The sequence below is a fragment of the Pseudomonas sp. PDM30 genome, assembly GCF_019218985.1.
Classification (GTDB): domain Bacteria; phylum Pseudomonadota; class Gammaproteobacteria; order Pseudomonadales; family Pseudomonadaceae; genus Aquipseudomonas; species Aquipseudomonas jessenii.
The window spans coordinates 56,878-287,563 of the sequence record NZ_JAHUWM010000001.1 but is presented as its reverse complement, the minus strand read 5'-3'; the positions used below and the strand labels follow the sequence as shown (position 1 = coordinate 287,563).

General features: G+C 59.9%; 208 protein-coding genes, 1 other RNA gene, 1 pseudogene and 1 riboswitch (1 of these 211 cut by a window edge). Of the genes and pseudogenes, 98 read left to right on the top strand and 112 right to left on the bottom strand.

The features are described from left to right. Positions 1–234 precede the first annotated feature (234 nt). A complete protein-coding gene (locus KW840_RS01315; RefSeq protein ID WP_090457485.1) occupies positions 235–1,164 on the top strand; it encodes an AraC family transcriptional regulator in 930 nt (309 codons plus the stop codon). A gap of 131 nt (positions 1,165–1,295) precedes the next feature. Here the strand turns inward: KW840_RS01315 and KW840_RS01310 are convergent, their stop codons facing one another. From KW840_RS01310 to KW840_RS01285, 6 genes are all read right to left on the bottom strand, one after another. Then, positions 1,296–2,351, bottom strand: coding sequence for an ABC transporter ATP-binding protein (locus KW840_RS01310; protein ID WP_057713479.1), 1,056 nt, complete (start codon positions 2,349–2,351; stop codon positions 1,296–1,298). Between the two features lie 18 nt (positions 2,352–2,369). Beyond that, positions 2,370–3,218, bottom strand: a complete 849-nt coding sequence (locus KW840_RS01305) for an ABC transporter permease (protein WP_057713478.1) — start codon at positions 3,216–3,218, stop codon at positions 2,370–2,372. Beyond that, positions 3,215–4,123 (bottom strand): ABC transporter permease, encoded by a 909-nt coding sequence (locus KW840_RS01300; RefSeq protein ID WP_057713477.1) that lies wholly within the window; start codon positions 4,121–4,123, stop codon positions 3,215–3,217. Before KW840_RS01300 ends, KW840_RS01305 begins: the two co-directional genes overlap by 4 nt. Before the next feature lie 195 nt (positions 4,124–4,318). Further along, positions 4,319–5,422 carry an extracellular solute-binding protein gene (locus KW840_RS01295; RefSeq protein ID WP_218494276.1) on the bottom strand — a complete coding sequence of 368 codons (1,104 nt, stop codon included), beginning with the start codon at positions 5,420–5,422 and terminating at the stop codon, positions 4,319–4,321. 304 nt (positions 5,423–5,726) lie between these two features. Further along, entirely contained in the window at positions 5,727–7,175 is a 1,449-nt protein-coding gene (locus KW840_RS01290; protein ID WP_218494275.1) for an aldehyde dehydrogenase family protein, read from the bottom strand. Then, the gene (locus KW840_RS01285; RefSeq protein ID WP_057713474.1) at positions 7,172–8,809 is read right to left on the bottom strand and encodes a 5-guanidino-2-oxopentanoate decarboxylase; all 1,638 of its coding nucleotides are present in this window, start codon (positions 8,807–8,809) and stop codon (positions 7,172–7,174) included. The genes KW840_RS01290 and KW840_RS01285 overlap by 4 nt, the downstream gene beginning before the upstream one ends. A 159-nt stretch (positions 8,810–8,968) precedes the next feature. Between KW840_RS01285 and KW840_RS01280 the strand changes: the two genes are divergently transcribed. Further along, complete coding sequence (locus KW840_RS01280) at positions 8,969–9,850, top strand: LysR substrate-binding domain-containing protein (RefSeq protein WP_218494274.1); 882 nt, start codon at positions 8,969–8,971, stop codon at positions 9,848–9,850. A 140-nt stretch (positions 9,851–9,990) separates the two neighbouring features. Here KW840_RS01280 and KW840_RS01275 read toward each other — a convergent pair whose 3' ends face one another. After that, the gene (locus KW840_RS01275; RefSeq protein WP_218494273.1) at positions 9,991–10,605 is read right to left on the bottom strand and encodes an NAD(P)-dependent oxidoreductase; all 615 of its coding nucleotides are present in this window, start codon (positions 10,603–10,605) and stop codon (positions 9,991–9,993) included. Positions 10,606–10,825: 220 nt separating this feature from the next. Next, on the bottom strand, positions 10,826–11,701 hold the full coding sequence (locus tag KW840_RS01270; protein WP_090457492.1) for an MBL fold metallo-hydrolase: 876 nt from the start codon (positions 11,699–11,701) through the stop codon (positions 10,826–10,828). Between the two features lie 223 nt (positions 11,702–11,924). Here KW840_RS01270 and KW840_RS01265 point away from each other — a divergent pair, with 223 nt between their 5' ends. Together KW840_RS01265 and KW840_RS01260 are read left to right on the top strand one after the other, a co-directional pair. Then, positions 11,925–12,830 carry a LysR family transcriptional regulator gene (locus KW840_RS01265; protein WP_218494272.1) on the top strand — a complete coding sequence of 302 codons (906 nt, stop codon included), beginning with the start codon at positions 11,925–11,927 and terminating at the stop codon, positions 12,828–12,830. A gap of 202 nt (positions 12,831–13,032) precedes the next feature. Next, entirely contained in the window at positions 13,033–13,209 is a 177-nt protein-coding gene (locus KW840_RS01260; RefSeq protein ID WP_007978514.1) for a hypothetical protein, read from the top strand. 9 nt (positions 13,210–13,218) lie between these two features. On the opposite strand, the gene KW840_RS01255 is transcribed toward KW840_RS01260, so the two are convergent. Then, the gene (locus KW840_RS01255) at positions 13,219–14,115 is read right to left on the bottom strand and encodes a helix-turn-helix domain-containing protein (protein WP_090457497.1); all 897 of its coding nucleotides are present in this window, start codon (positions 14,113–14,115) and stop codon (positions 13,219–13,221) included. A 181-nt stretch (positions 14,116–14,296) separates the two neighbouring features. Between KW840_RS01255 and pobA the strand changes: the two genes are divergently transcribed. Both pobA and KW840_RS01245 read left to right on the top strand, forming a co-directional pair. Beyond that, positions 14,297–15,490 (top strand): 4-hydroxybenzoate 3-monooxygenase, encoded by a 1,194-nt coding sequence (gene pobA / locus KW840_RS01250; protein WP_218494271.1) that lies wholly within the window; start codon positions 14,297–14,299, stop codon positions 15,488–15,490. A 78-nt stretch (positions 15,491–15,568) separates the two neighbouring features. Next, positions 15,569–17,086, top strand: coding sequence for an MDR family MFS transporter (locus KW840_RS01245; RefSeq protein ID WP_218494270.1), 1,518 nt, complete (start codon positions 15,569–15,571; stop codon positions 17,084–17,086). Between the two features lie 118 nt (positions 17,087–17,204). Here KW840_RS01245 and KW840_RS01240 read toward each other — a convergent pair whose 3' ends face one another. From KW840_RS01240 to KW840_RS01225, 4 genes are all read right to left on the bottom strand, one after another. Continuing rightward, positions 17,205–18,053: a cache domain-containing protein gene (locus tag KW840_RS01240; RefSeq protein ID WP_218494269.1), complete on the bottom strand. Its 849-nt coding sequence runs from the start codon at positions 18,051–18,053 to the stop codon at positions 17,205–17,207. A 249-nt stretch (positions 18,054–18,302) separates the two neighbouring features. Then, the gene (locus KW840_RS01235; protein ID WP_218494268.1) at positions 18,303–19,175 is read right to left on the bottom strand and encodes an ATPase; all 873 of its coding nucleotides are present in this window, start codon (positions 19,173–19,175) and stop codon (positions 18,303–18,305) included. Between the two features lie 116 nt (positions 19,176–19,291). Further along, positions 19,292–20,284 carry an NAD(P)-dependent oxidoreductase gene (locus KW840_RS01230; protein ID WP_154863421.1) on the bottom strand — a complete coding sequence of 331 codons (993 nt, stop codon included), beginning with the start codon at positions 20,282–20,284 and terminating at the stop codon, positions 19,292–19,294. Positions 20,285–20,338: 54 nt separating this feature from the next. Next, positions 20,339–21,232, bottom strand: a complete 894-nt coding sequence (locus tag KW840_RS01225; RefSeq protein ID WP_057713462.1) for a LysR family transcriptional regulator ArgP — start codon at positions 21,230–21,232, stop codon at positions 20,339–20,341. Positions 21,233–21,328: 96 nt separating this feature from the next. On the opposite strand from KW840_RS01225, the gene KW840_RS01220 reads away from it, so the two are divergent. From KW840_RS01220 to KW840_RS01210, 3 genes are all read left to right on the top strand, one after another. Then, positions 21,329–21,730: an ACT domain-containing protein gene (locus KW840_RS01220; protein ID WP_218494267.1), complete on the top strand. Its 402-nt coding sequence runs from the start codon at positions 21,329–21,331 to the stop codon at positions 21,728–21,730. 6 nt (positions 21,731–21,736) lie between these two features. After that, positions 21,737–22,339 (top strand): LysE/ArgO family amino acid transporter, encoded by a 603-nt coding sequence (locus KW840_RS01215; RefSeq protein WP_218494266.1) that lies wholly within the window; start codon positions 21,737–21,739, stop codon positions 22,337–22,339. A 164-nt stretch (positions 22,340–22,503) separates the two neighbouring features. Next, entirely contained in the window at positions 22,504–23,100 is a 597-nt protein-coding gene (locus tag KW840_RS01210) for a superoxide dismutase (RefSeq protein WP_008022038.1), read from the top strand. Positions 23,101–23,292: 192 nt separating this feature from the next. On the opposite strand, the gene KW840_RS01205 is transcribed toward KW840_RS01210, so the two are convergent. Further along, positions 23,293–23,556, bottom strand: a complete 264-nt coding sequence (locus KW840_RS01205; protein WP_218494265.1) for a DUF6124 family protein — start codon at positions 23,554–23,556, stop codon at positions 23,293–23,295. 1,224 nt (positions 23,557–24,780) lie between these two features. Here KW840_RS01205 and KW840_RS01200 point away from each other — a divergent pair. From KW840_RS01200 to KW840_RS01170, 7 genes are all read left to right on the top strand, one after another. After that, the gene (locus KW840_RS01200) at positions 24,781–26,832 is read left to right on the top strand and encodes a bifunctional diguanylate cyclase/phosphodiesterase (protein ID WP_218494264.1); all 2,052 of its coding nucleotides are present in this window, start codon (positions 24,781–24,783) and stop codon (positions 26,830–26,832) included. Between the two features lie 227 nt (positions 26,833–27,059). Beyond that, the gene (locus KW840_RS01195) at positions 27,060–28,409 is read left to right on the top strand and encodes an imelysin family protein (protein ID WP_150813344.1); all 1,350 of its coding nucleotides are present in this window, start codon (positions 27,060–27,062) and stop codon (positions 28,407–28,409) included. 293 nt (positions 28,410–28,702) lie between these two features. Beyond that, the gene (locus KW840_RS01190) at positions 28,703–30,130 is read left to right on the top strand and encodes a di-heme oxidoredictase family protein (RefSeq protein WP_218494263.1); all 1,428 of its coding nucleotides are present in this window, start codon (positions 28,703–28,705) and stop codon (positions 30,128–30,130) included. Positions 30,131–30,157: 27 nt separating this feature from the next. Further along, positions 30,158–31,222, top strand: coding sequence for an imelysin family protein (locus tag KW840_RS01185; RefSeq protein WP_218494262.1), 1,065 nt, complete (start codon positions 30,158–30,160; stop codon positions 31,220–31,222). A 14-nt stretch (positions 31,223–31,236) separates the two neighbouring features. Then, complete coding sequence (locus tag KW840_RS01180) at positions 31,237–32,337, top strand: DUF1513 domain-containing protein (RefSeq protein ID WP_057716568.1); 1,101 nt, start codon at positions 31,237–31,239, stop codon at positions 32,335–32,337. 202 nt (positions 32,338–32,539) lie between these two features. Beyond that, the gene (locus KW840_RS01175) at positions 32,540–33,688 is read left to right on the top strand and encodes an efflux RND transporter periplasmic adaptor subunit (protein WP_090457521.1); all 1,149 of its coding nucleotides are present in this window, start codon (positions 32,540–32,542) and stop codon (positions 33,686–33,688) included. Positions 33,689–33,701: 13 nt separating this feature from the next. Then, on the top strand, positions 33,702–36,728 hold the full coding sequence (locus KW840_RS01170) for a multidrug efflux RND transporter permease subunit (RefSeq protein WP_218494261.1): 3,027 nt from the start codon (positions 33,702–33,704) through the stop codon (positions 36,726–36,728). A gap of 86 nt (positions 36,729–36,814) precedes the next feature. Here KW840_RS01170 and KW840_RS28380 read toward each other — a convergent pair whose 3' ends face one another. The 5 genes from KW840_RS28380 to colR form a co-directional block, all read right to left on the bottom strand. Next, positions 36,815–37,042, bottom strand: a complete 228-nt coding sequence (locus tag KW840_RS28380) for a hypothetical protein (RefSeq protein ID WP_079246712.1) — start codon at positions 37,040–37,042, stop codon at positions 36,815–36,817. Positions 37,043–37,044: 2 nt separating this feature from the next. Further along, positions 37,045–37,758, bottom strand: coding sequence for a lipopolysaccharide kinase InaA family protein (locus KW840_RS01165; RefSeq protein ID WP_057713452.1), 714 nt, complete (start codon positions 37,756–37,758; stop codon positions 37,045–37,047). A 4-nt stretch (positions 37,759–37,762) separates the two neighbouring features. Beyond that, entirely contained in the window at positions 37,763–38,431 is a 669-nt protein-coding gene (locus KW840_RS01160) for a class I SAM-dependent methyltransferase (RefSeq protein WP_218494502.1), read from the bottom strand. 154 nt (positions 38,432–38,585) lie between these two features. Next, positions 38,586–39,860: a HAMP domain-containing sensor histidine kinase gene (locus KW840_RS01155; RefSeq protein ID WP_057713451.1), complete on the bottom strand. Its 1,275-nt coding sequence runs from the start codon at positions 39,858–39,860 to the stop codon at positions 38,586–38,588. Next, complete coding sequence (gene colR / locus KW840_RS01150) at positions 39,850–40,533, bottom strand: two-component system response regulator ColR (protein WP_007985839.1); 684 nt, start codon at positions 40,531–40,533, stop codon at positions 39,850–39,852. The genes KW840_RS01155 and colR overlap by 11 nt, the downstream gene beginning before the upstream one ends. Before the next feature lie 217 nt (positions 40,534–40,750). Here colR and KW840_RS01145 point away from each other — a divergent pair, with 217 nt between their 5' ends. Then, the gene (locus KW840_RS01145) at positions 40,751–41,494 is read left to right on the top strand and encodes a phosphatase PAP2 family protein (protein WP_218494260.1); all 744 of its coding nucleotides are present in this window, start codon (positions 40,751–40,753) and stop codon (positions 41,492–41,494) included. A 173-nt stretch (positions 41,495–41,667) separates the two neighbouring features. Here KW840_RS01145 and groL read toward each other — a convergent pair whose 3' ends face one another. The 4 genes from groL to KW840_RS01125 all read right to left on the bottom strand — a co-directional run bounded on the left by groL (position 41,668) and on the right by KW840_RS01125 (position 45,181). Next, positions 41,668–43,314, bottom strand: coding sequence for a chaperonin GroEL (gene groL, locus KW840_RS01140; protein ID WP_090457529.1), 1,647 nt, complete (start codon positions 43,312–43,314; stop codon positions 41,668–41,670). 50 nt (positions 43,315–43,364) lie between these two features. Then, on the bottom strand, positions 43,365–43,658 hold the full coding sequence (locus KW840_RS01135; RefSeq protein WP_007985847.1) for a co-chaperone GroES: 294 nt from the start codon (positions 43,656–43,658) through the stop codon (positions 43,365–43,367). 248 nt (positions 43,659–43,906) lie between these two features. Next, on the bottom strand, positions 43,907–44,383 hold the full coding sequence (locus KW840_RS01130; RefSeq protein WP_218494259.1) for an FxsA family protein: 477 nt from the start codon (positions 44,381–44,383) through the stop codon (positions 43,907–43,909). 66 nt (positions 44,384–44,449) lie between these two features. Further along, positions 44,450–45,181, bottom strand: coding sequence for a HugZ family protein (locus tag KW840_RS01125; protein ID WP_150813351.1), 732 nt, complete (start codon positions 45,179–45,181; stop codon positions 44,450–44,452). A gap of 162 nt (positions 45,182–45,343) precedes the next feature. Between KW840_RS01125 and KW840_RS01120 the strand changes: the two genes are divergently transcribed. Continuing rightward, on the top strand, positions 45,344–46,102 hold the full coding sequence (locus KW840_RS01120; RefSeq protein WP_102671225.1) for an SDR family oxidoreductase: 759 nt from the start codon (positions 45,344–45,346) through the stop codon (positions 46,100–46,102). 122 nt (positions 46,103–46,224) lie between these two features. On the opposite strand, the gene apbC is transcribed toward KW840_RS01120, so the two are convergent. Further along, positions 46,225–47,319 carry an iron-sulfur cluster carrier protein ApbC gene (apbC, locus tag KW840_RS01115; RefSeq protein ID WP_057713446.1) on the bottom strand — a complete coding sequence of 365 codons (1,095 nt, stop codon included), beginning with the start codon at positions 47,317–47,319 and terminating at the stop codon, positions 46,225–46,227. Between the two features lie 176 nt (positions 47,320–47,495). Here apbC and metG point away from each other — a divergent pair, with 176 nt between their 5' ends. The 8 genes from metG to KW840_RS01075 all read left to right on the top strand — a co-directional run bounded on the left by metG (position 47,496) and on the right by KW840_RS01075 (position 54,488). Then, the gene (gene metG, locus KW840_RS01110; RefSeq protein ID WP_056726133.1) at positions 47,496–49,547 is read left to right on the top strand and encodes a methionine--tRNA ligase; all 2,052 of its coding nucleotides are present in this window, start codon (positions 47,496–47,498) and stop codon (positions 49,545–49,547) included. Positions 49,548–49,800: 253 nt separating this feature from the next. Then, positions 49,801–50,370, top strand: a complete 570-nt coding sequence (locus tag KW840_RS01105; RefSeq protein WP_218494258.1) for an electron transport complex protein RnfA — start codon at positions 49,801–49,803, stop codon at positions 50,368–50,370. Continuing rightward, positions 50,367–51,380: an electron transport complex subunit RsxB gene (rsxB, locus tag KW840_RS01100; protein ID WP_218494257.1), complete on the top strand. Its 1,014-nt coding sequence runs from the start codon at positions 50,367–50,369 to the stop codon at positions 51,378–51,380. Before KW840_RS01105 ends, rsxB begins: the two co-directional genes overlap by 4 nt. Further along, entirely contained in the window at positions 51,367–52,353 is a 987-nt protein-coding gene (locus KW840_RS01095; protein ID WP_218494256.1) for an RnfABCDGE type electron transport complex subunit D, read from the top strand. The genes rsxB and KW840_RS01095 overlap by 14 nt, the downstream gene beginning before the upstream one ends. Further along, positions 52,350–52,961 carry an RnfABCDGE type electron transport complex subunit G gene (locus KW840_RS01090; RefSeq protein WP_218494255.1) on the top strand — a complete coding sequence of 204 codons (612 nt, stop codon included), beginning with the start codon at positions 52,350–52,352 and terminating at the stop codon, positions 52,959–52,961. Before KW840_RS01095 ends, KW840_RS01090 begins: the two co-directional genes overlap by 4 nt. Beyond that, on the top strand, positions 52,954–53,538 hold the full coding sequence (locus tag KW840_RS01085; protein ID WP_218494254.1) for an Rnf-Nqr domain containing protein: 585 nt from the start codon (positions 52,954–52,956) through the stop codon (positions 53,536–53,538). The genes KW840_RS01090 and KW840_RS01085 overlap by 8 nt, the downstream gene beginning before the upstream one ends. A gap of 25 nt (positions 53,539–53,563) precedes the next feature. Further along, a complete protein-coding gene (gene nth / locus KW840_RS01080; RefSeq protein WP_057713439.1) occupies positions 53,564–54,202 on the top strand; it encodes an endonuclease III in 639 nt (212 codons plus the stop codon). A 106-nt stretch (positions 54,203–54,308) separates the two neighbouring features. Then, a complete protein-coding gene (locus KW840_RS01075) occupies positions 54,309–54,488 on the top strand; it encodes a PA3496 family putative envelope integrity protein (protein ID WP_218494253.1) in 180 nt (59 codons plus the stop codon). An 83-nt stretch (positions 54,489–54,571) separates the two neighbouring features. Here the strand turns inward: KW840_RS01075 and KW840_RS01070 are convergent, their stop codons facing one another. Next, positions 54,572–55,198, bottom strand: coding sequence for a response regulator transcription factor (locus KW840_RS01070; RefSeq protein WP_008053528.1), 627 nt, complete (start codon positions 55,196–55,198; stop codon positions 54,572–54,574). Positions 55,199–55,744: 546 nt separating this feature from the next. Here KW840_RS01070 and KW840_RS01065 point away from each other — a divergent pair. Then, a complete protein-coding gene (locus tag KW840_RS01065; RefSeq protein WP_218494252.1) occupies positions 55,745–56,443 on the top strand; it encodes a hypothetical protein in 699 nt (232 codons plus the stop codon). A 150-nt stretch (positions 56,444–56,593) separates the two neighbouring features. Here KW840_RS01065 and KW840_RS01060 read toward each other — a convergent pair whose 3' ends face one another. Beyond that, a complete protein-coding gene (locus tag KW840_RS01060) occupies positions 56,594–57,811 on the bottom strand; it encodes an argininosuccinate synthase (protein WP_007972320.1) in 1,218 nt (405 codons plus the stop codon). 129 nt (positions 57,812–57,940) lie between these two features. Further along, the gene (locus KW840_RS01055) at positions 57,941–58,846 is read right to left on the bottom strand and encodes an OmpA family protein (RefSeq protein ID WP_218494251.1); all 906 of its coding nucleotides are present in this window, start codon (positions 58,844–58,846) and stop codon (positions 57,941–57,943) included. A 159-nt stretch (positions 58,847–59,005) separates the two neighbouring features. Between KW840_RS01055 and pyrC the strand changes: the two genes are divergently transcribed. After that, positions 59,006–60,052, top strand: coding sequence for a dihydroorotase (gene pyrC, locus KW840_RS01050; protein WP_090457540.1), 1,047 nt, complete (start codon positions 59,006–59,008; stop codon positions 60,050–60,052). Further along, on the top strand, positions 60,049–60,726 hold the full coding sequence (rnt, locus tag KW840_RS01045) for a ribonuclease T (protein WP_057713434.1): 678 nt from the start codon (positions 60,049–60,051) through the stop codon (positions 60,724–60,726). Before pyrC ends, rnt begins: the two co-directional genes overlap by 4 nt. A 191-nt stretch (positions 60,727–60,917) precedes the next feature. On the opposite strand, the gene KW840_RS01040 is transcribed toward rnt, so the two are convergent. Continuing rightward, positions 60,918–61,520, bottom strand: a complete 603-nt coding sequence (locus KW840_RS01040; protein WP_057713433.1) for a peroxiredoxin — start codon at positions 61,518–61,520, stop codon at positions 60,918–60,920. 311 nt (positions 61,521–61,831) lie between these two features. On the opposite strand from KW840_RS01040, the gene KW840_RS01035 reads away from it, so the two are divergent. After that, positions 61,832–62,050: a bacterioferritin-associated ferredoxin gene (locus tag KW840_RS01035; protein WP_007985869.1), complete on the top strand. Its 219-nt coding sequence runs from the start codon at positions 61,832–61,834 to the stop codon at positions 62,048–62,050. 198 nt (positions 62,051–62,248) lie between these two features. Next, entirely contained in the window at positions 62,249–62,725 is a 477-nt protein-coding gene (bfr, locus tag KW840_RS01030; RefSeq protein WP_057713432.1) for a bacterioferritin, read from the top strand. 181 nt (positions 62,726–62,906) lie between these two features. Here the strand turns inward: bfr and grxD are convergent, their stop codons facing one another. Further along, complete coding sequence (gene grxD / locus KW840_RS01025) at positions 62,907–63,248, bottom strand: Grx4 family monothiol glutaredoxin (protein ID WP_150814674.1); 342 nt, start codon at positions 63,246–63,248, stop codon at positions 62,907–62,909. Positions 63,249–63,345: 97 nt separating this feature from the next. Next, entirely contained in the window at positions 63,346–65,454 is a 2,109-nt protein-coding gene (locus KW840_RS01020; RefSeq protein ID WP_218494250.1) for a molybdopterin oxidoreductase family protein, read from the bottom strand. Positions 65,455–66,028: 574 nt separating this feature from the next. Between KW840_RS01020 and argF the strand changes: the two genes are divergently transcribed. Then, on the top strand, positions 66,029–66,949 hold the full coding sequence (argF, locus tag KW840_RS01015; protein WP_057713430.1) for an ornithine carbamoyltransferase: 921 nt from the start codon (positions 66,029–66,031) through the stop codon (positions 66,947–66,949). Then, positions 66,946–68,055, top strand: a complete 1,110-nt coding sequence (locus tag KW840_RS01010) for an ABC transporter ATP-binding protein (RefSeq protein WP_007971311.1) — start codon at positions 66,946–66,948, stop codon at positions 68,053–68,055. Before argF ends, KW840_RS01010 begins: the two co-directional genes overlap by 4 nt. 120 nt (positions 68,056–68,175) lie before the next feature. On the opposite strand, the gene KW840_RS01005 is transcribed toward KW840_RS01010, so the two are convergent. Together KW840_RS01005 and ybaK are read right to left on the bottom strand one after the other, a co-directional pair. After that, a complete protein-coding gene (locus KW840_RS01005; protein ID WP_057713428.1) occupies positions 68,176–68,958 on the bottom strand; it encodes a PhzF family phenazine biosynthesis protein in 783 nt (260 codons plus the stop codon). A 109-nt stretch (positions 68,959–69,067) separates the two neighbouring features. Next, positions 69,068–69,538 carry a Cys-tRNA(Pro) deacylase gene (gene ybaK / locus KW840_RS01000; RefSeq protein ID WP_218494249.1) on the bottom strand — a complete coding sequence of 157 codons (471 nt, stop codon included), beginning with the start codon at positions 69,536–69,538 and terminating at the stop codon, positions 69,068–69,070. Positions 69,539–69,885: 347 nt separating this feature from the next. On the opposite strand from ybaK, the gene KW840_RS00995 reads away from it, so the two are divergent. The 4 genes from KW840_RS00995 (at position 69,886) to glpD (ending at position 75,026) form a co-directional block, all read left to right on the top strand. Continuing rightward, entirely contained in the window at positions 69,886–70,737 is an 852-nt protein-coding gene (locus tag KW840_RS00995) for an MIP/aquaporin family protein (RefSeq protein ID WP_218494501.1), read from the top strand. A gap of 74 nt (positions 70,738–70,811) precedes the next feature. After that, complete coding sequence (gene glpK / locus KW840_RS00990) at positions 70,812–72,317, top strand: glycerol kinase GlpK (protein WP_057713425.1); 1,506 nt, start codon at positions 70,812–70,814, stop codon at positions 72,315–72,317. Positions 72,318–72,412: 95 nt separating this feature from the next. After that, a complete protein-coding gene (locus KW840_RS00985; protein ID WP_007971301.1) occupies positions 72,413–73,168 on the top strand; it encodes a DeoR/GlpR family transcriptional regulator in 756 nt (251 codons plus the stop codon). 319 nt (positions 73,169–73,487) lie between these two features. Next, a complete protein-coding gene (glpD, locus tag KW840_RS00980; protein WP_218494500.1) occupies positions 73,488–75,026 on the top strand; it encodes a glycerol-3-phosphate dehydrogenase in 1,539 nt (512 codons plus the stop codon). A gap of 66 nt (positions 75,027–75,092) precedes the next feature. Here glpD and KW840_RS00975 read toward each other — a convergent pair whose 3' ends face one another. The 3 genes from KW840_RS00975 to KW840_RS00965 all read right to left on the bottom strand — a co-directional run bounded on the left by KW840_RS00975 (position 75,093) and on the right by KW840_RS00965 (position 78,812). After that, complete coding sequence (locus tag KW840_RS00975) at positions 75,093–76,199, bottom strand: NADH:flavin oxidoreductase/NADH oxidase (protein ID WP_150814679.1); 1,107 nt, start codon at positions 76,197–76,199, stop codon at positions 75,093–75,095. A gap of 294 nt (positions 76,200–76,493) precedes the next feature. Next, positions 76,494–78,203 (bottom strand): single-stranded-DNA-specific exonuclease RecJ, encoded by a 1,710-nt coding sequence (gene recJ / locus KW840_RS00970; RefSeq protein WP_046042001.1) that lies wholly within the window; start codon positions 78,201–78,203, stop codon positions 76,494–76,496. Positions 78,204–78,269: 66 nt separating this feature from the next. Next, positions 78,270–78,812: a YaeQ family protein gene (locus KW840_RS00965; RefSeq protein ID WP_007971297.1), complete on the bottom strand. Its 543-nt coding sequence runs from the start codon at positions 78,810–78,812 to the stop codon at positions 78,270–78,272. A 147-nt stretch (positions 78,813–78,959) separates the two neighbouring features. Between KW840_RS00965 and KW840_RS00960 the strand changes: the two genes are divergently transcribed. Both KW840_RS00960 and KW840_RS00955 read left to right on the top strand, forming a co-directional pair. Further along, positions 78,960–80,159, top strand: coding sequence for a CaiB/BaiF CoA-transferase family protein (locus tag KW840_RS00960; RefSeq protein WP_218494248.1), 1,200 nt, complete (start codon positions 78,960–78,962; stop codon positions 80,157–80,159). After that, entirely contained in the window at positions 80,113–81,081 is a 969-nt protein-coding gene (locus KW840_RS00955; protein ID WP_218494247.1) for a TIGR02285 family protein, read from the top strand. The genes KW840_RS00960 and KW840_RS00955 overlap by 47 nt, the downstream gene beginning before the upstream one ends. 169 nt (positions 81,082–81,250) lie before the next feature. Here KW840_RS00955 and KW840_RS00950 read toward each other — a convergent pair whose 3' ends face one another. From KW840_RS00950 to xerD, 6 genes are all read right to left on the bottom strand, one after another. After that, positions 81,251–81,538 (bottom strand): DUF3509 domain-containing protein, encoded by a 288-nt coding sequence (locus KW840_RS00950; protein WP_046041997.1) that lies wholly within the window; start codon positions 81,536–81,538, stop codon positions 81,251–81,253. Between the two features lie 161 nt (positions 81,539–81,699). Then, positions 81,700–83,055 (bottom strand): transporter substrate-binding domain-containing protein, encoded by a 1,356-nt coding sequence (locus tag KW840_RS00945; RefSeq protein WP_218494246.1) that lies wholly within the window; start codon positions 83,053–83,055, stop codon positions 81,700–81,702. A gap of 119 nt (positions 83,056–83,174) precedes the next feature. Further along, positions 83,175–84,584 (bottom strand): threonine synthase, encoded by a 1,410-nt coding sequence (gene thrC, locus KW840_RS00940; RefSeq protein WP_057713418.1) that lies wholly within the window; start codon positions 84,582–84,584, stop codon positions 83,175–83,177. A gap of 66 nt (positions 84,585–84,650) precedes the next feature. Next, positions 84,651–85,955, bottom strand: coding sequence for a homoserine dehydrogenase (locus tag KW840_RS00935; protein WP_057713417.1), 1,305 nt, complete (start codon positions 85,953–85,955; stop codon positions 84,651–84,653). 133 nt (positions 85,956–86,088) lie between these two features. After that, a complete protein-coding gene (gene dsbC / locus KW840_RS00930; protein ID WP_057713416.1) occupies positions 86,089–86,820 on the bottom strand; it encodes a bifunctional protein-disulfide isomerase/oxidoreductase DsbC in 732 nt (243 codons plus the stop codon). A 266-nt stretch (positions 86,821–87,086) separates the two neighbouring features. Next, the gene (gene xerD / locus KW840_RS00925; RefSeq protein ID WP_056853624.1) at positions 87,087–87,983 is read right to left on the bottom strand and encodes a site-specific tyrosine recombinase XerD; all 897 of its coding nucleotides are present in this window, start codon (positions 87,981–87,983) and stop codon (positions 87,087–87,089) included. Positions 87,984–88,090: 107 nt separating this feature from the next. Between xerD and KW840_RS00920 the strand changes: the two genes are divergently transcribed. Then, the gene (locus tag KW840_RS00920) at positions 88,091–89,902 is read left to right on the top strand and encodes a sodium:proton antiporter (RefSeq protein WP_218494245.1); all 1,812 of its coding nucleotides are present in this window, start codon (positions 88,091–88,093) and stop codon (positions 89,900–89,902) included. 203 nt (positions 89,903–90,105) lie between these two features. On the opposite strand, the gene rplS is transcribed toward KW840_RS00920, so the two are convergent. The 5 genes from rplS to ffh form a co-directional block, all read right to left on the bottom strand. Beyond that, complete coding sequence (gene rplS, locus KW840_RS00915) at positions 90,106–90,456, bottom strand: 50S ribosomal protein L19 (protein WP_003175895.1); 351 nt, start codon at positions 90,454–90,456, stop codon at positions 90,106–90,108. A 45-nt stretch (positions 90,457–90,501) separates the two neighbouring features. Beyond that, positions 90,502–91,254 (bottom strand): tRNA (guanosine(37)-N1)-methyltransferase TrmD, encoded by a 753-nt coding sequence (gene trmD, locus KW840_RS00910; protein WP_007897583.1) that lies wholly within the window; start codon positions 91,252–91,254, stop codon positions 90,502–90,504. A gap of 2 nt (positions 91,255–91,256) precedes the next feature. Beyond that, a complete protein-coding gene (gene rimM, locus KW840_RS00905; RefSeq protein WP_057713414.1) occupies positions 91,257–91,793 on the bottom strand; it encodes a ribosome maturation factor RimM in 537 nt (178 codons plus the stop codon). Between the two features lie 5 nt (positions 91,794–91,798). After that, the gene (gene rpsP / locus KW840_RS00900) at positions 91,799–92,050 is read right to left on the bottom strand and encodes a 30S ribosomal protein S16 (RefSeq protein WP_007972721.1); all 252 of its coding nucleotides are present in this window, start codon (positions 92,048–92,050) and stop codon (positions 91,799–91,801) included. Between the two features lie 409 nt (positions 92,051–92,459). Next, positions 92,460–93,836 (bottom strand): signal recognition particle protein, encoded by a 1,377-nt coding sequence (gene ffh / locus KW840_RS00895; RefSeq protein ID WP_046041990.1) that lies wholly within the window; start codon positions 93,834–93,836, stop codon positions 92,460–92,462. Between the two features lie 210 nt (positions 93,837–94,046). Here ffh and KW840_RS00890 point away from each other — a divergent pair, with 210 nt between their 5' ends. The 5 genes from KW840_RS00890 to rlmF all read left to right on the top strand — a co-directional run bounded on the left by KW840_RS00890 (position 94,047) and on the right by rlmF (position 102,059). After that, a complete protein-coding gene (locus KW840_RS00890) occupies positions 94,047–94,859 on the top strand; it encodes an inner membrane protein YpjD (protein ID WP_057713412.1) in 813 nt (270 codons plus the stop codon). A gap of 12 nt (positions 94,860–94,871) precedes the next feature. After that, positions 94,872–96,104, top strand: a complete 1,233-nt coding sequence (locus KW840_RS00885; RefSeq protein WP_218494244.1) for a transporter associated domain-containing protein — start codon at positions 94,872–94,874, stop codon at positions 96,102–96,104. 260 nt (positions 96,105–96,364) lie between these two features. Further along, complete coding sequence (locus tag KW840_RS00880) at positions 96,365–97,681, top strand: MFS transporter (protein ID WP_057713410.1); 1,317 nt, start codon at positions 96,365–96,367, stop codon at positions 97,679–97,681. 239 nt (positions 97,682–97,920) lie between these two features. After that, positions 97,921–100,767 carry a valine--tRNA ligase gene (locus KW840_RS00875; protein WP_218494243.1) on the top strand — a complete coding sequence of 949 codons (2,847 nt, stop codon included), beginning with the start codon at positions 97,921–97,923 and terminating at the stop codon, positions 100,765–100,767. Positions 100,768–101,036: 269 nt separating this feature from the next. Continuing rightward, positions 101,037–102,059: a 23S rRNA (adenine(1618)-N(6))-methyltransferase RlmF gene (gene rlmF / locus KW840_RS00870; RefSeq protein ID WP_057713408.1), complete on the top strand. Its 1,023-nt coding sequence runs from the start codon at positions 101,037–101,039 to the stop codon at positions 102,057–102,059. A gap of 174 nt (positions 102,060–102,233) precedes the next feature. Here the strand turns inward: rlmF and KW840_RS00865 are convergent, their stop codons facing one another. Next, positions 102,234–102,515 carry an HU family DNA-binding protein gene (locus KW840_RS00865; RefSeq protein WP_007905514.1) on the bottom strand — a complete coding sequence of 94 codons (282 nt, stop codon included), beginning with the start codon at positions 102,513–102,515 and terminating at the stop codon, positions 102,234–102,236. A 396-nt stretch (positions 102,516–102,911) separates the two neighbouring features. On the opposite strand from KW840_RS00865, the gene yejK reads away from it, so the two are divergent. Both yejK and KW840_RS00855 read left to right on the top strand, forming a co-directional pair. Beyond that, complete coding sequence (gene yejK, locus KW840_RS00860; RefSeq protein ID WP_008018580.1) at positions 102,912–103,916, top strand: nucleoid-associated protein YejK; 1,005 nt, start codon at positions 102,912–102,914, stop codon at positions 103,914–103,916. Further along, the gene (locus KW840_RS00855; protein WP_057713407.1) at positions 103,916–104,266 is read left to right on the top strand and encodes a glutaredoxin family protein; all 351 of its coding nucleotides are present in this window, start codon (positions 103,916–103,918) and stop codon (positions 104,264–104,266) included. Before yejK ends, KW840_RS00855 begins: the two co-directional genes overlap by 1 nt. A gap of 104 nt (positions 104,267–104,370) precedes the next feature. Here KW840_RS00855 and KW840_RS00850 read toward each other — a convergent pair whose 3' ends face one another. The 9 genes from KW840_RS00850 to KW840_RS00810 form a co-directional block, all read right to left on the bottom strand. Further along, on the bottom strand, positions 104,371–105,306 hold the full coding sequence (locus KW840_RS00850; protein ID WP_218494242.1) for a glutathione S-transferase family protein: 936 nt from the start codon (positions 105,304–105,306) through the stop codon (positions 104,371–104,373). Between the two features lie 88 nt (positions 105,307–105,394). Beyond that, entirely contained in the window at positions 105,395–105,715 is a 321-nt protein-coding gene (locus KW840_RS00845; protein WP_057713405.1) for a GIY-YIG nuclease family protein, read from the bottom strand. Between the two features lie 40 nt (positions 105,716–105,755). After that, positions 105,756–106,226 carry a nuclear transport factor 2 family protein gene (locus tag KW840_RS00840; RefSeq protein ID WP_057713404.1) on the bottom strand — a complete coding sequence of 157 codons (471 nt, stop codon included), beginning with the start codon at positions 106,224–106,226 and terminating at the stop codon, positions 105,756–105,758. A 111-nt stretch (positions 106,227–106,337) separates the two neighbouring features. Then, positions 106,338–107,642 carry a CynX/NimT family MFS transporter gene (locus KW840_RS00835; RefSeq protein ID WP_218494241.1) on the bottom strand — a complete coding sequence of 435 codons (1,305 nt, stop codon included), beginning with the start codon at positions 107,640–107,642 and terminating at the stop codon, positions 106,338–106,340. Further along, the gene (locus KW840_RS00830) at positions 107,632–108,291 is read right to left on the bottom strand and encodes a FadR/GntR family transcriptional regulator (RefSeq protein ID WP_090457574.1); all 660 of its coding nucleotides are present in this window, start codon (positions 108,289–108,291) and stop codon (positions 107,632–107,634) included. The genes KW840_RS00835 and KW840_RS00830 overlap by 11 nt, the downstream gene beginning before the upstream one ends. A 255-nt stretch (positions 108,292–108,546) precedes the next feature. Next, complete coding sequence (locus KW840_RS00825) at positions 108,547–109,311, bottom strand: amino acid ABC transporter ATP-binding protein (RefSeq protein WP_007989979.1); 765 nt, start codon at positions 109,309–109,311, stop codon at positions 108,547–108,549. Between the two features lie 28 nt (positions 109,312–109,339). Next, positions 109,340–110,437: an amino acid ABC transporter permease gene (locus KW840_RS00820; protein WP_218494240.1), complete on the bottom strand. Its 1,098-nt coding sequence runs from the start codon at positions 110,435–110,437 to the stop codon at positions 109,340–109,342. 10 nt (positions 110,438–110,447) lie between these two features. Next, positions 110,448–111,629, bottom strand: coding sequence for an amino acid ABC transporter permease (locus KW840_RS00815; protein WP_090457576.1), 1,182 nt, complete (start codon positions 111,627–111,629; stop codon positions 110,448–110,450). A 65-nt stretch (positions 111,630–111,694) separates the two neighbouring features. Next, positions 111,695–112,726, bottom strand: coding sequence for an amino acid ABC transporter substrate-binding protein (locus KW840_RS00810; protein WP_008018591.1), 1,032 nt, complete (start codon positions 112,724–112,726; stop codon positions 111,695–111,697). Positions 112,727–113,195: 469 nt separating this feature from the next. Between KW840_RS00810 and KW840_RS00805 the strand changes: the two genes are divergently transcribed. From KW840_RS00805 to KW840_RS00785, 5 genes are all read left to right on the top strand, one after another. Next, positions 113,196–113,852, top strand: a complete 657-nt coding sequence (locus KW840_RS00805) for an alpha/beta hydrolase (protein ID WP_057713399.1) — start codon at positions 113,196–113,198, stop codon at positions 113,850–113,852. Positions 113,853–113,950: 98 nt separating this feature from the next. Continuing rightward, positions 113,951–115,441 carry an ATP-dependent RNA helicase RhlB gene (gene rhlB / locus KW840_RS00800; RefSeq protein WP_057713398.1) on the top strand — a complete coding sequence of 497 codons (1,491 nt, stop codon included), beginning with the start codon at positions 113,951–113,953 and terminating at the stop codon, positions 115,439–115,441. Positions 115,442–115,579: 138 nt separating this feature from the next. After that, the gene (locus KW840_RS00795) at positions 115,580–116,524 is read left to right on the top strand and encodes an ornithine cyclodeaminase family protein (protein ID WP_218494239.1); all 945 of its coding nucleotides are present in this window, start codon (positions 115,580–115,582) and stop codon (positions 116,522–116,524) included. Between the two features lie 150 nt (positions 116,525–116,674). After that, the gene (locus tag KW840_RS00790; protein ID WP_218494238.1) at positions 116,675–117,802 is read left to right on the top strand and encodes an FAD-binding oxidoreductase; all 1,128 of its coding nucleotides are present in this window, start codon (positions 116,675–116,677) and stop codon (positions 117,800–117,802) included. Between the two features lie 90 nt (positions 117,803–117,892). Further along, complete coding sequence (locus KW840_RS00785; RefSeq protein WP_057713395.1) at positions 117,893–118,534, top strand: transcriptional regulator; 642 nt, start codon at positions 117,893–117,895, stop codon at positions 118,532–118,534. Positions 118,535–118,668: 134 nt separating this feature from the next. On the opposite strand, the gene KW840_RS00780 is transcribed toward KW840_RS00785, so the two are convergent. The 4 genes from KW840_RS00780 to moaC all read right to left on the bottom strand — a co-directional run bounded on the left by KW840_RS00780 (position 118,669) and on the right by moaC (position 120,919). Next, on the bottom strand, positions 118,669–119,445 hold the full coding sequence (locus KW840_RS00780) for an ABC transporter substrate-binding protein (RefSeq protein WP_150814303.1): 777 nt from the start codon (positions 119,443–119,445) through the stop codon (positions 118,669–118,671). 305 nt (positions 119,446–119,750) lie between these two features. Then, the gene (moaE, locus tag KW840_RS00775; RefSeq protein WP_007989960.1) at positions 119,751–120,203 is read right to left on the bottom strand and encodes a molybdopterin synthase catalytic subunit MoaE; all 453 of its coding nucleotides are present in this window, start codon (positions 120,201–120,203) and stop codon (positions 119,751–119,753) included. A 3-nt stretch (positions 120,204–120,206) separates the two neighbouring features. Beyond that, positions 120,207–120,449: a molybdopterin converting factor subunit 1 gene (moaD, locus tag KW840_RS00770; protein WP_057713393.1), complete on the bottom strand. Its 243-nt coding sequence runs from the start codon at positions 120,447–120,449 to the stop codon at positions 120,207–120,209. Then, the gene (gene moaC / locus KW840_RS00765; RefSeq protein ID WP_057713392.1) at positions 120,446–120,919 is read right to left on the bottom strand and encodes a cyclic pyranopterin monophosphate synthase MoaC; all 474 of its coding nucleotides are present in this window, start codon (positions 120,917–120,919) and stop codon (positions 120,446–120,448) included. The genes moaD and moaC overlap by 4 nt, the downstream gene beginning before the upstream one ends. 739 nt (positions 120,920–121,658) lie before the next feature. Between moaC and KW840_RS00760 the strand changes: the two genes are divergently transcribed. Next, positions 121,659–122,102, top strand: coding sequence for an HIT family protein (locus tag KW840_RS00760; RefSeq protein ID WP_218494237.1), 444 nt, complete (start codon positions 121,659–121,661; stop codon positions 122,100–122,102). A gap of 128 nt (positions 122,103–122,230) precedes the next feature. On the opposite strand, the gene KW840_RS00755 is transcribed toward KW840_RS00760, so the two are convergent. Both KW840_RS00755 and KW840_RS00750 read right to left on the bottom strand, forming a co-directional pair. Next, positions 122,231–123,625, bottom strand: a complete 1,395-nt coding sequence (locus KW840_RS00755; RefSeq protein WP_008050144.1) for a PhoH family protein — start codon at positions 123,623–123,625, stop codon at positions 122,231–122,233. A gap of 336 nt (positions 123,626–123,961) precedes the next feature. Continuing rightward, positions 123,962–125,086: a polysaccharide deacetylase family protein gene (locus KW840_RS00750; protein WP_218494236.1), complete on the bottom strand. Its 1,125-nt coding sequence runs from the start codon at positions 125,084–125,086 to the stop codon at positions 123,962–123,964. A gap of 267 nt (positions 125,087–125,353) precedes the next feature. Here KW840_RS00750 and yaaA point away from each other — a divergent pair, with 267 nt between their 5' ends. The 16 genes from yaaA to KW840_RS00670 all read left to right on the top strand — a co-directional run bounded on the left by yaaA (position 125,354) and on the right by KW840_RS00670 (position 145,674). Beyond that, complete coding sequence (gene yaaA, locus KW840_RS00745) at positions 125,354–126,133, top strand: peroxide stress protein YaaA (protein ID WP_057713390.1); 780 nt, start codon at positions 125,354–125,356, stop codon at positions 126,131–126,133. Between the two features lie 826 nt (positions 126,134–126,959). Beyond that, positions 126,960–128,276, top strand: coding sequence for a nucleotide sugar dehydrogenase (locus KW840_RS00740; protein WP_057713389.1), 1,317 nt, complete (start codon positions 126,960–126,962; stop codon positions 128,274–128,276). Between the two features lie 95 nt (positions 128,277–128,371). Beyond that, complete coding sequence (alg8, locus tag KW840_RS00735) at positions 128,372–129,853, top strand: mannuronan synthase (protein ID WP_057713388.1); 1,482 nt, start codon at positions 128,372–128,374, stop codon at positions 129,851–129,853. Between the two features lie 36 nt (positions 129,854–129,889). After that, entirely contained in the window at positions 129,890–131,059 is a 1,170-nt protein-coding gene (locus KW840_RS00730; RefSeq protein WP_057713387.1) for an alginate biosynthesis protein Alg44, read from the top strand. 15 nt (positions 131,060–131,074) lie between these two features. Next, positions 131,075–132,577 (top strand): alginate biosynthesis TPR repeat lipoprotein AlgK, encoded by a 1,503-nt coding sequence (algK, locus tag KW840_RS00725; protein WP_218494235.1) that lies wholly within the window; start codon positions 131,075–131,077, stop codon positions 132,575–132,577. After that, positions 132,574–134,058 carry an alginate export family protein gene (locus KW840_RS00720; protein WP_090457585.1) on the top strand — a complete coding sequence of 495 codons (1,485 nt, stop codon included), beginning with the start codon at positions 132,574–132,576 and terminating at the stop codon, positions 134,056–134,058. The genes algK and KW840_RS00720 overlap by 4 nt, the downstream gene beginning before the upstream one ends. 26 nt (positions 134,059–134,084) lie before the next feature. Continuing rightward, positions 134,085–135,659, top strand: a complete 1,575-nt coding sequence (gene algG / locus KW840_RS00715; RefSeq protein ID WP_057713384.1) for a mannuronan 5-epimerase AlgG — start codon at positions 134,085–134,087, stop codon at positions 135,657–135,659. A gap of 10 nt (positions 135,660–135,669) precedes the next feature. Next, a complete protein-coding gene (locus KW840_RS00710) occupies positions 135,670–137,118 on the top strand; it encodes an alginate O-acetyltransferase (RefSeq protein WP_218494234.1) in 1,449 nt (482 codons plus the stop codon). 8 nt (positions 137,119–137,126) lie between these two features. Continuing rightward, positions 137,127–138,251, top strand: a complete 1,125-nt coding sequence (locus tag KW840_RS00705) for a mannuronate-specific alginate lyase (protein WP_057713382.1) — start codon at positions 137,127–137,129, stop codon at positions 138,249–138,251. A 213-nt stretch (positions 138,252–138,464) separates the two neighbouring features. Beyond that, on the top strand, positions 138,465–140,030 hold the full coding sequence (locus KW840_RS00700) for an MBOAT family protein (RefSeq protein ID WP_218494233.1): 1,566 nt from the start codon (positions 138,465–138,467) through the stop codon (positions 140,028–140,030). A gap of 11 nt (positions 140,031–140,041) precedes the next feature. Continuing rightward, positions 140,042–141,217 carry an alginate O-acetyltransferase gene (locus tag KW840_RS00695; protein WP_057713380.1) on the top strand — a complete coding sequence of 392 codons (1,176 nt, stop codon included), beginning with the start codon at positions 140,042–140,044 and terminating at the stop codon, positions 141,215–141,217. A gap of 14 nt (positions 141,218–141,231) precedes the next feature. Further along, positions 141,232–141,888: an alginate O-acetyltransferase AlgF gene (locus KW840_RS00690; protein ID WP_057713379.1), complete on the top strand. Its 657-nt coding sequence runs from the start codon at positions 141,232–141,234 to the stop codon at positions 141,886–141,888. A 187-nt stretch (positions 141,889–142,075) separates the two neighbouring features. After that, positions 142,076–143,527, top strand: a complete 1,452-nt coding sequence (locus KW840_RS00685; protein ID WP_057713378.1) for a mannose-1-phosphate guanylyltransferase/mannose-6-phosphate isomerase — start codon at positions 142,076–142,078, stop codon at positions 143,525–143,527. A gap of 289 nt (positions 143,528–143,816) precedes the next feature. After that, complete coding sequence (locus KW840_RS00680) at positions 143,817–144,281, top strand: hypothetical protein (RefSeq protein WP_057713377.1); 465 nt, start codon at positions 143,817–143,819, stop codon at positions 144,279–144,281. Positions 144,282–144,315: 34 nt separating this feature from the next. Then, positions 144,316–145,140 carry an SDR family oxidoreductase gene (locus tag KW840_RS00675; protein WP_154860489.1) on the top strand — a complete coding sequence of 275 codons (825 nt, stop codon included), beginning with the start codon at positions 144,316–144,318 and terminating at the stop codon, positions 145,138–145,140. Positions 145,141–145,284: 144 nt separating this feature from the next. After that, a complete protein-coding gene (locus KW840_RS00670) occupies positions 145,285–145,674 on the top strand; it encodes a DUF4440 domain-containing protein (RefSeq protein ID WP_218494499.1) in 390 nt (129 codons plus the stop codon). A 115-nt stretch (positions 145,675–145,789) separates the two neighbouring features. Here KW840_RS00670 and KW840_RS00665 read toward each other — a convergent pair whose 3' ends face one another. The 4 genes from KW840_RS00665 to KW840_RS00650 are packed head-to-tail and all read right to left on the bottom strand — an operon-like array spanning position 145,790 to position 150,612. Next, positions 145,790–146,653, bottom strand: coding sequence for an HlyD family secretion protein (locus KW840_RS00665; RefSeq protein WP_057395860.1), 864 nt, complete (start codon positions 146,651–146,653; stop codon positions 145,790–145,792). Positions 146,654–146,677: 24 nt separating this feature from the next. Further along, positions 146,678–146,878, bottom strand: coding sequence for a DUF1656 domain-containing protein (locus KW840_RS00660; RefSeq protein ID WP_218494232.1), 201 nt, complete (start codon positions 146,876–146,878; stop codon positions 146,678–146,680). Further along, a complete protein-coding gene (locus KW840_RS00655) occupies positions 146,868–149,060 on the bottom strand; it encodes an FUSC family protein (protein ID WP_218494231.1) in 2,193 nt (730 codons plus the stop codon). The genes KW840_RS00660 and KW840_RS00655 overlap by 11 nt, the downstream gene beginning before the upstream one ends. A 52-nt stretch (positions 149,061–149,112) precedes the next feature. Then, complete coding sequence (locus KW840_RS00650) at positions 149,113–150,612, bottom strand: efflux transporter outer membrane subunit (protein WP_218494230.1); 1,500 nt, start codon at positions 150,610–150,612, stop codon at positions 149,113–149,115. 340 nt (positions 150,613–150,952) lie between these two features. Here KW840_RS00650 and KW840_RS00645 point away from each other — a divergent pair, with 340 nt between their 5' ends. The 7 genes from KW840_RS00645 (at position 150,953) to KW840_RS00615 (ending at position 161,156) form a co-directional block, all read left to right on the top strand. After that, entirely contained in the window at positions 150,953–151,921 is a 969-nt protein-coding gene (locus KW840_RS00645) for a LysR family transcriptional regulator (protein ID WP_150814291.1), read from the top strand. A gap of 682 nt (positions 151,922–152,603) precedes the next feature. Then, on the top strand, positions 152,604–153,764 hold the full coding sequence (locus tag KW840_RS00640; RefSeq protein WP_057713371.1) for an efflux RND transporter periplasmic adaptor subunit: 1,161 nt from the start codon (positions 152,604–152,606) through the stop codon (positions 153,762–153,764). Continuing rightward, positions 153,761–156,862, top strand: coding sequence for a multidrug efflux RND transporter permease subunit (locus KW840_RS00635; protein WP_218494229.1), 3,102 nt, complete (start codon positions 153,761–153,763; stop codon positions 156,860–156,862). Before KW840_RS00640 ends, KW840_RS00635 begins: the two co-directional genes overlap by 4 nt. Before the next feature lie 9 nt (positions 156,863–156,871). Beyond that, positions 156,872–157,549, top strand: a complete 678-nt coding sequence (locus KW840_RS00630; protein ID WP_056726212.1) for a heavy metal response regulator transcription factor — start codon at positions 156,872–156,874, stop codon at positions 157,547–157,549. Then, positions 157,539–158,903, top strand: a complete 1,365-nt coding sequence (locus KW840_RS00625) for a heavy metal sensor histidine kinase (RefSeq protein ID WP_218494228.1) — start codon at positions 157,539–157,541, stop codon at positions 158,901–158,903. Before KW840_RS00630 ends, KW840_RS00625 begins: the two co-directional genes overlap by 11 nt. 283 nt (positions 158,904–159,186) lie before the next feature. Then, on the top strand, positions 159,187–159,411 hold the full coding sequence (locus KW840_RS00620; protein ID WP_218494498.1) for a hypothetical protein: 225 nt from the start codon (positions 159,187–159,189) through the stop codon (positions 159,409–159,411). A 242-nt stretch (positions 159,412–159,653) separates the two neighbouring features. After that, on the top strand, positions 159,654–161,156 hold the full coding sequence (locus KW840_RS00615) for a sensor domain-containing diguanylate cyclase (protein WP_218494227.1): 1,503 nt from the start codon (positions 159,654–159,656) through the stop codon (positions 161,154–161,156). A 173-nt stretch (positions 161,157–161,329) separates the two neighbouring features. Here the strand turns inward: KW840_RS00615 and lpxC are convergent, their stop codons facing one another. From lpxC to rsmI, 18 genes are all read right to left on the bottom strand, one after another. Continuing rightward, positions 161,330–162,241: a UDP-3-O-acyl-N-acetylglucosamine deacetylase gene (gene lpxC, locus KW840_RS00610; RefSeq protein WP_007916984.1), complete on the bottom strand. Its 912-nt coding sequence runs from the start codon at positions 162,239–162,241 to the stop codon at positions 161,330–161,332. A gap of 112 nt (positions 162,242–162,353) precedes the next feature. Continuing rightward, on the bottom strand, positions 162,354–163,547 hold the full coding sequence (ftsZ, locus tag KW840_RS00605; RefSeq protein ID WP_007972612.1) for a cell division protein FtsZ: 1,194 nt from the start codon (positions 163,545–163,547) through the stop codon (positions 162,354–162,356). A 73-nt stretch (positions 163,548–163,620) separates the two neighbouring features. Next, positions 163,621–164,880: a cell division protein FtsA gene (gene ftsA, locus KW840_RS00600; protein WP_007989901.1), complete on the bottom strand. Its 1,260-nt coding sequence runs from the start codon at positions 164,878–164,880 to the stop codon at positions 163,621–163,623. A 15-nt stretch (positions 164,881–164,895) separates the two neighbouring features. Beyond that, entirely contained in the window at positions 164,896–165,765 is an 870-nt protein-coding gene (locus KW840_RS00595; protein ID WP_057713366.1) for a cell division protein FtsQ/DivIB, read from the bottom strand. 4 nt (positions 165,766–165,769) lie between these two features. After that, positions 165,770–166,753 carry a D-alanine--D-alanine ligase gene (locus KW840_RS00590; RefSeq protein WP_057713365.1) on the bottom strand — a complete coding sequence of 328 codons (984 nt, stop codon included), beginning with the start codon at positions 166,751–166,753 and terminating at the stop codon, positions 165,770–165,772. Beyond that, positions 166,750–168,210, bottom strand: coding sequence for a UDP-N-acetylmuramate--L-alanine ligase (gene murC, locus KW840_RS00585; protein ID WP_007989894.1), 1,461 nt, complete (start codon positions 168,208–168,210; stop codon positions 166,750–166,752). The genes KW840_RS00590 and murC overlap by 4 nt, the downstream gene beginning before the upstream one ends. Then, on the bottom strand, positions 168,203–169,273 hold the full coding sequence (murG, locus tag KW840_RS00580; protein ID WP_218494226.1) for an undecaprenyldiphospho-muramoylpentapeptide beta-N-acetylglucosaminyltransferase: 1,071 nt from the start codon (positions 169,271–169,273) through the stop codon (positions 168,203–168,205). The genes murC and murG overlap by 8 nt, the downstream gene beginning before the upstream one ends. Then, entirely contained in the window at positions 169,263–170,480 is a 1,218-nt protein-coding gene (gene ftsW, locus KW840_RS00575; protein ID WP_056726220.1) for a putative lipid II flippase FtsW, read from the bottom strand. The genes murG and ftsW overlap by 11 nt, the downstream gene beginning before the upstream one ends. Further along, positions 170,477–171,823, bottom strand: coding sequence for a UDP-N-acetylmuramoyl-L-alanine--D-glutamate ligase (gene murD, locus KW840_RS00570; protein WP_218494225.1), 1,347 nt, complete (start codon positions 171,821–171,823; stop codon positions 170,477–170,479). Before murD ends, ftsW begins: the two co-directional genes overlap by 4 nt. Positions 171,824–171,829: 6 nt before the next feature. Continuing rightward, on the bottom strand, positions 171,830–172,912 hold the full coding sequence (gene mraY, locus KW840_RS00565) for a phospho-N-acetylmuramoyl-pentapeptide-transferase (protein WP_015096766.1): 1,083 nt from the start codon (positions 172,910–172,912) through the stop codon (positions 171,830–171,832). Further along, positions 172,912–174,279, bottom strand: coding sequence for a UDP-N-acetylmuramoyl-tripeptide--D-alanyl-D-alanine ligase (murF, locus tag KW840_RS00560; RefSeq protein ID WP_218494224.1), 1,368 nt, complete (start codon positions 174,277–174,279; stop codon positions 172,912–172,914). The genes mraY and murF overlap by 1 nt, the downstream gene beginning before the upstream one ends. Then, positions 174,272–175,735 carry a UDP-N-acetylmuramoyl-L-alanyl-D-glutamate--2,6-diaminopimelate ligase gene (locus KW840_RS00555; RefSeq protein ID WP_057713360.1) on the bottom strand — a complete coding sequence of 488 codons (1,464 nt, stop codon included), beginning with the start codon at positions 175,733–175,735 and terminating at the stop codon, positions 174,272–174,274. The genes murF and KW840_RS00555 overlap by 8 nt, the downstream gene beginning before the upstream one ends. After that, positions 175,735–177,474, bottom strand: coding sequence for a penicillin-binding protein 2 (locus KW840_RS00550; RefSeq protein ID WP_173677933.1), 1,740 nt, complete (start codon positions 177,472–177,474; stop codon positions 175,735–175,737). The genes KW840_RS00555 and KW840_RS00550 overlap by 1 nt, the downstream gene beginning before the upstream one ends. Further along, entirely contained in the window at positions 177,474–177,767 is a 294-nt protein-coding gene (ftsL, locus tag KW840_RS00545) for a cell division protein FtsL (RefSeq protein ID WP_007998257.1), read from the bottom strand. The genes KW840_RS00550 and ftsL overlap by 1 nt, the downstream gene beginning before the upstream one ends. Then, positions 177,764–178,711, bottom strand: coding sequence for a 16S rRNA (cytosine(1402)-N(4))-methyltransferase RsmH (gene rsmH / locus KW840_RS00540; protein ID WP_007972589.1), 948 nt, complete (start codon positions 178,709–178,711; stop codon positions 177,764–177,766). Before rsmH ends, ftsL begins: the two co-directional genes overlap by 4 nt. Next, a complete protein-coding gene (gene mraZ / locus KW840_RS00535; protein ID WP_007917012.1) occupies positions 178,708–179,163 on the bottom strand; it encodes a division/cell wall cluster transcriptional repressor MraZ in 456 nt (151 codons plus the stop codon). Before mraZ ends, rsmH begins: the two co-directional genes overlap by 4 nt. 356 nt (positions 179,164–179,519) lie before the next feature. Further along, positions 179,520–179,873, bottom strand: an RNA gene (gene rnpB / locus KW840_RS00530) — RNase P RNA component class A. A gap of 75 nt (positions 179,874–179,948) precedes the next feature. Beyond that, positions 179,949–180,854 carry a 16S rRNA (cytidine(1402)-2'-O)-methyltransferase gene (gene rsmI / locus KW840_RS00525; RefSeq protein ID WP_167362876.1) on the bottom strand — a complete coding sequence of 302 codons (906 nt, stop codon included), beginning with the start codon at positions 180,852–180,854 and terminating at the stop codon, positions 179,949–179,951. A gap of 177 nt (positions 180,855–181,031) precedes the next feature. Between rsmI and KW840_RS00520 the strand changes: the two genes are divergently transcribed. The 4 genes from KW840_RS00520 (at position 181,032) to KW840_RS00505 (ending at position 184,477) form a co-directional block, all read left to right on the top strand. Beyond that, entirely contained in the window at positions 181,032–182,843 is a 1,812-nt protein-coding gene (locus KW840_RS00520; protein ID WP_057713357.1) for a penicillin-binding protein activator, read from the top strand. Further along, on the top strand, positions 182,843–183,205 hold the full coding sequence (locus KW840_RS00515; RefSeq protein WP_090457618.1) for a YraN family protein: 363 nt from the start codon (positions 182,843–182,845) through the stop codon (positions 183,203–183,205). The genes KW840_RS00520 and KW840_RS00515 overlap by 1 nt, the downstream gene beginning before the upstream one ends. A gap of 103 nt (positions 183,206–183,308) precedes the next feature. Next, positions 183,309–183,902: a phosphoheptose isomerase gene (locus KW840_RS00510; RefSeq protein WP_007972584.1), complete on the top strand. Its 594-nt coding sequence runs from the start codon at positions 183,309–183,311 to the stop codon at positions 183,900–183,902. Then, on the top strand, positions 183,899–184,477 hold the full coding sequence (locus tag KW840_RS00505; protein ID WP_057713355.1) for a BON domain-containing protein: 579 nt from the start codon (positions 183,899–183,901) through the stop codon (positions 184,475–184,477). Before KW840_RS00510 ends, KW840_RS00505 begins: the two co-directional genes overlap by 4 nt. A 142-nt stretch (positions 184,478–184,619) precedes the next feature. Here the strand turns inward: KW840_RS00505 and KW840_RS00500 are convergent, their stop codons facing one another. The 7 genes from KW840_RS00500 to rplM all read right to left on the bottom strand — a co-directional run bounded on the left by KW840_RS00500 (position 184,620) and on the right by rplM (position 189,508). Continuing rightward, the gene (locus KW840_RS00500) at positions 184,620–185,033 is read right to left on the bottom strand and encodes a ClpXP protease specificity-enhancing factor (protein WP_007998247.1); all 414 of its coding nucleotides are present in this window, start codon (positions 185,031–185,033) and stop codon (positions 184,620–184,622) included. Positions 185,034–185,049: 16 nt separating this feature from the next. After that, positions 185,050–185,667, bottom strand: coding sequence for a glutathione S-transferase N-terminal domain-containing protein (locus KW840_RS00495; protein WP_007989864.1), 618 nt, complete (start codon positions 185,665–185,667; stop codon positions 185,050–185,052). Positions 185,668–185,817: 150 nt separating this feature from the next. Then, positions 185,818–186,600 (bottom strand): cytochrome c1, encoded by a 783-nt coding sequence (locus KW840_RS00490; protein WP_057713354.1) that lies wholly within the window; start codon positions 186,598–186,600, stop codon positions 185,818–185,820. After that, positions 186,600–187,811, bottom strand: a complete 1,212-nt coding sequence (locus KW840_RS00485) for a cytochrome bc complex cytochrome b subunit (protein ID WP_034149536.1) — start codon at positions 187,809–187,811, stop codon at positions 186,600–186,602. Before KW840_RS00485 ends, KW840_RS00490 begins: the two co-directional genes overlap by 1 nt. After that, the gene (gene petA / locus KW840_RS00480; RefSeq protein ID WP_057713353.1) at positions 187,811–188,404 is read right to left on the bottom strand and encodes a ubiquinol-cytochrome c reductase iron-sulfur subunit; all 594 of its coding nucleotides are present in this window, start codon (positions 188,402–188,404) and stop codon (positions 187,811–187,813) included. Before petA ends, KW840_RS00485 begins: the two co-directional genes overlap by 1 nt. 268 nt (positions 188,405–188,672) lie before the next feature. Next, a complete protein-coding gene (rpsI, locus tag KW840_RS00475) occupies positions 188,673–189,065 on the bottom strand; it encodes a 30S ribosomal protein S9 (protein WP_003228056.1) in 393 nt (130 codons plus the stop codon). 14 nt (positions 189,066–189,079) lie between these two features. Beyond that, the gene (gene rplM, locus KW840_RS00470) at positions 189,080–189,508 is read right to left on the bottom strand and encodes a 50S ribosomal protein L13 (RefSeq protein ID WP_007917032.1); all 429 of its coding nucleotides are present in this window, start codon (positions 189,506–189,508) and stop codon (positions 189,080–189,082) included. Positions 189,509–189,753: 245 nt separating this feature from the next. Here rplM and KW840_RS00465 point away from each other — a divergent pair, with 245 nt between their 5' ends. Then, positions 189,754–190,794 (top strand): NADP(H)-dependent aldo-keto reductase, encoded by a 1,041-nt coding sequence (locus KW840_RS00465; RefSeq protein ID WP_150814947.1) that lies wholly within the window; start codon positions 189,754–189,756, stop codon positions 190,792–190,794. A gap of 101 nt (positions 190,795–190,895) precedes the next feature. Here the strand turns inward: KW840_RS00465 and KW840_RS00460 are convergent, their stop codons facing one another. After that, positions 190,896–192,032, bottom strand: coding sequence for an acyl-CoA dehydrogenase family protein (locus KW840_RS00460; RefSeq protein ID WP_150814948.1), 1,137 nt, complete (start codon positions 192,030–192,032; stop codon positions 190,896–190,898). 222 nt (positions 192,033–192,254) lie between these two features. On the opposite strand from KW840_RS00460, the gene KW840_RS00455 reads away from it, so the two are divergent. From KW840_RS00455 to KW840_RS00435, 5 genes are all read left to right on the top strand, one after another. Beyond that, on the top strand, positions 192,255–193,175 hold the full coding sequence (locus tag KW840_RS00455; protein WP_174245557.1) for a GlxA family transcriptional regulator: 921 nt from the start codon (positions 192,255–192,257) through the stop codon (positions 193,173–193,175). Between the two features lie 198 nt (positions 193,176–193,373). Continuing rightward, positions 193,374–195,320: an FAD-dependent oxidoreductase gene (locus tag KW840_RS00450; protein WP_218494223.1), complete on the top strand. Its 1,947-nt coding sequence runs from the start codon at positions 193,374–193,376 to the stop codon at positions 195,318–195,320. Between the two features lie 207 nt (positions 195,321–195,527). Then, on the top strand, positions 195,528–196,415 hold the full coding sequence (locus tag KW840_RS00445) for a nitrilase family protein (protein ID WP_218494222.1): 888 nt from the start codon (positions 195,528–195,530) through the stop codon (positions 196,413–196,415). Positions 196,416–196,431: 16 nt separating this feature from the next. After that, entirely contained in the window at positions 196,432–197,625 is a 1,194-nt protein-coding gene (locus tag KW840_RS00440) for a hypothetical protein (protein ID WP_218494221.1), read from the top strand. A 77-nt stretch (positions 197,626–197,702) separates the two neighbouring features. After that, positions 197,703–198,686 (top strand): asparaginase, encoded by a 984-nt coding sequence (locus KW840_RS00435; RefSeq protein WP_218494220.1) that lies wholly within the window; start codon positions 197,703–197,705, stop codon positions 198,684–198,686. 90 nt (positions 198,687–198,776) lie between these two features. Here KW840_RS00435 and zapE read toward each other — a convergent pair whose 3' ends face one another. The 3 genes from zapE to KW840_RS00420 all read right to left on the bottom strand — a co-directional run bounded on the left by zapE (position 198,777) and on the right by KW840_RS00420 (position 201,971). Continuing rightward, positions 198,777–199,871, bottom strand: coding sequence for a cell division protein ZapE (gene zapE / locus KW840_RS00430; RefSeq protein WP_007998226.1), 1,095 nt, complete (start codon positions 199,869–199,871; stop codon positions 198,777–198,779). Between the two features lie 90 nt (positions 199,872–199,961). Continuing rightward, on the bottom strand, positions 199,962–201,317 hold the full coding sequence (locus KW840_RS00425) for a tryptophan--tRNA ligase (RefSeq protein WP_218494219.1): 1,356 nt from the start codon (positions 201,315–201,317) through the stop codon (positions 199,962–199,964). Between the two features lie 24 nt (positions 201,318–201,341). Then, on the bottom strand, positions 201,342–201,971 hold the full coding sequence (locus KW840_RS00420; RefSeq protein WP_057713348.1) for an alpha/beta hydrolase: 630 nt from the start codon (positions 201,969–201,971) through the stop codon (positions 201,342–201,344). Positions 201,972–202,115: 144 nt separating this feature from the next. Between KW840_RS00420 and KW840_RS00415 the strand changes: the two genes are divergently transcribed. After that, positions 202,116–202,550: a YhcB family protein gene (locus tag KW840_RS00415; RefSeq protein ID WP_008045970.1), complete on the top strand. Its 435-nt coding sequence runs from the start codon at positions 202,116–202,118 to the stop codon at positions 202,548–202,550. 273 nt (positions 202,551–202,823) lie between these two features. Here the strand turns inward: KW840_RS00415 and KW840_RS00410 are convergent, their stop codons facing one another. From KW840_RS00410 to KW840_RS00380, 7 genes are all read right to left on the bottom strand, one after another. After that, positions 202,824–203,558, bottom strand: coding sequence for an OmpA family protein (locus KW840_RS00410; protein ID WP_057713347.1), 735 nt, complete (start codon positions 203,556–203,558; stop codon positions 202,824–202,826). Positions 203,559–203,662: 104 nt separating this feature from the next. After that, the gene (locus KW840_RS00405) at positions 203,663–204,304 is read right to left on the bottom strand and encodes an MBL fold metallo-hydrolase (protein ID WP_057713346.1); all 642 of its coding nucleotides are present in this window, start codon (positions 204,302–204,304) and stop codon (positions 203,663–203,665) included. Between the two features lie 90 nt (positions 204,305–204,394). Then, on the bottom strand, positions 204,395–207,133 hold the full coding sequence (locus tag KW840_RS00400) for a LuxR C-terminal-related transcriptional regulator (RefSeq protein WP_218494218.1): 2,739 nt from the start codon (positions 207,131–207,133) through the stop codon (positions 204,395–204,397). Positions 207,134–207,309: 176 nt separating this feature from the next. Beyond that, a complete protein-coding gene (locus KW840_RS00395) occupies positions 207,310–208,674 on the bottom strand; it encodes a DUF1329 domain-containing protein (RefSeq protein WP_057713344.1) in 1,365 nt (454 codons plus the stop codon). 28 nt (positions 208,675–208,702) lie between these two features. Continuing rightward, complete coding sequence (locus tag KW840_RS00390; RefSeq protein ID WP_102670976.1) at positions 208,703–210,607, bottom strand: DUF1302 domain-containing protein; 1,905 nt, start codon at positions 210,605–210,607, stop codon at positions 208,703–208,705. Between the two features lie 339 nt (positions 210,608–210,946). Continuing rightward, positions 210,947–212,629 (bottom strand): fatty acid--CoA ligase, encoded by a 1,683-nt coding sequence (locus KW840_RS00385; protein WP_057713342.1) that lies wholly within the window; start codon positions 212,627–212,629, stop codon positions 210,947–210,949. Positions 212,630–212,897: 268 nt separating this feature from the next. Further along, a complete protein-coding gene (locus tag KW840_RS00380) occupies positions 212,898–213,527 on the bottom strand; it encodes a LysE family translocator (RefSeq protein WP_057713341.1) in 630 nt (209 codons plus the stop codon). 91 nt (positions 213,528–213,618) lie between these two features. Between KW840_RS00380 and KW840_RS00375 the strand changes: the two genes are divergently transcribed. The 3 genes from KW840_RS00375 to KW840_RS00365 all read left to right on the top strand — a co-directional run bounded on the left by KW840_RS00375 (position 213,619) and on the right by KW840_RS00365 (position 216,465). Next, positions 213,619–214,584 carry a 2-hydroxyacid dehydrogenase gene (locus tag KW840_RS00375; RefSeq protein WP_218494217.1) on the top strand — a complete coding sequence of 322 codons (966 nt, stop codon included), beginning with the start codon at positions 213,619–213,621 and terminating at the stop codon, positions 214,582–214,584. Between the two features lie 33 nt (positions 214,585–214,617). Continuing rightward, the gene (locus KW840_RS00370; protein ID WP_218494216.1) at positions 214,618–215,616 is read left to right on the top strand and encodes a class I SAM-dependent methyltransferase; all 999 of its coding nucleotides are present in this window, start codon (positions 214,618–214,620) and stop codon (positions 215,614–215,616) included. A gap of 51 nt (positions 215,617–215,667) precedes the next feature. Then, a riboswitch (yybP-ykoY riboswitch) is annotated at positions 215,668–215,790 on the top strand. 90 nt (positions 215,791–215,880) lie between these two features. Further along, positions 215,881–216,465: a TMEM165/GDT1 family protein gene (locus tag KW840_RS00365; protein WP_008016665.1), complete on the top strand. Its 585-nt coding sequence runs from the start codon at positions 215,881–215,883 to the stop codon at positions 216,463–216,465. Between the two features lie 170 nt (positions 216,466–216,635). Here the strand turns inward: KW840_RS00365 and KW840_RS00360 are convergent, their stop codons facing one another. Continuing rightward, entirely contained in the window at positions 216,636–217,454 is an 819-nt protein-coding gene (locus tag KW840_RS00360) for a M48 family metallopeptidase (protein WP_090457990.1), read from the bottom strand. A 271-nt stretch (positions 217,455–217,725) separates the two neighbouring features. Here KW840_RS00360 and KW840_RS28875 point away from each other — a divergent pair. Both KW840_RS28875 and KW840_RS28870 read left to right on the top strand, forming a co-directional pair. Further along, positions 217,726–219,012: pseudogene (locus KW840_RS28875) on the top strand (HAMP domain-containing protein); the annotation flags it as partial. Positions 219,013–219,024: 12 nt separating this feature from the next. After that, positions 219,025–219,867, top strand: a complete 843-nt coding sequence (locus KW840_RS28870) for a methyl-accepting chemotaxis protein (RefSeq protein WP_371318439.1) — start codon at positions 219,025–219,027, stop codon at positions 219,865–219,867. A 111-nt stretch (positions 219,868–219,978) separates the two neighbouring features. Here KW840_RS28870 and KW840_RS00350 read toward each other — a convergent pair whose 3' ends face one another. From KW840_RS00350 to KW840_RS00340, 3 genes are read right to left on the bottom strand one after another with little or no spacing between them, the layout of a single operon-like run. Beyond that, positions 219,979–220,602, bottom strand: coding sequence for an SOS response-associated peptidase (locus tag KW840_RS00350; RefSeq protein WP_154909519.1), 624 nt, complete (start codon positions 220,600–220,602; stop codon positions 219,979–219,981). 35 nt (positions 220,603–220,637) lie between these two features. Next, positions 220,638–220,898, bottom strand: a complete 261-nt coding sequence (locus tag KW840_RS00345; protein WP_057713336.1) for a putative signal transducing protein — start codon at positions 220,896–220,898, stop codon at positions 220,638–220,640. Positions 220,899–220,907: 9 nt separating this feature from the next. Further along, positions 220,908–221,090: a CPXCG motif-containing cysteine-rich protein gene (locus KW840_RS00340; RefSeq protein WP_053159662.1), complete on the bottom strand. Its 183-nt coding sequence runs from the start codon at positions 221,088–221,090 to the stop codon at positions 220,908–220,910. Positions 221,091–221,229: 139 nt separating this feature from the next. Between KW840_RS00340 and KW840_RS00335 the strand changes: the two genes are divergently transcribed. After that, a complete protein-coding gene (locus KW840_RS00335; RefSeq protein WP_057713335.1) occupies positions 221,230–222,396 on the top strand; it encodes a 1-acyl-sn-glycerol-3-phosphate acyltransferase in 1,167 nt (388 codons plus the stop codon). A 172-nt stretch (positions 222,397–222,568) separates the two neighbouring features. On the opposite strand, the gene KW840_RS00330 is transcribed toward KW840_RS00335, so the two are convergent. Next, complete coding sequence (locus KW840_RS00330) at positions 222,569–222,847, bottom strand: hypothetical protein (RefSeq protein ID WP_057713334.1); 279 nt, start codon at positions 222,845–222,847, stop codon at positions 222,569–222,571. A gap of 190 nt (positions 222,848–223,037) precedes the next feature. On the opposite strand from KW840_RS00330, the gene KW840_RS00325 reads away from it, so the two are divergent. Then, a complete protein-coding gene (locus KW840_RS00325) occupies positions 223,038–223,244 on the top strand; it encodes a hypothetical protein (protein WP_033052291.1) in 207 nt (68 codons plus the stop codon). 124 nt (positions 223,245–223,368) lie between these two features. Here the strand turns inward: KW840_RS00325 and KW840_RS00320 are convergent, their stop codons facing one another. Further along, positions 223,369–223,953 (bottom strand): YajG family lipoprotein, encoded by a 585-nt coding sequence (locus KW840_RS00320; RefSeq protein WP_057713333.1) that lies wholly within the window; start codon positions 223,951–223,953, stop codon positions 223,369–223,371. A gap of 204 nt (positions 223,954–224,157) precedes the next feature. On the opposite strand from KW840_RS00320, the gene KW840_RS00315 reads away from it, so the two are divergent. Next, positions 224,158–224,397, top strand: a complete 240-nt coding sequence (locus tag KW840_RS00315) for a hypothetical protein (protein ID WP_057713332.1) — start codon at positions 224,158–224,160, stop codon at positions 224,395–224,397. Positions 224,398–225,136: 739 nt separating this feature from the next. Beyond that, the gene (gene mqo / locus KW840_RS00310) at positions 225,137–226,645 is read left to right on the top strand and encodes a malate dehydrogenase (quinone) (RefSeq protein WP_218494215.1); all 1,509 of its coding nucleotides are present in this window, start codon (positions 225,137–225,139) and stop codon (positions 226,643–226,645) included. 66 nt (positions 226,646–226,711) lie between these two features. Here the strand turns inward: mqo and KW840_RS00305 are convergent, their stop codons facing one another. The 4 genes from KW840_RS00305 to KW840_RS00290 all read right to left on the bottom strand — a co-directional run bounded on the left by KW840_RS00305 (position 226,712) and on the right by KW840_RS00290 (position 228,753). Then, the gene (locus KW840_RS00305) at positions 226,712–226,999 is read right to left on the bottom strand and encodes a PA4642 family protein (RefSeq protein ID WP_015096805.1); all 288 of its coding nucleotides are present in this window, start codon (positions 226,997–226,999) and stop codon (positions 226,712–226,714) included. Between the two features lie 63 nt (positions 227,000–227,062). Then, entirely contained in the window at positions 227,063–227,548 is a 486-nt protein-coding gene (locus KW840_RS00300) for a hypothetical protein (RefSeq protein WP_218494214.1), read from the bottom strand. 170 nt (positions 227,549–227,718) lie between these two features. Next, a complete protein-coding gene (locus KW840_RS00295; RefSeq protein ID WP_218426678.1) occupies positions 227,719–228,192 on the bottom strand; it encodes a WbuC family cupin fold metalloprotein in 474 nt (157 codons plus the stop codon). Positions 228,193–228,195: 3 nt separating this feature from the next. Further along, positions 228,196–228,753 (bottom strand): hypoxanthine-guanine phosphoribosyltransferase, encoded by a 558-nt coding sequence (locus tag KW840_RS00290; RefSeq protein WP_008045996.1) that lies wholly within the window; start codon positions 228,751–228,753, stop codon positions 228,196–228,198. Positions 228,754–228,919: 166 nt separating this feature from the next. Between KW840_RS00290 and upp the strand changes: the two genes are divergently transcribed. Together upp and KW840_RS00280 are read left to right on the top strand one after the other, a co-directional pair. After that, positions 228,920–229,558 (top strand): uracil phosphoribosyltransferase, encoded by a 639-nt coding sequence (upp, locus tag KW840_RS00285; RefSeq protein ID WP_053159679.1) that lies wholly within the window; start codon positions 228,920–228,922, stop codon positions 229,556–229,558. A gap of 2 nt (positions 229,559–229,560) precedes the next feature. Continuing rightward, positions 229,561–230,686, top strand: the 5' portion of a protein-coding gene (locus KW840_RS00280) for a uracil-xanthine permease family protein (protein ID WP_057713328.1). Its footprint extends 149 nt past the window's final position; only the first 1,126 of its 1,275 coding nucleotides appear in the window; it begins with the start codon at positions 229,561–229,563; the stop codon falls past the right edge of the window.

Below are 230,686 nucleotides of genomic sequence, written 5' to 3'. Positions count from 1 at the left end.
GTTGCACAATCCTGCGAAACTTCATCGCCAGCCTGTAACAAGCTGTAAAACCCTGTCACGGTTCTGCCATACGAGTTTCAAGCAAGTTCTTGCGGCACAAGGCTCTATTGGCTACACCGCCGGTCGCCCCCAGGCAGAATCAGGCAAGCATCCGGCAGGATGTGTCTACCGCTGTCGCTTGCACAAACTTATGCTCTGCACCACTCCCTTCATGCCTTGCCGAGGATGCCTCGCATGTCGTCGCTCGATCACTTTCAAGCCCCGCTGGACACCGACATGGAAAAGCAGCGCGCGGAACTGGCGGCCATCATCCGCCGCAACACCGCCGAAGATGGCAGTTATGCCACGGCCATCGGCTCGCTGTTCATGTCCCGCCACAGCCAGTCCCACGAGTTCGCCCCGGTGCTCGCGCAACCGGCGCTGTGCATCATGGCCCAGGGGCGCAAGGAAGTTCAGCTGGCCAACGAATACTTCAACTACGACCCGCTGAACTACCTGGTGGTCTCGGTCTCGATGCCGCTCAGTGGACGAGTGGTGGATGTCTCGCCTGAGGAACCGATCCTGGCCTTGCGCTTGGACATCGACCCGACGGAAATCACCGCACTGATCGCTGACGCCGGCCCCCTCGGCGTGCCCACCCGGCCGACCGGGCGCGGGCTCTATGTCGAAAAACTCGACACCGCGATGCTCGACGCCGTGCTGCGCCTGGCACGGTTACTGGACACGCCAAAAGACATCGCCATGCTCGCGCCGCTGATTCGCCGGGAGATCCTCTATCGCCTGTTGCGCAGTAAACAGGGGCATCGGCTGTACGAAATCGCCATCGCCAACAGTCAGAGCCATCGCATCAGCCAGGCGATCAAATGGCTCAACGGCAATTTCGAACAGCCGTTGCGCATTGATGAATTGGCCAAGGAAGTGAACCTGAGCGTGTCGACGCTGCATCACCGCTTCAAGGCGATGACGGCGATGAGTCCGTTGCAGTATCAGAAGCAGTTGCGCCTGCAGGAAGCACGGCGGCTGATGCTCGCCGAAGGGCTGGAGGCTTCGGCGGCGGGGTATCGGGTCGGGTATGAGAGTCCGTCGCAGTTCAGCCGGGAGTACAGCCGGTTGTTCGGGGCGCCGCCATTGCGGGATCTGGCGCGATTGCGGTTGTCAGTCTGATCCAGAATTTGTGTTGGTTGTGCCGACCCCATCGCGAGCAAGCTCGCTCCCACAGGGTCCGGTGTACACCGATCCAGTGTGGGAGCGAGCTTGCTCGCGATGAGGCCAGCGAGGCCAACATCAAATCCGGATCAGGCGCCCAGTACCCGGCATGCCTCCACCGGCAAGGTCACCGACACCGGATGACCAACGCTCAGGCCAAAGCCCTGACATGGCGTGCTCAACGCTGTAAACGACACCCCGGAACACTCCACCGTGGTCTCGATGGTCGCGCCGATATCGCGCACGAACGTCACCTTGCCCAGCAAGCGGTTGCCCGCGGTCGCCTGGGGTGCGGACAGTTGCAGGTCTTCCGGGCGAATCAGCATCTTCACCTTTTCACCGACCACGATGCTGCTGCAGATCGGTACTTGCAGCGCATCGCCGCCCGGCAAACTGACCTTGCCGTTACCCAGCACCGTGGCCGGGAAGATGTTGCCCGAGCCGATGAAGTCCGCGACGAACTCGTTGGCCGGGTGACGATAGATCTCGATCGGCGTGCCCACCTGCTGCACCTTGTGCTCACCCAATACGACCACGATATCGGCCATGGTCATGGCCTCGCGCTGGTCGTGGGTCACCATGATGGTGGTGATGTTCAGGCGTTGTTGCAGTTGGCGGATTTCCACCTGCATCGACTCGCGCAGCTTGGCATCCAGCGCTGACAGAGGTTCGTCGAGCAGGAGGATTTTCGGGTGATTGGCAATCGCCCGGGCAATCGCCACGCGCTGGCGTTGGCCGCCGGACAGCTTGGCCACCGGACGATTGATCATCGCTTGCAGCTGGATCAGTTCCAGCAATTCCACCACCCGCGCCTGCTGGTCAGCCTTGCTGACGCCACGCAGTTTCAGCGGATAGGCGATGTTCTCCCCCACCGTCATGTGCGGGAACAGCGCGAGCGACTGGAACACCATGCCGAAATTACGCAGATGCGCCGGGGTGTGGCCGATGTCCTCACCGTCCAGGCGAATCTCGCCACCGCTCAGGGTTTCCAGCCCGGCAATCATGCGCAGCAAGGTGGTTTTGCCACAGCCCGAAGGACCGAGGAAACACACCAGTTTGCCCTCGGGCAAATGCAGGTTTACATCCTTTACCGCGCAGGCCGAGCCGTAATGTTTCTCGACGTTTTCCAGAATCAGACCAGACATAAGAATCACCTCAAGAAATCAGAACGAAACGCCACCTTCACCAACCAGCTTCTCCAGCGCCCAGATGAGGACGAAGTCGATCAGCACGATCAGCACGGCAAACGAAAATACGGTTGGGTCGAGCGAAGACACAGTGCGGCTGTACATCCAGATCGGCACGGTCATGACGTCGATGGTGTAGAGGAAATAGGTCACGGTGAATTCGTTGAACGAGACGATGAACGCCAGCAGCATGCCCGCCAGGATCCCCGACTTCATCAACGGCACCACCACATCGACAATCGCCCGCAGCGGTGAAGCACCGAGCATTTGCGCGGCCTCTTCGACTTCGCTGCCGATGGAGAGCATCGCCGCCGTGCAGTTCTTCACCACGAATGGCAACGCGAGGATCACGTGGGCAATCACCAGGCGCGAGGTGGTCATGTGGAACGGCAGGCTGTCGAACACCAGCAGCAACGCCAGGCCCAGCACCACCATCGGAAACACCAGCGGCAACGACATCAGTTGCAGCGCCACCGCCTTGCCGCGGAACTCGCAACGGGTCAGCGCGTAGGCCGCCGGCACCGCGATGATCGTGGCGAAAATCATGGTCAGGCACGACACCAGCAGGCTGGTAGACATGGCCTGGCCGAGGCTCAGGACGTCACTGGCGTCCGGCGACACGAAGGTGTGCCAGGCGGCCTTGTACCATTGCAGGCTGTAGCTGCTCGGCGGGAAGTCGAGGTTCGACGCGCCGCTGAAGGACATGACGATCATGGTCAGGATCGGCAGTACCGCCAGCAGCAGGATGAAGCCGGAAAGGATGCCGGCAAACTTGCCGGTCTCGCCGGGCAACAGCCCATAACGCTTTTTGATCAGGGTGCTCATTGGGAAGCCTCCAGCATGCGCCGACGACGGCCAGTGATGTATTCGGACAAGGTCATGATCGCGAGGGTGGTGACGATCAGCACCACGCCGGCAGCAGATGCGGCGGGCCAGTTCATCAGCGGGGCGATCTGGTCATGCACCATCACCGCCAGCATCGGCACGCGCCGACCTCCGAGCAGCAAGGGCACCACGAAACTGCTGGCGTTGTAGGCGAACACCAGGGTCGCACCGGTAATGATCCCCGGCAGACTCATCGGCAATACCACCTGGCGGAACACCTGGAAGCGACTGGCGCCCAGGGTGGCGGCAGCTTCTTCGTAGCTGCGGGCGACACCGCGCATGGCGCTGGCAATCGGCAACACGGCCAGCGGGAAGGCGGTTTGCACCAGGCCCATCAACACGCCGTTCTGGTTGTACAACAGCATGATCGGGCGCTTGATCAGGCCCAGGCCCATCAGTGCCTGGTTGAGCATGCCGCCAGGGCCGAGGATCACCAGCCAGCCGTAGCTTTGCAGCAGCAGGTTGACCAGCAATGGCAGCAACACCGCCGCCAGGAAGATCCGTCGCACGAACGGCGAGGTCAGGCGCGACATGGTGTAGGCCACCGGGATCGCCAGAATCACTGCGATCACCGCGCTGATCAGCGCCAGGCGCAGGGTCAGCATCAGCGACTTGAGGTAATAGGGTTCCAGCAACTGGGCGTAACTGGCCAGGCTGAACCCGGACCATTCCGCGCCTTTGGTGCCCACGCTCATGCGCAGTACCAGCAGGCTCGCGGCAATCAAAACGCCGAGAAACAGCATCGACGGCGTGAGGAAAAGCCAGGCGCGCGCGGTCGGCGAAACACCCCGAGCGGCGCGCACGGGGGCGGCACTCAGCGGATGAGTCAGAGGTTGGTGTTCCATAGCAAAGGGTCTCGTCAATGGACAGCAGCTGACAAACACAAGCCTCAAGGTCACTTTGCCCCCTTGTGGGAGCGAGCTTGCTCGCGATGACTGCTTGTCAGTCGCCAATGATGTCGACTGACACTCCGATATCGCGAGCAAGCTCGCTCCCACAGGGGATCTTCAGCGTTTGAAGATCCTGTGTACGTCACTCGATCAGGAAGAAAAGATTTCCGTGTAACGACGAATCCATTGGTCATGCACGCTGGCCAGGAAGGCGTTGTCGTGCATGATCGCCTTCTCGGCAATCTGCTCCGGCGTGAGGATGTACGGGCTCTTGCGTGCTTCGGCGGAAATGATCGCCTTGGCGTTGACCGGGCCGTTGTAGATGTCTTCAGCCATCTTGCCCTGCACCAGCGGGTCCAGAGAGTGGTTGATGAAGGCGTAGGCCATGTCGATATCGCCCGGACGGTTCTTCGGCATCACCGACAGCATCAGGTCGGTGTAGAAACCTTCCTTCATGCCGAATGTGGCGCCCAGGCCGTAGTTCGGATCACGGATCTGTTTCGGGAAGAAGGCTGGTGCGTACAGGCCGCCCATGTCCAGGGAACCGGTGCGGAACAGTTCGGCGATCTGGTTCGGGTTTTCACCCAGGGTCACCACACGATCCTTCAGCTCGGCGAGCTTCTTGAAGCCAGGCTCGATGTTGTGTTCGTCACCACCGGCCAGTTTGGCGGCGATGATGATCAGGTCCATGGCCTCGGTCCAGTTCGGCGGCGGCAGGAAGATGTTCGGCGCCGCGTCGGCATCCCACAGGGAGGCGTAGCTGGTCGGGGCTTCTTTCTGGGTGCGGGTGCTGTAGACCAGGCTGTTGCACCACAGCAGGTAACCGATACCGTGGCCATTGGCGCCGGTGCGGTATTTCTCCGGTACATCGACGAGGTTGGGAATGCGGTTGAGGTCGGGTTTTTCCAGCAGGTTGGCGGCGGCCAGACCTTCGGCGCCGACGCCTGCCAGGGTGATGATGTCGTATTGCGGACGATCACCGCCGGCCTTGAGCTTGGCGACCATTTCCGAGGTACTGCCGGTGCGGTCAGCGATGACCTTGCAGCCGTACTTGTCTTCGAACGTCGCGGCGATGTTGCGCAGTGCGGCCAGGCCGGTGTCATCGGACCAGGTCAGCAGACGAAGGGTCTTGCCGGCAAAGCGTGTGTCGCTGGCATTGGCCTTGATGAACGGCATGCTCATGGCTGCCGCTGCAACCGAGGCTACGCCCACGGTCTTGATGAATTGACGTCTGTTCAGATCATGCTCGCCCATTACGGACTCCCTTTGTTTTTGTAGGTATGAGGCAGGTCGAAACTGTTGCATCCGCGCGACCGGACCAGCGTTATCCCTCGTATTTTCGGGGCTTGACTGAGCCGGCAAGTTCATCCTGAGGTCGCGTAAAACACCTGACTATCGATAAAAACTCATTGAAGCCATGACGCCAGCGCATGCCTCCTTTTCCTTGTGGGAGCGAGCTTGCTCGCGATGGACGTCAACGATAATGCGGGGCATCAGACAGCCCCGTGTCGTCCATGCGTCCATCGCGAGCAAGCTCGCTCCTACACAGTGCCAGGCGTCAGACGGCCCGGATCACGTGTTTGATTTCCTGGAAAGCCTGCAAGCCCCACGGCCCCAATTCGCGGCCGATGCTGCTCTGCTTGTAGCCGCCCCAGGCGGTCTGCGGGAAGATCACCTGCGGCGCGTTGATCCACACAAGCCCCGCCTGCAAAGCGTTGGCAACGCGGTCAGCGGTCTGTGCATTGCGCGTCACCACACTGGCGACCAGGCCGAACTGGCTGTCGTTGGCCAGGGCAATCGCTTCGGCCTCGGAGGCGAAACGGCGCACGCAGATCACCGGGCCGAAAATTTCTTCATTCCACAACGCACTGTCGAGGGGCACTTCGGTGAACACCGTCGGCTGCAAAAAATATCCGCGCGGCAGGTCGGCCGGGCGATTGCCACCGCAAACCAGCTTGGCACCGGCACTCAAGCCGCGATCGATGTGACCGAGCACGCGCTGGTATTGCGCCTGATTGACCAGCGCGCCCATTTCCACGTTCGGGTCGAACGGGTCGGCCACGCGGATGGCTTCGGCACGGGCCTTCACTCGGTTCAGGAATTCATCGGCCAGTTCATCGGCGACCAGCACGCGGCTGGTGGCGGAGCACATCTGCCCGGCGTTGAAGAAACCACCGCCACAGGCCACTTCCACCGCCAGTTCGAGATCGGCATCGGCCAGCACCAACAGCGAAGATTTGCCGCCCAGCTCCAGGCTCACGCCTTTGACAGTTTCCGCCGCCCGTTGCATGACCTGCACGCCAACGGCATTGCTGCCGGTGAACGACACCTTGGCGATGCGCGTGTCTGCCGACAGCGGAGCGCCAACGGCCAGGCCGGTGCCGCACACCAGGTTAAAGACACCCGCCGGCACACCGGCTTCAGCGATGATCGCGGCCAGTTCCAGTTCCGGCAGCGGCGTCACTTCCGAAGGCTTGAGCACCACGCAGCAACCGGCGGCCAGGGCTGGGGCGAGTTTCCATGCGGTGGTGACCATCGGAAAATTCCACGGCACGATCAGGCCGACCACACCGCACGGCTCGCGGCGCAGGCGAGCGCTGAAGTCGTCGGTTGGCAGCTCTACCGCGCTGTCTTGTTTGGCATCCAGGCCTTCGGCCAGACCGGCGTAATACTCGAACGTGGCGATCACGTCATCGACGTCGATCGCGGCTTCGAACTGCGGTTTGCCGTTGTTGCTCGACTGCAAGTGCATCAGTTTTTCACGGTTGGCCTGCACGCCCGTGGCGATTTTGCGCAGGATCGCACCGCGTTCGGCGCCCGTGGTTTTCGACCAGTCGGCGAACGCCTGGGTCGCTGCGTTCACGGCTTGATCAACCGCGCGTTCGTCGCCGCCATTGACGGTGGTCAACAGGGCTTCGGTCGCCGGGTTGATCACGCGCAGGTGTTCGTTGCCGGCCGACCATTGGCCGTTGATGTACAGGCCATCCAGAGTCGTCGGGAAGCTCATTTCGACACCGCCTGCATCCACTGGGTCTGGTCGATTTCAATCAGGGTCGGGCCCTGGCGATCGGTAGCCACCCGCAATGCGCCGCGCAATTGCTCGACACTGCTGACCGCTTCGGCGGCGCAACCCAATGCCTTGGCCACACCGATGAAGTCCGGGGTGTAGATATCCACGCCCACCGGCTCGATGGCGCGGTTGACCATGTATTTCTTGATCTCTTCGTAGCCTTGGTTATTCCACAGCAGCACGATGACCGGGGTGCGCGCTTCAACGGCACTGGCCAGTTCCGGCAAGGTGAACTGCAGGCCACCGTCGCCGATCAGGCACACCACCGGAGGACGCGCGCCACCTTCGATGCGGCCACCCAGCCAGGCGCCAATCGCCGCCGGCAAGGCGTAGCCGAGGGTGCCGTAACCGGTGGACGAGTTGAACCAGCGACGCGGACGCTCCGGGTTGAACGTCAGGTTGCCGGTGTACACCGGCTGGGTCGAATCGCCGACGAACACCGCGTCCGGCAGTTCCTGCAGCACGGTTTCGAGGAAGCGGGTCTGGGCCAGGGTCGGTGCGTCCCAGGTTGCGGCCAGGTCTTCACGCAGACGGGCGGCACGTACTTGTCCCCAATCGTTGCGACGCTCGGCCAGGGATTTGTGCGACAGGGCACTGAGCAAAGCCTGGGCGGCGTTGCGCGAGTCGGCCACCAGCGCCACGTGCGGCGGGTAGTTGCGCACGGTCTGGTCCGGGTCGATATCGACGCGCAGCAGCTTGCCAGGAATTTCGAAGCCACCGGCGAAGGTCACGTCGTAGTCGGTCTCGGCCAGTTCAGTGCCGATGGCCAGTACCACGTCGGCCTCGGCGACCAGCGCTCGGGTGGCGACCAGGCTCTGGGTCGAGCCGATCAGCAGCGGGTGGCCGGAGGCGAGCATGCCCTTGGCATTGATGGTCAGGGCGACCGGCGCGTCCAGCAGTTCAGCCAGCTCAGTCAGCTCGACGGCCGCGTCGATGGCGCCGCCACCGGCGAGAATCAGCGGACGCTTGGCGCCGGCCAGCAGTTCGGCCATGCGCGACACGGCGCTCGGCGAAGCACCGGCGCGGTCGATGTTGACCGGCAGGCTAGCGAGCAAGTCGTCGGCTTCTTCAACCAGAACATCCAGCGGAATTTCGATGTGCACCGGACGCGGACGGCCAGCCTGGAACAGTGCAAAGGCGCGAGCCAGCACACCCGGCAATTCCGACGCCGACATCAGGGTGTGGGAGAACGCCGCGACACCGGCACACAGTGCGCCCTGGTTCGGCAGTTCATGCAGCTTGCCGCGACCGCCGCCCAACTGGCTGCGCGATTGCACGCTGGAGATCACCAGCATCGGGATCGAATCGGCGTAGGCCTGGCCCATGGCGGTGGTGATGTTGGTCATGCCAGGGCCGGTGATGATGAAGCACACACCCGGTTTGCCGCTGGTGCGGGCGTAGCCGTCGGCCATGAAGCCGGCGCCCTGTTCATGGCGCGGCGTGACGTGGTTGATGCTCGAACGGGCCAGCCCGCGATACAGCTCCACGGTATGCACCCCTGGAATGCCGAACACCTGCTCGACCCCGTAGTTTTCGAGTAACTTGACCAATACTTCGCCGCACGTCGCCATGTCTTTGCCCTTTTTGTTCGTTTGAGACGCCGGGCGTGCGCTGTGTTTATGATGGATTCGCAGGCCCGGGAATGGCCTCATTGGAACGGGCGACAGGTAGCCGCAACAATGGATAAAAAGTCATACTAGCCATGTCCTCACGTCATACCTTGGATCCCAATGAAACGACTGCCTCCCCTGCCGGCGCTGCACACTTTTCTGATTACCGCGCAGTGCTGCAATTTCACCCGGGCCGCCGAACAGCTGCACATCACCCAGGGCGCGGTGAGTCGGCAGATCGCCGGGCTGGAAGATCATCTGGGTTATGAACTGTTCATCCGCCTGGCCCGAGGCCTGGACCTGACAGCCGAGGGACGGGAATGGCTGCCACGGGTCCAGCAGATTTTCGGCCTGATCGACGAGGCCGTTGAACAGATCGGCGAGAAGCGTGAAACCCTGCAACTCAAGGCACCGACCTGCGTGATGCGCTGGTTGCTGCCGCGTCTGTTGCAATGGCAAAGGGAACGCCCGGACGTGCCGGTGGAACTGACCACCACGGTCAAGCACGGGGTGGATTTTCATCGCGAGCAGTTCGATGCGGCGGTGATGTACGGCTCACCGCCGGACGATTCATTGATGTCACAAAAACTCTTCGATGAACAACTCACGCCGGTGTGTTCCAGACCGATGCTCGAAGGCCCCATGCCCCTGCAAAATCCGGCCGATCTGCAACAACACCTGTTGCTGCACCCGACCCGCGACGAACGGGACTGGAAAGCCTGGTTGAAAGCCGCGGATGTGCATTTGACCAATGTCGGCAAGGGCCAGCATTTCGAAACCCTGGACCTGGCGATGTCGATGGCGTCCCAGGGAACGGGTGTGGCGATTGGCGACTGGTCGCTGATCGGCGATGACCTGAACGCCGGGCGGTTGGTCATGCCATTCGATTTGAAGGTGACAACGGGGCTGGCGTATTACCTGGTGTTCCCGGAAAAACCCGGGCCTTCGCCGAAGTTGCGTGAATTGATGGGGTGGTTGGTGGAGCAGGCGCAATCGCGGTAAAACCGCAAAATCCTGGTGCACCACCCTGTGGGAGCGAGCTTGCTCGCGATGAACCTGAGAACGCCGCGGGGTATCAGGTTCCCAGCGTTATCGTTGGCGATCATCGCGAGCGAGCCCGCTCCTACAGGAAGTCAGTGACCTCAATAACCGACGGTAAACCGCTTCCGCGAATGCTTCGGGGCTTCCACTTCATCAAGCATCGCGATCGCATAATCGGCGAACGTGATCCAGCTGCGCCCTTCGCTGCTCACCAGCAAATCGTCCTTGCCGATGCGGAACTTGCCCGTGCGCTCGCCCTCGACAAATTCGGCCGATGGCGACAGGAAGGTCCAGTCCAGATCCCGCTCTTGACGCAAGTTTGCGAGGAATTCGGCACCGGCGCTGGCCTCTGCCTTGTAAGCCTCAGGGAAACCTTCGCTATCGATCACTCGAGCGCCATCGGGCAATAGCAGCGAACCCGCCCCGCCCACTACCAGCAAACGTTTAACCCCGGTTTTTTTCACCGGGCCAACGACTGCACTGGCAGGCAGGGTCGCGAAATGTGCGGCGCTGATGACTACGTCATGGCCCGCAATCGCAGCTTGCAACGCAGCGGCATCAAGGGCATCGACTTCCTTGCTGACCACACCTTCACGCACGTCTATTTTCGATGTGTCGCGGGCAATGGCAGTAACGCTGTGGCCGCGCCGCAGGGCTTCTTCCAGCACTTGGCTACCGGCACGACCGGTGGCACCGATGATTGCGATTTTGCTCATGACGTTCTCCAGTTGGCTTGAAAGTATCGGTATCAAATTGCGCTGACCTTTGTGGCGAGGGGGCTTGCCCCCGCTCGGCTGCGTAGCAGTCGTAAAACCTGTGCTTAGGGTGTGACTGATGGATTGCAGGGGAGCGCTTCGCACTCCAACGGGGGCAAGCCCCCTCGCCACAGGTAATCAATTTCATCTCAAAACTTGCTTCAGCTTCATGTACTTCCGGTTACCACTTCATCTCGCCCTTGGCGACCTTGGCACTCAGCTCCAGGGAGCTTTCATCGCCCAGGGTCGGGAAGCGTTTTTTCATCGCGGCGATCAGCGCGGCAGCATCCTTGGCCTTGGCGGTTTCTTCGTCGAAGGCCTTGATGTAGGCGGCGGTGAACTGCACGGCCGTCAGTGAGCGATCGCTCTCGCCAAGGTAATGACCCGGCACCACGGTCTGCGGTTTCAGGGTTTCAATGGCATGCAGCGTAGTCAGCCAATCGGCATGGGACTGCGGAGTTTGCGTGTCAGCCATCCACACGTGGATGTTTTGCGCCACCACGACACCACCAACCACGGCCTTGATCGATGGAATCCACACAAAGCTGCGATCCGGCTGCGGGCCCTCAAGACCCACCACCTGCAACTTCTGCCCTTCGAGGATCAGGCTGTCACCCTTGAGCACGTCCGGCACGATGGTTTTTACAGGCACATCGGCCCCCATTTTCGGGCCCCAGAATGCCAGTTTGCCGTCGACGGTGTGCTTGATGTGGTCGACGGTCGGCTGCGAGGCGAGGACCTTGGCCTTGGGGAATGCGGCCGTCAGGGTATCGAGGCCGAAGTAGTAGTCCGGGTCACCGTGGCTGATGTAGATGGTGGTCAACTGCTTGCCGCTGGCGCGGATTTTTTCCACTACCTGTTCGGCTTGGGATTTGCCGAATTGCGCATCCACCAGGATCGCTTCTTTCTCGCCACTGACCAGCACCGAGGTCACCGGGAAGATGGCTTTTTCGCCGGGGTTGTAGACATCCAGCGTCAGGGTCGAGGCGCTGGCGTGGGCGGCAAAACCGAAGGTGGTGGCCAGCAAAACTCGCTTAAGTGAGGTGAAACCGATCATCTGTTGCTCCGTGATCCCGATGCCATGTTTGGCGATGCCTTTTGTAGGAGCGAGCCTGCTCGCGATGGACTTGAAGGCGCCGCGTATAACCGGTATCCCGCGTTATCGTTAACGACCATCGCGAGCAAGCTCGCTCCTACACAGAGGAACAGAGCTTAGTTGCCTGACTCGGTACAAAAAATGCGATGCTTGAACATAGTTTGTTTCTGAAAGCGGGCAAATCATGGATCGTCTTCAAGCAATGCGTGTGTTCGTCACGGTGGTCGACCTCGGCAGCCAGTCGGCCGCCGCCGATCATCTGGAGCTGTCACGGCCGGTGGTGTCGCGGTATCTGGCGGAACTGGAAGACTGGGTCGGCGCGCGCCTGATGCATCGCACCACACGCAAGTTGAGCCTCACCGCCGCTGGCACCGAGATCCTGCCCCGCTGCCGGCAGATGCTCGATTTATCCACCGACATGCAAGCCGCCGTCAGCGAACCGGATGACGCACCCCGCGGCCAGCTGCGAATCAGCGTCAGCACCTCCTTCGGCCAGGCGCAATTGGCCGACGCCATGGCCGCCTATGTCCGACGCTACCCCGGCGTCAGCATCGACATGCAGATGCTCGACCGCACCGTGAACCTGGTGGATGAGCGCATCGACCTGGCGATCCGTACCAGCAACGACCTGGACCCGAACCTGATCGCCCGCCGCCTGACGGTTTGCCGCTCGGTGATTTGCGCGTCCCCCGCTTACTTGCGCGAGCACCCGGCGCCGCAACGGGTCGAGGACTTGAGCCTGCACAATTGCCTGACCCACTCCTACTTCGGCAAAAGCCTGTGGCATTTCGAACAGGACGGCGAGCAGGTTTCAGTACCGGTGCAAGGCAACATCAGCGCCAACGAGGCCAGCACACTGCTGCGCGCAACGATAGCCGGCGCCGGGGTAGCGATGCTGCCCACCTACCAGGCCGGCGTGCACATCCACAGCGGCGAGTTGATTCGCCTGCTGCCGACGGCCGAACCCCGGCAAATGAACGTGTATGCGGTGTATGCCTCGCGCAAGCACATGCCGGCGGCGTTGCGCAGCTTGCTGGATTTTCTGGTGGTGAGGTTTCCGCAAGAACCGGAATGGGACATCGGGTTGTAAATGGAAGCCCTGTGGGAGCGAGCTTGCTCGCGATGGCTGCCGAACATTCACCCATGATATCGACTGATCCACCGCTATCGCGAGCAAGCTCGCTCCCACAGGGGTGATCAGTGTTCTGAATACCGCGCTATTGCTGGTAACTCACCGGCGCTGACCTATGCTCAAAGTAGTACCGAAAGGTATTCGTTCAGAGGTCAACGCCATGAACATCAGAACAAGAAGATACCTCGCGATTTTCATCACCTGTGCGGTCACGCTCGGGCTTTATGGCGCTGCGGCCTGGCGCGTCGAGCAACTGCGCAACCTGCCCCGTGAAGCCGCGAGCTGCAACTTCGAGCGCTGCATCCCCCACAACGCCACCCTCAACGCCCTCCGGTAACGAAGGGGGTCAGGCTTCGTTGTCCTGATCGGCCTTCAAGCGGTCGCGGAACGCCTTTGGCGAAATCCCCACTCGACGTCGGAACAGGCGTGTGAAGTTGGTCGGATCGGAAAACCCCAACACGTCGGACATTTCATAAATGGTCATGCTGGTGTAGGTCAGCAAACGCTTGGCCTCCAGCAATTGCCGCTCATGCATGATCTGCAACGCCGGTTGCCCCGCCAGCTCACGACAGGTGCCGTTGAGGTGGGACACGGAAATCCCCAGCCGGTGTGCCAGATCCTCGACCTTGACGTGCTGGCGATACGTCTCTTCCACCAGTTGAATAAAGCCGTTGAGGTATTCCCGGGCCCGCTGCGGTCGCGCCATGGCGGTGCGACGCTGGATCACCTGGCGACTGACCCACACCACGATCACGCTGACCAGCGAATGCATGAGCATTTCCCGCGCCGGTTGATGGCTGGTGTATTCGTTCTGCAAGGCGCTGAACAGGCTGTTGAGGTACTCGGCGTCCTTGCCTGCCGGGTAGCTTTCGGACTGGGCCAGGGCATTGACCGATTGCCCCAACTGCATCTGCAGGTGGGCGATCAGCGGCGCGGCCAGGGTTACGACAAACCCTTCCACGTCCTCGGAAAAACGAAAGCCGTGCACCGACAGCGGTGGCAGGATCTGGATTGCCGGCTCCACCAGTTGCGTTCGCTTGCCTTCGATTTCAAGCTCGGCCTGACCTTTGAATACGAAGAGCAACTGGCACAAGTCAGCGTGGCGGTGAGGTTTGATTTCCCAATGATGTTCGCGACTGCGTTTGGAAATGGTTTCACAGTGCAGCAAGTCCGGGGTCGGCCAATCCAGGCTTTCACCGTAGAGCTTGAACACCGGAATCGAAGGCAGGTCAGGCTTGTTCATCACTTCAATCCAGGCCTCGGGGTTGATCTGGGGCGATAATCGCACCGATTGGCAGAATGTACAGCTATCGGCTCAGTTTTCACCTTCAATTGACAGACTCGCAAGGGAAAAATGCAAGCACTCGATCCATAAAAATCATTCACCGGCCCAGGTCGTGTAGAGCTTGCGAGTCATAAGAACAATGAAAACACTGAAAACCCAAGTTGCCATTATCGGTGCTGGCCCCTCAGGCTTGCTGCTCGGCCAATTGCTGCACAACGCCGGCATCGACAACATCGTTCTCGAACGTCAAACCCCCGATTACGTACTCGGTCGAATCCGCGCCGGCGTGCTTGAACAAGGCATGGTAGAGCTGTTGCGTCAGGCCGGCGTGAGTCAGCGCATGGACGCCGAGGGACTGGTCCATGGTGGCTTCGAACTGGCCCTCGACGGGCGCCAGGTACACATCGATCTGCAAGCGTTGACCGGCGGCAAGACGGTGATGATCTACGGCCAGACTGAGGTCACCCGTGACCTGATGGCCGCTCGTCGGGAGGTGGGCGCGCAGACGATTTACCAGGCCAGCAACGTCGTTCCCCACGGCATGAAAACCGATGAAGCGTTTGTCACTTTTGAGAAGGACGGCGAGCCATATCGACTTGACTGCGACTACATCGCCGGTTGCGACGGCTTCCACGGTGTGGCGCGACAATCGATTCCCGCCGACAGCCTGAAAATCTTCGAACGGATCTATCCCTTCGGCTGGCTGGGGATTCTGGCCGATACCCCACCGGTCCACGATGAGCTGGTCTATGCCCGCCATGAGCGCGGTTTCGCCCTGTGCAGCATGCGCTCGCCGACGCGCACCCGTTATTACCTGCAAGTGCCCGCAGAGGAAAATGTCGAGGATTGGTCCGATCAACGCTTCTGGGACGAGCTCAAAAACCGCCTGCCGGTCGATCTTGCGCAAAAACTGGTGACCGGCCCGTCCATCGAGAAAAGCATCGCGCCGCTGCGCAGCTTCGTCGTCGAACCCATGCAGTACGGGCGGATGTTCCTCGTCGGTGATGCCGCGCACATTGTCCCGCCCACCGGGGCCAAGGGCCTGAACCTGGCGGCCAGTGACGTCAGCACGCTGTTCAACATCTTGGTCAAGGTTTACCGCAACGATCGCCTTGATCTGCTGGAGAAATACTCGGAAATCTGCCTGCGCCGGGTGTGGAAAGCCGAGCGTTTTTCCTGGTGGATGACCTCGATGCTGCACCGCTTTGATGATCACGATGCCTTTAGCCAGCGCATTGCCGAGTCGGAACTGGACTATTTTGTCGATTCGCAGGCGGGTCGCAAAACCATTGCAGAAAACTACGTCGGGCTTCCTTATGAGGCTATCGAATAGCCTCCTATCGACTTACACTGGCGAGCATCCCCGCTCGCCTTGCCTCTTGCGGGTCAATCACTGCCCGCAGGTTTTCCCGTGACCAATCTCCACCAGCCTGAAACGCCCAAACCGGCCATTCGCAGCGTGCTGATCGCCCTGATGCTGGCGATCTTTCTCGGTGCGTTGGACCAGACCATCGTCGCCGTTTCGATGCCGGCCATTTCCGCGCAATTCAAGGACGTCAGCCTGCTGGCCTGGGTGATTTCCGGCTACATGGTGGCCATGACCGTGGCGGTGCCGATCTACGGCAAACTGGGCGACTTGTACGGGCGGCGCAAGCTGATGCTGTTCGGCATGGGCCTGTTCACCCTGGCGTCGGTGTTCTGCGGCATGGCACAGAGCATGGAACAACTGGTACTGGCGCGAATCTTCCAGGGCATCGGGGCCGGCGGAATGATTTCGGTGAGCCAGGCGATCATCGGTGACATCGTGCCGCCACGGGAGCGCGGCCGGTATCAGGGCTATTTCAGCAGCATGTATGCAGTGGCCAGCGTGGCCGGCCCGGTGCTCGGCGGTTACATGACCGAATACCTGTCCTGGCGCTGGGTGTTCCTGATCAACCTGCCACTGGGCCTGGGCGCCTGGCTGGTCGCCTATCGCACGCTGGTGGGCCTGCCGATTCCGCAACGCAAACCGATCATCGACTACCTGGGCACCGTGTTGATGATCATCGGGCTGACAGCATTGTTGCTGGGCATCACCCAGGTCGGCCAGGGCCATTCGTGGCGCAGTGCCGAGGTGCTGGCGCTGCTCGCTTGTGCGGTGCTGGTGCTGGGGCTGTTCGTCGTCCACGAGCGACGGGCGCGAGAACCGTTGTTGCCCATGCATCTGTTCGCCAACCGCAATGCGATCCTGTGCTGGTGCACGATTTTCTTCACCAGTTTCCAAGCCATCTCGCTGATTGTGTTGATGCCGCTGCGCTTTCAGAGCGTCACCGGCGCCGGTGCCGACAGCGCCGCCCTGCACCTGCTGCCCCTGGCCATGGGTTTGCCGATTGGCGCGTATTTCGCAGGCCGCCGCACCTCGGTCACCGGACGCTACAAACCGATGATCCTTACCGGTGCGGCGCTGATGCCTGTCTCGATTATCGGCATGGCGTTCAGCCCGCCGCAGGCGTTCGTCGTGAGCAGTCTGTTCATGCTGCTCTGCGGGATATCCTCGGGCATGCAGTTCCCGACGTCATTGGTCGGCACGCAGAACTCGGTGGACCAGCGGGACATCGGTGTAGCCACCAGCACCACCAACCTGTTCCGTTCGCTGGGTGGTGCCGTGGGTGTGGCGTTGATGTCGGCGCTGCTGTTGGCGTTGTTGCAGGATTCAAGTTTCGCGCACCTGGCCGGTTCATCGCTGATTGCCGAAGGCAGCTCGGGGAATGTGTTGCTGGACGGTTTGAATGCCGCGCCGGGTGACGCGCAGAACACCCTGCGTGCCGAATTGTCACTGACATTCCGGCACTTGCTGACGGTCAGTGCGGCCGTTTCATTGCTTGGGCTGGCGGCGGCGATTGCCATGCCGAACATGTTGTTGCGCGGGCGCGAGGACAAGGTTCGCTAGATATCTGCAGGAGCGAGCTTGCTCGCGAAAAAATCCAAGGGCGCCGCTGGGCATCTGGTTTTACGCGTTATCGTTTACGACCTTCGCGAGCAAGCTCGCTCCTACATCGCGAAGGCTATCAAGGGCTGTAATACCCGACAGCCACCAGAAAATGTCCGACCTTCTTCAGGTAGGCATGCTTGTTCTCGACTTTGCCCGTCACCGGGTTTTTCCAGCGGTATTCGTATTCGCCGTAATCCTGCTGGGCCATCAACGCCAGAATCGGCTCGCCCACCGGTTTGCCTTTCGGGTCCACGATCTTGCTGAAGTCGGTATTGATCAGCCGCAGGCTGGTGCCGTGGGCCACGTAACGCTGGGTATCCAGGTCGACGACAAACACATACAGGTCATCCTGCAGGTAGCCGCCCTTGAGGGAATTGATCGCCGTCAGGGTGCCCTTTTCGTCCTTGGCCAGATCGGTTGCCGCTTTGTTCAGCAAGGCCATGGCCTGTTCGGCGGAGGCCCGTGGCAGGTAATAACCGACCGCCAGAATCCGCTGCCCAACGCGCTGGTAGTAGACATGCTTGCGCTCGACCTTGCCGTCATTCCAGTTCTGCCAGCGATATTCCGCCTGCTGAATGCCATTGCCTTCCGGCACTTTCAGGGCGTCCTTGAAAGCTTTCTGCAGATCCGGTCCAAGCACTTGCGACACGTCCCGGCCAATCAGCGCCGACGACGGCCCGCCACTGGCGAGCATCACGCCCTTGGTGTCGAGCACAAAGACATAACGGTCCTTGTCGACAAACTCACCCTGTCGACTGAACGCCGCCAACGCCTTGTCGCCATTCTGGTGGTAGTAGGCCAGGGCTTTTTCCAGTAGGGCAATGGCCGCCTTGCTGTCGTCCTTTTCCGTCCCGGCGGCTTGCGCCTGGCCCAGGCACAACAAAAACATGCCGCACAGCAAGGTAAACCTATGCAGAAACCCCATTGCGCATCCCTCGTTCCTGGTGGTGTTTCAAGAGCGTAGACGGCAATGGAGGATGTATGGATATTCAGGGAAACGCAGCTTGAGACTTTTGTGGCGAGGGGGCTTGCCCCCGTTCGACTGCGCAGCAGTCGTAAATCAGGCACCGCGGTTGATCTGGTAAACCGCGGCGAATGGATTTGGGGCGGCTTCGCCACCCAACGGGGGCAAGCCCCCTCGCCACAAAAAGCCCCCTCGCCACAAGTGTTCGGATTACTGCCGGGCGCGCAGTTGCTGCTGAAGGTTCTGGATCTGCGCCTGAAGGGTATTGATGTTGCGGGTGACCTGGCTGCGGAACGCATCGAACTCGGCGGTATTGGTCGAGCCCTGCGTGACCGCCGGCCGGTTGTCCTGCTCGCTCTTGAGCACGATCATGTCTTGCTCGAGACGCTCGATAGCAGCGCTTGGGTTGCCTTGTTTCTTCAGCGCGGTGATATCGGCGCCCAGGCTCTTCAGTTGTGCATCGAGTTTTTCAGCGTCCGACGGGGCACTTTTCAGGGTGGCCAATTCAGCACTCAATGCTTTGACCTGGGCCTGCAACTGGGTATTGGCCGTCTGATGTTCGGTGTTCTGGGCATTCATTTGCGCCAGGCGTTTGTCCAGTTCAGTGGTTTGCGCGGTCATTTGTGCCAGTCGCTTGTCCAGGTCCGAGGCCTGGCCGGCAACACCTTGCTGCTGGGCGTTCTGGTCCTGGAGCTTGCTTTCCAGCTGGCGGATTTGCAGCTTCAAGGCCTCGCTGTCGGTGTTGACACTGGTCTGGCTGGCAACAACCTTTCCGGAAATATCCTGCAGGCGCCCTGCCGCTTCCTCACTGATTCGCGCGAAGCTTTCCTGGGTCGCCACCAGTTGCTGTTCCATCAGGGAGATCTGCTGAAAGCTCCACCAGGCCAGGCCCGCGAACGCAAAGAACAACGCCCCGACCAACGCCCACAAGGCACCGGTACTCGCCGCCTTGACCTTCACCACCGGCGTCGTGCGCGAATGCACGACCGTACGGGCGGTGGGCGCAAAGTCGTCATCGAGAACGTCTGCACGCAGGCTCGGTACATCATCGAAGTCGTCGTTGGCATCGTTTCGCATGGACATTGAATCAACCTTAGTGAATCACATAATGGCTTTATGCCGCGCAGTATAAACCCCACAGCCGCAACCATTGACCCCTAAGCCCGAATCCGGTTCAGTCGGGGGTCGTTGTTCGAGCGTCAACGAACAGCCTGGGCCTTCCACCAGCCACAGAATTCATCGAGCGCCGTCCAGAGGCTGACCTTGGGATCGTAATCCAGATAATGCCGCGCGCGGCTGATGTCCAGGGTGAAATTTTTGTTCATCACCTGCATGCCCAGACGCGACAGCGTCGGTTCTGGACGCCCCGGCCACAACTTGCACACGCCCTCGTTGAGCGCCGCCACGCTGTAGGCCAGGCCGTAGGAACGGTAGCGGGTGACCTGTGGGACTTCCATGTTGCGCATGACGTAATTGACCACGTCCCACAGGGGAATCGGCGTGCCGTTGCTGATGTTGTAAGCCTTGCCCAGCGCAGAACCGCTGGCCAGCAAACTGCTGAGCAACGCCTCGTTGAGGTTTTGCACGCTGGTGAAATCAACTTTGTTCAGACCGTTGCCGATGATCGCCAGGCGCCCCTTGCGCTGCATGTTCAACAGGCGCGGGAAGATGCTCATGTCGCCGGCCCCGGTGACGAAACGCGGGCGCAAGGCCAGGGTTTCGAGACCGAACTCCTGGGCACCGAAGACTTTTTGCTCGGCCAGGTACTTGGTGGCGGCGAAAGGGTGTTTGAAGCGTTTGGGCACCTGTTCTTCGGTCAGACCCAGGTGATCGCGACCATCGAAGTAGATCGACGGCGACGACAAATGCACCAGCCGCCGAACCCGTTGCTTCAAGCAGGCTTCGACCACGTTCTCGGTGACCTGGACGTTGCCCTGATGGAAGTCCTGATAACGTCCCCATAAACCAACAGCACCGGCGCAATGCACCACAGCCTCGACGTCCGAGCACAGCTCGCGCGCCAGTTCCGGGTCGCTCAAGTCACCCTGGATGAACTCGGCTCCCCGGCGTACCAGATGCTCCACGCTCTCGGCCCGGCGACCGTTGACCCGCACGTCCAGGCCCTGCTCCAGGGCAAAGCGCGCAAAGCGCCCGCCGATGAAGCCGCTTGCGCCGGTAACCAGAATCTTCATGAATTGCTCCGAATATTTCGTTTTGCGTATTACGTGAGGTCTTGACGCTGCGCGTCAGTCCAAGGGCACCAGCCATTGCTTCGATGCGCTGACCAATTGATCGGTGAGCAGCCCCAGCAGCTGGCCGCCATTACGCCAATGATGCCAGTACAGCGGCACATCGATCGGCTTATCTGGCAGCAGCTCCTGCAATACACCCCTTTGCAGTTGCTCGCGCACCTGCAGTTCCGGAACCAGCCCCCAGCCCAGACCGGCTTCCGCCAAGCGGATAAAACCTTCGGAGGACGGGCACAAATGGTGTTCGAATCCCCCCTCGACGCCGAGGGACGCAAGGTAGCGATGCTGCAGGAAATCGTCCGGGCCAAATACCAGCGCCGGGGTTCGGGCCAACTGATCGGCGCGTACGCCCTGCGGAAAATGCCGGGCAATAAAGGCGGGGCTGGCCAGCGCACGGTAACGCATGGCCCCCAGCAACACACTGCGCGCCCCCGCCACCGGCCGCTCGCTGGCGCAGACACAAGCCGCCACTTCACCGGCGCGCATGCGCTTGAGACCGACGGTCTGGTCTTCGACCACCAGATCCATCAGCAGATGCTGTTCGGCGCAAAACGCCCCCACGGCCTGCGCCCACCAAGTGGCCAGGCTATCGGCGTTCAGGGCGATGCGCAGGCGTTCCGGCAGGCCCTCTTCATCCAGCGCCGGCACCAGGCTTTGCAAATCCCGTTCAAGCAATCGCACCTGCTGCACGTGGTTGAGCAGCCGTCGACCGATTTCCGTCGGCGTTGGCGGCGTGGCCCGCACCAGCACCGGTTGGCCAACCCGCGCTTCCAGAAGCTTGATGCGCTGGGAAATCGCCGATTGCGACAAGCCCAGTACCTGAGCCGCCCGTTCAAAACCGGCCTGTTCGACCACGGCGGCCAGGGCAGAAAGCAATTTATAGTCGAACATCAGTTTTCCTAATGAGCGATCAGCAAGATTGGTTTTTCTTATACAACCTTCACAAGGACAATGACCAGCAAGAACTCTTGAACAAGGATCACCCACATGGCTGGCGAAACTTCATTGGCAACGCTGCTGCGCAGCATGAGCCCGCAACTCAACGCAGGCGAATACGTGTTCTGCACCCTGCGCGACGGCAAGTTGCCTGCGGGTCTGGAGATTGTCGGCAGCTTCCGCGAGCAGGAAGGCCTGACCGTGATTCTCGAACGTTCCCACGCCGAAACAGCCGGATTCAGCTTCGACTACATCGCCGCCTGGATCACCTTGAACGTACATTCGGCCCTCGAAGCGGTCGGCCTGACCGCCGCGTTCGCCACGGCACTGGGCAAAGCCGGAATCAGCTGCAACGTGATTGCCGGCTACTACCACGACCATTTGTTCGTCGGCCAGGCCGACGCCGACCGTGCCCTGCAAGTGCTGCGGGATCTGGCAGCCAACGCGGAGTAAAAAATCATGTGGCAAAGTTATGTGAACGGGCTGCTCGTGGCCTTCGGCCTGATCATGGCGATCGGCACCCAGAATGCGTTTGTCCTGGCGCAAAGCCTGCGGCGTGAACATCACCTGCCGGTGGCGGCACTCTGCGTGGCCTGCGATGCCCTGTTGGTGGCCGCCGGAGTGTTCGGCCTGGCGACCGTACTGGCGCAGAACCCGACGCTGTTGGCCATCGCACGCTGGGGCGGCGCAGCGTTCCTGTTGTGGTACGGCAGCCAGGCGCTGCGCCGGGCCTTTTCGAAGCAGAGCCTTGAGCAGGGCGAAGGCCAGACCGTACGCTCGCTGCGGGCGGTCATGCTCAGTGCGCTGGCGGTGACCTTGCTCAACCCGCACGTCTATCTGGACACCGTTTTGCTGATCGGCTCCCTGGGCGCCCAACAAACCGAGCCCGGCGCTTATGTCGTCGGCGCGGCCAGTGCCTCGCTGCTGTGGTTCTTCACCCTGGCCCTCGGTGCGGCGTGGCTGGCACCGTGGCTCGCCCGGCCCGGCACTTGGCGAATTCTCGATCTGTTGGTGGCGGTGATGATGTTTGCCGTAGCGCTGCAGTTGATCGCGGCCATCTGATTCGCGGAACCTCTATTCCACACAGTTGTTGCGTGGTTATGCCGCCCCCCCGGTGCTATGATCCGACTCCCTGCGCCGCAAAGAGTACAAACTCCCCGGCGCTTGTCTGGCCGCCCGTGATCGGCCTTGCGCTCACCGCAACTGACCTGATTAGGAGAATCATCATGGCTTTCGAATTGCCGCCACTGCCGTACGCACACGATGCCCTGCAGCCGCACATCTCCAAGGAAACCCTGGAGTTCCACCACGACAAGCACCACAACACCTACGTCGTGAACCTGAACAACCTGGTGCCAGGCACCGAGTTCGAAGGCAAGACCCTGGAAGAAATCGTCAAGACTTCCTCGGGCGGTATCTTCAACAACGCCGCTCAGGTCTGGAACCACACTTTCTACTGGAATTGCCTGGCGCCAAACGCTGGCGGTCAACCAACCGGCGCACTGGCTGAAGCCATCAACGCGGCCTTCGGTTCGTTCGACAAGTTCAAGGAAGAGTTCAGCAAGACTTCCATCGGCACCTTCGGTTCCGGTTGGGGCTGGCTGGTGAAGAAGGCTGACGGTTCCCTGGCCCTGGCCAGCACCATCGGCGCCGGCAACCCGCTGACCAACGGCGACACCCCGCTGCTGACCTGCGACGTCTGGGAACACGCTTACTACATCGACTACCGCAACCTGCGTCCGAAGTACGTCGAAGCGTTCTGGAACCTGGTCAACTGGAAATTCGTGGCTGAGCAGTTCGAAGGCAAAACCTTCACCGCTTAAGCTCGATGCCAGACAAAAAACCCGGCTTTTGCCGGGTTTTTTTATGGAAGGATATAAGCAACGGGACGGTAGCGGTCGTTCCGCCGCCTTCGCAAGCAAGTCGGATCGCCGCACCGCCGCTCCCACAGTTCACCACCGAGCCAGTGGGAGCGGGCTTGCTCGCGAAGAACGATAACGCGGTCAGCCTGCCAACTACTGTGGATCGAGGTTATCCAGCGCACGATTCACCGCCAGCTCCGCCAACATGACAATCTGCGAAATGGCCAGCGCCGTGTTGCGCTGGGGGCCAGTCAGGCAGGTGGCGAAATCACTCGCCATGACATTGGCTGAAGCCAGTGATTCACAAGCGTGGGCAAGCAGGCTTTCAGTGTCCATGTCGGGGACGATCATGAACATGGTGCGAGGGCTGTAGGGTTTGGTGGTGTTGCAGGGGGGATCGGGGATTAATTTGTCCATAAAACCATTCCTCTAGCGCTGGGGCCACCACTTGCCGTTTCTCACGCGGTGAAGAGGTGGCAGCTATGTGCGAGGTGAGAAACCGGTATGGACACCCGGGCCAGACCTAAGTCTGCCCGCACACAGCCGCCATGACGCATTTACAGACAGCGGATTAGCTGGCGGCGATTATGCGTGCACAGGCTCTGGATGACCATAAGTAGCCGGGTTCTCACACCCGATCGCTGAGTTTCAGCGACAGCCAAAGGTTATTCAGCCCGCTTCCGACGGACAACCTGAAAACTGCGTGGGAAACTTCTGGCGCTTTCCTACACCGCGCTAACGCCCAAAACGTAACGCGGAGCGTCCCGGGCCAGTTAAAAACTGTTACCTATGTGCTTGAACTGTTTTGTTACCTATGTGGGTGAGTCATACCTCCCCGGTTTTTAGTCGGTACTTGTGGCCACTGAAGATCCCCGTGGGAGCGAGCTTGCTCGCGAAAAACGTCTGAACAACGCGATCAACCAGTCAGCCCGCGTTATCGTTGACGTCCATCGCGAGCAAGCTCGCTCCCACAGTGAGCAAAAAGCAGAGCATCCCGCATCACCGCATCGCTTCTCACCACTCAACAGGCCGAGCGTTAGCTCGCCTGCAGCTCTTGATCTTGATCCACCCGCCCCCTCGGCAGGCTGAGTGGAGGCGTTCATCCGGGGATGGGCGCGCAGCGCCGTTCGACGCAGTCGAACCCATCGCATGTAGGTGCCAGCGAAGCCAACCGGAGGGCGATGCCCCCGGATGAATGCCGGAGCGAAGGAACCCCGAGCCCTGGCAAGGGGCCGTACGTTCGGGGCGAGACTTTTTGGTTCCTTTTGTGTCGTTTGACAAAAGGGACTCGCCGTAAGGGCGAAACCGCCAGCTGCCGTTACCGCAGCAATGGATATGTCCCCCCCCCCCAAAAAAACCCGGACGAAGCCAATTTCCCAAGATGAAACCAGCCTCCAGCCCCTTGCTCCCCCGCCCACGCCGACTAACATCAAACAAAAGGAAAATATCTCCATCCCGCCCCTCAAGTTGAAGGACTCGACAACCGACACAGTACTAATAGGCTAACTCGCCAGGTCAACTGCAAATCGGCCAAGCAGCAGGCAAAATCCCCCAAGGATGATTGTCCCTTTGACTGCCATCACGGGATTGCCAATACTCATGGCAACTTGATGCTACCCGCACGGAACAAGGAATAACCCTTTGAAGCTGGAACTCAAGAACAGCTTGTCGGTGAAGTTGCTCCGGGTCGTACTCCTGTCGGCATTGATCGTCGGCGTGGTCTTGAGCTGCGCGCAGATTGTGTTCGATGCCTATAAAACACGCCAGGCCGTCGCCAGCGATGCCGAACGCATCCTCGACATGTTTCGCGACCCCTCGACCCAGGCCGTCTACAGCCTGGACCGGGAAATGGGCATGCAGGTGATCGAAGGCCTGTTTCAGGACGCCGCCGTGCGCAAGGCCTCCATCGGCCACCCCAACGAAGCCATGCTCGCGCAAAAAACCCGCGAATTGCAGCACTCCCACAGCCGCTGGCTGACCGACCTGATTCTTGGCAAGGAACGCACCTTTACCACCCAACTGGTCGGTCGCGGGCCCTACAGTGAGTATTACGGGGACCTGAGCATCACCCTCGATACCGCCACCTACGGCCAAGGGTTCATTGTCAGCTCGGTGATCATCTTCATTTCCGGCGTCCTGCGCGCGCTCGCCATGGGGCTGGTGTTGTACCTGGTCTACCACTGGCTGCTGACCAAGCCGCTGTCGCGGATCATCGAGCACCTCACGGAAATCAATCCGGATCGTCCCAGCGAACACAAGATTCCGCTGCTCAAGGGCCACGAGAACAACGAACTGGGCATCTGGATCAACACCGCCAACCAGTTGCTCGAATCCATCGAACGCAATACCCATCTGCGCCACGAAGCGGAAAACAGCCTGGTGCGCATGTCCCAGTACGATTTCCTGACGGGGCTGCCGAACCGGCAGCAATTGCAGCAGCAACTTGACAAGATCCTCATCGACGCCGGCAAATTGCAGCGCCGGGTCGCGGTGTTGTGTGTCGGCCTCGATGACTTCAAGGGCATCAACGAGCAGTTCAGCTACCAGACCGGCGACCAGTTGCTGCTGGCCCTGGCCGATCGCCTGCGCGGTCATAGCGGTCGCCTGGGCGCCCTTGCCCGCCTCGGCGGCGACCAGTTCGCCCTTGTCCAGGCCGATATCGAGCAGCCCTACGAAGCCGCCGAGCTGGCGCAAAGCATTCTCGATGACCTGGAAGCGGCGTTTGCCCTCGATCATCAGGAGATCCGCCTGCGCGCCACTATCGGCATCACCCTGTTCCCCGAGGACGGCAACAGCACCGAGAAGTTGCTGCAAAAGGCCGAGCAGACCATGACGCTGGCCAAGACCCGTTCGCGCAACCGCTATCAGTTCTATATCGCCAGCGTCGATACCGAAATGCGTCGCCGCCGCGAGCTGGAAAAAGACCTGCGCGATGCGTTGATCCGCAATCAGTTCTACCTCGTCTATCAACCGCAGATCAGCTACCGCGACAACCGCGTGGTGGGCGTCGAAGCCCTGATTCGCTGGCAACACCCCGAGCACGGTATGGTGCCGCCGGACCTGTTCATCCCGCTGGCCGAACAGAACGGCACCATCATCGCCATCGGCGAATGGGTGCTGGACCAGGCCTGCAAACAACTACGCGAGTGGCATGACCAGGGCTTCTCCGACCTGCGCATGGCGGTGAACCTGTCTACGGTTCAACTGCACCACGCCGAACTGCCACGGGTGGTCAACAACCTGCTGCAGATGTACCGCCTGCCACCGCGCAGCCTGGAGCTGGAAGTCACCGAAACCGGCCTGATGGAAGACATCAGCACCGCGGCCCAGCACTTGCTCAGCCTGCGCCGCTCCGGCGCGCTGATCGCCATCGACGATTTCGGAACCGGCTATTCGTCCTTGAGCTATCTCAAGAGCCTGCCTCTGGACAAGATCAAGATCGACAAGAGCTTCGTCCAGGACCTGCTCGATGACGACGACGATGCGACCATCGTTCGCGCCATCATCCAGCTGGGCAAAAGCCTGGGCATGCAGGTGATTGCCGAGGGCGTGGAAACCGCCGAGCAAGAGGCCTACATCATTTCCGAAGGCTGCCACGAAGGTCAGGGCTATCACTACAGCAAGCCGTTGCCGGCACGGGAACTGGGTCTGTACCTGAAGCAGGCCCAACGCAGTAATGCGGCTATTTTGTAACCCCTGCTCGCGATGGTCGTGAACGATAACGCGCTCATTCTGGATGAGCGCGTGGTTCTCAGGTTCATCGCGAGCAAGCTCGCTCCTACAGGGTTGCGAGCCTCGCTCTGTGAATAAGAAATATTTACAGGTACAACCCTTTACACATAATGCGAAAGATTTGCATTATGTCGCAGTTTTGCGTGTGCATAGCACGACTCCACCCCTATCGAAGCAGGATGTTCGCCATGATTCGTATGCCTCTGGCTACCGCCAGTCTGTTGGCCATCGCTATTTCCCTCGCCGGTTGCGGCGAAGGTAAAGACCAAGAAAAAGCTGCCGCGCCAGCTGCCAGCACTGCAACTGCCCCGGCTGCTCCAGCCACTGCGCCTGCCGCTGCCGGTAAGGTCGACGAAGCTGCCGCCAAAGCCGTTGTCGCCCATTACGCCGACATCGTTTTCGCCGTTTACAGCGATGCCGAATCCACCGCGAAGACCCTGCAAACCGCCGTAGACGCCTTCCTCGCCAAGCCGAACGCCGATACCCTCAAAGCCGCCAAGGCTGCCTGGGTTGCCGCTCGCGTGCCTTACCTGCAGAGCGAAGTGTTCCGTTTCGGCAACACCATCGTTGACGACTGGGAAGGTCAGCTGAACTCTTGGCCGCTGGACGAAGGCCTGATCGACTACGTCGACAAATCCTATGAACACGCCCTGGGCAACCCGGGTGCCACTGCCAACATCATCGCCAACACTCAAGTGCAGATCGGCGAAGACAAGGTCGATGTCAAAGACATCACCCCGGAAAAACTCGCCAGCCTGAACGAGCTGGGCGGTTCCGAGGCCAACGTCGCCACTGGCTACCACGCCATCGAATTCCTGCTCTGGGGCCAGGACCTGAACGGCACCGGCCCTGGCGCCGGCAACCGTCCGGCTTCGGACTACCTGGAAGGCAAAGGCGCTACCGGCGGTCACAATGATCGTCGTCGTGCCTACCTGAAGTCCGTGACCCAGCTGCTGGTCAGCGATCTGGAAGAAATGGTCGGTAACTGGAAGCCGAACGTGGCCGACAACTACCGCGCCACCCTGGAAGCAGAACCGGCTGAAACCGGCCTGCGCAAAATGCTGTTCGGCATGGGCAGCCTGTCCCTGGGCGAACTGGCGGGCGAGCGCATGAAGGTTTCCCTGGAAGCCAACTCCCCGGAAGACGAACAGGATTGCTTCAGCGACAACACCCACAACTCGCACTTCTACGATGCCAAGGGCATTCGTAACGTGTACCTGGGTGAATACACTCGCGTCGATGGCACCAAAATGACCGGCGCCAGCCTGTCGTCCCTGGTGGCCAAAGCCGACCCGGCTGCCGACACCGCGCTCAAGGACGACCTGGCCGCCACTGAAGCCAAGCTTCAGGTCATGGTCGACCACGCCAACAAGGGCGAGCACTACGACCAGTTGATCGCTGCCGGCAACACCGCAGGCAACCAGATCGTCCGTGACGCCATCGCGTCCCTGGTCAAGCAGACCGGTTCGATCGAAGCCGCCGCTGGCAAACTGGGCATCAACGATCTGAACCCGGACAACGCTGATCACGAATTCTGATCAACGCTGGTTGAGTGAAAAAGGCGACCTGCGGGTCGCTTTTTTCTTGCCTGCTTTTTGGGTGACGCTCATGGCCTCATCGCGGGCAAGCCCGCTCCCACAGTATCCGTGCTGATCACATCATCTGTGAGCACCTTCAATCCCTGTGGGAGCGTGGCTTGCCCGCGATGGCTGCACCGCGGTCTCAAGTGAAAACCTTGCCCCACATCAAGCAAACGATAATTCCTCTTATTCAAATTCCCATCCCCTGTTAGACTTTGCGCCCTTGTTTTGCTCGTCTTGCAGGATGTCTGATGCCCCCGCTGCCTCTTCGCTTGTCCGCACTGTTTCTGGCCCTGGGCCTGAGTGCCTGCGATGACGCCCCGAAATTCACCCGGGCCGAACCCGGTGAAGCCCGCTCCGGCGGCAGTGCGACGGTGCGCAAGACCGATCAGAACGCGTTTTCCATGCCCTCGGCGAACCTGCCGCCATCACGGCGTGTGGATTTCAGTGTCGGCAACAGCTTCTTCCGCAGCCCTTGGGTGATCGCCCCGTCGACGACGACCGCTCGCGATGGTCTCGGTCCACTGTTCAACACCAATGCCTGCCAGGGCTGCCACATCAAGGACGGCCGCGGCCATCCGCCGACGCCCGACGATGTGAACGCGGTGTCGATGCTGGTACGCCTGTCGATTCCCGACGCCCCGGCGTATGCCAAGGTCATCGAACAGCTCGGCGTGGTGCCGGAGCCCGTCTACGGCGGCCAGTTCCAGGACATGTCCGTACCCGGCGTGGCCCCCGAAGGCAAAGTGCGGGTCGATTACACCCCCGTGCCGGTGCGCTTCAAGGACGGCACCGAAGTCGAGCTGCGCAAACCGAGCCTGAACATCACCCAGCTGGGTTACGGCCCGATGCACCCCGACACCCGTTTCTCGGCCCGCGTGGCGCCGCCAATGATTGGCCTGGGCCTGCTCGAAGCGATCCCCGAGGAGGCGATCCTGGCCAACGCCGAGGCACAGGCCAAGGCGAACAACGGCATCAACGGGCGACCGAACCGGGTCTGGGATGACGCTCTGCAAAAGACCGTTCTGGGACGATTTGGCTGGAAAGCCGGACAACCGAACCTCAATCAACAGAATGTCCACGCGTTTTCGGGAGATATGGGGCTCACAACCAGCCTTAGACCCCTTGATGACTGCACGGACGCGCAAACGGCCTGCAAACAGGCACCCAGTGGCAACGGCCCCGATGGCGAGCCGGAAGTCAGCGACAACATCCTGCGCCTGGTGCTGTTCTACAGCCGCAACCTTGCCGTACCGGCCCGCCGTGACGTCAACGCCCCTGAAGTGCTGGCCGGCAAGACCCTGTTTTATCAGGCCGGTTGCCAGTCCTGTCACACACCGAAATACACCACCGCCGCCAATGCCGCCGAACCTGAACTGGCCAATCAAGTGATTCGCCCGTACAGCGATCTGCTGCTGCATGACATGGGCGACGGCCTGGCCGACAACCGTAGCGAATTCCAGGCCAGCGGCCGCCAATGGCGCACCCCGCCGTTATGGGGCATCGGCCTGACACAGGCGGTCAGCGGCCACACCCAGCTCCTGCACGACGGCCGCGCCCGCAACCTGCTCGAAGCCGTGCTCTGGCATGGCGGCGAGGCGACTGCGGCGCAACAACAGGTTTTGTCTTTCAATGCCGAGCAACGCGCTGCGTTGCTGGCGTTCCTGAATTCCCTTTAACACGCATTCCACTCGCGGGAGCCCGACATGTTCCGTCCCAAACTGTTGTTCACCAGCCTTGCCGCCCTCGCCCTGGGCGCCTGCTCGCCCCAGGACCCGCAAGCGGTCACGTCGGCGGCCATTGCCAAGTCGGTGATCCTGCCGACCTACACCCGCTGGGTTGAGGCCGATCGTCAATTGGCGGTCAGCGCCCTCGCCTACTGCGAAGGCAAGGAAAACCTGGAAACCGCCCGTGCCGACTTCCTGCATGCGCAAAAAGCCTGGGCCGAACTGCAACCGCTGCTGATCGGGCCTTTGGCCGAAGGCAACCGTTCGTGGCAAGTGCAGTTCTGGCCGGACAAGAAAAACCTGGTCGGCCGTCAGGTCGAGCAACTGGTCACCGCCCAGCCGCAAATCGATGCCGCCGCCCTGGCCAAGTCCAGCGTCGTGGTACAGGGGCTCTCGGCCTACGAATACATTCTGTTCGACAGCAAGCCCGACGTGGCCAACGCTGAGCAGAAGAGCAAATACTGCCCGCTGCTGATCGCCATCGGCGAACGCCAGAAGCAATTGGCCGAAGAAATTCTGCAAACCTGGAACAACACCGACGGCATGCTCGCGCAAATGAGCAAGTTCCCGAACCAGCGCTACGCGGACTCCCACGAAGCGATCGCCGATTTGCTGCGCGTGCAAGTCACCGCCATCGACACCCTGAAGAAAAAACTCGGCACGCCAATGGGTCGCCAGAGCAAGGGCGTGCCGCAACCGTTCCAGGCCGATGCATGGCGCAGCCAGGCGTCCCTGAGCAGCCTCGAAGCCAGCCTCGCGGCCGCCAGGACCGTCTGGGAAGGTGTGGATAACAAAGGCCTGCGCGGCCTGTTGCCGAGCGAGCAGAAGCCGTTGGCCGACAAGATCGATGCAGCCTATGCCGCCTCGCTGAAACTGTTCGCCGGCAACCAGCGCTCGCTGACCGACATGCTCAATGACGAGGCTGGCCGCCAGCAACTCAACGAGCTGTATGACAGTCTCAACGTCGTCCATCGCCTGCACGAGGCCGATCTGGCCAAGGCACTGGGCATCCAGCTGGGCTTCAACGCCAACGACGGTGACTGATGAGGGCCGGTTCCATGCTGCGACGCCAGGTTCTGACATTAGGTAGTTTGCTGCTGGGTGCAGTGACGCTGGGCGGCTGGAAGCTGTTCAAGCAAAAGGACAGGAGTCCGTTGTTGCTTTCGGCACGGGACGACACCGACGGCCAGCATTACGCCGTCGGTTACCGACTCGATGGCACCCAAGTGTTCGCCACCCGGGTCGGCCAGCGTTGCCACGACATCATCAACCACCCGACACAGCCGATTGCGCTGTTCGTCGCTCGCCGTCCGGGCACCGAGAGCTACCTGATCGACCTGCGCGACGGCGCGCTCCTGCAAACCGTGGTGTCACAGCCGAACCGGCACTTCTACGGGCACGCGGTCATTCACCACAGCGGCGACTGGCTGTACGCCACGGAAAACGACACCTCCGATCCGGGGCGCGGCCTGCTCGGCGTGTATAAGTTCGAAGGCGAACGGCTGGTGCACAGTGGTGAGATTTCCACCCACGGCCTCGGTCCGCATCAGGTGTCGTGGATGCCCGATGGCGAAACCCTGGTGGTGGCCAACGGCGGGATTCGCACCGAGGCCGAAAGCCGGGTGGAGATGAACCTCAGCGCCATGGAACCGAGCCTGGTCCTGATGCACCGCGACGGCACCCTGCTGAGCAAGGAAACCCTCGCCCAGCAGATGAACAGCGTGCGTCATCTGGCCATCGCCAGCGACGGCACCATCGTCGCCAGCCAGCAGTTCATGGGTGCGGCCCACGAGTCGTCGGAGTTGCTGGCGATCAAGCGCCCCGGTCAGCCCTTCGTCGCGTTCCCGGTACCCGAGCACCAGTTGCAGGCCATGGGACACTACACCGCCAGCGTCGCAATACACAGCGACTTGCGCCTGGTGGCGTTGACCGCACCGCGGGGCAACCGCTTTTTCATCTGGGACCTGGACAGCGGTGAAGTACGCCTGGACGCGCCACTGCCCGATTGCGCCGGGGTCGGTGCCGTGGCCGATGGTTTTGTCGTGACCTCGGGCCAGGGGCGCTGCCGCTACTACGATTGCCGCCAGACAAACCTCGTTGCAAAACCGCTGGAGCTACCCGCAGGGCTCTGGGACAACCATCTGCATCTGATGGCCTGAATCATTGAAAAGATCGCCGGCCTGGGCCGCGCCTGCATCGGGATGACGTACACCCCGCAGGTGAGACCCGAGACGGCGAATCTTTTCAGGCTTTCCCCCCTCTAATACCTCACAACCTGTAAAAACGGCAGTTGGATTTACCCTCTACACTCGCGGTAATGTTCCCTGCTGTCTCACCTGATTTTCTCCAAGGAACTGGAATATGCTGCGTCGCCGCATGCTGATCATGTTGGGTGTGGTTCTATTGATTGTGCTGGCCCTGGCTGCGTACAAAGCCTTCTCGATCTATACGATGGTTCAAGGCTTCTCTGTGCCCAGACCGGCCGTCAGCGTTGCCGTAGCCACCGCCACCGAGCGCCCATGGCAAGCCCGCCTGCCTACCGTTGGCACGCTCAAGGCATTGCAGGGGGTGGACCTGAGCCTGGAGACCGATGGCACCGTCATCGATCTCCAGTTCGAGTCGGGGCAGAAGGTCAAGGCCGGCCAACCACTCCTGCGCCTCGACAGCGCCGTTGAAAGTGCCCTGCTGGAAACTGCTCTGGCCGACCTCGGGTTGGCACAGCTTGATTACGGTCGCGGTAGCCAACTGGTCGGCAGCCAGGCCATTTCCAAAGGCGAATTCGACCGACTTTCGGCGGTGCTGAAAAAGAGCAAGGCCACGGTCAATCAACTCAAGGCTGCGCTCGGCAAAAAAAGCATCATCGCGCCGTTCAGCGGCACCATTGGCATTCGTCAGGTGGACGTTGGCGACTACATGGCCAGTGGCACCATGATCGCCACCCTGCAAGACCTCAGTAGCCTGTATGTCGACTTTTTTGTGCCCGAGCAGTCGGTGCCGAAGATTGCGCTCGGCCAGCCAGTGCAGGTCATTGTCGCGGCGTATCCGACCGTGGAGTACCCCGGCACCATCAGTGCAATCAACCCTAAAGTCGAGAACAGCACCCGTAACGTGCAGGTCCGCGCCACCCTGGCCAACCCCGATGGCAAGTTGATGCCAGGCATGTTCGCCAGCCTCCAGGTGCTCCTGCCCGACCCGCAACCGCGCATCGTGGTGCCGGAAAGCGCGATTACCTACACGCTCTACGGCAACTCGGTGTATGTGGCCGTACCAAAGAAAGCCGAGGATGGCAGCCTGGTAAAGGACGACAAGGGCCAACCGGTGCTGATCGCCGAACGGCGGTTTGTCGAGACCGGCGAACGCCGCGATGGGCAAGTGATGATCACCAAAGGCGTGCAGAGCGGCGAGAAAGTGGTGACCGCCGGCCAGCTCAAACTGGATAACGGCTCACGCATTGCCATCAGCGACGACAAGACCCTGGCCGGGCAGAACAGCCAGCCACGCGCGGACTGATCAAGGAATTCCCATGGCTTTTACCGACCCGTTCATCCGCCGTCCGGTTCTCGCTACCGTGGTCAGTCTGTTGATCGTGCTGCTGGGCTTTCAGGCCTGGAGCAAGCTGCCGCTACGCCAGTACCCGCAAATGGAAAACGCCCTGATCACGGTGACCACCGCCTACCCCGGGGCCAACTCCGAGACCATCCAGGGCTACATCACCCAACCGATGCAGCAAAGCCTGGCCAGCGCCGAGGGCATCGACTACATGACCTCGGTCAGTCGCCAGAATTTCTCGGTGATCTCGATCTACGCGCGCGTCGGCGCCAATAGCGACCGTTTGTTTACCGAACTGCTGGCCAAGGCCAACGAGGTCAAGAACCAGCTGCCCCAGGACGCTGAAGACCCGGTGCTGAGCAAAGAATCGGCCGATGCGTCAGTGCTGATGTACATCAGCTACTTCAGCAAGGAGTTGAGCAACCCGCAGATTACCGATTACCTGTCACGGGTGATCCAGCCCAAGCTGGCGACCTTGCCCGGCATGGCCGAAGCCGAGATCCTCGGTAACCAGGTATTTGCCATGCGCCTGTGGCTGGACCCGATGAAGCTGGCGGGTTTCGGCCTCAGTGCCAGCGATGTGACCAATGCGGTGCGCCAGTACAACTTCCTCTCTGCCGCCGGCGAGGTGAAGGGCGAATACGTGGTCACCAGCATCAACGCCAATACCGAACTCAAGTCCGCCGAAGCCTTCGGGACGATTCCGCTCAAGGTCGATGGCGACAGCCGAGTGTTGCTGCGGGATGTGGCGCGCGTGGAAATGGGTGCGGAGAACTACGACTCCATCAGCTCGTTCGGTGGCACCCCGTCGGTGTACATCGGCATCAAGGCGACGCCCGGCGCCAACCCGCTGGAAGTGATCAAGGAAGTGCGCAAGATCATGCCGGACCTGGAGGCCCAGCTACCGCCGAACCTGAAAGGTGAAATCGCCTACGACGCCACTCTGTTCATCCAGGCCTCGATCGACGAAGTGGTGAAGACCCTGTTCGAAGCGGTGCTGATCGTGATTGTGGTGGTGTTCCTGTTCCTCGGTGCCCTGCGCTCGGTGGTGATCCCGGTGGTGACCATCCCGCTGTCGATGATCGGCGTCATGTTCTTCATGCAGATGATGGGGTACTCGATCAACCTGCTCACCCTGCTGGCGATGGTATTGGCCATCGGCCTGGTGGTGGACGATGCCATCGTGGTGGTGGAAAACATTCACCGTCACATCGAGGAAGGCAAGACACCGCTCGACGCCGCCATTGAAGGCGCCCGGGAAATCGCCATGCCGGTGGTTTCGATGACTATCACCCTGGCGGCGGTGTACGCACCGATCGGTTTCCTGACCGGCCTGACCGGGGCGCTGTTCAAGGAGTTCGCCCTGACCCTGGCCGGCGCGGTGGTGATTTCCGGTATCGTCGCCCTGACCCTGTCGCCGATGATGTGTGCGTTTCTGCTGCGTCACGACGAGAACCCCAGCGGCCTGGCCCATCGCCTGGACATGATTTTCGAACGCCTCAAGCGCCGCTACCAGAGCCTGCTTCATGGCACCCTCAACACCCGGCCGGTGGTGCTGGTGTTCGCCGTGATCGTGTTGTGCCTGATTCCGGTCCTTCTCAACTTCACCAAATCGGAACTGGCGCCGGATGAGGACCAGGGCATCATTTTCATGATTGCCAACGCCCCGCAACCGACCAACCTCGACTACCTGAACACCTACACCGACGAGTTCGTCTCGATCTTCAAGGCGTTTCCCGAGTACTACTCGTCGTTCCAGATCAACGGTTTCAACGGCGTGCAATCGGGCATCGGCGGTTTCCTGCTCAAGCCATGGGACGATCGCAGTCGAACGCAAATGGCGATCCTGCCCGAGGTGCAAGCCAAACTGGAAAAGATCCCGGGGCTGCAGATCTTCGGCTTCAACCTGCCGTCGCTGCCGGGCACCGGCGAAGGCGTGCCGTTCCAGTTCGTCATCAACTCCGCCAACGATTACGAATTGCTGCTGCAGGTGGTCGACCGGGTAAAAAAACGTGCGAAGGAATCCGGCAAGTTTGCGTTTGTCCACGTTGACCTGGCCTTCGACAAGCCGGAAGTGGTGGTGGATATCGACCGCGCCAAGGCTGCGCAGATGGGGGTTTCCATGCAGGACCTGGGGGGAACCCTGGCGACCCTGCTGGGTGAAGGCGAGATCAACCGATTCACCATTGAAGGTCGCAGCTACAAGGTCATTGCCCAGGTCGAGCGGCCGTTCCGTGACAATCCGGACTGGCTGAACAATTACTACGTGAAAAACACCAAGGGTGAACTGTTGGCGTTGTCGACCCTGATCACCGTCACCGACCGTGCCCGACCGAGACAGCTGAACCAGTTCCAGCAACTCAACTCGGCCATCCTGTCCGGCGTGCCGCTGGTGAGCATGGGGGAAGCCATCGACCTCGTGCGCCAGATCGCCCGGGAAGAGGCACCCGCCGGTTTTGCCTTCGACTACGCCGGCGCATCGAGGCAGTACGTTCAGGAAGGCAGTGCCCTGTGGGTCACCTTTGCCCTGGCGCTGGCGATCATTTTCCTGGTGCTGGCGGCCCAGTTCGAAAGCTTCCGCGACCCGCTGGTGATCCTGGTCACCGTGCCCCTGTCTATCTGCGGTGCATTGATTCCGCTGTTCCTGGGCTGGTCGAGCATGAACATCTATACCCAGGTCGGGCTGGTGACCTTGATCGGGCTGATCAGCAAGCACGGCATTCTGATCGTCGAGTTCGCCAACCAGTTACGCAAGGACAAGGGCCTGACCGCACGGGAAGCGGTGGAGGAAGCAGCGGCCATCCGGCTGCGTCCGGTCTTGATGACCACGGCGGCAATGGTGTTCGGCATGGTGCCATTGATCATCGCCAGCGGTGCTGGCGCGGTCAGCCGGTTCGACATCGGCACGGTCATCGCGACCGGCATGTCGATCGGCACACTGTTCACCTTGTTTGTATTGCCTTGCGTCTACACCTTGCTGGCCAAGCCGGATAAACCCTGATGCAGAAAAACCTGTGGGAGCCCGAAGTCAGGGCAACAAAAAAAGGCCTCGCATCAGCGAGGCCTTTCATTTTGGCTTCAATCGGTTCAACTCTGCGGCCTCAATCCCTGAGAAAGTCCGAACATGAACAGCAACAAGTCATGATCGGGTCGAGTGGCCACGGATGCCTTGGCAATCCGTGGCAACGGACAATGTTCTTCTGCGTTTATCGAGCTGAGAACCTGGGGGCGTGGTTGCTCCCAGGTTGCCATCGCGATCGATGCAACTGCCAAGGCTCCTACCAGAAACAAACCTCGTGCAATTTCGAGTTTCATCGCTATAAACCCTTGATAGCGCTGCCAAACGCCGTCTCATAAAAGTAGATGAGTTTTTCCCAGTCTGCGTCGCTGAACGACGAGTGGCGACGCAATTGCTTCATGTCATGGACAGCTGCGCGATGAGCCGTCAAACGCTGTCGGCATTTCTCCAGATCGATCAGGGCCACTTCGACCTTGGCCGTCTCGCCCTCACCGGTCACGCGAACGAATACGTGCTTGTCGTAAATACAACCGTGCTGCCAGCGGCCCTTGTGCATGCGAGCCAGGTTTTCAGCCAGATCCTTGAGCACTCGTTCGTTTATGGCTTCACCATGACGCTCGCGACCGCCACCGGCGTACCAGCGATCGATTTCCTCGAAGCCGTCCAGCGACTTGGTGACCAGCAAGGCACGCCACTTGTGCACTGGATCGCGCTGTGCACCACAAAAAACGATTTCCGGAACCCGTACGCCAAGCGCGGTCACACCGGTGAGCGCAGCATGCTCGCGCATGACCGTCGGCCGCCCGAAAGGGTGCTGCAAGCTACGATGGATATGCCCGGTCTGGCGCTTGACGTAGAGCAGTTGACCATCACTGCCCATCAGGCGTTGAACGCCGCTTTCCCCGCCGCGACGGACGTTGGGTTCTTCTACCCATTCACCGCGCTGATTCCAAAAGTAATCGAAGCGGTCCTGGGGAACGACTTCCGTTTCTGCTGCACACTGCACTGCCATCCTGTTACCTCTTGCGTAATACGTAAACTCGCCACATGGCATAGAGCGGCAAAAAGTCCAGTTGTTCCTGGATTCGGAAACCCGCCTGCTCAAATTCCTTCTCTACGGTAGCGGCCGGTAACACAAACCGGTTTTGGTAACCTTCCTGCCCACGGGTTTTCTCCGAACGCTTGCGTTTCCAGGCCTTGAAGTTGCCATCGACCCACAGCGAAAGGATCACGCTGTCGCGGGAAACCCGCTCGAACTCACGCAAAATAGCCATGCGATGCTTGGCTTCACCGATGTGGTGGAGCAAACGCATGCAAAAAATGCTGTCGACGGCGTTGTCCGGCAAGGCGATGTCGAATACAGATGTGTGCAAGGGTTGTACCCGCTTCACCACATCGGCAGGTTGCGCCTGGGTTGCGACCTTCAGCATGGACGGCGAGTTATCGGCACCGATGATCACTCGGTTGGATTTTTCCGCCAACAAGGGCCAAAAACGCCCTGCACCACAAGGCAAATCGAGGACCAGACCAGGCTCGCCAACCAGGGCCAGTGCCTTGCGCGCCAGTTGTTCGTCACGCCAGTGGGACAATCGACGGCCGAGACCTTCCTGGTGTTTGCGCAAATAGCGTTGCGCGTTTTGATCGTCGTACTTTTCGGAAAAATCGAGCTTGATCGGGCCGTCCATCATCAGGTCTCCTGAACTTCTGATAGCAGCTACCTTAGATTTTGTAGTGTCGGCGTCTGGTCATCCATTTGTGAAAATATCGTTATGGGAAAACCTGAAATATTACAGGGTTTTACAGAGTTGACAGGGTTTGCTGGACGCCTGACTTAACAGATCAAGTTCGGGACAGCTCCACCTGAAAACGGCAGCCACTGGGCTCCATCGTAGTCAGGCTGACGCTCCAGCCCTGGTTTTCACAAATCCGCTGCACCAGTGAAAGCCCCAGGCCCAAGCCTTCCCCGCGTTTTTCAGTGCCCCGAACGAAGGGTTCGAACATCGCCTCGCGTTTTTCTTCGGGAATGCCCACACCGCTGTCTTCGACCAGAAATCCCGTGCCCGTCAGGCTCAGGCGGATGAAGCCCCGTTCTGTGTAGTGCAAGGCGTTGCGCAGCAAGTTACCCATCACCGCGTGCAGGAGCGTCGCATTGTAGCCCTTGGCCTCAGGGTTGCCCGGTTCGAAGATCAGTTTCAACCCTTTGCTTTCAATGGGCCCGCGCCACAGACCGACCAGGCCCTCGGCTACCTGGCCCAGAGGCTGCTGCGGCGACATGCTGTTATCTTCGCGCTTGGCGCGGGCCAGCATCAGGAAGGTTTGCACCAGCTCACGCATTTCTTCACATGCCCGGGCAATGCGCTCGACCTGGGCGCGACCGCGCTGATCGAGACCTGGGTTTTCCAGCAACAACTCGCAGGAACTGGCCAGGATCATCAGGGGCGTACGCAATTCGTGGCTGACGTCGCTGGTGAACAAACGCTCGCGGGTCAGGGCCTGACGCAAGCGCCCGAGGGTGGCGTCGAAGGCCACGGCCAGTTCGCCGACTTCGTCGGCGGCATAATCCGGAGCCAAGGGAGGAGCCAAACCCAGCAGTTGATCGCGATGGCGTACCTGGCGGGCCAGCCGTACCACCGGCGCCATGACCTTGCGTGCCAGCACCCAGCCGAGAAATACAGCCAGTGCCAGGCTCAGTACGAAACCCACCAGCACCACGGCAAACAGCACCCGCTCGCGCTCTTCAAAATCGCTCTGATCCTGCAACAGCACGTAACGTCGGCCGTCGACGATTTCGACCATGGCATGGTACGACAGGTTTTCACGGAACACTTCGTGGAAACCCGGCTCCAGATGCCGCAAATCCTTGGGCAAATTGAAATCGCCTGGCCCGTTGCTGAAGTAGAACAATTGGTCCGGTTCGGGTCGGTGGCTCCAGTCCGTGACATTGTCCATCAGCAACAGGCGCTGCAAATCGCCGCCCAGACCGGCCGAAATCAGTTTTTCCTCCACCAGGTGCACGGTCGCCACGATGCCCATGGCAAAGGCACCCGCCACCAGTGCGCTCATCAGCGCAAAGGCAATGATGATGCGTTGAGCAAGGCTCTGCTTAAACTCCATCACGGCCCTCGGCCAGGCGATACCCCACACCGTGCACGGTTTGCAGTAATGGTTTGGCGAACGGCTTGTCGATCACCTGGCGCAGTTGGTGGACATGACTGCGCAGGCTGTCGCTGTCCGGGCAGTCGTCGCCCCAGAGCGCTTCTTCAAGAATTTCACGGCGCAACACATGAGGGCTTTTCTGCATCAACACGGCCAGCAACTTCAGGCCGACCGGGTTGAGTTTCAGCAACCGGCCTTCGCGAGTGACTTCCAGTGTGTCGAGGTCGTAGCTCAGGTCGCCGACCTGCAAGGTCCGCCGCCCGCCGCCCTGGGTTCGGCGCATGACCGCTTCGATCCGCGCCGCCAGCTCAGACAGGGCGAACGGTTTGATCAGATAGTCATCGGCGCCGGACTTGAAGCCCTGCAGACGGTCATCCAGTTGATCGCGGGCCGTGAGCATGATCACCGGCGTTTCGCGGCGAGCATCCTCGCGCAGGCGCTTGCACAGGGTGTAGCCATCGATGCCGGGCAACATGATATCGAGCACGATCAAATCGTAATGCTCGGTGGCCGCCAGATGCAGGCCCGACAGACCATCCTGAGCGCAATCGACGGTATAGCCTTTGAGCCCCAGGTAATCGGCCAGGTTGGCCAGGATATCGCGGTTGTCTTCAACCAATAGAATTCGCATGGGTATCTCTCCGTCCACAGTAACGGCCGTCGTGGCCCGCGCAGCTTAAGGCGAAGTTCCGCTCAGGGCTAGGACTGAGTGAAGCGCAAAAGCGCGGAAATTGACCGATTACAGCCTTAACGAGTTTTTCACCGGCGATTCACATGCTGGCGACAGAGTCGGGCTCAAACTCTGCGCGGCTGCGCATTTGAGAACATTCACTGATCAAGGAACTAGCATGGTTTCGACCCTTGCCCGCCCTGCCCCTCGTCCGCTCAATTTCTGGGTGTGCCTTGGAGTCCCCGCCGTAGTCGCGATCATTCTGGTATTGCTCGAATTGACCAGTCTGGACATGGACCTGGCCAAGCTGTTTTACGACCCGGTCACCGGGGAATTCATCGGACGCCACAGTTACTTCCTCGAGGACATCCTGCACGATCGCGCCAAGCAAGTGGTCATCGCCTTCTCGGTGTTTGCCATCCTCGCCTTCATCGCTTCGTTCTTCATGGCCAGGCTCAAACCGCTCAAGCGGGAACTGGGTTGCCTGGTGCTGTCCCTGGGCCTGGCGACTTCCTTTGTCACGCCCATCAAAGCAGTGACCGCGGTGCAATGCCCATGGAGCCTCGAACAATTCGGCGGTCACGAAACCTACAGCGAACTGTTGAGTCCTCGCCCGCACACCGATAAACCAGGGCGTTGCTGGCCCGGCGGCCATGCGGCCACCGGCTTCACCCTGTTTGCCCTGTTTTTCGTACTGCGTGACCGTCGCCCGCGCATGGCTCGCGCAGCGTTGGTCTTCGCCTTTGCCCTCGGCTCGGTGTTCTCCATCGGGCGGATGATGCAGGGCGCACACTTCTTCTCGCACAACGTGTGGACGGCGGTGTTCTGCTGGCTGATTTGTTTGGGGTCGTATTACTACGTTCTGTATCGACCGGCCTTGAGGGCGGATCGCGTGGCAAGTGCAGAACCTGTCAGCGCCTGACCTGACGCCTTCGCGGGCAAGCCACGCTCCCACAGAGACGATGCAGATCCTGTGGGAGCGTGGCTTGCCCGCGATGGGCGCGACGCAATCTCCAGCCAACCCCAAATTGAAGGCAATAAAAAACCCCGCCTGCTTTCGCAGACGGGGTTTTTTCGTACAGGGGTAAGGCTGGCTTACATCATGCCGCCCATGCCGCCCATACCGCCCATGTCTGGCATACCGCCGCCAGCTGCACCTTCTTTCTTCGGTGCATCAGCAACAGCAGCTTCGGTGGTCAGGATCAGACCGCCGATCGACGATGCAGCTTGCAGCGCGGAACGGGTGACCTTGGTCGGATCCAGGATACCCATTTCGATCATGTCGCCGTATTCGCCAGTCGCAGCGTTGTAACCGAAGTTACCTTTGCCGTTCTTGACTTCGTTGACCACAACGCTTGGCTCGTCACCGCTGTTGGCAGCGATCTGACGCAGCGGTGCTTCAACGGCACGACGCAGAACAGCGATACCTACGTCCTGATCAGCGTTGTCGCCTTTCAGATCGTTCAGGGTTTGCAGAGCGCGGATCAGCGCAACGCCACCGCCAGGTACCACGCCTTCTTCAACGGCTGCACGAGTAGCGTGCAGGGCGTCTTCAACGCGGGCTTTCTTCTCTTTCATTTCAACTTCGGAACCAGCGCCAACCTTGATCACTGCAACGCCGCCGGACAGCTTGGCCAGACGCTCTTGCAGTTTTTCACGGTCGTAGTCCGAGGAAGTTTCGGCAACCTGAGCACGGATCTGAGTGATGCGTGCTTCGATGTCGCCGTGTACGCCAGCACCGTCAACGATGATGGTGTTTTCCTTGGACAGGGTCACGCGCTTGGCGCTGCCCAGGTTTTCCAGGGTTGCGCTTTCCAGGCTCAGGCCGATCTCTTCGGAGATAACGGTACCGCCGGTCAGAACGGCGATGTCCTGCAGCATGGCCTTGCGACGATCGCCGAAGCCTGGAGCCTTGACGGCTGCGACTTTAACGATGCCACGCATGTTGTTCACAACCAGAGTCGCCAGGGCTTCGCCTTCAACGTCTTCGGCCACGATCAGCAGTGGACGGCCGGCTTTGGCAACGGCTTCCAGCACTGGCAGCATTTCGCGGATGTTCGAGATCTTCTTGTCGACCAGCAGGATCAGCGGGCCGTCCAGCTCAGCGACCATGGTCTCTGGCTTGTTGACGAAGTACGGGGACAGGTAGCCACGGTCGAACTGCATGCCTTCAACAACCGACAGTTCGTTTTCCAGGCCCGAGCCTTCTTCAACGGTGATCACGCCTTCTTTACCGACTTTTTCCATGGCTTCGGCAATGATGTCGCCGATGGAGTTGTCGGAGTTGGCCGAGATGGTGCCGACCTGGGCGATAGCCTTGGTGTCAGCGCATGGCTTGGACAGGTTTTTCAGCTCTTTGACGATGGCGATGGTCGCCTTGTCGATGCCGCGCTTGAGGTCCATCGGGTTCATGCCGGCAGCGACGGCTTTCAGGCCTTCGTTGACGATCGACTGAGCCAGAACGGTAGCGGTGGTAGTACCGTCACCAGCGTCATCGTTGGCACGGGAGGCAACGTCTTTGACCAGCTGCGCACCCATGTTTTCGAAACGGTCTTCGAGTTCGATTTCTTTGGCGACGGAAACACCGTCCTTGGTGATGGTCGGAGCGCCGAAGCTCTTCTCGATGATCACGTTACGGCCTTTCGGGCCCAGGGTCGCTTTTACTGCGTCAGCCAGGACGTTGACGCCCTTGAGCATTTTTTTACGGGCGGAATCGCCAAACAGAACTTCTTTAGCAGCCATGATCGATATTCCTTAAATACTTTGTAGTAGCGGGAAAATGAACGGGGGTATCAGCCTTCGATAACGGCGAGAATTTCGTTCTCGCTCATTACCAGCAGGTCTTCGCCGTCGACTTTCACAGTGTTGCTGCCGGAGTAAGGACCGAACACAACCTTGTCGCCCACTTTCACGGACAGTGCACGCACTTCACCGTTTTCCAGTACGCGGCCGGTGCCTACAGCGAGGATTTCGCCGCTGTTGGCTTTTTCAGCAGCCGAACCTGGCAGGACGATACCGCCAGCGGTTTTCTTTTCTTCTTCGCTGCGACGGATGACGACGCGGTCATGCAGAGGACGAAGCTTCATTGTCGATCTCTCCTAATTGTGGTTTTCATCGGCCGGTGTAGTCCCGGCGGGTTTAACAAAGGCCGGCGGTGCCGGTTGCGGTTCGTCAAGCGAACCGCGGAAGTCTGTCTGGCTTGTTCGCCAGAAACCTTGCGGTGACCGTTACATAAGGGCGCATAAGCTTATTACAAGGGCGGCGGTGAAAAATTTTTCAGGTCGATGCCCCGCAAACGAACACGGCACCCGAAGGTGCCGTGTCGATGTGCGTATTACTTGGTATCGCGGTGTTCGAACTCGCCTTCGATCACGTTGGGCTCGCGGCCCAGCGGCTCGCGAGGCACCGGGCCGCCACGGGCCTGGAGGTCGTCGGCGAACGCTCGCTGACGCATCGCCTGCTCTTCGGCGCGCTGACGCATTTTATTGGCCAGCAGACGACGACTGAACGGCAGCAGCATGAACAGGCCGATCACATCGCTGATGAAGCCCGGAAGAATCAGCAGGCCACCGGCCAATGCCAGCATCAGGCCTTCGAGCATGGTCTGGGCCGGCAGTTCGCCGCGGCTCAGGCTTTCACGGGCACGCAGGGCCGTGGCCAGGCCGGCGATGCGCAGCACAAACACGCCGAACATCGAGCCGAGAATGATCAGCAGCAGGGCCGGGAAAAACCCGATGGACCCTGCCACCTTGACGAATACGAACAGCTCCAACACCGGGAACAGCAGAAAGAGCAACAAAAAAGGGCGCATCAAATGGTTCCTCAACGCAAGAATGCCTTGCCAGTCCACCTTAGATGACGTCGCCGTTTCGTGAATTCAAGCGTCGGCCACTTCATTTTTCGGCCAATGATCGGCGTGGGCCAGAGAAACCAAGGCTTCGCGAACTTGTGTCGGCGTATTACAAGGCGCTTGGAACGGTAACCAGTACAGACTTTGACCGATGCGCAGGTGCATGCCTTCGCAATCGATGCCGACCATTTGCGCCGGCACGTTTTTCGGCAGCCCGGCCAGATCGACGTAATGGGCGATGGCCTTGGCGTGATCGGCGTTCATGTGCTCGACCATGCTCACTTCGGCCTTGCCGGCGAACGGGTTGGCCAGGGTCAGGTCGTTGACCCAATGAATCGCGCCAAAACCGCCGATGTAACGGTGGCGTACAGGCTCAAGCACCCAGAAATCGAAATCGTGGGCCTTGTGATAACCCTTCGACTCCGGGAAGTAGCGGTAGTAACGCTCGGAGGCAGCGTCGATGGCGGCTTCGTCTTCGAGCTGTTGCGCCTCAGCCAGGTAAGTCAGTCGACCAACGGCCTGGACATCTTCGGCACCACGTTCGCCGACAAACAGTGAGCATTTCGGATCTTTTTGCAGATTATGAGTGTGCTGGGCGATGCGGCTGATCAGGATCAGCGGCCGGCCCTGCTCGTCCAGGCAGTACGGAACCACGGAACCGAACGGAAAACCGGGCATTGATTTGGAGTGCGTCGAGAGCACCCCACGGTATTCCTTGAGAAGCAATTCTCGTGCATGCTTAGCCGCTTCAACGCTCAATTTATGACTCCTTAAATAGAATCCGTCAGAAAAACGGACGAGCTGCTGGCGAAAGTCCCAGCACGCCATCGGGGCAGTTCTCATGTGCAGCCAAGCCAGGTCAGGCGCAGATCGAGAGGCTCTCTAAAGGAAACCACTCAGACCTGCTACCGGGGCATGCGAATGCAACTCACTGACAAAGTAATCATTATCACTGGCGGTTGCCAGGGTTTAGGCCGCTCCATGGCCGAGTATTTCGCAGGCCTGGGCGCGAAACTCGCGCTGGTGGACCTGAACCAGGAAAAACTCGACGACGCCGTCGCGGCCTGCAAGGCCCAAGGTGTCGAGGCCCGCGCCTACCTGTGCAACGTGGCCAACGAAGAGCAAGTGACCCACATGGTTGCCCAGGTCGCTGAAGACTTCGGCGCGATCCATGGTTTGATCAACAACGCCGGGATCCTGCGCGACGGCCTGTTGCTCAAGGTCAAGGATGGCGAAATGACCAAGATGAGCCTGGCCCAGTGGCAGGCCGTCATCGACGTCAACCTGACCGGCGTGTTCCTGTGCACCCGTGAAGTCGCGGCGAAAATGGTCGAGCTGAACAACAGCGGCGCGATCATCAATATCTCGTCGATTTCCCGCGCCGGCAACGTCGGTCAGACCAACTACTCCGCCGCCAAGGCCGGTGTTGCTGCGGCGACCGTGACCTGGGCCAAGGAGCTGGCACGCTACGGCATTCGCGTCGCCGGCATTGCACCGGGCTTCATCGAAACCGAAATGACCCTGGGCATGAAGCCTGAAGCGCTGGAGAAGATGACTGCGGGGATCCCGCTCAAGCGCATGGGCAAGCCTGAGGAAATCGCCCATTCGGCGGCTTACATCTTCGAGAACGACTATTACACCGGTCGGATTCTGGAGATGGATGGCGGGTTGCGGATCTAAATCCACCACAAAACAACTACTGTAGGAGCGAGCTTGCTCGCGATGGTGTGTCAGGCACATTGGTGTAACTGACCCACCATCGCGAGCAAGCTCGCTCCTACAAGGGGATTGCGTTCACACCCTCAGTCGTCGCTGACGCTGATGTTCGGCATCGCCGGCGTCAACGCTTCCTGCAACACGATCCGCGCGCCGACATGGCGGGCCAGTTCCTGGTAAACCATCGCAATCTGGCTATCAGGCTCGGCGATCACTGTTGGCTTGCCGCCATCGGCCTGCTCGCGGATGACCATCGACAGCGGCAGCGAAGCCAGCAGTTCAACGCCATACTGGTTGGCCAGTTTCACACCACCGCCTTCGCCAAACAGATGCTCGGCATGCCCGCAGTTGGAGCAGATGTGCACGGCCATGTTTTCCACCACGCCCAGCACCGGGATGTTGACCTTGCGGAACATTTCCACGCCCTTGCGTGCGTCCAGCAATGCCAGGTCCTGTGGGGTGGTCACGATCACCGCACCGGCCACTGGCACTTTCTGCGCCAGGGTCAACTGGATGTCACCGGTGCCTGGCGGCATGTCGATGACCAGGTAATCGAGGTCACCCCACGCGGTCTGCGTGACCAGTTGCAACAGGGCGCCCGAAACCATCGGCCCGCGCCAGACCATCGGCGTGTTGTCGTCGGTGAGGAAAGCCATGGACATCACTTCGACGCCATGGGACTTGAGCGGAACGAACCATTTCTGATCCTTGACCTCGGGGCGGGTGCGCTCGGGGATGCCGAACATGATGCCCTGGCTCGGGCCGTAGATATCCGCATCGAGAATCCCGACCTTGGCGCCTTCCCGGGCCAGAGCCAGGGCCAGGTTGGCCGCGGTGGTGGATTTGCCCACGCCGCCCTTGCCGGACGCCACGGCCACCACGTTTTTCACGTTCGCCAAGCCCGGAATCTGCGCCTGAGCCTTGTGCGCGGCGATCACGCTGGTGATTTCGACCTTGGCACTTGCCACGCCATCCAGCCCCTGAATGGCCATTTCCAGCATCTGCGCCCAGCCACTCTTGAACAGACCGGCGGCGTAACCCAGTTCAAGCTGAACGCTGACGCGGTCGCCCTGAATCTCGATGTTGCGCACGCACCCGGCGCTGACCGGGTCCAGGTTCAGGTAAGGGTCGGTGTATTGGCGAAGGACGGCTTCCACCGCTGCGCGATTGACGGCGCTCATAGGCAACTCCGAAAACAGGACTGGAAAAGATAGTGGCTATCGTACCTGTTCCGAGCGTTCGGCGGGATGTTGAACCTTCACCTGTTACTCATCCAATGAAACAGGCTCACAGGGTGAAAAATATGCGCCGGCGCTTTATAGTGGCCGACCTCCGTTTCATCAAGTAGCCGAGCCCCATGTCCGAGCCACGCAAGATCCTCGTCACCAGCGCCCTGCCCTATGCCAATGGTTCGATTCACCTCGGCCATATGCTGGAATACATCCAGACCGATATGTGGGTGCGTTTCCAGAAGCACCGCGGCAATCAATGCATCTATGTCTGCGCCGACGACGCCCACGGTTCGGCGATCATGCTGCGCGCGGAAAAGGAAGGCATCACCCCGGAACAACTGATCGCCAACGTCCAGGCTGAACACAGCGCCGACTTTGCCGACTTCCTGGTGGACTTCGACAATTTCCACTCCACTCACGCCGAAGAAAACCGTGAGCTGTCGAGCCAGATCTACCTGAAGCTGCGTGACGCCGGGCACATCGCCACGCGTTCGATCACCCAGTACTTCGACCCGGAAAAGAAAATGTTCCTGGCCGACCGCTTCATCAAGGGCACCTGCCCGAAATGCGGCACCGAAGACCAGTACGGCGACAACTGCGAAAAATGCGGTGCGACCTACGCACCGACCGACCTGAAGGATCCGAAGTCGGCGATCTCCGGCGCCACCCCGGTGCTCAAGGATTCCCAGCACTTCTTCTTCAAGCTGCCAGACTTCCAGCAAATGCTGCAAACCTGGACCCGCAGCGGCACCCTGCAGGATGCCGTCGCCAACAAGATCGCCGAATGGCTGGATGCCGGCCTGCAACAGTGGGACATCTCCCGCGATGCACCGTATTTCGGTTTTGAAATCCCCGACGAACCGGGCAAGTACTTCTACGTGTGGCTGGATGCGCCGATCGGTTACATGGCCAGCTTCAAGAACCTGTGCAACCGCACGCCGGAGCTGGACTTCGACGCGTTCTGGGGCAAGGACTCCACCGCCGAGCTGTACCACTTCATCGGCAAGGACATCGTCAACTTCCACGCCCTGTTCTGGCCAGCCATGCTCGAGGGCGCGGGCTACCGCAAGCCGACCGGCATCAACGTGCACGGCTACCTGACTGTCAACGGTCAGAAAATGTCCAAGTCCCGCGGCACCTTCATCAAGGCCCGGACCTACCTGGACCACCTGTCGCCGGAATACCTGCGCTATTACTACGCGGCCAAGCTGGGCCGTGGCGTTGATGACCTCGATCTGAACCTCGAAGACTTCGTGCAGAAGGTCAACTCCGACCTGGTGGGCAAGGTCGTCAACATCGCCAGCCGTTGTGCCGGTTTCATCAACAAGGGCAATGCCGGCGTAATGGTCGACACCAACGCCGCGCCTGAACTGACCGAAGCCTTCCTGGCCGCCGCGCCAGGTATCGCCGACGCCTATGAAGCCCGCGACTTTGCCCGTGCCATGCGCGAGATCATGGGCCTGGCCGACCGCGCCAACGCCTGGATCGCCGACAAGGCGCCGTGGTCGTTGAACAAACAGGAAGGCAAACAGGATGAAGTCCAGGCCATCTGCGCCACAGGCGTCAACCTGTTCCGCCAACTGGTGATCTTCCTCAAGCCGGTGCTGCCGCTGCTGGCCGCCGACGCCGAGGCGTTCCTCAACGTCGCGCCGCTGACCTGGAACGATCACGCGACCTTGCTCGGCAATCACCAGTTGAACGAGTTCAAGCCGCTGATGACCCGCATCGACCCGGTAAAAGTGCAAGCCATGACCGACGCTTCGAAAGAAGACCTGACCGCCAGCCAGACCGACACTGGCGAAGCCGCACCTGCCGGCAATGGCGAACTGGCCAAGGATCCGCTGTCGCCGGAAATCGAGTTCGACACCTTTGCCGCTGTCGACCTGCGTGTCGCGCTGATCGTCAAGGCTGAACACGTGGAAGGTGCCGACAAGCTGTTGCGCCTGACCCTGGATATCGGTGACGAGCAACGCAACGTGTTCTCCGGGATCAAGAGCGCTTACCCGGACCCGTCCAAGCTCGATGGGCGCCTGACCATGATGATCGCCAACCTCAAGCCACGGAAAATGAAGTTCGGTATCTCCGAAGGCATGGTGATGGCGGCAGGCCCTGGTGGAGAAGAAATCTACCTGCTCAGCCCTGACAGCGGCGCCAAGCCTGGCCAGCGCATCAAGTAAGGTCTGCGGCAAATCGATCCCACAGTCGTGCCTGGCGCGGCTGTGGGATTTTCATGTCTGGCCCACCCTCCCGCCTTGCCGGATAATGCCTAAGCTTTTTAGACCATCTCCTGTAGGAGCGAGCTCGCTCGCGATGGTCGTTAACGATTATGCGTGTCCACAGGTTGAACGCAGCGCCCTTGAGTCCATCGTCGGAACGCCGCCCGGACCAGGCTCGCTCCTACAAAAACTACTGTTCTTGTCGGCACGAACAATGACCGAAATCCTGCTTACGCTTATCAGTGCTGCCCTGATCAACAACCTCGTGTTGCAATGGCCATTGGCCGTCGATCCACTGTTGGCCGGTCAGCGTCGTCAGGTACATGCCCTGGGCATTGCGACGACATGCCTGATGCTGGTCGTGGGCATGCTCGGCTACGCGCTCTATCAATGGATGCTGGTGCCACTGCAATTGACGCCGCTGCGTCTGTTTGTGTTTCTGCCATTGAGCGTGCTGCTGATCAGCCCGTTGCTGAAGTTGCTGACGCGGTTGTTTTCGACACTACCATTCGAAGGCCTCTGGCCGTTGCTGTTGGGCAATGCTGGCGTACTCGGCGTGGCCCTGCTCAATGCTCAGGAAGACAAGGGCTTTTTTCACGCCACTGCCTTGAGCCTCGGTGCAGGGTTGGGCTTCTGGCTGGTGTTGAGCCTGTTCACTGATTTGCGTGAACGCACGGCCGACAACGATGTTCCCCTGCCCTTTCGCGGCTTGCCGATCGACCTGATTGGTGCCGGCCTGATCGCAGTGGCTTTTCTCGGATTCAGCGGACTGATCAAAACATGAGTCTGATTCAATGCATCGACGCACTCTTGCCGCAAACCCAATGCGGCAAGTGCGGGCACCCCGGGTGCAAGCCGTATGCCGAAGGCATCGCCAGCGGTGAGCCGATCAACAAGTGCCCGCCCGGAGGCAACGAAACCATCGCTGCCCTGGCTGAACTGCTGAAGGTGCCGGTGCTGGAGTTGGACATCACTCGCGGCTCGGCACCTGCGCAGATCGCCTATATCCGCGAGGCCGAGTGCATTGGTTGCACCAAGTGCATTCAGGCCTGCCCGATCGATGCCATCGTCGGCGCGGCCAAGCTGATGCACACGGTGATCATTGATGAGTGCACCGGTTGCGACCTCTGCGTGGCACCGTGCCCGGTGGACTGCATCGAAATGCGCCCATTGCAGCCGAACACTGTACTGCCTGTTGTCGGGGGTCTGGCCCTCACACCGCAGGCGCGGCAGGCCCGCAACCTCAAGCGCGATCACGCACGGCGCCGCTTCGAACAACGCAATGCCCGCCTGCAGCGTGAGGAGCAACAGAAAATCGCCGAGCGCCAGGCAAGGCAGCGAGCCGCACAACCTGCCGAGACGACAGCCGACCCGATGCAGGCGGCCCTCGAGCGCGTCCGCGCACAGAAAACCGCCAATGCCGATGCCGCGCTGAAAAAGGCCAAGATCGAGGTGGCGATGAGTCGGGCGCAGTTGCACAAATCGCTGAAGGCCTTCGGGCATCCGCCGACCTTCGAACAGCAATCGCAGTTGATCGCACTGCAACAACAGTTCGAAGCCGCCGAACAAAACCTGGCGCAACTGGAAAGCGCCGCTCCACCCTCACCTGTACCGACGGTCGCAGCTGCGTCGTCAATTGATGCCGATCTGAAACGGGCCAAAATCCAGTTGGCCATGCGCCGCGCCGAACTCAAGAAGGCTCAGGCCAACGAAGCACCAGCGGAACAAATCGAAGCCCTGGAACGCGCACTCGGTGAAGCCGAACGCCTGGTGGACGCCCATGCCAGCCCTTGACGTGGTGGATGATCGCCTGCAACAGGCGATGAAACTGGTGCTGTTGGCCACGCTGCCGGGAATCCTGGCGGCGTTCTGGCTATACGGCTGGGGTGTGTTGATCAATCTGCTTCTGGCGGCCACTGCCGCGTTGGCCGTCGAGGCCGCCGTCGTGCAATGGCGCAAGCAGCCGCCGGGGCCAACTTTGAGTGACGGTAGCGCGCTGGTCAGTGCCACATTGCTGGCTCTGGCACTGCCGCCTTACTGCCCATGGTGGCTGACCCTCAGTGCAGCCGCTTCTGCGATGGTGTTCGGCAAGCACTTGTATGGTGGCGTCGGTTCGAATCCCTTCAACCCGGCGATGCTTGGCTTGGCTCTGGTACTGGTGACCTTTCCCCAACCAATGACCCATTGGCCATTGCCCCATGGCATGGATCTGTTGAGCGGCCTGCAGCACGTGTTTGGCATCGGCCATGTGCCGGATGCGTGGGTGCAGGCCACGGCACTGGACAGTCTGCGGATCAACAAAAGCCTGACCATGGATGAACTGTTTGCCGGCAACCCGGCATTCGGCCACTTTGGCGGCCGGGGGGTGGAATGGGTGAACCTGGCCTTTGTGGCGGGTGGAGCGTTTCTCCTGCAACGAAAGGTGATCAGCTGGCATGCACCGGTCGGCATGCTGGCCAGCCTGTTCATCATCAGCCTGTTGTGCTGGAACGGCTCGGGCTCCGACTCCCATGGCTCGCCGTTGTTTCATCTGCTGACCGGCGCGACCATGCTGGGGGCGTTCTTCATCATCACCGAACCGGTGTCCGGCGCCAGAAGCCCTGGCGCGAAACTGTTGTTCGGCGCTGGTGTTGGGCTTCTCACTTATCTGATTCGTACCTGGGGTGGCTACCCGGACGGCATCGCCTTCGCTGTGCTGTTGATGAACCTGTGCGTGCCGGCGCTGGAGCGGTTCGTGGCGGCCAGGCAACAGCCGGAGGCGCCATGAACCGGACATCAAGCATCGCGCTTGTGGTGCTTTTGGCCGCACTGGGCCTTGGCGTGACGTACTTCGTACAACTCGGCAGCGCGCCACGCATTGCAGCCGAACAGCGCCTGATCGACAGCCGTAACCTGCTGGACCTGATCGCGCCGGACAGCTACGACAATCAACCACTCGAACACCCCATAACGATAGAAGCGACCGCACTGACCAACAGCACCTTGCTGGGTGGTTATCTGGCGACCCGGACCGATCAACCCGTCGCGGTCTTGCTGCGCAGTCAAACCCTTGGCTACGCCGGTGCCATCGACCTGTTGATCGCAGTCGACGCCAGTGGCAGGTTGCTGGGCGTCAAAACCCTCAAACAGTCGGAAACACCTGGACTGGGGGCTCGGATCGCCGACTGGCCCAATGCCTGGCTCCAGGTTTTTTCCGGCAAGTCTCGAACAGAACCCGGTGACAGCGGCTGGGCGCTGAAAAAGGATCAGGGACAGTTCGATCAGATCGCAGGCGCAACCATCACCTCAAGAGCGGTGATCAATGCCGTCCACGATGCCTTGCGCTACTTCGATGAACACCGGCAACAACTGCTCGGAATCCCTGCCCATGGATAACTCATCGACTCTGCGCAACGCCTTGATGCTGACGCCACTGATCGGCGTCACCCACTCGCTGATGGCTGCAGTTGGCCTGTGCCTGATGTTCTTGGTGGTGACTCAGTTGTTCGGTCTGGCCATGGGTGCCCTGCGATCTCGACTGGTCCCGGCGACCCGTATGCTGGCCAGCATCCTGTTGGCGGCCACGCTCACCAGTTGCGCGGAACTCATGGCACAAGCCTGGTCGCTGCAATGGCAGCAGCATCTGGGGATTTATGGAACCTTGATCGCCTTGCAATGCGTCGTACTGGAACACACCGGTTTTTTTCAGAGCGATTGGCGTCAACGCCTGCGACTCAATAGCCTGTTTGCCACGCTGATGATCGCGCTGGGCCTGCTGCGCGAACTCATCGGCAACGGAACACTTGGAAACCATCTATCGTGGCTGTTCGGCGCAACGCAAACTGACTGGCATGGCTGGGTGCTGGTGGCTGACGGCGGACTGCGCCTGACCACACTGGTCCCTGGCGGGTTCATCCTGCTCGGACTCCTGATCGCCGCCTGGCAGGCCTGGCGCCCGACGCCCACACATTGATTGCCTTCGAGGAAACGCACTGCCCATGAATGCCGCAAAACGTCTGGAAATTTTCCGCCGACTGCACGAGGACAACCCGGAACCAAAGACCGAACTGGCCTATTCCTCCCCCTTCGAATTACTGATTGCCGTGATTCTCTCGGCGCAGTCCACCGATGTCGGCGTCAACAAGGCCACAGCCAGGCTTTTCCCGGTCGCCAATACCCCGGCAGCGATGCATGCCCTGGGTGTCGAAGGGCTGTCGGAGTACATCAAGACCATCGGGCTGTACAACAGCAAAGCGAAAAACGTGATCGAAACCTGCCGTTTGCTGGTCGAGCGTCACGCCGGCGAGGTCCCACAAACCCGCGAAGAGCTGGAAGCACTGCCCGGCGTCGGCCGCAAGACCGCCAACGTGGTACTCAATACGGCATTCCGTCAGCTGACCATGGCCGTCGACACGCATATTTTCAGGGTCAGCAACCGGACTGGCATTGCTCCCGGCAAGAATGTGGTGGAAGTCGAGAAAAAACTGATGAAGTTCGTGCCCAAGGAGTACCTGCTCGACTCCCATCACTGGCTGATCCTTCATGGTCGCTATGTTTGCCTGGCCCGCAAGCCCCGATGCGGAAGCTGCCGGATCGAGGATTTGTGCGAATACAAGCACAAAACCTCTGACGATTGAGGCGCTATTGGGTTTATTGATTTGTCGATTGAAAAAATCTTTTTTACCCGCCGGGAGAATGTCGATATAAGGGGCGCCAAAGGCCTTCTTAGCCTGGAGCAACTAAATGAGTACTGGCAAAGAGCAATTAGACGTAGATGAAGATTTCACCACCGCCGAATCCGATGACGCTGAACCGGTGGTTGAAGTAGCGAAAACTAATCTGAGCAAACGCCGCACCATCGACAACCTGCTGGAGGAGCGCCGACTGCAAAAGCAATTGGCCGATTACGATTTTGATTTATGACACCTGAAAGCCTCCCGAAACGGAGGCTTTTTTTTGCTAAGTGCCGTACCCCGATAGGCGCCCCTTGTCGCGCAGTTATGCCATCACACCAGACCATTGCGTTGTGCCAGTTCGATCAGATCGACCAGAGACCGCGCATTCAGCTTGAGCAACAGGCGGGTCTTGTAAGTACTGACTGTTTTATTGCTGAGAAACATCCCATCGGCAATCTCTTTATTGGTCTTTCCTCGGGCCAACTGCTGCAGGACCATCATTTCCCGCCCCGACAATCGATCGACCATATCGGCCTCACTGGCATTCCCCAAACTGCATCGTACGGTATGCAAGGCTTGATTAGGAAAGTAACTGTAGCCTGACAAAACGGCCTTTATTGCACTGAGCAACTCCGTGAGATCTTGTTGTTTGCAGACATAACCGGCTGCACCGGATTGCATGCAACGCATCGAAAAATGTCCCGGCGCCTGGGAAGTCAAAATCAGCACTTTCATCGGCATTGAAGTCGAAGACAAACGCGCGATGACTTCCAACCCGTCCAGCTTCGGAATCCCGATATCCAGAATGACAATGTCCGGCATAAGTTCTCGGGCTAGTTGCAGTGCGTCCACACCATTATCGGTTTCTGCAATAACTTCGTAGCCATGACGCTCCATTAGCATACGTACCGCAAGACGAATGACGGGGTGATCATCCACGATCAGCACTTTATTCATGGGCAAGTCCAATTTTCGCTGTTCGAATTTTTAGAGCCCGCACAATAGCCTAGTCGTTTCACCCATGGCATGTCGCCCCTCCCGGCCACCCACACCAAGAGACATCCCCTACAAACAACACGGATTCCTCCTACAAAAATCCCTCGAACAGAATGAATTTAAAACTGTATCAGCGTCAGTGTGTCGCACTTTCCAGCAGCCACCTGTGTCGATTTACGACCAGAATTTTTCGAGAGCCAGCTTGATCCGGTCGCGCCCTGACAAACACTAGCCCCTACCTTTCCGCTAAAACGTAACTGATATTTTCGCACTCAACACTCACACCAGAAATATCACACACTTCGCATCCAATTACTCTTACAGCAAATAATATTTTTTGAGCAATCATTAAAACACGCCAAAAATTCAAGAAACCGAAGAGCAATACAACAAACAAATAAAAACCTGTCAAAAACCAGCAGACAATCAAAATCACTACAATAGGCACCACATCGAACCAACTTCATAAACCACTCGAGAACAGACAACCCGGCATGAGTACAGAATATGATAAAAAAACGAATCACCAACCCAATGACAATTATCGCGATATTCGCAGCGCTCTCTGAAACGTCGGCAGCCGTCTCTCTACCCTTCCTTGATCAGGAGGAAAGAGAACTCTACGTCTGGTTCCTGATCAGCTTTCCGTTTTATTTACTTTTGCTTTTTTTCGCGACACTCAACTTCAACTATAAATCACTTTATGCACCCTCCGATTTTGAAAAGGGAAAGCACTTCATGAAGGTCATGGATGATGTTGGGCGCTCGGAAAAAAAAGCGTCCGCAAAACCGCCTGAAAACCCCACACTGGAAACGTCAGCGAATGACTGGCGGTCAGCCCGAACGCCCTGTGGCGCACAGGACCCGCCAACCGGGATTGGTCTGCAAACCACTGTCTCTGTTCAGCATCACCTTCAGTTACCGGAACCGGTAAAAGACCTGTACATCGTTGATGTGCGCTGGATGAGCGAAGAGGTCGAGTTTGGAGCGCTGCTGGAAAAAATCCAGAGGCCACGGGAAAAGACGGCGTACGTGATTCTGTTTGTCACTTGTGCCGTTTCGGAGAAATTACTGAAAGCCAGTGCGCTTGGACATACAAAGCAGGCCAGCAAACGCGGTGCCGCCTTTTATGTGGCCTACAATCTGGACTCGCACAGATTGTCGGTCATTGATCACGCCGGGCAACCGGCGAACAGCAACCTGTAGTACAGGTCAGGCCATCGAGAAGGAGAAAAACAGTAAATCATCAGCGGAAACGAAAACACCCGACAACACAGTAACTGGTATCACACCCCGTTTTCAGGTACCTGACCTCGTCGAGGACGAGGTCAGGTATCCATCACGATGTCAAAGGTCTCAGAACAGCTTCCGGCCTTTGTTCGCCGCAATGCGCATGCGCAGGGCGTTGAGCTTGATGAAGCCCGCGGCATCCGCCTGGTTGTACGCGCCGCCATCTTCTTCGAAGGTAGCGATGTTGGCGTCGAACAGCGAGTCGTCGGACTTGCGGCCAGTGACGATCACATTGCCCTTGTACAGTTTCAGGCGCACAACGCCGTTCACGTTGACCTGGGACGCATCGATCATCTGTTGCAGCATCAGACGCTCAGGGCTCCACCAGTAGCCGGTATAGATCAGGCTGGCGTACTTGGGCATCAGCTCGTCCTTGAGGTGAGCCACTTCGCGGTCCAGGGTGATCGATTCGATCGCACGGTGGGCACGCAGCATGATGGTGCCGCCAGGGGTTTCGTAGCAGCCACGGGACTTCATGCCCACGTAGCGGTTCTCGACGATGTCGAGACGGCCGATACCGTGCTCACCACCGATACGGTTCAGGGTCGCCAGCACGGTGGCCGGAGTCATTTCGACGCCGTCCAGCGCGACGATGTCGCCGTTGCGGTAGGTCAGTTCCAGGTACTGCGGCTTGTCTGGAGCGTTTTCCGGGGAAACGGTCCAGCGCCACATGTCTTCTTCGTGCTCGGTCCAGGTGTCTTCCAGCACGCCGCCTTCATAGGAGATGTGCAGCAGGTTGGCATCCATGGAGTACGGGGACTTCTTCTTGCCGTGGCGCTCGATCGGAATCGCGTGCTTCGCGGCGTAATCCATCAGCTTTTCACGGGACAGCAGGTCCCACTCGCGCCAAGGAGCGATCACTTTCACACCTGGCTTCAAGGCGTACGCACCGAGTTCGAAACGAACCTGGTCGTTACCCTTGCCGGTAGCGCCATGGGAAATGGCGTCTGCACCGGTTTCGTTGGCAATTTCGATCAAGCGCTTGGCGATCAACGGACGAGCGATGGAAGTACCCAGCAGGTACTCGCCTTCGTAAACGGTGTTGGCGCGGAACATCGGGAAAACGAAATCGCGCACGAACTCTTCGCGCAAGTCGTCGATGTAGATCTCTTTGACGCCCATGGCCTGAGCCTTGGCGCGTGCAGGTTCGACCTCTTCGCCCTGACCCAGGTCAGCGGTGAAGGTCACTACTTCACAGTTATAAGTATCCTGCAGCCACTTGAGGATCACCGAAGTGTCCAGGCCGCCGGAATACGCCAGAACGACCTTGTTTACGTCCGCCATGCCATCACTCCACGGGGTTCTACGGAAAGCCGGGAAGTCTACCGCTCATGCAGAATAATTTACAGTGGCGCGACAGCTTATGACGACGAAGCGACAGATTATGTCGAGGGCGCGACGATTACAGCCGGGTCAGGAAGTGGCCGAAGTGGCCGCTTTCGTCGCTTGCGGGGCGACTTGTTCCGCGGGTGCTCCGCGCTCCAGGCGCACTGCTACTCGACGGTTCTTCGCGCGGTTGGTGTTGTTGATGTTAGGCGCCACCGGATAACGCTCGCCATGGAAACGCAGGGTGATTTGCGATTCCTGGATGCCGTTGGCCTTGAAGAACTCCATCACTGCCAGGGCTCGGCGCCGCGACAGGTCGCGGTTGGTCAGGCGATTGCCGCTGTTGTCGGAATGACCGTCGAGCTCGATGTGATTGACCGTCGGATCGGCCTTCATGTACTCCAGCATGACCTGCAGTTTGGCTTTTGCGGCGCTGTCGAGTTCGATTCCGCCGCCGGGGAAGCCGATTTCCGATTGCTTCACCTGTTCGAAATTCTGTGGCAACAGTTTCGCCACGCAACCCTGGTAGTCGGCAAACGCCTTGGTGAACCTGACCGGCAACAAGCGTACTTCCGACACCCGCCCATCCCCCGAGGAGTGTCGAACGACCGGGCTGCGACCGTCCATCAGGCCACTGATCAGACGCCCGGCCTGAACCTGTGAGCTATTGAACAATACGTTGCCACTGCCGATTCTCACCATGCCCAGGTTGATATCGTCACGGCCCGGTTGCCACGGCGCAGCAGCGGCCAGCAAGGTGGCCGAACCGCCGCCGATCATCGGGTTGTAGGCTTTCAGACGGAAAGTCGCCTGCTCGCCGGCACGACGCACGAACTCGCCCGAACCGAAATCGGTAACCGGCTGAGTCAGGCGGCATTCGAACTTGTCGCCTTCGACCGTCCACTCAATGTTCTCCAGACGTGTCTGGAAAGTGAGCGCCATCGCCGGAAGGCTGGCAAACACACTGAGCAAGGCTAAATAACGCTGGCGCACGGGAGGCTCCACTGGCTTCTACAACGAAAAGACCGACACACACATGTTTACGGCATACCTGTTGGATATCGGAAGCTTCCTGCAAAACTTGATAGCGAGTGCCTGCAAGAGTCTTTTCCGGTAGCATTCCCTTGAGTTTGACCCGCCTGGAATCCCCTCATGTCCGACCGCCTGACCCTGCTGCGTCCCGACGACTGGCATATTCATCTTCGCGATGGTGCCGTGCTGACCAATACCGTCGCGGATGTCGCGCGCACCTTTGGCCGCGCCATCATCATGCCCAACCTGGTTCCACCGGTACGCAATGCGGCCGAAGCCGACGGCTATCGGCAGCGGATTCTCGCTGCCCGCCCGGCCGGCAGCCTGTTCGAGCCACTGATGGTCCTGTACCTGACCGACCGCACCCAGCCTGAAGAAATTCGCGAGGCCAAGGCCAGCGGATTCATTCACGCCGCCAAGCTGTACCCGGCCGGCGCGACCACCAACTCGGATTCTGGCGTCACCAGCATCGACAAGATCTTCCCTGCACTCGAGGCCATGGCCGAAGTCGGGATGCCGTTGTTGGTCCACGGTGAAGTCACCCGGGGCGATGTCGACGTGTTCGACCGGGAAAAAATCTTCATCGACGAGCACATGCGTCGCGTGGTCGAGCGTTTCCCGACCCTCAAAGTGGTCTTCGAACACATCACCACCGCGGACGCCGTGCAGTTCGTCAACTCGGCTTCGGCCAACGTGGGCGCGACCATCACCGCGCATCACCTGCTGTACAACCGCAACCACATGCTGGTGGGCGGGATTCGGCCGCACTTCTATTGCCTGCCGATCCTCAAGCGCAATACCCACCAGGAAGCCCTGCTCGACGCGGCCACCAGCGGCAGCGACAAGTTCTTCCTCGGCACCGACTCGGCCCCCCACGCCCAGCATGCCAAGGAAGCGGCCTGCGGCTGCGCCGGTTGCTACACCGCCTATGCGGCGATCGAGATGTACGCCGAAGCCTTCGAACAGCGCAATGCGCTGGACAAGCTCGAGGCCTTCGCCAGCCTCAACGGCCCTCGCTTCTATGGTCTGCCGGCCAACACCGATCGCATCACCCTGGTCCGCGAAGAGTGGACCGCCCCGACCAGCCTGCCATTTGGCGAGCTGACCGTTATCCCGCTGCGCGCCGGTGAAAAACTGCGCTGGCGCCTGCTGGAGGAACACGCGTGAGTGAAGACCATTTCGACGACGAACTGGAAGGCAATGGCGGCGGAGGCGGCCCTCGTCATCCAATGGCGGCAAGGTTTCGTGGTTACCTGCCGGTTGTCGTCGACGTAGAGACCGGTGGATTCAACTCGGCCACCGATGCCCTGCTGGAGATCGCCGCGACCACCATCGCCATGGATGAAAAAGGTTTTGTTTACCCGGATCACACCTACTTTTTCCGTGTCGAGCCGTTCGAGGGCGCGAACATCGAAGCGGCAGCCCTGGAATTCACCGGGATCAAGCTCGATCACCCGCTGCGCATGGCGGTGAGTGAAGAGTCTGCCCTGAACGATATCTTCCGCGGCGTGCGCAAGGCCCTCAAGGCCAACGGTTGCAAACGGGCGATCCTGGTCGGGCATAACAGCAGTTTCGACCTGGGCTTCCTGAATGCGGCGGTTGCGCGGCTGGACATGAAGCGCAATCCGTTCCATCCGTTCTCCAGCTTCGATACCGCAACGCTGGCCGGTCTCGCTTACGGCCAGACCGTGTTGGCCAAGGCGTGCCAGGCAGCGGACATCGACTTCGACGGTCGCGAGGCTCACTCGGCTCGCTACGACACCGAGAAGACGGCAGAGCTGTTCTGCGGCATCGTCAATCGCTGGAAACAGATGGGTGGCTGGGAAGACTTCGGCGACTGAGTGCACTCACGAATCAATGTGGGAGCGAGCTTGCTCGCGATGGTCGTCAACGATAACGCGGGGAGCCTGGTTCCCCGCGGTGTTCATGATTCCATCGTCGGAACGCCGCCCGGAGCAGGCTCGCTCCTACAGGGACTTCAGCACATAAAAAAACCGGCCTCGAAGGCCGGTTTTTTTATACCTGGAACGCCTTACAGAGCGGCAGCGTGCTCGGTCAGGTAAGCAGCAACGCCTTCTGGCGAAGCGTTCATGCCTTTGTCGCCTTTTTTCCAGTTGGCAGGGCAGACTTCGCCGTGCTCTTCGTGGAATTGCAGAGCGTCGACCAGACGGATCAGCTCTTCCATGTTACGGCCCAGCGGCAGGTCGTTGACGATCTGCGAGCGGACAACGCCTTTGTCGTCGATCAGGAACGCGCCACGGAAAGCCACGCCATCAGCGGACTGAACGTCGTAGGCCTTCATGATGTCCTGCTTGATGTCGGCAGCCATGGTGTAGCGAACCTGGCCGATACCGCCATTGTTCACTGGAGTGTTGCGCCATGCGTTGTGGGTGAAGTGCGAGTCGATCGAAACAGCGATCACTTCAACGTTGCGTGCCTTGAAGTCAGACATGCGGTTGTCCAGAGCGATCAGCTCGGACGGGCAAACGAAGGTGAAGTCCAGTGGATAGAAGAACACCAGGCCGTATTTGCCTTTGATCGCCGAGGACAGGGTGAAGCTGTCAACGATCTCGCCATTGCCGAGTACGGCCGGTACGGTGAAGTCAGGGGCTTGTTTGCCTACGAGTACGCTCATTGGATATCTCCTGGTGTAATAGCGTGAGAAACAGGGCTCGCATCAGCCTGCCACCCTGAGGCGACAGCCCTGTGACACGATCCCCGGTCGCAAAAGACCGGCCATCATACACCGCGTGTTTGAGCTGGCTTAGCTGTTTTTTCCCCGTACGATGAAATCCCCGCCGGTTTTGGATCACCGATTTGCCAGGCAGACCGTTCGTCAGCCATACCCGTTTATGACGAAAAGTGCTCTGAAACCACTTTGACAATCATTCTCGTTAACATTAAGATCCATCGCAATTGAGTCACAATCAGCGACGGTCCTTCCCTATGTATGTTTGCCTCTGCACTGGCGTCACCGACGGTCAAATCCGCGATGCGATCTATGAAGGATGCTGCAGCTACAAGGAAGTCCGTGTGGCCACCGGCGTTGCGAGCCAGTGCGGCAAATGTGCCTGCCTCGCCAAGGAAGTGGTCCGCGAGACCCTGACCAAACTGCAAACGGCCCAGGCTGCAATTCCTTATCCAGCAGAATTTACCGCGGCTTAAACATCGAATTTCAAAGAACCGGACATATGTCCGGTTTTTTTATGCCTCAAAATCAACTACTTATGCTCTAGACGCGGAACACAAACATTCTTATTCCGATTAATTTTCATTTAAGTTTCAATAACTTAGGTTTGACACTATTAAATACGAGGCTCAAACTCTGCTCTATTGACAGCTAATACAGGGCAGGACCCCATCATGAAAGGCGACGTTACAGTCATCCAGCATCTCAACAAGATCCTCGCCAATGAGCTGGTCGCGATCAATCAATACTTCCTGCATGCGCGCATGTATGAAGATTGGGGCCTGAACAAGCTCGGCAAGCACGAGTACCACGAATCCATCGACGAGATGAAGCACGCGGACAAGCTGATCAAGCGCATCCTGTTCCTTGAAGGCCTGCCGAATGTCCAGGACCTGGGCAAGCTGCACATCGGCGAGCACACCAAGGAAATGCTTGAGTGTGACCTGCGTATCGAGAAAACCGGCCATGCCGATCTCAAAGTGGCTATCGCTCATTGCGAAAAAGTTGGCGACTTCGGTAGCCGTGAGCTGCTTGAAGATATCCTCGAGTCCGAAGAAGAACATATCGACTGGCTGGAAACCCAGTTGGGCCTGATCGATAAAGTGGGCCTTGAGAACTATCTGCAATCGCAGATGGGCGAAGACGAGTAAGTTCTACGCCATTAATCTCGATGCAATAAAAAGCCCCGCCCTCTTTCGAGTGGCGGGGCTTTTTATTGCCTGCTCTTGTAGGAGCGAGCTTGCTCGCGATGGACGTTAACGATAACGCTGGGAGCCTGACACCCAGCGGCGTTCTTTAGTCCATCGCGAGCTCGCTCCTACAGGAAGCGAATCAGGCTTCGGACTTTGGAGCAGCAGCCTTGGCGGCGGCGTCCTTGATCAGGCTCTGCAGCGAACCGTCAGCAGCCATCTCAGTCATGATGTCGCTACCGCCGACCAGCTCACCGGCAACCCACAGCTGTGGGAAGGTTGGCCAGTTGGCGTATTTTGGCAGGTTGGCGCGGATTTCCGGGTTCTGCAGGATGTCCACGTACGCAAACTTTTCGCCACACGCCATCACGGCCTGCGCGGCTTTCGCGGAGAAGCCGCACTGCGGGGCATTCGGCGAGCCTTTCATGTAAAGCAGAATGGTGTTGTTGGCAATCTGCTCTTTAATCGTTTCGATGATATCCATGGAGCACCTCGGCTGAACTTTCCGACTCATGGGTCGGCACGGTGGCGCATTGTAACGGAAAGCCGAGCGCCCTGCTCGGTCTCTCCGTCTGACTGATTCACGCCGCCACCACGATCACCGGCACACCATTGAGCGCGGCATTTCCCGACAGTTCGTCAATCTGGCGTTCGTCGGTCAGGTCGTTGGCGCTGGAGCCCGGTTGACTGCTGGCAATCGACATTTGCACGCCCGGCCGCGCGTGCCCCCAGCCGTGAGGCAGGCTGACCACGCCTTTCATCATGTCCAGACTGCCAAGCACTTCGACTTCGATCACACCCACCCGCGAACTGACCCGAACACGCTGTCCGTCGCTGAGCCCGCGACTGGCCAGATCGTCCGGATGCATCAGCAACTGGTGACGTGGCTTGCCCTTTACCAACCGATGATAGTTATGCATCCATGAATTGTTGCTGCGTACATGCCGGCGGCCAATCATCAACAACTCGTCGGCGGCCGGCGCCTTCAAGGCTGCAAAGCGCGCCAGGTCAGCGAGAATCGCCGCAGGCGCGGCCTGGATGCGTTGATTGGCAGTCTTCAGGCGTGGCGTCAGGTTAGGTTTGAGCGCCCCCAGATCGACGCCATGGGGATGATCGAACAAAGTCGTCAGCGACAGCTTGTGCTCTGAATTGTCGCCGTACATTCCCATGCGCAAGCCGCGATCGATCATTTGCGCAGGGGCGATGGTGGGCTTCAGTTCTTTGCCGGTCCTGACGGCAAATGCCTTGGCCAGGCCGACGAAAATCTCCCAGTCGTGCAATGCACCCTGGGGTTTGGCGAGGATGGCGCGGTTGAAACGGCTGACGTTGCGCACCGCGAACAGGTTGAACGTGGTGTCGTAATGGTCGTTTTCCAGCGCCGATGTGGACGGCAGGATCAGGTCGGCGTAACGCGTGGTTTCATTGATGTACAGGTCGATACTGACCATGAACTCCAGCCCGTCCAGCGCCTGTTCGAGTTGTCGGCCATTGGGTGTGGACAACACCGGATTGCCCGCCACGGTGATCAGCGCGCGGACTTGCCCTTCCCCTTCAGTGAGCATCTCTTCGGCCAGCGCCGAAACAGGTAGTTCTCCGGCGTACTCCGGGTGCCCGGAAACCCGGCTCTGCCACAGATTGAAATGCCCGCCCGAGGTCGACGCCACCAGGTCCACTGCTGGCTCGGTGCACAAGGCACCACCCACGCGATCGAGATTGCCGGTGACCAGGTTGATCAACTGCACTACCCAGTGGCACAGAGTACCGAAGGCCTGGGTCGAAACGCCCATGCGGCCATAGCAGACTGCACTCGGTGCCGCGGCGAAGTCCCGCGCCAACTGGCGGATCTGTTCGGCCGGTATGGCGCACAACGGACTCATGGCCTCGGCGGTGAACGGCGCGACGGCCTCCCGTACGTCCTCCAGGCCGTCCACCGGCAGATGGCTGTCGCGGGTCAGACCTTCAGCGAACAAGGTATTGAGCAGGCCGAACAACAGCGCTGCATCACCGCCCGGGCGTACGAACAGATGCTGGTCGGCAATCGCCGCCGTTTCACTACGGCGCGGATCGACCACCACCACCTTGCCACCCCGGGCCTGTATCGCCTTCAAGCGTTTCTCCACATCCGGCACGGTCATGATGCTGCCGTTCGAAGCCAGTGGATTGCCGCCCAGGATCAGCATGAAATCGGTGTGGTCGATGTCCGGGATCGGCAGCAGCAGACCGTGGCCGTACATCAAATGACTGGTCAGGTGATGGGGCAATTGATCGACCGACGTCGCGGAAAACCGGTTGCGGGTTTTCAACAGGCCGAGGAAGTAATTGCTGTGGGTCATCAACCCGTAATTGTGCACGCTCGGGTTGCCCTGATAGACCGCCACGGCGTTTTGCCCGTGATGCGCCTGAATGGCAGCGAGGCGTTCGGCGACCAGATTGAATGCCGCTTCCCACTCGATGGGCTGCCATTCATTGCCCACCCGCTGCATCGGCTGATGCAGGCGATCCGGATCGTTCTGAATGTCTTGCAACGCCACGGCCTTGGGGCAGATGTGCCCACGACTGAACGTATCCTGGGGGTCGCCCTTGATCGAAGTGATCTGGACGTTACCGCCTTCGACCCTGGTGGTTTCGATGGTCAGGCCACAGATGGCTTCGCACAAATGGCACGCACGGTGATGGAGAGTCTTGGTCATGGCCAGTCTCTGTCTTGTTATGGGCGGGCAACGTAGGCCGCGGAAACAAAACTATGGCGCCAGAGCCGCCGACACGCCAGCGACGTTCGTCTTGTGAATCGAGGGTTATCAGGCCAGCCGATGGCCGTCCGAGTTCAGTTCGAAGGCAGCCTGGGCGGCGTCTGCAACTGAATTTCCTGAAGGGTTTCAATCGGTCCGTGGGGTCCATGCGCGCCGGTCTGCTCGCCGATCAGGCGCCAGTGCTCATCAAGCCCGGCGCTGATGAATGACAAGTCAAAAACCGACTGTCAGCGCACCATTGCCGCCTCGCCTGATTGCCAAGCCCCGAGGGGCCGGTGTACAAATGAACCGCCGCTATCAGGAAACAGGCTTCAAAAGCGCTACCTCGGTAAACCCGTAGCACCTCTGAAACTCCCTAAAAACTGTAGCCCTATTGGTAAGACGCGACATTTAATTATAAGATCGCGCCTTCCCCTATTTCGTCGCCCCGTGCGGCTTACGCCGCAGGTCTCGCCCGTTGTTCCGTTAAACAAGGCTTTGAGCATCTGCGGTTTGTAGCAAAAGGTAGTCAATGATGAGCGCAAGGCACTTTCTCTCCCTGATGGATTGCACGCCCGAAGAGCTGGTCAGCGTGATCCGTCGAGGCGTTGAGCTCAAGGACCTGCGTAACCGCGGCGTACTGTTCGAGCCTCTGAAAAACCGCGTCCTGGGAATGATTTTCGAGAAATCCTCGACCCGTACCCGGATCTCCTTCGAGGCGGGCATGATCCAGCTCGGCGGGCAGGCGATCTTCCTGTCGCCACGTGACACCCAACTGGGTCGTGGCGAGCCGATCGGCGACTGCGCCATCGTCATGTCGAGCATGCTCGATGCAGTGATGATCCGTACCTTTGCCCACAGCAACCTGACCGAATTCGCCGCCAACTCCCGCGTACCGGTGATCAACGGCCTGTCCGATGACCTGCACCCGTGCCAGTTGCTGGCCGACATGCAGACCTTCCTCGAACACCGCGGCTCCATCCAGGGCAAGACCGTGGCCTGGATTGGCGACGGCAACAACATGTGCAACAGCTATATAGAAGCGGCGATCCAGTTCGACTTCCAGTTGCGCGTTGCCTGCCCGGAAGGCTATGAACCCAACCCGGTGTTCCTGGCCAAGGCGGGCGATCGGGTCACCATCGTTCGCGATCCGAAGGAAGCCGTGCGTGGCGCACACCTGGTGAGCACCGACGTCTGGACCTCCATGGGCCAGGAAGAGGAAACCGCCAAGCGTCTGCAACTGTTCGCGCCGTATCAGGTCAACCGCGCCCTGCTCGACCTGGCCGCTGAAGACGTGCTGTTCATGCACTGCTTGCCAGCGCACCGCGGCGAGGAAATCAGCATCGACCTGCTCGATGACAAGCGCTCGGTGGCCTGGGATCAAGCCGAAAACCGTCTGCACGCGCAAAAAGCCCTGCTCGAGTTCCTCGTCGAACCGGCGTATCACCACGCATGAGCCAGCCATTACTGCTCAACCTGCGCAACCTCGCCTGCGGCTATCAAGACCAGCGCGTGGTGCAGAACCTCAACCTGCACCTGAACGCAGGCGACATCGGTTGCCTGCTGGGCTCGTCGGGCTGCGGCAAGACCACCACCCTGCGGGCGATTGCCGGTTTCGAACCGGTGCACGAAGGCGAAATCCAGCTGGCTGGCGAGACCATTTCCAGCGCCGGCTTCACCCTTGCGCCGGAGAAACGCCGCATCGGCATGGTGTTCCAGGACTACGCGCTGTTTCCGCATTTGAGCGTGGCCGACAACATCGCCTTCGGCATTCGCAAGCATCCGCAAAAGGATCGCGTGACCGAAGAGCTGCTGGAACTGGTCAACCTGAAGAATCTCGGCAAGCGTTTCCCCCACGAGCTTTCAGGAGGTCAGCAGCAACGTGTCGCACTGGCCCGTGCCCTGGCGCCGGAACCGCAACTGCTGTTGCTCGACGAACCCTTCTCCAACCTTGATGGCGAATTGCGCCGCAAGCTCAGCCATGAAGTACGCGACATCCTCAAGGCCCGTGGCACCAGCGCGATTCTGGTGACTCACGACCAGGAAGAAGCCTTCGCGGTCAGCGACCACGTTGGTGTGTTCAAGGAAGGTCGCCTGGAACAGTGGGATACGCCCTACAACCTGTATCACGAACCCCTGACACCTTTTGTCGCGAGTTTCATCGGACAGGGCTATTTCATTCGCGGTCAGTTGAGCAGCCCAGAATCGGTGCAAACCGAACTGGGTGAGTTGCGCGGCAATCGGGCCTACACCTGGCCGGTAGGCGGCGCCGTGGACGTGTTGCTGCGCCCGGACGATATCGTCTATGCGCCGGACAGCGCACTGAAGGCGCGAATTGCCGGCAAGACGTTCCTGGGTGCATCGACCCTGTATCGCTTGCAACTGCCGACAGGCGCACAGCTGGAGTCGATTTTCCCGAGCCATGTCGATCGTCAGGTTGGGGCGGATGTGGGTATTCGTGTCGCGGCTGAACACCTGGTGCTGTTCCAGGCGTCCGGCAGCACGGCGGCGCAGATTCCAGCTGTTGAATCAGGTGTCCGGCGCTACAGCACGGCCAACTGATACCCCCTCTGTAGGAGCGAGCTTGCTCGCGATGGACGACAACGATAACGCGTGCAACCGGAATGAACGCGTTATCCAGACGTTTTTCGCGAGCAAGCTCGCTCCTACGCTGGGTTTGCGTTATCCCAGCATCAGCGTGCCACTGGCAACCAGGGTCGCATTGCCGCCGATCCTCACCCGATCGCCTTCCAGTTGGCAGAACAATTCCCCACCCCGCGCCGAACGCTGAAAAGCCGTCAGGCTCGACTTGGCCAAACGCTTTGACCAGTACGGAATCAGAAGGCAATGGGTCGATCCGGTCACCGGGTCTTCATTGATGCCGATTGCCGGGGCGAAGTAGCGGGAAACGAAATCGTGCTGCTCGCCCCGCGCCGTCACGATGGCGCCCAGCCATGGCAGTTTCGCCAGGGCCACCATGTCCGGCTTGCAGTCGAGCACGGCTTGCTCCGACTCCAGCACCACAAACAGCTCATTTGAAGCCAGTACCTCAACAGCCTTCACGCCCAGTGCACGCTCGATGTCCGAGATCACGTTCACCGGCGATGCAGTGATCGCCGGGAAATCCAGCCACAGCCGCCCACCTTCACGGGTCACGCCCAACGGGCCGGATTTGCAGGTGAAGTCCAGTCGCTCGACGGGCTCCTTATAAATCTCGAACAGCACATGAGCGCTAGCCAGCGTCGCGTGACCGCACAATGGCACCTCGGTGGTCGGCGTAAACCAACGGATGTGCCAGCCCTGCCCTTCACGCACGACAAACGCCGTTTCGGCGAGGTTGTGTTCGGCGGCAATCTTTTGCATCAACTCATCGGCGAGCCAGGTGTCGAGCCGATAGACCATCGCCGGATTGCCGCTAAATGGCTGATTGCTGAACGCGTCGACCTGATGAAACTCCAGTTGCATAACCTTCTCCCTTTGTCAGACCACCCAGCATGCCGCGCTGGCTCAACCGGCACCAGTGACAGAGCAAGCTGATTTTCACCATACAGCGCTGCGCGGACTCCGATGATGTTCACGCACGGCCGATATCGGCAAATCTGGCCTGGGTGTGCTCGGCCAGCACCGCCGGTGCCAGTTCGACTTCCAGTCCACGCCGCCCCGCACTGACAAAAATGCTGGCGAAGGGCTGGGCCGAATTATCAATGAAGGTACGCAAGCGCTTTTTCTGCCCCAGCGGACTGATCCCGCCCAACAGATAGCCGGTAGAGCGCTGCGCTGCCGCCGGGTCGGCCATTTCGACCTTTTTCACGCCCGCGGCGTGGGCCAGTCCTTTCAAGTCCAGGCTGCCGACAACCGGCACCACGGCCACCAGCAACTCGCCCTTTTCGCTGGCCGCCAGCAAGGTCTTGAACACCTGCGCCGGATCGAGCCCGAGTTTTTCCGCCGCTTCCAACCCGTAGGAGGTCGCCTTGGGGTCATGTTCGTAACTGTGTACGCGATGTTCGGCCCGAACCTTTTTCAACAAATCCAATGCGGGGGTCATGACAGCTCCAGACTGGGCGGCAGAAGAAAAATACTGCGCCCGATTCTAGGACATTGATCATTAAAAGGCTCTACGGCGGCGCATCCATAACGCCATTGCCTGGCCACCCCATTCCTCAACAACCCGGTCATTCATACAGCGAATAGTTTCTTTGTGACCGACGGTTCACTTTCGACCTTTGACAGCAGCGTTTCTTGTCTATATTTTTTCGTTTATGAAACTGTACGAAACGTCCTACCGCTGCACCCAGCAGTAAACCGCGACCAGGATGGGGATCCTGCCTCGGCGAAAACCGCGCTCCGACCATGATGGAAAAAGCGCCAGACAACAAAAAAAATGAGGTTTCAATGACAACTGCTTTACAACAACCGTCGCTCTCGAGCCAATGCATGGCCGAGTTTCTGGGTACGGCGCTGCTGATCTTTTTTGGTACAGGTTGCGTTGCCGCGCTCAAGGTCGCGGGTGCCAGTTTTGGCTTGTGGGAAATCAGCATTATCTGGGGCGTCGGCGTCAGCATGGCGATCTACCTTACCGCTGGGGTTTCCGGGGCTCATCTGAACCCTGCCGTCAGTATTGCCCTGAGCATTTTCGCGGACTTCGAAAAACGTAAATTGCCTTTCTACATACTCGCCCAAGTGGCGGGTGCCTTCTGTGGAGCGCTGTTGGTTTACACGCTCTACAGCAATCTATTCTTCGAATTCGAACAAACGCACCATATGGTTCGCGGCACTCAAGCCAGCCTCGAATTGGCCTCCGTGTTCTCCACCTTCCCGAACCCGGTGCTGACCACCGCCCAGGCATTTCTGGTCGAGGTGATCATCACGGCCATTCTGATGGGCGTGATCATGTCCCTGACCGATGACAACAATGGCCTGCCCAAAGGCCCGCTGGCACCGCTGTTGATCGGCCTGTTGATTGCGGTGATCGGTAGCTCGATGGGACCGCTGACCGGTTTTGCCATGAACCCTGCGCGGGACTTCGGCCCTAAACTGATGACTTTCTTCGCTGGCTGGGGTGAAATTTCTTTCACTGGCGGACGCGATATCCCGTATTTCCTGATTCCTGTTTTTGCACCGATTGTCGGTGCCTGCTTCGGGGCTGCCGCCTATCGCGGGCTGATTGCCCGCCATCTGCCCAGCGCCGTACCTGCTACAAAGGATGCAACAGCTGCCATTGACGGCAAACCCAGAACTTCTTGATACCGTTGGCGCGTGCCCCTGCCCTTTGATCGCGCGCCAGACCTCACTCCCTTATTTCGTCCAAGGCAATCGACATGACCGACACACAGAATAAGAACTACATCATTGCCCTCGATCAGGGTACGACCAGCTCCCGCGCGATCATTTTCGACCGCGACGCGAACGTGGTCTGCACCGCCCAACGGGAGTTCGCACAGCATTACCCGCAAGCCGGCTGGGTCGAACACGATCCGATGGAAATCTTCGCGACCCAAAGCGCCGTGATGGTCGAGGCCCTGGCACAAGCCGGCCTGCACCACGACCAGGTGGCGGCCATCGGCATCACCAACCAGCGCGAAACCACCGTGGTCTGGGACAAGAACACCGGCCGCCCGATCTACAACGCCATCGTCTGGCAGTGCCGACGCAGCACCGAGATCTGCCAGCAGCTCAAGCGCGATGGCCACGAGCAATACATCAGCGACACCACCGGCCTGGTCACCGACCCGTACTTCTCTGGCACCAAGCTCAAGTGGATCCTCGACAACGTCGAAGGCAGCCGCGAACGCGCGCGCAACGGTGAGCTGTTGTTCGGCACCGTCGACAGCTGGCTGATCTGGAAATTCACCGGTGGCAAGGTGCATGTCACCGACTACACCAACGCTTCGCGCACCATGCTCTTCAACATCCACACCCTGGAGTGGGACGCGAAGATGCTGGAGGTCCTCGACATCCCGCGTGAGATGCTCCCGCAAGTGAAGTCTTCTTCGGAAATCTACGGTCACACCAAAAGCGGTATCGCCATCGGCGGCATCGCTGGCGACCAGCAAGCCGCCCTGTTCGGTCAGATGTGCGTCGAGCCAGGCCAGGCGAAAAACACCTACGGCACTGGCTGCTTCCTGTTGATGAACACCGGCGACAAAGCCGTTAAGTCCCAACACGGCATGCTCACCACCATCGCCTGCGGCCCACGTGGCGAAGTGGCCTACGCGCTGGAAGGCGCGGTGTTCAACGGCGGCTCTACCGTGCAATGGCTGCGTGACGAACTGAAGATCATCAACGACGCCCACGACACCGAATACTTCGCCAACAAGGTCAAAGACAGCAACGGTGTGTACTTGGTGCCGGCCTTCACCGGTCTTGGTGCTCCCTACTGGGACCCGTACGCCCGTGGCGCCTTGTTCGGCCTGACCCGCGGCGTGCGCGTAGATCACATCATTCGCGCAGCGCTGGAATCGATTGCCTACCAGACTCGCGACGTGCTCGACGCCATGCAACAGGACTCCGGCGAACGCCTCAAGGCCCTGCGCGTGGACGGCGGCGCGGTGGCGAACAATTTCCTGATGCAGTTCCAGGCCGACATCCTCGGCACGCAGGTCGAGCGTCCGCAAATGCGCGAAACCACGGCACTGGGTGCAGCTTACCTGGCAGGTCTGGCCTGTGGCTTCTGGGGCAGCCTGGAAGAGTTGCGCGGCAAGGCAGTGATCGAACGCAAGTTCGAGCCGACGCTGGATGAAACGGCGAAGGAAAAACTCTACGCGGGGTGGAAAAAAGCGGTCAGCCGTACCCGCGATTGGGCGGCTGAAGACGAGACTGAATAAGCCAAGACGCAGGCTCGTATCTGTATGTAACTGGTCGGGAGCAGATTCCTGCGGCATCATGGGCAAATTTTGCACGGCAGCCCAAAGGACGCCCCATGAATCTGCCTCCCCGTCAGCAGCAAATCCTCGAACTGGTCCGCGAACGCGGCTATGTCAGCATCGAGGAAATGGCCACGCTGTTCGTAGTTACCCCGCAGACCATTCGCCGCGACATCAATCAGCTCGCGGAAGCCAATTTGTTGCGTCGCTACCACGGCGGCGCGGCTTACGACTCCAGCGTTGAAAACACCGCCTACGCCATGCGCGCCGATCAGATGCGCGATGAAAAACAGCGTATCGGCGAAGCCATTGCCGCGCAGATTCCCGACCATGCCTCGTTGTTCATCAACATCGGCACGACCACCGAATCCATTGCCCGGGCACTGCTCAACCACAGTCACCTGAAGATCATCACCAACAACCTGCACGTCGCCTCCATGCTCAGCGCCAAGGACGATTTCGATGTCCTGCTCACTGGCGGCAACGTGCGGCGCGATGGTGGCGTGGTGGGTCAGGCCAGTGTCGACTTCATCAATCAGTTCAAGGTCGATTTCGCCCTGGTCGGCATCAGCGGCATCGATGAAGACGGCAGCCTGCTGGACTTCGACTATCAGGAAGTGCGGGTATCCCAGGCGATCATCGCCAATGCCCGGCAGGTGATCCTCGCGGCCGACTCCAGCAAGTTCGGGCGCAACGCCATGATTCGCCTGGGGCCGATCAGCCTGGTCGATTGCCTGGTCACCGATCAGCAACCCTCCCCGGCGCTGGCGCAGTTGTTGAACCAGCACAAGGTTCGACTGGAAGTCGTTTAAGCACACCGCTCCCCTGTGGCGAGGGGGCTTGCCCCCGTTGGGCTGCGAAGCGGCCCTAAAACCATTCAGCCGAGTTCAGACAGGCACATTCATAGCCCCAACCTGCGACGGCTTCGCCGTCGAACGGGGGCAAGCCCCTCGCCACAAAAGCAGCCTGCAACCTTTCAATGTTCGTAAATTTTCCTTTAACGGCCCTTCGATGAGTATTTTCAATCGAAGCTGACTGGCTGTGGGCGTCTTTATGGGCTAGTATTTTCGCAAATGAACATTAATGTTCGAATTCAAATACAGAACATCAAAGAATTCCGAGGCCGAGCCGATGCCCACTTCCACCTTGCCTACGCCCCCTCTCGCCGAGGTCTACGATATCGCCGTCATCGGTGGCGGGATCAATGGCGTGGGGATCGCAGCGGACGCCGCCGGACGCGGTCTCTCGGTGTTCCTTTGTGAAAAGGATGACCTGGCCAGCCATACCTCGTCGGCCAGCAGCAAGCTGATTCACGGTGGCTTGCGCTACCTCGAACATTACGAATTCCGCCTGGTGCGTGAGGCCCTGGCTGAACGCGAAGTGTTGTTGGCCAAGGCGCCGCACATCGTCAAGCAAATGCGCTTCGTGTTGCCGCACCGCCCGCACCTGCGCCCGGCGTGGATGATTCGCGCCGGTCTGTTCCTCTATGACAACCTGGGCAAGCGCGAGCAACTGCAAGGTTCGAAAAGCCTGAAGTTCGGCCCCGACAGCGCGCTCAAAAGCGAAATCACCAAGGGCTTCGAATACTCCGACTGCTGGGTCGACGACGCCCGCCTGGTGGTGTTGAACGCCATGGCCGCCCGGGAAAAAGGCGCCCACGTTCACACCCAGACCCGCTGCGTCAGCGCACGTCGCACCAAGGGCCTGTGGCACCTGCACCTGGAGCGCGCCGATGGCAGCCTGTTTTCGATCCGCGCCAAGGCATTGGTCAACGCGGCCGGGCCTTGGGTCGCCAGGTTCATTCGCGATGACTTGAAGATGGAATCGCCTTACGGCATCCGCCTGATCCAGGGCAGCCACCTGATCGTGCCGAAACTGTACGAAGGCGAACACGCGCACATCCTGCAAAACGAAGATCAGCGCATCGTGTTCACCATTCCGTACCTGAATCACTTCACCCTGATCGGCACCACCGACCGCGAGTACACCGGCGATCCGGCGAAGGTTGCAATTACCGACGGCGAAACCGATTACCTGTTGAACGTGGTCAACGCCCATTTCAAAAAGCAAATCAGCCGCGAGGACATCCTGCACAGCTATTCCGGTGTGCGCCCGCTGTGCAACGACGAATCCGACAACCCGTCGGCCGTGACCCGCGATTACACCCTGGCGCTGTCTGGCACTGGCGAAGAGGCTCCGTTGCTGTCGGTGTTCGGCGGCAAGCTCACCACCTATCGCAAACTGGCCGAGTCGGCGCTGGCGCAACTGGCACCCTACTTCAAGCACATCCAGCCAAGCTGGACCGCAAGCGCCACGCTGCCGGGCGGTGAAGACATGACCACCCCGCAGGCCTTGAGCTCACGTATCCGCGACAAATTCGACTGGGTACCAAGCGATATTGCTCGCCGCTGGGCCACCTCCTACGGCAGCCGTACCTGGCGCATGCTCGAAGGCGTACAGGACCTCAGCGATATGGGCGAGCACATCGGCGGCGGTCTCTACACCCGTGAGGTCGATTACCTGTGCAGTGAAGAATGGGCCACTACCGCACACGACATCCTCTGGCGGCGCAGCAAGCTCGGCTTGTTCACCACAGCCGCGGAGCAGGATAAACTCAAGGATTACCTGAACAAGGTCGAGCAAAACCGCAACAAGATCGAAGCGGCCTGACCACGATCCGGATAAACGAAAGCCCCTGAATCTCACGATTCAGGGGCTTTTTCGTATCGATGGATTTCAGTCGCGCAAATCCGATTCATGAATGGGCTGCTCACGGTGAGTCGCCCGCTGATATTGCGCCGGCCACACGGCCTTGTGCCCACCCAGGTCGTCGTCCGCGTGCAGCGCCCAGTACGGATCGCGCAACAACTCACGGGCCAGGAAGATGATGTCCGCCTGACAGGTGCGCAGGATGTGCTCGGCCTGGGCCGGCTCGGTGATCATGCCGACTGTGCCGGTGGCCATGCCCGACTCCTTGCGCACGCGCTCGGCGAAGCGGGTCTGGTAACCGGGGCCTGTGGGAATTTCAGCATTGACTGCCGTCCCGCCCGACGAGACGTCGATCAGGTCGACCCCCAAGGCTTTGAGGCGGCGGGCCAGCTCCACGGTTTCATCGGGGTTCCAGCCGTCTTCCACCCAGTCGGTGGCCGAGACACGGACAAATACCGGCAACTCTTCAGGCCACACCGCACGCACCGCTTCGGTGACCTGCAGCACCAGCCGAATACGATTTTCGAACGAACCGCCATATTGATCGCGACGCTGATTGCTCAACGGCGACAGGAATTGATGCAGCAGGTAACCATGGGCCGCGTGCACTTCGACCACTTTGAAACCGGCCGTCAGTGAGCGCTTTGCCGCATCGACAAAGGCCTGGATCACCTTGGCGATCTCGTCGTCATCCAGTTGTTTGGGTTGGGTGTGCTGCGGGTCGAACGCAATCGGCGAAGGTCCGACCGGCACCCAGCCGCCCTCGTCGGGTTTGACGCTGCCATGCTTGCCGAGCCACGGTCGGTGGGTGCTGGCCTTGCGCCCGGCATGGGCCAGCTGAATGCCGGCAACGGCGCCCTGGGCGTTGATGAAGCGGGTGATGCGTTGCAGGGGTTCGATCTGTTCATCATTCCACAGACCGAGATCCTCGGCCGTGATACGCCCGTCGGCGGTGACCGCCGTGGCTTCGGTAAACACCAGCCCGGCCCCGCCGATAGCACGGCTGCCGAGGTGGACCAGATGCCAGTCATTGGCCAGGCCATCGGCACTGGAATACTGGCACATCGGCGATACCGCGATGCGGTTGGGCAAAGTCAATTGGCGAAGGGTAAAGGGTTCAAGCAGCAGACTCATGGGGCACCTCTCGAATCAGTGGGCAGGCTCCAGGTTCTGTTTGAATAGTCGACGAGTGACAGGAAAAAGGTACAACACCCGCCCCCGCGGGCAAAAAATTCGACAAGACGTCACAAGGCCAAAATCAAGCAGTGCTTAGAGCCTAGTCGACATCGAGGGATGTTGCCCCCTTGTAGGAGCGAGCTCGCTCGCGATGGACGACAGGACACCGCGGGGTATCAGGCCCCCAGCGCCATCGTTCACGACCATCGTCGGAACGCCGCCCGGAGCGAGCTCGCTCCTACAAGGGTCGGGTCAACGCGGTTCGATGTGGGCAATCATCAATTGAACCGTCTCGTTCCCGCGAAACTCGTTGAGGTCGAGTTTGTAGGCCAGCTCCACCCATTTGATGGTCGGATTCGGCCAGATATCGCGATCGATCCCGAAGGCAATGCCGTCGAGTTTCACCGAACCACATTCACTTTTGAGCACGACTTTAAGATGCCGCTCGCCAACGACGCGCTGCTCGACCAGCTGGAACACCCCATGAAACAACGGTTCCGGGAAGTGCTGTCCCCAAGGACCGGCATGCCGCAAGGCACGAGCCAGCTCCAGGTGGAACTCTTCCACCGCCAGGGTGCCGTCCGACAACAGGCGGCCAGTCAGATCTTCTTCGCGCAGCTGCCGGCGCACTTCAGCGTCAAAGGCTTCGGCGAACAAGGGGAAATTTGCTTCCGGCAGCGTCAGGCCGGCCGCCATCGCGTGGCCACCGTATTTGGTGATCAGATTCGGATGCTGCGCCGCCACCACGCTCAAGGCGTCGCGGATGTGAAAGCCCTGGACCGAACGCCCCGAGCCCTTGAGCAGGCCATCCCCGGCATCGGCAAAGGCGATGGTCGGGCGGAAATAGCGCTCTTTCATCCGTGACGCGAGGATACCGATGACGCCTTGGTGCCACTCGGGATCGAACAGGCACAAGCCGAACGGCATCGACTCCACCGGCAAATCCTTGAGCTGCGCCAGCGCTTCACGCTGCATGCCCTGCTCGATGGATTTGCGATCCTGGTTCATGCCGTCCAGTTGCGCCGCCATCTCACGGGCCAGACCTGCGTCTTCGGTCAGCAGACATTCGATGCCCAGGCTCATGTCGTCCAGGCGCCCTGCTGCGTTCAGGCGCGGGCCGACAATGAAGCCCAGATCGGTGGAGGTGATACGCGCATGATCGCGCTTGGCCACTTCGAGGATCGCCTTGATCCCCGGCCTGGCACGTCCAGCGCGAATCCGCTCCAGGCCCTGATGCACCAGAATCCGGTTGTTGGCATCCAGCGGGACCACGTCGGCCACGCTGCCAAGAGCCACCAGATCGAGCAGTTCGCCGATATTCGGCTGCGGCTTGCTTGTGTACCAGCCCAGCTCGCGCAACCGCGCACGCAGGGCCATCAATACATAGAAAATCACCCCGACGCCGGCCAGCGCCTTGCTCGGAAACTCGCAACCGGGCTGGTTCGGATTGACGATGGCATCGGCCAACGGCAGCTCGTCACCAGGCAAGTGGTGGTCGGTGACGAGCACCTTGAGCCCGGCCTTTTTCGCCGCTGCCACGCCTTCGACGCTGGAGATGCCGTTGTCGACGGTGATCAGCAAATGCGGCTGACGCTCAAGCGCCACCGCGACGATTTCCGGTGTCAGGCCATAGCCGTAGTCGAATCGGTTGGGCACCAGGTAGTCGACATGTGCCGCCCCCAACAGACGCAACCCCAAGGTGCCCACGGTGCTCGCCGTCGCGCCGTCGGCATCAAAGTCGCCGACGATCAGAATGCGCTGACGCTGTTCGAGCGCAGTCACCAGCAGATCCACGGCGGCATCGATGCCCTTGAGTTGCTGGAACGGAATCAACCGCGCCAGGCTCTTGTCCAGTTCCGCCTCGGACAGCACGCCCCGAGCCGCATACAGGCGGGTCAACAGCGGCGGAATATCACCGAGGAATGGCAGGGTGTCGGGCAGCAGGCGAGGTTCGATGCGCATGGGGTGAAAGATGCTTCTCTTCAATACGTAGGATAAAACCGGGTGACGCGGGGCAGTTGCGAAAAATCAGCCGCGCTCACCGGCCAGCCACTGCAACTGGACTTCGTGCTGACCACGGTCGTCGGTGACGAAGATCGTCCCTTCGCTGATCATCACGTCCCACTTGATAACGCGGGGCATGTCTTTGGCCAGGGTTTCCAGGACTTCCTGAGGCACGGCAGCGATGTTGACGTTCTTCAGGTTTTTCACCGCCGGCACCACTTTGCCCTCCCACACACGCAGGCTGCCGTAGGCCAACAGGCTGGTACGTTCAGTGCGGCGCGAGCACCAGGTCAGGCGCTCGGCATCCGGCTGGCCGACTTCGATCCAGTGCAGGACGCGGTCATCCAGGCTTTTTTCCCACAAGGCCGGTTCATCCACTTCTGACAGACCACGGCCAAAAGACAGCTGCTCGTTGTACCAGAGGGCGTAGGCCAGCAGGCGCACGGTCATGCGCTCTTCGGTTTCCGAAGGGTGACGGGCGATGGTCTGCTTCACGCTCTCATAGACGCTGCGGTCGAGGTCGGTGAGGTTCAGTTCAAACTTGTAGGTCGTGGACGGCTGGGCCATGTACGGGCTTCTTGATACGAGGAAAGGCGGCAAGTCTAACCGATGCGACGGGCAATCCACGAATTGAACACAATCAAGCTGGAGCGTCTGACAGTCGGCTATGTTAAAACGCTCTATCCGCTCAACCTTTGCCCCACAGGATCCAGCATGCCGTTCACCGCCAAACCGCTTTCCGGTCTGAAAGTCATCGAATTGGGCACCTTGATTGCCGGCCCGTTTGCCTCGCGTATTTGCGCGGAATTCGGCGCCGACGTAATCAAGATCGAATCCCCGGACGGCGGTGATCCATTGCGCAAATGGCGCAAGTTGTATGAAGGCACTTCGTTGTGGTGGTTCGTCCAGGCCCGCAACAAAAAGTCCCTGACTCTCAACCTCAAGCACCCCGACGGTCAGGCCATCCTGAAACAGCTGCTGGGTGAGGCAGACATACTGATCGAAAACTTTCGTCCCGGCGTCCTGGAAAAACTCGGCCTGGGGTGGGACGTCCTGCACGCCTTGAACCCGAAACTGGTCATGGTGCGGCTGTCGGGTTTCGGCCAGACCGGCCCGATGAAGGATCAGCCCGGCTTTGGCGCGGTCGGTGAGTCGATGGGGGGCCTGCGCTACATCACCGGCTTCGAAGACCGCCCACCCGTGCGCACCGGCATTTCCATCGGCGACTCGATTGCCGCGCTCTGGGGCGTGATTGGCGCGTTGATGGCCCTGCGTCATCGCGAAGTCAACGGCGGTATGGGGCAAGTGGTGGACGTGGCGCTGTACGAAGCCATCTTCGCGATGATGGAAAGCATGGTTCCGGAGTTCGACGTATTCGGTTTCATCCGCGAACGCACGGGCAATATCATGCCCGGCATCACCCCGTCCTCGATCCACACCAGTGCCGATGGCAAGCACGTGCAGATCGGCGCCAATGGCGACGCGATTTTCAAACGCTTCATGCTGATCATTGGCCGCGAAGACTTGGCCAACGACCCCCAGCTTGCCAGCAACGATGGCCGCGATGCCCGACGCGACGAGATTTATGGCGTCATCGATCGCTGGGTCAACTCGTTGCCGCTGGACAGGGTGCTGGCGCAGCTCAATCAGGCCGAGGTGCCGGCCAGCCGGATCTTCAGCGCCGAAGACATGTTCAATGACCCCCAGTACCTGGCGCGGGAAATGTTCCTGCAAGCCAAGCTGCCGGACGGCAAAGACTTCAAGATGCCGGGCATTGTGCCGAAACTCTCAGAGACACCCGGGGAATGTGAATGGGTCGGGCCACAACTGGGTGAGCACAACGCACAGGTACTCCAGGAACTTGGCTATGACGCGACGCAGATTACACAGTTGCGCAAAGACGGAGCCATCTAGGCTGAGGCACCTGCCCGCATGGCCCATTCGACACTGCCCGCCACGCGGCGGGCGGCTGCTGTGCATGCTGGCGATCTTGTTCCTGCTCCCTGGACCGATCCCGTCAGCCCTGGCGCAAACCGGGGAACCCCTGATCTGGCTCAAGCGCGACCTGCCGCCGCTGACGATTTTCGACGGGCCGAAAAAGGGTCTGGGCGTTATCGATCAATTGCTTCCAATGTTGATTGCCGGCATGCCGCAATACCAGCACAGCGTGATGAGGGTCAATCGCGCGCGTGGCCTGCAAATGCTCCACGAACCGTCCCTCGTCTGCGACGCGGCGCTGAACTGGAGCAAGGAACGGGAAAAGTGGATCGCCTTTTCCATTCCGGTCTTCCGCGCCATGAGCAATGGCCTGGCCGTGCGGCGCGTCGACCAGAAAGTGCTGACACCCTTTATCAAGGACGACGAAGTGGACCTGGCAGCGCTGCTCGCCAGCGGTAGCGAAAAACTGGGAATTATTGCCGAGCGCAATTACGGCGAATACCTCGACGGACTGCTCAAGCAAGCGCCAGCCGACGCGCTGGCCCCTCATTACGGTAACGACGCCTTGGGCAGCCTGCTGCAAATGCAGCGCCTGGGACGCTTGCGCCTGCTGTTGGGTTATCGCCCGGAAATACGCTACCAGGCCTCGCTGCAAGGCATTGCCGAGGATGAATTGCAGTTCTATCCGATCCGTGGCACGGGCAAATACCTGTCCGGTTATATCGGTTGCACCGACACGCCAAAGGGCCGGCAGGCCATTGTCGAAATCAATCAGGTGTTGCGCACCCTTCCCCGTGAACGCCTCGATGAGGCCTACGCCGCCTGGCTGGATCCCGAAAGCCGCAGCGACTACCTGAAAGACACCAAGGCGTTTTTCGATAATCTGGCGCACCCCTGACAAATCCCGGGCAAAAGAAACCCCGAGAAGTGGGGAGACGACTCGGGGTCAAACGTGGTCTGCTTGGAGACCAGTAGCAGCAAGCTACAAGCACCGGAGCACAATGCTTGATCCTGCTGTTACAAAGTCTGACTGACCTGGGCGCGGGAAGGTTCCCGCAAAAAACCGTTCAATTGCGGCTGGCCAGCAGCTTGTCCTGCGCCGCATTACGCAATGCCGCGATCACACAAGGCTCAAGGCGTCCTTCAGCGATCAGCACGTCGCGATGCAAACCGTCGACCACATCCGTCAGCAGGCGTTTGTCATTCAACTGGGCCTGATTGAACTCGCGCTCGACCACGGTCGCGCCGATAGCATTCTTCAGGGTCACCCTGCATTCGCCACGAATGCCTGACGGGGTCAACGTAACCTGATACGGGCTTAGCGCCTCACCGAGCAACAGACTGATACTTTCCATCCCGATCACCACTCAATAGTCCGAAAACAACGTGCCTGGGGCATGCCTACTACAAATGACCGCTGGCCCGAGAAGAAAGTTCTGGGTACTGACTGCAGGCGAACCTGCAGCCCAGTCAAGAGAGCATGCACGGCGAACATGACAGAGAAAAAACCCAACCATCACGTCTGTCGGGTGCGCCGGGCGATGTCGGCCCATCCCCCCAACAATCCTCGTAGCTGGCCATCCGCCGTATAAAACGGCACTGTCCACTGGTAGATATCCCTGACACCGTCCTTGAACATCAATTGACGCTCGAAAAAGCGCGTCCTGCGCGTACTCAATTGCGCCATGAACTCGGCATGCAGCAGTTCCGCGGTTTGTCTGGGCATGGCATCGACCTCGATCAACTGCCGCCCCTGCATCCGGTCAAAACGCGTCGACAAGGCGTCCTCATAACTTTTGTTGCACATGATCAAACGCCCTTGCAGATCACGGACAAACATCGGGTCAGGCATGGCATCCATCAGGGCATGCTGGAAGGCGAGCTGATCGCGCAGACTGCTTTGAGCCTCGACCCGTTGCCTGACCACCACCGCCAACCGCCGATTCCAGAGCAGGGACAACAGACCGAACAGGCTGACCACCAACACGCCCCAGCAAACCCACTGGTCAATCCGCTGCCAGAGGCCAGGCGCCTGTGGCGCGGTAGCGCCGCCGAACCACTTCAGGCGAAGGCCGCGCAACTCCTGTTCAGGAAACGCCTCAAGCGCCTTGTTGAGGATACTCAGCAACTGCGGCTGGCCTTTGCGCACCGCCAGATAATCCGCATCCCATTTTCCCGGCACCACGGCGTCGATCTTTAGCCGGCCCGACGGAATAAGCTGGGCGCCGATTTCGCTTTCGATGGTGGCGTAGGCTTCGCCGCTTTCCACCCAGGCACGGGCTTCGGCGTAGGTTTTAACCGAACGCAACTCGATGGACGGATAATTGCGACGGATCATCGCTTCCAGTGCATGCCGGGTCGGCAGCACCAGTACCCGCTTCGCCAGATCCTCCAGCGACTGCACCGGTGGTGCTCCGGCCTGCCCGAGAAAGACCCATCCTGCACCGCCGAATGCATGGCTGAAATCGAGAAACGCCTTGCGTTCGTCATTCATCGCCAGGGTCGTACTCAAATCCGCAGCGCCGCTTTCCAGATGGGCCAGCATCTGATCGGTGGAAAAAGACTCTTGGTAAACGAACTGCAACCCCGTCATGTCACTGATGCGCTTGAGCAGGTCACTGTTCAAGCCCGTCCATTGGCCATGTTCATCCTTGAACAGGTACAACGGGTATTCCAGCGCCGTGACCACGACCCGAGGATGCTTGGCCATCCACTGCAACTCCTGGTCATCCAGCACGACCATTGACCGTGCGACAGACTTCCCACGCTCCTGAATCGATGCAGGGCTTGCCCCTCCCCATTCGGCGATTCCCAGCATGCCGAATAAAAACAGCCAGCGCGCGACTGGCTTGAACACACTTGTAAACAGCATTCCCACGTCCTTGGTGATCCATTCGCCTGTCCCTTCGCGGCGATAACACGACAAGTGTGCATGCAGAAATGAAAAAGCCCGTCAGGAGACGGGCTTCAAAATGTAACAGTGCTGACCGGTTACAGCGGCTTGCCGCGGTTGCCATGCTGGCTGACAAAGGCCTGCACGGCCTTCAGGTCATTTGGCAATACGGTGCAACGTTCGTCTCGCTCAAACAAATCAGAAAGATGTACCGGCAGTTCGAGCGCTTTTCCTACACCGGCTTTTTCCACGGCGTCCGGGAATTTGACCGGGTGGGCGGTGCCCAGGATCACCATTGGAATGTCCAGGCTGCGACGGCATTCCCGGGCAGCTTTCACGCCGATGGCTGTGTGTGGATCCAGCACTTCGCCAGTCTGCTCGTAGACTTCGGCAATGGTTTCACAGGTTTGCGCGTCATCCACGGCCAGCGAGTCGAACAACTTGCGGGCTTCGGTCCAGCGCTCTTGCTCGACGCTGAAACCGCCACCCTGCTTGAACGAATCCATCAGCCCGGCGATGGCCGCACCGTTGCGACCGTGCAGGTCGAACAGCAGGCGTTCGAAGTTCGACGAGACCATGATGTCCATCGACGGCGACAGCGTGGCGTGCAGGGTGTCCTTGACGTACTGATTGCCGCTCATGAAGCGGTGCAGGATGTCGTTGCGGTTGGTGGCGACGATCAACTGATTGATCGGCAGGCCCATGTTGCGCGCCAGGTAACCGGCGAAGATGTCGCCGAAGTTGCCGGTTGGCACCGAGAACGACACCGAACGCGCCGGGCCGCCCAACTGCAGGGATGCGTGGAAGTAGTAAACGATCTGGGCCATGATCCGCGCCCAGTTGATCGAGTTCACCGCGACCAGGCGAGTGCCCTTGAGGAAGCTCTGATCGGCGAAGCTCGCCTTGACCATTTCCTGGCAGTCATCGAAGTTGCCTTCGATGGCGATGTTGTGGATGTTCTCGCCGAAAATCGTGGTCATCTGGCGACGCTGCACCTCGGACACACGGTTGTGCGGGTGCAGGATGAAGATGTCGACGTTTTCGCAATGCTTGCAGCCTTCGATGGCGGCCGAGCCGGTATCACCGGAAGTAGCGCCGACGATCACCACGCGCTCGCCGCGCTTTTCCAGCACGTAGTCGAGCAGACGACCGAGCAATTGCAGGGCGAAGTCCTTGAACGCCAGGGTCGGGCCGTGGAACAGCTCCAGCACCCATTCGTTGCCGTTCAGCTGACGCAGCGGCGCAACGGCGCTGTGGGCGAACACGCCGTAGGTTTCTTCAAGAATCTTTTTGAAATCGGCGTCTGGAATGCTGCCGGTGACGAACGGGCGCATGACGCGGAAGGCCAGTTCGTGATACGGCAGGCCGGCCCAGGAAGCGATTTCTTCCTGGGTGAAACGTGGCAGGTTTTCCGGGACGTACAGACCGCCGTCGGTGGCAAGACCAGCCAGCAGGACGTCTTCGAAATTCAGGGCCGGTGCCTGGCCGCGGGTACTGATGTAACGCATGACTGACTCCAATGGACAGTGTTCGTAGTGCCGGGCCCGCAAGCGAGCCCGGTCAACGATATCGGCTTAGTTCAGGTGCTCGACACGGATCCGTACGACCGGACCGACCACACCCGCCAAGGCCTCCAAAGCAGCGATGGCGTCGTTGATGCGCTGTTCCACCACACGGTGGGTCAGCAGGATCATCGGCACCAGGCCGTCGTGCTCCTCGGCTTCCTTCTGCATGATCGACTCGATGTTGATGCCGCGCTCCGAAAGGATGCTCGCGACCTGAGCCAATACGCCCGGATGGTCCTTGGCCTGGATGCGCAGGTAGTAGGCGCTTTCGCAGGCTTCGATCGGCAGGATCGGGTGAGCCGACAGCGAATCCGGCTGGAACGCCAGGTGTGGTACGCGGTTTTCCGGGTCGGAAGTCATGGCGCGGACCACGTCCACCAGGTCGGCGATCACCGACGAAGCGGTCGGTTCCATGCCGGCGCCAGCGCCGTAGAACAGGGTCGAACCGGCAGCATCGCCGTTGACCATCACCGCGTTCATCACGCCGTTGACGTTGGCGATCAGGCGATCGGCCGGGATCAGCGTCGGGTGCACGCGCAGTTCGATACCGGCCGCGGTGCTGCGCGCCACGCCCAGGTGCTTGATGCGGTAGCCCAGCGCTTCGGCGTAGTTCACGTCGGCGGTGGTCAGCTTGGTGATGCCTTCGGTGTAAGCCTTGTCGAACTGCAACGGAATACCGAACGCGATGGATGCCAGGATCGTCAGCTTGTGAGCGGCGTCGATACCCTCGACGTCGAAGGTCGGATCGGCTTCGGCGTAACCCAGGGCCTGGGCTTCGGCCAATACGTCTTCGAAGGTGCGACCCTTCTCGCGCATTTCCGTCAGGATGAAGTTGCCGGTGCCGTTGATGATGCCGGCTACCCAGTTGATGCGGTTGGCGGACAGGCCTTCGCGGATCGCCTTGATCACCGGGATGCCACCGGCCACCGCCGCTTCGAACGCAACGATCACGCCCTTCTCGCGGGCCTTGGCGAAAATTTCATTACCGTGAACGGCGATAAGCGCCTTGTTCGCGGTGACCACATGCTTGCCATTCTCGATGGCCTTGAGTACCAGCTCGCGGGCAACGGTGTAGCCGCCCATCAGCTCTATGACGATGTCGATCTCAGGGTTCGTGGCCACTTCGAAGACATCGTTGGTAATCGCAATACCGGTCGTTTGGAACTGAGGCTTTGGCGTGCGCATGGCAATTTGTGCCACTTCGATTCCACGCCCGGCACGACGAGCAATTTCCTCGGCGTTGCGCTGAAGTACGTTGAAGGTACCGCCACCGACGGTTCCTAACCCACAGATGCCTACTTTGACCGGTTTCACTGTGAACTCCCCATAAAACGGCCGACTCGAGGCCGGCCGTGAAAACAACCGCAGACTCGCGGCTCTCTATTGATGGCCCGGCGAATGTCGCTACCGGACCATGATCGTCAAGGCTTGCCGTGACGATGCGAATTTACTTCGCGCCCAGCGCCAGTTTGGCGACTTGTGGCGCAGGCTGGTAGCCCGGAATGACCTGACCGTCGGCCAAAACGATGGCCGGTGTGCCATTCACGCCGATCGACTGGCCGAGGGCGAACTGTTTGGAGACCGGGTTATCGCACTTGGCGGCCTTGATTTCCTTGCCGTCGACCATTTTGTCCATGGCCGCTTTCTTGTCTTTCGAGCACCACACCGCTTGCAGTTGCTCGTCACCCGGCGAGCCCAGGCCCTGACGCGGGAACGCGACGTAACGCACTTCGATGCCGCGTTTGTTCAGTTCAGGCACTTCGGCGTGCAGCTTGTGGCAGTACGGGCAAGTGGTGTCGGTGAATACGGTGATGTGCGACTTGGTTTCGCCAATGGCCGGGTAGACAACGGTTTCGGCAACCGGGATGGCGTTGATCAGCTTGGAGATGCCCTGGCGCTCGGTCTTCTCGGTCAGGTTGACCGGCTTGCCGTCCTTGAGATCGAACAGGTAGCCCTGAACCACGTACTGGCCGTCGGCGCTGGCGTACAGCACACGGCTGCCCTTGAGCTTGACTTCGTACAGGCCTGGCAACGGGCTGGCGGTGATGGTCTCTACCGGCACTTCGAGCTGGAGGTTTTCCAGGCTTTTACGAATGGCTTTGTCGGCCGCGTCATCGGCGACGGCAAAGGTGCTGACCAACGCAATGGCTGCGGCGGCGAAAATCTGGGTCAGACGCATGAGAACTCCTGAAGACGGACAAATGGGACGATCAGAACGCCCGTGCCGAAACACCGGGTCATAAACGCCCATCGTGCAAACCGGCCCAGCCTATCACATAAGGCCCACATGGCCGAATGCACCTGATGCAAGACATTTGTGGCGACACAATCTCCTGTGGGAGCGGGCTTGCTCGCGAAAGCGTCGTATCAGGCGACATCAATGTTGTATGTGCCGACCTCTTCGCGGGCAAGCCCGCTCCCACAGAAAAGCGAATCTCGGGAAGTTCACCCGCGTGGATGATGCTTGGCGTGCAGATCCTGCAAGCGCGCCCGGGCAACATGGGTGTAGATCTGCGTCGTAGACAAATCGCTGTGCCCCAGCAGCATCTGCACCACCCGCAGGTCTGCACCGTGATTGAGCAGATGCGTGGCGAAGGCATGGCGCAAGGTGTGCGGCGACAGCGACTTGCCGATCCCGGCCACCTTGGCCTGGTGCTTGATCCGGTGCCAGAAGGTTTGACGCGTCATCTGCTCGCCACGCTGACTCGGGAACAACACATCGCTGGGACGCCCGCCGAGCAGTTCGCCACGGCCATCGCGCATGTAGCGCTCGACCCAGACAATTGCCTCTTCACCCATCGGCACCAGACGCTCCTTGCTGCCCTTGCCCATCACGCGCAGCACGCCCTGACGTAGATTGACCTGCTCCAGCGTCAGGCTGATCAGCTCCGTCACTCGCAGGCCGCAGGCGTACAGGACTTCAAGCATGGCCCGGTCACGCTGGCCAATGGCTTCGCTCAGGTCCGGCGCTTTCAACAGCGCCTCCACGTCGGCTTCCGACAAGGATTTCGGCAGCGGCCTACCCAGCTGCGGCATGTCGATGCGAAGGGTCGGATCGACGGCGATGAGTTTTTCCCGCAGCAAATAGCGATAGAACCCACGCACACCGGAGAGAAATCGCGCAGTGGAACGAGGCTTGTAGTTTTGTTCCAGACGCCAAGCCAGGTGATCAAGGATCAGTTCGCGGCCAGCGTTGATCAGCTCCAGCCCTTTTTCCTGCAACCAGCCGTTGAACAGCGCCAGGTCACTGCGATAGGCATCGCGGGTGTTGTCGGAAAGACCTTTCTCCAACCACAGGGCATCGAGGAATTGGTCTATCAGCGGGTGATCGATGGCAGGCATGGGTACTCGAATCATGCAGCCTTGAGGCTGCACGCAAAATTAAGATTGGACATGAAAACGGCCGCTAGTCTTTCATAGGCCGCCATTTCAAGGAACAGGGAGCAGCAATGAGCGAGCAGCAGATTTTATTGGCATTTGGCGGGATAGGCGCGGCGGCGCTGCTTTGCCAATGGCTGGCCTGGCGCTTGAAATTGCCGGCGATTCTTTTTCTGCTGCTGACCGGCATCCTGGCTGGCCCCGTGCTGCACTTGCTCGACCCGCAAGAAATGTTCGGGCCATTGCTGATGCCGCTGGTGTCCTTGGCGGTGGCGCTGATCCTGTTCGAAGGCAGCCTGACCCTGCATCTGTCCGAGTGGCGCGAAATCGGCAGCGTCGTCCATCGCCTGGTCACCATTGGCGCCCTCTCCACCTGGGTGGTCATTGCTGTCGCCACTCACTGGCTGCTGGGGTTCGACTGGTTGCTGGCCATCCTGTTCGGCAGCCTGACCCTGGTGACAGGGCCAACTGTGATCGTACCGATGCTGCGCGTCGTGCGCCCGAAAGCGTCGATTGCCAATATCCTGCGCTGGGAAGGCATTGTCATCGACCCCATCGGCGCCCTGCTGGCGGTAGTCGTCTATAGCTTCATCATTGCCAGTGCCGAAGGTAACGGCCTCAAGGAAAGCCTGCTGACCTTCGGTGGCGTGATTTTGTGCGGGAGCCTGTTCGGTATTTTTGGTGGCTGGTTGCTCGGCACCCTGATTCGCCGCCAGTGGCTGCCGGAATACCTGCACAACCTGGCGGCGCTCGCGGCAGTCCTGGGTATTTTCATTGCCTCCAACGAGGTCACCCATGAATCCGGGTTGCTGGCCGTGACACTGATGGGCATGTGGCTGGCCAACATGAAAGGCGTGGATGTACGGCACATCCTGCATTTCAAGGAAAACCTCAGCGTGTTGCTGATCTCCGGCCTGTTCATTCTGCTGGCGGCACGGCTGGACCTGAACGCCATGATCGGTCTCGGGCCTCTGGTGCTGATTTTGCTGCTGGTCATTCAGTTCATCGCCCGCCCTTTGAATGTGCTGCTGAGCACGGCGGGCTCCAGCCTGGGTTGGCGCGAACGGGCGCTGCTGGCGTGGATTGCCCCAAGGGGCATCGTGGCAGCGGCGGTGTCGGCAATCTTCGCCATTCGCCTGCATGAGGCCGGTCACCAGGGAGCGTTGCTGCTGGTGCCGCTCACCTTTGCGGTGATCATCGGCACGGTGGTGTTGCAAAGCGCGACGGCACGACCGCTGGCGCGCCTGCTGAAGGTGGCGGAACCGGCACCGAGCGGCTTTCTGATCATCGGCGCCAATGGACCTGCGCGCACGCTGGGCAAGGCCCTGCAGCAACTGGGCAGTCGCGTACTGTTGACAGATTCGAGCTGGGAAAACATTCGCGCAGCCCGGATGGAAGGCTTGCCGACCTATTTTGGCAACCCGGCCTCGCAACATGCCGATGCGCATCTGGATCTGGTCGGCCTCGGGCATTTGCTGGCGTTGTCACCGTCCGGGGAGTTGAACACCCTCGCCGCAATGCGTTTTCGCCATGATTTCGGCCATCAACGGCTGTTCGGACTGGCCAGCGGCCAGGAGAGCCGACGCACCGACAAACATCGCGCCAGCCATGAACATCGCGGGCGTTTGCTAGGCAATGAGGAGTTAACCTACATCAAGCTGGCCAATCAGCTGCATCAGGGGGCTGAGTTGTACAGCACGAACCTGACCGAGGGCTTTGGCTGGGAGGATTATCATGCGTTGCATGGCGAGCGTGCGACTCTGCTGTTTGCTCGTGATGACAGTGGCTGGGTGCATGTGGTGACGCCGGACAGTGCGGTCAAGCCTTCAGCAGGGTGGACGTTGTTGGCGTTGATTCAGCCTGAAACCAGCGACGCTACGTAAATCGCATCGCGAGCAAGCTCGCTCCCACAGGGGATCTATGGCGTTCACAGGCATTGTGGTCGCAGAAGATCTACTGTGGGAGCGAGCTTGCTCGCGATGGCCGCAACCCAGTCTCGCGTCAGGCCGCGATCCGGAGAATTCGTTAAACCGCAGGCAACAAAAAAGCAGCCCGCAGGCTGCTTTTTTTGCATCGGAAGCTGGACTTAAGCCAGTTTTTCCTTGATGCGAGCTGCTTTGCCCGACAGGTCGCGCAGGTAGTACAGCTTGGCTTTACGTACGTCACCGCGACGCTTGACAGCCATGCTGTCGATTTGCGGGGAGTAGGTCTGGAAAGTACGCTCTACACCAACACCGTTGGAAATTTTACGAACGGTGAATGCACTGTTTACGCCGCGGTTACGCTTGGCGATAACAACACCTTCGAACGCTTGCAGACGCGAACGGTCGCCTTCCTTCACTTTCACCTGAACGACAATGGTGTCGCCCGGGGCAAAGGTAGGGATCTCTTTGGTCATCTGCTCTGCTTCGAGTGCAAGGATGATTTTGTTAGTCATGCTGTGCTCCTAAGGTAAATCGTCGGATCTACCATCGATACGTTGTTAACTATCGTCCCGCTCGCGGATGTATTCCTCGAGCAGCTTCTTCTCTTCTCCAGAAAGCGAGCGGCTTTCCAGAAGATCGGCGCGTCGTTCAAAGGTCCGACCAAGGGACTGCTGTAAACGCCAACGCCGGATGTGCGCGTGATTGCCACTTAGCAATACGTCGGGAACACGCTGATCCGCATACACCTCCGGTCGGGTGTAGTGCGGGCAATCCAGCAAACCATCCGTAAAGGAATCTTCCTCGGCGGAGTCCGCATGCCCTAAAGCTCCAGGCAGCAGTCGTGTAACCGCATCGATCAGGACCATCGCCGGCAGCTCGCCGCCAGACAGTACATAGTCGCCAATCGACCACTCTTCATCGACATGAGCATCAATAAAACGCTCGTCAATGCCTTCATAGCGGCCGGCAATCAGGATCAATGCATCCAGATTCGCCAACTCGCGTACCGCCGACTGAGTCAGTTGACGGCCTTGGGGGGACAGGTAAATCACCTTCGCCGCCTCCCCGGCTGCTGCCTTGGCCTGAACCAGAGCATCTTCCAGGGGCTTGATCTTCATCACCATGCCCGGACCACCGCCAAACGGGCGATCGTCCACAGTGTGATGTCGATCCGTCGTGTAGTCTCGCGGATTCCAACAGGTGAGCTGCAAGAGCCCCTGTTTCACCGCCCGACTGGTGATGCCGTACTCGCTGATGGCGGAAAACATCTCGGGAAACAGACTGATCACTTCTACGCGCAAGTTAGCCACGCTTAGAAATCCGCGTCCCAATCCACCTTCATCTCGCCCGCGGCCAGGTCGACGGCCAACACGCATTGCTCCGTATAGGGCAACAGGCGTTCGCGATCATCCAGGCTGCCAGCGCAAGGCTTGACCACCATGACATCGTTCGAGCCGGTCTCCAGCAGGTGATCGATTTTTCCGAACAGTTGTCCGTGCGTATCGATGACCTTGAGACCTTCCAGCTGGTACCAGTAGTACTCGCCGTCGGTCAGTTCAGGGAACAGGTTGCGCGGCACGCAGATCTCATAACCGGCCAGAAGACGAGCTTCTTCGCGATCATCGAGACCCTTGAGCTTTGCGACCAGGAACTTGTCATTCCCGCGTCCGCTGACCAGCTCTACCTGCTTTACATTACCGTCACGCTTGAGCGTCCAGGTTTTGTAGTCCAGCAGGTTTTTAATCGGATCAGTAAAGGAGTACACCTTCACTTCGCCGCGAACGCCGTGAACAGAATAAATCTTGCCGATAACGATCAAATCATCAGCAATGGCTGGCGTCGCGTTCATATTGCTCAGGCCGCAGCCTTAGCAGATTCCTTCAACAACTGAGCAACGCGCTCAGAAGGTTGTGCACCAACGCTCAGCCAGTAGGCTACGCGCTCTTGGTTCACGGACAGACGAACTTCCTGACCACGGGCAACAGGGTTGAAGTAGCCAACCTGTTCCTTGTGCGAACCGTCGCGCGGGTTGCGGCTGTCGGTTACGGTCAAGTGGTAAAACGGGCGCTTTTTGGAGCCGCCAAGGGCAAGACGGATTGTTAGCATGTGAACATCGTTCCTGTAGTCGGTGCTGCAAATCTAAAGGCACAGCGGGCATGGGTGCCCGAAAGGCCGCATATTCTAAGGAATATCCGGACTTTTGCAAATGACTTTTTCCGGCGGTCTATCGGCCGCCATGCAGATTTGCTATAGAGCCGTCGTTGAAAACGGCCGGTCAGCTCCCGCCAAGTGCGGGTTTGCTGGAGATCCCGCTTCCTTGCGGGTCTGCGCCGGTGCGATGACCGGCGCGGATTCTTCTGTCCAGTCTCGCCAATACTGCTCATATTTTGGCGAGTGACTGTGGACCTCAGGCAAGGCGCCGCGACGAGTCATAGCTGGCTATGGCGAGGAGCGGCAACGCAGCATGAGGTCCACAGGCGCCGCCAAAATTGAGCAGTATTGGCGTGACTGGACACTAAATCTTTGGCATGCCGCCGCCTGGCAACATTCCGCCCATGCCGCGCATCATCTTGGCCATTCCGCCTTTTGCAGAGAATTTCTTCATCATCTTCTGCATCTGCTTGTGCTGCTTGATCAAGCGGCCGATGTCCTGCACCTGGGTGCCGGAACCCATGGCGATCCGGCGCTTGCGCGAACCGCTGATCATCTCAGGGTCGCGGCGCTCGGCCGGGGTCATGGAGTTGATGATGGCTTCCATCTGCTTGAATTGCTTCTCTGCCGCACCCTGGGCATTGCCCATTTGCGCCAGGTTCACGCCACCCATGTTCGGCAGCTTGTCCATGAGCCCGCCGAGGCCGCCCATGTTCTTCATCTGTTGCAGCTGATCGCGGAAGTCTTCGAGGTCGAAGCCCTTGCCCTTCTTCAGCTTCTTGGCCAGTTTGTCGGCCTTGTCCTTGTCGAGGGTCGCTTCCGCCTGCTCGATCAGACTGAGCACGTCGCCCATGCCGAGGATGCGCGAGGCGATACGCTCAGGATGGAACGGATCGAGCGCTTCGCTCTTCTCGCCCATACCGATGAACTTGATCGGCTTGCCGGTGATGGCGCGCACCGACAGTGCGGCACCGCCACGGGCGTCGCCGTCGACCTTGGTCAGGATCACACCGGTCAGCGGCAATGCATCGCCGAAGGCCTTGGCCGTGTTGGCGGCGTCCTGGCCGGTCATGGCGTCGACCACGAACAGGGTTTCGACCGGGTTGATCGCGGCGTGCAGGGCCTTGATCTCGCCCATCATCTCTTCATCGATGTGCAGGCGACCGGCGGTATCGACGATGACCACGTCGATGAATTTGAGTTTGGCTTCCTTAATAGCCGCTTGCGCGATCTCGACCGGCTTCTGGCTCAGGTCGGACGGGAAGAAGGTAACGCCGACTTCACCGGCGAGCATTTCCAGCTGTTTGATCGCCGCTGGACGATAAACGTCGGCGGACACGACCATGACCGACTTCTTCTTGCGCTCTTTAAGGAAGCGCGCGAGCTTGCCGGCGGTGGTGGTTTTACCAGCGCCCTGCAAACCTGCCATGAGGATGACCGCTGGCGGCACTGCGCTCAGGTTCAAATCTTCGTTGGCCGCGCCCATCAGGCTTTCGAGTTCGGCCTGGACGATCTTCACGAAGGCCTGGCCCGGCGTCAGGCTGCGTGACACCTCGGTGCCGACGGCGCGTTCCTTGACCGAATTGACGAAGTCCTTGACCACCGGCAGGGCGACGTCGGCTTCGAGCAACGCCATGCGCACTTCACGCAGGGTGTCTTTGATGTTGTCTTCAGTCAGCTTGGCCTTGCCGGTGACATGGCGCAGCGTCTGCGAGAGACGGTCGGTTAAGTTTTCAAACATTGCGCGATCCTTTCAGGCCCTGTGTAGACCGGGATAATGGCGGCCCGGACCGGACTAAACGTGTGCTCGGCGAGCCTGCGGCGTGGGCAGGTCGCGGATTATAGCGAAGACTGCGGCCGGCGGACACCTCGCCGTCGGGTTGCGCGGTCTTTCGTGTGGCGGGGGTTCTATGCCAAACTCAGCGACTTTCGGGCTTGCCTAACAGGATTTATGCTCCCCTTGTCACCCAGCTTGCTAACTACTCTCGCCGCCGCCTGCTTGTACGCCGCTGCGACCATTTACCAGGGCACTCGCCTGGCGTCCGGCGCCAAGGTCAACAAACGCCTGCTGGTCATGCTCGGCGTGCTCGCCGTATTGGCCCACAGCGTCAGCCTGCTCACCCACCTGCTGACCCCGACCGGCCTGGCCCTGGACTTCTTCAGTGCCGCCAGCCTGATAGCCGTGGCGGTCATCGCACTGACCCTGCTGGCCTGCTCGCGGATTCCGGTGGAGAACCTGCTGGTCCTGCTGCTCCCGCTTGGGGCCTTGACCGTGTTGCTGGCGCATTTTGCCCCCGCCGGCACGGTACAGATCATCAATGAGGAGCCGGGCATCCTCGCCCACATCCTGCTTTCGATTCTGGCCTATGGCATGTTCACCATCGCGGTGTTCCAGTCCTTGCTGCTGCTGATTCAAGACCACCAGCTCAAGCACAAACACCCATCCGGGCTGATCAAGAACTTCCCGCCGCTGCAAACCATGGAAAGCCTGCTGTTCGGTTTCCTATGGGCCGGCTGGACGCTGTTGTCGCTGTCACTGATTTCCGGCTGGCTGTTCGTCGAGAACCTGTTCGCCCAGCATCTGGTGCACAAAACACTGCTGGCCTGCCTGGCCTGGGTCGTTTTCAGCGTGCTGCTGTGGGGACGCAATCGCCTTGGCTGGCGCGGGCACAAAGCCATTCGCTGGACCCTGGCCGGTTTTTGCCTGCTGATGCTGGCGTATTTCGGCAGCAAGCTGGTTCGTGAATACATCCTGCATATCTGACGGGCGGCATTAATGGACGACTTGCCCATAGGGCCGATGCTCGCGGTAGTGACCCTGCTGGTTTTATGGTCAGGGCTGTTTACCGCCATCGAAGCGGCGCACCAGCATTTGCTGGCCCAGCGCACCGCAACGCGCTCCAGCGACAAACCGGTAGCGAAACTCAGCTTCCCACTGGCCAGCCTGATTTTTTGCAACACCCTGTGCCGCGCACTCGTGGTGGTCATCAGCACCTTGCTGGCCATGTTCACCTGGGCCGAGAACGGCCCGTGGGTCGCCTGCCTCGGAGCGGGCGCCATGTTGCTGGTGTTTTCCGACTATTTGCCACGCGCCCTCGCCACCCGCTATCCGGATGCGATCCTGGCCCAGGGCAACAACCTGCTACGGTTGCCGCTGAAAATCATCTATCCCGCGGCATGGCTGCTCAACAGCATCAGTCAGTTGCTGACGCGCCCATTCGCCCGTAAAGCCAAAGTGGTGCAACAAAGCGAGGACGAAACGCTGACGGAGCGGCATACGCCCTCCGAAACCGCAAGCCGCCCTCACCCGCTGCCAGGCATCCACGCGCTGGACAACATTACCGTCAATGACATCCTGGTACCGCGCAGCGACGTGGACGGCATCAATCTCGATGACTCCATCGAAGAAATCATCGAACAATTGCGCCACAACAAACGCACGCGCCTGCCGGTGTTCCACAGCGATATCAACCAGGTCGAAGCCGTCCTCAACACCCGACACATCCTTCATTTGCTGCCCGATGCGAGCCTGACCAGGGAAGCGTTGCTGGCGGCCAGCCACGAGCCGTACTTCGTGCCGGAAAGTACCCCGTTGCAACTGCAACTGCTCAACTTTCACAAGCAGCAGCGACGCCTGGGCATGGTGGTCGACGAATACGGCGAAGTGCTGGGCATCGTCACCCTGGAAGACATTCTCGAAGAAATCGTCGGCGAGTTCGAAAGCCAGCAGAGCCTGGACAATCCGCACATTCATCCGCAAGCCGACGGACGCCTGGTGATCGACGGTGCCGCGTCCATTCGCGAGCTGAACAAGAGCCTCGGCTGGCACCTGCCCAGCGATGGCCCGAAAACCCTGAACGGTCTGGTCACCGAGGCCTTGGAAACCATTCCCGAAAGCGCGGTGTGCCTGAAGATCGGCCGGTATCGCCTGGAAATTCTCGAGACCGAGGAAAACCGTGTCACGCGAGTGCTGATCTGGCAGACCAGCCCGATGCCTGTCGTTATCTAAAACCCGACACAAATCCCTGTCCTCGCAAGCCCTCTTGTTCGATCATTAGCCACCTTCCTATAATCGAAACGCTTACCCAAGCCTCGCCGGCCCCGTGCTTACCCCGCACTTCGCTGCATCCGGCCTGTCCACCAGCAAAGTCCGCAACAAACCGACGACTGTTCCTACCTTGAACAGCGACCGTGCCTCCGCCCACATCCCTGGGTTCTCGACCATAATAATTCGCTCCACTGGAGCACATGACTGTCAGGGATAACCGCATGACGACCAGCACGACTTACAGCGACTCCACACCTGCGCAACCGACGAACTCCGCCACCCGCGTGGCCACCGCAAGCTTCATCGGTACCGCCATCGAGTTCTACGACTTCTACGTCTATGCCACCGCCGCCGCGCTAGTGATCGGCCCGGTGTTCTTTCCGCAGACATCCGGCACCGCCCAGATGCTTTCGGCTTTTCTCACGTTCGGCATCGCCTTCCTTGCACGCCCCTTGGGTTCGGCCCTTTTCGGTCACTTCGGCGACCGTATCGGCCGCAAGTCGACCCTGGTCGCCTCGCTGCTGCTGATGGGCGTGTGCACCACGCTGATCGGCGTGCTGCCGGGATACGACAGCATTGGCGCCTGGGCACCGATCCTGCTTTGCGTCCTGCGCTTCGGCCAAGGCCTTGGATTGGGCGGCGAATGGGGTGGCGCGGCATTGCTGGCCACGGAGAACGCGCCGAAAGGCAAGCGCGCGTGGTTCGGCATGTTCCCGCAGCTGGGTCCATCCATCGGCTTTCTGGCGGCCAACGGCCTGTTCCTGACCCTGGCCGTGGTGCTGGATGACGAACAGTTCCGCTCATGGGGCTGGCGTATTCCGTTCCTGCTCAGCGCCGCACTGGTGATGGTCGGCCTGTACGTTCGTCTCAAGCTGCATGAGACCCCGGTATTCGCCAACGCCATGGCGCGCCAGGAACGAGTGAAGATCCCGCTGTTCGAGCTGTTCGGCCAATACTGGGTACCCGTCTTGCTGGGAGCCGGCGCAATGGTCGTGTGCTACGCGCTGTTTTACATCTCCACCGTGTTTTCCCTGAGTTACGGCGTGGCAACGCTCGGCTACAGCCGCGAAACCTTCCTCGGCCTGTTGTGCTTCGCGGTGCTGTTCATGGCTGCCGCCACCCCGCTGTCGGCCTGGGCCAGCGACCGTTATGGGCGCAAACCGGTGCTGATCATCGGCGGTGTGCTGGCGATCCTGTCCGGCTTCCTCATGGAACCGCTGTTGACCCAAGGCTCGACCTGGGGCGTGGCGTTGTTCCTGTGCATCGAACTGTTTCTGATGGGTGTGACATTTGCGCCTATGGGGGCGTTGCTGCCGGAGCTGTTCCCCACCCACGTGCGCTACACCGGCGCCTCGGCGGCCTACAACCTGGGCGGTATCGTCGGCGCTTCCGCGGCGCCGTTCTTCGCCCAGAAACTGGTGGCGATGGGCGGATTGAGTTATGTCGGCGGTTATGTGTCCGCGGCGGCGGTGCTGAGTTTGATCGCGGTGCTGTGCCTGAAGGAAACGCGGCATAACGATTTGAATCAGGTCGCCTGACAGATTGCTTTCGCGGGTAAGCCCGCTCCCACAGGTTTTTTGTCGAACCACTATTTTGTGATCGACACTGATCCTGTGGGAGCGTGGCTTGCCCGCGATGGCGTCATTGCAGACAAAACACTCCCCGAAAAACCACAACTTTTCCCCCACCCATTGTCACCTCGCTCTACGCGCATGGGCTCATCCCCGCTATACTTCCCGGCTTTTCCTGAATAAATGCCAATAGGGTCCCGCCGCGCATGGATAAGACCTACCAGCCGCACGCCATTGAAACTTCCTGGTACAACACCTGGGAGTCAGAGAATTACTTCGCCCCGCAAGGCGCGGGCGAGTCCTACACCATCATGATCCCGCCGCCGAACGTCACCGGCAGCCTGCACATGGGTCACGGCTTCAACAACGCGATCATGGACGCCCTGATCCGTTTCCGCCGCATGCAGGGTCGCAACACCCTGTGGCAGCCGGGCACCGACCACGCCGGTATCGCCACGCAGATGTTGGTGGAGCGTCAGCTCGAAGCCAAGGGCCAGAGCCGCCATGACCTGGGCCGCGAGAAATTCCTCGAGAAAGTCTGGGAGTGGAAAGATGAGTCCGGTGGCAACATCAGCCGTCAGATCCGTCGTCTCGGTTCGTCCGTAGATTGGAGCCGCGAGCGCTTCACCATGGACGACGGCCTCTCGGAGGCCGTTAAAGAGGCTTTCGTCCGCCTCCACGAAGACGGCCTGATCTACCGCGGCAAGCGCCTGGTCAACTGGGACACCAAGCTGCACACGGCGATTTCCGACCTCGAAGTGGAAAACCACGACGAGAAAGGTTTCCTGTGGAACCTGAAATACCCGCTGGCCGACGGCGCCAAGACCGCTGAAGGCAACGACTTCCTGATCGTCGCGACCACTCGCCCGGAAACCATGCTCGGCGACTCCGCCGTGGCCGTTAACCCGAACGATGAACGCTACAAAGCCCTGATCGGCAAATTTGTCGAGCTGCCACTGGTTGGCCGCCGCATCCCGATCATCGCCGACGATTATTGCGACCCTGAATTCGGCACCGGCTGCGTGAAAATCACCCCGGCCCACGACTTCAACGACTATGAAGTCGGCAAGCGTCACAACCTGCCGCTGCTGAACATCTTCGACAAGAACGCATCGGTCCTGCCGGCTTGCCAGGTGTTCAACCTCGACGGCACGTTGAACGAAACCATCGACGGCAAGATCCCGGCCGAATACGCCGGTCTCGACCGCTTCGAAGCGCGCAAGCAGATCGTGGCCGCGTTCGACGCCGCCGGCCTGTTGGTCAGCGTTGACGATCACGCCCTGAAGGTGCCGAAAGGCGACCGCTCCGGCACCGTCATCGAGCCTTGGCTGACCGACCAGTGGTACGTGTCCACCAAGCCGTTGGCCGAGCCTGCGATTGCCGCCGTTGAAGACGGCCGTATCCAGTTCGTGCCGAAACAGTACGAAAACATGTATTTCTCGTGGATGCGCGACATCCAGGACTGGTGCATCAGCCGTCAGCTGTGGTGGGGCCACCGGATTCCGGCCTGGTACGACGAGTCGGGCAAGGTCTACGTCGGTCGCGACGAAGCCGAAGTGCGGGCCAAGCACAACCTCGGCCCGGACATTGCGCTGCAACAGGACAACGACGTTCTCGACACCTGGTTCAGCTCGGGTCTGTGGACGTTCTCCACCCTCGGCTGGCCGGAAAAAACCGAGTTCCTGAAGAAATTCCACTCCACCGACGTCCTGGTGACTGGCTTCGACATCATTTTCTTCTGGGTTGCCCGGATGATCATGCTCACCATGCATTTGGTGAAAAACGAAGACGGCACTCCGCAGGTTCCGTTCAAGACCGTCTACGTCCACGGTCTGGTGCGCGATGGCCAGGGCCAGAAGATGTCCAAGTCCAAGGGCAACGTCCTGGACCCGCTGGACATCATCGACGGCATCGAACTCGAAGCCCTGGTGCAGAAGCGCACCTCCGGCATGATGCAGCCGAAACTGGCGAAGAAGATCGAGAAGCAGACCCGCGACGAGTTCGCCGAAGGCATCGCCAGCTACGGCACCGACGCCCTGCGCTTCACCTTCTGCTCGCTGGCGTCCACCGGTCGTGACATCAAGTTCGACATGGGCCGCGTCGAAGGCTATCGCAACTTCTGCAACAAGATCTGGAACGCGGCGCGCTACGTACTGGACAAGGGCGAAGACTGCGGCCAGAACGGCGAAGCCTTTGAGCTGTCCCTGGCTGACCGCTGGATCATTTCGCAGCTGCAGCGCACCGAAGCCGAAGTGACCCGCCAGCTTGACCAGTTCCGTTTCGACCTGGCAGCACAAGCCTTGTACGAGTTCATCTGGAACCAGTATTGCGACTGGTACCTGGAACTCTCCAAGCCTGTGCTGTGGGACGAAAACGCTCCGGTCGAACGCCAGCGCGGCACCCGTCGCACCCTGGTTCGCGTACTGGAAGTCGCCCTGCGCCTGGCGCACCCGTTCATGCCGTTCATCACCGAAGAAATCTGGCAGCGTATCGCGCCGCTGGCCGGTATCGAAGGCAAGACGATCATGCTGCAACCTTGGCCAGTGGCCAACGAAACACGCATCGATCAGGCGGCCGAAGATGACATCGAATGGCTCAAGGGCCTGATGCTTGGCACTCGTAACATCCGTGGCGAAATGAACATCGGCCCGGGCAAACCCCTGCCGCTGTTCCTGAAGAACGTCAGCGTCGAGGATCAGCGTCGCCTGACCGAGAACGAAGCCCTGCTGAAGAAGCTGGCGCGCCTCGAATCGATCACCGTACTGGCTGCTGGCGAAGAAGCACCGCTGTCCGCCACCGCGCTGGTCGGCGAGATGGAAGTGCTGGTGCCAATGGCCGGCTTGATCGACAAAGGTGCGGAACTGGCGCGTCTGGACAAGGAAATCCAGCGCCTGCAAGGTGAAGTGCAACGAGTCGGCGGCAAGCTGTCCAACGCCGGTTTCGTTGACAAGGCACCGGCTGAAGTCATCGAGAAAGAACGCGCCAAACTGGCCGAGGCCGAACAGGCCCTGGGCAAGCTGGCCGAGCAGCATGCGCGGATTGCCAGCCTGTAACGGCGAGTCGCAATGAAAAAGGGAGGCCAGCAATGGCCTCCCTTTTTTGTGCCTGTTGTCCCATTTTCCCAAACGCCAAAAATCCCCTGTGGGAGCGAGCTTGCTCGCGATGAGGCCATAACATTCAACATCAATATTGACTGACCGACCGCCATCGCGAGCAAGCTCGCTCCCACAAGGGACAGCGGTGTTTGCCACAATTGGGTTCACACGGGCCGGATGTGGGACAATGCCCGCCACTTTTAGCCATACCCGAATCGACCACCGCCATGACCGCCCCCCGCTCCCCCAAGCCTGCGCGCAAAAAGCCTGCCCCGAAGACCCCGGCCACGGCCGTCGCCCCGAAGGAAAAGGCCAGCCTGCACCCGCGCAATCGCCATCAGGGTCGCTACGACTTTCCGGCGCTGATCAAAAGTGCCCCGGAACTGAAGAAATTCGTAATCATCAATCCGTACGGCAAGGAAAGCATCGACTTCGCCAGCCCGGAAGCCGTGCGGGTGTTTAACCGGGCGCTGCTCAAGTCGTTCTATGGCATCGCTCACTGGGACATTCCGGCCGACTACTTGTGCCCACCGGTGCCAGGCCGCGCCGATTACGTGCACTTCCTCGCCGACCTGCTGGCCAGTGGCAATGACGGTGTAATCCCCCGTGGCGCCGCCGTGAAGGTGCTGGACATCGGCATGGGCGCCAACTGCGTGTATCCGCTGATCGGTTACAGCGACTATCGCTGGCAGTTCCTCGGTTCCGATATCGATGCGACCGCCATCGCCGCGGCGAAGGCCATCATTCAATCCAATGGCCTGAACAAAGCGATCCAGGTACGCCAGCAGAGCAACCCCAAGCAGATCCTCACCGGCCTGCTGGAGAGCGCAGAGCGGTTCGACCTGACGATGTGCAACCCGCCATTCCACGCCTCGCTGGACGAGGCCACACGGGGTAGCACACGCAAATGGCGAGCCCTGGGCAAGGCCGATCCGAAACGCAAGCTGCCGGTATTGAACTTTGGCGGCCAAGCGGCGGAATTGTGGTGTGAGGGCGGAGAAGTGCGTTTCGTCACGCAACTGGTCAGCGAGAGTGTGCAGGTGGCGCAACAAGTGCTGTGGTTCAGCACACTGGTGTCGAAGGCGTCGAACCTGCCGGCGATCCAGGCGGCCCTGAACAAGGCCGGCGCGCTGGACAGTCAGGTAGTGGAAATGGGTCAGGGACAGAAGCAGAGCCGCTTCGTGGCGTGGACTTTCCAGACTCCAGTCCAGCAACAGGTTTGGCGCGAACGTTGGGCGCCTAAAAACTAAAACACGTCCACCTGCAGGAGCGAGCCTGCTCGCGAAAAACCTGAGAGCAACGCGTTCATTCAGACTGCCCGCGTTATCGTTTGCGCCCATCGCGAGCAGGCTCGCTCCTACAATCGCAGGCACAAAAAAACCGTGCCCGGATCGCTCCGGTGCACGGTTTTTTTTTAACAAGTCTTACTTGTTAACAGCGTCGGTCAGGCCTTTGGCCACAACCAGCTTGATCACTTTCTTGGCAGCGATTTCGATGGCAGCGCCAGTCGAAGGGTTACGGCCAGTACGGGCAGGGCGCTCAGTCACTTTCAGCTTGCCGATACCTGGCAGAGTGATTTCGCCGCCGTTTTCCAGCTGATCGGCAACGATTTGGCCCAGTTGGTCCAGAGCGTTACGCGCGGTGGTTTTCGGCGCGTCGATAGCTTCAGCGATGTCGGCGATCAGTTGGTCTTTAGTAAGAGCCATTTAGTGTTCCTTCCCTATCAAATTCATATGGATTGCAGAGTGCAATGTCAGCTATCGAGCCCGATCTTCTGGATCTGGCACCCTCGGCCAAATAACCTCGGGATCGGGGTTATAGATACCGAAATCAGGGTTTGGTTCGACCTGACAAATGCTGACTGCACGCTTAACGCAGTGACTTCGCGCAAGACCGGGCAAAGCTAGCACAGAGACGGGGAAATATCCGCCTCCAGCTACCCATTTGGTCAGCTTTATTGCTCTAAATCGGGAAAAAATCGCATAAGCGCCGCCGGTCGCCCGGGAATTGGCCTTCGCACCGCGCCAAAACCAGTGGTTGCGGTACACTGGGCGCTTTTTCGGGGGAGCGCGCCCTCCTCTCTTCATTCAGCCGAGAAGCCCATGCCGATCCGTCATTGCATCGTCCACCTGATCGACAAAAAACCCGACGGCACACCTGCAGTTCTCCACGCCCGCGACTCTGAACTGGCTGAGTCTGCGGCCATCGAGAACATGCTCGCCGACCTCAACGAAAGCTATAACGCCAAACAGGGTAAAGCCTGGGGCCTGTTCCATCCGGAATCCGGCGCGTTCCCGTTCAGCGGCTGGCTGAAGGAGTACCTTGAGGGCGGTCAGGATTTCACTGCGTTCAGCCGCGTGGCGGTCGAGCATCTGCAGAAACTGATGGAGGAATCGAACCTGTCGGTCGGCGGCCACGTGCTGTTCGCACACTATCAGCAAGGCATGACCGACTACCTGGCCATCGCCCTGCTGCACCACAGTGAAGGCGTGGCCGTAACCGACGAACTGGACGTGACCCCATCCCGCCACCTCGACCTTGGCCAGTTGCACCTGGCTGCGCGGATCAACGTTTCCGAGTGGCAGAACAACAAACAGTCCAAGCAGTACATTTCGTTCATCAAAGGCAAGAACGGCAAAAAGGTTTCGGAGTATTTCCGCGACTTCATTGGCTGCCAGGAAGGCGTCGACGGTCCAGGTGAAACCCGCACCCTGCTCAAGGCCTTCAGTGATTTCGTTGAAAGCGAAGACCTGCCGGAAGACGACGCCCGCGAGAAGACCAAGACCCTGGTGGATTACGCCAGTAGCCAGGCCAAGCTCGGTGAGCCGATGGGCCTGGAAGAGTTGTCGGGGCTGATCGACGAAGAACGCCCGAAGGCTTTCTACGATCACATCCGCAACAAGGATTACGGCCTCTCGCCGGAAATCCCGGCCGATAAACGCACCCTGAACCAGTTCCGCCGATTCACTGGTCGCGCCGAAGGCCTGTCGATCAGTTTCGAAGCACACCTGCTGGGCTCGAAGATTGAGTACGACGAGGAAGCCGGCACGTTGATCATCAAGGGCCTGCCCACTTCGCTCACCGATCAGCTGAAGCGTCGCAACTGATGCTCGGCGGCGTACTGAAGAAATTCCTGCTGATCCTGCTGGTGGTCGTGGCCTATCAGAACTGGGGCAAGATCGAGCGGGTGTTCAATCCATCACAAGTGGTGTCGGCGCAGACACAGGCCAAGGCCAACGTTGTGCTCTACGCCACCGAATGGTGTGGTTACTGCAAGCTGACCCGGCGCTTCCTCGATCAGAAAGGCATTGCGTACAAGGAGTTCGACATCGAGAAGGATGCTGCCGCGCGCGAGGATTATCAGGCGCTGGGCGGTGGGGGCATTCCGATCATCGATGTGAACGGGACGCTGATTCGCGGGTATGACCCGGATGCGATTCTGGCAGCGTTGAAGTAACTCTGTAGGAGCGAGCTTGCTCGCGATGAGGCCAACACAGCCAACAATTTTGTTGAATGTCAGTCCGCCATCGCGAGCAAGCTCGCTCCCACAAGGTTTTTTTTTCAGCAGGCTTCGATCCGGAAACCAAACCGCGGGAAGTGCACATGCACCACACCGCCGCGCTCGTCCTCGCGCCGCACAATCAGTTCTTCGCGGCCGGCAAACAGTAATTCCCCCGCCACCGGATCAACACCGTAGTCCGTGGCCGCGATGACCACCTGCTGACCCGCCGTGAACCCGTTGGGATCGACGAACTGCTCATCCGGCAATGCCGCTGGCGTGGACATGCGCGCCACTGCCAGAGCCTCCTCGGAACTCATCTCGCTGGACGCACCATGACCGAAGCCCAACACCCGCGCATGCCATGCATTGACTGCCGGATAAGCTTCGACCAGCGGAGCCGTCACCGGCGTGGCCTTGAGGAACCAGAGGCAATGAGCCAGGGCGAAGTCGGCAATCGACGGCTCGCCAAACAGGTAGTCACCCTCCTCGCGCTGCAACTGCAGCTCCAGACGCGACATGATCGTCGGCCACTGGTGCTTCGCCTGTTCGGTAGACAATTTTGTCGCGCTACCACCACTGAACAAACCGGCGCGGTCGGCCAGGAACGCCTTGATCGCTTCCTGCGGTAAATTACCGAAACGCACGGCAATCGATTCCGGCTGGAACACCAGGCTCACCGCATGCTGGAACACCACCGAATCAGCCCAGGCGGCAAAGGACGCGGCGATCATTTCCTGACCTTCCGGGAAGAACGCCGGCAAGGCCTTTTCCTGCTCCAGTCGCCGGGCAATCAATGCCGTGTCGCAATAGATATCGGCACCGACCTGCAACACCGGTGTCTTGCGGTAGCCACCGGTCAACGCCGTGAGATCCGGTTTTGGCATCACTGGCGAGATCTTCACCGAGCGCCAGGACAAGCCCTTGAAGCCCAGCAGCAGGCGGGCCTTCTCGGCAAAGGGGGACGTCGGGTAATGATGCAGAATCAACTCGGACATGCTCGGCTCCGCCGCAAGGATCAGGAGTCCGCAGCTTAGCGCGCAATCACCTGGCAGCCTACAGATCTGCCTGATGGGAACCGATCAGTCAGAGTGATAAGCCAGGGGCTGTGCTCGCTGCGCTCGCCACCAGGCATTCCTTGGCGCTCTTCTTGAGTTTCTTGATCAGCCGCTCCTGACGCAACGCATCGCTTTTGTCGCGACAGCGTTCGGTGTAGACCAGGGCCATGGCCGGGCTGGAAAGAAAGAATCGCGCGCCCTTGCCGCTTTGATGCTTGGCGAAGCGACGCACGGGATCATCGCTGATCCCACAATAGAGCGAACCGTTGGCCGCGCGAACGAGGTAGACGAACCAGGTTTTGCTCGCGGGGATGTCGGCGTCGACAGGGCTTTCGCTGAGGGTGGTCACGTAACGATCAGGGCTTGAAGGAAAACAAGCCGCGATCTTATCAGCGACTGGCCTGGAATGCCTTCAGCCCCTTCAGGGCCTGTGAGCGAACGGCGTTGCGAACAAGTGGCGTCCAGCCCAGCAGCAGGCCTTTGAAACCCAGGGCCTGGCGTGACCATGTCCACAGGTCGAAACTGTCGTGATGTTCGCAAATCTTGCCATCGCGAAAGACAAAGCGTGCCTGGATGTCATTGACCACGGTATTGCCAGTCTGGCTGAACAGATAGGTCGCGACCCAATGGGCGCTACCGATACGATCATCGGCACGGACATGATCGAAGGTCAGGGAGAAATCCTTGGCACGGGTGGTGAGCATGCACCACATATCGCCAGCATCACGACCACGAAGCTCGCCGAACGCCGGGTCACTGAACACCACGTCATCGGTGTAGCAGGCAGCCATCGCCTCGCCATCGAGACGCTGGAAGGCCTGGTAGAAACGGGTGATCAAGGCGCTGTGGACTTCACTCATGGGCAGACTCCCTGTTGTGCAATGGGTATCGAAAGATTGCCTGCACGATAGTCTGCAAATGGGTCGAACACTATCGGCATTCGCAAGACGAATACCGACAGTGTGCGGGAATCAGACCTTCTCGCTTTCGACCTGCACGTACAACGCACGTCCGGCCCCCAGGCCGGCGAGGATCGCACCAAGGCCGATGACACCGAAGATCCAGCCCACGGCCGTCCAGCCGCCGGTCCAGTCATGCACGATGCCGACCGCGAACGGCCCCATGGACGCCAGGGTGTAACCGAAGCCCTGGGCCATGCTCGACAGGTTCGCCGCAACGTGGGAGTCCCGCGAGCGCAGCACGATCAGGGTCAATGCCAGGCTGAACGTGGCGCCCTGCCCCAGCCCCAGCACAATCGCCCAGCCCCACAGACCTTCAATCGGGGCGTACAGGCAACCGAACAGACCGCCGAGGGTCAGGGCCATCACGATCACAATCGCCAGGCGCTGATCCTTGCCGCGCGTCGCCAGCCATGGCGCGGCGAGGGAGCTGACCAGTTGAACGATCACCGAACCCGACAGCACCAGACCGGCCTGGGTTGGAGTCAGGCCGCGCCCGATCAGGATCGACGGCAACCAGCCGAATACGATGTAGGCCAGGGACGATTGCAGGCCCATGTACAAGGTCACTTGCCAGGCCAGCGGATCGCGCAGCAATCCGCGAACCCGGTAGGCGACGTTGTGCGCGCCGTGTTTCTGGCCGACTTGCGGCAACCAGAACAGCGCGGCCGCTAATGCCGGAATGACCCAGAAGCCGAGGCCCATCGCCCAATTCTTGTCGAAGTGTTCACTCAACGGCACGGTCGCACCCGCCGCCATCGCCGCGCCCAGGCACAGGGCCATGGTGTAGACACCGGTCATGGTCCCGGCCTGTTTCGGGAAGTCGCGCTTGACGATGCCCGGCAGCAATACGCCAATCACGCCGATGCTGGCACCGGCCAGCACACTGCCGGCAAACAGACCGATTTCACCGAACGAACTGCGCAGGATGATCCCGCCCGCCAGGGTCAGAAGAATGCCCAGCACCACCCGCTCCGCACCAAATCGCCGCGCCAGCACGGGTGCCAACGGCGCAAACAGGCCAAGGCAAAGCACAGGCAACGTGGTCAGCAACCCCGCCGCGGACGCCGACAAGTCAAGGGACTTCGAGACCTCGCTGAGCATCGGCGCCATGCTCGACAGCGCCGGGCGCAGGTTCAGCGCCACCAGAATCAGGCCCAGCAGCAACAGCCAGGGCCGGTGCAGAACCGGGTGAGCTTGCTGGACCTGTTCGTCATCGGCCTCGGCATCGATCAGCAACTCTTCCAGCTCGGCCGAACGTTTGAGGGCTGTGGATAACTCACTGCGGTGCATGGACTTCTCGGTTTCAAGGTTCATTGATCAACTGCCTCGACAGGGCTTTGGCTCGTTCCGGGTCGCGTTGCTCGACGGCATCGAGCAACGCGATGTGCAGGTCGAACACTTCCTGACGGCGCGGGACGATGTTCAGGATCTGGCGCAATTGGGCGCCGACGACGCTGGAGAAATAGCGATACAACTCGCTGAGGGTCGGGTTGTGTGCGGCGTCCACCAACCGGCGGTGAAACACCAGGTCGCAGGCGATGTAGGTGTCGAGATCGCCGTGATAGTGGCTGCCGCTGACACTCAGGGCCTCGCGCAAAGCCACCAGATCTTCATCGGTTCGGCGCACTGCCGCCAGGCCAATGGCCTCGACTTCGAGGATGTGCCGGGTTTCCCGGGCCTGATCAAGAGAACAACGGGACAGCGCCTTCAACGTATCGAGCGGATCGACCACCGCCCGCAGGTAACTGCCGTCGCCCTGACGGATTTCGATCAACCCGGAAAACGCCAACACGCGCATGGCTTCGCGCACGGTGTTGCGACTGATGCCCAGCTCGGCGGACAACTCGGGCTCGGTGGGCAAGCGCTGGCCCACGACCCAGGTGCCCTGGTTGATGCGCTGGCGCAACTGATCCAGGGCCTGATCGACCAGGGATCGTTTCACTAATGGAGAAATTTCTGACATGGAATTCGCCCTGTCATCCAATCATAGGATGAATTTTCTGACATGTTAGTCAACATATCCCAGAACGGCAACAGCCCTCCCCCTGTAGGAGCGAGCTTGCTCGCGATGGTCGTCAACGATAACGCTGGTTGGCAGGCACACCGCAGCGCTCTCCAGTCCATCGCGAGCAAGCTCGCTCCTACAGGGGTATGAGTTTTCCGCAGACAAAAATAAACCCGGAACTCAGTCCGGGTTTATTTCAGTGCCAGGGGCTGATCAATGCAGGATCTGGCTCAGGAACAGCTTGGTGCGCTCGTTCTGCGGCTTGTCGAAGAAGTCGTTCGGCGCAGCCTGTTCGACGATTTCGCCCTTGTCCATGAAGATCACGCGGTTGGCCACGGTGCGCGCGAAGCCCATTTCATGGGTCACGCAGAGCATGGTCATGCCGTCTTCGGCCAGGCCGATCATGGTGTCCAGTACCTCTTTCACCATCTCCGGGTCGAGTGCCGACGTCGGTTCGTCGAACAGCATGATCTTCGGCTTCATGCACAGCGCGCGAGCGATCGCCACACGCTGTTGCTGACCGCCGGACAGTTGCCCCGGGTACTTGTGCGCCTGCTCCGGAATGCGTACGCGTTCCAGGTAGTGCATGGCAATTTCCTCGGCCTTGCGCTTGGGCATCTTGCGCACCCACATCGGCGCCAGAGTGCAGTTCTGCAAGATGGTCAGGTGCGGGAACAGGTTGAAGTGCTGGAACACCATGCCGACTTCACGGCGGATCGCTTCGATCTGCTTGAGGTCGTTGGTCAGCTCCACGCCATCGACCACGATGCGGCCCTGCTGGTGCTCTTCCAGACGGTTGAGGCAGCGGATGGTGGTGGACTTTCCGGAACCCGACGGGCCGCACAGCACGATACGCTCGCCCTGCTTGACGTTGAGGTTGATGTCCTTGAGTACGTGAAACTGACCGTACCACTTGTTCACGCCCTGCATCTGAATAATGCCTTCAGGGCTCACAGGCTGTTTGATTGCTTCGCTCATCACAAAACTTCCTAAATTAGGTAGCGACTTAGCGCTTGTGGCCAGTGTCGAGCTTGCGTTCCAGATGCATGGAATAGCGCGACATACCAAAACAGAAAATCCAGAACACCAGGGCGGCGAACACATAGCCTTCGGTGGCCATGCCCAGCCATTTCGGGTCGGCGGCGGCTTGCTTGACGCTGTTGAGCAGGTCGAACAGGCCGATGATGATCACCAGGCTCGTATCCTTGAACAGCGCAATGAAGGTGTTGACGATGCCGGGGATCACCAGTTTCAGGGCCTGCGGCAGAATCACCAGACCCATGCTGCGCCAGTAACCCAGGCCCATCGCCGCCGCCGCTTCGTACTGTCCCTTGGGAATTGCTTGCAGACCACCGCGCACCACTTCGGCCACGTAGGCCGACTGGAACAGGATCACGCCGATCAGCGCCCGCAGCAGCTTGTCGAAGTTCATGCCTTCCGGCAGGAACAACGGCAGCATCACCGAGGACATGAACAGCACCGTGATCAACGGCACGCCGCGCCAGAACTCGATGAAGGTCACGCAGACCACGCGAATCGCCGGCATGTTCGAACGACGGCCCAGCGCCAGGACGATCCCCAGCGGCAACGCACCGGCGATGCCGACGGTGGCAATCACCAGGGTCAGCATCAGGCCGCCCCACTGGCTGGTCGCCACGGCGTCCAGACCCAATACGCCGCCATGCAGCAGACACCAGGCAATGATCGGGTACAGCACCAGGAAGCTCAGCCCGTACACCGCCTTATGGTGAAAGCGCGAGATGAACAACGGCGCCACGCCGACAATCGCCAGCCACACCGTCAGGTCCACGCGCCAGCGCAGTACCGGCGGGTAGTAGCCGTACATGAACTGGCCGAAGCGCTGTTGGATGAACACCCAGCAGGCGCCCTCCTTCGTGCAGTCGGCCTGGCTGGTGCCGACCCAGTTGGCGTCAAGGATCGCCCACTGCAGGATCGGCGGTACCACCAGGTAGATGAGGTAGAACGCAAACAGGGTCAGCAGGGTGTTGAGCCAGCTGGAGAACATGTTCGCGCGCATCCACGCCACCGCACCGATGCTGCGGCTCGGTGGTGGCATGTCAGGTTTGAAAGTATGAGTACTCATGCGCTTTTCCTTACCGCTCGATCAGCGCAATGCGCTTGTTGTACCAGTTCATCAGCAGGGAAATGCTGATACTGATCGCCAGGTACACGCTCATGGTGATGGCAATCACCTCGATCGCCTGGCCGGTCTGGTTGAGCACGGTCCCGGCAAACAGCGAGACCATTTCCGGATAACCGATACCGGCCGCCAGCGAGGAGTTCTTCGCCAGGTTCAGGTATTGGCTGGTCAGCGGCGGGATGATCACGCGCAGGGCTTGCGGGATGATCACCTTGCGCAGGGTCGGACCGTTGCGCAGGCCGAGGGAATGCGCCGCTTCGGTCTGGCCGTGGCTGACCGACTTGATGCCCGAACGCACGATCTCGGCGATGAACGCCGCGGTGTACACGGTCAAAGCCAGCGTCAGCGCCAGCAGTTCCGGGATCAACACCCAGCCGCCGACGAAATTGAAGCCTTGCAGCTTCGGCATTTCCCAGTGCACCGGTGCACCGAAAATCAGCGCGCACAGCGCAGGGATGACCAGGAACATCGCCAGGCCAACCCAGAACTTGTGGAACGGCACACCGGTGGCTTCGAAGCGTTTGGTGGCCCAGCGGCTCATCAGCACGATGGCGACGATGGCGACTACAACGCTGGTCACAAACGGCCAGAAGCCGTCCGCCATCAACGCGGCCGGCATGTTCAGGCCACGGCTGCTGACGAAGAAGGTGTCGCCGAAGTTATGACTGTTGCGCGGCCCCGGCATGGTCAGGAACACCGCGAAGTACCAGAACAGGATCTGCAGCAGCGGCGGAATGTTGCGGAAGACTTCCACATATACCGTCGCCAGCTTGGCGATGATCCAGTTCTTCGACAGCCGCGCCACACCCACGATGAAACCCAGGATCGTCGCCAGGATCACGCCGATGAAGGTCACCAGCAAGGTGTTGAGCAGACCAATGACAAACACCCGGGCGTATGTGTCCGCTTCGGTGTAGTCGATCAGGTGTTGAGCGATGCCGAAACCGGCACTGCGCTCCAGAAAGTCGAAACCGGAGGTAATGCCCCGGTGTTGCAGGTTGGTCTGGGTGTTATCGAACAGATACCAGCCCAGCGAGACCACCGCGATAATCGTGATGATCTGGAATACCCAAGCACGCACGCGTGGATCGCTGAGGCTGAGCCTCTGCTTTGGTGCGCCGATTGAATTTTGCATGAAGTGCCCCGGAAATAATGGAACAGAACATCACCCGGTGGTTGGCCCACCGGGTGATAGAACCATCAGCGCACTGGTGGTGCGTATTGAATGCCGCCAGCGTTCCACAGAGCGTTCAGCCCGCGGTCGATTTCCAGCGGAGTGCTCTTGCCGAGGTTTTTCTCGAACACTTCGCCGTAGTTGCCGACTTGCTTGATGATCTGCACGACCCAGTCTTTCTTCACTTTCAGGTCTTTGCCGTATTCACCGTCGGTACCCAGCAGACGGGCAACGTCCGGGTTCTTGGTGCCCTTGGCTTCGGCTTCGACGTTCTTCGAAGTGATGCCGGCTTCTTCAGCGTTGAGCATGGCGTAGCCAGTCCAGCGCACGATGGCCAGCCACTCGTCGTCGCCATTACGCACGACCGGGCCCAGAGGCTCCTTGGAAATGGTTTCCGGCAGAACCACGTAGTCCTTCGGTGAAGCCAGCTTGCTGCGCTGGGCGAACAGCTGGGATTTGTCGGAGGTCAGTACGTCGCAACGACCGGATTCCAGCGACTTGGCGCTTTCGTCGGAGGTGTCGAAGGTGATCGGGGTGTATTTCAGGCCGTTGCCGCGGAAGTAGTCGGAAACGTTCAGCTCGGTAGTAGTACCGGCCTGGATGCAGATGGTTGCACCGTCCAGTTCCTTGGCGCTCTTGACGCCCAGCTTGTTGTTTACCAGGAAGCCGATACCGTCGTAGTAGGTAATGAAGCCCGGGAATTTCAGGCCCATGCCCGCGTCACGGGAGCTGGTCATGGTGGTGTTGCGCGACAGAATGTCGATTTCGCCGGACTGCAGCGCGGTGAAGCGCTCCTTGGCGTTCAACTGGCTGAACTTGACCTTGGTCGCGTCGCCGAAGACTGCCGCCGCTACTGCACGGCAGTAGTCAGCATCGATACCCACGATCTTGCCGGTGGAATCCGGAACCGAGAAGCCTGGCAAGCCATCGCTGACGCCACACTGCACGAAACCTTTCTTCATCACTGCATCCAGGGTTGCGCCCGCCTGGGCAAACCCGCTGACACCGAGTACTGCGGCTGCAGTCACGATAGCCAGGGTGGATTTCAACATCTTCATTCAAACCTCCAGTTTTGCTCTTGTTGTGTCGGAGCGTGAGTCCTGTCGCACCCTTTTGAGGCGTAGTCGACCCGTGTTGGCTTGTTTTGGGGGTCAACCGACGTAAGACGTTAGCTATGAGTCTAGTAGGAGAAAATCCACGTCATGGAAAACTCACTCTCACCAGTCGGCCGAACGGGCTGTAGCCCTTTCACGTTCGCGAAGCCCCATATCGGCCTTTGGCGAACATCCATCACCGGATTCTTTTCAATCCCACTAATAACCTTGGCCTGATAGTGTTACCGACAGGCGTGGAATTTTTCTTACAGACTTCGCCATAGCAAAGCCCGTACCACACTGCTCTCCGAAGCGGTTCAGCTGCAGGTCAATAGCAAAACTTGTAACCTTGCGACATCTTCGTAACTGATCAACCAGACACGCACTCAGCCTTAGCACTCAATGAGAGCGCACGCACAATTTTGGAGCAGCCATGACCAACCCCTTGATTCTTGAACCCGTCAAGACCGCAGATGCCTGCGTTATCTGGCTGCACGGCCTGGGTGCCGATCGCTACGACTTCCTGCCAGTGGCCGAAGCCCTGCAGGAAACCCTGTTGAGCACCCGCTTTGTTTTGCCCCAGGCGCCGAGCCGCGCCGTCACCATCAATGGCGGATACGAGATGCCGAGTTGGTACGACATATTGGCCATGAGCCCCGCGCGCGCGATCAACCGCGAGCAATTGGAAGAATCTGCCAACTGGATCATCGAACTGATCGAAACGCAGAAGGCCAGCGGAATAGACGCCTCGCGGATTTTCCTGGCAGGTTTTTCACAGGGTGGTGCGGTGGTGCTCCACACCGCGTTTCTGAAATGGCAGGGACCACTGGGCGGCGTACTCGCCCTCTCCACTTATGCACCGACTTTCAGTGACCAACTGGAAATGTCCGCCAGCCAGCAGCGCATTCCAGTGCTGTGCCTGCACGGCCAGTACGACGATGTGGTGCAGAACTCGATGGGGCGCAGCGCCTACGAGCATTTGAAGCTGCGTGGTGTCACCGTGACATGGCAGGAATACCCAATGGGTCACGAAGTGTTACCCGAAGAAATTCGCGACATCGGCGTCTGGCTCGCCGAGCGCTTGCGTTAAGCATTTCTGTTTAAAAGCGCCCTTTGATCCATCCCACTACGCCGCGCCCGATTCTTGCATTACACTGCCCGGCGTACATTCCTTAACCAATTGATGAGATGACCGTGCTCAAAGCACTCAAGAAAATGTTCGGTAAAAGCGAGACTGAGCAACTCGCGCCAGTCCCCAGCGCTCCGTCTCACGCTCCCGGCCACCGCACCGACGGCAATCAGTCTGAACGGACCGCCACCACGACTGCACCCAAGCACGAGCCGAAGACCGTAGAAGACGCCCAGCCTGCGGCGATCACAGCCCCGGAGCAGCCGCGCAGCGACACGCCGAAACCCGCCAAACCGCGCCGCGAACCCAAGCCCAAGGCACCGGTCATCCCATGGAAACTCGAAGACTTCGTCGTCGAACCCCAGGAAGGCAAGACCCGCTTCCACGATTTCAAACTCGCCCCTGAACTGATGCACGCCATCCAGGATCTGGGCTTCCCGTATTGCACGCCGATCCAGGCACAGGTACTGGGCTTCACCCTCGCGGGCAAAGACGCCATCGGCCGCGCCCAGACCGGTACCGGCAAGACCGCTGCGTTCCTGATCTCGATCATCACCCAGTTGCTGCAAACCCCGCCGCCGAAAGAGCGCTACATGGGTGAGCCACGGGCACTGATCATCGCGCCGACCCGCGAACTGGTGGTGCAGATCGCCAAGGACGCCGCCGACCTGACCAAGTACACCGGCCTCAACGTCATGACGTTCGTCGGTGGCATGGACTTCGACAAGCAGCTCAAGCACCTCGAAGCCCGCCACTGCGACATCCTCGTGGCCACGCCGGGCCGCCTGCTGGACTTCAACCAGCGCGGCGACGTGCATCTGGACATGGTCGAAGTGATGGTGCTGGACGAGGCCGACCGCATGCTCGACATGGGCTTCATCCCGCAAGTGCGCCAGATCATTCGCCAGACGCCGCCGAAGTCCGAGCGCCAGACGCTGCTGTTCTCCGCGACCTTCACCGAAGACGTGATGAACCTGGCCAAGCAATGGACCACCGATCCGTCGATCGTCGAGATCGAGTCGCAGAACGTTGCCAACGAAAACGTCGAGCAGCACATCTACGCGGTGGCCGGTGCCGACAAGTACAAGCTGCTCTACAACCTGGTCAACGACAATGGTTGGGAGCGGGTCATTGTCTTCGCCAACCGCAAGGATGAAGTGCGGCGCATCGAAGAACGCCTGGTGCGCGACGGCATCAACGCCGCGCAACTGTCCGGCGACGTGCCGCAGCACAAGCGCATCAAGACCCTCGAAGGCTTCCGCGAAGGCAAGATCCGCGTACTGGTCGCCACCGATGTGGCCGGTCGCGGTATCCACATCGACGGCATCAGCCACGTGATCAACTTCACCCTGCCGGAAGTGCCGGACGACTACGTGCACCGCATCGGTCGTACCGGTCGTGCGGGTGCCGACGGTGTGTCCATCAGCTTTGCCGGTGAAGACGACTCCTACCAGCTACCGTCCATCGAGGAAAAGCTGGGGCGCAAGATCAGCTGTGAAACGCCACCGACGCATCTGTTGCGGCCCGTTGAACGCAAGCGTCCTCATTAAGCGACGCTGAAAAGACAAGCGCAGCCGGAAACGGACTGCGCTTTTTTTTCGCCCGGCTTTTTTTCAACAGGAGCTTGCTCGCGATAACTAAAAGTCCATAATAGACAAATTAGTTTATTTCCAACTCCGGAGCCGACCATGTCCAGCACGCCCCAAGTGATCCCCCAAGCCCAGGCTCGCGAGCTACTGGCGCAGGTCGATGTACCGCAGATCCTGCGCAAACTGTTCCGCGACCTGGCCGCCGGGCAGGCCGTACAACCGGCGCAGCAACTGGTGGAGTTTCCACAGGGCGCGGGCGATTTCATCAACTACCTGGGCGTGTTGGCCGAAGACGGCGTGTACGGGATCAAGACGTCACCGTACATCGTCCGTGAACAGGGGCCGCTGGTGACTGCATGGACGCTGCTGATGTCGATGCAGACCGGCCAGCCGCTGTTGCTGTGCGATGCCGGAGAACTGACCACCGCGCGCACGGCGGCCACCACCGCCGTGGCAGTCGACGCCCTGGCGCCACTCACAGCCAATCGTCTGGCCATCATCGGCAGCGGTAAAGTGGCCCAGGCGCACCTGCACTACGTGAAAGGCCTGCGCGACTGGCAGAGCATCAGCCTGTACTCGCCGAGCTTGGGCGAAGATGCCGAAACCGTGAGCCTGCTGAAAAACATCGAGCCACGCCTGAACATCGTCGACAGCCGCGAAGCTGCCGTTCAGGACGCCGACGTGATCATGCTCTGCACCTCGTCCGCCGGTCCGGTGATCGATCCGTCGAGCTTGCGCAAACCGGCGTTGATCACCTCCATCAGCACCAATGCGCCGCGTGCCCACGAAGTGCCGCCGCAGAGCCTCAACGACATGCAGGTTTTCTGCGACTATCGTCTGACCACCCCGGGCTCGGCCGGTGAAATGCTGATCGCCGCCGAACGGCACGGCTGGGACAAGGGCGCGATTGTCGGCGATCTGCCCGACCTGCTCAGCGAGAAGGTGCAGCGCCCCGACTACGACCGTCACGTGTTTTTCCGCTCCATCGGCCTGGGCCTGGAAGACATTGCGCTGGCCAATGCCATCTATCGCCTATCTCACTGACACCACCACTCATCTGTGGGAGCGAGCTTGCTCGCGATAGCGTCAAGTCAGTCGACATCCATGCTGAATGATTGACCGCAATCGCGAGCAAGCTCGCTCCCACAGAAAATTTCTTCACCATAGGCACTTACGCCCCATCAGGAGACGTTCATGAGCCAGGCAGACTTCATCATCATCGGCGGCGGAATTGCCGGTGCTTCCACAGGTTTCTGGTTGTCGCAGCACAGCCGCGTGATCGTGCTCGAACGCGAATCCCATCCGGCCTATCACTCCACCGGCCGTTCGGCGGCGCTGTACACCGCGGCCTACGGCACCCCGCAAGTACGGGCGCTGACCCTGGCCAGCCGGGACTTTTTCGACAACCCGCCCAGTGGTTTCTGCGAACACCCGCTGCTGACCCCGCGGGGCGAAATGACCGTGGACTTGACCGGCGACCCGGACGAACTGAACAGGCAATACCAGAGCGCAAAAACCACGGTGCCGGAGATGCAATTGCTCGGCGCCGACGAGGCCTGCGCGCTGGTGCCGATCCTGCGCCGGGAAAAGGTCTACGGCGCTATCTACGACCCGACCGCCAGCGACATCGACACCGACGCCCTGCACCAGGGCTATTTGCGCGGTATCCGCCGCAACCAGGGCGAAGTGCATACCGACAGCGAAGTCGTCGGCCTGAGCCGCGACGGCCAAGGTGTATGGCACGTTCAGACCAACAGCCAGACGTTCAGCGCGCCAATCATCATCAACGCCGCCGGTGCCTGGGCCGACAAGATCGGCGAACTGGCCGGCGCCAAGCCCCTGGGCCTGCAACCCAAACGCCGTGCCGCGTTCATCTTCGCCGGCCCCGAAGGCGTGGACATCCACCATTGGCCGATGCTGGTCAGCCTCGACGAGTCCTTCTACATGAAACCCGACGCCGGGATGTTCCTCGGCTCGCCGGCCAACGCCGACCCGGTGGAACCCCACGACGTGCAGCCCGAAGAGCTGGACATCGCCATGGGCATCTACCAGATCGAAGAAGCCACGACCCTGACCATTCGCCGCCCGACCCGCACCTGGGCCGGCCTGCGCAGCTTCGTCAGCGACGGCGACCTGTTGTCCGGCTTCGACCCACAGGTAGCGGGGCTGTTCTGGGTCGCGGCACAAGGCGGTTATGGCATCCAGACTTCGCCGGCCATGGGCCAGGCCAGCGCGGCACTGGTGCGCGGTGCAGCGTTGCCCGAGTCGCTCGGCCGTTTCGGCCTGAATGCCGAAATGCTCTCCCCTGCCCGCCTCGGCTGATCCTGATCCTCAGGTGACGTGCCCACACGATTACGGCACACTTTCAGCGCCCCTTTGATGGGGCGCTGACGCTGCCTGGAGTTCCACTGTATGAACGCCCCCGAAAAAGACTCGGCCCTGGACGACACGTCCCTGGATAACTTCCACGCGATAGCCGACGCCATTGCCACGTTGTTTTTCCCCCACGCCGAAGTGGTGCTGCACGACCTGCGCACGCAAAAGGTCGACTACATCGCCAACAACCTGTCCAAGCGGGAAATCGGCGACGACTCGGCGCTGGAAGACATGCTCAGCGACGATGTCAGCGAACGAAACATCGGGCCGTACGAAAAGCTCAACTGGGATGGTCAGAAGATTCGCAGCCTCAGCACGGTGCTACGGGACAGCGAAAGTCGTCCGCTGGCGGTGCTGTGCATCAACCTGAATATTTCGTTGTTCGAAAATGCCAAGGCCGCTTTGGACCTGTTCCTGTCGCCGACCAAGCTGATCCCGCAACCGGATGCACTGTTCCGCGATGACTGGCAGGAGCGGATCAACACCTTCCTCCACGCCTGGCTGCGTGAGCGCCAGTTGAGCCTGAATCTGCTGACCCGCGACCACAAGCGCGAACTGGTGCTGGCGTTGCACGCCGAAGGCGCATTCAAGGGCAAAAGCGCCTCGAACTACGTGGCCAATGTGCTGAACATGGGCCGGGCGACGGTGTACAAGCATTTGAAGGAATTGAAGGGCTAGTCCCTGAGATTTGTATTGCTTGATCTAGCCTCTTCGCGAGCAAGCCCGCTCCCACACTGGTTCTGCGTCGAACACAAAATCTGTGTTTGGTAGAGATCCATTGTGGGAGCGGGCTTGCTCGCGAAAGCGGACTATCAGTCGCCGTAAATGTCGGACTTGAAGTACTTGTCCGAAATCTTCTGATACTCACCACTGGCGCGAATGCCATCAATGGCCGTGTTCAGCTCGCTGACCAACTCGGTGTTGCCCTTGCGCACCGCAATCCCGGCACCCTCGCCCACATATTTCGGATCTTTGAGCTCCGGCCCGACAAAGGCGTAACCCTTGCCACGGGGCATCGACAGGAAGTCATTGAGTGGAATGGTGTCGGCAAAAATCGCGTCGAGGCGACCGGCGGCCAGGTCCATGTAGATTTCTTCGTTGTTGCTGTAGCGCTTGACGTTGATGCCCTTGGGCTCGAACACCTCGGAGGCGTAACGGTCGGTGGTGGTGGCGCGCTGCACACCGACAGTCTTGCCCTTGAGGCTGGCGTACTGGTCATCCACCACCGCGCCGTCCTTCATCACCAGACGCGACGAAGTGAAATAGTACTTGTGGGTGAAGTCCACCGACTTCTTGCGGTCTTCATTGATGGTCATGGACGACAGCGCCATGTCGATTTTCTTCACCTTCAGGGACGGAATCAGACCATCGAACTCGCCTTCGACCCACACACACTTGGCCTTCATCTGTGCGCACAAGGCATTGCCGATGTCATAGTCGAAACCGACGATTTCGCCTTTGTCGGTTTTCGAGGCGAACGGTGGATACGCCGCTTCGATACCGATGCGCAGGGTTTTCTCGGCGGCGAACACAGAGCTGCACGCCAACAGGCTCAGGGCCAGACCGGTGATGAGGGGGAACTTCTTCATGTTCGTTTTCTCGCGGTTGTTGTTGGTTTGGCAAGACAGAAGAAAAAGCTGAAACGGGTGGAAACTTTTTTGTACTTATAATTCCATACTGGACTTTTATGTATGAACCGTCAATGAGGTAAATGCAGCCCGTTCCGGCCGATGGTCGGGTGGTGAATCCGGGAGTGATTGGTTGAATCGAAAGGCCTCATCGCGAGCAAGCTCGCTCCCACAGTGGATCTGGATGAACACAAACTTTGTGTACGACGCAGAACCCTGTGGGAGCGGGCTTGCCCGCGAAGACTGACTAAAGAACGCCGCAGAAACTACTGCTTCCAGCGATCCGCCGCCGCATGATCACTGTCACGCCCCTCGACCCAACGCGGCCCGTCACTGGTGTTTTCTTTCTTCCAGAACGGCGCACGGGTTTTCAGGTAATCCATGACAAAGGCGCAGGCGTCGAATGCCGCCTGACGATGGGCGCTGGCCGCGCCGACGAAGACAATCGGCTCGCCCGGCTCCAGGGCGCCGATGCGGTGCAGCACTTCCAGCTTGAGCAGCGGCCAGCGCTGCTCTGCCTCGATGGCGATCTTGCCTAACGCTTTTTCAGTCATGCCGGGATAGTGTTCGAGGAACATCCCGGCGACGTCGAGGCCGTCATTGAAGTCGCGCACGTAGCCGACAAAACTCACCACTGCACCCACGCCGACATTGGCATCGTGCATGGCGTTGACTTCGGCCCCAGGGTCGAACGCGGTGGACTGCACGCGAATCGCCATGGTTCAGCCTCCGGTCACAGTCGGAAAGAACGCCACTTCATCGCCGTCGCTGACCGGTTCGTCGAGCTGGCACAGGTCTTCGTTGCGGGCGCACATCAGGTTCTGCTCGCTCAACACCTCGGCACCGTCACGTTGGGCCAACAGTGCGCGGACGTCGTCGACGGTGGCGAAGTTGCCTTCTACTTTCACCGAATCCAGACCCAGCGCTTCACGATAACGGGCGAAAAACTTTACGGTAACGTTCATGACTGCTCCGCCTGGAAATGTCCGCTCTTGCCGCCGACCTTCTCCAGCAAACGCACGCTTTCGATGGTCATGCCACGGTCCACGGCCTTGCACATGTCGTAGATCGTCAGCGCGGCGACGCTGGCAGCAGTCAGGGCCTCCATCTCGACGCCGGTCTGCCCTGACAGCTTGCAACGCGCCACGATGCGCACCGAATCCTCGCCTTCGGCACTGAGCTCGACCTTGACACCGGTCAGCATCAGCGGATGGCACAGGGGAATCAGATCGCTGGTTTTCTTCGCCGCCTGGATACCGGCAATGCGTGCCACGGCAAACACATCACCCTTGGGGTGGCCGCCACTGACGATCATCTGCAGGGTTTCGGGCAGCATGCGCACCAGCGCTTGAGCGGTCGCCTCACGGAACGTCACGGCTTTTTCAGTGACGTCGACCATGTTGGCGCGACCTTGGGAATCGAGATGAGTCAGCACGGGATTACTCCTGATCAGGAGCGTCGATTGTAAACCTGCGGGTCAATTTTCCGCACGCACGATTATCGGCTCACACAATCCCCCTGTAGGAGCGAGCCTGCTCGCGAAAAACGCAGGGACAACGCGGTCATTCAGGCAGCACGCGTTTTCGTTGACGTCCATCGCGAGCAGGCTCGCTCCTACATTTGGATTTGTGTTGGGCATAAAAAACCGGGCGACCTTGCGGCCGCCCGGTTCCGGTGGACTGTTACAAATGCGATTCCTTATTAAGCTTACAAACACTGCCAAACAACAGAAATACATGTAACAAAACCCTACTGGAAATGCGCTTTTTTTCACATCGTCGAACGACTCAACCTTGTTCACCAGTTGATAACTTACTGATTACTCTATAACAAATTTCGACGTAAGAATTCTCCGCAAGTCCGCACCAATAACCTGCTGTGAAACTTCCTACAACTGAATGATTGACCGAGTTGTTAATTCGAGAAAAACTGACCAACAAAGTTCACGATCCTACAAACTCAAGTCAGTGGTATCACAAAAGGTCTTTGGCACGCGTACTCAGTAAATCCAATATCCCAGTCTACGCTATTGCTCCCGGCGCAGTTTCCGGCAGTCATCAGCCAGGATCTCCTGAAGAAATCATGAACACGCTCACTTTTCTGCCGACCTCCGGAAGGAGCTCAACGGCGCGGGCCCTACACGCTAACCATGGTTGGCACACGGAAGGTTAGTCATGTCAGCACGGACAATTTACTCAGGAAAACAAATCATGATCTCTCATTGCCGGGACTGTGACATCCCTGGCTACATGATTATTTCTCTTAAGCGGGACATAACAAGACTTGCAGAACTAAGCGCAGAGGAAAGTGCCGAACTGATGAGTGGGCTAGCATTTACGGAGCGAGCCTTAAACACTCTATTTTCTCCTGAAAAAGTATACATAATGCGTATTTCCGAACTCAATCATGAACTGCATTTTCACGTTTTCCCCAGATATGCTTCCGTGACCAAGTTATATTTGTCGGAACACAATGAATATATTATTGATGGCCCCTTCTTTTTCAGTTGGGCGCGAAAAAAGTTTAGTAGCTCACAGTCTGAGCCGACCCAAGTGGTATTGAACGCTCAATCAATTCTTACGGAAACCCTCAAGGGCTATTTTTCGCAACCTCTGTAAACAAGACTGCTTTCGCCCCAGACTTTGCAGAAACACACTCATCGGTATTGGGTCTGCCCTGAGGCACAGTCTTTACGTCGCATACAAAAAACCGGGCAACCTTGCGGCCGCCCGGTTCCGGTGGACAGTTACAGATGCGATTCGGCGTATTCGGCCAGGATCGAACGTGGTACCCCTTGCAAGGTGATATGCACCCCGTTCGGGAAGTCCTTGAAGCGTTCAGTGAGGTAGGTCAGCCCGGAGCTGGTCGCGGACAGGTAAGGGGTGTCGATCTGTGCCAGGTTGCCCAGGCACACCACTTTGGAACCGGCACCGGCACGGGTGATGATGGTTTTCATCTGGTGCGGCGTGAGGTTCTGACATTCGTCGATCAGAATCAGGCTCTGCTGGAAGCTGCGGCCCCGGATGTAGTTGAGGGATTTGAACTGCAACGGCACTTTGCTGAGGATGTAGTCGACGCTGCCATGGGTGCTTTCGTCATCCATGTGCAAGGCTTCGAGGTTGTCGGTGATGGCGCCCAGCCACGGCTCCATTTTTTCCGCCTCGGTACCGGGCAGAAAGCCGATTTCCTGATCCAGGCCCTGCACGCTACGGGTAGCGATGATGCGGCGATAACGTTTGCTGACCATGGTCTGCTCGATCGCAGCGGCCAGCGCCAGGATGGTTTTACCCGAACCCGCGGCACCCGACAGGTTGACCAGGTGGATATCCGGATCGAGCAAGGCGTACAACGCCAGGCTCTGATAGATATCACGCGGCTTGAGGCCCCAGGCTTCCTGGTGCAGCAGCGGTTCCTGGTGCAGGTCGAGGATCAGCAAGCGGTCCTCTTCAATCTCCTTGATCCAGCCGACAAAGCCCTGTTCATCAATGATGAATTCGTTGATATGCACCGCCGGCAGGTTGTCGATCAATTGCACCTGATGCCAGGTGCGGCCGTGGTCCTGACGGGTTTCAACCTTGCTCACGCGGTCCCAGAAAGAGCCGGTCATGTTGTGGTAGCCATTGGGCAGCAAGGACACGTCATCGACCAGTTGGTCGGTGCTGTAGTCCTCGGCCGCGATTCCGCAGGCGCGCGCCTTGAGGCGCATGTTGATGTCTTTGGTGACCAGCACCACGGGTTTCTTCGGATCGCGCGCGTGCAGGTCGATCAGTTGATTGATGATTTTGTTGTCGTTCAGGTGCTCGGGCAGAATCAGGTTCGGCTCGGCATGCTTGCTCATCAGAATTGACAGCAAACCCTTGGGTCCGCTTTTGCCACGCTGGATCGGCACACCCTGCTCGACGTCCTCGGGTGAGGCATCGCCCAGAGTCTTGTCGATCAGGCGGATGGCCTGGCGGCATTCGGCGGCTACGCTGTGATGCCCGCTCTTGAGCTTGTCGAGCTCTTCAAGCACGGTCATCGGGATCGCGACGTGGTGTTCTTCGAAGTTAAGCAGCGCGTTTGGATCGTGAATCAATACGTTGGTATCGAGTACATAAAGGATTGGCTGGTTGGAAGAAGAGCTACGTCCGTGATCATCCATACTCGGTCACCTTTGTGGGAGCCATTCGACGCAATACCTTGACGGTGCTGCGCCTCGAAGTGACTGCCGAATACACCTGCGGGGACTCAAGTGTTCTGCATACATGCGGGGTCTTGGAAGACGCCACCTGTGTTGCAGGTTTCGGCGGTCTGTCTTCGTAATACTCCAAAACGTGTGACAGAAAAAAGTACTTTGACGCTTTTTTGAAGTTTATTTTGCAGATTGACCAATAGCACTTGGCGGACTGCCATCACCCGTTTAAAGTCGGAAGTCCACCTGCAACGAATCCCCTTCCAAAATTGCCAAAAACCCAATGTTTACGGGGTTTTGTCATTTTCAGCGAAACGCATCCTGGCAATCCTCCCAGCCGATCCCGACAGGCGCCGTTTGCGTGACCAGCCACGGCAACGCCGTTTTCACTGCATCCTGTTTCACATTGAAATTGATCACCCCGTGCCGCCACAGCAGCATCAGGGTCAGCACCCGTTGCGCACTCGGGTTGCCCTTGAGTTTGCCGGCACCGTCCTGGGCGTCGATGCCCCACAGCGCTATCTGCAACCCCTGAGTCTTGAAGAAACCTTCGGCATCGGAACGGCGCTGGCCATCGGGCGGACGGAACAGGGGCACGTAGTTCTCCGGCAACTTGCTTTTGACCAGTTCGGCGCTGCGGCGCACCGAGTCCTGCCAGTCCTGCCAGTGGCTGTGGGAACGGAACTCCCAGCCTTGTATGCCGATGCACTGGCTCGAGTAGGTCGCTTGCAGGTTACTCACCGAATGTTCGGCCAAACGGGCCAGGATGTCCTTGCCGAGGACGAAGAACGTCCCGCTCATGTTCGACTTGCGCAGGTACTCGGTGACCCAGGCGGTGTTATCCGGCACGGCGTTGGCGGCACTGTCGAAGGTCAGCAGAAACAGCCGGTCATGCATCCCGTCGCCGCTGCGCTCATAGTCGCCAAAATGATCGACTTCGCTGCTGGTTTGCGGGAACAAAGCGGCCTTGCGCAGCTGTTCGTCCAGGTACTGGGTGTGGAACACACGGCTCGGCTCGGCCCACTTGATGTAATAGCTGTCTGCGCCGACCTGGAATTTGGCAGCCTGCTCGCGCAAGGTGGGCATGTCTTCGACCAGAAAACAGAAGGAGGCATCCTGGTCGCAACTCTGTTGGGCGAAGTTGTAGTTGGCCAGCAGCCGTTGCCACATGCGCTGACGAACCCGGTCGACCGACTCCAGATTGATCGTGCGCAGGCCCAGGCGTTGGGCCAGGGCGGGTTCATCCAGCGACTCGCTGGCCAACAGGACACTGGAAAACATGAGGATCTCGGCCCTGGACGCCACGTCGAACAGTGTCGGGTTGCCGAGTTTCTCCGGCCAGGTGCTGCGATCGAGCGTCGCCACATCGCCCGGAGCCGCAATGGCGCCGAAGCTCAGTAGCCAGATCGAAATGAGAAAAGCGATACGCAATGGGATGTCTCCATAACAAAACCCGCGCGGCACTATAGCTGATCCACACACACCTCCTGCAGCAACACTGAACCACTGTGGGAGCGAGCTTGCTCGCGATAGCGATCTGACATTCAACAATGATGTCAGCTGACACACCGTCATCGCGAGCAAGCTCGCTCCCACAGGTTTTGTGCTATGCCACCAGTCATCACCTATGGACGCGATAGCTGGAGTCAACGAAGACAACCCCCTAGAATCGCCGCCACGATTAAAGGAGACGACTTCATGCTGATGGTGATTTCACCCGCCAAGACCCTCGACTATGAAACACCGCCGGCGACCCAGCGCTTCACCCAGCCGCAGTACCTCGACCACTCCCAGGAGTTGATCCTGCAATTGCGCGAGCTGACGCCCGCGCAAATCAGCGAATTGATGCACGTGTCCGACAAGATCGGCGGGCTCAACGCCGCGCGTTTCGGCAGCTGGACGCCCGCGTTCACCCCGGAAAACGCCAAGCAGGCGCTGCTGGCCTTCAAGGGCGATGTGTACACCGGCATGAATGCGCAAACCCTCAGCGAAGCGGATTTCGATTACGCCCAAAAACACCTGCGCATGCTCTCGGGCCTCTATGGCCTGCTGCGCCCGCTGGACCTGATGCAACCCTATCGACTGGAAATGGGCACCAAACTGGCCAACGCTCGGGGCAAGGATTTGTATGCCTTCTGGGGCACGCGCATCAGCGAGTGGCTGAACGAAGCCCTGGTCGATCAAGGCGATGACGTGCTGCTCAACCTGGCGTCCAACGAGTACTTCTCGGCCGTCAAACGCAACGCCTTGAACGCGCGCATCATCAATACCGAATTCAAGGACCTGAAGAACGGCCAGTACAAGATCATCAGCTTCTACGCGAAAAAGGCCCGTGGCTTGATGAGTCGCTTCGTCATCGAAGAACGCATTAACGACCCGGCCACCCTCAAGCAGTTCGACGTTCAAGGCTATCGCTACAGCGCCGAACAGTCCAAGCCGGACAATCTGGTGTTTCTACGCGATCACGCACCAGAGTGATGCATCCGGTCGGTGCACGACCTCCACAAACCCTCGTGCGCCGACCCTTGATTCACTTCAGACTTCCCTGCCATTTCGCCATTTTTTTGGCGCCATAAAAACACCAGCTGATTTTCTAACTTTAGTTTCACTCGACTTCAATCATTTTTTTGCGTAGTGGCACTGACTTTTTTTAACAGTAGTGGCAAAAAAATATCCCCTCTGTTGAGCCGCCTATATATAAAGGGCGAAACGGCAAGTGCTATCAATTTGAGAGCAGTGCCATCTTTCTCAATATTTCAAGAAATTTCAGATTTCGCGATGAGTGGGCTGGAACTATGTCCAAACGAGCCGCTCATACCACCGGTAACGATTCTCGCCGAGCGTGTACGAGATAACTTACGCAGATAAGCGATTTGTGTAGCGAAGTTGTAATATTAACTTGCGCTGACTAATCACCGATTTGGACAACAGCAATCGGACAGGAGATAACGCGGTATGACTATCCCCTACAAGGCCACGACAGCGCCCCTATAAACGTGCTCACCCGAGCACCCAACCGCTTGATCCACGGGCTTTCGGCCTGACATCAGGCGTGCAAGGCTGTTGCACCTGCATCCTTCCGACAGGAGGATCGGCTGCATAACAGGGCAAATCATAACAACAAGGCCTAGTTGCGCACCCCTTGAGTGCATTTATTTAGACACTCGTAACTTATATGCCAGCACAGGGCATTGTCGTGCCTGTAAGGCACACTTGCGAGTGCACTAAAACACGCTGAATACCATTAACTCCAGCCATTTAATGGCTTGATGTTTACAGGCTTGATAACAGAGAGGTAATTGCGATGCGCATCAGCATTTTTGGTTTGGGTTACGTCGGCGCAGTATGTGCCGGTTGCCTGTCTGCACGGGGCCATGACGTCGTTGGCGTCGATGTGGCCAAAGACAAGATCGATATGATCAATGCCGGCAAATCGCCGATCGTTGAACCAGGCCTGGGTGAACTTCTGGCCCAGGGCATCCAGACAGGTCGTCTGCGTGGCACCACCAACTTCGCCGAGGCGATTCGCGACACCGACCTGTCGATGATCTGCGTGGGCACGCCGAGCAAGAAGAACGGCGATCTGGAACTGAACTACATCGAGGCAGTGTGCCGCGAAATCGGTTTTGTCCTGCGTGACAAGACCACCCGCCACACCATCGTGGTGCGCAGCACCGTACTGCCGGGTACCGTGGCCAATGTGGTCATCCCGATTCTCGAAGACTGCTCCGGCAAGAAGGCCGGTGTTGATTTCGGCGTGGCCGTGAACCCTGAGTTCCTGCGCGAAAGCACCGCCATCGCCGACTACGACCAGCCGCCAATGACCGTCATCGGTGAATTCGACAAGGCGTCCGGCGACGTTCTGCAATCGCTGTACGAAGAGCTCGACGCACCGATCATCCGCAAGGACATCGCGGTCGCCGAGATGATCAAGTACACCTGCAACGTGTGGCACGCCACCAAGGTCACCTTCGCCAACGAAATCGGCAACATCGCCAAGGCGGTCGGCGTCGACGGTCGTGAAGTGATGGACGTGGTCTGCCAGGACAAGACCCTCAACCTGTCCCAGTATTACATGCGCCCAGGCTTCGCCTTCGGCGGCTCGTGCCTGCCAAAAGACGTACGTGCCCTGACCTACCGCGCCGGTTCCCTGGACGTGGAAGCCCCGTTGCTCAACTCGCTGATGCGCAGCAACGAATCCCAGGTGCAGAACGCTTTCGACATCGTTTCCAGCCACGACAAACGCAAAGTCGCCCTGCTGGGCTTGAGCTTCAAGGCCGGCACCGACGACCTGCGCGAAAGTCCGCTGGTCGACCTGGCAGAAATGCTGATCGGCAAGGGCTATGACCTGAGCATCTACGACAGCAACGTCGAGTACGCCCGCGTTCACGGCGCGAACAAGGACTACATCGAGTCGAAGATCCCTCACGTCTCGTCCTTGCTCAACTCCGACTTCGACGCGGTGATCAACAACTCCGACGTGATCATCCTCGGTAACCGCGACGAGAAGTTCCGCGCGCTGGTGCAGGAAGTTCCACACGGCAAGCAAGTGATCGACCTGGTCGGTTTCATGTCCAAGGCCACCAGCGTGACTGGCCGGACTGAAGGTATCTGCTGGTAAAGCAGCCGCAAGCTTCAAGCTCCAAGCCGCAAGTTCAAAGCTCCTCGCTTGGGGCTTGAAGCTTGGGGCTTGCAACTGACTTTAGGATTCCGATTATGCACAGGCTAAAACACGGCCTACTCCAGGCCGCCGGTTGGCTGTTCTACCTGAGTTTACTGATGGGCCTCGCCATGGCGTTGCCCGTGTCCACGTTCGACTCCGAGTCGAAGGACTTTATTTTCCTGATTGGCGCCGTGGGTATCTGGCGCTATTCGATGGGTGCCACCCACTTTGTGCGCGGCATGATTTTTCTGTACATCGTCTACCCGCACCTGCGGCGCAAAGTGCGCAAGCTGGGCAAAGCGGCTGACCCGTCCCACGTGTTCCTGATGGTCACCAGTTTCCGCATCGACGCCCTGACCACCGCGCAGGTCTACAGCTCGGTGATCCGCGAGGCCATCGACTGCGGTCTGCCGACCACCGTGGTCTGCTCCATCGTGGAAATGTCCGATGAGCTGCTGGTCAAAAGCCTGTGGAAACGGATGAACCCGCCGTCCCGGGTCAAGCTCGACTTCGTGCGCATTCCCGGCACCGGCAAACGCGATGGCCTGGCCTACGGCTTCCGCGCCATCTCCCGGCACCTGCCGGATGATCGCGCCGTGGTTGCGGTGATCGATGGCGACACCGTGCTGGCCGAAGGCGTGGTGCTCAAGACCGTGCCGTGGTTCCAGATGTTCGGCAACGTCGGCGGCCTGACCACCAACGAATTCTGCGAAGTGCGCGGCGGCTACATCATGAGCGAATGGCACAAGCTGCGTTTCGCCCAGCGTCACATCAACATGTGCTCGATGGCCTTGTCCAAGCGCGTGCTGACCATGACCGGCCGCATGTCGGTGTTCCGCGCCACCGTGGTCACCAACCCGGACTTCATCGCCGACGTGGAAAGCGACTCGCTGCAACATTGGCGCCTGGGTCGCTTCAAGTTCCTTACCGGCGATGACAAGTCGAGCTGGTTCAGCCTGATGCGCCTGGGCTACGACACGTTCTATGTGCCCGACGCGGCGATCAACACCGTTGAACACCCGCCGGAAAAGAGCTTCATCAAGGCCAGCCGCAAACTGATGTTCCGCTGGTACGGCAACAACCTGCGGCAGAACTCCCGTGCCCTGGGCCTGGGGGTCAAACGCCTCGGCGTGTTCACTTCGGTGGTGCTGTTCGACCAGCGCGTGTCGATGTGGACCTCGCTGCTGGGCCTGACCGTGGCACTGATCGCCAGCTTCAAGTACGGCACCGCGTTCATCCTGGTGTACCTGCTGTGGATCGGCATCACCCGGTTCATCCTGACCTTGTTGCTGTCGTGCTCCGGACACCGGATCGGCCCGGCTTACCCGGCGATTCTCTATTACAACCAGATCGTCGGCGCGCTGGTGAAGATCTACGTGTTCTTCCGCCTCGACCAACAGTCCTGGACCCGCCAACCCACGTCTCTGACCCGTGATCTCGCCAGCTTTCAACGTTGGTTCAACACCTGGTCGTCTCGGACCATGACCTTCTCTGCCGGCAGCATTTTTGTCGCCGTGCTGCTGTTGATGGTCTGACCGCCCCCTTATTGAATTAACCAGGAAATCGCCTTTATGAATACCGCCGTCAACGCCAACGTAGTGCATGAATCCGAAGCCCAGCGCCAACACGCCCGAGTGAAAATCCCGGCCAAGTTGCGTTTCTTCGGCCCTGACCGGACGCCGGTCGAAGCCCGGGTGATCGACCTGTCCGCCGGTGGCCTGGCGTTCAACGCCGGTCAATTGCCGCTGAAGATGGGTGACGTGTACAAGGCCCGCCTGCAATTCGTCATCGACAACCTCGGCCTGGCCATGGACGTCGAGTTGCAGGTCCGCTCTTTCGATCGCGAGACCGGACGCGCCGGCTGCCAGTTCCAGAACCTGGAACCACGGGACATCTCGACCCTGCGCCACCTGATCACTTCGCACCTGGCTGGCGACATCGTCAGCGTGGGTGAAATGCTGGCGACCCTGCAGCGCGACAACTTCACCAAGGCGCGCAAGGTCAAGGACGGCGGCCACGGCATGTCCGCGTTCGGACGCCTGAAAGCCGTGACCTTCAGCCTGGGGATCTTCGTTGTCGGCGTGGCTGCATTCGGCTTTGTCTTCAAATCGGTGTATGGCATGTACTTCGTCAGCCACGCCCAGGCCGGTCTGGTCAGCGTGCCGGGCGTGAACATCACCATGCCCCGCGACGGCACCGTGCAGAGCCTGGTGAAAGCCGACGGTGTGGCCGCCAAGGGCGCACCGCTGGCGACCTTCAGCACCAGCATGCTCGACGTGCTCAAGGGCCATCTGGACGAAGACCAACTGCAACCGGCCAAGGTTGAAGAACTGTTCGGCAAGCAGATGACCGGCACCCTGACCTCGCCTTGCGACTGCACCGTGGCCCAGCAAATGGTCGCCAACGGTCAGTACGCCAGCAAGGGCGACGTGATCTTCCAACTGGTGCCGCGTAACAGCGAAGCCAATGTTGAAGCGCGCTTCTCCTATCGCCAGTTCGGCGACGTGCGCCCGGGTACTTCGGTGCGCTTCCAGATCGCCGGCGAGGACAAGAGCCGCACCGGCAAGATCGTCAGCAGCACCAGCCTGAAAAGCGCCGACCTGTCTTCGGACATCCGCGTGCTGATCCAGCCGGACGAAACCCTGGACAGCTCCCTCGCCGGCCGCCCGGTGGAAGTGAACAGCGACCGTGGCCCGAACCTGAACTGGCTGATCGACAAAGCCATGGCTGTCGGTCTTTAAGTCGAGGACATGCCTGTGACTACTCCAACCCTCAACACGCCGCCGACCCTGTGGGAGCGAGCTTGCTCGCGATGGGATCGACGCGGTCTGTCTGATGCACCGAGCCAGCCGCATCGCGAGCAAGCTCGCTCCCACATGGGATTTGCGTTCTGTTCGCTAGCCTTGGCGGTCAGCCTCAGCGGCTGCGCCGGCCTGCCCGACCAGCGCCTGGCCAACGAAGCGCTCAAACGTGGCGATACCGCCACCGCTGCGCAGAACTATCGGCAACTGGCCGACCTGGGCTACAGCGAAGCCCAGGTCGGCCTGGCCGATATCCAGGTCGACAGCCGTGACCCGGCGCAGATGAAACAGGCCGAGGCGACTTACCGCGCCGCGGCCAGCGTTTCGCCGCGCGCCCAGGCACGCCTCGGTCGTCTGCTGGTGGCCAAGCCCGGTTCCACCGAAGCGGAACAACACGAAGCCGAAACCCTGTTGAAAAAAGCCGCTGCGGCGGGCGAAGGCAATACGCTGATCCCGTTGGCGATGCTGTACCTGCAATACCCGCACAGCTTCCCCAACGTGAATGCCCAGCAGCAGATCAGCCAATGGCGCGCCGAAGGCAAGCCGGAAGCGGGTCTGGCGCAGGTGCTGCTCTATCGCACCCAGGGCACCTACGACCAGCATCTGGATGACGTGGAAAAAATCTGCAAGACCGCGCTCAACACCAGCGACATCTGCTACGTCGAACTGGCCACGGTTTATCAGAAACAGGCCAAGCCAGAGCAACAGGCCGAGCTGATCAAGCAGATGCAAGCGGCTCATGCCTATGGCACCGTTTCGGCGCAGCGCGTCGACAGCGTCGCCCGCGTGCTCGCCGATGCCTCCCTGGGCAAGACCGACGAGAAAACCGCGCAGTCGCTGCTAGAGCCGATCGCACCGGGCTACCCGGCGTCGTGGGTCTCCCTCGCGCAACTGCTCTACGACTTCCCCGAACTGGGCGACGTCGACCAGATGATGAAGTACCTGGACAACGGCCGCGCCGCCGACCAGCCCCGCGCCGAGCTGTTGCTGGGCAAGCTCTACTTCGAAGGCAAACTGGTACCGGCCGACGCCAAGGTTGCCGAAGCGCATTTCCAGAAAGCCGTCGGCCGTGAAGTCGCTGCCGATTACTACCTCGGCCAGATCTATCGCCGTGGCTACCTGGGCAAGGTCTATCCGCAGAAGGCCCTCGACCATCTGTTGACCGCTGCGCGCAACGGCCAGAACAGCGCCGACTTCGCCATTGCCCAACTGTTTTCCCAAGGCAAGGGCACCAAGCCTGATCCGCTGAACGCCTACGTTTTCAGCCAACTGGCCCTGGCCCAGAACACTCCGCAAGCCACCGAGCTTGCGCAAACAATCCAAACGCAATTGCCGCCCGACCGGTTGGCCGAAGCCCAACGCCTGTTGAAACAAGAACAGGCCGTGCGCGGTGCCCTGAGCCCGAACACGCCGGAACTGCATGCCCTGCAAGAAGAAGATGGCGAGGAATCCCAATGAAGTTGAATCCATTCATGAAGGCCGGCATTGGCCTGACATTCGCGCTGATCTGGTCTTGCCCGACGCTTGCTGCGATGACTGAAGAAACCAAGAACTTCGGCCTGGACGTAAAAATCACCGGCCAGTCCGAAGACGACCGTGACCTCGGCACCGCCGACGGCGGCGACGTCAACGGCGTCGGTCTCGACCTGCGTCCGTGGGTCTACGGCGAAAGCGGCGCGTGGAGCGCCTACGCCATGGGTCAGGCGGTGACGTCCACCGACATCATCGAGACCGACACCCTGCAACAATCCGATGGCGCCGAGAACACCGACAATGGTGATCGCGAGACCAAGAAAAACTACCTGGCGATGCGTGAGTTCTGGGTCGGCTACAGCGGCTTCACGCCCTACCCTGGCGAGATCCTGAAGCTCGGTCGCCAGCGCCTGCGCAATGACGACGGCCAATGGCGCGACACCAACATCGAAGCCCTTAACTGGACCTTCGACACCACCCTGCTGCGCGCCAACGTCGGTATCGCCGAACGCTTCAGCGAGTACCGCACCGACCTCAAGGAGCTCGCACCAGAGGACAAGGATCGCCTGCACGCTTACGCCGATGCGGCGTACCAGTGGACACCGGGCAACTGGGTGGGCATCCGCGGTCATCACACCCACGACGACGGCAAACTCGACTACGCACAACCGGGCGTGCCGAGCGATTCGCTGGACAAGAAACAGAACGGCGACATCAGCTGGCTCGGCCTCACCGCCGACAGCGACGCCTACAACTGGCGCAATACCAACACAGTCAACTACTGGGGCAGCATCACCGGCATGAGCGGCGACCGTGACACGGTCAATCCGCTGAACGCCGATGGTACCGCTCCCGCACAAGCCAAGCGCAGCGGCGATGTCGATGGCTGGGCCACCGATCTGGGTGTTCGCCTGCGCCTCGATCCGCAATGGCAAGTCGGTGCGGCCTACGCCCGCGCCAGCGAAGACTATGAACAGAACGGTCTGGAAAGTAACCGCTCGAACTACACCGGTACCCGCTCGCGCGTGCACCGTTTCGGCGAGGCCTTCCGTGGCGAAATGAACAACATGCAGAGCGCCACTCTGTTCGGTTCGTGGATGCTCAACGACGAATACGACGCCAGCCTGATCTACCACAAATTCTGGCGCGTCGACGGCAACAAGCCGGTCGGCAGCAACGGCATCGACGCAGTGCAGAACAATACCGATGACGTGACTGGCGCGATCCTCTCCAGTACGTCCCTGCCACTGAACGATGGCGAGAAAGACCTCGGTCAGGAAATGGACCTGGTGGTGACCAAGTACTTCAAGCAAGGCCTGTTGCCGGCTTCGATGAGTCAGGCGATCGATGAGCCTTCGGCCCTGGTGCGCTTTCGTGGCGGCGTGTTCAAGCCAGGCGATGCGTACGGCAAGGAAGTCGATTCGTACATGCACCGCGCGTTCATCGACGTGATCTGGCGCTTCTGATGCACATTGCGAAGGGAGTCTCCCAGATGAATCATCCAGCCCGAAAAGGCTCGATCAGCCTGCTGGCCGGCGCGATGCTGCTGGCCAGTGCGACTGGCTTCGCCAATGTGGAGCCGGCGAAGCCGGCAACCACGGCCAAGGAACTGCAACAGGCCAAGACCTACACCGTCAGCAGCGCACCGACCGCGCCGCTGGAACTGGCCACGCCGAAACTGCCGGACGTTTCCGGCTACACAGCCGAAGCTATCGCCGCGAAGATCGTGCGCAGCAAACCGGGCAAGATCAGCCTGCGCCGGATGATGCAGGAAGACGCCCTGAAGGACTTCATTGGTGGCGACAACAAGATGGCCGAGTGGGTAGTGCGTCAGCACGGTATCCCCCAGGCGATCTTCGTCGACGACGGCTACATGAACCTCAAGGACCTGGCGAAAAAGGTACCCAAGCAGTACTTCAGCGAAACCTCGCCGGGTGTGTTCCTGGCGAAGTTGCCGATCGTGGTCGGTCGCCACGGCATCCTGGAAATCGACAAACAGACCCAGGAACTGCGCCTGTCCCAGGAAGCCGGCTCGTTCCTGGTCAACGACGGCCAGCTGTTCGTGCGTGACACAAAAATCACTGGCTGGCGCGAGAAAGACAACGGCCCGGCGACGTTCAATTCGCCCAAGGAATTCCGTCCGTTCCTGCTGTCCTGGGGCGGTACCGAGACCTACATCGCCAACAGCAAGATCGCCAGTTTCGGCTACGCCAACAGTAAATCCTACGGCGTGAGTATTTCCCAGTACACGCCGAACATGGCCAAGGTGCTCAAGCGCCCTGAGCCGACCGGCTGGATCGTCGGCTCCGAGTTCTCGGACATGTGGTACGGCTTCTACTGCTATGAAACCCGCGACTTCGTGGTCAAGGGCAACACCTACAAAGACAACATCGTCTACGGCATCGACCCCCACGACCGTTCCCACGGTCTGATCATTGCCGACAACACGGTGTACGGGACCAAGAAGAAGCACGGGATCATTATTTCCCGTGAGGTCAACGACAGCTTCATCTTCAACAACCGCAGCTACGACAACAAGTTGTCGGGCCTGGTGATCGACCGTAACAGCGTGAACAACCTGATCGCCCACAACGAGATCTACCAGAACCACACCGACGGCATCACCCTCTACGAGAGTGCCGACAACCTGCTGTGGGGCAACAAGGTCGTCAGCAACCGCCGCCACGGCATCCGCATTCGTAACAGTGTGAACATTCGCCTGTACGAAAACGTCGCCATGGCCAACGGCCTGACCGGCGTCTACGGGCACATCAAGGACCTGAGCAACACCGACCGTGACATCAAGCTCGACCCGTTCGACGCCCAGGTGTCGCTGATCGTGGTCGGCGGTGAACTGGCGGCCAACGGCAGCGGGCCGCTGTCCATCGACTCGCCGCTGAGTGTCGAGTTGTATCGCGTGTCCATGCTCGCCCCGACCAAATCCAGCGGCATCAGCTTTTCGGGGATTCTCGGCGAGCGCCAGGATGAAATTCTCGACCTGCTGGTGCGCCAGCAGAAAGCCGTGCTGATCGACCCCGTCGAACGCCAGACCGAAATGCGGGACTGAGGATAATCTTATGCACCCACACTTGATCAAATTACTCAGCCTGTCGGCCCTGACCGCCGGCATTCTCGCCGCCAGCAGTGGTGCTCGCGCCGATGAGGTCAAAGCGCCTAGCTTCACCGCAGAACCGTGCTGCAGCCTGTGCCCGGCCGCCCACGATGCGAAGAACTACACCACCCGTTATCAGCAGAACTTCACCACCCTGGTACAGGCCCAGGGCGACTGGCTGTTCCGGACCCAGGAAGACCTGCGCACCGAATTCGACACCACGCCCGCCGGCTACAAACGCATGAAACAACTGCACGATGCGTTCAAGAGCAAAGGTGTGGAACTGGTCATCGTGTACCAGCCGACCCGTGGCCTGGTGAACCGCAACAAACTCAACCCGGCGGAGAAAGCCAGCTTCGACTTCGACAAGGCGCTGCAGAACTACAAGACCATGCTCGGTCGTTTCGCGCAGATGGGCTATGTCGTCCCGGACCTTTCGCCGCTGACCAACGAGTCGTTGCCCGACACCCTGCCCGCCCACGATTTCTACTTCCGTGGCGACCAGCACTGGACGCCGTACGGTGCCCAGCGCACGGCGAAAATCGTCGCCGAGAAAGTCAAACAGTTGCCTGAATTCGCCGACATTCCCAAGCGCGAATTCGAGACCAAAAAGTCGGGGCGCATGGGCAAGACCGGAACATTGCACAACATGGCCGGTCAACTCTGTGGCACCAGCTATGCGATCCAGTACATGGATCAGTTCACCACCGAGCCGAAGGGCGAAGCGGGCGATGGCGATCTGTTCGGCGATTCCGGCAATCCGGAAATCACCCTGGTCGGTACCTCCCACAGCGGCAAGAACTACAACTTCGCCGGTTTCCTCGAAGAGGCCATCGGCGCCGACATTCTCAACGTGGCGTTCCCCGGCGGCGGCCTGGAAGGTTCGATGCTGCAGTACCTGGGCAGCGACGAGTTCCAGAAGAACCCGCCGAAGATTCTCATCTGGGAATTCTCGCCGCTGTATCGCCTCGACCAGGAAACCATCTACCGCCAGATGATGGCGCTGCTGGACAACGGTTGCGAAGGCAAGGATGCGCAGATGTCCGGCAGCACCACCCTGAAGCCGGGCAAGAATGAACTGATGGTCAACAGCAAAAACCTGAACCTGCAAAACGGCAGTCACCAGGTCGACATCCGCTTCGCCGACACCTCGGTGAAAACCCTGCAAGCCACCCTCTGGTACATGAACGGACGCCACGAGGACATCAAGATCGAAAAACCGGAAACCTCCGATACCGACGGGCGTTTCGCCTTCGAGTTGCGCACGGACGAAGACTGGGCCACGCAGAATCTGCTGGCCGTCGAAATCCAGGGGCCTGAAAACGCCACCACGCCACAGAAAGTCGAAGCGAAAATCTGCAAACGCAACGTATTCCCGAGCGCCGAACAGCGTACTGCTTCGGTCGGGCAATGAGGTCTGCTATGCGAAATCCGATACTTTCAAAATTGTTGGCACCCACCCTGTTAAGCCTGGCGATGTTCGCCGGTGCAGCGCAGGCTGCGGCGCCACTGCGCCCGCCGCAGGGATACTTCGCGCCGATTGAAAAAATCAAAACCGGCGACAAGAGCGAAGGCTGCGATGCGATGCCGACGCCGTACACCGGCTCGCTGCAATTTCGCAGCAAATACGAAGGTTCGGACAAGGCCCGCGCGACCCTGAACGAGCAGTCGGAAAAAGCCTTCCGCGAAAGCACCGCCGACATCACCAAGATCGAGCGAGGCATCAGTAAGCGCGTGATGCAGTTCATGCGTGACGGCCGCCCGGAACAACTGGAGTGCACGCTGACCTGGTTGACCGCCTGGGCCAAGGCCGATGCGCTGATGTCCAAGGACTTCAACCACACCGGCAAGTCCATGCGCAAATGGGCGTTGGGCAGCATGGCGTCGTCGTACATTCGCCTGAAATTCTCCGACTCCCGTCCGCTGGCCAACCATCAGCAAGAGTCGCAGCTGATCGAAGCCTGGTTCAGCAAGATGGCCGACCAGGTAGTCAGCGACTGGGACAACCTGCCGCTCGACCAGACCAACAACCACTCGTACTGGGCCGCCTGGTCGGTGATGGCCACGTCCGTCGCCACCAACCGTCGCGACCTGTTCGACTGGGCAGTGAAGGAATACAAGGTCGGCGCCAACCAGGTCGACGCCGACGGCTACCTGCCCAACGAACTCAAGCGTCAGCAACGGGCCCTGGCCTACCACAACTACGCCCTGCCGCCGCTGGCGATGATCGCCAGTTTCGCCCAGGTCAACGGTGTGGATTTGCGCCAGGAAAACAACGGCGCATTGAAACGCCTGGGTGATCGCGTGCTCGCCGGGGTGAATGACCCGGATGAGTTCGAGGAAAAGAACGGCAAGGAACAGGACATGACCGACTTGAAGGTCGACTCGAAATTCGCCTGGCTCGAACCGTTCTGCTCGCTCTACACCTGCTCGCCCGAGGTGCTGGCGAAGAAGCACAAGATGCAACCGTTCAAGACCTTCCGCCTCGGCGGTGACCTGACCAAGGTCTACGACCCGGCCAATGAAAAGGGCAGCAAGGGTTCTTGAAGACAGACACAAAACCTGTGGGAGCGAGCTTGCTCGCGATAGCGGTCTGACATTCAACATCGATGTCGACTGACACTCCCTCATCGCGAGCAAGCTCGCTCCCACAGGGTCGGTGTCGAAAGTGAGTTTTGTGAGTTAGCCCCCCGGATTTCCGTGGGGGGTTTGGGGGGGCCGTTGGCCCTTGACTGTTGGTTCAAACAAGGAGAGATCGGGATGGTTTTTTCGTCCAACGTGTTCCTGTTTTTATTCTTGCCGATCTTCCTCGGCTTGTACTATCTGAGCGGGCAACGCTATCGCAATTTGCTGCTGCTGATTGCCAGTTACGTGTTCTACGCCTGGTGGCGTGTGGACTTCCTCGCGCTGTTCGCCGGCGTTACGCTGTGGAACTACTGGATCGGCCTGAAAGTCGGTGCCGCCGGGGTCAGGACCAAACCGGCGCAGCGCTGGCTGCTGCTCGGCGTGGCTGTCGACCTGTGCATCCTCGGCTACTTCAAGTACGCCAACTTCGGCGTCGACAGCATCAACGCAATGATGACGTCGGTGGGCCTGGAACCCTTCATCCTGACCCACGTGCTGCTGCCGATCGGGATCTCGTTCTACGTCTTCGAGTCCATCAGCTACATCATTGACGTCTACCGTGGCGACACCCCGGCGACCCGCAACCTGATCGACTTCGCAGCGTTCGTGGCGATCTTCCCGCACTTGATCGCGGGCCCCGTGTTGCGTTTCCGTGACCTGGCCGACCAGTTCAACAACCGCACCCACACCCTCGACAAGTTCTCCGAGGGCTGCACGCGGTTCATGCAGGGTTTCATCAAGAAAGTCTTCATCGCCGACACCCTGGCGGTGGTGGCCGACCACTGCTTTGCCCTGCAAAACCCGAGCACGGGCGATGCCTGGCTCGGCGCCCTGGCGTATACCGCGCAGTTGTATTTCGACTTCTCCGGTTACAGCGACATGGCCATCGGCCTGGGCTTGATGATGGGTTTCCGCTTCATGGAAAACTTCAAGCAGCCGTACATCAGCCAGTCGATCACCGAGTTCTGGCGGCGCTGGCACATCAGCCTGTCGACCTGGCTGCGTGACTACCTGTACATCACCCTCGGCGGTAACCGCAAAGGCACGCTGATGACCTATCGCAACCTGTTCCTGACCATGCTGCTTGGTGGTCTGTGGCACGGCGCGAACATCACCTACATCGTCTGGGGTGCGTGGCACGGCATGTGGCTGGCGATTGAAAAAGCCATCGGCCTGAACACCTCGCCACGCAGTTTCAACCCGATCCGCTGGGCACTGACCTTCCTGCTGGTGGTGATGGGCTGGGTGATCTTCCGCGCGGAAAACCTGCACGTCGCCGGGCGCATGTACGGTGCGATGTTCAGCTTCGGCGACTGGTCGCTGTCGGAACTCAACCAGGCCAGCCTCACCGGTCTGCAAGTGGCGACCCTGATCGTGGCCTACGTGACCCTGGCGTTCTTCGGCCTGCGCGACTTCTACAACAACCAGCCTCCGGTCAAGACCAAGCCTGCCGTGAGCGTCGACACCGACGGCCCGGCCGCTGCGACACCGGGAACGATCAAGGCCGTGCCTGGAGATAACCCGGCGAGCATCCACCAGCCAGGCTACACCGTCGGCGTCGAAGCCCAGGTGCAACCGGCCTACTGGACCGCTGACTGGTCGCGTTACGTGATGCGTGCGCTGGTGCTGCTGCTGTTCATTGCCTCGATTCTCAAACTCTCGGCGCAGAGCTTCTCGCCGTTCCTTTACTTCCAGTTCTGAGGGATCTGACCATGACCCGCTCATTACGCATCTTCTACATCGCGCTGTTCCTGGTGACCTTGCTGGTGCTCGGTCTGTGGTCGGTGCGCAGCTTCTTCGGCTTCAGCACCAACGCCGATGCGACTGTGCTCAACGGCCGCTGGAGCAAAGCCGTGGAAACGCACTACGACGACGAGTTCCCGATCAAACGCCTGGGCACCAACCTCTGGGCCGCGCTGGATTTCAAACTGTTCAACGAAGGTCGTCCGGGCGTGGTGCTCGGTCGCGACCAGTGGTTGTACAGCGATGAAGAATTCCACCCGGTAGTCAACGAAGAGCTGAACCTGCAAGGCAACTACGCGCTGGTCGAAGGCGTACGCCAGACCTTGAAGGAAAAAGGCGTGCAACTGGTGATGGCGGTGGTGCCGGCCAAGGTGCGCCTGTACCCGGAACACCTCGGTGAAGTGAAACCGGCGAGCATCCACGCCAACCTCTACAAGGACTTCCACCAGCGCCTGGCCGCCGACCGTATTCCGGCCCCTGACCTGCTCGGCCCGCTGCAACAGGCCAAGCAGAATGGCCAGCAAGTGTTCCTGCGCACCGACACCCACTGGACGCCGCAAGGTGCCGAGATCGCCGCCAACCGTCTGGCCAGGACCATTGCCGACAAGTACCCGCTGAGCGGCGAGCCCCAGCGTTTCGTCACTGAACCTGCCGAAACCATTACGCACAAGGGCGACCTGCGTCTGTTCCTGCCACTGGACCCGCTGTTCGAAAACCTGATGCCAAAACAGGAGCAATTGCAGAAGCGCAATACGGTCGTGGCTGAAGATCAATCCGCCGGTGACGACGCGCTGTTCGCCAACACCGAAGTGCCGGTGGCCCTGATCGGCACCAGCTACAGCGCCAACCCCAACTGGAACTTCGTCGGTGCGCTCAAGCAAGCGCTGAACAGCGACGTGGTCAATTACGCCGAAGACGGCCACGGCCCAATTCTGCCGATGCTCAGCTACCTCAAGAGCGACGCCTTCAAGAACAGCCCGCCACAGGTGCTGATCTGGGAGTTCCCTGAACGATATCTGCCCGTGAACAACGAAATCGGCGACGCCGACCCGCAGTGGGTCGCAGAGCTTAAACAAGCCGGCGCCCGCCAACAAAACGTAGCTGCAAACACTAAATCCGAGACGCCCGACCGGGCGCAAAACTGAAAGAGAGGTACACCATGACTTTCACTACAACTCCTCGTCGTCTCGCTAAAAGCTTTGCCCTGGTTGCCGGCCTCAGCGTGCTGTCGGTACAGGCTTTCGCCGCAGGCGACGCCGCCCTGTACGGCCCGACCGCACCGAAAGGCTCGACCTTCGTGCGTATCTACAACGCCGGCAACGCCGAAGTCAGCGCCACCGTCGGCAGCACCAACCTGAGCGACGTCGCGCCACTGTCCAGCACTGACTTCAGCTTCATGCCGGGCGGCGACTACAGCGCCAAGGTTGGCAGCCAGACCCTGCCGGTGAAACTGGCCGGCGACCACTATTACACCCTGGTCAACAACGCCAGCGGCGCCCCGCAACTGATCGAAGAGCCGCCGTTCAAGAACAAACAGAAGTCCCTGGTACGCGTGCAAAACCTCAGCGACAAGGCGCTGACCTTGAAGACCGCCGACGGTAAGACCGACGTGGTCCCGAACGTTGCGCCCAAGGGCCGCGGCGAGCGTGAAATCAACCCGGTCAAGGTCAGCCTGGCCTTGTACGACGGCACCACCAAAGTCGGCGACGTAAAACCGGTCGCCCTGGAACGCGGTGAAGCCGCGGTGCTGTACGTCACCGGCAGCGGCAGCAGCCTGTCGCCGGTCTGGGTGAAACGCCCGGTGTCGACGCGCTAATACATTCGTCTGGCTTGACCCAATCCCTGTGGGAGCGGGCTTGCCCGCGATGAGGCCCTTGAGACCGCCATCGCAGGCAAGCCAGCTCCCACAAGGACCGAGGCGTCAATCCGGACACGGAACAAAAACAAGAGTGAAACGACAGAACGCAGTAGCTCTAACCAATCGATTTTCAAGGAGTAAAAACATGATTCCGGTGATCTTGTCAGGTGGTAGTGGCTCACGTCTTTGGCCGCTTTCCCGTAAGCAATTCCCCAAGCAGTTCCTGGCCCTGACCGGCGAACACACCCTGTTCCAGCAAACCCTGGAACGCCTGGTGTTCGAAGGCATGGATTCGCCAATCGTTGTCTGCAACAAGGACCACCGCTTTATCGTCAACGAGCAGTTGGCCGCGCGCAAGCTGGAAACCCAGCGCATCCTGATGGAACCGTTCGGTCGCAACACCGCGCCGGCCGTGGCCCTGACCGCGTTGATGCTGGTCAATGAAGGTCGCGACGAGCTGATGCTGGTGTTGCCGGCGGACCACGTGCTGGAAGACCAGAAAGCCCTGCAACGCGCCCTGGCCCTGGCCACCGTCGCCGCAGAAAACGGTGAAATGGTGCTGTTCGGCGTGCCGGCCACCAAGCCGGAAACCGGTTATGGCTACATCAAGTCGACCAACGACTCGCTGCTGCCTGAAGGCGTCAGCCGCGTCTCGCACTTCGTCGAAAAGCCCGACGTGAAACGCGCCACCGAGTTCGTCCAGTCCGGTGGTTACTTCTGGAACAGCGGCATGTTCCTGTTCCGCGCCAGCCGCTTCCTTGAAGAGCTGAAGAAGCACGATCCGGACATCTACGACACCTGCGTGCTGACCCTGGAGCGCAGCCACCAGGATGCCGACACCATCACCTTCGACGAAGCCACCTTCGCGTGCTGCCCGGACAATTCCATCGACTACTCGGTGATGGAAAAAACCCAACGCGCCTGCGTCGTGCCGCTGACCGCGGGCTGGAGCGATGTCGGCTGCTGGTCGTCGCTGTGGGAAGTCAATGCAAAAGACGCCAACGGCAACGTCACCAAAGGCGACGTGGTGATCCAGGACAGCAAAAACTGCATGATCCACGGCAACGGCAAGCTGGTGTCGGTGATCGGCCTGGAAAACATCGTCGTGGTCGAAACCAAGGACGCCATGATGATCGCCCACAAGGACAAGGTCCAAGGCGTGAAGCAGATGGTCAACACCCTCAACGAACAGGGCCGCAGCGAAACCCAGAACCACTGCGAGGTCTACCGTCCGTGGGGCTCCTACGACTCGGTGGACATGGGCGGCCGCTTCCAGGTCAAGCACATCTCGGTCAAACCGGGGGCTTGCCTGTCGCTGCAAATGCACCACCACCGCGCCGAGCACTGGATCGTGGTCAGCGGCACCGCCGAGGTGACCTGTGACGAGAACGTGTTCCTGCTGACCGAGAACCAGTCGACCTACATTCCGATCGCTTCGGTTCACCGTTTGCGCAACCCGGGCAAGATTCCGTTGGAGATCATCGAAGTTCAATCGGGCAGCTACCTGGGCGAAGACGATATCGAGCGGTTTGAAGATATCTACGGGCGCTCGACGCCGGTCGAGCGTGGCGTGTCGGTGAAAACCATCGCGCAGTAACGTTCAGTAAAACAGAAGCCCCCATCCAGCCTGCTGCGTTCCCTATCCGCAGCAGGCTGGGCGGGGGCTTTTTTTGTACTGAGTTTTTGTAGTGCCTTGCCTGGCCCCATCGCGAGCAAGCTCGCTCCCACAGGGTGTTGGGGTGATCACGGATTTTGTGCTCGGCTCGGTACACTGTGGGAGCGAGCTTGCTCGCGATGGGGCCAGTCGGCACACCACCGAATCGCCCATCGCCAACCCCACCTGCGCTTAGGTAGGATGACCCTCTCTATTCCCGAGATTTCACGTCATGTTCATCGGCGTCCTGCTGGTCATCACCTGGCTGATCCTGTTGCTGCGCTATCCGGCCAAGGCCTTGCCCGTATCCGTGGCCGCCGCCGTGGGGCTGGGCATCGTCGCCACCTGGGTCATCTGGATGGACCACCACGAACTCAAGCAACTGCAACGCCTGGAGTTACGCATCAGTTACGCGCCACAACAATGTCCCGCTGACCGCCCATTGCAATTGACCCTGAACAACGGCAATGACGTGCCGCTCACTGAGTTGCGCTGGCGGGTCGCGGCTTATGCACCGGGCGATACGGTGAACCTGGCCGACAATCAATACACCGCCCCGCGCTATCGTGGCCCTGGTGAATTGCAGGCCGGTGGTAACTGGGAAGACTGTTTGCCGCTGCCGCCACTGCGCCCTGGCTACCGTCCGGAAACCCTGGAGTTTCGCGCCGAGCGATTGCAGGGTAGTTTTTCCGACTGATCCCTCCCCCCCTCTTTTGCACAAGGAATGCGCCATGCCCGTTGCGTTGATTACCGGTTGCTCCAGCGGCATTGGCCGCGCCCTTGCCGACGCGTTCAAAGTCGCCGGCTATGAAGTCTGGGCCAGTGCGCGCAAGACCGAAGATGTTGCCATGCTGAACGCTGCCGGATTTACCGCTGTGCAACTGGACGTAAACGACGGTGTTGCCCTTGAGCAGTTGAGCGAGCGCATCAACCAGGAGCGCGGTGGTCTCGACGTGCTGATCAACAACGCAGGTTATGGCGCCATGGGACCGCTGCTCGATGGTGGCGTACCAGCCATGCAGCGCCAGTTCGAAACCAATGTGTTCGCCATCGTCGGCGTCACTCGCGCGATGTTTCCCGTGCTGCGCCGGACCAAAGGATTGGTCGTGAATATCGGCAGCGTTTCGGGTGTGTTGGTCACGCCATTCGCCGGCGCCTACTGCGCCTCGAAAGCCGCCGTGCATGCCTTGAGCGATGCCTTGCGCATGGAACTGGCGCCGTTCGGTGTGCGGGTCATGGAAGTCCAGCCGGGAGCCATCGCGTCCAGTTTCGCCAGGAATGCCGGGCACGAAGCCGAGCAACTGATCAGCGAACAGTCGCCATGGTTTCCGCTGCGCGAAGGCATACGCGCCCGGGCCAAAGCCTCTCAGGACAATCCGACCCCGGCCAGTGAATTTGCCGTCGGTTTGCTCAAGGCTGTGCAGCAGGACAAGCCACCGCGACTGATTCGCCTGGGCAATGGCAGCCGCGCGTTGCCGCTGCTGGCGGGTTTGTTGCCCAAGGGTTGGCTCGAGTCCGGGCTGATGAAGCGGTTCGGGCTGCGTGGGCAGCTCTGAGACCACGGTGCCCCTATCGCGAGCAAGCTCGCTCCCACAGGGATTGTGGGTATGAATGCCATCTATGCCACCCAGATGCCCCCTGTGGGAGCGAGCTTGCTCGCGATGGCGCCGGAACAAACACCCCAGAATTCAGGTATCAACATGACCGACTACACCGAATATTTCGACGAAGTGATCCAGGCCCACGTGGCCATCGAACAATGGCTGGCCGAAGAGCGGGACCTGTCCGAACTCGAACAACTGCTGACACGTTTTTCGCCGCAGTTCTCCATGGTCTCGCCGCTCGGCCGGGTGCTGGACTTTGATGCGCTGAACGAATTGTTCTCGCTGGCGGGCGGCAAGAAGCTCGGGTTCCGCATCGAGCTCAGTGAGTTGCGTGGTATTGCGTTGCACGACGGTGGCGCGACCGTGAGTTATCGCGAACAACAGACCGATGCGACCGGGCTGCATTCGGATCGTCGCTCGACCGTGGTGTTCGAGAAGGTGGAAGGCAAGATCCTTTGGCGGCATTTGCAGGAGACGTTTTTCTGATCAACTGTAGGAGCGAGCCTGCTCGCGATGGACGTCAACGATAACGCAGGCATTCAGAAAGCCCGCGTCGCTCTCAGGTTTTTCGCGAGCAGGCTCGCTCCTACAGGGGAATGGGTTATGCCCCATCACCTTGCTTGACCACCACCGTACACGTAATCCCCGCCGCCAACAGCACACCCTCCGGCACTTCATCGATGTGAATCCGCACCGGCACCCGCTGCGCCAAACGCACCCAGTTAAACGTCGGGTTCACATCGGCAATCAGCTCTCGGCTCTCCGGGTTGTCGCGGTCGTAGATGCCACGCGAGATGCTTTCCACGTGGCCCTTGAGTACTTCACCGCTCATCAGTTGCATGTCGGCTTTATCACCCACGCGCACGTGGGGCAGCTTGGTTTCTTCGAAGAAGCCGTAGACCCAGAACGAGTTCATGTCGACCACGGCCATTTTCGCCTCGCCGATGCGCGCGTAGTCGCCGCGATGCACGTTGAGGTTGGTCACGTAGCCGTCCACCGCCGCGCGCACCTCAGTGCGCTTGAGGTTGAGTTCGGCGGCTTCCAGTTGCGCCTGGGCCTGCTGGTAATCAGCCAGGGCCGAGTCGGCGAGGTTACTGGCGTCGTCACGGTTTTCCCGGGAGATCACCAGGTTGTCCATATCGGCGCGACGATGGGCGTTGACCTTGCGCATCTCCCAGGTCGCCTTGCGCGATGCCACCAGACTCTGTGCCTGTTTCACTGCGAGACGGTAGTGCTCGGGGTCGATCTGCATCAGCAAATCGCCCTTCTTCACCAACTGGTTGTCGCGCACCGGCACGTCCACCACTTCGCCGGTGACGTCGGCGGCGACATTGATGATATCGGCGCGCACGCGGCCGTCGCGGGTCCATGGCGTGTTCATGTAGTGCTCCCACAAGGAGCGGCCGATCCACAGCGCGAGAGCCAGCACCAGCAAGGTCGCGAGCAGGCTGAAAAACTTTTTCATCGGGGCATTCTCAGTGATAGAGAGTCAACGGTAGACAGTCAGCGCCAACGCGCCGAACAGAGAGGTAAACAGGCTCAGGCGCAGCAACGCCGGATGCCAGAAAAAACGGTACAGGTCGAACCCGGACAGGAACCGGTCCAGCGCCCAGGAAAGCGCCGCGGCGATGAAAAACATCAGGGTCATGGTCGGCATGTACACGCCGTGGAAGGCGATTTCACGAGGCATGTTCAAGTCCTTGGGGCTGGCTGTTTGCGAAGGCGGCGAGCGGTGATTGCGGATCGAGCAGAGAGGTGCGGATGAAGTGCAGGTAGCTCTTCACCCGGCGCAACGCCGAGGTATCGAAGTGCGGGGCGAAGGGTTCGTCGGTGGACTGCACACGGCTGATCGCGTGATCGACGGCAATCAGCGCGCGTTCGAGATTGCTGCTGTTCGGTTGCAGGAACAGCCGCACCAGCGCACGCCCCATCACCCGGATCGCCTGGCGCCACGGCTGGGATTCGGCATAGGCCGGATGCACCGGCAAAATCGCCTGTTCCTTGCGCAACTCGATGATCGCATGGCCGACTTCCAGCACTACGAACATCCAGCGCAGCAAGTCCCGCTGCACTTGCGGTTGGCCCGCCGCGAAGCCGTAGGCCTGATGCACCAGATCACGGGTCCGGCTTTCGAAACTCGATGCCAATCCCTTGAGCTTGCCGCTGATGGCGTACACCACCTGGCCGCGCAAATCCTGCTCCAGCCGACGCCACAGCCAGCGGCTGTTGGGCGGCAGAATGATCGCCCCGGCCGCTGCACACACCAGCATGCCCAGCACCATGGCGATGTAGTCGTTGATGAAGGTGTAGGGGTTGTAGACCGTGAGGTTGTCCGGCACCGAACCGGTGCTGAAGAAGATCAGCAAACCCAGACCGACGCCGACGTATTGCGGCCGCGAAGTCAGGAACGAGCCCAGCACGATCACCGGCGCGAGCATCACGCACAGCAACGGAAATCCGTCGATCCACGGGAAAATGAAAAACATCTCGACGAAGCCGATCAGCGCCCCGAGCAATGTCCCGCACGCCATCTGAAAGGCCATGCGTTTCGGGTTCGGGGTGGCGGCGGACAGGCCCACCGTCGCGGCGGCAATCAGGGTCATGGTCGCCCCGCTCGGCCAGGCGGTTGCCACCCAATAGCTGCCCAATACCGCCAGAATGAACGCTGCGCGAATTCCCGATGCTGCCGCTGCCATCCAGTTGGTTTGCGGGGTGAACGGCTCGTCCCAGCGCTCCCGTTCGTGACTGTGATCGGCCAGGGAGGCGTGGGTCTGTGCATAACCGTGCAAGTCTTCGACGAAACGATAGAGCAGCTCGTACGCCGTGTGGAAATCCAGTTGCTCGGCATCGCTCGGATCGCTCTGCTGGAACGTTGCCCGCAGACAGCGCACTCGCGCTGGCAAACCTTCCTTGTAGGCGCTCAGCACCATGACCAGACGCGCCGCATCGGCGCTGGTCAGGGCACGACCGCTGAAGCCGTCGAGCAACTCGGCGAGGTCCTGCAGACCCGGCTTGATGGCCACCACCACGGTGTCCGCCGCGCTGCTGCGCAAGCGTTCAAGCAACTGGTGCAAGGCATTGAAGCGCGTGGTGATGCCCATGAACTCACTGTTCAGGCGACTGAGCCGGCCATTGCGCCGACGCATGTGCGGGTCTTCGAACACCGTGACACTGCGCAAGCCTTCCAGGCCCACGGCTTCGGCGATGAAACGCACGTTGCCGGCCTCGAACGCCTCCCGCTGACTGCGACCGCGCAAGCCGTCGGTGACGAACAGGGCGAACACACCAAAGCGCTGATACAAGGCATTGCGCATCGCCGCGCTAGCCGATTGCGGCAGGATGGCGGCACTGATCAGGGTCGAACAGAGAATACCCAACGAGATTTCCAGCACCCGCCAGACCGCCGCCATGAACGCCCCCTCCGGGTGGGCCAGCGCGGGCAAGCCGACCATCGCCGCGGTGTATCCGGCGAGGACGAAACCGTAGGCGCGGAAGTTGCGGCAGCGGGCGGCGCCGGCCGTGCAGATACCGACCCAGATCGCCAACGAACCGAGGAATAGCTCAGTGTTCTGCGCAAACAGGGCGATCAGCGCGACCATCACCGCCGACCCGGCCAGGGTGCCGAGAAAACGATAGAAACTCTTGGCGAACACCTGGCCGCTTTGCGGCTGCATGACAATGAACACGGTGATCATCGCCGTACGCGGTTGCGGCAGCTCCAGGCGCATGGCCAGCCATAACGCCAGGAATGCCGCGAACAGTACCTTGAAAATGTAGACCCAAGTCACGCCGTCGCTGCGTGCCCAGTCGAAGAAACCCCGGCGCCATTCCAGGGAGTACAGCCAGCGCAAGGGTGCGGGCAAGGGAGTCATGAAATCCTGCTCAATAAAAATAAGGTCAGACTCAGGACCTGTGGGTTCGTGTTCAACGCAAAAGGCTCGGGGTTTTCGGCACTTGAGTCTGTTCGGCGTTCGGCACGTCAATACCGGCACCGAGACCACCGCCCAACGCCGTCACCAGTTCGGCATGGGCACTGAGGCGCGCCGCCTGAACCTGCTGCTGCACTTGCTGCTGCTTGAACAACAAGGTCTGGGCATTGAGCACGTTGAGGTAGTCGGTCAGGCCACGCTGGTAGGCGATCATGGCGATGTCGTAGGTCTTCTGCGCAGTGGCCACCGACTCGGCGGCGAAAGCCTGCTGTTTGTCCATGGATTCGCGGCGGATCAACTGGTCAGAGATGTTTTTCAGGGCATTGACCAGGGTCTGGTTGTACTTGGCCACGGCGATGTCATAACCCGCCGAGGCTTCGCCCAACTCCGAGCGCAAGCGCCCGCCATCGAAGATCGGTAACGAAATCGCCGGCCCCACGCTGTAGTTGAGTTTCTTGCCGGTCAAGAACTCCAGGGCTCCACCGCCGGTGGCCATGTAGCCAAGGCTGCCGACCAGATCGACGTTCGGGTAGAAACCGGCATGGGCGACATCGATACCCCGCGCCTGCGCCGCCACTTGCCAACGGCTGGCGACCACGTCCGGGCGTTGGCCGAGCAATTGCGCCGGCAGCGACGACGGCAGTTTCAGTGGCGCACCCAGTGACAGCGTCGGCCGCTGCAACTGCGCGCCCTCCCCCGGGCCCTTGCCGGCGAGGGCGGCGAGCTGGTTGCGGCTCAAGGCGATTTCTTCGTCGAGGGCGTCGATCTGACGATGGGTTTCCGGCAGCGGTGTTTCAGCCTGGCTGACTTCGAAATGGGTACCGATGCCGCCGTCCAGGCGCTTCTGTGCCAGATCGAGAATCTGCTGTTGCTGCTTCAAGGTCGCTTCAACGATGTCCCGCTGGGCGTAATGCAACGACAACTCGATGTAGACCCGTACGATGTTGTCCTGCAATTCGAGCTGGGCCTGACGCGCTTCGGCAACGCTCATGTGCGCCATGTCCACGGCGCGCTCGGTGGCATTGCTTTCGCGGCCCCAGAGGTCGAGGGCATAGCTGAAACCCAGCGCTGCGTTATTGTCCCAAGTGGTGCTGTTGGCCAGCTCACCGGGGCCATAGAACTGGTCGGTAGGCCAGTTGTGACGCTTGAGGGTGGACTCGCCATTGATCTGCAGCGATTCGGCCGCTTCGGCCACGCCGGCCATGGACCTGGCCTGACGCACCCGGGCGGCGGCCATGGCCAGCGTCGGGCTGTCTTGCAGGGCGAGGTCGATCCAGCGATTCAGTTGCGGGTCGCCGTAGGCTTGCCACCATTGTGCAGTGGGCCAGTGGGCATCCTGCGCGGCGCTCTGGATCGCTTCGTCGGTAGCCAGTGAGTTGGCCTCCAGCGCCTTGCCCTGTGGGGCAATACCTCCGGTTCCGATGCAGCCGCTGATTGCCAGGGTTAAAGCCAAAACACTGAGCGGCTGAAGCGCTCTGCTGATGCGACGCGGCACTGCTGCGATTTCCTGAAATAGGGGGAGGTACACGTTTTTTGGAAACAGCGCCGCATTTGTGGGAGCGAGCTTGCTCGCGATAGCGGAGCCACATTCAACATCTGTGTTGGCTGAACCGCCGCCATCGCGAGCAAGCTCGCTCCCACAGGTTGTGCGGCTGGGGCCGTGCCCCCGGTTTGCCAAGTTGCGCAATTCTATGGGGCGGCCTGAATGGCGATAAGCTGGGATTCCTGTGAATCTTTGTTACCGTTAACGAGATAATCCGTTGGTAGATCTTTAGTCGCCTGTAAATAAACAGAAACTTCGTGTCACAATTTGTCATTCGACGAGAGAGCACCCCATGGACACTTTGCAAAACATGCGCGCCTTCAGTTATGTGGCCGAAGCCGGCAGCTTCACCGCCGCCGCCGTGCAACTGGACACCACCACGGCCAACGTCTCGCGCGCGGTCTCCAACCTGGAAGCCCACCTGCAAACCCGCCTGCTCAACCGAACGACCCGCCGCATCGCCCTGACCGAAGCCGGCAAGCGCTACCTGTTGCGCTGCGAACAGATCCTGGCCTACGTCGAAGAAGCCGAAGCCGAGGCCAGCGACGCCCACGCACGCCCGGCCGGGCAACTGAAAGTGCACACCATGACCGGCATCGGCCAGCACTTCGTGATCGACGCCATCGCCCGCTACCGCAAGACCCACCCGGACGTGACCTTCGACCTGACCATGGCCAACCGCGTGCCGGACCTGCTCGACGAGGGTTACGACGTGTCCATCGTCCTCGCCAGCGAACTGCCGGATTCGGGTTTCGTCTCCCAGCGCCTGGGCATCACCTACAGCATCGTTTGCGCCTCGCCGGCCTACGTCAAAGCCAACGGCTGCGCACAAAAACCCAGCGACCTGCTCAACCACGCCTGCCTGCGCCTGGTCAGCCCGGTGATTCCGCTGGAGAAATGGGCCTTCGACGGCCCTGATGGCCAGGAAATGGTCACCATCAACAGCTCACCCTTCCTGGTGAACTCCGCCGACGCGATGAAAACCGCGATCATCAGCGGCATGGGCGTTGGGGTGCTGCCGCTGTACGCCGCGATAGAAGGCCTGCGCAACGGCACACTGGTGCGCGTGATGCCCAACTACCGCTCCCAGGAACTGAACCTGTATGCGATCTACCCGTCGCGCCAGTACCTGGATGCGAAGATCAAGACCTGGGTCGAGTATTTGCGTGGATCGTTGCCGGAATTGCTGGCGGCGCATCAGGCGGAATTGGCGGCGTATGAATTGAGCGGGAGCCTGGGTGGGGTTCGGGTGGCGAATTGATGGATGCCCAAACCCGGCTCACATCAGATTGATTCATTGTGGGAGCGAGCCTGCTCGCGATAGCGTTCTCACATTCAAATCTCTGTGAGCAGATACACCGCCATCGCGAGCAAGCTCGCTCCCACAGTTGGATTTGCATCAATCTGTCAGAAATTGGCCGGCTGTCAGGCTGCCTTCGCGAGCAAGCCCGCTCCCACATTTTGAATTATGCACGGTCAGGAAAATCAGGCCGGCCGGTAGGCCGCCTCGCTTTTGCTTTTGCGGTACACGCCCCCTCGAGAGGCTGAGCGCAGGTTCTGCGGAGTGGGCAACCCGGCATGGATGCCGGGTTAGCCGCCCCCGGCCATGGATGGCCGATGGCGGCGGGCCCACGGAGCAGGACCGGAGCGAGGGCACCCTGAGCCTAAGCGAAGGGCCGAACGTCAGGGGCAAGAGCCCTTGGTTACTTGGGGCTTTTCCAAGTGACCCGCCGTAAGGGCGGAACCGATAGCCGCCGTGACCGAAGAAACGGATATGCACACGGTCACCCACAACATGGTCGGCCCAGAGGCCGCCAAGACCAAACCAAACCGCAAACTGACAGCGCCGTCAGTTAGCCGTCACCCTCCTGACCGGCAAACAGGTTTATAAAGGAAACTACCTTACCCACCTACCGACCACTCAGCCCCGGCGCCCCACTCGCATGCGAATCCAGAAAAAATCCGCCCTGCTCGTCGCCCTTCTGATCGTCCTGGCAGCGCTGGGCCTGTGGTACGCCACCAAACCGGCCAAGGCCAAACTCGCCACCCCCACCGCCATCCCGGTGCGCGTGGTCGCCGTCGCCGAAAAAGACGTACCGCGCTACGTCAGCGGCATCGGTTCGGTACTGTCCCTGCACAGCGTCGTGGTCCGCCCGCAAATCGACGGCATCCTCACCAGATTGCTGGTCAAGGAAGGCCAACTGGTGAAAAAAGGCGACCTGCTGGCCACCATCGACGACCGGTCGATCCGCGCCAGCCTCGACCAGGCCCGGGCACAACTGGGCGAAAGCCAGGCGCAACTGCAAGTGGCGCTGGTCAACCTCAAGCGCTACAAGCTGTTGAGTGTCGACGACGGCGTGTCCAAGCAGACTTACGACCAGCAACAAGCCCTGGTCAACCAGCTCAAGGCCACCGCCCAAGGTAACCAGGCCTCGATTGACTCCGCCGAGGTACAGCTTTCCTACACACAAATTCGCTCCCCGGTTAGCGGTCGTGTCGGCATTCGTACCGTCGACGAAGGCAACTTCCTGCGCATGACCGACACCCAAGGCCTGTTCACCGTGACCCAGATCGACCCGATCGCTGTGGAATTCTCCCTGCCGCAGCAAATGCTGCCGACCCTGCAAGGCCTGATCAACGACCCACAGCACGCCCGGGTCAAGGCCTACATCGGGGCCGACACCGACGGCGAAACCGGCAACCTGCTCGGCGAAGGTCACCTGACCCTGATCGACAACCAGATCAACGCCAACACCGGCACCATCCGCGCCAAAGCCGAATTCGACAACGACGCACAGAAACTCTGGCCGGGCCTGCTGGTGACGGTAAAGATTCAGACTGCCCTGGATAAAGATGCGCTGGTGGTGCCGCCGACAGTCGTACAACGCGGCCTCGACCAGCACTTCGTGTACCGGGTCAATGGGGACAAGGTCGAAGCCGTGCAGGTGCAGATGGTCTATCAAGGCAGCGGCCAGGACATCATCAAGGGTGTGAAGCCGGGTGATGTACTGGTCAGCGATGGTCAGTCGCGGCTCAAGCCCGGCGCTACTGTGCAAGTGCTGACCGAGCCACCTCAAGTGGTGCGATCGGAGGCGGCGCAATGAAGGGCCATGGTTCGATTTCAGCCTGGTGCATCGACCACCCGGTGGCCACGGTCCTGCTGACGTTCGCCCTGGTGCTGCTGGGTGTCATCGCGTTTCCGCGCCTGCCGGTAGCGCCGTTGCCGGAAGCAGAATTCCCGACCATCCAGGTGGCCGCGCAACTGCCCGGCGCCAGCCCGGAAACCATGGCTTCCTCGGTGGCCACACCCCTTGAAGTGCAATTCAGTGCCATTCCCGGCGTAACCCAGATGACCTCGAGCAGTGCACTGGGCTCGACCAACCTGACCCTGCAATTCACCCTCGACAAGAGCATCGACACCGCCGCCCAGGAAGTGCAGGCGGCGATCAACACCGCCGCGGGCAAACTGCCCAAGGACATGCCGAACCTGCCGACCTGGCGCAAGGTTAACCCGGCCGACAGCCCGGTGCTGATCCTCAGCGTCAACTCCTCGCTGATGCCTGGCCCTGAGCTCAGCGACCTGACGGAAACCCTGTTGTCCCGTCAGCTCAGTCAGGTCGACGGTGTAGGCCAGGTCGTCATCACCGGTCAGCAGCGTCCGGCGATCCGTGTCCAGGTGTCCGCCGACAAACTCGCCGCCATCGGCCTGACCCTGGCGGACATTCGCCTGGCGATCCAGCAGACCAGCCTCAACCTGGCCAAAGGGGCGCTGTACGGCGAATCAAGCATTTCAACCCTGTCGACCAACGACCAGTTGTTCCACCCCGACGAATATAGCCAGTTGATCGTTTCCTACAAGGACGGTGCACCGGTTCACCTCAAGGATGTCGCGAAAGTTGTCAACGGTTCGGAAGATGCCTACGTTCAGGCGTGGGCGGGTTCGCAACCGGGCGTGAACCTTGTGATTTTCCGCCAGCCAGGCGCCAACATCGTCGAGACCGTGGATCGCATTCAGGCCGCGCTGCCGGCGCTGCAAGCGATGTTGCCCGCCTCGGTGCAGGTCAAGGTGTTGATCGACCGCACCCAGACCATCCGCGCCTCGCTGCACGAGGTGGAAATCACCTTGATGATCGCTGTGATGCTGGTGGTGGCGGTGATGGCGCTGTTCCTGCGCCAACTGTCGGCCACGCTGATCGTGTCGGCAGTGCTCGGTGTGTCGCTGATCGCCAGCTTTGCGCTGATGTACGTCATGGGCTTCAGCCTGAACAACCTCACGCTGGTGGCGATCGTGGTCGCCGTGGGCTTTGTGGTGGACGATGCGATCGTGGTGGTGGAGAACATTCACCGGCATCTGGAAGCCGGCGACGGCATGCGCGAGGCGGCGATCAAGGGCGCCGGCGAGATCGGTTTTACCGTGGTGTCGATCAGTTTCTCGCTGGTGGCGGCGTTCATTCCGCTGCTGTTCATGGGCGGTGTGGTCGGCCGGCTGTTCAAGGAATTCGCCCTGACCGCCACCTCCACCATCATGATTTCGGTGGTGGTTTCGCTGACGTTGGCACCGACCCTCGCTGCGCTGTTCATGCGCGCGCCCGTGCATCATGCCCACGACAAACCGGGCTTTGGCGAGCGTCTGCTGGCATGGTACGAAAAAGGCCTGCGCCACGCCCTCGCCCATCAGCGCTTGATGATCGGCGTGTTCTGCCTGTCACTGGGCCTGGCCGTTGCCGGGTACATTCTGATCCCGAAAGGTTTCTTCCCGATCCAGGACACCGGTTTCGTCCTCGGCACCACCGAAGCCGCTGCCGACATTTCCTACGGCGACATGGTGAAAAAACACCTGGCAATGGCGGAAATCGTCGCCGCCGACCCTGCGGTGGAAACGTTCTCGCACTCGGTCGGGGTTTCCGGCAGCAACCAGACCATCGCCAACGGCCGCTTCTGGATCACCCTGAAAAAACGCAGCGACCGCGATGTCTCGGCCAGTCAGTTCATTGACCGGATTCGCCCGCAACTGATGAAAGTCCCAAGTATAGTCCTGTACCTGCGTGCAGGGCAAGACATCAACCTCAGCTCCGGCCCGAGCCGCGCCCAGTACCAATACGTGCTCAAGAGCAACGACGGTGCGACCCTCAGCACCTGGACCCAACGCTTGACGGAAAAACTGCGCAGCAACCCGGCGTTCCGCGATATTTCCAACGACCTGCAACTGGGCGGCAGCATCACCCACATCAGCATCGACCGTAGCGCCGCTGCACGTTTCGGCCTCACCGCCAGTGACGTCGACGAAGCCCTGTACGATGCTTTCGGCCAGCGTCAGGTCAATGAATTCCAGACCCAGATCAACCAGTACAACGTGATCCTGGAACTGGATACCAAGCAGCGCGGCAAGGCCGAAAGCCTCAACTACTTCTACCTGCGCTCGCCCCTGAGCGGGGAAATGGTGCCGCTGTCGGCCCTGGCCAGGTTCGATGCGCCGACTGTCGGCCCGCTGTCCATCGCCCATGACGGGATGTTCCCCGCCGCCAACCTGTCGTTCAACCTGGCCCCCGGTGTGGCACTGGGCGATGCGGTGATCATGCTCAACCAGGCCAAGGCCGACATCGGCATGCCGACCGCCATCAGCGGTAATTTCCAGGGCGCGGCCCAGGCGTTCCAGAGCTCGCTGGCCAGCCAGCCATGGCTGATCCTGGCGGCGCTGTTGGCGGTGTACATCATTCTCGGCGTGCTCTACGAGAGCTTCGTGCACCCGCTGACGATCATTTCGACCTTGCCTTCGGCGGGCCTCGGCGCGGTGATCATGCTGTGGATTTGCGGCCAGGACTTTTCGATCATGGCGCTGATCGGGCTGGTGTTGCTGATCGGTATCGTGAAAAAGAACGGCATCCTGATGATCGACTTCGCCCTCGAAGCGCAGCGCAATGGCGGAATGTCGCCCGAGGACGCAATTTTCAAGGCCTGCATCACACGGTTCCGGCCGATCATCATGACCACCCTCGCCGCCCTGCTCGGCGCTCTGCCGTTGATGCTCGGCTATGGCACCGGTGCCGAGCTGCGCCAGCCCCTGGGGATCGCGGTGGTCGGCGGTTTGCTGGTGAGCCAGGCGCTGACGCTGTTCACCACACCGGTCATATACTTGTGGCTTGAGCGGCTATTCCATCGACCTAAACCTGCGCCAGAACCGGTGCTGGCGACCACAGACTGAGGCGGGGTCATGCGCGTTCTGATTATCGAAGACGAAGAAAAAACCGCGGATTATCTACATCGCGGCCTGACGGAACAGGGTTTCACCGTGGATCTGGCCCGCGATGGTGTGGAAGGTCTGCACCTTGCGCTAGAGAGCGACTACGCGGTGATCGTCCTCGACGTCATGCTGCCGGGCCTCGACGGCTTCGGTGTGTTGCGCGCCCTGCGTGCGCGCAAGCAAACCCCGGTGATCATGCTCACCGCCCGCGAGCGTGTGGAAGACCGCATCAAGGGCTTGCGTGAAGGCGCCGATGACTATCTGGGCAAACCGTTTTCCTTCCTTGAGCTGGTGGCACGCCTGCAAGCGCTGACCCGGCGCAGCGGCGGTCATGAACCGGTGCAAGTGAGCATCGCCGACCTGTGGATAGATTTGATCAGCCGCAAGGCCACCCGCGCCGGTACACGCCTGGACCTGACCGCCAAGGAGTTCTCGCTGCTCAGCGTACTGGCCCGGCGCCAGGGTGAAATCCTCTCGAAAACCGCCATTGCCGAGATGGTCTGGGACATCAATTTCGACAGCGACGCCAACGTCGTCGAAGTCGCGATCAAACGTCTGCGGGCCAAGCTCGACGGGCCGTTCGAAGAGAAACTGCTGCACACCATTCGTGGCATGGGTTATGTGCTGGAGAGCCGTGGTGTCCAGTAATTCCATCGCCCTGCGTCTGAGCGCAATGTTCACGCTGGTGGCGCTGCTGGTGTTCCTGCTGATCGGCTGGGCGCTGTACCAGCAGGTCGACAAGGGCCTGGGCCTGCTGCCAGAAGCCGAACTCGATGCGCGCTACAGCGTGCTCGAATCCACGGTCGGCCGTTACGGCACGCCAGAGCACTGGGTGAAGATCAACAACAAGCTCAACCTGCTGAGCGAAGAAGACAAGCGCATCAGTTTCTGGATCATCAGCGGCGATCCACACTACGAATACGGCAACCTGACCTCGCAGATCCGTGCCTTTGCCCAAGGCCCGCTGGGTACGCGCGACATGCATCTGCCGGAGCACCCGTATCCGCTGAAAGTGCTGGTCAGCGAGTTCCCGGCCAAGGACCAGCGCCCAGCGTTGCGCTTCATGATCGCCATCGACACCGAAACGTTTTTCCATACCCAGCATCACCTGCTGGTCGCACTGATCAGCCTGGCGATTGCCGGTGTTCTGCTGGCCTCGGCACTGGGTTATTGGGTGGCGCGGATCGGGCTCAAGCCGCTGATCAAACTGTCCCAGGAAGCCCAGCGCCTGGCCCCGCCGTTGCGCTCGGGGCGCTTGCGATTATCACCGTTGCCGCCGGAACTCGATCAATTCGTCAGCTCGTTCAACTCGACCCTGGAACGGGTCGAGCAAGCCTACTCGCGCCTTGAGTCATTCAACGCCGATGTCGCCCACGAACTGCGCTCGCCACTGACCAACCTGATCGGCCAGACCCAGGTCGCATTGACCCGTGGGCGCTCCGCCGAGCACTACTTCGAAGTGCTGCAATCGAACCTCGAAGAGCTTGAGCGACTGCGTTCGATCATCAACGACATGCTGTTTCTCGCCAGCGCCGACCAGGGCAGCAAGGCGACCAAGCTCACCTCAACCTCGCTGGCCGATGAGGTGGCCACGACCCTGGAATATCTGGATTTCATTCTCGAAGACGCTCAGGTCCAGGTTGAGGTCAGTGGTGACGCGCAGGTGCGCATCGAGATCGCCCATCTGCGCCGGGCATTGATCAACTTGCTGAATAATGCGGTGCAGCACACCGCGCCTGGGCAGGTGATTCAAGTGCGGATCGAAGCCCAGGAGCATCAAGTCAGCATCGGCGTCGCCAACCCGGGTTCGCCGATTGCCAACGAACATCTGCCGCGCCTGTTCGAACGCTTCTACCGGGTCGATGCGTCACGCAGCAACAGCGGCCACAATCACGGTCTGGGGCTGGCCATCGTCAAGGCAATTGCGCTGATGCATGGCGGCGATGTGTTCGTGCGCAGTGATCATGGGATGAATACGTTCGGCATACACCTTCCCGTCTGACGGGCACAACCCCTGTGGCGAGGGGGCTTGCCCCCGTTGGGCTGCGCAGCGGCCCCAAAATCTGCAACCACGATTTATCTGATACACCTTGCATACCGGATTTACGACGGCTTCGCCGCCGAACGGAGGCAAGCCCCCTCGCCACAGTGAATGTGTGCTCCCTCCTATCGATCTTTGCTTTTGCTGCAACAGTCCTTTCATGAATCCGCTCTTTTTCCCCTCGCCCCATATCCTTATCTTTGCCCGCACCAAACAGCACTTGCCAAGCAAGAAGGTTTTAAAAATGTCCAACAGTATGGGTATTGCCAGCGCTTTCGTTTTGTCCTCTTTGTTCCTGTCGCCATTGGCGATGGCGGAAGAATCGCAGACTTTCGTCGCGCATAACGCCGCACGCGCTGCAACGTTCGAAGAGCATCAGATCGGGATGACGGCCAAGGCTGCTCAAGACTCCCAAGCCCCGCAGGCATCCAGCATCCAGGCCCAGCCACTGGCCGAGAAAGACAGCTGATCCGCACCGATCACACCCGTTTCCCTCGACACTTTTCATCGGCTCTTCCCTTTGAGAAGTTGTCTTCGAAGCCGCTGCTGTCAGCGGCTTTTTTTATAGTGGCGACTCGGCCTTCATTGCAATTTGCGCAACGAAAGTCACTGACGCCCACACCCAAGATCAATCGTTCGAGGGAACGATTCACTCGGCTGCTACGTTTATGCAACTACGCTTAGAGCGTCCCTTTAGCAGACGTCAGCCCTATGACCGCAAGCCGCACCGCACATTTTCAAGGCCCGACCGGGCGACCCGAGATCATGGTGATCTTCGGCAGTACCCTGACCGTCATCTCGATCCTGTGCATCGTCACTTTCCTGCTGATCCGCGAACACGCCTACGCCCAGCAGACCGCCACACGCAGCGCGACCACCATTGCGCAACTGATCGATACCGATGTCCTGCGTACGGTCGAGCTCTATGACTTGACCTTGCAGGGCCTGATCGCCGCCGCCCAACGGGACGACCTTAAACAGGTTGCACCGCAGATCCGTCATCTGGTGCTGTTCGACCGCTCCACCACTGCGCGCTACAAGGGCGACATCCTGCTGCTGGACAAGCACGGCGACGTGCTGGCCGACTCATCATTGATCGAGCCGAAACCGGGCAACTTCGCTGACCGCGATTACTTCCTGGCCCATGCCTTCAATCGCGACACAGGCATGTTTATCAGCCGACCGTTCAAGCCACGCTGCGACTGCGATGACAGCGACGAATGGCGCATCAGTTTCAGCCGGCGCATTTCTTCGCCCACGGGTGAGTTTCTGGGTGTCGCGGTGGCGTCGATGCGCATGAGCTACTTCGACCAACTGTTCAACAGCCTCGACATCGGCAACGGCAGTACGCTGGGCATCATCAACGATGACGGGATCCTCCTGGCGCAGAAACCGTACCGGGAGCAAAACGCCATCGGCAAAAGCCTCTCCAGCCGTCCCAACGTCGTACGCATGCTGCGCGAGCGCAGTGGTACCTTTGAAAGCGTGTCGAGTGTCGATCATCAACGGCGCCTGTACACCTTTACCCGGGTCGGCAATCTGCCGCTGACCGTCATCGTGGCCCTTTCCATCGACGAAGTGTTCGCCACCTGGAACCGCACGGCCTATGTGATCAGCGGTGCAACAGGGGTCTTGTGCATTGGCCTGTTGTGGCTGACCTGGCTGCTCTGCCGCGAGCTGCGACGGCGCCAAAGTGCCGAGCAGGAATTGGCGCAACTGGCGGCCACCGATGCCTTGACCGGCGTGGCCAACCGTCGATCCCTTGATCAGACCCTGCGCCATGAATGGTTTCGTGCGCAGCGCAGTGGCAGGCCGTTGTCGTTGCTGATGATAGATGCCGATCACTTCAAGGCCTTCAATGACCGGCACGGGCATCAGGCCGGCGACGAAGCCTTGCGGGCGTTGGCCGAGGTCCTGCGCGCCAATGTCCATCGCCCGACGGATCTGGTGGCGCGCTATGGCGGCGAGGAGTTTTCGGTGGTCCTGGCCGAAACTGACAGTGAAGGCGCGAAGCAGATCGCCGAGTACATCCGCGAGGCGGTGCAGAAACTGCCACTGGTGGACGCCGGTGAGCCGCCGATGAGTGTGAGTATCGGTATTGCCACCTGGACGGCGGCCAGCGATATCAACCTGGAGCAATTGCTGTTCAGTGCCGACAAGGCGCTGTATCAGGCCAAGGAAGGTGGGCGTAACCGGGTGGTGTGTGCCGAATAGGACTTTCATTGGATGGGAGGACGCCATCGCGAGCAAGCTCGCTCCCACAGGGGAATGCAATCAACTGTGGGAGCGAGCTTGCTCGCGATGAGGTCAGCCCAGGCACTACAAACTTCGGACATAAAAAAAGGCCACCCGAAGGTAGCCTTTAAAAAACTAGAGAGGTTTTTTGCTTACACGGCCGCAACCGGACGCATGTAAGAGATCGGTGCGGTGCTGGCGTCTTCGAACGTCACGACTTCCCAGGCATCTGTCTGCTCAATCAACTTGCGCAGCAGCTGGTTGTTCAGTGCGTGGCCGGACTTGAAGCCCTTGAACTCACCAATCAGGCTATTGCCCAGCAGGTAGAGGTCACCAATTGCATCGAGAATCTTGTGCTTCACGAATTCGTCTTCATAGCGAAGGCCGTCTTCGTTCAGTACGCCATCGGCGTCGACCACAATAGCGTTTTCAACGCTGCCGCCGAGTGCGAGGTTGTGCTTGCGCAGGTACTCGATGTCACTCATGAAACCGAAAGTACGGGCGCGGCTGACTTCTTTTACGAACGAAGTGCTGGAAAAATCCACGCTTGCACTTTGGGTGCGGTCCCGGAAAACCGGGTGATCGAAATCGATCTCGAAGCTCACCTTGAACCCTTCGAAAGGGACGAAAGTGGCGCGCTTGTCGCCGTCTTCCACTGTCACTTCACGCAGGATGCGGATGAATTTCTTGGCGGCGTCCTGTTCTTCCAGGCCTGCCGATTGAATCAGGAATACGAAGGGTCCAGCGCTGCCATCCATGATCGGGACTTCGGACGCGGAGAGCTCGACGTAGGCGTTATCGATGCCCAGGCCAGCCATGGCCGAGAGCAAGTGCTCTACCGTGTCCACTTTGACGTCGCCATTGATCAGCGTGGTCGACATAGTGGTTTCACCGACGTTTTCCGCGCGGGCAGGAATTTGCACCACAGGGTCGAGGTCAGCGCGACAAAACACAATGCCAGTGTCGACAGGCGCAGGCTTGAGGGTCAGGTAGACCTTCTCCCCGGAGTGCAGGCCTACACCTGTGGCACGGATAATATTTTTCAGTGTGCGTTGTTTAATCATGGCTTGGGCCGCTTCAGCGCAAATTGCGAACTGGTATCAACAAAGGCTGGCGATGATAGCAGACCACGCCTTTGCTGAACACCAATCACCTTCATAGCCCTGATACATTCCATCAATCGGCCTGACGACGCAGGAAAGCCGGGATGTCCAGGTAGTCCAGATCATCTTGCGGATTCATCTTCGCGGCAGTCGCAGCACCGGCCTGAGCCTGGTTGCGCATGACGGTCGGACGGTCCAGGTCACGGTAGTTCACCGCTGGAGCTTCCTGACGAACAGGGGCCTGTTGTTGTGGCTGTGCAGCCATCGAGGTGTGGACGGTGTTGTCGATGACCTTCACAGGCTTCTCGATTTTAGCGCCCAGACCTGTGGCAACGACAGTCACGTGCAGCTCGTCGCGCATGTCCGGATCGATAACGGTACCGACCTTGACCATCGCGTGCTCGGAGGCGAATGCCTCGATGATGCTACCCACGTCGGAGTATTCACCCAGGGACAGATCCGGACCGGCGGTAATGTTCACCAGGATGCCGCGAGCGCCTTGCAGGTTCACGTCTTCCAGCAGCGGGTTGCGGATGGCCGCTTCGGTGGCTTCGCGTGCACGGTTCGGACCGCTGGCGCAGCCAGTGCCCATCATCGCCATGCCCATTTCGCTCATCACGGTACGCACGTCGGCGAAGTCGACGTTGATCATGCCCGGACGCTTGATGATGTCGGAGATACCGCGGACGGCACCGGCCAGTACATCGTCTGCCTTGGCGAAAGCCGACAGCAGGCTGGCGTCTTTACCGAGGATGGTCAGCAGCTTCTCGTTGGGAATGGTGATCAACGAGTCGACGCTTTCGGAGAGCATACGGATGCCTTCGTCGGCGATCTGCATACGCTTGCGGCCTTCGAACGGGAACGGACGGGTCACGACCGCAACGGTCAGGATGCCCATTTCCTTGGCCACTTCGGCGATGATCGGCGCAGCACCGGTACCGGTACCGCCGCCCATGCCAGTGGTGATGAACACCATGTTGGTGCCCTGCAGCACTTCGGCAATGCGCTCACGGTCTTCCAGAGCGGCTTGACGGCCGACTTCAGGGTTGGCGCCAGCGCCCAGACCCTTGGTCACGCCGGTGCCCAGTTGCAGGATGGTCCGCGCGCCGATGTTTTTCAGCGCTTGAGCATCGGTGTTGGCGCAGATGAACTCGACGCCTTCGATGTTGCTCTTGACCATATGGTTGACAGCGTTGCCGCCGCCACCGCCGACACCGATAACTTTGATTACCGGGCTTGCGGGGATGTTGTCTACGAGTTCGAACATTTTCCCTCTCCTTTACATTCTCTAGTTTTTTCGCCTACTGCGTGCTTCGGTGTAACGGTATTGCGGTAAATCTTCAGAAATTGCCCTGGACCCACTTCTTCAGGCGGTCCAGCAGCGGAGCCTGTGGCTCTTCGTTGCTGTAGCTGTCGCGACTGCCGATGCCCGAGAACGAGATGCCGTCGGACTGCTTCTGCAGGCCGTACATCAACAGGCCGACGCCGGTGGAATAGATCGGGTTGCGTACCACGTCATCCAGACCTTTCACGCCGTGAGGCACGCCCAGGCGCACCGGCATGTGGAAGATTTCCTCGGCCAGTTCGGTAGCGCCTTCCATCTTCGAAGTACCGCCGGTCAGCACGATGCCGGCCGGGATCAGGTCTTCGTAGCCGCTGCGGCGCAGTTCGGCCTGGATCAGCGTGAACAGCTCGTCGTAGCGCGGCTCGACCACTTCGGCCAAGGCCTGGCGGGACAGTTCGCGCGGCGGACGATCGCCAACGCTTGGCACCTTGATGGTTTCACCGGCACCGGCCAGTTTGGCCAGGGCACAGGCGTAGCGGATCTTGATTTCTTCGGCGTACTGGGTCGGAGTGCGCAACGCCATGGCGATGTCGTTGGTCACCTGGTCACCGGCAATCGGGATTACCGCGGTGTGACGGATCGCGCCTTCGGTGAAGATCGCGATGTCGGTAGTACCGCCACCGATGTCCACCAGGCACACGCCCAGCTCTTTCTCATCATCGGTCAGTACCGAGTACGCGGAAGCCAGTTGCTCGAGAATGATGTCGTCGATTTCCAGACCGCAGCGGCGCACGCATTTTTCAATGTTCTGTGCGGCGTTGACGGCGCAGGTGACCACGTGGACCTTGGCTTCCAGACGTACGCCGGACATGCCCAGCGGTTCGCGGACGCCTTCCTGGTTATCGATTACGTAATCCTGCGGCAGGGTGTGCAGCACGCGCTGGTCAGCCGGGATCGCCACAGCCTGGGCAGCGTCGAGCACACGCTCAAGGTCCGCCGAGCTGACTTCGCGATCACGAATCGCCACGATGCCGTGGGAGTTCAGGCTGCGGATGTGATTACCGGCCACGCCGACGAACGCCGAGTGAATGCGGCAACCAGCCATCAGCTGCGCTTCTTCGATGGCGCGCTGGATCGATTGCACGGTGGACTCGATGTTCACCACCACGCCTTTTTTCAGGCCACGGGACGGATGGGTGCCGATCCCGACGATTTCCAGCGTGCCGTCGTCCGCGACCTCGCCCACCAGCGCCACCACCTTGGAGGTGCCGATATCGAGACCGACGATCATTTTGCCGCTTTGCACGTTTGCCATGGGTCCTGCCTCTTCTTAATTCTTCGCGACAGCGGGTTGGGCTGCCGTGGGCGCTACAGGTTCCCGCCAGCCAACAGCGAGGCCGTTGGCGTAGCGCAGATCGATGCGCGCAATGTTCGTAATCTGTTCTTTGAGCGTCTTGTCATAGATGGCGATGAAACGGCGCATCTTTTCCACCTGGTTGCCGCGTCCCAGCAGCAGTTCGATCCCGGGACCCGCACTGCCGGGGCCGGTGGTCAGGAACCAGCTGCCGCGATCACGCAGTTCGAGGCGTGCAATCGAGAAGCCCAGCGGCCTGAGCATCTGGCTCAGTACCTGGTATTGCTGCATCACTTGCTGCTGAGCCCGCTGTGGGCCGAACAGCTGTGGCAGGTGTTCATAGTTCGCCAGCTCGCGCGGGGTGAAGGCCTGGCCCTGGTTGTTCAACAGCGACTCGTCGCCCCAACGGGCCACTGGCAGTTGTTCTTCCAGGCGGATCACCACTTGATCCGGCCACACCCTGCGCACCTCGGCGTGGGCAATCCATGGCATCTGTTCCAGCTCGGTGCGCATGCTCGCCAGGTCGATGGTGAAGAAGCTCGACGCCACGTAAGGGGCGATCCGCTGCTGCACCGCTTGCTGGCTGATGTAACTCAGGTCGCCCTGCACGTTGATCTTGGTGATCGGCCTGTCGGCATACGGCAACAACCGTGTCGCGCCTTCGTAAGTACCGAACCCCAAAGCCACCAGCAGTACCGGCCAGAACAACGCTTTGAGAAAACCGAAGTTGGCTTTCGGCAGGCGCGCGGACATCGGCTCTTTGGCCACCATTCGGCTGGCACCCCGCGGTACCGGCTTGCGGCCGGTCGGTGCGGTGGGCTGATGTCTGAGCTGAGCGCCTTGCATGGCCTTAACCTCTCGTCGACTCTTGGTTACCGGCAGTCTTGCCGACAACGCTCTCGGCCAGAATGGCCAGGACCAGTTGCTGGAAATCCAGACCGGCGGCACGGGCCGCCATCGGCACCAGGCTGTGATCGGTCATGCCCGGTGCGGTGTTGACTTCCAGGAACCAGAACTGCCCTTCGGCGTCCTGCATCACGTCTGCCCTGCCCCAACCGGCGATACCCAGCGCTTCACAGGCTTTCGCCGTGAGGTCCATGAGTTCCTTTTCCTTGGCGCTGTCCAGACCGCACGGAATGCGGTACTGGGTATCGTTGGCGATGTACTTGGCGTCGTAGTCGTAGAAGCTGTGCGTGGTGCCCAGGGCAATCGGCGGCAACACCTGGTCACGCAGGGTGGCGATGGTGAACTCCGGACCGTGAATCCATTGCTCGACCAACACTTGCGAATCGTAGGTACTGGCCGCTTTCCATGCGTCGATCAATTCGGACGCGGAACTCACTTTGGCCATACCGATACTTGAACCTTCATGGGCCGGTTTGACGATCAAAGGGAAGCCCAGTTCCGTCGCCGCCGAAATACAATCGGCCTCGCTGCTCAGTACCGCGTGACGTGGGGTTGGAATGCCCAGGCTGTGCCAGACCTGCTTGGTGCGCAGTTTGTCCATGGCCAGGGCCGAAGCCAGGATGCCGCTGCCGGTGTACGGAATGCCCAGGCATTCGAGCAAGCCCTGCATGCTGCCGTCTTCACCACCACGGCCGTGGAGGATGATGAAGGCGCGGTCGATTTTTTCGTTGAGCAGACGCTGCAGCAGGTCATCGCCCACGTCGAGGCCGAACGCGTCCACACCGGCGCTTTGCAGTGCGTCCAGAACGGCGTTACCCGACTTCAGGGAGACCTCACGCTCGGCGCTCTTGCCGCCGAACAGCACGGCGACGCGGCCGAAGTCTTTCGGCGCGATCGTGGAGACCAGGTTGGCGTAGGCAACAGTCATTTCAACTTCCCCTTCTCCGGTGCGGCAACGGCACCGGCGAACAACTCACTTTTCAACAGTTTTGGTGCGAGACCGCCGATATCACCGGCGCCCTGGCACAGCAGGATGTCGCCGGCGCGCAGCAGCGGCTTGACTACTGGCGCGAGGTCGACGCCACGCTCGATGTAGATCGGGTCGAGCTGGCCACGCTGACGGATGCTGTTGCACAGCTTGCGGCTGTCGGCGCCCGGAATCGGCTCTTCGCCGGCCGGATAGACTTCCATCAGCAGCAGTACGTTGGCGTCGGCCAGCACATTGACGAAATCGTCGTACAGGTCACGGGTGCGGCTGTAACGGTGCGGCTGGTAGACCATCACCAGGCGGCGCTCCGGCCAGCCACCGCGTACGGCCTTGATCACGGCCGCGACTTCCGTCGGGTGGTGACCGTAGTCATCGACCAGCATCACATTGCCGCCGTCCACCGGCAGTTCGCCGTAGACCTGGAAGCGTCGGCCGACACCCTGGAACCCGGACAGGCCCTGGACGATGGCTTCATCGCTGACGCCTTCGTCGGTGGCGATGCAGATGGTCGCAAGGGCATTCAATACGTTGTGGTTGCCCGGCATGTTCACCGAAACATCCAGTGGCTCGCGGTCGGGACGCAGTACGGTGAAGAAGGTCTGCATGCCTTGCTGGCGCACATTGATGGCGCGCACGTCGCAATCTTCGCCAAAGCCATAGGTAACGGTCGGGCGCTTGACCTGCGGGAGGATTTCACGCACCACCGGATCGTCCAGGCACACCACGGCCAGGCCATAGAACGGCAGGTTGTGGAGGAATTCGACGAAGGTTTTCTTCAGCTTGTTGAAGTCACCGTCGTAGGTCGCCATGTGATCGGCGTCGATGTTGGTGACCACAGCCACCAGCGGCTGCAAGTGCAGGAAGCTGGCGTCGCTTTCGTCGGCTTCGGCGATCAGGTAGCGGCTGGTGCCAAGCTGGGCATTGGTGCCCGCGGCATTCAGGCGGCCACCGATCACGAATGTCGGGTCCAGGCCACCGGCAGCGAACACCGAAGCGATCAGGCTGGTGGTCGTGGTTTTGCCGTGGGTACCGGCAACGGCGATACCGTGGCGATAACGCATCAGCTCAGCCAGCATCTCTGCACGTGGCACCACCGGGATACGGCGTTCCAGCGCGGTAGCGACTTCCGGGTTGGACGTGTTCACTGCGCTCGACACCACCAGCACGTCGGCGGCCGCGGCGTTCTCGGCGCGATGGCCGATGAAGATCTGCGCGCCGAAGGACTCCAGGCGTTCAGTCACCGGCGAAGCCTTCAGGTCAGAGCCGGACACGGCATAACCCAGGTTCAGCAGCACTTCGGCAATCCCGCACATGCCCACACCGCCGATACCGACGAAGTGGATGCGACGGATACGGCGCATTTCCGGTTGCGGCATGGCTTTCTGACTCTCAACCATGGGCCACCTCCAGGCAGCTATCGACGACGTTACGGGTGGCATCGGGTTTGGCGAGGCGGCGTGCCGCGGTAGCCATTTCGTTGAGTCGTTGTGGTTGCATCAGGACCTCTGTCAGGCGAGCGGCAAGATCCGCTGCGCCAGTCGTTCTTTGTGGCATCAGGAAGGCTGCGCCTTCACGGGCCAAATATTCGGCGTTGCGGGTCTGGTGATCGTCGATGGCGTGAGGCAAAGGCACCAGCATCGAGGGCAGACCGGCGGCGGCCAGTTCACTGATGGTCAGCGCGCCTGCGCGACATACCACCAGGTCGGCCCAGCTGTAGGCTTGGGCCATGTCTTTGATGAAGGGCTGCACCTGTGCCTCGACGCCAGCCGCGCGATAACGCTCTGCAGTCACTTCATCGTGGTTTTTGCCGGCCTGATGGAACACTTCCGGACGCAAATCGGCAGCGACTTGCGACAGGGCTTCAGGCAGCAACTTGTTCAACGGTTCTGCGCCCAGACTTCCGCCCAGGATCAGCAAACGCGCCTTGCGACCGGCCAGGGCAGGTCGCGATGTCTCGAGGAACAGCTCGGTGCGCACCGGATTACCGGTGGTCCGGCGGCTGTCCGACAGGGTAAAGGTGTCGGGGAACGCTTCACAGACTCGGGCGGCCAACGGCACCAGCAACCGATTGGCGGTACCGGCAACGGCGTTCTGTTCGTGAACGATCACCGGTACACCGGCCAGTTTGGCCGCGACGCCGCCAGGACCGGTCACAAACCCACCAAAGCCAACGACGCAGACCGGCTGCAGACGGCGAATAATCGCCCGCGCCTGCCAGACCGACTTGAACAACATGAACGGTGCCTTTAGCAGGGACAATTTGCCCTTGCCGCGCAGACCGCTGGCATTGATCCGATGCAGTTCGATACCGGCCGCCGGCACCAGTTCGTTCTCGATCCCACGCGGGGTGCCGAGCCAGTGCACGGTGTAGCCGCGCGCCTGGAATTCGCGGGCACACGCCAGCGCCGGGAACACGTGGCCACCGGTACCGCCAGCCATGATCATGACGTTAGCGCCCATGGTTCGGCTCCTCGGCGAAGTCGCTCTCATGGAACTCCATCTCTTCGCTGCCCAGGTGGGTTCGACTTTCCCACTCGATGCGCAGCAACAAGCCGAGACAAGCGCAGCAAATCACCAACGAACTACCCCCATAACTGAGGAACGGCAGGGTCAGCCCCTTGGTCGGCAGCAGGCCGACATTCACGCCGATGTTGATCAGGAACTGGCCGATCCACAGGAACGACAGACCGTATGCCACATAAGCTGCGAAAAACTGCTTGGCCTTTTCAGCCCACAAACCGATGTACATGCCACGAATACACACGAAGACAAACAGTGCCACGGTGCACAACGAACCCACCGCACCCAGCTCTTCGGCCAGGACCGAGAACACGAAGTCAGTGTGGGCTTCCGGCAGGTAGAACTGTTTCTGCACGCTGTTGCCCAGACCCACGCCCAGCCATTCGCCGCGACCGAAGGCGATCAATGCCTGGGACAACTGATAGCCAGCGCCGAACTGGTCGGCCCATGGGTCGGCAAAGTTGGTCAGACGCGCCATTCGATACGGCTGCATTTGAATCAACAGCACCACTGCACCGACGGCCAGGACCACCATCAGGGAAAAGCGGAACAACCCGACGCCGCCAAGGAACAGCATCGCCGCCGCGGCCCCCATCATCACGACGGTGGCACCGAAGTCCGGCTCCATCAGCAGCAGGCCCGCCATCGGCAGCAGCACGATGAACGGCTTGAAGAAGCCCATCCAGCTTTCACGCACTTCTTTCTGGCGACGCACCAGATAACCGGCGAGGTAGATCACCACGAACACCTTGGCGATCTCGGATGGCTGGACGTTGAAGAAACTGAATCCGATCCAGCGCATCGAACCGTTCACCTCACGGCCGATCCCCGGGATGATCACCATCACCAGCAGGCCGAACGCCCCCAGCAGCATCAGCCAGCCCAGGCGTTGCCAGGTGGCAATCGGGATCATCATGGTGACGATGCAGGCACCCAGGCCCAGCACCACGTAAATAAGGTGGCGAATCATGTAATACAGGGCGCTGCCCGACTGCACGGCCGCCACTTCGGTCGATGCCGAGGCGATCATGATCAGCCCCAGGCCGAGCAACGTCAGGCAGCCGGCGAGCATCGGGAAGTCGAGGTCGATACCGCGCCCGGTGATGAGCGGCGATGGATACGGCTTGATGATGCCTTTGAGGCTCATGCCAGATCCTCCACGGCTTGGACGAACTGGTGACCACGGTCTTCGTAGTTCTTGAACATGTCGAAACTGGCGCAGGCAGGCGACAGCAGCACCACGTCGCCCGGCTGGGCTGCAGCGCGGCATTGCTCGACGGCTTCGACCAGGGAACCGGCGCGGATCAGCGGTACGGCATCGCCGATGGCTTCACCGATCTTGTCGGAGTCACGCCCCATCAGGACCACGGCGCGGCAGTTGGCCGCCACCGGATCGCGCAGGTCCTTGAACTCGGCCCCCTTGCCGTCGCCACCGGCGATCAGCACGATCTTGCCGTCGATGTCCGCGCCGAGGCCTTCGATGGCCGCCAGTGCGGCACCGACGTTGGTGGCCTTGGAATCGTTGTAGTAACCCACACCGTCGAGGTCACGGACCCATTGGCAGCGATGCTCGAGACCGGCGAAGGTGCGCAGGCTCGACAGCATGGCATCGAACGGCAGGCCGACCGCATGGCCCAGGGCCAGGGCTGCCAGGGCGTTGGACTGGTTGTGGGCGCCGCGAATCTTCAATTCGCGCACTGGCATCAGGTTCTGGAATTCGAAGCCCAGGTATTTCTCGCCGTCTTCTTCACGAATACCGAAAGCCTTGAAATCGGGTTTGCTCAGGCCGAAGGTCCAGCATGGCTGCCCTTCGCCCATCAGCGGACGACTCAAAGCGTCCTGGCGATTGACCACGAACTGCCTGGCGCCACGGAAGATCCGGTGCTTGGCCAGGTGGTAGGCCGGCAGACCGCTGTAACGGTCCATGTGGTCTTCGCTGATGTTGAGCACGGTCGCGACTTCGGCGTTGAGTTGATCGGTGGTTTCCAGCTGGAAACTCGACAGCTCCATCACATACAACTCGATATCGTTGCTGAGCAGGTCCAGCGCCGGGGTGCCGAGGTTGCCGCCGACGGCAACTCGCTTGCCAGCCGCAGCCGCCATTTCGCCGACCAGCGTGGTGACGGTGCTTTTCGCGTTGGAGCCGCTGATGGCCACGATCGGCGCCTTCGCGTTACGCGCGAACAGCTCGATGTCACCGGACAATTTCACGCCACGGGCGGCGGCGGCCTGCAGGGCCGGGGTCGCCAGCGCCAGGCCGGGGCTCACGTAGAGCTCGTCGGCGCGGCACAGGAACTCGACATCCAACTCGCCACAACGCACTTCCACGTGCGGATAGTCACGCTTGAGCGCGGCCAGTTCCGGTGGATTTTCCCGCGTATCGGCCACGGCAAACGCCACGCCCCGGTTCGCCAGGAAGCGAACCAGGGACATGCCGCTCTTGCCGAGGCCGACAACGATGCGGAAGTGGTCAGAAGCGATCAGAGACACTTGTTTCTACCTCAGCTTCAGGGTGGCAAGGCCGATCAGCACGAGAATCACGGTGATGATCCAGAAACGGACGATCACGCGCGGCTCGGGCCAGCCCTTGAGTTCAAAGTGATGGTGAATGGGCGCCATGCGGAATACGCGGCGACCGGTCAGTTTAAAAGAGGCGACCTGAATGACGACTGACAGGGTTTCCATCACGAACACGCCGCCCATGATGAACAGGACGATTTCCTGACGGACGATCACCGCGATGGTGCCCAGGGCCGCGCCCAGCGCCAGTGCGCCGACGTCACCCATGAAGACTTGTGCCGGATAGGTGTTGAACCACAGGAAGCCCAGGCCGGCTCCGATCAACGCGCCACAGAACACAATCAACTCGCCTGCGCCCGGTACGTAAGGAATCAGCAGGTATTCGGCGAACTTCACGTTACCCGACAGGTAGCAGAAAATGCCCAGGCCACCACCAACCATCACGGTCGGCATTATCGCCAGGCCGTCGAGGCCGTCGGTCAGGTTGACCGCGTTGCTCGAACCGACAATCACGAAATAGGTCAGCACGATGAAGCCGGCGCCCAGCGGAATGCTGTAGTCCTTGAGCATCGGCAGGATCAGCGTGGTCTCCACCGGCGTGGCGGCAGTCATATAAAGGAAGATCGCCGCACCCAGACCGAATACCGATTGCCAGAAATATTTCCAGCGACTCGGCAAGCCACGGGAGTTCTTCTCGATGACCTTGCGGTAGTCGTCGACCCAGCCGATGGCGCCGAACAGCAAGGTCACCAGCAGAACGACCCAGACGTAACGGTTGCTCAGGTCAGCCCACAGCAGGGTGCTGACACCGATGGACGACAGAATCAGCGCGCCGCCCATGGTCGGTGTACCCGACTTGGACAGGTGCGACTGCGGGCCGTCGTTGCGAACGGATTGACCGATCTGACGGTTCTGCAACGTGCGGATCATCCACGGGCCATAGCACAGCGACAGGACCAGCGCGGTCAGTACACCGAGAATCCCGCGCAGGGTCAGGTACTGGAAGACCGCGAAGCCTTTGTAGAACTGTTGCAGATACTCCGCTAGCAGCAGCAGCATTAATGTTTCTCCAGACTGGACCCGCACAAAGCGGCGACGACGTTTTCCATCGCAGCGCTGCGCGACCCCTTGATCAAAATGGTGGTGTTTGTGTCTTGCTCGGCGTCCAGGGCCTTGATCAGTTCAGCTTGCGTGCTGAAGTGAAAAGCCTGAGGACCGAATGCGTTCACGGCGTGAGCCATCATTGGCCCGACGGCGTACAGCGCAGAAACCTTGCCACGGGCGTACGCGCCCACGTCGCGGTGCCCCTGCTCCGCCCATTCGCCCAACTCGCCGATATCCCCGAGCACCAGGACGGTGCGACCGGAAAAGCCGGCCAGTATATCAACGGCAGCACACATGGAGGTGGGGTTGGCGTTGTAAGTGTCATCGATCACGCGCATGCCGTTGGTGGCCAGTTGCGCGACGGTGCGCCCCTTGACCGGTTGCATCGCGCCAAGGCCGGTGGCGATACCGAACAGCGACACACCCAGGGCATGGGCGGCTGCGGCGGCGGCCATGGCATTGGCGACGTTATGGGTGCCGAGCAGGTTCAATTGAACGCGCTCCACGCCTTCAGGGCTGTGCAGGTTGAACGCCGGGCAGCCGCGGGCATCGGTAGTCAGGTCACTGGCGTAGAAATCGGCGCTGGCGTTGCTCAACGCAAACGTCAGCACTTTGCGGTCACCGGCGCGTGCCTTCCAGATACCGAATGCCTTGTCGTCAAGATTGAGAACGGCGACGCCATCGGCATCCAGCCCTTCGATGATCTCGCCCTTGGCTTCGACGATTTTGTCCGGGCCGCCGAACTCGCCGACGTGGGCGGTCCCGGCATTGTTGAGAATGGCCACGTGCGGCCGGGTCAGGCCGACGGTGTAGGCAATTTCACCCAGGCGCGAGGCACCCAGTTCGATCACGGCAGCGGCGTGTTCCGGTGCCAGTTCGAGCAAGGTCAGCGGCACGCCGAGGTCGTTGTTCAGGTTGCCACGGGTCGCCAGCACCGGACCACGGGTGCGCAGAATGCTCGCAAGCATCTCCTTGACCGTGGTCTTGCCGCTGGAACCGGTGACGGCCGCGACCGGATGGGTGTAGGCGGCGCGATTGAGCGCGCCCAACTGACCGAGGGCCTGGCGAGTGTCGCTGACCAGTAACTGCGGCAGCGTGCTGCCAGCGACTTCACGCTCGACCAGCGCAGCCACGGCGCCCTTGGCGGCGACTTCATTCAGATAGTCATGACCGTCAAAACGCGGGCCGGTCAGGGCAATAAACAGCTGGCCCGGCTTGATTGCACGGCTGTCGATGCTAACGCCGTCGAAGCTGGCATCGGCGGACACCAGGCGAGCACTCAGCGCACCGGTCAGTTCACTCAGTTTCAAGGCCTTAAGCATGGGCCACCTCCCACGCGGTCAAGGCATGATCGGCCTCGACCAGATCGGAAAAGGCATGGCGTTCGCCGTTGATTTCCTGATAGTCCTCGTGACCTTTCCCGGCCAGGACAATCACGTCATCCGCCGAGGCACTGGCGATCAACCGGGCAATCGCCTGACCACGACCGGCAACGAACTCCACTTTATCCACAGCCGTGAAACCGGCGCGGATGTCATCGAAAATCACTGCAGGGTCTTCAGTGCGCGGATTGTCATCGGTCACCAGCACGCCATCGGCCAGGCGCTCAACCACTTCGGCCATCAACGGACGCTTGCCGCGATCGCGGTCGCCGCCACAGCCGAACAGGCACAGCAACCGGCCCTTGGCGTGTGGACGCAGAGCCAGCAGCACTTTTTCCAGGGCATCCGGGGTGTGGGCGTAATCGACCACCACCAGCGGCTGCGAGCCACCGCCCAAGCGCTGCATGCGCCCGGCAGGGCCTTCAAGCTTCGGCAGCACCTTGAGAATTTCGTCCAGGGCGTAATCCAGACCGAGCAACGCACCGACCGCCGCCAGGACATTGCTCAGGTTGAAGCGACCGAGCAAGGTGCTGCGCAAGTGGTGCTCGCCCTGTGGCGTGACCAGCGTGGCGCGCACGCCTTCGTCGTCGAATTGCGCCTGACGGCAATACAGGTAGGCGCTGGAGTCTTCCAGGCTGTAGGTGATCAACCGCGACTCGCGCTTGTCGGCGGCCAGTTGCCGGCCGAACTTGTCGTCGAGGTTGACCACGCGGCATTTCAAGTCATTCCAGTCAAACAGCCTGGCCTTGGCTTCGCCGTAGGCCTGCATGGTGCCGTGATAATCCAGGTGATCGCGGGACAGGTTGGTCATCACTGCCACATCGAACGCCAGGGCAGTCACGCGCCCCTGATCCAGGCCATGGGAAGAAACTTCCATCGCCACGGCCTTGGCCCCGGCCTTTTTCAGGTCCGCCAGGGTCGCTTGCACGGCAATCGGGTTCGGCGTGGTGTGCAGGCCGCTTTCCAGCGCCCCATAGAAACCCGAACCGAGCGTGCCGACCAGGCCGCAGTGCTGGCCGAGCAGGTCCAGCGCCTGGGCGATCAATTGAGTCACGCTGGTCTTGCCGTTGGTACCGGTCACGCCCACCAGGTTCAGGTGGTGGCTCGGCTCGCCATAAAAACGCCCGGCGATGTCCGACAGCTGAGCCGCCAGACCTTTGACCGGAATCAACGGCACTTCAGTGATCGGCAGGACCGTGGCGCCTTCTACTTCATAGGCCACCGCGGCAGCACCACGCTGCAAGGCGTCAACCATATGCGCGCGCCCATCGAACTTCCCGCCCGGCACAGCGAGGAACAGATCACCCGCACGCACATTGCGGCTGTCCAGGGCGAGTTCGCGAATCAGCAGATCGTGGCCGGCGTGAGGGAAAATCTTGTTCAGGCTCAGGGACATCAGCCGCGCCCTCCATTGGCTTTCAGCGGAACGACCGGTGTTGCGTTCGCTTGTTGAGTAGGTGGCAGGTTGTCCGGGGTAATGTTCATCAGGCGCAGGGTCCCCGACATCACACGGCTGAACACCGGCGCGGAAACCAGGCCGCCGAAGTAACCGGCCTTGGTCGGCTCGTCGATGACCACCACGATGGCGTAACGCGGATCGCTCATCGGGCCGAAACCGGCGAACAGCGAACGGTAGGAGTTCACGGCGTAACCCTTGGTGCCGACCGAGGTTTTACGCGCAGTACCCGACTTGCCGCCCACGTGATACGCCGGCACCTGCGCACGGAACACACCGCGCGGGGCTTCGATCACTTGTTGCAGCATGCCTTGCATGGTTTTTGCGACGGCCTCCGGCAGTACCTGGGTGGTTTGCGGCGCCTTGTCGGTCTTGATCAGGGTCAGCGGTGCGAGGCGACCGTTGTTGGCCAGGGCCGAGAAGGCGTGGACCAGCTGGATCGCGGTCACGGAAACACCGTAGCCGTAGGACAGCGTGGCGGTTTCTGCCTTGCGCCATTCGCGGTAGTTCGGCAGATTACCGACGCGCTCGCCCGGGAAGCCCAGGCCAGTGTCCTGGCCGAGGCCGACTTTTTGCGCCAGACGGAAAATGGTTTCGCCGCCGATATCGAACGCGACCTTGCTCATGCCGACGTTACTGGAATTGATCAGGATGCCGGTCAGGTCGAGCACCGGGCCTTCGGTCTTGGATACGTCCTTGATGGTGTACTTGCCAATCTGCAGGGAGCCCGGATACACCTCGACGGTATCGCTCGGTTTCCAGCGGCCGGTTTCGATGGCGGCGCTCATCGAGATCGCTTTCATGGTCGAGCCTGGCTCGAACACGTCGATCATCGCGCGGTTACGCATCATCGCCGGCTGCAGGTTGCGGCGATTGTTCGGGTTGTAGGTCGGCTGGTTGACCATCGCGAGAATCTCGCCGGTCTTCACGTCCATGATCACCAGGCTGCCGGCCTTGGCGCCGTTCTCGATGATCGCGTTACGCAGTTCGCGGTTGGCCAGGTATTGCAGGCGCAGGTCAATGGACAACGCCAAGGGCTTGCCGGCCTTGGCGTTTTTGGTGACCTGGACATCCTTGATCAACCGGCCGCGCCGGTCCTTGATGACTTGTCGTTTACCCGGCACCCCGGCCAGCCATTCGTCATAGGCCAGCTCGATACCTTCCTTGCCATGGTCATCGATGTCGGTAAAGCCGACCATATGCGCGGTCACTTCACCGGCCGGATAGAAACGGCGGAACTCTTCGATGCCATAGACGCCAGGCACTTTGAGATCGAGCACCGCCTGGCCCTGCTCAGGCGTCAGCCCGCGCACCAGATAAATGAATTCCTTGTTGGCCTGCGCTTCAAGGCGCTCGGCCAGGGCTTTCGGGTCCTGCCCCAGGGCAGCCGCCAGTGCCGGCCACTTTTCTTTGGCCGTTTGCATTTCCTTGGCATTGGCCCAGAGGGTGGTGACCGGAGTACTCACGGCCAAAGGCTCGCCGTTACGGTCGGTGATCAGACCACGGTGAGCCGGAATCGGAATATGACGAACACTGCGGGCATCGCCCTGACCTTTAAGGAAGGCACGGTCGACCACTTGCAAATCGATGATGCGCCAGGCAATCGCGGCCACCATGATGCCGAGCAAACCCAGCACCACGCGGAACCGCCAAGGAAAGAGTGCACCTTCGAGTTTCATCATGGCGCCACCATCTTCACGTCAGCGGCACCGGGGATGTGCATTTTCAATTGTTCGGTGGCCAGCACTTCGATACGGCTGTGGGCGGTCCAGGTGCTCTGCTCCAGAATCAACCGGCCCCACTCCGCCTGCGCCTTGTCGCGCACGCTCAGTTCGTTGTACAGCGAATTCAATAGCTGACGGTTCCAGTGCGCGCTGTAAGACACGCCGATGGCCGACACGAGCACGCCGACAAACAGCAGCAGCATGAAGAAGCTTCCGCCGGGCAATGGCTTGGCGAAAAGCTTGCTCACCGCAGCTTCTCCGCCACACGCATGACAGCGCTACGGGAACGTGGGTTGGCTTTGAGTTCGGCGTCGGAGGCCGTCTGCGCTTTGCCATGGACTTTGATTTTCGGTTCGAAGGCGACATGCCGAACCGGCAGGTTGCGCGGCAGGTTGTCGGCTTCGCCTTTCACCAGTTTGCGCATGAACAGTTTGACGATACGGTCTTCCAGCGAATGGAAGCTGATCACCACCAGGCGACCGCCCACTTCCAGGCACTCCAGCGCGGCTTCGAGGCCGGTTTCCAGATCACCCAGTTCGTTGTTGACGTGGATACGCAACCCCTGGAACGCGCGGGTTGCGGGGTTCTTGCCCTTTTCCCAGGCTGGGTTGGCGACTTTCAGGACTTCTGCCAGGTCACCGGTGCGCTCGAATGGCTTGATGTCGCGACGTTCGGCCACAGCACGGGCCATGCGGCCGGAGAAGCGCTCTTCGCCGTACTCCTTGAACACCCGGGCGATTTCTTCCACGGGCGCGGTGTTGACGAATTCGGCGGCGCTGATGCCACGGGACGGATCCATGCGCATGTCCAGCGGACCGTCGTTGAGGAAGCTGAAGCCGCGCTCAGGGTCGTCGAGCTGTGGCGAGGACACGCCAAGATCCAGCAACACGCCGCTGACCTTGCCGGCCAGACCGCGTTCGGCGACTTCCGAACCGAGCTCGGCAAAGCTGCGCTGCACAACGACAAAGCGGCCGTCTTCGGCCGCTAGCGTCTGCCCGGTGGCAATCGCTTGTGGATCTTTATCGAATCCGAGCAACCGACCGTCGGGACCGAGCTGACTGAGGATCAACCGGCTGTGTCCGCCGCGTCCGAACGTGCCGTCCAGATAGCAGCCATCAGGACGTACGGCGAGAGCCTCGACGGCTTCGTCAAGCAGTACGGTGATGTGGTTAAAGCCGCTATCAATAGTCACAGGATCAAATCACGCAGTTCATCAGGCATCGCGCCCGGTTGTTGAATGGCAGCCAGGTCAGCGGCAGAAACCGCGTTCCAGGCATCCTCGTCCCACAATTGGAACTTGTTCAGTTGGCCTACCAACATCGCGCGCTTATCCAACTTGGCATATTCACGAAGACGCGGCGGAACCAGAAAACGACCACTGCCATCGAGCTCGAGGTCGACGGCATTACCAATCAGTAAACGTTGCAGGCGGCGGTTCTCTTCGCGAAGCGAAGGCAGTGCGCGCAGTTTGGTTTCAATAATTTCCCACTCATCGAGGGGGTAAACACACAAACAAGGATCAACGGCATCAATTGTCACGATCAATTGACCGGAACTGCGCGAATCGAGCTCGTCACGGTACCGGCTCGGCATTGCGAGACGGCCCTTTGCATCGAGACTGATAGCGTTGGCTCCGCGAAACACGTCTGCGTTTCTCCAAATTCTAGCGTTTTGAGTTCAAAAAACCCACTTCATGCCACTTTCCGCCACTTGCGCACACTATAGGAATGCGCCCACCACACCGTCAAGGCGCGGAGTAAAGGAAAACCCTTACAGAACTGAGATTTAGGATCATTAACGGAGGGACAACGAGAATCCGGCAGATGAAACTGATCGATAACTTGAATCAGCACAGAAGGCTGCGTTCGAAAGTTAAAGTAATTTATTAAGAGTAAGATTTTTTTGGTATTACAAAAGAGGTTCTGCGGATGAATGTGTAAGGAGGGAAATTGCTATCACCCAACCCCCTGCTCAATGATTCAAGCAGAGGAAAGAAAAAGGTGGAGAGTCGATCTGTAAGCCGGGTTCTGTCTTGAACAGTCATTCGTCTACGATGGCCATCACTGGACATCTTTAGCAACCTACCCGGTCCCAGCGCGGGCCACGCCTTGGGACCCTATTTGGTCTTGCTCCAAGTGGGGTTTACCTAGCCACGAACTGTTGCCAGACGTGCGGTGCGCTCTTACCGCACCTTTTCACCCTTACCGGCGCCGAAGCGCTTAGGCGGTTATTTTCTGTGGCACTTTCCGTAGGCTCACGCCTCCCAGGCATTACCTGGCACTTCGCCCTATGGAGCCCGGACTTTCCTCCCCCCCCTAATTTTCATAGGGGGCAGCGACTGTCCGATCGACTCTCCGCCGCGAAGGTTACCGGCAGAGCGCCCGAAGAACAAGCACCAAGCGCCATTGGGCACGCCTGCGCGTCGGGTTTTACTCGCCCTTCTGCTGATCCAGCGCGATTTGGTACAGCACATTCTTTCGCTCGCCGGTGATTTGCGCCGCCAATGCCGCCGCACGCTTGAGCGGCATTTCTTCAAGCAACAGGTTGAGGATACGCATCGCTTCGCTGCTGACGGCACCTTCCTCTTCGGGCGCGGACCAGCCCGCCACCAGTACCACGCACTCGCCGCGCTGCTGATTGCTATCCGACTCGACGAACTCGCGCAGCTCAGCCAGCGGCAGCCCCTTGAGGGTCTCAAACGTCTTGGTCAGCTCGCGGGCAAGCAGCGCCGGGCGCTCTGGACCGAACACCAGCTCCATGTCTTGCAGACATTCAAGAATGCGATGCGGGGCCTCATAGAAGATCAATGTGCGAGGTTCTTCCTTTACCTGCTCGAGACGCGCACGTCGCCCCACAGCCTTTGCAGGCAGAAAACCTTCGAATATGAAACGGTCGGAAGGCAGCCCTGCTGCCGACAGCGCTGCAATCAACGCGCAGGCACCCGGAACCGGCACTACATTAATGCCCGCTGCCCGGGCCTGGCGCACCAGGTGATAACCCGGATCGGAAATCAGCGGCGTCCCGGCATCCGAGATCAACGCCACATTGTCACCGGCAAGCAGACGAGTGATAAAGCGACTACCTTCATCCCGCTCATTGTGTTCATGGCAGGCCGCCAATGGCGTCGCAATGCCGAAGTGCTGCATCAAGCGCTGGGAATGACGGGTGTCTTCCGCGGCGATCAGGGCCACTTCACGGAGAATCTTCAGCGCCCGCGCACTGATGTCATCCAGGTTGCCGATGGGCGTCGCCACCACATAAAGCGAGCCAGCAGCGGAATTCAAAGCACCTGGAGCAGTCAAAGCGCACACCTCATGATCGGTAAAAGTCGCCATTGTAGCGCGTAGCGAGACTCACGATACCCGCAAGCAAACGAGGTATCGGTGACCGTTTGTGCGCTGGCGCAACATTTACACCAGCTAAATTGATCGATTCACGCCAGTAACATCGCGCCCCGGCCAGTGCTTGGGTACAATTCCACGCTAATTTGATCGAGTATCAGGAACGCTTACATGATCGCTTGCCTGCGGCTGTTATCTGCCCTCTGCCTCGCTGCCTTGCTGACGGCTTGCGCCAGCTCGCCCTCCTCCAGCCTTGGCGAGCTTCCACGGACACCGGACGCCAGTATCGAGCAACTGCTTGAGAAGGCCTCCCAAAGCAAATCACCGGAAGATGCCGCCCTGCTGCGCTTGAGCGCTGCCGACCTGGCTTATCGCCAGGGCAATGCCGGCCAATCCGCGCAAATCCTGCAACAGGTTCCTGTCGAACAGCTCAAGCCGGGCCCACAGGTTTTCGCCAACACCCTGGCGGCGGAACTGGCCATGACGCGCAATCAGCCCAAGGCCGCGCTGGCTGCCTTGAGCCATCCGAGCCTGCAATATTTGAGCGAACTGCCCGACGAACAACAGGTCCGCACCGGCACCATCCACGCCCGCGCACTTGAAGCCGATGGCCAGACCCTTGCCGCCGCTCGCCAGCGCATTTTCATCGCCCCGATGCTCGAAGGCGAAGCCGCGAGCAAAAACCACGAAGCCATCTGGACCCTGATCGCTTCGCTGCCGACCAATCAGTTGCAGCCAAGTGCCACCGACGATCTCGGCGGCTGGATGGCCCTGGCACTGGCCGTGAAATCCGCCGGCACCCTGGAGCAGCAACAGGCCGCCATCGACAACTGGCGCGCGCAGAATCCGAAGCACCCGGCAGCCATTCAATTGCCGCAGCCACTGACCCAACTCAAGGAACTGGCCAGCCAGCCCCTGAACAAGATCGCCCTGCTGCTGCCTCAGGACGGCCAACTGGCCGCGGTTGGCAAAGCACTGCGCGACGGCTTCATGGCCGCTCACTACCAGGCCCAACAGGCCGGGCAGAAACCACCCGCCATCGAGTTTTATGACAGCTCGCGCCTGACTTCCATGGACGAGTTCTACCGCAAGGCCCAGGCCGATGGCGTGCAACTGGTCGTCGGCCCGCTGGAGAAGCCGCTGGTCAAACAGCTGAGCACTCGCCCGCAGTTGCCGATCACCACCCTGGCACTGAATTACAGCGAGGGCGATCAAGGCCCCGCGCAGCTGTTCCAGTTCGGCCTTGCCGCTGAAGACGAAGCCCGCGAAGTGTCGCGCCGCGCTCGCGCCGACGGCCTGCATCGCGCAGCCATCATGGTGCCGAAAGGTGAATGGGGCGACCGCGTGCTCAAGGCGTTCAGCCAGGATTGGCAAGCCAATGGCGGCACCATCGTCGCCACCGAACGCGTCGACCAACCGGTCCAGTTGGCCCAGCAAATTGCCGACATGTTCCAGCTGCGTCAGAGCGAAGGTCGCGCCAAGAGCCTGCAAAGCACCGTTGGCTCGCAAGTGGCTGCCCAGCCATCGCGCCGCCAGGACATCGAGTTCATTTTCCTCGCCGCTACACCGCAACAGGCCCAGCAGATCAAACCGACCCTGAACTTCCAGTACGCCGGCGATGTTCCGGTCTACGCCACCTCCCACGTGTTCAGCGCCAACGGTGACGTCAACCAGTACAACGACATGAATGGCATTCGCTTCTGCGAGACGCCATGGTTGCTGGACGCCAATGATCCACTACGCCGCCAGGTCACTGCCCAGTGGCCACAAGCCGCCGGTAGCCTGGGGCGCCTGTATGCCATGGGTGTGGACGCCTATCGTCTGGCGCCACGCCTGGGCCAGCTCAAGTCACTGCCGGACAGCCGCATCGACGGTGAATCGGGCAGCCTTGGCATGTCCCAGAGCCAGCGGGTCGTGCGCCAGTTACCATGGGCCGAGTTCGCCAATGGCCAGATTCAGCGCCTGCCGGACACCGCTCGCTGATGCCTGACAGGTCACGCCAGCAAAGCGGCAAGGATGCCGAGCGCCATGCGCTCGAGCATCTTCAACAACAGGGTCTGCGCCTGCTGGCGCAGAACTGGTTGTGTAAACGCGGCGAGCTTGATCTGGTCATGCTAGATGGCGATACAGTAGTATTCGTTGAAGTCCGCTACAGAAAAAACACTCAATGGGGTGGCGCGCTCGATAGCATCGATGAGCGCAAACGGCAAAAACTGATTTTCGCCGCGCAATATTATCTTCAGCGCGAGCCGCGCTGGGCCAATTCCCCTTGCCGCTTCGACGTGATTGCCATCGACAGCCACCTCGATCAGTTGAACTGGCTACAGAATGCCTTCGACGGCTGATCGCCGGCATTGCGAACCGGACACTATCACCCAACATTTTGCTCTTTGCTTTGCGGGCTGCACATTCACGTGCCGAACAGCCGCGCTACTTAAGGTCACACAGATGGACATGCAATCCCGAATTCGCCAGCTTTTTCAGGCCAGTATCGACACCAAGCAACAGGCGATGGAAGTACTTGCACCGCACATCGAGCAAGCCAGCCAGGTCATGGTCAACGCCCTGCTCAACGAAGGCAAAATGCTTTCCTGCGGCAATGGCGGCTCTGCCGGCGATGCCCAGCACTTCTCCTCCGAGCTACTCAATCGCTTTGAGCGCGAACGCCCAAGCCTGCCGGCCATCGCCCTTACGACCGACAGCTCGACGATCACCTCGATTGCCAACGACTACAGCTACAACGAAATCTTCTCCAAGCAGATCCGTGCGCTCGGCCAACCGGGCGATGTGTTGCTGGCTATCTCCACCAGCGGCAACTCGGCCAACATAATTCAAGCGATTCAGGCCGCACATGATCGCGAAATGATTGTCGTAGCATTGACGGGACGTGATGGCGGCGGCATGGCGTCGCTACTGTTGCCCGAGGACGTCGAGATTCGCGTACCGGCCAACGTCACCGCTCGTATTCAAGAAGTCCACCTGCTGGCGATCCATTGCCTTTGCGACTTGATCGACAGCCAATTGTTCGGGAGTGAAGAATGACCCCTAATCGCCTTGGCCTACTGGCCTTGACCCTGTGCCTCAGCATCAGCGGCTGCACCTCGGTGGTGACTGCCAGCCGTGAAGCACCGATTGAAGATGACCGCGGCACTCGCACACTGGGCAGCAAGATCGACGATTCCCTGATCGACACCAAGGTTGGCGTGAACGTCGCCAAGGCCGACCCAGCCCTGGATAAGGATTCGCATATCGTCGTCACCAGCTTCAACGGTGTCGTACTGCTCGCCGGGCAAACGCCACGCGCAGACCTCAAGGCCAAGGCCGAACAGGCTGCCGCCGCTGTCCAGCGCGTGAAAAAGGTGCACAACGAACTGCAAGTCCTGCCACCCTCTTCGTTGCTGGCACGCCAGAACGACACCTGGCTGACCACCAAGATCAAGACCCAGATGCTCGCCGATGCGAACATCCCTGGCTCGCGCATCAAGGTAGTCACTGAAAACGGCATCGTCTACTTGCTGGGCCTGCTGACCAAGCAGGAAGCCGCGCAGGCGACCAACCTGGTGCAAGGGGTTTCCGGTGTGCAGAAGATCGTGAAATTGTTCGAGTACATCGACTGACCCTGTAGGAGGGAGCTTGCTCGCGAAAAACGTTTGGCGAATGCGTTCATTCAGACTGCACGCGTCATCGTTCACGCCCATTGCGAGCAGACTCGCTCCTACAACGTAATAAAAAAGGCGATCCTTGCGGATCGCCTTTTTATTACTTCACCACTTTCAGACTTGGGCGACCGCTTGGACGCGGTGGCTCACTGTCGGGTGGTGGAAGATCGTCATCCGGCTCGATCTCGTCGTCCTCGCCCATGGGCGATTCCAGATCGAACACCATGCCCTGACCATTCTCCCGGGCGTAGATACCCAGGATCGAAGCAATTGGCACGTACAAGGTGTGCGGTACGCCACCAAAGCGCCCCTCGAAACTGACCGCCTCGTTATCCATGTGCAAGTGACGCACGGCTTGTGGCGATACGTTCAGGACGATCTGTCCGTCACTGGCAAACCCCTGAGGCACCTGCACCGACGGGTACTCGGAATTGACCAGCATGTGCGGGGTGCAATCGTTGTCCACAATCCACTCATAGAGCGCGCGGACCAGATAAGGTCGACTGGAGTTCATAACGGCTCCTTAAGCCTTAGCGCATGTCGCGTTCGACACCAGACAGACTCGCCTGGAAAGCCTCACGCGCAAACTGGCGCTCCATATAATCAAGCAGCGGCTTCGCCGGCCGCGGCAGTTCTATACCCAGAATCGGCAATCGCCAGAGTATTGGCAATAGGCAGCAATCCACCAGACTTTGTTCCTCACTGAGGAAAAACGGTTTGTCGGCAAACAGTGGCGACACACCCGTCAGGCTTTCGCGCAACTCTTTTCGAGCCACGGCACGAGCCGCTTCCTTGGTCCGCGAATCCAGAATCAGGTCCACCAGACCACACCAGTCTCGCTGAATGCGGTGCATCAGCAGGCGACTGTTGGCACGCGCCACGGGATAAACCGGCAGTAGCGGCGGGTGCGGGTAACGCTCATCCAGATATTCCATCACCACAGTCGACTCCCACAACGCCAGGTCGCGATCGACCAGCGTGGGCAAGCTGCCGTAAGGGTTCACCTCAATCAGTTTAGGTGGCTGGCGACCAGCCTCCACGTAAATGATCTCGGCGCTGACACCCTTCTCTGCCAGTACGATGCGCACTCGGTGGGAATAGTGGTCGGCGGGGTCGGAGTAACAGGCCAACCGATTGGTCACGCCCATGGCGATCCTCCTCGCTTGTAGAAATTATCGAAAGCGGAAAAACGAGCGCGCCCAGAGGGCGCCTCCCGTAACGACTGGATCACCAGTTTCGCTACATCTTCAGAGGCGCCCTTGGGCGCGCGCGATTAACAGCAATAGCTTGAAGCTTTATCAGTGCACGTCTTTCCAGTATTCGCGCTTGAGCAGGTAAGCGAAGACGAAGAAGAACGCCAGGTACAACAATACGTATGTACCGATGCGCTGATGTTGCAGCTTAACCGGGTTAGCCGAGTAAGCCAGGAAGGTTACCAGATTCTTGACCTTCTCATCGAACTGCTCTGCAGTCAGGGCACCGCTTTTCGGCACGATGGTCAACTGATCGCACGCTTCATGAGTCAGCGCCGTACCGGTCAGAGGGTCATATTGCTTCTTGCCGTCTTCGACGATCTGAACCTGTTTGCAACCCACCACCTGGCGACCCTGCAGGCCGACCAGGACGTTAGGCATGCCCACGTTCGGGAAGACCTTGTTGTTCACACCCCATGGGCGCGAAGGATCTTCGTAGAACGACTTCAGGTAACCGTAGAGCCAGTCAGTGCCGCGAACACGGGCAACCAAGGTCAGGTCCGGTGGCGCTGCGCCAAACCAGGCCTTGGCGTCCGCTGGCTGCATGCCGATGCTCATGTGATCGCCGATCTTGGCGCCAGTGAACACCAGCTTCTCGAGCATCAACTCATGGGGAATGCCCAGGTCGTCGGCAACACGCTCATAGCGCTGGAACTTGGCACTGTGGCAACCCATGCAGTAGTTGGCGAAGGTACGCGCGCCGTCCTGCATGGCCGCTTTATCGGAAACGTCGATGTCGACTTTTTCCAGCTCGGGGCCACCGTGTTCAGCTGCGAAAGCAAACACTGGCAGTGCAGCAAGCATCAATACAGCAAATAGTTTTTTCATCAGCCAGTCACCCTTTCCGGAACCGGTTTGGTCTTCTCGAGCCTGGTGTAGAACGGCATCAGAATGAAGTAGGCGAAGTACAGGAAGGTACACACCTGCGACAACAGCGTACGGCCTGGAGTCGGAGCCAGAACACCCAACACGCCCAGGATCACGAACGAAATGCAGAACACCCAGAGCCAGATCTTGCTCAGCCAGCCTTTGTAGCGCATCGACTTGACCGGACTGCGGTCGAGCCACGGCAGGACGAACAGCACGGCGATGGCCGCGCCCATGGCGATCACGCCCAGGAGCTTGTCCGGAACCGCACGCAAGATGGCGTAGAACGGAGTGAAGTACCAGACCGGAGCAATGTGCTCTGGGGTCTTGAAGGCGTTCGCCACTTCAAAGTTCGGCTTTTCGAGGAAGTAGCCGCCCATTTCCGGGAAGAAGAACACGATCGAGCAGAAGATGAACAGGAACACCACCACGCCGACGATATCTTTCACGGTGTAGTACGGGTGGAAGGCAATGCCGTCCAGCGGTATGCCGTTTTCGTCCTTGTGCTTCTTGATGTCCACGCCGTCCGGGTTGTTCGAACCGACTTCGTGCAACGCCAGGATGTGCAGCACCACCAGACCCAGGATAACGATCGGCAGGGCAACCACGTGCAAGGCGAAGAAGCGGTTCAGGGTAATACCGGAAATCAGGTAGTCACCACGAATCCACTGGGTCAGGTCGTTGCCGATGACCGGGATCGCACCGAACAGCGAGATGATCACCTGTGCACCCCAGTAGGACATCTGGCCCCACGGCAGCAGGTAGCCCATGAAGGCTTCGGCCATCAGCGCCAGGTAGATCAGCATGCCGAAGACCCACACCAGTTCACGCGGCTTCTGGTACGAACCGTAGAGCAGGCCACGGAACATGTGCAGATAGACCACGATGAAGAACGCCGAAGCGCCAGTGGAGTGCAGCAGACGCAGGATCGAGCCGTACTCGACGTCGCGCATGATGTATTCGACGGAAGCGAATGCCTCTTCCGCCGACGGGGTGTAGCTCATGGTCAGCCAGACACCGGTAACGATCTGGTTGACCAGAACGAGCAGCGCCAGGGAGCCAAAGAAGTAGAAGAAGTTGAAGTTCTTCGGAGCGTAATACTTGCTGAGATGGTCTTCCCACATCTTGGTGGCGGGAAAGCGCGCATCAACCCAATCCATGAACTTGCTCATCACGCTTTCTCCGTATCGACGCCAATGATAATAATTTCATCGGTCTCATAGGAATGCGGGGGAACTGGCAGGTTCAAAGGCGCAGGCTGCGACTTGTAGACGCGACCAGCCAGATCGTAGTGGGAACCGTGGCAAGGGCAGAAATAGCCGCCTACCCAGTCCTTACCCAGATCCGCAGGTGCCACTTCAGGACGGAAGGTCGGCGAGCAACCCAGGTGCGTGCAGATACCGATCAGCAGCAGGACCTCGGGCTTGATCGAACGGGTTTCCGGATCAACGTAAGTCGGTTGTGTCGAGTTCTTGGAGGCCGGGTCAGCGAGCTGGCCCTCGATCTTCTTAAGATTCCCCAGGATTTCCTGTGTACGGCGGACGATGAACACCGGCTGGCCGCGCCACTCAGCAATCATCTGCTGGCCTGGCTCGATTTTGCTGACATTCACTTTCACCGGTGCACCTGCGGCTTTCGCCTTGGCACTGGGAAACCATGACCCCACGAACGGGACCGCAGCCCCCACCGCTCCTGCAGCACCCACCACGGATGTGGCTGCTACCAAGAAGCGACGCCGGCCTGCATTCACGCCGTCATTGCTCATTCAGTCCTCTCCCATCAGCTTTGTGGCCTGTTAAATCAGGCATCTACTAAGTAAAACTATGTACTTATAAAAATTTTGCCGAATGGTAATGAAAAGCCCCAATTCTGACAAGGTAATTACCGGAACCCATCACCCCCAAGCCTTGTAGTATAGGGTGTCTGCGGATGTGGCAAGTTGTCACAGCGCAATTCTTTGATAAATCGCAGACATAAAAAAACGCCCAGCTCCGTGAGGAAACTGGGCGTTCTTTTTTGAACGCGAAAGCGAATTAACGCTTCGAGTACTGCGGACGCTTACGCGCTTTACGCAGACCGACTTTCTTACGTTCAACTTCACGAGCATCGCGGGTTACGAAGCCGGCTTTACGCAGGGCGCTGCGCAGAGTCTCGTCGTAGTCCATCAGAGCACGAGTGATGCCGTGGCGGATTGCGCCAGCCTGACCACTCACACCACCGCCGATCACGGTGACGTAGATGTCGAACTTCTCGACAGTCTCAGTCAGCTCCAGCGGCTGACGAACTACCATGCGGGCAGTTTCGCGACCGAAGAAGTTATCCAGCGAACGGTTGTTGATGGAGATGTTACCAGTACCCGGACGCAGGAAAACGCGTGCGGTTGCGGTCTTGCGACGGCCAGTGCCGTAATTTTGAGTCGCCGACATAATGTACTATTCCGTTAAAACTTCAGTTCTTGGGGCTGCTGAGCAGTATGTGGGTGTGCAGCGCCCGCATAGACTTTCAGCTTACGGTACATGTCGCGACCCAGTGGGTTCTTAGGCAGCATGCCTTTAACCGCGGTCTCGATCACGCGCTCAGGGGCCTTGGCGATCAGCTTTTCAAAGTTGATCGACTTGATGCCGCCCGGGAAACCGGAGTGGGAGTAGTACATTTTGTCAGTGGTTTTAGCACCGGTAACACGAATCTGCTCAGCATTGATTACGACGATGTAGTCGCCGGTGTCAACGTGAGGAGTGTACTCAGGCTTGTGCTTGCCACGCAGACGGCTCGCGATTTCGGTGGCCAGACGACCCAGGGTCTGACCAGCAGCGTCGACGACAAACCAGTCGCGCTTTACTGTTTCCGGTTTAGCAGTAAAAGTTTTCATTCTTTATAGCCTCAGGGGCCGCCCTGTAAATTAGACGGCGGATCTTACTGAATAGTGCGTACTTTGACAAGTCAAAGGCAGCCGGATACAGACGCTTTCGGGGGCTCGGGTCGGCGCGTCCGTTCAACGGCAAGATTCTTCGGCGGCGGCGCATCACTTCCACTGCAGAAAGAGGTGCGCAATTATGCAGATTGCGAAAAATAATTCAACCTGCTTTTATGATTGTTTTGCCCAAGGAGCACCCGATGGACTATCGCCAGCTAGGCCGAACCAATCTGAACGTGAGTGCCCTCTGCCTCGGAACCATGACCTGGGGCGAGCAAAACAGCGAGGCAGACGCCTTCGCCCAGATTGAGCGGGCCAAGAGCGCCGGGATCAACTTCATCGACACCGCCGAGATGTACCCGGTGCCACCCAAGGCCGAAACCTACGCCTCCACCGAACGCTACATCGGCAATTATTTCAAAAGCCGCGGTGATCGTGCCGACTGGATCCTGGCCAGCAAGATCGCCGGCCCCGGCAACACCATCGACTACATCCGCGACAAAAACCTGCGCCACAACCGCCAGCACATCACCGAAGCGGTGGATGCCAGCCTCCAGCGCCTGCAGACCGACTACATCGACCTGTACCAATTGCACTGGCCGGAACGCAGCACCAACTTCTTCGGGCAACTGGGCTACAAGCACAAGATCGAAGCCAACCTGACGCCTCTGGAGGACACCCTCGAAGCGCTGGACGAGCAGGTCCGCGCCGGCAAGATCCGCCACATCGGCCTGTCCAACGAGACGCCATGGGGCACCATGCGCTTCCTGGCCCTGGCCGAAGCCCGTGGCTGGCCGCGCGCCGTGTCGATCCAGAACCCGTACAACCTGCTCAACCGCAGCTTCGAAGTCGGCCTGGCGGAAATCGCCATCCGCGAGCAATGCGGCCTGCTCGCCTATTCGCCGCTGGCGTTCGGCTTCCTGTCAGGCAAGTACGAAGGTGGCGCCCGCCCGCCAAAAGGTCGCCTGAGCCTCTACAGTCGCTTCAGCCGCTATTTCAACCCGCAGTCGGAAGCGGCATGCAGCCGTTACGTGGCCCTGGCTCGCGAGCACGGCCTGGACCCGGCGCAAATGGCCCTGGCGTTCGTGACGCAGCAGCCGTTCGTGACCAGCAACATCATTGGCGCGACGACGATGGAGCAACTGGAGAGCAACATCGCCAGTTTCGACTTGAAGCTGTCGGAGGAAGTGCTGGAAGGGATCGAGGCGATTCACAAGGATCATCCGAATCCTGCGCCTTGATTGATCTTTAAAACCAATCGCGGGCAAGCCCGCTCCCACAGGTTCGGTGATACCTGTGGGAGCGGGCTTGCCCGCGATGGCGTCCGCCCGGTCAGCGCAAATCAAAGCGACCGCGCAATAATCTCCTTCATGATCTCGTTCGTCCCGGCATAGATCCGCTGCACCCGTGCATCCGCCCATGCCCGCGCGATCGGGTACTCCCACATGAACCCATAGCCACCGTGCAACTGCACACACTCGTCAAGCACCTTGCACTGCAGGTCTGTGCCCCAGTACTTGGCCATCGCCGCCGTCGGCACGTCGAGCTTGCCTTGCAGGTGCAGCTCCAGGCAACGGTCGACGAAAACCCGGCCGATCTGGATTTCCGTGGCCATCTCCGCCAGCTTGAACCGGGTATTCTGGAAATCCGCGATCGACTTGCCGAATGCCTTGCGCTCACGGGTGTAGTCCAGCGTCCATTGCAGCGCAGCTTCGGCTGAAGCCAACCCGCCAATGGCCACCGTGAGGCGCTCCTGGGGCAACTCCTGCATCAGGTAGGCAAAGCCCATCCCGGCTTGGCCCAGCAGGTTTTCCTTGGGCACACGCACGTCCTGGAAGAACAGCTCCGAGGTGTCCTGGGCTTTCATTCCGACCTTCTCCAGGCGCTTGCCCTTGTCGAAGCCCGGCGTATTGGCCTCCACCAGAAACAGACTGGTGCCCTTCGCGCCAGCCTTCGGATCGGTCTTGGCGACGACGATCACCAGATCGGCCAGGTAGCCGTTGGTGATAAAGGTCTTGGAGCCGTTGATCACGTACTCATCGCCATCGAGCACGGCCGTGGTTTTCACCCCTTGCAGATCGGAACCGGCGCCCGGTTCAGTCATGGCGATCGCGGTAACCATCTCGCCGGACACCAGTTTCGGCAGGTATTTGTGCTTCAGCGTCTCACTGCCGTAATGCAGGATGTAGGGCGCCACGATGTCCGAGTGCAAGGAAAAACCGATGCCGGTCAGGCCAAGTCGCCCCACTTCTTCGATCACCACCGCACTGTAGAGAAAGTCCGCCCCCAGGCCGCCGTACTCTTCCGGCAAGTGCGAGCAAAGCATCCCCGCCTCCCCAGCCTTGTTCCAGAGTTTGCGGTCGATATAGCCTTGTTTTTCCCATTGCCCATGGAACGGCACCGCCTCTTTTTCGAGGAACGTCCGCACGCTGTCGCGGAAAAGCTCGTGCTCGGAACTGAACAGGGTTCTGGGGATCATGCGGCACCTTTATCTTTGTTTTTAGAAGGAGTTGACCTTCAGAGACTATGCCTCGCTTCCGATACAGGACACTGGACACATCCGACAAAAAATAAGACGATCCAGCCGTCTGGTGACCACTTCCCCCTATAAAAATAAAGTTGAATTATGTCTAACCAAGCCTCCACGCCCCTGCGGCGCGTCAGCATCCTGGCCATCGACCGGGTTTTCGCTTCCACCCTCATGCAAGCCAAGGATTTCTTCCATCTCGCCAGCCTGCGCTACGGCAAACAGCTGGGCCAGGGCCTGACACCGGCGTTCGAAACCCGCCTGGTCAGCCCCGATGGCAAGCCGGTCAACACCTTCAGCGATGTGATGATTCCAGTGGACGGCGGACTGGAAAACGCCGACATCATCGTTCTTCCCGCGTTCTGGGACGATTTCGACAACCTCAGCAAACGTTACCCGCAAATCCTGCCCTGGCTGCGCCAGCAACATGCGCGCGGTGCCGTACTGTGCGGCGAGGCCACTGGTGTTTTCTGGCTGGCCGAAGCCGGGCTGCTCAATGGCAAGGAAGCGACCACTTACTGGCGCTTCTTCAATGCCTTCGCCGAACGCTTCCCCAAGGTCCAGCTCAATCAGGACAAACACCTGACCGATGCCGACAACCTGTACTGCGCCGGCGGCACCACCTCGGCATGCGACCTGTACATCTACCTGATCGAGCGCTTCTGCGGCGCCAACGTGTCCCAGGCCGTAGCCCGAGACATCCTCTATGAAGTGCAGCGCAGCTATTCACCGGGACGGATTGGATTCGGCGGGCAGAAGCTGCACCAGGACGTGATCATCCTGCAGATCCAGCACTGGCTCGAAGAACACTTCGCCGACAAGTTCCGTTTCGAGGACGTTGCCCGCGAACACGGCATGAGCATCCGCAACTTCATGCGCCGCTTCCAGACCGCCACCGGCGACAAGCCACTGCATTACCTGCAACGCCTGCGCATCGAAACCGCCAAGGGCTTGCTGTCCGGCAGCCGCAAGAGCATCAAGACCATCAGCTACGAGGTTGGTTATGACGATGCGAGCTTCTTTGCGCGGCTGTTCCGCCAGCACACAGAGTTGTCGCCGAACCAGTATCGGCAGCAGTTTCAGCAGGCTGCATAGCCGAACACCAACCGAATATGGGAGCGAGCCTGCTCGCTTCCACATTGAGTCTTGCGCCAGCCAAACAGCTCTTTCGCTATGCATTTTCCTACGCAAAAAGCGGAATACAGAGCGCCAGAGCAACCAACCCTGCTCGCAGACGCAGCCCCTTAAAAGACTCAACATCTTCCCTGCAAACACCATCAGGGAAGATCAACCATGACTATCGGATCAAGCTACAACTACCCTTCATACATCGCCAAGGAGGCCGCCCGAACAAAGCGCTCGGCTAAAAACAAATGGGCGGCTCGCTTCCCCAATCCGCCGGATTTGTGTTTTGACTATCGTGCACTGGTAGAACAGGAAAACGGCATCGCCAGGGCAACTGACCCGCAACATAAAATCTGCATCATCGGCGCCGGCGTCACAGGTCTGACTGCCGCCAGAGAACTCTATCGCTGCGGCTTTACCCATATCACTCTCATCGAACAATCCAGACGCATCGGCGGCAGGCATCTGACCGTTCCGGGTAGCCGAAACTCGGCAGCAAGCCATACACCGTTTGAAATGGGCGCCATGCGCATGCCCTTCTTCAACCGGGCGGATGAGCCACCGACAGAAGGTCGGTCGCTGATGGCTTACTACGCCAATCAATTTGAATTGGCGTTTTCAGACTTCGCCAACCCCGGTAGCCAATGGGTTAACTCGACAGGCATCTATCTCCGGGAGGGCAGCATGGGCGGCGGATCGGCGCCGCAAATGTTGATATGGAAAAACGAAGACGGTGTCACACCACCTCCCGGCGATGAATTGCAAAAGGTCTATTCCAAGTGGAAAGCCTTTGCCGATCGTATGACCCGCCACGTTGCCGAGCTCTATGCGAGCCAGGAATGGGAAGCCATATGGGCTTCTATCGTCGAAAAATATGAGAGTGTCTCGTTCCGCGACCTGGTCAGCATGCCAGCACTGGAAGCTTGGGATGACCGCTCACCCGGGGATTTCGGCGGAATGGGAATGTCTGCGCAAGAATCCGCTATTTTTTACGCGATAGGTATAGGTGACGGTAGCTGGGGAGCTTTTTACGACGTCTGCTGCCTTTACCCCCTGCGCACCGCGATTTTCGGTTTCAGCAGCCAATTGCAACTGATCCATGGTCGAGTGGACTCAAACGGCGATCCACTGGATTCGCCCTACCTGAATAGCGAAGCCGTTTTTGACTCAATGGGCCAGAGTTTCGACAGCCCTCGCTACATCGGCCTCGCCGCGCTGGACGAATGCCTGCTGTTTGTGAAAACCGACGAAACCGGAAAGTCCATCTACGAACATAGCCTCGAAAGAAGCAATGGACTTCTCACCGACTCATCCGTCACAAAACTGGAAAAGCTGACCAATCAAAAAATACGCGTCCATTACAACTGGAAACACAGTCAACCCGAGCAAATCCGGGAGCAATTTGACGACTTTGACTCGGTCATCATGACACTACCCTCCTGGCTGATTGAAACTCGACTCAAGCTCGAAAACTTCACCCGGGAGATGCTGCCTTTCGAGACGATCAACGCCTACAAAACCGCACACTGGGAAACCAGCTGCAAAGTGTTTGCACCGCTGAAAAAATCATTTCTCTCGAAAAATAAAAACATCCCGCAAGCCATCGTAACCGACAGTTTTATCCACGATGTCTATACCTACCGCTACAACGACAACTACAGCTATGACTGCATCCTGCTGAGTTATACCTGGGAAGATGACGCAACCAAGCTCGCCTCATTCAGCGACAAGGAGTTGGTATCAAAATGCGCCGAAGAGCTGGATCGCATACTCATGAACTCTGCCAACATCCAGGAGAAAATTTCTCCCTACATAGGCATTGATCAAGCGGTGGTTCAGCGCTGGATCACTGATAAAAATGCTCTGGGCTGTGCCAAGCTTTACCGACCGGGCACCTACTACGATGCCGTCGGCCTGATGAAGTACAACCGGGACCTTGCTCATGTCTCAGGCTTGTATTTGTCCGGTGAATCATTTTCCGTCGACGCCGGTTGGACGGAGCCATGTTTTCGCGGCGCTGTCGATGCAGTGATTCATATCTGCAACAAAACTGCCGCAACCTTCAATGGCGGGTTTTCCTTGAGCGACTACCCGCACTACCAACTCAAAACCTGATCACATCCCCGTTCCAGAGCCATGCTCGCAATACATGGCTCTACTTCTCGTGCCTGCTACCCACTGCCATCAAACATCACGCTGATCCATTTTCGGACAAGGACTACGACCTAAACGGAAGTAGCTGACTTACGCCCCATTCCTGATTCCCCTCTTATAAGCACGCCATTTAACACCTTGAAAAACAATTAAAAGAGGAACGACGGAATGACTGAGCCAACAAGCCCTGCTCGAATAGCAGTCGTGCAATTCGATCCACAAGTCGGCATCGAGAAATGTGTAGGTAATCTGCGGCGCAGCCTGGAATTGGCGCTTGAAGCGGTAAGCGGCGGTGCGAATCTCATCGTTCTGCCCGAGCTTTCCAATACCGGCTATTTCTTCAGCAATCGACAGGATGCCTTCGCCCATGCAGAAGCGGTTCCCGACGGGCCAAGCGTGCAGCGCTGGATCGACTTCGCCCGCGAGCACAACGTTTACCTCGTGGCCGGTCTGGCCGAACGCGACGGCATGCGACTCTTTAACACCGGCGTTCTGGTAGGACCAGACGGTTTTATCGGCAAGTACCGCAAAGCCCATTTGTGGAATATGGAGAAGCTCTGGTTCACCCCCGGCGACCTGGGTTTCCCGGTTTTCGACACACCGATCGGCCGCATCGGGCTGTTGATCTGCTGGGACATCTGGTTCCCGGAGGTGCCACGGATCCTCGCCCAGCAAGGCGCGGACATCATTTGCAGCCTGAACAACTGGGTCTGGACACCGCCGCCGCTGTTCGACGATGCCGGTAAGTGCATGGCGTCTTATCTGACGATGACCGCGGCTCACGTCAACAACGTGTTTATCGCTGCCGCCAGCCGGATCGGCGAGGAGCGCGGTGCGCGCTACCTGGGTTGCTCGTTGATTGCCGGAACCAATGGCTGGCCGATTGGTGCCGTGGCTTCGGCAGACAGGCAGGAAATCCTGTTTGCCGATGTCGACCTGACCAGCTCCCGCAGTGCGCCCATCTGGAACAACCTGAACGACCTGCATCGCGATCGCCGAGCCGATCTATACGATCAGATGCTCGGCTACACCCAACACCCTTGCCTCCCACGTTGATCAGGAGGCCTATCGCATGGAAGTTACAACCGACAAAAACCAACCATCGCGCAAATCGCCGATTGATACAGCCGTGGTCCTGCTAATGATCGGCGCGACACTGCTGATCGTGTGGCTTTCTTTCAGCAACCGGACTTTCTGGGGAGCGCATTGGCCCGGGTACGGCGACATGGTATCGCTGCTACCCGAACCAAGCGCCTGGTTGCGCTGGGTGTTAGGTGACATCAGCGAGGTGGCTTTCTACAAGCACGAGTTCGCCTCGATCGGCCTGCTGGCGGGCGCTTATCTGGCTTACTGGGCGAATCGAACGGGGAAATCCTGGCAAGGGTTTGCCATCTCCTATGGAACGGGACTTTGGCCCTGGCTGGTCACCAGTTCTTTGCTCGGGCTGCTGCTGAGCAATCTGCTGTGGGGCTGGACGGTGACAGCCACAACCTGGCAACCCACATTCGTAGCATTCGTCTCGCTGCCAGCGGCGATGGTGCTGATGTTTGGCGGAGGCTGGAAGGTCACGATCAACGGCGCACTCATGGGCGCCGTACTCGTCACACCGATGTGCCTGCTGATCGTCAACTACGTGTGCCAACCGCTGGCCTTGCCTGCGGTGATTGGCAATGTGATGGGCATGGCGGTTGCCAGCGTCCTGGCGTTTCTGTTCTGCCGCTATTGGCCGAACCTGGTGAAATCCAGGTCACCGGAAACACCACCCATCTCGATCGCCCCCGCCAAGGCGCCTGACTATGGCGTCATCTGGAGCCTGCGCCGGATTCTGGCAGACTTTTCCGAAGCACCGTTCTTCGGCAATGAGCTGGCCAGCCTTGGCCTGATACTGGGGGCATTGCTGGCGTACAGCTTGAACCCTTCAAGCCCCGCGTACGGATCGGGCCTGTTGCTGCACATCATCGGCGCGCAGGCATTGGCCTCGGCCATCGGCGTGCTGATCTGGCGTCGACAATGGATGTTGCGCGGCTGGTATCCCACCTACATCCCGCTGGTTTCAGTGGTGCCCGCGGCGATCCTGGCCTATGGCGGCAGCTGGCAGATTATCGTCTCAAGTGCACTGCTGGGGGCATTGCTCGCACCACCGCTGGCCTGTGTGATTGCCAGGAAACTACCGGCCGACATGCACGCCTACATCGCCAATGTACTGTCGATGGCCATCAGCACACTGCTGATCGTGCCGCTGATCGGCTTTCTGATCGCTGACTGATGTCCCAGCCATTCGGCTGTATCGCGGCCTCAAAAGCGGATACAGCCACTTTTCATTACAAACAAGCGAGGTATCCCATGGACCTGCCCAAACTGTCCATCGCGGCACTTGGCGGCACGGTAAGCATGCAAGCGAGCAATGCCGGTGAAGGCGTCATCCCGATCGTCAGCGGCGAAGCCCTGCTGACTTCCATACCGGAACTGACGACGCTGGCCGGAGTCACCGTCGAGACCCTCAGCCTGCTGCCCAGTGCGTCCCTGGATTTCGAGTTTTTGCTGAACGTATTGTCCTGGGCTGAGTTTCAGGTCAAACAGGGCGCCGTTGGGGTCGTGATGACCCAGGGCACTGACACCCTCGAAGAAGCCGCGGCGTTTCTGGATTACCTGTGGCCCTACGACACCCCCTTGGTGCTGACCGGTGCCATGCGTTCCGCAGCACAGCCAGGTGCCGATGGACCGGCCAATCTGCTGGATGCATGTCGCGTTGCCCTGGCGCAGAACAGCCGGCAGCGCGGTGTCCAGGTCGTGATGAACGGACAGATTCATCAAGCGTGCAGCGTACGCAAAACCGATTCGCTGGCATTGCAGGCGTTTTCCTCTCCGGTCGTGGGGCCCGCAGGCCTGCTGTTGGAAGACCGTGTTCGCTACCTGCGCCCGCCGGGGCCGCGCACGGTGTTGCCTTTGCCGCAACAGACCACACAGAAGGTTGCGCTGCTTGAGGCCTCACTTTCGGCCGACACCCTGCTACTGGAGAATATTCTCGCACTCGATTACGACGGACTGGTGATCGGCGGTTTCGGCGCCGGCCACATCTCGCAGCGCTGGGCGACAATGATTGAGCATATTGCCGAACGAATCCCCGTGATCATTGCGACCCGAACAGGCTCCGGCTCCACCGCACGTGCATCTTACGGTTTTGGTGGTGGTGAAATGGACTTGATCCGCAAGGGGGCGTCGATGGCGGGCTTTCTATGTCCGCGAAAAGCCCGGATTCTGCTTTGGCTGTTGCTCGGTTGCCAACGGCAGCACGAGCTTGCGCGGCATCTCCACGAAGACATTTGACTTCAAAACAATGTACGAGCCTGTGGGAGAAAGATTTGCACTGACAAAAAAGGCCTGCGTCTGCAGGCCTCTTTCATTTTCCGAACTGTCTTACGGCTTGTGCGCCCGAGACAGGAATTCGTGGGATTGCATTTCCAGCAGTCGGCTGAGGGTACGCTGGAATTCGAAATTCAAGCGCCCGCCGGTGTAGAGATCCTTTAGCTCGACTTCAGCAGAAATGATCAGCTTCACGTTACGGTCGTAGAACTCGTCGACCATGTTGATAAAGCGTCGGGCGATGTCGTCGGTCGTGACGCTCATCTGCTCGACATCGCTGAGCAGCACGGCGTGGAAGATCTTGCCCAGTTCGATGTAGTCGTTCTGGCTGCGCGGGCCGTCGCACAGTTCACGGAAGTTGAACCAGGCCACGTCATCGCAGGTGCGCAGGGCACGGATTTCGCGGTTTTCGATCATCAGCACGTCATTTTCGACCGCTGCCGTGCATTCCGGTGTCAGTGCACGGAAGCTCTTGCGCAGGCTTTCGTTGGCGGCTTCGTCGAGTGGATAGTGGAACAGCTCGGCCTGTTCGAGGTGACGCAGACGATAGTCGACGCCGCTGTCGACGTTGACGATCTCGGTATTCTGCTTGATCAGCGCAATGGCCGGCAGGAAGCGCGCACGTTGCAGGCCGTCCTTGTACAGGCCATCCGGCACGATGTTCGAAGTCGCGACCAGGGTTACGCCGTTCTTGAACAGTTCTTCCATCAGGGTGCCAAGGATCATGGCGTCGGTGATGTCGGAAACGAAGAATTCATCGAAGCAGATGACCCGGGCTTCGGTGGCGAAGCGCTTGGCGATGATGGTCAGCGGGTTTTTCTCGCCGCCCAGGGTTTTCATCTCTTCGTGCACGCGCTTCATGAAGCGGTGGAAGTGGGTGCGGGACTTTTCCTTGAAGGGCAGCGCTTCGAAGAAGGTGTCCACCAGGTAAGTCTTGCCGCGACCTACGCCGCCCCAGAAATACAGGCCCTTGACCGGGGTCTGATCCTTCTTGCCAAACAACTTGCCCAGCAGGCCCGGCTTGTTTTGCTCGGCCGCGACCAGGTCGTCGTACAGGCGCTGCAAATGACGCACGGCAGTTTCCTGCGCGGCGTCATGGAAGAATTCCGGGCGTTTCAGATCAGCTTGATATCGTTCTAGGGGCGTCATAATTCGTTAGCAAGGCAACAAAAACGGGCCGACACTGTAGCGACGACCCCGAGGAATGGCAATCGGCCCTTGGTCGGGCCGAACCGTTGTTTATTCCTGAACCGGCGTCAGGGCAATGCGCAAGGCTTCGATGGCAGCGTCACGGGCGACGCTGTCGGCAAATGCCGGGCTGTCGGCAACGCACTCGCCTTCCAGCCAGACGCTGAACCCCAGGTCTTCACTGCGTACGTCCAATGCCTGGCCCGCTTGCAGTTGCTTGGTCACCTGCCCGGCGGTTTTACCGTCGGCGAAGTTGCGCGACAGCAGCAGTTGTTCGCCATCTGCCGCCAGCAGACGGAAGCGGAAACTGCCGTCGTCTTCACGGAAGCTGACAAAACGTGCAGCCTTCACGGCTTTCTTCTTGGTGGTCGCCGCCACTTGAGTCTGGGCAACGAAGGAGCGCAGGCCCACCGCTTCACGCAGTTCGTTGAGGAAGGGTGTCGCTACCGCACGGGCTTTTTTCGCGCCGTGTTGCAAGATGTCTTCCAGATCCGCCGGGCGCTCGATCAGCTGGTTATAACGCTCGCGGGATTCGCCCAGTTCGTTGTCGAGCAACTGGAACAGACGATTCTTCGCCTCGCCCCAACCCAGGCCCTGCAACAGTTCGCTGCGAAACTCGTCGGCTTGCGCCGGGGTGGCGAACGCCTGGAACAGGGTGAACAGGTGCGAGTTGTCCGGATCCTTGGCTTCGCCCGGTGCGCGGGAGTCGGTGACGATCCGCGAAATCGCGTCCTTCATCTCTTTGGCACTGCTGAACAGCGGGATGGTGTTGTCGTAGCTCTTCGACATCTTGCGACCATCCAGGCCTGGCAACGTGGCGACGCTCTCTTCGATCAACGCCTCGGGCATGGTGAAGAACTCTTTGCCCTGGCCAAAAAGATGGTTGAAGCGCTGGCCGATGTCCCGCGCCATTTCCACGTGCTGGATCTGGTCACGACCGACCGGCACCTTGTGCGCATTGAACATCAGGATGTCCGCGGCCATCAGCACCGGGTAGCTGTAAAGGCCCATGGTGATGCCTGCATCCGGGTCCTCGCCGGTCTCGACGTTCTTGTCCACCGAAGCCTTGTAGGCGTGGGCGCGGTTGAGCAGGCCCTTGGCGGCGACGCAGGTCAGCAGCCAGGTCAGTTCGGGGATTTCCGGGATGTCGGACTGGCGGTAGAAGGTCACGCGGTCGACATTCAGGCCACCGGCCAGCCAGGTCGCAGCGATTTCCAGACGCGAGCGCTGGATGCGCAGCGGGTCATCGCACTTGATCAGGGCGTGGTAGTCCGCCAAAAAGTAGAACGAGTCGGCATTGCTGTCACGGCTGGCCAGGATCGCCGGGCGGATGGCACCAGCGTAGTTGCCCAGGTGCGGCGTGCCGGTGGTGGTGATGCCGGTGAGGATACGGGTACGAGTCGTCATGGGTAATCGCTTGTCAGACTGCAATCAATTCGAGAGACGCGGCAGGATCAGATCCTTGAGATCGGTCAGCTTGCCATGAAAAAAGTGTCCGCATTCTGCCACTTTCAGCAGCTCATGGGGACGTTCAAGCGTGTCGGACCATTGGTAAACCAGCTGCGGATCGATCACTTCGTCGGTTTCCGGCTGGATCAGGGTCAGTTCGCCCTGCTGAGGCAGTGAGTCCTGAGCGCTCAGGCGCATGACCGCCGGTGCGACCATGAATAGATGTTTGAGCGGTTCGCCCTTCGCTTCCAGACGTCCGCCAAGACTTGCTGCAACAAATCCACCGAAGGAGAAACCGAACAGGGTCAGTGGCAATTGCGGGTGCCTGGCGCGAAACCATTCGGCCACAGCCTGGGCATCATCGACTTCGCCGGTGCCCATATCATGTGTACCTTCACTGGCACCCACCCCGCGGTAGTTGAAACGCAAAGTAATCAAACCGGCATCACGCGCGGTGCGCTGCAGGGTCGAGACCACTTTGTTGAGCATGGTGCCGCCCTGTACCGGGTTCGGATGGCAGATCAGCGCCAGGCCACGCGCCTGCTCGTTGTCCAGGTACAGTGCTTCCAGTTGACCCACCGGGCCATCAATCACTACAGGGGTTTCACGCATAAGCAAGGAAGGAACTCCGTGACCTCGAATCAGGTCGACTCGTCTAGCAAATTGTCTGTGGCTGTCTATTGCGAGTGAATCGCGGTATACAGCGCAGGTTCGAGCCGTTAACGTAAAGCAAAGCCGTTTATAGAGGAAGGACTCGTGGAACACTCGCTCTTAGTTTGGTTGTTACCGACTCTTGCCCTGGTTGTGGGTGTCGCCATTGGGTTCCTGATCGCTCGCGTTGCACCGAACGCCGCGCCCAGCCGCACGCAGCGTCAGCTGGACGATATTCAGGAACGTTTCGACAGTTATCAGAACGAGGTGGTGACCCACTTCAACAGCACCGCGACACTGGTCAAGAAACTGACTCAGAGCTATCAGGAAGTGCAGGACCATCTCGCCGAGGGCGCCAACCGCCTGGCCCTGGACGAACAGACTCGCCAACGCCTGCTGGCTTCCCTGCACGCCGACGCGGCGCAGGCACCCCGTGAACGCCTGACGCCACCGCGCGATCAGGAGCCGCCTCGCGATTACGCACCGAAAGCCCCGAACTCGCCGGGCATGCTCGATGAGCATTATGGCCTGAAGAAGTAATCAGCTTTCGCGCCATACAAAAAGCCCCCGGACTTTCACTGGTCCGGGGGCTTTTTTGTTTCTGTCTGTTCCAGATTTCTGCTGCCTGGTCTGGCCTCTTCGCGGGCAAGCCTGCTCCCACAATGGTCGATGTCGTACACAAAATCTGCATCCAACACATGACCTGTAGGAACGGGCTTGCCCGCGAAGGGGCCGGAACTGACGACAAAAAAAGCCCGCCCGATCCGTAGAAGATCGAGCGGGCTTTTCTACGCCTGGGGTTCAATCAGACGATCAAGGGTACTGCTGAACCTGACCTTGCTGCTGACCACCATACTGCTGGCCCGGAATCGCCTTGAGGTTGACCTCTACACGGCGGTTCTGCGCCCGGCCATTGGCGTCGCCGTTGCTGGCAACCGGGCTATCCGGACCGGCGCCACGGGCGCTCAGATTGGCACCGCTGACACCTTGCGAGGTCAGGTAGGTTGCCACGCTCTGGGCGCGACGCTGGGACAGGTCCATGTTGTGCTGGCGGCTGCCGGTGCTGTCGGTATAGCCGACGATCTCGATCTGGTTCTGGTTGAACTCTTTGAGCGAGCCCGCCAGGTTGTTCAGCGGCTGATAGAAGCTTGGGGCAATGTTCGCCGAATCGGTAGCGAACGTGATGTTGCCCGGCATGATCAGCTTGATCTGGTCGCCCTGGCGTTGCACTTCAACACCGGTGTTGGCCATGCTGGCGCGCAGCTTTTTCTCTTGCTGATCGGCGTAGTAACCGTAACCGGCGGCGGAAGCACCGACCACCGCAGCACCGATCAGTGCGCCCTTGCCACGGTTATCGTGGTTGATCGCAGCACCGGCCAGCGCACCGGCCAGAGCGCCGAGGCCACCGTATTTCGCGGTTTTGCTCATGCCTTGGGAGCTGCCATCCGCCTGACCCTGCGGCTGACCGTCATAAGGGTTGGGCGAGGCACAGCCGGACAGTACGGCCACGGCAGTAGCGACAATCATCAAACGACGCATGGTGAACATGTAAAGCTCCTACTTTTTTTGCATTCTGTGGTGCAACGGACCAAGGCATCAGCCTTTGCGGGCGTTGGATCATGTTAACGGGTAAAAATTCCGAATGTTACAAATCAGCCCCGAACAAACGGGTTTTCGCGCATTTCATCGCCCAGACGGGTGTCCGGACCATGCCCGGTCACCACGGTTGCGTCTTCGTCGAGGGTGTACAGCCGCTGCTTGATCGAGCGCACGATGGTCGCCTGGTCGCCGCCCCACAAATCCGTGCGTCCGACACCGCGACGAAACAGCGTATCACCGGCAATCAGCAGCTTGGCCTCGGAAAACCAGAAGCTCATGGAGCCCGGCGTATGACCTGGCGTGTGCAGCGCCACGCCGCAGCCGCAAGCCAGTTCTTCATCATCGGCCAGCCAGCGATCCGGGGATGGCACCGGGGTATAAGGAACGCCGAACATCTGGCACTGCATTTCCAGGTTGTCCCAGAGAAACTGGTCTTCCTTGTGCAAATGCAGCGTCGCGCCGGTTTTCTCCTTGAGTTGACCGGAAGCCAGGAAATGATCGAGGTGGGCGTGGGTGTGAATGATGCTGACCACTTTCAGCCCAAGGGCATCGAGACGCGCCAGGATCAGCTCATGATTGCCACCCGGATCGACGACGATGGCCTTTTTCGTTACCGGATCGCCGATGATCGTGCAGTTGCACTGCAACGGGCCGACGGGGAAGGTTTCGCGAATGAGGGTGGGTTGCTGGGACATCGGCGGGGCCTGCTCGATAAACGGGGGATGAGTGATTTTCTCACAATTGAGTATCCAGCCAATGGCCGCGATGTGTAACGTGAAAAATCCTTAACCCAGCACCCCCAATTCCTTGGCTCGCGCCACCGCCTGCGTACGCCGCTCGACCCCGAGTTTGCTATTGATATGGCTGGCGTGGGTCTTGACCGTGTGCAGGGAAATAAACAGCTGATCGCTGATTTCCTGGTTCGAACAGCCCTGGGCGATCAATCGCAGGACCGCCATTTCCCGGGCGCTGAGTTGCTCCGCGGCTGCACAGGACTCCAGCCCGGGACGGGCAGCCAATGCCGGCAGTTTTTCACTGAGGCTCAGGGAAACGGGGGTTGGCGGACAGCTTTGAAGCTGCCCACGCAGCCAGTCCGGGTGCTCGGCCAACAAGCCCTCGAAGGGTTGCAGCACCCCTCCGCCGGCGGCGTCCAGCGCCTGGGCCAGCGCCTTGCGTGCTTCCGGTTCCCGTCCACTACCCAGCAACAACGCCACTTTCTGGGTCAGCGCCATGGCGCTGAGCATCTGCCGACCGCTTTGCTGGCCATGTTCGAGCAGTGCATTCAAACGCCCTTCGGCCAGCATCGGTTGGCCCTGGATGACGTCGAGCAAGGCTTGTTGCAATTCGATATGCAGCGGCAATTGCGGGTGGAACTCCGGTGGTGCCGCCGCGTTTTCGCCGTTATAGGTCTGTCCCAGGCGCGCCAGCCAGGCTTCGGCCAGATCGGTGCGCCCCTGGGCCAGCCAGAGTTCACATTTGACCAGGGTGATCATGGCCAGGTAGTAGATCGGTGGCACATCCCAGATGTGCATGAGCCGTTCGGCTTCGGCAAGTTCGGCAAAGGCCTTGGCGAACTCGCCACTGCTGCCTTCCAGCCTGGCAATCACGCAGTGGCCGATCAGCACGCTGATGTCACGGCAGGCGCGCGCCTCGCTCAAACCGGCCTGCAATCGCACCCGCGCCAATTGCGGCTGCATGCGCAGGGCCAGCAAAAAGCCTTCGTACAAGGTCAGCCGAGCGCGAACCGCGTATAGCCGTTGCGCAGGCAAGCTCTGCAGGCGCTGCATTCCCTGACGGACCTCTTCCAGCGCCCGACAGATTTCCCCGCGTGCTTGCAACACCCGGGCGCGATCGTAGTGCGCCAGTGCTTCGAACAAGGGGTTGCCGACCCGTTGCGCCAACTCCAGCGATTCGCGGTTCAATCCCCGTGCCCGCCACAAATCGCCGTCGGCAATGGCGAGGTTGGACAGGGTCGAAAGGCACATCAGGCGCTGGCCGTAACGCTTGGACGGAAGACTTTCCAACGCTTCGCGGCAGTACCGCAGCGTCAGTTCGCGGTTGCCGCGTCCACGGGCAATGATGCCGCTCAACGCCAGCCATTGAGCGAGCATCGACTTCTGTGCGGTGGCCGACGGAGCAGGCAGGAAACGGCTCAAATGGCTGGCCAGCTCTTCGGCGGCATCCAGTTGGCAAGCCATCCCCAACGCCCAGCTATAGAGCACGATCAGCCGCGGCGTGCTGATCAGCAAGCTGTCAGGCAAGTCCATTTTCCAGCGCAGCAACATGCCGACATTCTGCTCGGCCAGCAGTTGCTCTTCGGAGAGGTTCTGCACCAGGTTCGCCGCGACGTCCAGGTGACCGGCGCGCAAGGCCTGCTCCACGGCCTCATCGAGCAGTCCCTGGGCATTGAACCACCGGCAGGCACGCAGGTGCAGGCTGGCGGCCGGCACCATCGACTGGGAAGTCGGGCGCGTGCGCAACAGATCGGAAAACAGGTGGTGGTAACGATACCAGTTGCCATGCTCGTCCAGCGGCACCAGGAACACCTGGTGGGCGAGCAGGAAGCGCAGGATTTCCCCGCTGTCATGGGCGTCGCGAACGGCGTCGCACAGTTCGCTGCAAAAACGTTCCTGGGGCGCCGTGTCGTAGAGGAACGACTGGACTTCGGCGGGCAGGCAATCGATGACCTCTTCGAGCAGGTAATCGCGGATCAGCCCTTCCCCGCCGTGCAACGATTGCGGCAGCGCGCCGTCGGTACCCGCCTCCGAGGCGGCCAGCAGCCAGAAACGCAACCCCGCGACCCAACCTTCGCTGCGCTGGATCAGGTTTTCCAGTGCTTCACCGCGCAAGGAACTGCTGTGCCGGTCGAGCAGGCTCAAGGCCTCGTCGTGGGTCAGGCGCAGATCCTGTTCATGCAATTCAAGCAGTTGTCGCGACAGCCGCAGCCGCGCCAGATGCCAGTCGGGACGTTGGCGACTGGTGACCATCACCAGCAAGCCATCAGGGAGATGATTGAGGAAAAATTGCAGGCAACGGTCCAGTACCGGCCCCTGGGCCAGATGGTAATCATCCAGCACCAGCAGCAATGGCGTCGCGGTGGACAAGTGCTCGGCCAATTCGTCGAGCAGGCCATCCAGCCATTCTTCGAATGCGAAAGGCTGATGGCGCTGGCGCATTTTCAACAGCCCGAGTGATTGCCTGCCCAGGTGCGGGAAGTAGTCCTGGAGGCCTTCCAGCAGGCGTTCGAGAAAACGTCCCGGGTCACTGTCTCGCGGGCTCAACCCCAGCCAGAGACTTTGCCAGTGCGCCGGCAACCCCTGACAAAACTCCACCGCCAACGAACTCTTGCCGAACCCTGCCGGTGCGCTGACCAGCAATAACCTGCCACCGAGCCCGGCACTCAGGCGCTCGCACAAACGTGGACGCAGCACATGGCCGTCGGGCAACGGCGGGCGGAAGAAGCGCCCGTCGAGTGTCGCGACAGCAACGTTTGCAGAACCTGGGGATGTAGACAAATCAGTCATAGCCGGCTCTTGTTTGAATTGCGGGTGGCGGCGTTGCAGATGTCCGCAGACTAGCCGTAAACGGATAGGGAATGAAGGTAATTGCTACAAATGGCTACAAAAAGTCTACAAGCAAAAAAAAACGCCCCGAACCAGTCGGGGCGTTTTCAGAGGGTGCGGCCTCTACTCAGTTCACTTTAGCGAACACCATCCTGACGCAAGGCGGCCGGGGTGAAGTCGCTGGTGGTGGCAGTGAAGCCGAAGTCATAGGCCGACTTCTCTTCGTTCTTCATGCCCAGCGCCAGGTAACGACCCGATTGCAGGTCGTACAGGGTTTCAAGGGCATACCACGGTACTTGCTTGTCGTAGTAGTTCTCGGCATGGGCCTCGGCGACGCGCCACAGTTGACCGCGACCGTCGTAATGGTCGATGACCGCTGCCTGCCAGGTGTCTTCGTCAATGTAGAAGTCACGCTTGGCGTAGATGTGACGCTGACCTTCCTTCAGGGTGGCAACTACATGCCACACACGACGCAACTCGTAACGAGCCAGGTCCTGGTTGATGTGACCGGCCTTGATGATGTCGGTGTACTTGAGCTTCGGATCGTCGAGCTTGTAGGCATCGGAGGCGATGTACATCTCTTTCTTGCCTTCGAGCTTCCAGTCGTAACGATCCGGTGCACCGTTGTACATGTCCAGGTTGTCGGAGGTACGCAGGCCATCGGCTGCAGTACCCGGGCCGTCATAGGACACTTGCGGCGCACGGCGCACACGACGCTGGCCGGCGTTGTAGACCCATGCCGAGCGCGGCTCCTTGACCTGGTCGAGGGTTTCGTGAACCAGCAGTACACCACCGGCCAGACGTGCCGGCGCGGTCACTTTCTGCTTGAAGTAGAACAGGATGTTGCCCGGGTTCGCCGGATCGTAGTCCTTCATCTTGTCGCGGAACACGAACTGGTCCTGGAAGTACACCAGGCTGAACGAGCCGTTCGGCTGTGGTGTGGCCTGGGTTACCAGACGGGTCACGCTGCCCCCGCGATAGCGGGTGATGTGGTTCCAGATGACTTCAACGCCGCTTTTCGGGATCGGGAACGGAATGGCGGTTTCAAAGTTCTCCAGGCCGTTGCCGCCGGACACCAGCTTGGTGTTGGTGGCGTTCTTCTTGATGGAGGCGAACACCTCATCCGGCACGGTGGCACCGCGGTGGGACGGATAGACCGGCATCTTGAAGGTTTCCGGGTAGCGCTTGAACATCGCGTACTGGCCCGGGGCAAGCTTTTCCTTGTACTGGTCGACGTTCTGCGCCGTGATGGTGAACAGCGGTTTTTCACCCGGGTACGGATCGGACAGGAAGCCCTTGCTGTCGACCGCTCCGGCGTTCTTCGGCAACGGTTTCCAGGTCGGAATCGAACCGTCGGCGTTACCCGCCATTTCAGCGCCCATCGGGGTCAGGCTCTTGCCCAGTTTGTCGGCTTCGGCCTGGGGAACCGCTGCGATGACGCTGGTCGCCAGCAGCGAAAGCCCCAGAACACCGGCGTGGAACAGACTCTTTGTTATTTTCATATGTTCGTTCGTCCTGAAAATTCAGTGCTTAGAAGTTCACGCCGAGGCTGAGCGCAACGAAGTCGCGGTCATCCACGGTGGTGTACTTGCCGTCGAAGAAGTTGGTGTAGGCCAGGCTCGCGGTGTAGGTGTTCTGGTACTCGGCGTCGACACCCAGGCTCACCGCCTTGCGGCCTTCCTCGAAGTTGCCGCCAGGCCCAGGGGAGTAGCCTTCCACGTCATGAGACCAGGCTACGTTTGGCTTGAGGTTCACACCGGCAAACACGTCGTTGTATTCCCAGATGGCACGACCGCGGTAGCCCCATGAAGTCGCGGTGGTGAAGCCTTCGTCGGTGCAGTTGCGGCTGCGGTTGTTGGTCGGCGTACCCGGGCCGGCACCGCTGATGGTGCTGTTGTTGAGTGTCACGCAGGTATTGAGCGCGCCAGAGGCTGGCAATTCACCCGGACCGTAGACCGGATCGCGGCCATAACGAACGTCGGAAGTGCTTTCCAGGCCGCCAACGTGGGTCACGCCCACTTCGCCCACCAGGGTCAGACGGCTGGCGCCCATGACCTGATCGAAGAAGTGCGTCAGGGTGGTCTGGAACTGGGTGACTTCCTTGCGACGATACCCGTGCAGGTCCTGACCCGGCACGCCGGTAAGCAGCGATGCATTGGTCAACGGGTTGTTCGGGTTGTTATTGCCTATAGGACGAACACCGGAGAACAGGATGTCGGTGGAGTTGAGCTGCACCGGAGCGTTCGGACGGTAGCTGATCTCACCGCTCCACGCCGTACCGGTAGGCAGGGTGGTGGAGAAGCTCAGGCCGTAGAGGCGGATGTCTTCCGGGTATTCGATGAAGTACTGCGAATTACCCGCCACCAGCAATGGTGCCAGTGCGGCGAACGGGCCGCCCTGGAGGGCCGCTGCAGTGTTGTAGACCGACTGCGGCGCACCGGTAGCGCTGAAGATCGGCGCACGGCTGTGGTAATTCATGAAGTAGGCGCCGAACTCGGTGTCCAGCGGATCGAACATGTACTTGAGGGACGCGCCCCACTGGCCGCTGTCGCGGGCATCGCGATCGGGGCCACGACGCACCAGAACACCCTCATTGTTGACGTCGACGCCGTTGGCGGCCAAAGGCCCCAGGGCAATGGCCGGAATTTGCGAGCGCTTGGCCAGTACGCGCAGGTTGTCGTCGCAGCCGTCGGCAACGATGTCTGGCTGGGAGAAGAACGTGCCGCAGTTGTCGACAACGGTCTGGTCCCATTCAATTTGGTAGAACGCTTCGGCCGAGAGGTTTTCGGTCAGGCTCTGGGACACATAGAACATGTTGACCGGGATCAGGCCTTCCTTGATCTCGGCACCCGGACGGCGGAACGCGGACACGTCGATCGGGTTGATCGAGTTGATGCCACCACCGATGAAGGTACTTTCACCCCAGCTCACGACCTGCTTGCCCAGACGCACGGAGCCTGGCTGATCGGCAATGGAGTAGTTGTGGTAGACGAAGGCGTCGAGGATCTGGCCGCCGGCAGACTTGGCGCCTTCCTTGCGGTTGTCGTCGCTGATGTCCTTGAACGGACGGCTTTCGTCCTTCAGTTCAAAGTCGTACCAGTATTTGCCACGGACGAAAACACCGGTATCGCCGTATTTCAGTTCAAGGTCATGGATGCCCTTGAAGATCTTCGAGAAAGTTTCCCCGCTCTTGAAGTTCAGGTGACCGTCATCAGAAGTCTGGGACAGACCCTTGCCGCCGTTGTTGACACCGATGAGGTTCTTGTTGGCACTTTCGGTAGACCAACTGGCACCGATCGACAGGGATGAGTCGAACTGACCTTCGATTTCACCGACGTTGAAACTGACGCCGAATGCTGGCCCGGCGAGCGTAGAGGCAAGACTGACAGCCAGGGGCAGTTTCGCCCGGCGCCAGAACTGGTTTGCTGATGTCATCGACGCTACTCCATGTGCATTTTATTTTTATGGCAAGAGCACTTCTAAAAACGCTGTGGATAACCGGGAGCCATGGCATCCCAAAGTCATTCCAAAGTTGCATCGCCCCGGTTCGTGCGGTTGCCCCGTTCTTAAAAATCCTTGAGTGGACTATAGCCAGCAGGTAGTAGCGCTTGATCCCTCTAAAGTGTGATTTGCAGCTGCCAGCCACTCTGGAACAGTCCTTTCGCCAGTCCGACACCCGTCGGCACGGCAAGGATGGCTGAAAATTTCGTTTTGACAAGCCAAGCGCTTGCTTGGTGGGGGCTGGCGTGCCCTTTCGAGCACGCCAGGTGACGCTTAAAGCGTCGAGAGGAAGGTGCTGTTGGTGGCTTGCCATTCGCTGATGTCGACACGAATGCGCTTCTTGTCGAGCTTGCCGACACTGGTCTTGGGAATTTCAGTAACAAGGGCGATCTGGCTCGGAATCGCCCACTTGCTCAAGTGCCCCAGCTCCACAAACGGCTTGAGGTGTTCCTTGAGTTCCCGCGCCCCGATTGCATGCCCCTCACGGAGCACCAGCAGGGCAAACGGCCGCTCGCCCCACTGCGGATCGGGGATCCCCACCACTGCTACTTCACGTACCGCCGCATGACGGCTGATCAGGTCTTCCAGGTCCAGGGAGGAGATCCACTCGCCACCGGTCTTGATCACGTCCTTGATCCGGTCACGAATGTCGATCACGCCCATGCTGTCCAGGGTCGCCACGTCACCGGTGTGCAGCCAGCCTCCGGCCCAGAGCTCGGCGCCCTTCTGCGGCTCATTGAAATACCCCTCGGTCAGCCATGGCGCGCGTAACACCAGTTCGCCCTGGGTCTCGCCATCGGCGGGCAGGAAGTTGCCCTCGGAGTCGACGATCGCCGCCTCCACCAGTGGCCCCGGCACGCCGGCCTTGATCCGGTAAGTGGTGCGTTCGTCTTCGGTACCCGCCATCAATTCGTCGTTGAGGTGCGCGCACGAAACCAGTGGCCCGGTTTCCGACATGCCGTAGGCGGCAGTCAGCTGAATGCCTTTGGCCTTGGCCGCCTCGTACAACGTGCGGTTCAGGGCGCTGCCGCCGATGACGATTTTCCAACCGCCGAAGTCGACAGTCTGCGCGGCCTTGGCATTGAGGACCATCTGCAAAATGGTCGGTACGCAATGAGAGAACGTGACCTTTTCCTTGCGCCACAACTCCACCAGGTACTCCGGGTCATAGCGGCCGGGATACACCTGCTTGAGCCCGAGCATGGTCGCCACATACGGCAAGCCCCAGGCGTGCACGTGGAACATCGGGGTGATCGGCATGTACACGTCGTTGGTGCCCAGCAGGCGCACGCTATCGATCGCGCCCATGATGGTCGACACGCCCATGGTGTGCAGCACCAGTTGCCGATGGGTGAAGTACACGCCCTTGGGGTTGCCGGTGGTGCCGGTGGTATAGAACGTGGTCGCGACCGAGTTTTCGTCGAAATCCTCGAAGTCGTATTGCGGGCTCGCCGCGGCCAGCAGTTGCTCGTATTCGCCGACGAGATTCGGCAGGTCCGCGGTTTTTTCCGGCAGGTCAGTCAACAGCAGGGTTTTGTCGACCGTGGTCAGTTGCCCCTCGATGGCCTTGTAGAGACCGACGAACTCGCTGTTGACCAGCACAAAGCGGTCCTCGGCGTGGTTCATGGTGTAGAGGATCTGTTCCGGCGACAGGCGCACGTTGATGGTGTGGATCACCGCACCGATCATCGGGATGGCGAACATGCATTCCAGGTAACGATGGCTGTCCCAGTCCATCACACCCACGGCATCCCCGGGCTTGACTCCGGCCGCTGTCAGCACGTTGGCCAGGCGAGCTACCCGTTCGATCAGGGTCGGGTAGCTATAGCGCAACTTGTCGCGGTAGATGATCTCGCGGGTTTTCTCATAACGGGCACCGGACATCAGCAGCCGTTTGATCAACAGCGGGTACTGGTAAGCGCCTTCGGCCGGGGGGATAACGCGAGTCTTCAACATAATAATCCCTTTAATCTGACTGCACGGTCGTGACTGAAAGTACGCACTGTAGTGCCCTTGAACGTCAGCCAAATCAGCCAAAGGAATGATTTGCAGAACCCCATGAATGATAGCTCTGCGCCATCATTCGCAAGGTTTGATCATCTGTAGGAGCAGCCGGTCGACGCTCGATTGCTCGCGATGAACCCGGGATTACCGCGGGGGTCAGATATCAAGCGTTATCGTTGACGCGCATCGCGAGCGAGCTCCTACAGGGATAGATATCTGATCAGTGCATCTCGGTAAAAGCGAGCTTCACGCCAATCGCGATCAGCACCGCGCCCATGGTCCGATCGAACCAGTGCCCCATGCGGGCGAAACCGGCGCGTACGCGCTGCTGGCTGAACAACATCGCCACCAGGCAGAACCAGGTCGCTGTCGCCACCGCCAGGTAAACCCCGTACCCGGCCTGCACGGCCAGCGGCGTGTGCGGGTTGATCACCACAGTGAACAGCGAGAGGAAGAACAGCGTGGCTTTCGGATTGAGACCGTTGGTGACGAAACCCGAAGTGAAGGCACCACGGGCGGTGCGCTCGCCGGCTTCCTTGTGCAGGTCGTCAGCCACAGACTTGGCCGGTTGCGCGCGCAGCGCCTTGTAACCGATGTACAGCAGGTAAGCGGCGGCGGCCCATTTCAAGGCATTGAACAGCACGATCGACTGGGACACGATCAGGCCGATACCCAACAGCGAGTAACCCACGTGCAGGAAAATCGCCGTGCCCACACCCAGTGCGGTCCAGGTGCCCGCGCGACGACCGTGGGTAACACTCTCGCGCACCACCACGGCAAAGTCCGGGCCAGGGCTGGCCACGGCCAGCAGGTGAATCAGGGCAACGGTCAAGAACTCTGTCCAGTACATGGGGGCTCCTTCAGGCCAAGCTTAACTAGTTATTTCATCTGGTAGGCTCGGCAGATTACGCCTTCAGTTCATTGCACAAAAGGTACAGTTGATGACGAACACCCGCCGCGCCGTTTTCCTCGACCACCCGTCCCTGGACCTCGGCGACCTTGACCTCGACCCGCTGCGCAGTTGTTTCAGCGATTTGCAGCTGTTCGCCCAGACCTTGCCCGATCAAGTCATCGAACACCTCAAGGGTGCGACCGTCGCCATCAGCAACAAGATCCTGATCGATGCCGCCGCCATGGCCGCCAGCCCTGATCTCAAGCTGATCCTGATCACCGCCACCGGCACCAACAATGTCGACCTCGCCGCCGCCCGCGCCCACGGGATTACCGTGTGCAACTGCCAGGGCTACGGCACACCGTCGGTGGCGCAGCACACGATCATGCTGCTGCTCAACCTGGCCACGCGCCTGGCCGATTATCAAAAAGCCGTCGGCGAAGGCCGCTGGCAGCAAGCCAAACAATTCTGTTTGCTGGATTACCCGATTGTCGAACTCGAAGGCAAAACCCTTGGTCTTTTGGGCCATGGCGAATTGGGCGGCGCGGTCGCACGGCTGGCTGAAGCCTTCGGTATGCGCGTTGTGCTGGGGCAAATTCCAGGGCGCCCTGCACGGCCGGACCGCCTGCCACTGGATGAACTGCTACCGCAAGTCGATGCCCTGACCCTGCACTGCCCGCTCAACGAACACACCCGCCACTTCATCGGCGCCCGCGAACTGGCCGCGATGAAACCCGGCGCGTTCGTGGTCAACACCGCCCGCGGAGGCCTGATCGACGAACAGGCGCTGGCCAACGCCTTGCGCAACGGGCATCTGGGCGGCGCCGCCACTGACGTGCTGAGCGTCGAGCCTCCCGTCAACGGCAATCCGCTGCTGGCCCATGACATCCCGCGCCTGATCGTCACCCCGCACAACGCCTGGGGCAGCCGCGAAGCGCGCCAGCGAATCGTTGGCCAGGTGACCGAAAACGCACTGGGATACTTCAGCGGTAAGGCGCGGCGGGTCGTCAGTTGATAAACTGCGGCACTTTTTTTCACAGGAGCAGTTATGGATCCGCGCAGTGAAGTACTGCTTCGTCAGGCCGAGTTATTCCAGGGTTCGGTGTTGTTGGCCGGCTTGCCCGCCGACGACTTGCTGGGCCGTCTGCCCGAAGCTCATGGCTGGTGCTGGCACGCCGGCGATCAGGCCGCGCTGGACGCCCGCTTCGCCGAGCGCAGCCATTTTGGTGTGAATGCTCCCGAGCGCGAGTTCGATACAGCGGTGGTGTTTCTGCCTAAGGCCAAGGACCTGACCGACTACATTCTCAACGCCCTCGCCTCGCGGCTGGCTGGCCGCGAGCTGTACCTGGTCGGCGAGAAAAAAAGCGGCATCGAAGGTGCCGCCAAACAACTCAACCCGTTCGGCAAGCCACGCAAACTCGACAGCGCGCGCCACTGCCAGCTCTGGCTGGTCACCGTGGCCAACGCGCCTGAAGCCAAACCGCTGGAGAGCCTGGCGCAGACCTATGAACTGCCGCTGGCCGAAGGCCCGTTGAAGGTCATCAGCCTGCCGGGGGTGTTCAGCCATGGTCGCCTGGATCGCGGCAGCGCGCTGCTGCTGGAACATCTGGACAAACTGCCCAGCGGTCACTTGCTCGATTTCGGTTGCGGCGCAGGGGTCTTGGGCGCGGCAGTGAAACGTCGTTACCCGCACAACCAGGTCACGTTGCTGGATGTGGATGCCTTTGCCGCTGCCAGCAGTCGCCTGACCCTGGCGGCCAATGGTCTGGAAGCCGAGGTGATTACCGGTGACGGCATCGATGTCGCCCCGATGGGTTTGAGTGCGATCCTGAGCAATCCGCCGTTCCATGTCGGCGTGCACACCGACTATTTCGCAACGGAGAACTTGCTGCGAAAAGCGGCCAAACATCTGAAAAACGGTGGCGAACTTCGCCTGGTAGCGAATAGCTTCCTGAAGTATCAACCATTGATCGAAGAGCATCTTGGTGTGTGCGCGATCAAGGCCGAAGGACAGGGCTTCCGGATCTACCGAGCCAAGCGCGGATAGAACTTCTTTGAAAAAGAAGGCTTGCCGAATGGGTTTTGCAAAGGCAGAATCCGCTCCGTCCTAGGGGAGTAGTCTCCCACGAGCGCCACGCTCGTCCGGCATGCGTCAACATACTTGGTCCTCAGACCATGGCGCATGCGACCCAAGCATCCACATCAGATGGATCGCAGGGTTTGACAAGACCTATGACACGAACACCTTACCCGGGGCGGGGGGGCTGTACGTGTCATAGCCGTGTCGACCCGCCCCTTAGGAAAACCCCTGATGCTGGATTCACTACTCGTACCTACCGCAATCGTTGCCTTGGCCGAAATCGGCGACAAGACGCAACTGCTCGCGCTCATTCTCGCTGCCCGTTTCCGCAAGCCCTGGCCGATCATCGCCGGTATCGTCGCCGCGACCCTGGCCAACCATGCGGCCGCCGGTGCAGTGGGCGCCTGGGTCGGCAGTTTCTTCTCCGATACGATGTTGCACTGGATCCTCGCCGCGAGCTTCGCCGCCACGGCGCTGTGGACCCTGGTCCCGGACAAGATGGATGACGACGAAGCCAGCACCGCCCGCAAGTTCGGGCCGTTCCTGACCACGCTGATCGCGTTCTTCCTGGCGGAAATCGGCGACAAGACGCAGATCGCGACCGTGATGCTGGCTGCGCAGTATCCGGAGCTGTGGCTGGTGATCATCGGCACCACCCTCGGCATGCTGATTGCCAACGTGCCCGTGGTATTGGCCGGTAACTTTGCCGCGGACAAATTGCCGTTGACCCTGATCCGTCGACTGGCGGCGTCGGCGTTCTTCATCCTGGCGATTGTCGCGGTGTACAAGGCGATGCAGAGCAGCGGGTGGGTTTGACCCGGGTACTGAGATCAATCTGTGGCGAGGGGGCTTGCCCCCGTTCGGCTGCGCAGCAGTCGTAAATCCTGCAACCGCGGTGTAACTGTTGAATTGCGGCTGCAGGTAATGGGGCCGCTTCGCAGCCCAACGGGGGCGAGCCCCCTCGCCACATTTTCAGCATCTGATAGTCAAGACTTCTTGGCCTGCTCATACAAAGGCATGACCTTCGGAATCGCCGCCTGCAACGCCGCAATACGACTCGACGACGCCGGGTGAGTGCTCATGAACTCCGGTGGCGAACCTTCCGAGGCCTTGCTCATCTTGTTCCACAGGGTGATCGCGGCATTCGGGTTGTAACCGGCGCGGGCGGCCAGTTCCAGGCCGATCAGGTCCGCTTCGTTTTCATTGGCACGGCTGTTGGGCAAGGTCATGCCGTAGTTGGCCACGGTATCGGCCAGGGCCAGGCTGTCCTGCCCCAACCCGAGCAATGTACCCGCGCCCTGCTTCGCCATTTCGATGCCGTAAGCCTTGGACATCGCTTCACGACCGTGCTCACGCAGGGCGTGGGCGATTTCATGGCCCATGATCGCGGCGATTTCATCGTCGGTCAGTTGCAGTTTGTCGATCAACCCGGTGTAGAAAATGATCTTGCCGCCAGGGCCGCAGTTGGCGTTGAGCTCATCGCTCTTGATCAGGTTGACTTCCCACTTCCACTGGGCCGCGTCCGGACGGAAGTTCGGCGCCTGGGCAATCAGCCGGTCGGCAATCGCCTGAACCCGCTGGGCTTCATTGCTGGTCTTGTCCAGCACACCCTTGCTGGACGCTTCGCCCACTGTTTTCTGATAGGACTGGGCGTACATCTGGTCGACCTGTTGCGAGGACAACATGCTGAACATGTACTGCTTGCGCTCAATGCCTACAGCGCCGCCTTTGGTGGTATTGACCGACTGGCAGCCGGCGAGCAACAGCGCTGCGCTCAGTGCACTGACAACCAAAATCTTGTTCATCAAAAAACTCTCTGAAAACATGCCGTTTATCCTAAGCGTGGAAATGTATCGACGCCAGATACAATGGACGTAAGACGCACAATTCGAACAAAGCTCTCATCGCCGTAGAAAAAATTCACATACGGCGACAACCCGCAGCCCATCACGCCGCTCATTGATTCAATTACGACATCCGGCACGCAAAAACGGTCCTTTCAACTGCCCGCGCTCATGCCCGCCCGTCACCCTGCCGATACACCTGGGCAGACGTCCTTTCGCGTGCGGAGCCCCCATGAAATTCAAGTCGATCCAGTTTTCCGTGGCGGCCCTTGCCGGCGCCATTGTCCTTAGTGTCGTGGCAGCGCTGGTTGTGTACGCACTGTTCTCCGGCGCCCGGACGCAAGACATGGTCCAGGAGCGGACCCAGGCCCAATTCGAGCAAGTCATCGAACAACGCCTGACGTCCCTGGCGCAAACCCAGGTCAGCCAGATCCAGCGCGAACTCGAAGCACCGCTGCTGATTGCCGGCGGACTGGTGCGGGTCAACGCCCTGATCGGCACACCGGGTACCGATGGCCAGCCTTCACTGAGCCTTAGCCGCGAGCAACTGATCGGCCTGATCAAGGAAAACGTGGTCAAGAACCCGAAAATCCTCGGCACCTACATCGGCTGGGAAAAAGACGCGCTGGATCACAACGATGCGGCCTACGTCGGCACCCAGGTGGTCGGCATCGACGCCAGCAACGGGCGCTTCCTGCCCTGGTGGTTCCGCAACGACGACGGCACCCTGGGTCTGGACAAACTGGTGGACGTCGACGACCAGAAAACCCTGTCCACTGGCGTGCGCGCCAGCGAGTACTACCTGTGCTCGAAAGAAACCAAAAAATCCTGCGTGATCGACCCGGCGCCTTATAAGGTGGGCGACAAAATCGTCATGCTCGCCTCCTTTATTGAGCCAATCATGCTCAACGGTGCCTTCCAGGGCATCGTCGGCGCCGACCTGTCGGTGAACTTCATCCAGGAAATGCTCCTGGGCGCCAACCAGAAGCTTTACAGCGGCGCCGGGGAAATGGCCCTGATCGGCGGCAATGGCCGGATCGTTGCCTACACCAAGGATCCGAGCAAATTCGGCGAGAAGGTCAGCGACATCCTCGACAGCAAACAGATCGCCAACATGGCCAATCTCAAGCGCGGCGAAGTCACCTATACCGTCGACAAGGCCCAGGGCCGGATCGAGTTGTACCTGCCGTTCGGCATCGGCCAGACCGACGCCCGCTGGACCCTGATGCTGCAGTTGCCGCTGAATGCGGTCATGGCCGACCTGCAAAAGCTCCAGGCCGACCTGGACGCGCAGCGCAAATCCGACACCTTCGGCATGGCGATGGTTGGCCTGGTGATTGCCGGTATCGGCTTGCTGGTGATCTGGCTGGTGGGCCACGGCATCGCCCGCCCGCTCAAGCAGATGGTGGCCATGCTCGACGATATCGCCCAGGGCGAAGGCGACCTGACCCGACGCCTGACCAGCGATCGCGCCGATGAACTGGGCTCGATCGCCAAAGGCTTCAACACTTTCCTGGCCAAGTTGCAGGCGATGATCACCCAAGTGGTGACTTCGGTGCAGAGCGTCAGCGATTCGTCGGAACACACCGCCGACATCGCCATCCGCACCAACACCGGTGTGCACAAGCAAATGGCCGAGATTGATCAAGTGGCCACCGCCGTACAGGAAATGACCGCCACCGCCCAGGACGTCGCGCGCAATGCGACCCAGGCCGCACAGGCCGCCAGCCATGCCGATCAGGCCGCCAGCCAGGGCATGCAGATCGTGCGCGACACCTCGAACTCCATTGGTGCCCTCGCCGTGGAGATCGGCCGGGCCGTCGGCGTGGTGCAAACCCTGGCCAAGGACAGCGAAAACATCAACGCCATCCTCACCGCCATTCGCGGGATCGCCGAGCAGACCAACCTGCTGGCCCTTAACGCAGCCATCGAAGCCGCCCGTGCCGGTGAACAGGGCCGAGGTTTTGCCGTGGTGGCCGACGAGGTGCGTAACCTGGCGCAGAAGACGCAAAAGGCCACCGAAGAAATCCAGACCATGATCCAGCAACTGCAGCAAGGCACCCGGGATGTGGTGCGAGTCATGGAGGACAGCCAGAACCGCACGGACGAAAGCGTACTGCACGCATCGAAGGCCGCCGAAGCACTGGAAACCATTACTCAGGCAGTGTCGGTGATCAACGACATGAACACCCAGATTGCCAGCGCGGCCGAGGAGCAAAGTGCGGTGGCGGACGACATTAACCGCAACGTGATCAACATCGGTCAGGTGGCCAATGAAGTGGCCGGTGGTGCGGATGAGTCGAGTGCGGCCAGTGCGGACTTGACCAAACTGGCTGAGCAGCAGCGGCGGTTGATCAATCAGTTCCGGGTCTGATCCGAAGCCCCCATCGCGAGCAAGCTCGCTCCCACAGGGAATTTGTGACGCCACAGATCCAATGTGGGAGCGAGCTTGCTCGCGATGGGGCCGGTTCAGCCACCCAATAGCTCAACCCGGAGTAAGGCACTCCGGCCCATTGAGCTTCGGATCATTCACCATGTTGGCCAGCACCCGTTCGCGCAATGCCGCAGGTTCACTGGCCAGCAATGCTTGCAAAGCATGCAGCGGCGTCTCGGGATCCAGCCACACGGCCTGCCCCGCCTCATCAAGAATCAACGGCCGCCGCTGGCTCGCTGCCGGCTGGGTAATCACCGCGGTACTCAGCCACACCTGCTCCTGCACCGGATACGCCTCCCAGATCGCCGCAAAAAATAATGACGAGCCCTCCCCTGGTGTCAGCCAATACGGGCGCTTGCGCGTCGTGCCGCGCCATTCGTAGAAACCATTGGCCGGCAACAGGCAGCGGCGCTCACGCAAGGCCTGGCGAAACATTGGCTGTTCGGCAACGGTTTCGGCGCGGGCGTGGGCCGGGGTGCGGGACAGATCGGTCAGCCAGGGTGGCGTCAGGCCCCAGCGGGCGCGGGCCAGCGTGCGCTGACCGTCTGGCTCGGCCCGTAGCATCAATACCGAATCATTGGGGGAAATGTTCCACTGCGCCTGCTGGTCGGCGGGAAAACCGGGCAGCGCCGCGAAGGCGGGGTTCCAGCGAAACAGGGCATAACGTCCACACATGGGGCAACACGACTCTTGATCAAACGAACGCCAGCCTAACAGACCAGCGTGCCGGGGAAGCTGTCCGGTTCATCGCCAGACAGCGGCAGCGCGGCATTGTACGCGGTGATCAGCTCGCGGGCGTATTCGGCCTGGTCGTTATCCACTGCCAAACCCAGCAAACCGAAAATCGGCAACTCACCGGTGGCTCCCACCAGATCGCGTCCCACCAGATGCGCCTCAATGCCCTCGCTGGCGAGCATGCCTTGCAGCAACTCGCCTTCCATCAGGTTTTCCGGGTCGTAGATGCGCTGCATACACGCTCCTCACTCGTTTTCGCTGAACACTTCGAGATGCCATTCCTCTTCATGAACCTGCAACACGAAGGTTATCGGCCGACAGCACACCTGGCAGTCTTCAATATAGGTCTGATCGCCACCGGACAAATCCAGCGTCGTCTCGACTTCCTCACCACAATACGGACATTCATATTGCGCAGTTTCCAGCATCGCGGTCTCCCAAGTGACTTGTGCGTATAATCGCCGGTCTATTTGCAGGGCTATTTTTGTCTGGCTACTTTTTCAGACCGTACCCCGCCGGTTTTCGATCAAAACCTTTACTTACCCTAGCCGTTTCTAACAAGAGAGCATGATGGGCGAATTCGATGCCATCCGACCTTACGACGACAGCGAAGTCCCAGCGGTGCTGGACCGGCTGCTCGGCGACAAGGCGTTTCTAGATATCCTCACCCACTTCCGCTTCCCGCGTTTCGCCGGCGCTTTAGGCTGGGCACTCAAACCTCTTATAGCCCATCGGCTGCGCCGTGAGTTTGCCGGCATTACCTCAGTGGCCACGCTGCAGGACAAAGTCGAGGTTTACGTCGACCACACCATTGAGCGTGCCACCGACGGTGTCACCTATACCGGGGTGGAGCAATTCAAGTCCGGCAGCGCCTATCTGTTCATCGCCAACCACCGCGACATCGTGATGGACCCGGCCTTCGTCAACTATGCCGTGTACCACGCCGGCCTGCCGACGCCACGCATCGCCATTGGCGATAACCTGCTGCAAAAGCCTTTCGTCAGCGACCTGATGCGCCTGAACAAGAGCTTCATCGTGCACCGTTCGATCAGCGGACGTCGGGAAAAAATGGCGGCTTATCAGCTGTTGTCGGCGTACATCAATCATTCGATCCGCAACGATTGCGCCTCGATCTGGATCGCCCAGGCCGAAGGCCGCGCCAAGGACGGTGACGACCGTACCGAATCGGCAATCCTCAAGATGTTCCACATGAGCCGCAAGGACGAGCCGTTCGGCGAAGTCATTCAGTCGCTGAACCTGACCCCGGTGTCGATCAGCTACGAGTACGACCCGTGCGATCAGGCCAAAGCCCGCGAGCTATACATCCGCGCCACCACCGGCAGCTACACCAAGGTGCCGGGTGAGGATGACGTGAGCATCGCCAAGGGCATCACCGGCTACAAGGGCCGGGTGCATGTGAACTTTGCCGCACCGATCACCGAACTGTTCGAAGACACCAAGCAATTGGCGGTCGAGATGGACCGGCAAATCCTCAGCGGATACCGCTTGTTCCCCGTGCACTACCTGGCTTACGCGCAGTGGAAGGACACCGATCCGCAGTTGCAGGTGCCGAAAGCCGCCGAAGTGTTCCCGGCCGAGGAACTGGCCAAGGCCCAGGAAGAATGGCAACGCCGCCTGGACGCCTGCCCTGAAGAGCATCGTCCATTCCTGGTGCTGCAATATGCGACACCGGTGCGCAATCAGTACCGGGTGAAGGCAGGGTTGCCGCTGTAAGCGGTATCGGCCTGACGGCGCTTTTGTGGCGAGGGGGCTTGCCCCCGTTGGGCTGCGAAGCGGCCCTAAAACCCAAGAAGGTTTTCCCTCTGACACAGCGTCCCTGTCGAGGTGACGACGGCTTCGCCGCCGAACGGGGGCAAGCCCCCTCGCCACAGGGTTTACTTCAGCCTCAGACCTGCGTACTGATCCACGACACCAGCAGTGCCATTCCCATGCAGGCAAAGCCGAAGATGTAGAAAAACCGGTTCTTGCGCAAGGTCGCCCAGTCCAGCGTGGGCTCTACGCTGGGGCTGCTCTGGCGCTGCGCCTGCAGACTGGCCATCGCGCGCAGTTCGCGACGACGGGTGGCGTGCAGCAACCAGCCGCCGGGGAAGGCAAAGAACAAGGCCAGCAGATTGATCAATTTGGCGGGATGGGCGGTAAACAGCGTCATCAAGTGCAGCGACATCACAAACCTCAAGTAACACAGGTGGCAGGTGCCGGACCGGCGACCGCGGCGCGGATTCTACCGAATGCCTGCGCGCCTGCCCTATGTTTCCGACAAATAACGAAGCGTTTGATCAATAGCTGTCCTGAGTCACGGCTTCGTCATCTGTATCGGCGAACATGCGCGCCTCGAAACCGACACGGATCACGTCATGCTCCACGCCGAAAACCAGGATCGTCTTTACCTCATCACCCCCAGCGAAGAACAACAAGCCCTCGTCGGCAGCCTCGCCTTCAACGTTCAGGACCGCCACTGGCTGGTGTATTGCGCACTCGGTGGCCACCAGCATGCGGATTTGCCGGAGGCGGATTTGCTGACGGGCGTCAGCGTGCTGGATTTTTACTCGCAAGCCGCGTGATTCCCTTGCCCTCTGTAGGAGCGAGCTTGCTCGCGATGGACTTGAGGACGCCGCGGGGTATCAGATTCCCCGCGTAATCGTTAACGACCATCGCGAGCAGGCTCGCTCCTACAGAGGGCTCGCATTACTCGCCGAGAACCTGCCCCACAGTCGGGTCCTTGAACAGGCGGGTCAACGCATCACTGAGCACATCGCTGACCAGCTTGGTGTTGGTTTCCTGGTTCGGCGCCATACCGAAGCGCTGGTCCAGGGAAGCACCATAACGGCCGCTGTAGCGACGGTTGGCGTTCTGCACATCCGAGCGGAAGGTCGCGCCGATGGTCGCTTCGGTCACGTACATGCCTTCTTTAGGCGACTGATACTTCAGCTCGGCCAGGGTCACGGTGATTTGCGGTGCGTTCGCCGCATTGGCGGTCGGAGTGAAACCCAACAGGCGCACGGCAGCTTCGGCCTGAGCCTGCAGTTTCGGCAGGATCTGCGCGCCTTGTACGGTAATCGCGCTGGTCTCCGGGTACAGGCCACCACGGGTGCCGAGGGTTGGCGACGGACGTCCGTCCACCACACGCACTACAACAGGCTGACCGTGGCCGACGGGCGCCAGTTGAGCCGTCAGCTTGGGTTCCGGGCTCAGTTGTTGCGGGCTGTGGGCGCAGCCAACCAGGGTCAAACTGGTCACAGTGATCAAACCGAACAACAGGCGTTGCAACATGCTCTTCTCTCCAGAATCAGGCACAAACAGGCCGGCAGTATAGCGGTGCGCCACTGCGGGTAACCAGCACCTCACAGTGTTTGATGAAATCTCTGACAAGCCCCTGGCAACGCGGTTCCTGTCATGCAGATGTCACCCCCCATACACTTGCACGTAATGGCCTGCAGGCAATCTTCTCGGCAGACACCCAAACGGTATATCGCCATGCGCCATCTGATCTCTCTGTTCGCGCCACGCCCACTGCATCGCTGCTTCGCCCTGCTCGACCGCAACGGCCGTTGCCAGGCCTTCAAACAGTGCAGCCTCCAGCCCATGGGCGATGGCTGGGTTGAAATCGAAGAGATCCGCTTGAACTGGCTGAATCAGCCGCTGCCTGCCGGTGCCCGCGTCGTTTCGCAGCAGCACCGGCCACGCTCGCGTGCACAGCAAATGATGACGACCTGACCAAACACCTAATAAAAGTCATTAAACACGACCATTTCCCTGCGTTTCTTAGATACAATCTCCCCCCGATTATAAGGACGTCTCCTGATCGGGCCTCGCAGCATCGTCAATGCGCTTGTATTGACACCCCCGCACCGCCCACAGAGAGCCGCCCACACAGATCGAGTGAAGCTGGCGCGCTTGCTGTTTTGTTGAGCAAAACCTCCACTTTTCGCGAATCTGCAGAGCTGTCATTAAGCTCGGTCACTGAGCTGTTTGCCCGTTTTGCCTGCCCTGTATCCCATGGCGGCAATCCATCCGGGCACGGTGCCAGGCTGGGACAGCCCTTTTTGAGGTTCACGTCTTCAAAAGAGCGTGAAAAAAACGGGTTTTCACAACTTCACAAGAGTGTGGCGAGCAAATGAATAGTTTTGCGTCTGAACATGCACCATTAGCGTCTACAACAGCCCAACGACACAGGACCGAGTATTTCTCGAACACCGGAGCCTGAAGCCTGTCCGCTACGGATTTGGTTGCACAAACGGATGTATCGACCATAAGTCGAATTGCCTCCCGCGCGCTGAAATGAGTTCATATGGCTCATTAGGCCTGGCAGGTAGCGTCCGTCGAAGTTGCGATAAATTGCGAAGATTCGGACATGGCGATCCTGCCATGGGTACCTGGGGCAACACTGACACGCCCCGTCACTCCTGGCAGCCATGCCGACAATTTGGTGCTGCAGATTTTGGAGACGCGTTAAATGGCGCATAACGAAGCAGTCGACGTAGTACTGGTTGGGGCCGGCATCATGAGTGCCACCCTTGCAGTACTGCTCAAAGAGCTCGACCCCGCGATCAAGCTGGAAGTCGTCGAGCTGATGGATTCCGGTGCCGCGGAGAGTTCCAACCCGTGGAACAACGCCGGTACCGGTCACGCCGGGCTGTGTGAGCTCAACTACACGCCGCAGGCCGCCGATGGCGCCGTCGACATCAAGAAAGCCGTGCACATCAACACCCAGTTCGAGGTGTCGAAGCAATTCTGGTCGTATCTGACCAAAAAAGGCACGTTCGGCTCGTGCAAATCGTTTATCAGCCCGGTGCCACACCTGAGTTTCGTGCAGGGCGACAGCGGCGTGTCCTTCCTCAAGGAACGCTTCAAGGTGCTGAGCAAGCACCACGCCTTCGCCGACATGGAGTACACCGAAGACAAGGCCAAAATGGCCGAGTGGATGCCGCTGATGATGCCTGGTCGCGATCCTGGCGAAACCCTCGCCGCGACCCGCGTGATCAATGGCACCGACGTCAACTTCGGCGCCCTGACCAACCAGTTGCTCAAGCACCTGACCAGCGCACCCGATGCCCAGGTCAAGTACTGCAAGCGCGTGACCGGCCTCAAGCGCAGCAACGGCGGCTGGACTGTCAGCATCAAGGACGTCAACAGCGGCAACACCCGTGAAGTCGACGCCAAGTTCGTTTTCCTCGGCGCGGGCGGTGCGGCATTGCCGCTGCTGCAGGCCTCGGGCATCGAAGAGAGCAAAGGCTTCGGCGGCTTCCCGATCAGCGGCCAATGGCTGCGTTGCGACAACCCGGAAGTGGTCAAGCACCACCAGGCCAAGGTCTACAGCCAGGCTGCCGTGGGTTCGCCACCAATGTCCGTGCCGCACCTGGACACCCGCGTCGTTGAAGGCAAGAAATCCCTGCTGTTCGGACCGTACGCCGGCTTCACCACCAAGTTCCTCAAGCACGGCTCCTTCATGGACCTGCCGATGTCGGTTCGCGCCGGCAACATCGGGCCGATGCTGTCCGTGGCAAAAAACAACATGGACCTGACCAAGTACCTGGTCAGCGAAGTGATGCAGTCGATGGAGCAGCGCCTGGAGTCCCTGCGTCGCTTCTACCCTGAGGCGAAAGCTGAAGACTGGCGCCTGGAAGTGGCCGGTCAACGGGTGCAGATCATCAAGAAAGACCCGAAGAAAGGCGGCGTCCTGCAATTCGGTACCGAACTGGTCGCGGCCAAGGACGGTTCCCTGGCGGCACTGCTCGGCGCTTCGCCAGGTGCCTCGGTGACCGTTTCGATCATGCTTGAGCTGATCGAAAAATGCTTCCCGAACAAAGCCAAGGGCGAATGGGCCACCAAACTGGCCGAAATTTTCCCGGCCCGGGAAAAGGTCCTGGAAACCGACGCTGCGCTGTATCGCAAGATCAACACGCAGAACAACGTTGCCCTGGAACTGGTTGAAGCCAGCAGCGAGACCGAAAGCTACGCTTGATTCGGCCTTATAAAAAACGCCCCGCTCTCACTGAGAGCGGGGCGTTTTTTTATGGCTGAAATTTACTCAACCGCGAGCTTTTTCGATCAGTTCAATGTAGTCCGGCGCGTTGCGCTGATCCTTGATCAGGGCGACGAAGTCATTGCCGTGCTCATCCTTGCCATTCACGTCGTAACCCGCTTCGACGAAGAACGTCAGGAAACGCTCGAAATCGTCAATGCGCAGGCCACGGTAGGCCTTGACCAGTTTGTGCAGGGACGGAGAAGTCGCGTCGACCGGTTCGAAATCGAGGAACAACTTGATCTGCTCATCACCGATCTCGTCACCAATCACTTGTTTTTTATCTTTACGCATTGCCGACTCCAGCTCGCAGACATTTCACGGGGCGGGCAGTTTACCCCTGCGCGGGCTCAAGGCTCAACGCGGACGAGTGCTGCCGGTGTGCAGATCAGCCCAGACATGGCCATTGGCGTAGCTGAGAAACTGGCAATACACCGTGTCGTTGCGCAACAAGTCGATCACTACCCGGTATTGAGCGAGCGGGTAAAAGAGGGTCAGGGTTTTGCTCTTATCGTCGTAGACCGGCTTCTTCAGGCTTTTGCTTTCACCATCGAAGTTGACCAGCACCTGACTGATGGTGGCGCCCTTGTTCAGGGATTTGCCCTTGAGCCGAATCATCAGCGGCGAAGTGACCGGAATCGGCTGTTGATTGGATTGACGCTGAGCGCCGACCACCACCGAATAATCGGTGACCTGCATCAGTTGCTGCTGTTCTGGATCGGCATCGCGCAGCGTGAGATCGTCCGGCGGCAGGAATTGACTGTGCATGAGCGCCGGCGCGGCGGCCAGTGGCAGGCTGAGGGTCAGCAACAGGGCGGCGCAACTGCGGATCAAAGGGCTCATGACAGGTTCCGGAATCGGGGCCGAACACTCTAGCATGAGCAAACGGACGTGGTTCAAATGCACAGAAGCCACTGTGGGAGCGAGCTTGCTCGCGATGACGTCGGCACATCCAGCATCAATGTGTCAGTGACATCGCCATCGCGAGCAAGCTCGCTCCCACAGGGTACCGATCAGTCGAACTGCGCGCGCATCCAGGCCTGATACTCGGCAACACCCGGCTCGCCTTCGCGCGGCGCCCAATGCGCCAGCTCACCCTCGCCGACCGGGCGGTAAGGACCGGCCTTGCATTCGAACATCAGGCTGTCGGCCTCCAGCACCACCAAACCGTGGAACACACCGGTTGGCAGGTCCACGCCGACACAGTCCCCACCGGCCTGCAGCACGGTCTTGCTCAACACCGCACCGGTCTCGTCAAAGATCAACACACCCAGCCGCCCCTTGAGGACCAACAGGGTTTCAGCCTTGTTGTCGCCCAAATGCCGATGAGGCGGGATATACGTGGATGGCTGCAGCCCCACCGCCATGCGATGACAGGCGTCTTCCATCTGATGGAAATTGTGGTGCTGGCGCCCACGAGGATTGGCCGCGGCTTTCCCGGCCAGTTCGGCGAACAAGGTCTGATCCAGAAAGCGAGGCGTATCCATGTCTTACATTCCTTTAACGGCGAAAATCCCGTTGGCGTTACGCCAGTAACCTTTGTAGTCCATGCCATAACCGAAGATGTAGCGGTCAATGCACGGCAAACCGACGAAATCGGCCTTGAGGTCCGGGCGGGCCTTGCGGTCGTGGTCTTTGTCGATCAGCACGGCGGTGTGCACTTTGCGGGCACCGGCGTGCTTGCAGAAGTCGATGATCGCGCCCAGGGTGTGACCTTCGTCGAGGATGTCGTCGATGATCAGTACGTCACGGTCGATGAAAGAAACTTCCGGCTTGGCTTTCCAGAACAGATCGCCGCCGCTGGTTTCGTTGCGATAACGGGTGGCGTGCAGGTAGGACGCTTCCAGCGGAAAATGCAGATAGGTCAGCAGCTTGCCGGAGAAAATCAGCCCGCCGTTCATCACGCAGAACACCACTGGGTTGGAATCCGCCAGTTGATCGTTGATTTGTGCACCGACGCGGGCGATGGCCGCCTCGACTTCAGCTTCGGTGTACAGGCAGTCAGCCTCTCGCATGATTTGACGGATATGCTCGAGATCAGCAGACATGGTGCTCTCCAAAGGGGTGGCGGAATCAGGAAAAGCGGGCAAAGGTACGCATCAAGCGAGGCCAGATCAAGCGTTTGTGGACTAACGTACTGTATGTCTATAGGACAACACCCTCGGATAGATTAATCTAGGCCGGTTTTTTTGCCCGCCGCCGGAGCCTTTCCCCATGCCCATCCATGAGATCCGCCACCCGCTGATCCGTCATAAACTTGGCCTTATGCGCCGCGCAGACATCAGCACCAAGAATTTCCGTGAGCTCGCTCAGGAAGTCGGCGCGCTGCTGACCTATGAAGCCACCAAAGACCTGCCGCTGGAATCCTACGATATCGAAGGCTGGTGCGGCACAGTGTCGGTCGAGAAAATCGCCGGCAAGAAGATAACCGTCGTACCGATCCTGCGCGCCGGCATCGGCATGCTTGAGGGCGTGCTCAGCCTGATCCCGGGCGCCAAGGTCAGCGCCGTGGGCGTTGCCCGCAACGAAGAAACCCTGCAGGCCCACACCTACCTGGAAAAACTGGTTCCGGAAATCGACGAACGCCTGGCGATGATCATCGACCCGATGCTCGCCACCGGCAGCTCCATGGTTGCCACCATCGACCTGCTGAAAAAGGCCGGCTGCCGGGACATCCGCGCCATGGTGCTGGTTGCCGCCCCGGAAGGCATCGCCGCCGTAGAGAAAGCTCACCCGGACGTGATCATCTACACCGCTTCCATTGATCAAAAACTGAACGAACACGGTTACATCATCCCAGGGCTGGGCGATGCCGGTGACAAGATCTTCGGCACCAAGCAGAAGGACGCGTGACCATGCAGCAAGAGTTCAACGATCCGCTCTGGCGCACGGTGCTGTCGGGTGCACAGATGCTGTTCGTGGCCTTCGGCGCCCTGGTGTTGATGCCGCTGATTACCGGTCTCGACCCGAACGTGGCGCTGTTCACGGCCGGCCTGGGGACGATCCTGTTCCAGATCGTCACCGGGCGTCAGGTGCCGGTGTTCCTGGCATCGAGCTTTGCCTTCATCACCCCGATCATTCTCGCCAAGGGCCAGTTCGGCCTGGCCGCGACCATGGGCGGCGTGATGGCGGCAGGTTTCGTCTACACCTTCCTCGGCCTCGCGGTGAAGATCAAAGGCACCGGCTTCATCGACCGCCTGCTGCCGCCGGTGGTGATCGGGCCGGTGATCATTTCGATCGGCCTGGCCATGGCGCCGATTGCCGCCAACATGGCCATGGGCAAGGCCGGCGACGGCAGTGAGTTGATTCATTACCAGACGGCAATGATGATTTCGATGCCCGCACTGCTGACCACACTGATCGTCGCGGTTTTCGGCAAGGGCATCTTTCGCCTGGTGCCGATCATCTCCGGCGTGCTGGTGGGTTTTGGCATGGCGTTCTACTTCGGTGTGGTCGACACCGCGAAGATTGCGGCGGCACCGTGGTTCGCCATCCCGCACTTCACCGCACCGGAATTCAACTGGCAGGCGATTCTGTTCATCGTTCCGGTGGCCCTGGCCCCGGCCATCGAACACATCGGCGGCGTGATTGCCGTGGGTAGCGTGACCGGTCGCGATTACCTGAAAAAGCCCGGCCTGCACCGCACCCTGCTCGGCGACGGCATCGCCACCACGGCGGCCGGTCTGTTCGGCGGCCCGCCCAACACCACCTACGCCGAAGTGACCGGCGCAGTCATGCTGACCAAGAACTACAACCCGAAAATCATGACCTGGGCGGCGATCTTCGCCATCAGCCTGGCGTTCATCGGTAAATTCGGCGCACTGCTGCAAAGCATTCCGGTGCCGGTGATGGGCGGGATTCTGTGCCTGTTGTTTGGTTCGATTGCGGCGGTGGGGATGAATACGCTGATCCGCCACAAGATCGATCTGGGCGAGGCGCGCAATCTGGTGATTGTTTCGGTGACCCTGGTATTCGGGATCG

What these genes read in the sequence shown, in the direction of transcription:
- KW840_RS01315 (WP_090457485.1), top strand. Translation starts at nt 235, where the DNA reads ATGTCGTCGCTCGATCACTTTCAAGCCCCGCTGGACACCGACATGGAA.
- KW840_RS01310 (WP_057713479.1), bottom strand. Translation starts at nt 2,351, where the DNA reads ATGTCTGGTCTGATTCTGGAAAACGTCGAGAAACATTACGGCTCGGCC.
- KW840_RS01305 (WP_057713478.1), bottom strand. Translation starts at nt 3,218, where the DNA reads ATGAGCACCCTGATCAAAAAGCGTTATGGGCTGTTGCCCGGCGAGACC.
- KW840_RS01300 (WP_057713477.1), bottom strand. Translation starts at nt 4,123, where the DNA reads ATGGAACACCAACCTCTGACTCATCCGCTGAGTGCCGCCCCCGTGCGC.
- KW840_RS01295 (WP_218494276.1), bottom strand. Translation starts at nt 5,422, where the DNA reads ATGGGCGAGCATGATCTGAACAGACGTCAATTCATCAAGACCGTGGGC.
- KW840_RS01290 (WP_218494275.1), bottom strand. Translation starts at nt 7,175, where the DNA reads ATGAGCTTCCCGACGACTCTGGATGGCCTGTACATCAACGGCCAATGG.
- KW840_RS01285 (WP_057713474.1), bottom strand. Translation starts at nt 8,809, where the DNA reads ATGGCGACGTGCGGCGAAGTATTGGTCAAGTTACTCGAAAACTACGGG.
- KW840_RS01280 (WP_218494274.1), top strand. Translation starts at nt 8,969, where the DNA reads ATGAAACGACTGCCTCCCCTGCCGGCGCTGCACACTTTTCTGATTACC.
- KW840_RS01275 (WP_218494273.1), bottom strand. Translation starts at nt 10,605, where the DNA reads ATGAGCAAAATCGCAATCATCGGTGCCACCGGTCGTGCCGGTAGCCAA.
- KW840_RS01270 (WP_090457492.1), bottom strand. Translation starts at nt 11,701, where the DNA reads ATGATCGGTTTCACCTCACTTAAGCGAGTTTTGCTGGCCACCACCTTC.
- KW840_RS01265 (WP_218494272.1), top strand. Translation starts at nt 11,925, where the DNA reads ATGGATCGTCTTCAAGCAATGCGTGTGTTCGTCACGGTGGTCGACCTC.
- KW840_RS01260 (WP_007978514.1), top strand. Translation starts at nt 13,033, where the DNA reads ATGAACATCAGAACAAGAAGATACCTCGCGATTTTCATCACCTGTGCG.
- KW840_RS01255 (WP_090457497.1), bottom strand. Translation starts at nt 14,115, where the DNA reads ATGAACAAGCCTGACCTGCCTTCGATTCCGGTGTTCAAGCTCTACGGT.
- pobA (WP_218494271.1), top strand. Translation starts at nt 14,297, where the DNA reads ATGAAAACACTGAAAACCCAAGTTGCCATTATCGGTGCTGGCCCCTCA.
- KW840_RS01240 (WP_218494269.1), bottom strand. Translation starts at nt 18,053, where the DNA reads ATGGGGTTTCTGCATAGGTTTACCTTGCTGTGCGGCATGTTTTTGTTG.
- KW840_RS01235 (WP_218494268.1), bottom strand. Translation starts at nt 19,175, where the DNA reads ATGTCCATGCGAAACGATGCCAACGACGACTTCGATGATGTACCGAGC.
- KW840_RS01230 (WP_154863421.1), bottom strand. Translation starts at nt 20,284, where the DNA reads ATGAAGATTCTGGTTACCGGCGCAAGCGGCTTCATCGGCGGGCGCTTT.
- KW840_RS01225 (WP_057713462.1), bottom strand. Translation starts at nt 21,232, where the DNA reads ATGTTCGACTATAAATTGCTTTCTGCCCTGGCCGCCGTGGTCGAACAG.
- KW840_RS01220 (WP_218494267.1), top strand. Translation starts at nt 21,329, where the DNA reads ATGGCTGGCGAAACTTCATTGGCAACGCTGCTGCGCAGCATGAGCCCG.
- KW840_RS01215 (WP_218494266.1), top strand. Translation starts at nt 21,737, where the DNA reads ATGTGGCAAAGTTATGTGAACGGGCTGCTCGTGGCCTTCGGCCTGATC.
- KW840_RS01210 (WP_008022038.1), top strand. Translation starts at nt 22,504, where the DNA reads ATGGCTTTCGAATTGCCGCCACTGCCGTACGCACACGATGCCCTGCAG.
- KW840_RS01205 (WP_218494265.1), bottom strand. Translation starts at nt 23,556, where the DNA reads ATGGACAAATTAATCCCCGATCCCCCCTGCAACACCACCAAACCCTAC.
- KW840_RS01195 (WP_150813344.1), top strand. Translation starts at nt 27,060, where the DNA reads ATGATTCGTATGCCTCTGGCTACCGCCAGTCTGTTGGCCATCGCTATT.
- KW840_RS01190 (WP_218494263.1), top strand. Translation starts at nt 28,703, where the DNA reads ATGCCCCCGCTGCCTCTTCGCTTGTCCGCACTGTTTCTGGCCCTGGGC.
- KW840_RS01185 (WP_218494262.1), top strand. Translation starts at nt 30,158, where the DNA reads ATGTTCCGTCCCAAACTGTTGTTCACCAGCCTTGCCGCCCTCGCCCTG.
- KW840_RS01180 (WP_057716568.1), top strand. Translation starts at nt 31,237, where the DNA reads ATGCTGCGACGCCAGGTTCTGACATTAGGTAGTTTGCTGCTGGGTGCA.
- KW840_RS01175 (WP_090457521.1), top strand. Translation starts at nt 32,540, where the DNA reads ATGCTGCGTCGCCGCATGCTGATCATGTTGGGTGTGGTTCTATTGATT.
- KW840_RS01170 (WP_218494261.1), top strand. Translation starts at nt 33,702, where the DNA reads ATGGCTTTTACCGACCCGTTCATCCGCCGTCCGGTTCTCGCTACCGTG.
- KW840_RS28380 (WP_079246712.1), bottom strand. Translation starts at nt 37,042, where the DNA reads ATGAAACTCGAAATTGCACGAGGTTTGTTTCTGGTAGGAGCCTTGGCA.
- KW840_RS01165 (WP_057713452.1), bottom strand. Translation starts at nt 37,758, where the DNA reads ATGGCAGTGCAGTGTGCAGCAGAAACGGAAGTCGTTCCCCAGGACCGC.
- KW840_RS01160 (WP_218494502.1), bottom strand. Translation starts at nt 38,431, where the DNA reads ATGGACGGCCCGATCAAGCTCGATTTTTCCGAAAAGTACGACGATCAA.
- KW840_RS01155 (WP_057713451.1), bottom strand. Translation starts at nt 39,860, where the DNA reads ATGGAGTTTAAGCAGAGCCTTGCTCAACGCATCATCATTGCCTTTGCG.
- colR (WP_007985839.1), bottom strand. Translation starts at nt 40,533, where the DNA reads ATGCGAATTCTATTGGTTGAAGACAACCGCGATATCCTGGCCAACCTG.
- KW840_RS01145 (WP_218494260.1), top strand. Translation starts at nt 40,751, where the DNA reads ATGGTTTCGACCCTTGCCCGCCCTGCCCCTCGTCCGCTCAATTTCTGG.
- groL (WP_090457529.1), bottom strand. Translation starts at nt 43,314, where the DNA reads ATGGCTGCTAAAGAAGTTCTGTTTGGCGATTCCGCCCGTAAAAAAATG.
- KW840_RS01135 (WP_007985847.1), bottom strand. Translation starts at nt 43,658, where the DNA reads ATGAAGCTTCGTCCTCTGCATGACCGCGTCGTCATCCGTCGCAGCGAA.
- KW840_RS01130 (WP_218494259.1), bottom strand. Translation starts at nt 44,383, where the DNA reads ATGCGCCCTTTTTTGTTGCTCTTTCTGCTGTTCCCGGTGTTGGAGCTG.
- KW840_RS01120 (WP_102671225.1), top strand. Translation starts at nt 45,344, where the DNA reads ATGCAACTCACTGACAAAGTAATCATTATCACTGGCGGTTGCCAGGGT.
- apbC (WP_057713446.1), bottom strand. Translation starts at nt 47,319, where the DNA reads ATGAGCGCCGTCAATCGCGCAGCGGTGGAAGCCGTCCTTCGCCAATAC.
- metG (WP_056726133.1), top strand. Translation starts at nt 47,496, where the DNA reads ATGTCCGAGCCACGCAAGATCCTCGTCACCAGCGCCCTGCCCTATGCC.
- KW840_RS01105 (WP_218494258.1), top strand. Translation starts at nt 49,801, where the DNA reads ATGACCGAAATCCTGCTTACGCTTATCAGTGCTGCCCTGATCAACAAC.
- rsxB (WP_218494257.1), top strand. Translation starts at nt 50,367, where the DNA reads ATGAGTCTGATTCAATGCATCGACGCACTCTTGCCGCAAACCCAATGC.
- KW840_RS01095 (WP_218494256.1), top strand. Translation starts at nt 51,367, where the DNA reads ATGCCAGCCCTTGACGTGGTGGATGATCGCCTGCAACAGGCGATGAAA.
- KW840_RS01090 (WP_218494255.1), top strand. Translation starts at nt 52,350, where the DNA reads ATGAACCGGACATCAAGCATCGCGCTTGTGGTGCTTTTGGCCGCACTG.
- KW840_RS01085 (WP_218494254.1), top strand. Translation starts at nt 52,954, where the DNA reads ATGGATAACTCATCGACTCTGCGCAACGCCTTGATGCTGACGCCACTG.
- nth (WP_057713439.1), top strand. Translation starts at nt 53,564, where the DNA reads ATGAATGCCGCAAAACGTCTGGAAATTTTCCGCCGACTGCACGAGGAC.
- KW840_RS01075 (WP_218494253.1), top strand. Translation starts at nt 54,309, where the DNA reads ATGAGTACTGGCAAAGAGCAATTAGACGTAGATGAAGATTTCACCACC.
- KW840_RS01070 (WP_008053528.1), bottom strand. Translation starts at nt 55,198, where the DNA reads ATGAATAAAGTGCTGATCGTGGATGATCACCCCGTCATTCGTCTTGCG.
- KW840_RS01065 (WP_218494252.1), top strand. Translation starts at nt 55,745, where the DNA reads ATGATAAAAAAACGAATCACCAACCCAATGACAATTATCGCGATATTC.
- KW840_RS01060 (WP_007972320.1), bottom strand. Translation starts at nt 57,811, where the DNA reads ATGGCGGACGTAAACAAGGTCGTTCTGGCGTATTCCGGCGGCCTGGAC.
- pyrC (WP_090457540.1), top strand. Translation starts at nt 59,006, where the DNA reads ATGTCCGACCGCCTGACCCTGCTGCGTCCCGACGACTGGCATATTCAT.
- KW840_RS01040 (WP_057713433.1), bottom strand. Translation starts at nt 61,520, where the DNA reads ATGAGCGTACTCGTAGGCAAACAAGCCCCTGACTTCACCGTACCGGCC.
- KW840_RS01035 (WP_007985869.1), top strand. Translation starts at nt 61,832, where the DNA reads ATGTATGTTTGCCTCTGCACTGGCGTCACCGACGGTCAAATCCGCGAT.
- bfr (WP_057713432.1), top strand. Translation starts at nt 62,249, where the DNA reads ATGAAAGGCGACGTTACAGTCATCCAGCATCTCAACAAGATCCTCGCC.
- grxD (WP_150814674.1), bottom strand. Translation starts at nt 63,248, where the DNA reads ATGGATATCATCGAAACGATTAAAGAGCAGATTGCCAACAACACCATT.
- KW840_RS01020 (WP_218494250.1), bottom strand. Translation starts at nt 65,454, where the DNA reads ATGACCAAGACTCTCCATCACCGTGCGTGCCATTTGTGCGAAGCCATC.
- argF (WP_057713430.1), top strand. Translation starts at nt 66,029, where the DNA reads ATGAGCGCAAGGCACTTTCTCTCCCTGATGGATTGCACGCCCGAAGAG.
- KW840_RS01010 (WP_007971311.1), top strand. Translation starts at nt 66,946, where the DNA reads ATGAGCCAGCCATTACTGCTCAACCTGCGCAACCTCGCCTGCGGCTAT.
- KW840_RS01005 (WP_057713428.1), bottom strand. Translation starts at nt 68,958, where the DNA reads ATGCAACTGGAGTTTCATCAGGTCGACGCGTTCAGCAATCAGCCATTT.
- ybaK (WP_218494249.1), bottom strand. Translation starts at nt 69,538, where the DNA reads ATGACCCCCGCATTGGATTTGTTGAAAAAGGTTCGGGCCGAACATCGC.
- KW840_RS00995 (WP_218494501.1), top strand. Translation starts at nt 69,886, where the DNA reads ATGACAACTGCTTTACAACAACCGTCGCTCTCGAGCCAATGCATGGCC.
- glpK (WP_057713425.1), top strand. Translation starts at nt 70,812, where the DNA reads ATGACCGACACACAGAATAAGAACTACATCATTGCCCTCGATCAGGGT.
- KW840_RS00985 (WP_007971301.1), top strand. Translation starts at nt 72,413, where the DNA reads ATGAATCTGCCTCCCCGTCAGCAGCAAATCCTCGAACTGGTCCGCGAA.
- glpD (WP_218494500.1), top strand. Translation starts at nt 73,488, where the DNA reads ATGCCCACTTCCACCTTGCCTACGCCCCCTCTCGCCGAGGTCTACGAT.
- KW840_RS00975 (WP_150814679.1), bottom strand. Translation starts at nt 76,199, where the DNA reads ATGAGTCTGCTGCTTGAACCCTTTACCCTTCGCCAATTGACTTTGCCC.
- recJ (WP_046042001.1), bottom strand. Translation starts at nt 78,203, where the DNA reads ATGCGCATCGAACCTCGCCTGCTGCCCGACACCCTGCCATTCCTCGGT.
- KW840_RS00965 (WP_007971297.1), bottom strand. Translation starts at nt 78,812, where the DNA reads ATGGCCCAGCCGTCCACGACCTACAAGTTTGAACTGAACCTCACCGAC.
- KW840_RS00960 (WP_218494248.1), top strand. Translation starts at nt 78,960, where the DNA reads ATGCCGTTCACCGCCAAACCGCTTTCCGGTCTGAAAGTCATCGAATTG.
- KW840_RS00955 (WP_218494247.1), top strand. Translation starts at nt 80,113, where the DNA reads ATGACGCGACGCAGATTACACAGTTGCGCAAAGACGGAGCCATCTAGG.
- KW840_RS00950 (WP_046041997.1), bottom strand. Translation starts at nt 81,538, where the DNA reads ATGGAAAGTATCAGTCTGTTGCTCGGTGAGGCGCTAAGCCCGTATCAG.
- KW840_RS00945 (WP_218494246.1), bottom strand. Translation starts at nt 83,055, where the DNA reads ATGCTGTTTACAAGTGTGTTCAAGCCAGTCGCGCGCTGGCTGTTTTTA.
- thrC (WP_057713418.1), bottom strand. Translation starts at nt 84,584, where the DNA reads ATGCGTTACATCAGTACCCGCGGCCAGGCACCGGCCCTGAATTTCGAA.
- dsbC (WP_057713416.1), bottom strand. Translation starts at nt 86,820, where the DNA reads ATGCGTCTGACCCAGATTTTCGCCGCCGCAGCCATTGCGTTGGTCAGC.
- xerD (WP_056853624.1), bottom strand. Translation starts at nt 87,983, where the DNA reads ATGCCTGCCATCGATCACCCGCTGATAGACCAATTCCTCGATGCCCTG.
- KW840_RS00920 (WP_218494245.1), top strand. Translation starts at nt 88,091, where the DNA reads ATGAGCGAGCAGCAGATTTTATTGGCATTTGGCGGGATAGGCGCGGCG.
- rplS (WP_003175895.1), bottom strand. Translation starts at nt 90,456, where the DNA reads ATGACTAACAAAATCATCCTTGCACTCGAAGCAGAGCAGATGACCAAA.
- rimM (WP_057713414.1), bottom strand. Translation starts at nt 91,793, where the DNA reads ATGAACGCGACGCCAGCCATTGCTGATGATTTGATCGTTATCGGCAAG.
- rpsP (WP_007972721.1), bottom strand. Translation starts at nt 92,050, where the DNA reads ATGCTAACAATCCGTCTTGCCCTTGGCGGCTCCAAAAAGCGCCCGTTT.
- ffh (WP_046041990.1), bottom strand. Translation starts at nt 93,836, where the DNA reads ATGTTTGAAAACTTAACCGACCGTCTCTCGCAGACGCTGCGCCATGTC.
- KW840_RS00890 (WP_057713412.1), top strand. Translation starts at nt 94,047, where the DNA reads ATGCTCCCCTTGTCACCCAGCTTGCTAACTACTCTCGCCGCCGCCTGC.
- KW840_RS00885 (WP_218494244.1), top strand. Translation starts at nt 94,872, where the DNA reads ATGGACGACTTGCCCATAGGGCCGATGCTCGCGGTAGTGACCCTGCTG.
- KW840_RS00880 (WP_057713410.1), top strand. Translation starts at nt 96,365, where the DNA reads ATGACGACCAGCACGACTTACAGCGACTCCACACCTGCGCAACCGACG.
- KW840_RS00875 (WP_218494243.1), top strand. Translation starts at nt 97,921, where the DNA reads ATGGATAAGACCTACCAGCCGCACGCCATTGAAACTTCCTGGTACAAC.
- rlmF (WP_057713408.1), top strand. Translation starts at nt 101,037, where the DNA reads ATGACCGCCCCCCGCTCCCCCAAGCCTGCGCGCAAAAAGCCTGCCCCG.
- KW840_RS00865 (WP_007905514.1), bottom strand. Translation starts at nt 102,515, where the DNA reads ATGGCTCTTACTAAAGACCAACTGATCGCCGACATCGCTGAAGCTATC.
- yejK (WP_008018580.1), top strand. Translation starts at nt 102,912, where the DNA reads ATGCCGATCCGTCATTGCATCGTCCACCTGATCGACAAAAAACCCGAC.
- KW840_RS00855 (WP_057713407.1), top strand. Translation starts at nt 103,916, where the DNA reads ATGCTCGGCGGCGTACTGAAGAAATTCCTGCTGATCCTGCTGGTGGTC.
- KW840_RS00850 (WP_218494242.1), bottom strand. Translation starts at nt 105,306, where the DNA reads ATGTCCGAGTTGATTCTGCATCATTACCCGACGTCCCCCTTTGCCGAG.
- KW840_RS00840 (WP_057713404.1), bottom strand. Translation starts at nt 106,226, where the DNA reads ATGAGTGAAGTCCACAGCGCCTTGATCACCCGTTTCTACCAGGCCTTC.
- KW840_RS00835 (WP_218494241.1), bottom strand. Translation starts at nt 107,642, where the DNA reads ATGAACCTTGAAACCGAGAAGTCCATGCACCGCAGTGAGTTATCCACA.
- KW840_RS00830 (WP_090457574.1), bottom strand. Translation starts at nt 108,291, where the DNA reads ATGTCAGAAATTTCTCCATTAGTGAAACGATCCCTGGTCGATCAGGCC.
- KW840_RS00825 (WP_007989979.1), bottom strand. Translation starts at nt 109,311, where the DNA reads ATGAGCGAAGCAATCAAACAGCCTGTGAGCCCTGAAGGCATTATTCAG.
- KW840_RS00820 (WP_218494240.1), bottom strand. Translation starts at nt 110,437, where the DNA reads ATGAGTACTCATACTTTCAAACCTGACATGCCACCACCGAGCCGCAGC.
- KW840_RS00815 (WP_090457576.1), bottom strand. Translation starts at nt 111,629, where the DNA reads ATGCAAAATTCAATCGGCGCACCAAAGCAGAGGCTCAGCCTCAGCGAT.
- KW840_RS00810 (WP_008018591.1), bottom strand. Translation starts at nt 112,726, where the DNA reads ATGAAGATGTTGAAATCCACCCTGGCTATCGTGACTGCAGCCGCAGTA.
- KW840_RS00805 (WP_057713399.1), top strand. Translation starts at nt 113,196, where the DNA reads ATGACCAACCCCTTGATTCTTGAACCCGTCAAGACCGCAGATGCCTGC.
- rhlB (WP_057713398.1), top strand. Translation starts at nt 113,951, where the DNA reads ATGACCGTGCTCAAAGCACTCAAGAAAATGTTCGGTAAAAGCGAGACT.
- KW840_RS00795 (WP_218494239.1), top strand. Translation starts at nt 115,580, where the DNA reads ATGTCCAGCACGCCCCAAGTGATCCCCCAAGCCCAGGCTCGCGAGCTA.
- KW840_RS00790 (WP_218494238.1), top strand. Translation starts at nt 116,675, where the DNA reads ATGAGCCAGGCAGACTTCATCATCATCGGCGGCGGAATTGCCGGTGCT.
- KW840_RS00785 (WP_057713395.1), top strand. Translation starts at nt 117,893, where the DNA reads ATGAACGCCCCCGAAAAAGACTCGGCCCTGGACGACACGTCCCTGGAT.
- KW840_RS00780 (WP_150814303.1), bottom strand. Translation starts at nt 119,445, where the DNA reads ATGAAGAAGTTCCCCCTCATCACCGGTCTGGCCCTGAGCCTGTTGGCG.
- moaE (WP_007989960.1), bottom strand. Translation starts at nt 120,203, where the DNA reads ATGGCGATTCGCGTGCAGTCCACCGCGTTCGACCCTGGGGCCGAAGTC.
- moaD (WP_057713393.1), bottom strand. Translation starts at nt 120,449, where the DNA reads ATGAACGTTACCGTAAAGTTTTTCGCCCGTTATCGTGAAGCGCTGGGT.
- KW840_RS00760 (WP_218494237.1), top strand. Translation starts at nt 121,659, where the DNA reads ATGTCAGCACGGACAATTTACTCAGGAAAACAAATCATGATCTCTCAT.
- KW840_RS00755 (WP_008050144.1), bottom strand. Translation starts at nt 123,625, where the DNA reads ATGGATGATCACGGACGTAGCTCTTCTTCCAACCAGCCAATCCTTTAT.
- yaaA (WP_057713390.1), top strand. Translation starts at nt 125,354, where the DNA reads ATGCTGATGGTGATTTCACCCGCCAAGACCCTCGACTATGAAACACCG.
- KW840_RS00740 (WP_057713389.1), top strand. Translation starts at nt 126,960, where the DNA reads ATGCGCATCAGCATTTTTGGTTTGGGTTACGTCGGCGCAGTATGTGCC.
- alg8 (WP_057713388.1), top strand. Translation starts at nt 128,372, where the DNA reads ATGCACAGGCTAAAACACGGCCTACTCCAGGCCGCCGGTTGGCTGTTC.
- KW840_RS00730 (WP_057713387.1), top strand. Translation starts at nt 129,890, where the DNA reads ATGAATACCGCCGTCAACGCCAACGTAGTGCATGAATCCGAAGCCCAG.
- KW840_RS00720 (WP_090457585.1), top strand. Translation starts at nt 132,574, where the DNA reads ATGAAGTTGAATCCATTCATGAAGGCCGGCATTGGCCTGACATTCGCG.
- algG (WP_057713384.1), top strand. Translation starts at nt 134,085, where the DNA reads ATGAATCATCCAGCCCGAAAAGGCTCGATCAGCCTGCTGGCCGGCGCG.
- KW840_RS00710 (WP_218494234.1), top strand. Translation starts at nt 135,670, where the DNA reads ATGCACCCACACTTGATCAAATTACTCAGCCTGTCGGCCCTGACCGCC.
- KW840_RS00705 (WP_057713382.1), top strand. Translation starts at nt 137,127, where the DNA reads ATGCGAAATCCGATACTTTCAAAATTGTTGGCACCCACCCTGTTAAGC.
- KW840_RS00700 (WP_218494233.1), top strand. Translation starts at nt 138,465, where the DNA reads ATGGTTTTTTCGTCCAACGTGTTCCTGTTTTTATTCTTGCCGATCTTC.
- KW840_RS00695 (WP_057713380.1), top strand. Translation starts at nt 140,042, where the DNA reads ATGACCCGCTCATTACGCATCTTCTACATCGCGCTGTTCCTGGTGACC.
- KW840_RS00690 (WP_057713379.1), top strand. Translation starts at nt 141,232, where the DNA reads ATGACTTTCACTACAACTCCTCGTCGTCTCGCTAAAAGCTTTGCCCTG.
- KW840_RS00685 (WP_057713378.1), top strand. Translation starts at nt 142,076, where the DNA reads ATGATTCCGGTGATCTTGTCAGGTGGTAGTGGCTCACGTCTTTGGCCG.
- KW840_RS00680 (WP_057713377.1), top strand. Translation starts at nt 143,817, where the DNA reads ATGTTCATCGGCGTCCTGCTGGTCATCACCTGGCTGATCCTGTTGCTG.
- KW840_RS00675 (WP_154860489.1), top strand. Translation starts at nt 144,316, where the DNA reads ATGCCCGTTGCGTTGATTACCGGTTGCTCCAGCGGCATTGGCCGCGCC.
- KW840_RS00670 (WP_218494499.1), top strand. Translation starts at nt 145,285, where the DNA reads ATGACCGACTACACCGAATATTTCGACGAAGTGATCCAGGCCCACGTG.
- KW840_RS00665 (WP_057395860.1), bottom strand. Translation starts at nt 146,653, where the DNA reads ATGAAAAAGTTTTTCAGCCTGCTCGCGACCTTGCTGGTGCTGGCTCTC.
- KW840_RS00660 (WP_218494232.1), bottom strand. Translation starts at nt 146,878, where the DNA reads ATGCCTCGTGAAATCGCCTTCCACGGCGTGTACATGCCGACCATGACC.
- KW840_RS00655 (WP_218494231.1), bottom strand. Translation starts at nt 149,060, where the DNA reads ATGACTCCCTTGCCCGCACCCTTGCGCTGGCTGTACTCCCTGGAATGG.
- KW840_RS00645 (WP_150814291.1), top strand. Translation starts at nt 150,953, where the DNA reads ATGGACACTTTGCAAAACATGCGCGCCTTCAGTTATGTGGCCGAAGCC.
- KW840_RS00640 (WP_057713371.1), top strand. Translation starts at nt 152,604, where the DNA reads ATGCGAATCCAGAAAAAATCCGCCCTGCTCGTCGCCCTTCTGATCGTC.
- KW840_RS00635 (WP_218494229.1), top strand. Translation starts at nt 153,761, where the DNA reads ATGAAGGGCCATGGTTCGATTTCAGCCTGGTGCATCGACCACCCGGTG.
- KW840_RS00630 (WP_056726212.1), top strand. Translation starts at nt 156,872, where the DNA reads ATGCGCGTTCTGATTATCGAAGACGAAGAAAAAACCGCGGATTATCTA.
- KW840_RS00620 (WP_218494498.1), top strand. Translation starts at nt 159,187, where the DNA reads ATGTCCAACAGTATGGGTATTGCCAGCGCTTTCGTTTTGTCCTCTTTG.
- KW840_RS00615 (WP_218494227.1), top strand. Translation starts at nt 159,654, where the DNA reads ATGACCGCAAGCCGCACCGCACATTTTCAAGGCCCGACCGGGCGACCC.
- lpxC (WP_007916984.1), bottom strand. Translation starts at nt 162,241, where the DNA reads ATGATTAAACAACGCACACTGAAAAATATTATCCGTGCCACAGGTGTA.
- ftsZ (WP_007972612.1), bottom strand. Translation starts at nt 163,547, where the DNA reads ATGTTCGAACTCGTAGACAACATCCCCGCAAGCCCGGTAATCAAAGTT.
- ftsA (WP_007989901.1), bottom strand. Translation starts at nt 164,880, where the DNA reads ATGGCAAACGTGCAAAGCGGCAAAATGATCGTCGGTCTCGATATCGGC.
- KW840_RS00595 (WP_057713366.1), bottom strand. Translation starts at nt 165,765, where the DNA reads ATGCAAGGCGCTCAGCTCAGACATCAGCCCACCGCACCGACCGGCCGC.
- KW840_RS00590 (WP_057713365.1), bottom strand. Translation starts at nt 166,753, where the DNA reads ATGACTGTTGCCTACGCCAACCTGGTCTCCACGATCGCGCCGAAAGAC.
- murC (WP_007989894.1), bottom strand. Translation starts at nt 168,210, where the DNA reads ATGGTTGAGAGTCAGAAAGCCATGCCGCAACCGGAAATGCGCCGTATC.
- murG (WP_218494226.1), bottom strand. Translation starts at nt 169,273, where the DNA reads ATGGGCGCTAACGTCATGATCATGGCTGGCGGTACCGGTGGCCACGTG.
- ftsW (WP_056726220.1), bottom strand. Translation starts at nt 170,480, where the DNA reads ATGAGCCTCAAAGGCATCATCAAGCCGTATCCATCGCCGCTCATCACC.
- mraY (WP_015096766.1), bottom strand. Translation starts at nt 172,912, where the DNA reads ATGCTGCTGCTGCTAGCGGAGTATCTGCAACAGTTCTACAAAGGCTTC.
- murF (WP_218494224.1), bottom strand. Translation starts at nt 174,279, where the DNA reads ATGCTTAAGGCCTTGAAACTGAGTGAACTGACCGGTGCGCTGAGTGCT.
- KW840_RS00555 (WP_057713360.1), bottom strand. Translation starts at nt 175,735, where the DNA reads ATGTCCCTGAGCCTGAACAAGATTTTCCCTCACGCCGGCCACGATCTG.
- KW840_RS00550 (WP_173677933.1), bottom strand. Translation starts at nt 177,474, where the DNA reads ATGAAACTCGAAGGTGCACTCTTTCCTTGGCGGTTCCGCGTGGTGCTG.
- rsmI (WP_167362876.1), bottom strand. Translation starts at nt 180,854, where the DNA reads ATGGCGACTTTTACCGATCATGAGGTGTGCGCTTTGACTGCTCCAGGT.
- KW840_RS00520 (WP_057713357.1), top strand. Translation starts at nt 181,032, where the DNA reads ATGATCGCTTGCCTGCGGCTGTTATCTGCCCTCTGCCTCGCTGCCTTG.
- KW840_RS00515 (WP_090457618.1), top strand. Translation starts at nt 182,843, where the DNA reads ATGCCTGACAGGTCACGCCAGCAAAGCGGCAAGGATGCCGAGCGCCAT.
- KW840_RS00510 (WP_007972584.1), top strand. Translation starts at nt 183,309, where the DNA reads ATGGACATGCAATCCCGAATTCGCCAGCTTTTTCAGGCCAGTATCGAC.
- KW840_RS00505 (WP_057713355.1), top strand. Translation starts at nt 183,899, where the DNA reads ATGACCCCTAATCGCCTTGGCCTACTGGCCTTGACCCTGTGCCTCAGC.
- KW840_RS00500 (WP_007998247.1), bottom strand. Translation starts at nt 185,033, where the DNA reads ATGAACTCCAGTCGACCTTATCTGGTCCGCGCGCTCTATGAGTGGATT.
- KW840_RS00495 (WP_007989864.1), bottom strand. Translation starts at nt 185,667, where the DNA reads ATGGGCGTGACCAATCGGTTGGCCTGTTACTCCGACCCCGCCGACCAC.
- KW840_RS00490 (WP_057713354.1), bottom strand. Translation starts at nt 186,600, where the DNA reads ATGAAAAAACTATTTGCTGTATTGATGCTTGCTGCACTGCCAGTGTTT.
- KW840_RS00485 (WP_034149536.1), bottom strand. Translation starts at nt 187,811, where the DNA reads ATGAGCAAGTTCATGGATTGGGTTGATGCGCGCTTTCCCGCCACCAAG.
- petA (WP_057713353.1), bottom strand. Translation starts at nt 188,404, where the DNA reads ATGAGCAATGACGGCGTGAATGCAGGCCGGCGTCGCTTCTTGGTAGCA.
- rpsI (WP_003228056.1), bottom strand. Translation starts at nt 189,065, where the DNA reads ATGTCGGCGACTCAAAATTACGGCACTGGCCGTCGCAAGACCGCAACC.
- rplM (WP_007917032.1), bottom strand. Translation starts at nt 189,508, where the DNA reads ATGAAAACTTTTACTGCTAAACCGGAAACAGTAAAGCGCGACTGGTTT.
- KW840_RS00465 (WP_150814947.1), top strand. Translation starts at nt 189,754, where the DNA reads ATGGACTATCGCCAGCTAGGCCGAACCAATCTGAACGTGAGTGCCCTC.
- KW840_RS00460 (WP_150814948.1), bottom strand. Translation starts at nt 192,032, where the DNA reads ATGATCCCCAGAACCCTGTTCAGTTCCGAGCACGAGCTTTTCCGCGAC.
- KW840_RS00455 (WP_174245557.1), top strand. Translation starts at nt 192,255, where the DNA reads ATGCAAGCCAAGGATTTCTTCCATCTCGCCAGCCTGCGCTACGGCAAA.
- KW840_RS00450 (WP_218494223.1), top strand. Translation starts at nt 193,374, where the DNA reads ATGACTATCGGATCAAGCTACAACTACCCTTCATACATCGCCAAGGAG.
- KW840_RS00445 (WP_218494222.1), top strand. Translation starts at nt 195,528, where the DNA reads ATGACTGAGCCAACAAGCCCTGCTCGAATAGCAGTCGTGCAATTCGAT.
- KW840_RS00440 (WP_218494221.1), top strand. Translation starts at nt 196,432, where the DNA reads ATGGAAGTTACAACCGACAAAAACCAACCATCGCGCAAATCGCCGATT.
- KW840_RS00435 (WP_218494220.1), top strand. Translation starts at nt 197,703, where the DNA reads ATGGACCTGCCCAAACTGTCCATCGCGGCACTTGGCGGCACGGTAAGC.
- zapE (WP_007998226.1), bottom strand. Translation starts at nt 199,871, where the DNA reads ATGACGCCCCTAGAACGATATCAAGCTGATCTGAAACGCCCGGAATTC.
- KW840_RS00425 (WP_218494219.1), bottom strand. Translation starts at nt 201,317, where the DNA reads ATGACGACTCGTACCCGTATCCTCACCGGCATCACCACCACCGGCACG.
- KW840_RS00420 (WP_057713348.1), bottom strand. Translation starts at nt 201,971, where the DNA reads ATGCGTGAAACCCCTGTAGTGATTGATGGCCCGGTGGGTCAACTGGAA.
- KW840_RS00410 (WP_057713347.1), bottom strand. Translation starts at nt 203,558, where the DNA reads ATGTTCACCATGCGTCGTTTGATGATTGTCGCTACTGCCGTGGCCGTA.
- KW840_RS00405 (WP_057713346.1), bottom strand. Translation starts at nt 204,304, where the DNA reads ATGTCCCAGCAACCCACCCTCATTCGCGAAACCTTCCCCGTCGGCCCG.
- KW840_RS00400 (WP_218494218.1), bottom strand. Translation starts at nt 207,133, where the DNA reads ATGACTGATTTGTCTACATCCCCAGGTTCTGCAAACGTTGCTGTCGCG.
- KW840_RS00395 (WP_057713344.1), bottom strand. Translation starts at nt 208,674, where the DNA reads ATGAAAATAACAAAGAGTCTGTTCCACGCCGGTGTTCTGGGGCTTTCG.
- KW840_RS00390 (WP_102670976.1), bottom strand. Translation starts at nt 210,607, where the DNA reads ATGACATCAGCAAACCAGTTCTGGCGCCGGGCGAAACTGCCCCTGGCT.
- KW840_RS00385 (WP_057713342.1), bottom strand. Translation starts at nt 212,629, where the DNA reads ATGTTGAAGACTCGCGTTATCCCCCCGGCCGAAGGCGCTTACCAGTAC.
- KW840_RS00380 (WP_057713341.1), bottom strand. Translation starts at nt 213,527, where the DNA reads ATGTACTGGACAGAGTTCTTGACCGTTGCCCTGATTCACCTGCTGGCC.
- KW840_RS00375 (WP_218494217.1), top strand. Translation starts at nt 213,619, where the DNA reads ATGACGAACACCCGCCGCGCCGTTTTCCTCGACCACCCGTCCCTGGAC.
- KW840_RS00370 (WP_218494216.1), top strand. Translation starts at nt 214,618, where the DNA reads ATGGATCCGCGCAGTGAAGTACTGCTTCGTCAGGCCGAGTTATTCCAG.
- KW840_RS00365 (WP_008016665.1), top strand. Translation starts at nt 215,881, where the DNA reads ATGCTGGATTCACTACTCGTACCTACCGCAATCGTTGCCTTGGCCGAA.
- KW840_RS00360 (WP_090457990.1), bottom strand. Translation starts at nt 217,454, where the DNA reads ATGAACAAGATTTTGGTTGTCAGTGCACTGAGCGCAGCGCTGTTGCTC.
- KW840_RS28870 (WP_371318439.1), top strand. Translation starts at nt 219,025, where the DNA reads ATGATCACCCAAGTGGTGACTTCGGTGCAGAGCGTCAGCGATTCGTCG.
- KW840_RS00350 (WP_154909519.1), bottom strand. Translation starts at nt 220,602, where the DNA reads ATGTGTGGACGTTATGCCCTGTTTCGCTGGAACCCCGCCTTCGCGGCG.
- KW840_RS00345 (WP_057713336.1), bottom strand. Translation starts at nt 220,898, where the DNA reads ATGCAGCGCATCTACGACCCGGAAAACCTGATGGAAGGCGAGTTGCTG.
- KW840_RS00340 (WP_053159662.1), bottom strand. Translation starts at nt 221,090, where the DNA reads ATGCTGGAAACTGCGCAATATGAATGTCCGTATTGTGGTGAGGAAGTC.
- KW840_RS00335 (WP_057713335.1), top strand. Translation starts at nt 221,230, where the DNA reads ATGATGGGCGAATTCGATGCCATCCGACCTTACGACGACAGCGAAGTC.
- KW840_RS00330 (WP_057713334.1), bottom strand. Translation starts at nt 222,847, where the DNA reads ATGTCGCTGCACTTGATGACGCTGTTTACCGCCCATCCCGCCAAATTG.
- KW840_RS00325 (WP_033052291.1), top strand. Translation starts at nt 223,038, where the DNA reads ATGCTCCACGCCGAAAACCAGGATCGTCTTTACCTCATCACCCCCAGC.
- KW840_RS00320 (WP_057713333.1), bottom strand. Translation starts at nt 223,953, where the DNA reads ATGTTGCAACGCCTGTTGTTCGGTTTGATCACTGTGACCAGTTTGACC.
- KW840_RS00315 (WP_057713332.1), top strand. Translation starts at nt 224,158, where the DNA reads ATGCGCCATCTGATCTCTCTGTTCGCGCCACGCCCACTGCATCGCTGC.
- mqo (WP_218494215.1), top strand. Translation starts at nt 225,137, where the DNA reads ATGGCGCATAACGAAGCAGTCGACGTAGTACTGGTTGGGGCCGGCATC.
- KW840_RS00305 (WP_015096805.1), bottom strand. Translation starts at nt 226,999, where the DNA reads ATGCGTAAAGATAAAAAACAAGTGATTGGTGACGAGATCGGTGATGAG.
- KW840_RS00300 (WP_218494214.1), bottom strand. Translation starts at nt 227,548, where the DNA reads ATGAGCCCTTTGATCCGCAGTTGCGCCGCCCTGTTGCTGACCCTCAGC.
- KW840_RS00295 (WP_218426678.1), bottom strand. Translation starts at nt 228,192, where the DNA reads ATGGATACGCCTCGCTTTCTGGATCAGACCTTGTTCGCCGAACTGGCC.
- KW840_RS00290 (WP_008045996.1), bottom strand. Translation starts at nt 228,753, where the DNA reads ATGTCTGCTGATCTCGAGCATATCCGTCAAATCATGCGAGAGGCTGAC.
- upp (WP_053159679.1), top strand. Translation starts at nt 228,920, where the DNA reads ATGCCCATCCATGAGATCCGCCACCCGCTGATCCGTCATAAACTTGGC.